Annotated in this window: 202 protein-coding genes, 4 tRNA genes, 1 other RNA gene, 6 pseudogenes and 1 riboswitch (2 of these 214 only partly in view); of the genes and pseudogenes, 105 read left to right on the plus strand and 108 right to left on the minus strand. The window is 65.6% G+C overall.

The window, feature by feature from the left end; genetic code table 11:
- The 6 genes from ACQCS0_RS03105 to ACQCS0_RS03130 form a co-directional block, all read left to right on the plus strand.
- A protein-coding gene (locus ACQCS0_RS03105; protein WP_354155361.1) for an Asp23/Gls24 family envelope stress response protein crosses the window boundary here: on the plus strand, positions 1 to 437 show its 3' portion. It extends 40 nt beyond the left edge of the window; 437 of the gene's 477 nt are visible here — the last part of the coding sequence; the start codon falls outside the window, past its left edge; the stop codon is at positions 435 to 437.
- A complete protein-coding gene (locus tag ACQCS0_RS03110) occupies positions 434 to 625 on the plus strand; it encodes a hypothetical protein (RefSeq protein ID WP_193340810.1) in 192 nt (63 codons plus the stop codon). The genes ACQCS0_RS03105 and ACQCS0_RS03110 overlap by 4 nt, the downstream gene beginning before the upstream one ends.
- Positions 622 to 1,002: a hypothetical protein gene (locus ACQCS0_RS03115; RefSeq protein WP_193340809.1), complete on the plus strand. Its 381-nt coding sequence runs from the start codon at positions 622 to 624 to the stop codon at positions 1,000 to 1,002. Before ACQCS0_RS03110 ends, ACQCS0_RS03115 begins: the two co-directional genes overlap by 4 nt.
- Before the next feature lie 74 nt (positions 1,003 to 1,076).
- Entirely contained in the window at positions 1,077 to 1,646 is a 570-nt protein-coding gene (locus ACQCS0_RS03120; protein ID WP_354155435.1) for a hypothetical protein, read from the plus strand.
- Positions 1,643 to 2,254 (plus strand): hypothetical protein, encoded by a 612-nt coding sequence (locus ACQCS0_RS03125; RefSeq protein ID WP_354155360.1) that lies wholly within the window; start codon positions 1,643 to 1,645, stop codon positions 2,252 to 2,254. Before ACQCS0_RS03120 ends, ACQCS0_RS03125 begins: the two co-directional genes overlap by 4 nt.
- Before the next feature lie 106 nt (positions 2,255 to 2,360).
- Complete coding sequence (locus ACQCS0_RS03130) at positions 2,361 to 2,540, plus strand: hypothetical protein (protein WP_354155359.1); 180 nt, start codon at positions 2,361 to 2,363, stop codon at positions 2,538 to 2,540.
- 108 nt (positions 2,541 to 2,648) lie between these two features.
- Here the strand turns inward: ACQCS0_RS03130 and ACQCS0_RS03135 are convergent, their stop codons facing one another.
- Complete coding sequence (locus ACQCS0_RS03135; RefSeq protein ID WP_426940025.1) at positions 2,649 to 4,460, minus strand: glycoside hydrolase family 13 protein; 1,812 nt, start codon at positions 4,458 to 4,460, stop codon at positions 2,649 to 2,651.
- Between the two features lie 126 nt (positions 4,461 to 4,586).
- On the opposite strand from ACQCS0_RS03135, the gene ACQCS0_RS03140 reads away from it, so the two are divergent.
- The 5 genes from ACQCS0_RS03140 to ACQCS0_RS03160 all read left to right on the plus strand — a co-directional run bounded on the left by ACQCS0_RS03140 (position 4,587) and on the right by ACQCS0_RS03160 (position 9,286).
- Positions 4,587 to 5,870, plus strand: a complete 1,284-nt coding sequence (locus ACQCS0_RS03140) for an ABC transporter substrate-binding protein (protein WP_426940026.1) — start codon at positions 4,587 to 4,589, stop codon at positions 5,868 to 5,870.
- Between the two features lie 86 nt (positions 5,871 to 5,956).
- Entirely contained in the window at positions 5,957 to 6,976 is a 1,020-nt protein-coding gene (locus tag ACQCS0_RS03145; RefSeq protein WP_354155356.1) for a sugar ABC transporter permease, read from the plus strand.
- Positions 6,973 to 7,848 carry a carbohydrate ABC transporter permease gene (locus tag ACQCS0_RS03150; protein ID WP_354155355.1) on the plus strand — a complete coding sequence of 292 codons (876 nt, stop codon included), beginning with the start codon at positions 6,973 to 6,975 and terminating at the stop codon, positions 7,846 to 7,848. Before ACQCS0_RS03145 ends, ACQCS0_RS03150 begins: the two co-directional genes overlap by 4 nt.
- Positions 7,848 to 8,114 carry a hypothetical protein gene (locus ACQCS0_RS03155; protein WP_426940027.1) on the plus strand — a complete coding sequence of 89 codons (267 nt, stop codon included), beginning with the start codon at positions 7,848 to 7,850 and terminating at the stop codon, positions 8,112 to 8,114. The genes ACQCS0_RS03150 and ACQCS0_RS03155 overlap by 1 nt, the downstream gene beginning before the upstream one ends.
- A 119-nt stretch (positions 8,115 to 8,233) precedes the next feature.
- Positions 8,234 to 9,286, plus strand: a complete 1,053-nt coding sequence (locus tag ACQCS0_RS03160; RefSeq protein ID WP_354155354.1) for a LacI family DNA-binding transcriptional regulator — start codon at positions 8,234 to 8,236, stop codon at positions 9,284 to 9,286.
- 37 nt (positions 9,287 to 9,323) lie between these two features.
- On the opposite strand, the gene ACQCS0_RS03165 is transcribed toward ACQCS0_RS03160, so the two are convergent.
- On the minus strand, positions 9,324 to 10,301 hold the full coding sequence (locus ACQCS0_RS03165) for a hypothetical protein (protein ID WP_426940028.1): 978 nt from the start codon (positions 10,299 to 10,301) through the stop codon (positions 9,324 to 9,326).
- Between the two features lie 34 nt (positions 10,302 to 10,335).
- The gene (locus tag ACQCS0_RS03170) at positions 10,336 to 11,142 is read right to left on the minus strand and encodes an exodeoxyribonuclease III (RefSeq protein ID WP_354155352.1); all 807 of its coding nucleotides are present in this window, start codon (positions 11,140 to 11,142) and stop codon (positions 10,336 to 10,338) included.
- A gap of 154 nt (positions 11,143 to 11,296) precedes the next feature.
- Here ACQCS0_RS03170 and ACQCS0_RS03175 point away from each other — a divergent pair, with 154 nt between their 5' ends.
- From ACQCS0_RS03175 to ACQCS0_RS03190, 4 genes are all read left to right on the plus strand, one after another.
- Positions 11,297 to 12,796, plus strand: a complete 1,500-nt coding sequence (locus tag ACQCS0_RS03175; protein WP_426940029.1) for a CoA-acylating methylmalonate-semialdehyde dehydrogenase — start codon at positions 11,297 to 11,299, stop codon at positions 12,794 to 12,796.
- Entirely contained in the window at positions 12,796 to 13,875 is a 1,080-nt protein-coding gene (locus tag ACQCS0_RS03180) for an enoyl-CoA hydratase/isomerase family protein (protein WP_426940030.1), read from the plus strand. Before ACQCS0_RS03175 ends, ACQCS0_RS03180 begins: the two co-directional genes overlap by 1 nt.
- The gene (gene mmsB, locus ACQCS0_RS03185; RefSeq protein WP_354155350.1) at positions 13,868 to 14,782 is read left to right on the plus strand and encodes a 3-hydroxyisobutyrate dehydrogenase; all 915 of its coding nucleotides are present in this window, start codon (positions 13,868 to 13,870) and stop codon (positions 14,780 to 14,782) included. The genes ACQCS0_RS03180 and mmsB overlap by 8 nt, the downstream gene beginning before the upstream one ends.
- Positions 14,783 to 14,846: 64 nt before the next feature.
- On the plus strand, positions 14,847 to 15,623 hold the full coding sequence (locus ACQCS0_RS03190; RefSeq protein WP_354159871.1) for an enoyl-CoA hydratase: 777 nt from the start codon (positions 14,847 to 14,849) through the stop codon (positions 15,621 to 15,623).
- A gap of 5 nt (positions 15,624 to 15,628) precedes the next feature.
- On the opposite strand, the gene ACQCS0_RS03195 is transcribed toward ACQCS0_RS03190, so the two are convergent.
- Both ACQCS0_RS03195 and ACQCS0_RS03200 read right to left on the minus strand, forming a co-directional pair.
- A complete protein-coding gene (locus tag ACQCS0_RS03195) occupies positions 15,629 to 16,138 on the minus strand; it encodes a MarR family transcriptional regulator (RefSeq protein ID WP_354155348.1) in 510 nt (169 codons plus the stop codon).
- Positions 16,139 to 16,140: 2 nt separating this feature from the next.
- Positions 16,141 to 17,868: an AMP-binding protein gene (locus ACQCS0_RS03200; RefSeq protein ID WP_354155347.1), complete on the minus strand. Its 1,728-nt coding sequence runs from the start codon at positions 17,866 to 17,868 to the stop codon at positions 16,141 to 16,143.
- A 164-nt stretch (positions 17,869 to 18,032) separates the two neighbouring features.
- On the opposite strand from ACQCS0_RS03200, the gene ACQCS0_RS03205 reads away from it, so the two are divergent.
- Complete coding sequence (locus ACQCS0_RS03205; protein ID WP_354155433.1) at positions 18,033 to 19,166, plus strand: acyl-CoA dehydrogenase family protein; 1,134 nt, start codon at positions 18,033 to 18,035, stop codon at positions 19,164 to 19,166.
- An 81-nt stretch (positions 19,167 to 19,247) separates the two neighbouring features.
- Here the strand turns inward: ACQCS0_RS03205 and ACQCS0_RS03210 are convergent, their stop codons facing one another.
- The 3 genes from ACQCS0_RS03210 to ACQCS0_RS03220 form a co-directional block, all read right to left on the minus strand.
- Entirely contained in the window at positions 19,248 to 19,451 is a 204-nt protein-coding gene (locus tag ACQCS0_RS03210) for a cold-shock protein (protein WP_013599688.1), read from the minus strand.
- 170 nt (positions 19,452 to 19,621) lie between these two features.
- The gene (locus tag ACQCS0_RS03215; RefSeq protein WP_354155346.1) at positions 19,622 to 20,248 is read right to left on the minus strand and encodes a response regulator transcription factor; all 627 of its coding nucleotides are present in this window, start codon (positions 20,246 to 20,248) and stop codon (positions 19,622 to 19,624) included.
- The gene (locus ACQCS0_RS03220; protein ID WP_354155345.1) at positions 20,245 to 21,516 is read right to left on the minus strand and encodes a histidine kinase; all 1,272 of its coding nucleotides are present in this window, start codon (positions 21,514 to 21,516) and stop codon (positions 20,245 to 20,247) included. The genes ACQCS0_RS03215 and ACQCS0_RS03220 overlap by 4 nt, the downstream gene beginning before the upstream one ends.
- Before the next feature lie 250 nt (positions 21,517 to 21,766).
- Here ACQCS0_RS03220 and ACQCS0_RS03225 point away from each other — a divergent pair, with 250 nt between their 5' ends.
- Together ACQCS0_RS03225 and ACQCS0_RS03230 are read left to right on the plus strand one after the other, a co-directional pair.
- The gene (locus ACQCS0_RS03225) at positions 21,767 to 22,348 is read left to right on the plus strand and encodes a heme-binding protein (RefSeq protein WP_354155344.1); all 582 of its coding nucleotides are present in this window, start codon (positions 21,767 to 21,769) and stop codon (positions 22,346 to 22,348) included.
- Between the two features lie 10 nt (positions 22,349 to 22,358).
- Positions 22,359 to 23,072, plus strand: a complete 714-nt coding sequence (locus ACQCS0_RS03230; protein WP_354155343.1) for an ankyrin repeat domain-containing protein — start codon at positions 22,359 to 22,361, stop codon at positions 23,070 to 23,072.
- Between the two features lie 80 nt (positions 23,073 to 23,152).
- Here ACQCS0_RS03230 and ACQCS0_RS03235 read toward each other — a convergent pair whose 3' ends face one another.
- The 3 genes from ACQCS0_RS03235 to ACQCS0_RS03245 form a co-directional block, all read right to left on the minus strand.
- The gene (locus tag ACQCS0_RS03235) at positions 23,153 to 24,349 is read right to left on the minus strand and encodes an acetyl-CoA acetyltransferase (protein ID WP_354155342.1); all 1,197 of its coding nucleotides are present in this window, start codon (positions 24,347 to 24,349) and stop codon (positions 23,153 to 23,155) included.
- Entirely contained in the window at positions 24,346 to 25,068 is a 723-nt protein-coding gene (locus tag ACQCS0_RS03240) for a CoA transferase subunit B (protein WP_354155341.1), read from the minus strand. The genes ACQCS0_RS03235 and ACQCS0_RS03240 overlap by 4 nt, the downstream gene beginning before the upstream one ends.
- Before the next feature lie 77 nt (positions 25,069 to 25,145).
- Positions 25,146 to 25,865 carry a CoA transferase subunit A gene (locus ACQCS0_RS03245; RefSeq protein WP_354155340.1) on the minus strand — a complete coding sequence of 240 codons (720 nt, stop codon included), beginning with the start codon at positions 25,863 to 25,865 and terminating at the stop codon, positions 25,146 to 25,148.
- Between the two features lie 199 nt (positions 25,866 to 26,064).
- Here ACQCS0_RS03245 and ACQCS0_RS03250 point away from each other — a divergent pair, with 199 nt between their 5' ends.
- The gene (locus ACQCS0_RS03250; RefSeq protein WP_354155339.1) at positions 26,065 to 26,835 is read left to right on the plus strand and encodes an IclR family transcriptional regulator; all 771 of its coding nucleotides are present in this window, start codon (positions 26,065 to 26,067) and stop codon (positions 26,833 to 26,835) included.
- A 41-nt stretch (positions 26,836 to 26,876) separates the two neighbouring features.
- Here ACQCS0_RS03250 and nadE read toward each other — a convergent pair whose 3' ends face one another.
- Together nadE and ACQCS0_RS03260 are read right to left on the minus strand one after the other, a co-directional pair.
- Positions 26,877 to 27,698, minus strand: coding sequence for an ammonia-dependent NAD(+) synthetase (nadE, locus tag ACQCS0_RS03255; RefSeq protein ID WP_185262419.1), 822 nt, complete (start codon positions 27,696 to 27,698; stop codon positions 26,877 to 26,879).
- Positions 27,699 to 27,819: 121 nt separating this feature from the next.
- Positions 27,820 to 28,842: a LacI family DNA-binding transcriptional regulator gene (locus ACQCS0_RS03260; protein WP_354155338.1), complete on the minus strand. Its 1,023-nt coding sequence runs from the start codon at positions 28,840 to 28,842 to the stop codon at positions 27,820 to 27,822.
- A gap of 216 nt (positions 28,843 to 29,058) precedes the next feature.
- On the opposite strand from ACQCS0_RS03260, the gene ACQCS0_RS03265 reads away from it, so the two are divergent.
- From ACQCS0_RS03265 to ACQCS0_RS03295, 7 genes are all read left to right on the plus strand, one after another.
- The gene (locus ACQCS0_RS03265; protein ID WP_354155337.1) at positions 29,059 to 29,919 is read left to right on the plus strand and encodes a sugar phosphate isomerase/epimerase family protein; all 861 of its coding nucleotides are present in this window, start codon (positions 29,059 to 29,061) and stop codon (positions 29,917 to 29,919) included.
- Entirely contained in the window at positions 29,916 to 30,929 is a 1,014-nt protein-coding gene (locus ACQCS0_RS03270) for a Gfo/Idh/MocA family oxidoreductase (RefSeq protein WP_354155336.1), read from the plus strand. Before ACQCS0_RS03265 ends, ACQCS0_RS03270 begins: the two co-directional genes overlap by 4 nt.
- Before the next feature lie 101 nt (positions 30,930 to 31,030).
- Positions 31,031 to 31,903 (plus strand): sugar phosphate isomerase/epimerase family protein, encoded by an 873-nt coding sequence (locus ACQCS0_RS03275; protein WP_426939156.1) that lies wholly within the window; start codon positions 31,031 to 31,033, stop codon positions 31,901 to 31,903.
- A gap of 32 nt (positions 31,904 to 31,935) precedes the next feature.
- The gene (locus ACQCS0_RS03280; RefSeq protein WP_354155334.1) at positions 31,936 to 33,102 is read left to right on the plus strand and encodes a Gfo/Idh/MocA family oxidoreductase; all 1,167 of its coding nucleotides are present in this window, start codon (positions 31,936 to 31,938) and stop codon (positions 33,100 to 33,102) included.
- A 106-nt stretch (positions 33,103 to 33,208) separates the two neighbouring features.
- Positions 33,209 to 34,270, plus strand: a complete 1,062-nt coding sequence (locus ACQCS0_RS03285) for a LacI family DNA-binding transcriptional regulator (RefSeq protein WP_354155333.1) — start codon at positions 33,209 to 33,211, stop codon at positions 34,268 to 34,270.
- 81 nt (positions 34,271 to 34,351) lie between these two features.
- A complete protein-coding gene (gene uxaC / locus ACQCS0_RS03290) occupies positions 34,352 to 35,758 on the plus strand; it encodes a glucuronate isomerase (protein WP_354155332.1) in 1,407 nt (468 codons plus the stop codon).
- Positions 35,755 to 37,182, plus strand: coding sequence for a mannitol dehydrogenase family protein (locus ACQCS0_RS03295; RefSeq protein WP_354155331.1), 1,428 nt, complete (start codon positions 35,755 to 35,757; stop codon positions 37,180 to 37,182). The genes uxaC and ACQCS0_RS03295 overlap by 4 nt, the downstream gene beginning before the upstream one ends.
- 571 nt (positions 37,183 to 37,753) lie before the next feature.
- On the opposite strand, the gene ACQCS0_RS03300 is transcribed toward ACQCS0_RS03295, so the two are convergent.
- On the minus strand, positions 37,754 to 39,517 hold the full coding sequence (locus ACQCS0_RS03300) for a molybdopterin-dependent oxidoreductase (RefSeq protein ID WP_354155330.1): 1,764 nt from the start codon (positions 39,515 to 39,517) through the stop codon (positions 37,754 to 37,756).
- A gap of 485 nt (positions 39,518 to 40,002) precedes the next feature.
- Here ACQCS0_RS03300 and ACQCS0_RS03305 point away from each other — a divergent pair.
- Both ACQCS0_RS03305 and ACQCS0_RS03310 read left to right on the plus strand, forming a co-directional pair.
- Positions 40,003 to 40,536, plus strand: a pseudogene (locus ACQCS0_RS03305) (cation:proton antiporter); the annotation flags it as partial.
- Between the two features lie 85 nt (positions 40,537 to 40,621).
- A complete protein-coding gene (locus tag ACQCS0_RS03310) occupies positions 40,622 to 41,173 on the plus strand; it encodes a cation:proton antiporter (RefSeq protein ID WP_426940212.1) in 552 nt (183 codons plus the stop codon).
- 19 nt (positions 41,174 to 41,192) lie between these two features.
- On the opposite strand, the gene ACQCS0_RS03315 is transcribed toward ACQCS0_RS03310, so the two are convergent.
- Positions 41,193 to 41,651, minus strand: a complete 459-nt coding sequence (locus ACQCS0_RS03315; protein ID WP_354155327.1) for a universal stress protein — start codon at positions 41,649 to 41,651, stop codon at positions 41,193 to 41,195.
- Between the two features lie 128 nt (positions 41,652 to 41,779).
- Here ACQCS0_RS03315 and ACQCS0_RS03320 point away from each other — a divergent pair, with 128 nt between their 5' ends.
- On the plus strand, positions 41,780 to 43,120 hold the full coding sequence (locus tag ACQCS0_RS03320) for an APC family permease (RefSeq protein WP_354155326.1): 1,341 nt from the start codon (positions 41,780 to 41,782) through the stop codon (positions 43,118 to 43,120).
- Between the two features lie 347 nt (positions 43,121 to 43,467).
- Here the strand turns inward: ACQCS0_RS03320 and ACQCS0_RS03325 are convergent, their stop codons facing one another.
- Together ACQCS0_RS03325 and ACQCS0_RS03330 are read right to left on the minus strand one after the other, a co-directional pair.
- Entirely contained in the window at positions 43,468 to 44,331 is an 864-nt protein-coding gene (locus tag ACQCS0_RS03325) for an alpha/beta hydrolase (RefSeq protein WP_354155325.1), read from the minus strand.
- A gap of 176 nt (positions 44,332 to 44,507) precedes the next feature.
- A pseudogene (locus ACQCS0_RS03330) lies at positions 44,508 to 44,836 on the minus strand (ATP-binding cassette domain-containing protein); the annotation flags it as partial.
- Positions 44,837 to 45,186: 350 nt separating this feature from the next.
- Here ACQCS0_RS03330 and ACQCS0_RS03335 point away from each other — a divergent pair.
- The 5 genes and pseudogenes from ACQCS0_RS03335 to ACQCS0_RS03355 all read left to right on the plus strand — a co-directional run bounded on the left by ACQCS0_RS03335 (position 45,187) and on the right by ACQCS0_RS03355 (position 49,465).
- Positions 45,187 to 46,605, plus strand: a complete 1,419-nt coding sequence (locus ACQCS0_RS03335) for a hypothetical protein (RefSeq protein ID WP_354155324.1) — start codon at positions 45,187 to 45,189, stop codon at positions 46,603 to 46,605.
- On the plus strand, positions 46,602 to 47,996 hold the full coding sequence (locus tag ACQCS0_RS03340; RefSeq protein WP_354155323.1) for a potassium transporter TrkG: 1,395 nt from the start codon (positions 46,602 to 46,604) through the stop codon (positions 47,994 to 47,996). The genes ACQCS0_RS03335 and ACQCS0_RS03340 overlap by 4 nt, the downstream gene beginning before the upstream one ends.
- Positions 47,997 to 48,275: 279 nt before the next feature.
- A pseudogene (locus ACQCS0_RS03345) lies at positions 48,276 to 48,416 on the plus strand (transposase domain-containing protein); the annotation flags it as partial.
- Between the two features lie 415 nt (positions 48,417 to 48,831).
- Positions 48,832 to 49,212 (plus strand): transposase, encoded by a 381-nt coding sequence (locus tag ACQCS0_RS03350; RefSeq protein ID WP_354155432.1) that lies wholly within the window; start codon positions 48,832 to 48,834, stop codon positions 49,210 to 49,212.
- Positions 49,213 to 49,273: 61 nt separating this feature from the next.
- Positions 49,274 to 49,465, plus strand: a complete 192-nt coding sequence (locus tag ACQCS0_RS03355) for a hypothetical protein (RefSeq protein ID WP_354224749.1) — start codon at positions 49,274 to 49,276, stop codon at positions 49,463 to 49,465.
- 46 nt (positions 49,466 to 49,511) lie between these two features.
- Here the strand turns inward: ACQCS0_RS03355 and ACQCS0_RS03360 are convergent, their stop codons facing one another.
- Positions 49,512 to 49,691, minus strand: coding sequence for a hypothetical protein (locus ACQCS0_RS03360; RefSeq protein WP_354155322.1), 180 nt, complete (start codon positions 49,689 to 49,691; stop codon positions 49,512 to 49,514).
- Positions 49,692 to 50,088: 397 nt separating this feature from the next.
- On the opposite strand from ACQCS0_RS03360, the pseudogene ACQCS0_RS03365 reads away from it, so the two are divergent.
- The 5 genes and pseudogenes from ACQCS0_RS03365 to ACQCS0_RS03385 all read left to right on the plus strand — a co-directional run.
- Positions 50,089 to 51,077 (plus strand): annotated as a pseudogene (locus tag ACQCS0_RS03365) (glycoside-pentoside-hexuronide (GPH):cation symporter); the annotation flags it as partial.
- 249 nt (positions 51,078 to 51,326) lie between these two features.
- Positions 51,327 to 52,556, plus strand: coding sequence for a D-mannonate dehydratase ManD (gene manD / locus ACQCS0_RS03370; RefSeq protein ID WP_354155431.1), 1,230 nt, complete (start codon positions 51,327 to 51,329; stop codon positions 52,554 to 52,556).
- 53 nt (positions 52,557 to 52,609) lie between these two features.
- Positions 52,610 to 54,898, plus strand: coding sequence for a gluconokinase, GntK/IdnK-type (locus tag ACQCS0_RS03375; RefSeq protein ID WP_354155430.1), 2,289 nt, complete (start codon positions 52,610 to 52,612; stop codon positions 54,896 to 54,898).
- A gap of 140 nt (positions 54,899 to 55,038) precedes the next feature.
- A complete protein-coding gene (gene pyrE / locus ACQCS0_RS03380; RefSeq protein WP_193340778.1) occupies positions 55,039 to 55,620 on the plus strand; it encodes an orotate phosphoribosyltransferase in 582 nt (193 codons plus the stop codon).
- Between the two features lie 130 nt (positions 55,621 to 55,750).
- Positions 55,751 to 56,791: an alpha/beta fold hydrolase gene (locus ACQCS0_RS03385; protein WP_354155321.1), complete on the plus strand. Its 1,041-nt coding sequence runs from the start codon at positions 55,751 to 55,753 to the stop codon at positions 56,789 to 56,791.
- Here ACQCS0_RS03385 and ACQCS0_RS03390 read toward each other — a convergent pair.
- A complete protein-coding gene (locus tag ACQCS0_RS03390) occupies positions 56,788 to 57,618 on the minus strand; it encodes an HAD-IIA family hydrolase (RefSeq protein WP_354155320.1) in 831 nt (276 codons plus the stop codon). The genes ACQCS0_RS03385 and ACQCS0_RS03390 overlap by 4 nt on opposite strands.
- Before the next feature lie 52 nt (positions 57,619 to 57,670).
- Between ACQCS0_RS03390 and ACQCS0_RS03395 the strand changes: the two genes are divergently transcribed.
- The 3 genes from ACQCS0_RS03395 to ACQCS0_RS03405 all read left to right on the plus strand — a co-directional run bounded on the left by ACQCS0_RS03395 (position 57,671) and on the right by ACQCS0_RS03405 (position 59,978).
- Entirely contained in the window at positions 57,671 to 58,363 is a 693-nt protein-coding gene (locus ACQCS0_RS03395) for a TrmH family RNA methyltransferase (protein ID WP_426939157.1), read from the plus strand.
- Between the two features lie 170 nt (positions 58,364 to 58,533).
- A complete protein-coding gene (gene fbaA, locus ACQCS0_RS03400; protein ID WP_426940031.1) occupies positions 58,534 to 59,553 on the plus strand; it encodes a class II fructose-bisphosphate aldolase in 1,020 nt (339 codons plus the stop codon).
- Between the two features lie 2 nt (positions 59,554 to 59,555).
- Complete coding sequence (locus ACQCS0_RS03405) at positions 59,556 to 59,978, plus strand: DUF3151 domain-containing protein (protein WP_185262435.1); 423 nt, start codon at positions 59,556 to 59,558, stop codon at positions 59,976 to 59,978.
- A 136-nt stretch (positions 59,979 to 60,114) separates the two neighbouring features.
- On the opposite strand, the gene ACQCS0_RS03410 is transcribed toward ACQCS0_RS03405, so the two are convergent.
- On the minus strand, positions 60,115 to 60,744 hold the full coding sequence (locus ACQCS0_RS03410; protein ID WP_354154780.1) for a uracil-DNA glycosylase: 630 nt from the start codon (positions 60,742 to 60,744) through the stop codon (positions 60,115 to 60,117).
- Between the two features lie 440 nt (positions 60,745 to 61,184).
- On the opposite strand from ACQCS0_RS03410, the gene ACQCS0_RS03415 reads away from it, so the two are divergent.
- From ACQCS0_RS03415 to ACQCS0_RS03430, 4 genes are all read left to right on the plus strand, one after another.
- Entirely contained in the window at positions 61,185 to 62,474 is a 1,290-nt protein-coding gene (locus ACQCS0_RS03415) for an adenylosuccinate synthase (RefSeq protein WP_058932815.1), read from the plus strand.
- 261 nt (positions 62,475 to 62,735) lie between these two features.
- A complete protein-coding gene (locus ACQCS0_RS03420) occupies positions 62,736 to 63,077 on the plus strand; it encodes a DUF1508 domain-containing protein (RefSeq protein ID WP_354154778.1) in 342 nt (113 codons plus the stop codon).
- Between the two features lie 232 nt (positions 63,078 to 63,309).
- Positions 63,310 to 63,861 (plus strand): sigma-70 family RNA polymerase sigma factor, encoded by a 552-nt coding sequence (locus ACQCS0_RS03425; RefSeq protein WP_354154777.1) that lies wholly within the window; start codon positions 63,310 to 63,312, stop codon positions 63,859 to 63,861.
- Positions 63,858 to 64,631 carry a hypothetical protein gene (locus ACQCS0_RS03430; RefSeq protein WP_354154776.1) on the plus strand — a complete coding sequence of 258 codons (774 nt, stop codon included), beginning with the start codon at positions 63,858 to 63,860 and terminating at the stop codon, positions 64,629 to 64,631. Before ACQCS0_RS03425 ends, ACQCS0_RS03430 begins: the two co-directional genes overlap by 4 nt.
- Positions 64,632 to 64,679: 48 nt before the next feature.
- On the opposite strand, the gene ACQCS0_RS03435 is transcribed toward ACQCS0_RS03430, so the two are convergent.
- The 5 genes from ACQCS0_RS03435 to ACQCS0_RS03455 all read right to left on the minus strand — a co-directional run bounded on the left by ACQCS0_RS03435 (position 64,680) and on the right by ACQCS0_RS03455 (position 70,086).
- Positions 64,680 to 65,174: a CoA-binding protein gene (locus ACQCS0_RS03435; RefSeq protein WP_354154775.1), complete on the minus strand. Its 495-nt coding sequence runs from the start codon at positions 65,172 to 65,174 to the stop codon at positions 64,680 to 64,682.
- A complete protein-coding gene (locus ACQCS0_RS03440) occupies positions 65,171 to 66,529 on the minus strand; it encodes an O-acetylhomoserine aminocarboxypropyltransferase/cysteine synthase family protein (RefSeq protein ID WP_354154774.1) in 1,359 nt (452 codons plus the stop codon). Before ACQCS0_RS03440 ends, ACQCS0_RS03435 begins: the two co-directional genes overlap by 4 nt.
- The gene (sfnG, locus tag ACQCS0_RS03445; protein ID WP_354154773.1) at positions 66,529 to 67,728 is read right to left on the minus strand and encodes a dimethylsulfone monooxygenase SfnG; all 1,200 of its coding nucleotides are present in this window, start codon (positions 67,726 to 67,728) and stop codon (positions 66,529 to 66,531) included. Before sfnG ends, ACQCS0_RS03440 begins: the two co-directional genes overlap by 1 nt.
- Positions 67,725 to 69,701, minus strand: coding sequence for an acetate--CoA ligase (acs, locus tag ACQCS0_RS03450; RefSeq protein ID WP_426939518.1), 1,977 nt, complete (start codon positions 69,699 to 69,701; stop codon positions 67,725 to 67,727). Before acs ends, sfnG begins: the two co-directional genes overlap by 4 nt.
- Before the next feature lie 178 nt (positions 69,702 to 69,879).
- Positions 69,880 to 70,086: a hypothetical protein gene (locus ACQCS0_RS03455; protein ID WP_354154771.1), complete on the minus strand. Its 207-nt coding sequence runs from the start codon at positions 70,084 to 70,086 to the stop codon at positions 69,880 to 69,882.
- Between the two features lie 139 nt (positions 70,087 to 70,225).
- Here ACQCS0_RS03455 and ACQCS0_RS03460 point away from each other — a divergent pair, with 139 nt between their 5' ends.
- Positions 70,226 to 70,651, plus strand: a complete 426-nt coding sequence (locus ACQCS0_RS03460; protein ID WP_354154770.1) for a CoA-binding protein — start codon at positions 70,226 to 70,228, stop codon at positions 70,649 to 70,651.
- Positions 70,652 to 70,712: 61 nt separating this feature from the next.
- Here the strand turns inward: ACQCS0_RS03460 and ACQCS0_RS03465 are convergent, their stop codons facing one another.
- Positions 70,713 to 71,741 (minus strand): 2-oxoglutarate and iron-dependent oxygenase domain-containing protein, encoded by a 1,029-nt coding sequence (locus ACQCS0_RS03465; protein WP_354154769.1) that lies wholly within the window; start codon positions 71,739 to 71,741, stop codon positions 70,713 to 70,715.
- Positions 71,742 to 71,786: 45 nt separating this feature from the next.
- On the opposite strand from ACQCS0_RS03465, the gene ACQCS0_RS03470 reads away from it, so the two are divergent.
- From ACQCS0_RS03470 to ACQCS0_RS03485, 4 genes are read left to right on the plus strand one after another with little or no spacing between them, the layout of a single operon-like run.
- Positions 71,787 to 72,212 (plus strand): MmcQ/YjbR family DNA-binding protein, encoded by a 426-nt coding sequence (locus ACQCS0_RS03470; RefSeq protein WP_354154768.1) that lies wholly within the window; start codon positions 71,787 to 71,789, stop codon positions 72,210 to 72,212.
- Positions 72,209 to 72,751 carry a DUF1990 domain-containing protein gene (locus ACQCS0_RS03475; protein ID WP_354154767.1) on the plus strand — a complete coding sequence of 181 codons (543 nt, stop codon included), beginning with the start codon at positions 72,209 to 72,211 and terminating at the stop codon, positions 72,749 to 72,751. Before ACQCS0_RS03470 ends, ACQCS0_RS03475 begins: the two co-directional genes overlap by 4 nt.
- Before the next feature lie 30 nt (positions 72,752 to 72,781).
- On the plus strand, positions 72,782 to 73,099 hold the full coding sequence (locus ACQCS0_RS03480) for a putative quinol monooxygenase (protein WP_354154766.1): 318 nt from the start codon (positions 72,782 to 72,784) through the stop codon (positions 73,097 to 73,099).
- On the plus strand, positions 73,099 to 73,392 hold the full coding sequence (locus ACQCS0_RS03485) for a DUF503 domain-containing protein (protein ID WP_354154765.1): 294 nt from the start codon (positions 73,099 to 73,101) through the stop codon (positions 73,390 to 73,392). Before ACQCS0_RS03480 ends, ACQCS0_RS03485 begins: the two co-directional genes overlap by 1 nt.
- Before the next feature lie 80 nt (positions 73,393 to 73,472).
- On the opposite strand, the gene purL is transcribed toward ACQCS0_RS03485, so the two are convergent.
- The 3 genes from purL to purS are packed head-to-tail and all read right to left on the minus strand — an operon-like array spanning position 73,473 to position 76,841.
- Positions 73,473 to 75,809, minus strand: coding sequence for a phosphoribosylformylglycinamidine synthase subunit PurL (gene purL / locus ACQCS0_RS03490; protein ID WP_354154764.1), 2,337 nt, complete (start codon positions 75,807 to 75,809; stop codon positions 73,473 to 73,475).
- A complete protein-coding gene (gene purQ / locus ACQCS0_RS03495; protein WP_282329893.1) occupies positions 75,806 to 76,588 on the minus strand; it encodes a phosphoribosylformylglycinamidine synthase subunit PurQ in 783 nt (260 codons plus the stop codon). The genes purL and purQ overlap by 4 nt, the downstream gene beginning before the upstream one ends.
- A 1-nt stretch (position 76,589) precedes the next feature.
- Entirely contained in the window at positions 76,590 to 76,841 is a 252-nt protein-coding gene (gene purS / locus ACQCS0_RS03500; RefSeq protein ID WP_056631212.1) for a phosphoribosylformylglycinamidine synthase subunit PurS, read from the minus strand.
- A 264-nt stretch (positions 76,842 to 77,105) separates the two neighbouring features.
- Here purS and ACQCS0_RS03505 point away from each other — a divergent pair, with 264 nt between their 5' ends.
- The 3 genes from ACQCS0_RS03505 (at position 77,106) to ACQCS0_RS03515 (ending at position 81,716) form a co-directional block, all read left to right on the plus strand.
- The gene (locus ACQCS0_RS03505; protein WP_354154763.1) at positions 77,106 to 77,291 is read left to right on the plus strand and encodes a hypothetical protein; all 186 of its coding nucleotides are present in this window, start codon (positions 77,106 to 77,108) and stop codon (positions 77,289 to 77,291) included.
- 329 nt (positions 77,292 to 77,620) lie between these two features.
- Entirely contained in the window at positions 77,621 to 80,596 is a 2,976-nt protein-coding gene (locus tag ACQCS0_RS03510; RefSeq protein WP_426940213.1) for an exo-alpha-sialidase, read from the plus strand.
- 88 nt (positions 80,597 to 80,684) lie between these two features.
- The gene (locus ACQCS0_RS03515) at positions 80,685 to 81,716 is read left to right on the plus strand and encodes a hypothetical protein (RefSeq protein WP_354154761.1); all 1,032 of its coding nucleotides are present in this window, start codon (positions 80,685 to 80,687) and stop codon (positions 81,714 to 81,716) included.
- 81 nt (positions 81,717 to 81,797) lie between these two features.
- Here the strand turns inward: ACQCS0_RS03515 and ACQCS0_RS03520 are convergent, their stop codons facing one another.
- Genes ACQCS0_RS03520 through ACQCS0_RS03535 form a run of 4 tightly spaced genes read right to left on the minus strand, consistent with a single transcriptional unit; the run spans position 81,798 to position 84,144 of the window.
- Entirely contained in the window at positions 81,798 to 82,151 is a 354-nt protein-coding gene (locus ACQCS0_RS03520) for a serine protease inhibitor (protein ID WP_354154760.1), read from the minus strand.
- Positions 82,148 to 83,080 carry a 3-methyladenine DNA glycosylase gene (locus ACQCS0_RS03525; protein WP_426940032.1) on the minus strand — a complete coding sequence of 311 codons (933 nt, stop codon included), beginning with the start codon at positions 83,078 to 83,080 and terminating at the stop codon, positions 82,148 to 82,150. Before ACQCS0_RS03525 ends, ACQCS0_RS03520 begins: the two co-directional genes overlap by 4 nt.
- The gene (locus ACQCS0_RS03530; RefSeq protein WP_354154758.1) at positions 83,058 to 83,621 is read right to left on the minus strand and encodes an SSI family serine proteinase inhibitor; all 564 of its coding nucleotides are present in this window, start codon (positions 83,619 to 83,621) and stop codon (positions 83,058 to 83,060) included. The genes ACQCS0_RS03525 and ACQCS0_RS03530 overlap by 23 nt, the downstream gene beginning before the upstream one ends.
- Before the next feature lie 40 nt (positions 83,622 to 83,661).
- Positions 83,662 to 84,144 (minus strand): MarR family transcriptional regulator, encoded by a 483-nt coding sequence (locus ACQCS0_RS03535; protein ID WP_354154757.1) that lies wholly within the window; start codon positions 84,142 to 84,144, stop codon positions 83,662 to 83,664.
- Positions 84,145 to 84,224: 80 nt separating this feature from the next.
- On the opposite strand from ACQCS0_RS03535, the gene ACQCS0_RS03540 reads away from it, so the two are divergent.
- On the plus strand, positions 84,225 to 84,467 hold the full coding sequence (locus ACQCS0_RS03540; protein ID WP_354154756.1) for a hypothetical protein: 243 nt from the start codon (positions 84,225 to 84,227) through the stop codon (positions 84,465 to 84,467).
- 131 nt (positions 84,468 to 84,598) lie between these two features.
- A complete protein-coding gene (locus ACQCS0_RS03545; protein WP_354154754.1) occupies positions 84,599 to 84,814 on the plus strand; it encodes a hypothetical protein in 216 nt (71 codons plus the stop codon).
- Between the two features lie 34 nt (positions 84,815 to 84,848).
- Here ACQCS0_RS03545 and ACQCS0_RS03550 read toward each other — a convergent pair whose 3' ends face one another.
- Entirely contained in the window at positions 84,849 to 86,207 is a 1,359-nt protein-coding gene (locus tag ACQCS0_RS03550; RefSeq protein ID WP_185262457.1) for an aspartate kinase, read from the minus strand.
- Between the two features lie 215 nt (positions 86,208 to 86,422).
- Here ACQCS0_RS03550 and ACQCS0_RS03555 point away from each other — a divergent pair, with 215 nt between their 5' ends.
- The 3 genes from ACQCS0_RS03555 to ACQCS0_RS03565 all read left to right on the plus strand — a co-directional run bounded on the left by ACQCS0_RS03555 (position 86,423) and on the right by ACQCS0_RS03565 (position 89,733).
- Positions 86,423 to 87,394, plus strand: a complete 972-nt coding sequence (locus tag ACQCS0_RS03555; protein WP_354154753.1) for an ABC transporter ATP-binding protein — start codon at positions 86,423 to 86,425, stop codon at positions 87,392 to 87,394.
- A complete protein-coding gene (locus ACQCS0_RS03560) occupies positions 87,391 to 88,542 on the plus strand; it encodes an ABC transporter permease subunit (RefSeq protein WP_354154752.1) in 1,152 nt (383 codons plus the stop codon). Before ACQCS0_RS03555 ends, ACQCS0_RS03560 begins: the two co-directional genes overlap by 4 nt.
- A gap of 270 nt (positions 88,543 to 88,812) precedes the next feature.
- Positions 88,813 to 89,733: a hypothetical protein gene (locus ACQCS0_RS03565; protein WP_354154751.1), complete on the plus strand. Its 921-nt coding sequence runs from the start codon at positions 88,813 to 88,815 to the stop codon at positions 89,731 to 89,733.
- A 30-nt stretch (positions 89,734 to 89,763) separates the two neighbouring features.
- Here the strand turns inward: ACQCS0_RS03565 and recR are convergent, their stop codons facing one another.
- The 3 genes from recR to ffs all read right to left on the minus strand — a co-directional run bounded on the left by recR (position 89,764) and on the right by ffs (position 93,693).
- A complete protein-coding gene (gene recR, locus ACQCS0_RS03570; RefSeq protein ID WP_160677446.1) occupies positions 89,764 to 90,363 on the minus strand; it encodes a recombination mediator RecR in 600 nt (199 codons plus the stop codon).
- 63 nt (positions 90,364 to 90,426) lie between these two features.
- On the minus strand, positions 90,427 to 93,546 hold the full coding sequence (locus ACQCS0_RS03575; RefSeq protein WP_426940033.1) for a DNA polymerase III subunit gamma and tau: 3,120 nt from the start codon (positions 93,544 to 93,546) through the stop codon (positions 90,427 to 90,429).
- A gap of 50 nt (positions 93,547 to 93,596) precedes the next feature.
- Positions 93,597 to 93,693, minus strand: an RNA gene (ffs, locus tag ACQCS0_RS03580) — signal recognition particle sRNA small type.
- A gap of 385 nt (positions 93,694 to 94,078) precedes the next feature.
- On the opposite strand from ffs, the gene ACQCS0_RS03585 reads away from it, so the two are divergent.
- Positions 94,079 to 94,166, plus strand: a tRNA-Ser gene (locus ACQCS0_RS03585).
- Positions 94,167 to 94,268: 102 nt separating this feature from the next.
- Here the strand turns inward: ACQCS0_RS03585 and ACQCS0_RS03590 are convergent.
- Positions 94,269 to 95,186 (minus strand): oxygenase MpaB family protein, encoded by a 918-nt coding sequence (locus tag ACQCS0_RS03590; protein ID WP_354154750.1) that lies wholly within the window; start codon positions 95,184 to 95,186, stop codon positions 94,269 to 94,271.
- 165 nt (positions 95,187 to 95,351) lie between these two features.
- Here ACQCS0_RS03590 and ACQCS0_RS03595 point away from each other — a divergent pair, with 165 nt between their 5' ends.
- The 3 genes from ACQCS0_RS03595 (at position 95,352) to ACQCS0_RS03605 (ending at position 98,406) form a co-directional block, all read left to right on the plus strand.
- Positions 95,352 to 96,743 (plus strand): M23 family metallopeptidase, encoded by a 1,392-nt coding sequence (locus tag ACQCS0_RS03595; RefSeq protein ID WP_354223681.1) that lies wholly within the window; start codon positions 95,352 to 95,354, stop codon positions 96,741 to 96,743.
- An 81-nt stretch (positions 96,744 to 96,824) separates the two neighbouring features.
- Positions 96,825 to 97,352: a glutathione peroxidase gene (locus ACQCS0_RS03600; RefSeq protein ID WP_354154748.1), complete on the plus strand. Its 528-nt coding sequence runs from the start codon at positions 96,825 to 96,827 to the stop codon at positions 97,350 to 97,352.
- A 121-nt stretch (positions 97,353 to 97,473) separates the two neighbouring features.
- Entirely contained in the window at positions 97,474 to 98,406 is a 933-nt protein-coding gene (locus ACQCS0_RS03605; protein WP_354154747.1) for a phosphodiesterase, read from the plus strand.
- Positions 98,407 to 98,482: 76 nt separating this feature from the next.
- Here the strand turns inward: ACQCS0_RS03605 and ACQCS0_RS03610 are convergent, their stop codons facing one another.
- Together ACQCS0_RS03610 and ACQCS0_RS03615 are read right to left on the minus strand one after the other, a co-directional pair.
- The gene (locus ACQCS0_RS03610) at positions 98,483 to 99,898 is read right to left on the minus strand and encodes a stealth family protein (protein WP_354223715.1); all 1,416 of its coding nucleotides are present in this window, start codon (positions 99,896 to 99,898) and stop codon (positions 98,483 to 98,485) included.
- Between the two features lie 282 nt (positions 99,899 to 100,180).
- Positions 100,181 to 101,110: a hypothetical protein gene (locus tag ACQCS0_RS03615; protein ID WP_354154745.1), complete on the minus strand. Its 930-nt coding sequence runs from the start codon at positions 101,108 to 101,110 to the stop codon at positions 100,181 to 100,183.
- A 139-nt stretch (positions 101,111 to 101,249) separates the two neighbouring features.
- On the opposite strand from ACQCS0_RS03615, the gene ACQCS0_RS03620 reads away from it, so the two are divergent.
- A complete protein-coding gene (locus ACQCS0_RS03620; RefSeq protein ID WP_181577293.1) occupies positions 101,250 to 101,549 on the plus strand; it encodes a type II toxin-antitoxin system VapB family antitoxin in 300 nt (99 codons plus the stop codon).
- A complete protein-coding gene (locus tag ACQCS0_RS03625; protein ID WP_354154744.1) occupies positions 101,542 to 102,207 on the plus strand; it encodes a LytR C-terminal domain-containing protein in 666 nt (221 codons plus the stop codon). Before ACQCS0_RS03620 ends, ACQCS0_RS03625 begins: the two co-directional genes overlap by 8 nt.
- A gap of 74 nt (positions 102,208 to 102,281) precedes the next feature.
- Here ACQCS0_RS03625 and ACQCS0_RS03630 read toward each other — a convergent pair whose 3' ends face one another.
- Positions 102,282 to 102,923 (minus strand): TetR/AcrR family transcriptional regulator, encoded by a 642-nt coding sequence (locus ACQCS0_RS03630; protein WP_354154743.1) that lies wholly within the window; start codon positions 102,921 to 102,923, stop codon positions 102,282 to 102,284.
- 64 nt (positions 102,924 to 102,987) lie between these two features.
- Complete coding sequence (locus tag ACQCS0_RS03635; protein ID WP_354154742.1) at positions 102,988 to 103,695, minus strand: DsbA family oxidoreductase; 708 nt, start codon at positions 103,693 to 103,695, stop codon at positions 102,988 to 102,990.
- A 184-nt stretch (positions 103,696 to 103,879) separates the two neighbouring features.
- Here ACQCS0_RS03635 and ACQCS0_RS03640 point away from each other — a divergent pair, with 184 nt between their 5' ends.
- Both ACQCS0_RS03640 and ACQCS0_RS03645 read left to right on the plus strand, forming a co-directional pair.
- Complete coding sequence (locus ACQCS0_RS03640) at positions 103,880 to 104,998, plus strand: glycosyltransferase family 4 protein (protein WP_354154740.1); 1,119 nt, start codon at positions 103,880 to 103,882, stop codon at positions 104,996 to 104,998.
- A 15-nt stretch (positions 104,999 to 105,013) separates the two neighbouring features.
- Entirely contained in the window at positions 105,014 to 107,161 is a 2,148-nt protein-coding gene (locus tag ACQCS0_RS03645) for a glycogen debranching N-terminal domain-containing protein (protein ID WP_354154738.1), read from the plus strand.
- Here the strand turns inward: ACQCS0_RS03645 and ACQCS0_RS03650 are convergent.
- The 5 genes from ACQCS0_RS03650 to ACQCS0_RS03670 form a co-directional block, all read right to left on the minus strand.
- A complete protein-coding gene (locus ACQCS0_RS03650; RefSeq protein ID WP_354154737.1) occupies positions 107,158 to 107,691 on the minus strand; it encodes a GNAT family N-acetyltransferase in 534 nt (177 codons plus the stop codon). The two genes, ACQCS0_RS03645 and ACQCS0_RS03650, sit on opposite strands and share 4 nt — an antisense overlap.
- 95 nt (positions 107,692 to 107,786) lie before the next feature.
- Positions 107,787 to 108,782 carry a sugar phosphate isomerase/epimerase family protein gene (locus ACQCS0_RS03655; RefSeq protein ID WP_354154736.1) on the minus strand — a complete coding sequence of 332 codons (996 nt, stop codon included), beginning with the start codon at positions 108,780 to 108,782 and terminating at the stop codon, positions 107,787 to 107,789.
- A gap of 1 nt (position 108,783) precedes the next feature.
- On the minus strand, positions 108,784 to 110,001 hold the full coding sequence (locus tag ACQCS0_RS03660) for a Gfo/Idh/MocA family oxidoreductase (protein ID WP_354154735.1): 1,218 nt from the start codon (positions 109,999 to 110,001) through the stop codon (positions 108,784 to 108,786).
- Between the two features lie 10 nt (positions 110,002 to 110,011).
- Positions 110,012 to 111,133, minus strand: coding sequence for a Gfo/Idh/MocA family oxidoreductase (locus ACQCS0_RS03665; RefSeq protein WP_354154734.1), 1,122 nt, complete (start codon positions 111,131 to 111,133; stop codon positions 110,012 to 110,014).
- Positions 111,130 to 111,888 carry a sugar phosphate isomerase/epimerase gene (locus ACQCS0_RS03670; RefSeq protein WP_354154733.1) on the minus strand — a complete coding sequence of 253 codons (759 nt, stop codon included), beginning with the start codon at positions 111,886 to 111,888 and terminating at the stop codon, positions 111,130 to 111,132. Before ACQCS0_RS03670 ends, ACQCS0_RS03665 begins: the two co-directional genes overlap by 4 nt.
- A 173-nt stretch (positions 111,889 to 112,061) precedes the next feature.
- Between ACQCS0_RS03670 and ACQCS0_RS03675 the strand changes: the two genes are divergently transcribed.
- Positions 112,062 to 113,273 (plus strand): ROK family transcriptional regulator, encoded by a 1,212-nt coding sequence (locus tag ACQCS0_RS03675; RefSeq protein ID WP_354154732.1) that lies wholly within the window; start codon positions 112,062 to 112,064, stop codon positions 113,271 to 113,273.
- 6 nt (positions 113,274 to 113,279) lie between these two features.
- On the opposite strand, the pseudogene ACQCS0_RS03680 reads toward ACQCS0_RS03675, so the two are convergent.
- Positions 113,280 to 114,005, minus strand: a pseudogene (locus ACQCS0_RS03680) (NAD(P)-dependent oxidoreductase).
- 186 nt (positions 114,006 to 114,191) lie between these two features.
- Between ACQCS0_RS03680 and ACQCS0_RS03685 the strand changes: the two are divergent.
- A complete protein-coding gene (locus tag ACQCS0_RS03685) occupies positions 114,192 to 115,388 on the plus strand; it encodes an MFS transporter (RefSeq protein WP_354154731.1) in 1,197 nt (398 codons plus the stop codon).
- A gap of 224 nt (positions 115,389 to 115,612) precedes the next feature.
- On the opposite strand, the gene aceB is transcribed toward ACQCS0_RS03685, so the two are convergent.
- Together aceB and aceA are read right to left on the minus strand one after the other, a co-directional pair.
- Entirely contained in the window at positions 115,613 to 117,265 is a 1,653-nt protein-coding gene (gene aceB, locus ACQCS0_RS03690) for a malate synthase A (RefSeq protein ID WP_354154730.1), read from the minus strand.
- Between the two features lie 100 nt (positions 117,266 to 117,365).
- Positions 117,366 to 118,682, minus strand: a complete 1,317-nt coding sequence (gene aceA / locus ACQCS0_RS03695; protein WP_185262477.1) for an isocitrate lyase — start codon at positions 118,680 to 118,682, stop codon at positions 117,366 to 117,368.
- A gap of 153 nt (positions 118,683 to 118,835) precedes the next feature.
- Here aceA and ACQCS0_RS03700 point away from each other — a divergent pair, with 153 nt between their 5' ends.
- The gene (locus tag ACQCS0_RS03700) at positions 118,836 to 120,350 is read left to right on the plus strand and encodes a helix-turn-helix domain-containing protein (RefSeq protein WP_354154729.1); all 1,515 of its coding nucleotides are present in this window, start codon (positions 118,836 to 118,838) and stop codon (positions 120,348 to 120,350) included.
- A 109-nt stretch (positions 120,351 to 120,459) separates the two neighbouring features.
- Here the strand turns inward: ACQCS0_RS03700 and ACQCS0_RS03705 are convergent, their stop codons facing one another.
- Genes ACQCS0_RS03705 through ACQCS0_RS03715 form a run of 3 tightly spaced genes read right to left on the minus strand, consistent with a single transcriptional unit; the run spans position 120,460 to position 123,603 of the window.
- Positions 120,460 to 121,470 carry a TAXI family TRAP transporter solute-binding subunit gene (locus ACQCS0_RS03705; RefSeq protein WP_426939520.1) on the minus strand — a complete coding sequence of 337 codons (1,011 nt, stop codon included), beginning with the start codon at positions 121,468 to 121,470 and terminating at the stop codon, positions 120,460 to 120,462.
- Between the two features lies 1 nt (position 121,471).
- The gene (locus ACQCS0_RS03710; RefSeq protein ID WP_426939175.1) at positions 121,472 to 122,938 is read right to left on the minus strand and encodes a sensor histidine kinase; all 1,467 of its coding nucleotides are present in this window, start codon (positions 122,936 to 122,938) and stop codon (positions 121,472 to 121,474) included.
- On the minus strand, positions 122,935 to 123,603 hold the full coding sequence (locus ACQCS0_RS03715) for a response regulator transcription factor (RefSeq protein WP_354154726.1): 669 nt from the start codon (positions 123,601 to 123,603) through the stop codon (positions 122,935 to 122,937). Before ACQCS0_RS03715 ends, ACQCS0_RS03710 begins: the two co-directional genes overlap by 4 nt.
- Before the next feature lie 253 nt (positions 123,604 to 123,856).
- Between ACQCS0_RS03715 and ACQCS0_RS03720 the strand changes: the two genes are divergently transcribed.
- Positions 123,857 to 125,251, plus strand: a complete 1,395-nt coding sequence (locus ACQCS0_RS03720) for an MFS transporter (RefSeq protein WP_354154725.1) — start codon at positions 123,857 to 123,859, stop codon at positions 125,249 to 125,251.
- A 180-nt stretch (positions 125,252 to 125,431) separates the two neighbouring features.
- Positions 125,432 to 127,180 (plus strand): pyruvate dehydrogenase, encoded by a 1,749-nt coding sequence (locus ACQCS0_RS03725; RefSeq protein ID WP_354154724.1) that lies wholly within the window; start codon positions 125,432 to 125,434, stop codon positions 127,178 to 127,180.
- A 178-nt stretch (positions 127,181 to 127,358) separates the two neighbouring features.
- Here the strand turns inward: ACQCS0_RS03725 and ACQCS0_RS03730 are convergent, their stop codons facing one another.
- The 6 genes from ACQCS0_RS03730 to ACQCS0_RS03755 form a co-directional block, all read right to left on the minus strand.
- On the minus strand, positions 127,359 to 128,108 hold the full coding sequence (locus tag ACQCS0_RS03730) for a dienelactone hydrolase family protein (protein ID WP_354154723.1): 750 nt from the start codon (positions 128,106 to 128,108) through the stop codon (positions 127,359 to 127,361).
- A 68-nt stretch (positions 128,109 to 128,176) separates the two neighbouring features.
- Positions 128,177 to 129,472 (minus strand): tRNA guanosine(34) transglycosylase Tgt, encoded by a 1,296-nt coding sequence (tgt, locus tag ACQCS0_RS03735; protein WP_354154790.1) that lies wholly within the window; start codon positions 129,470 to 129,472, stop codon positions 128,177 to 128,179.
- 99 nt (positions 129,473 to 129,571) lie between these two features.
- The gene (locus ACQCS0_RS03740; protein WP_354154722.1) at positions 129,572 to 130,297 is read right to left on the minus strand and encodes an SRPBCC domain-containing protein; all 726 of its coding nucleotides are present in this window, start codon (positions 130,295 to 130,297) and stop codon (positions 129,572 to 129,574) included.
- 61 nt (positions 130,298 to 130,358) lie between these two features.
- The gene (locus ACQCS0_RS03745) at positions 130,359 to 131,396 is read right to left on the minus strand and encodes a DUF6707 family protein (RefSeq protein ID WP_354154721.1); all 1,038 of its coding nucleotides are present in this window, start codon (positions 131,394 to 131,396) and stop codon (positions 130,359 to 130,361) included.
- Between the two features lie 86 nt (positions 131,397 to 131,482).
- A complete protein-coding gene (locus ACQCS0_RS03750; RefSeq protein ID WP_058930120.1) occupies positions 131,483 to 132,022 on the minus strand; it encodes an NUDIX hydrolase family protein in 540 nt (179 codons plus the stop codon).
- 100 nt (positions 132,023 to 132,122) lie between these two features.
- Complete coding sequence (locus ACQCS0_RS03755) at positions 132,123 to 132,881, minus strand: VOC family protein (RefSeq protein ID WP_426940034.1); 759 nt, start codon at positions 132,879 to 132,881, stop codon at positions 132,123 to 132,125.
- 77 nt (positions 132,882 to 132,958) lie between these two features.
- Here ACQCS0_RS03755 and ACQCS0_RS03760 point away from each other — a divergent pair, with 77 nt between their 5' ends.
- Entirely contained in the window at positions 132,959 to 133,561 is a 603-nt protein-coding gene (locus ACQCS0_RS03760) for a YdeI/OmpD-associated family protein (protein ID WP_354154719.1), read from the plus strand.
- 31 nt (positions 133,562 to 133,592) lie between these two features.
- Here ACQCS0_RS03760 and ACQCS0_RS03765 read toward each other — a convergent pair whose 3' ends face one another.
- The 3 genes from ACQCS0_RS03765 to ACQCS0_RS03775 are packed head-to-tail and all read right to left on the minus strand — an operon-like array spanning position 133,593 to position 137,408.
- The gene (locus ACQCS0_RS03765; protein ID WP_354154718.1) at positions 133,593 to 134,759 is read right to left on the minus strand and encodes an ABC transporter ATP-binding protein; all 1,167 of its coding nucleotides are present in this window, start codon (positions 134,757 to 134,759) and stop codon (positions 133,593 to 133,595) included.
- Positions 134,756 to 136,348, minus strand: coding sequence for an iron ABC transporter permease (locus tag ACQCS0_RS03770; RefSeq protein ID WP_354154717.1), 1,593 nt, complete (start codon positions 136,346 to 136,348; stop codon positions 134,756 to 134,758). Before ACQCS0_RS03770 ends, ACQCS0_RS03765 begins: the two co-directional genes overlap by 4 nt.
- Before the next feature lie 4 nt (positions 136,349 to 136,352).
- Positions 136,353 to 137,408, minus strand: a complete 1,056-nt coding sequence (locus ACQCS0_RS03775) for an iron ABC transporter substrate-binding protein (protein ID WP_354154716.1) — start codon at positions 137,406 to 137,408, stop codon at positions 136,353 to 136,355.
- A 264-nt stretch (positions 137,409 to 137,672) separates the two neighbouring features.
- Between ACQCS0_RS03775 and ACQCS0_RS03780 the strand changes: the two genes are divergently transcribed.
- Entirely contained in the window at positions 137,673 to 138,422 is a 750-nt protein-coding gene (locus tag ACQCS0_RS03780) for an ABC transporter permease (RefSeq protein ID WP_354154715.1), read from the plus strand.
- Here the strand turns inward: ACQCS0_RS03780 and ACQCS0_RS03785 are convergent.
- Positions 138,358 to 139,569 carry a glycoside hydrolase family 76 protein gene (locus ACQCS0_RS03785; protein WP_354154714.1) on the minus strand — a complete coding sequence of 404 codons (1,212 nt, stop codon included), beginning with the start codon at positions 139,567 to 139,569 and terminating at the stop codon, positions 138,358 to 138,360. The two genes, ACQCS0_RS03780 and ACQCS0_RS03785, sit on opposite strands and share 65 nt — an antisense overlap.
- Before the next feature lie 102 nt (positions 139,570 to 139,671).
- On the opposite strand from ACQCS0_RS03785, the gene ACQCS0_RS03790 reads away from it, so the two are divergent.
- Together ACQCS0_RS03790 and ACQCS0_RS03795 are read left to right on the plus strand one after the other, a co-directional pair.
- The gene (locus tag ACQCS0_RS03790) at positions 139,672 to 140,469 is read left to right on the plus strand and encodes an SDR family NAD(P)-dependent oxidoreductase (protein WP_354154713.1); all 798 of its coding nucleotides are present in this window, start codon (positions 139,672 to 139,674) and stop codon (positions 140,467 to 140,469) included.
- On the plus strand, positions 140,466 to 141,776 hold the full coding sequence (locus ACQCS0_RS03795) for an acyl-CoA dehydrogenase family protein (RefSeq protein WP_426939179.1): 1,311 nt from the start codon (positions 140,466 to 140,468) through the stop codon (positions 141,774 to 141,776). Before ACQCS0_RS03790 ends, ACQCS0_RS03795 begins: the two co-directional genes overlap by 4 nt.
- A 66-nt stretch (positions 141,777 to 141,842) precedes the next feature.
- On the opposite strand, the gene ACQCS0_RS03800 is transcribed toward ACQCS0_RS03795, so the two are convergent.
- The gene (locus ACQCS0_RS03800) at positions 141,843 to 142,685 is read right to left on the minus strand and encodes a DUF1684 domain-containing protein (RefSeq protein ID WP_354154712.1); all 843 of its coding nucleotides are present in this window, start codon (positions 142,683 to 142,685) and stop codon (positions 141,843 to 141,845) included.
- A gap of 144 nt (positions 142,686 to 142,829) precedes the next feature.
- Here ACQCS0_RS03800 and ACQCS0_RS03805 point away from each other — a divergent pair, with 144 nt between their 5' ends.
- Both ACQCS0_RS03805 and ppc read left to right on the plus strand, forming a co-directional pair.
- On the plus strand, positions 142,830 to 143,510 hold the full coding sequence (locus tag ACQCS0_RS03805) for an NAD(P)-binding domain-containing protein (protein ID WP_354154711.1): 681 nt from the start codon (positions 142,830 to 142,832) through the stop codon (positions 143,508 to 143,510).
- A 151-nt stretch (positions 143,511 to 143,661) separates the two neighbouring features.
- Positions 143,662 to 146,484, plus strand: a complete 2,823-nt coding sequence (ppc, locus tag ACQCS0_RS03810) for a phosphoenolpyruvate carboxylase (RefSeq protein ID WP_354154710.1) — start codon at positions 143,662 to 143,664, stop codon at positions 146,482 to 146,484.
- Positions 146,485 to 146,498: 14 nt separating this feature from the next.
- Here the strand turns inward: ppc and ACQCS0_RS03815 are convergent, their stop codons facing one another.
- From ACQCS0_RS03815 to ACQCS0_RS03825, 3 genes are read right to left on the minus strand one after another with little or no spacing between them, the layout of a single operon-like run.
- Complete coding sequence (locus ACQCS0_RS03815) at positions 146,499 to 147,242, minus strand: ABC transporter ATP-binding protein (protein ID WP_354154709.1); 744 nt, start codon at positions 147,240 to 147,242, stop codon at positions 146,499 to 146,501.
- Positions 147,235 to 148,419 (minus strand): iron ABC transporter permease, encoded by a 1,185-nt coding sequence (locus tag ACQCS0_RS03820; RefSeq protein WP_354154708.1) that lies wholly within the window; start codon positions 148,417 to 148,419, stop codon positions 147,235 to 147,237. The genes ACQCS0_RS03815 and ACQCS0_RS03820 overlap by 8 nt, the downstream gene beginning before the upstream one ends.
- Entirely contained in the window at positions 148,409 to 149,575 is a 1,167-nt protein-coding gene (locus ACQCS0_RS03825) for an ABC transporter substrate-binding protein (RefSeq protein WP_354154707.1), read from the minus strand. The genes ACQCS0_RS03820 and ACQCS0_RS03825 overlap by 11 nt, the downstream gene beginning before the upstream one ends.
- A gap of 152 nt (positions 149,576 to 149,727) precedes the next feature.
- Here ACQCS0_RS03825 and ACQCS0_RS03830 point away from each other — a divergent pair, with 152 nt between their 5' ends.
- The gene (locus ACQCS0_RS03830; protein WP_354154706.1) at positions 149,728 to 150,501 is read left to right on the plus strand and encodes a DUF6390 family protein; all 774 of its coding nucleotides are present in this window, start codon (positions 149,728 to 149,730) and stop codon (positions 150,499 to 150,501) included.
- Positions 150,502 to 150,550: 49 nt separating this feature from the next.
- On the opposite strand, the gene ACQCS0_RS03835 is transcribed toward ACQCS0_RS03830, so the two are convergent.
- From ACQCS0_RS03835 to ACQCS0_RS03885, 11 genes are read right to left on the minus strand one after another with little or no spacing between them, the layout of a single operon-like run.
- The gene (locus ACQCS0_RS03835) at positions 150,551 to 150,814 is read right to left on the minus strand and encodes a HypC/HybG/HupF family hydrogenase formation chaperone (RefSeq protein WP_354154705.1); all 264 of its coding nucleotides are present in this window, start codon (positions 150,812 to 150,814) and stop codon (positions 150,551 to 150,553) included.
- Positions 150,815 to 150,832: 18 nt separating this feature from the next.
- Positions 150,833 to 151,318, minus strand: coding sequence for a hydrogenase maturation protease (locus tag ACQCS0_RS03840; protein ID WP_354154704.1), 486 nt, complete (start codon positions 151,316 to 151,318; stop codon positions 150,833 to 150,835).
- A gap of 7 nt (positions 151,319 to 151,325) precedes the next feature.
- Positions 151,326 to 151,445, minus strand: a complete 120-nt coding sequence (locus ACQCS0_RS03845; protein WP_426939181.1) for a DUF6893 family small protein — start codon at positions 151,443 to 151,445, stop codon at positions 151,326 to 151,328.
- Positions 151,442 to 152,917 carry a hypothetical protein gene (locus ACQCS0_RS03850; RefSeq protein WP_354154703.1) on the minus strand — a complete coding sequence of 492 codons (1,476 nt, stop codon included), beginning with the start codon at positions 152,915 to 152,917 and terminating at the stop codon, positions 151,442 to 151,444. Before ACQCS0_RS03850 ends, ACQCS0_RS03845 begins: the two co-directional genes overlap by 4 nt.
- Positions 152,914 to 153,627 carry a DUF6084 family protein gene (locus ACQCS0_RS03855; protein ID WP_354154702.1) on the minus strand — a complete coding sequence of 238 codons (714 nt, stop codon included), beginning with the start codon at positions 153,625 to 153,627 and terminating at the stop codon, positions 152,914 to 152,916. Before ACQCS0_RS03855 ends, ACQCS0_RS03850 begins: the two co-directional genes overlap by 4 nt.
- A complete protein-coding gene (locus tag ACQCS0_RS03860; protein WP_354154701.1) occupies positions 153,624 to 154,295 on the minus strand; it encodes a DUF5947 family protein in 672 nt (223 codons plus the stop codon). The genes ACQCS0_RS03855 and ACQCS0_RS03860 overlap by 4 nt, the downstream gene beginning before the upstream one ends.
- A gap of 1 nt (position 154,296) precedes the next feature.
- On the minus strand, positions 154,297 to 155,229 hold the full coding sequence (locus ACQCS0_RS03865; RefSeq protein ID WP_354154700.1) for a NifU family protein: 933 nt from the start codon (positions 155,227 to 155,229) through the stop codon (positions 154,297 to 154,299).
- Positions 155,230 to 155,235: 6 nt separating this feature from the next.
- Positions 155,236 to 157,029 (minus strand): nickel-dependent hydrogenase large subunit, encoded by a 1,794-nt coding sequence (locus ACQCS0_RS03870; RefSeq protein ID WP_354154699.1) that lies wholly within the window; start codon positions 157,027 to 157,029, stop codon positions 155,236 to 155,238.
- A 29-nt stretch (positions 157,030 to 157,058) separates the two neighbouring features.
- A complete protein-coding gene (locus ACQCS0_RS03875; protein WP_354154698.1) occupies positions 157,059 to 158,117 on the minus strand; it encodes a hydrogenase expression protein HypE in 1,059 nt (352 codons plus the stop codon).
- 31 nt (positions 158,118 to 158,148) lie between these two features.
- Complete coding sequence (gene hypB / locus ACQCS0_RS03880; RefSeq protein WP_354154697.1) at positions 158,149 to 159,066, minus strand: hydrogenase nickel incorporation protein HypB; 918 nt, start codon at positions 159,064 to 159,066, stop codon at positions 158,149 to 158,151.
- 4 nt (positions 159,067 to 159,070) lie between these two features.
- Positions 159,071 to 159,400, minus strand: coding sequence for a hydrogenase maturation nickel metallochaperone HypA (locus ACQCS0_RS03885; RefSeq protein ID WP_354154696.1), 330 nt, complete (start codon positions 159,398 to 159,400; stop codon positions 159,071 to 159,073).
- A 140-nt stretch (positions 159,401 to 159,540) separates the two neighbouring features.
- On the opposite strand from ACQCS0_RS03885, the gene ACQCS0_RS03890 reads away from it, so the two are divergent.
- Entirely contained in the window at positions 159,541 to 160,779 is a 1,239-nt protein-coding gene (locus ACQCS0_RS03890; RefSeq protein ID WP_354154695.1) for a HoxN/HupN/NixA family nickel/cobalt transporter, read from the plus strand.
- 83 nt (positions 160,780 to 160,862) lie between these two features.
- Positions 160,863 to 161,168 carry a hypothetical protein gene (locus ACQCS0_RS03895; protein WP_354154694.1) on the plus strand — a complete coding sequence of 102 codons (306 nt, stop codon included), beginning with the start codon at positions 160,863 to 160,865 and terminating at the stop codon, positions 161,166 to 161,168.
- A gap of 1 nt (position 161,169) precedes the next feature.
- On the opposite strand, the gene ACQCS0_RS03900 is transcribed toward ACQCS0_RS03895, so the two are convergent.
- Together ACQCS0_RS03900 and ACQCS0_RS03905 are read right to left on the minus strand one after the other, a co-directional pair.
- Entirely contained in the window at positions 161,170 to 161,793 is a 624-nt protein-coding gene (locus ACQCS0_RS03900; RefSeq protein ID WP_354154693.1) for a VTT domain-containing protein, read from the minus strand.
- Between the two features lie 140 nt (positions 161,794 to 161,933).
- Positions 161,934 to 162,611, minus strand: coding sequence for a hypothetical protein (locus ACQCS0_RS03905; RefSeq protein ID WP_426940035.1), 678 nt, complete (start codon positions 162,609 to 162,611; stop codon positions 161,934 to 161,936).
- A gap of 371 nt (positions 162,612 to 162,982) precedes the next feature.
- Between ACQCS0_RS03905 and ACQCS0_RS03910 the strand changes: the two genes are divergently transcribed.
- Positions 162,983 to 163,516 carry an O-acetyl-ADP-ribose deacetylase gene (locus ACQCS0_RS03910; protein ID WP_354154691.1) on the plus strand — a complete coding sequence of 178 codons (534 nt, stop codon included), beginning with the start codon at positions 162,983 to 162,985 and terminating at the stop codon, positions 163,514 to 163,516.
- On the opposite strand, the gene ACQCS0_RS03915 is transcribed toward ACQCS0_RS03910, so the two are convergent.
- A complete protein-coding gene (locus ACQCS0_RS03915; RefSeq protein ID WP_354154788.1) occupies positions 163,501 to 164,511 on the minus strand; it encodes an RluA family pseudouridine synthase in 1,011 nt (336 codons plus the stop codon). The two genes, ACQCS0_RS03910 and ACQCS0_RS03915, sit on opposite strands and share 16 nt — an antisense overlap.
- Positions 164,512 to 164,588: 77 nt before the next feature.
- Complete coding sequence (locus ACQCS0_RS03920; RefSeq protein ID WP_354154690.1) at positions 164,589 to 166,091, minus strand: PLP-dependent aminotransferase family protein; 1,503 nt, start codon at positions 166,089 to 166,091, stop codon at positions 164,589 to 164,591.
- Positions 166,092 to 166,150: 59 nt separating this feature from the next.
- On the opposite strand from ACQCS0_RS03920, the gene ACQCS0_RS03925 reads away from it, so the two are divergent.
- The 6 genes from ACQCS0_RS03925 to ACQCS0_RS03950 all read left to right on the plus strand — a co-directional run bounded on the left by ACQCS0_RS03925 (position 166,151) and on the right by ACQCS0_RS03950 (position 172,915).
- Positions 166,151 to 166,798 carry a hypothetical protein gene (locus ACQCS0_RS03925; RefSeq protein ID WP_354154689.1) on the plus strand — a complete coding sequence of 216 codons (648 nt, stop codon included), beginning with the start codon at positions 166,151 to 166,153 and terminating at the stop codon, positions 166,796 to 166,798.
- Positions 166,799 to 166,937: 139 nt separating this feature from the next.
- Entirely contained in the window at positions 166,938 to 167,957 is a 1,020-nt protein-coding gene (locus tag ACQCS0_RS03930) for a LacI family DNA-binding transcriptional regulator (protein ID WP_354154688.1), read from the plus strand.
- Between the two features lie 137 nt (positions 167,958 to 168,094).
- Positions 168,095 to 169,384, plus strand: a complete 1,290-nt coding sequence (locus ACQCS0_RS03935; RefSeq protein ID WP_354154687.1) for an extracellular solute-binding protein — start codon at positions 168,095 to 168,097, stop codon at positions 169,382 to 169,384.
- A 93-nt stretch (positions 169,385 to 169,477) separates the two neighbouring features.
- A complete protein-coding gene (locus ACQCS0_RS03940; protein WP_354154686.1) occupies positions 169,478 to 170,446 on the plus strand; it encodes a sugar ABC transporter permease in 969 nt (322 codons plus the stop codon).
- 37 nt (positions 170,447 to 170,483) lie between these two features.
- Complete coding sequence (locus ACQCS0_RS03945) at positions 170,484 to 171,326, plus strand: carbohydrate ABC transporter permease (protein ID WP_282330050.1); 843 nt, start codon at positions 170,484 to 170,486, stop codon at positions 171,324 to 171,326.
- A 50-nt stretch (positions 171,327 to 171,376) separates the two neighbouring features.
- Entirely contained in the window at positions 171,377 to 172,915 is a 1,539-nt protein-coding gene (locus tag ACQCS0_RS03950) for a glycoside hydrolase family 32 protein (RefSeq protein ID WP_354154685.1), read from the plus strand.
- A gap of 71 nt (positions 172,916 to 172,986) precedes the next feature.
- Here the strand turns inward: ACQCS0_RS03950 and ACQCS0_RS03955 are convergent, their stop codons facing one another.
- The 7 genes from ACQCS0_RS03955 to ACQCS0_RS03985 all read right to left on the minus strand — a co-directional run bounded on the left by ACQCS0_RS03955 (position 172,987) and on the right by ACQCS0_RS03985 (position 184,384).
- Positions 172,987 to 173,895: an Fpg/Nei family DNA glycosylase gene (locus tag ACQCS0_RS03955; protein ID WP_354154684.1), complete on the minus strand. Its 909-nt coding sequence runs from the start codon at positions 173,893 to 173,895 to the stop codon at positions 172,987 to 172,989.
- Complete coding sequence (locus tag ACQCS0_RS03960; RefSeq protein WP_354154683.1) at positions 173,888 to 178,933, minus strand: ATP-dependent helicase; 5,046 nt, start codon at positions 178,931 to 178,933, stop codon at positions 173,888 to 173,890. The genes ACQCS0_RS03955 and ACQCS0_RS03960 overlap by 8 nt, the downstream gene beginning before the upstream one ends.
- Before the next feature lie 643 nt (positions 178,934 to 179,576).
- The gene (locus tag ACQCS0_RS03965) at positions 179,577 to 180,215 is read right to left on the minus strand and encodes a DUF4232 domain-containing protein (RefSeq protein ID WP_354154681.1); all 639 of its coding nucleotides are present in this window, start codon (positions 180,213 to 180,215) and stop codon (positions 179,577 to 179,579) included.
- A 104-nt stretch (positions 180,216 to 180,319) separates the two neighbouring features.
- Positions 180,320 to 181,054, minus strand: coding sequence for a YcnI family protein (locus tag ACQCS0_RS03970; protein ID WP_354154680.1), 735 nt, complete (start codon positions 181,052 to 181,054; stop codon positions 180,320 to 180,322).
- 88 nt (positions 181,055 to 181,142) lie between these two features.
- Positions 181,143 to 181,766 carry a hypothetical protein gene (locus tag ACQCS0_RS03975; protein WP_354154679.1) on the minus strand — a complete coding sequence of 208 codons (624 nt, stop codon included), beginning with the start codon at positions 181,764 to 181,766 and terminating at the stop codon, positions 181,143 to 181,145.
- Positions 181,767 to 181,842: 76 nt separating this feature from the next.
- Positions 181,843 to 183,114 carry a hypothetical protein gene (locus tag ACQCS0_RS03980; RefSeq protein ID WP_426940036.1) on the minus strand — a complete coding sequence of 424 codons (1,272 nt, stop codon included), beginning with the start codon at positions 183,112 to 183,114 and terminating at the stop codon, positions 181,843 to 181,845.
- 148 nt (positions 183,115 to 183,262) lie between these two features.
- Positions 183,263 to 184,384 (minus strand): nitronate monooxygenase, encoded by a 1,122-nt coding sequence (locus ACQCS0_RS03985; RefSeq protein WP_354154677.1) that lies wholly within the window; start codon positions 184,382 to 184,384, stop codon positions 183,263 to 183,265.
- 438 nt (positions 184,385 to 184,822) lie between these two features.
- Between ACQCS0_RS03985 and ACQCS0_RS03990 the strand changes: the two genes are divergently transcribed.
- Both ACQCS0_RS03990 and ACQCS0_RS03995 read left to right on the plus strand, forming a co-directional pair.
- A complete protein-coding gene (locus tag ACQCS0_RS03990) occupies positions 184,823 to 185,164 on the plus strand; it encodes a hypothetical protein (RefSeq protein ID WP_185262540.1) in 342 nt (113 codons plus the stop codon).
- Positions 185,165 to 185,270: 106 nt separating this feature from the next.
- Complete coding sequence (locus ACQCS0_RS03995; protein ID WP_354154676.1) at positions 185,271 to 186,050, plus strand: type 1 glutamine amidotransferase domain-containing protein; 780 nt, start codon at positions 185,271 to 185,273, stop codon at positions 186,048 to 186,050.
- Positions 186,051 to 186,256: 206 nt separating this feature from the next.
- On the opposite strand, the gene ACQCS0_RS04000 is transcribed toward ACQCS0_RS03995, so the two are convergent.
- Positions 186,257 to 186,346: transfer RNA gene (locus ACQCS0_RS04000), tRNA-Ser, on the minus strand.
- Between the two features lie 260 nt (positions 186,347 to 186,606).
- Here ACQCS0_RS04000 and ACQCS0_RS04005 point away from each other — a divergent pair.
- From ACQCS0_RS04005 to ACQCS0_RS04025, 5 genes are all read left to right on the plus strand, one after another.
- Entirely contained in the window at positions 186,607 to 188,082 is a 1,476-nt protein-coding gene (locus tag ACQCS0_RS04005; RefSeq protein WP_426940037.1) for a DUF222 domain-containing protein, read from the plus strand.
- 306 nt (positions 188,083 to 188,388) lie between these two features.
- Positions 188,389 to 189,441, plus strand: coding sequence for a zinc-binding alcohol dehydrogenase (locus ACQCS0_RS04010; protein WP_354154674.1), 1,053 nt, complete (start codon positions 188,389 to 188,391; stop codon positions 189,439 to 189,441).
- 10 nt (positions 189,442 to 189,451) lie between these two features.
- A complete protein-coding gene (locus ACQCS0_RS04015; protein ID WP_354154673.1) occupies positions 189,452 to 189,847 on the plus strand; it encodes a 6-carboxytetrahydropterin synthase in 396 nt (131 codons plus the stop codon).
- 4 nt (positions 189,848 to 189,851) lie between these two features.
- Positions 189,852 to 191,066, plus strand: coding sequence for a glycosyltransferase (locus ACQCS0_RS04020; RefSeq protein ID WP_354154672.1), 1,215 nt, complete (start codon positions 189,852 to 189,854; stop codon positions 191,064 to 191,066).
- A gap of 3 nt (positions 191,067 to 191,069) precedes the next feature.
- Positions 191,070 to 192,335, plus strand: coding sequence for a DNA glycosylase AlkZ-like family protein (locus tag ACQCS0_RS04025; RefSeq protein ID WP_354224082.1), 1,266 nt, complete (start codon positions 191,070 to 191,072; stop codon positions 192,333 to 192,335).
- 6 nt (positions 192,336 to 192,341) lie between these two features.
- On the opposite strand, the gene tadA is transcribed toward ACQCS0_RS04025, so the two are convergent.
- On the minus strand, positions 192,342 to 192,848 hold the full coding sequence (tadA, locus tag ACQCS0_RS04030) for a tRNA adenosine(34) deaminase TadA (protein WP_354154670.1): 507 nt from the start codon (positions 192,846 to 192,848) through the stop codon (positions 192,342 to 192,344).
- A gap of 130 nt (positions 192,849 to 192,978) precedes the next feature.
- On the opposite strand from tadA, the gene ACQCS0_RS04035 reads away from it, so the two are divergent.
- The 4 genes and pseudogenes from ACQCS0_RS04035 to ACQCS0_RS04050 all read left to right on the plus strand — a co-directional run bounded on the left by ACQCS0_RS04035 (position 192,979) and on the right by ACQCS0_RS04050 (position 195,426).
- The gene (locus ACQCS0_RS04035) at positions 192,979 to 193,671 is read left to right on the plus strand and encodes a phosphatase PAP2 family protein (protein ID WP_354154787.1); all 693 of its coding nucleotides are present in this window, start codon (positions 192,979 to 192,981) and stop codon (positions 193,669 to 193,671) included.
- A 42-nt stretch (positions 193,672 to 193,713) separates the two neighbouring features.
- Positions 193,714 to 194,349 carry a uracil phosphoribosyltransferase gene (upp, locus tag ACQCS0_RS04040; RefSeq protein WP_056342624.1) on the plus strand — a complete coding sequence of 212 codons (636 nt, stop codon included), beginning with the start codon at positions 193,714 to 193,716 and terminating at the stop codon, positions 194,347 to 194,349.
- Positions 194,350 to 194,408: 59 nt separating this feature from the next.
- A pseudogene (locus tag ACQCS0_RS04045) lies at positions 194,409 to 194,679 on the plus strand (VOC family protein); the annotation flags it as partial.
- Positions 194,680 to 194,709: 30 nt separating this feature from the next.
- Positions 194,710 to 195,426 carry an HAD-IA family hydrolase gene (locus ACQCS0_RS04050; RefSeq protein WP_354154669.1) on the plus strand — a complete coding sequence of 239 codons (717 nt, stop codon included), beginning with the start codon at positions 194,710 to 194,712 and terminating at the stop codon, positions 195,424 to 195,426.
- 84 nt (positions 195,427 to 195,510) lie between these two features.
- On the opposite strand, the gene ACQCS0_RS04055 is transcribed toward ACQCS0_RS04050, so the two are convergent.
- The 3 genes from ACQCS0_RS04055 to ACQCS0_RS04065 form a co-directional block, all read right to left on the minus strand.
- Positions 195,511 to 196,293 (minus strand): hypothetical protein, encoded by a 783-nt coding sequence (locus ACQCS0_RS04055; RefSeq protein ID WP_354154668.1) that lies wholly within the window; start codon positions 196,291 to 196,293, stop codon positions 195,511 to 195,513.
- 5 nt (positions 196,294 to 196,298) lie between these two features.
- Positions 196,299 to 196,451: riboswitch (cyclic di-AMP (ydaO/yuaA leader) on the minus strand.
- Positions 196,452 to 196,551: 100 nt separating this feature from the next.
- The gene (locus ACQCS0_RS04060) at positions 196,552 to 198,105 is read right to left on the minus strand and encodes a HAMP domain-containing sensor histidine kinase (protein ID WP_354154667.1); all 1,554 of its coding nucleotides are present in this window, start codon (positions 198,103 to 198,105) and stop codon (positions 196,552 to 196,554) included.
- Between the two features lie 3 nt (positions 198,106 to 198,108).
- Complete coding sequence (locus ACQCS0_RS04065; RefSeq protein WP_354154666.1) at positions 198,109 to 198,849, minus strand: response regulator transcription factor; 741 nt, start codon at positions 198,847 to 198,849, stop codon at positions 198,109 to 198,111.
- Positions 198,850 to 199,471: 622 nt separating this feature from the next.
- Between ACQCS0_RS04065 and ACQCS0_RS04070 the strand changes: the two genes are divergently transcribed.
- Together ACQCS0_RS04070 and ACQCS0_RS04075 are read left to right on the plus strand one after the other, a co-directional pair.
- Entirely contained in the window at positions 199,472 to 200,338 is an 867-nt protein-coding gene (locus ACQCS0_RS04070) for a winged helix-turn-helix domain-containing protein (protein ID WP_354154665.1), read from the plus strand.
- Positions 200,339 to 200,431: 93 nt separating this feature from the next.
- A complete protein-coding gene (locus ACQCS0_RS04075) occupies positions 200,432 to 200,959 on the plus strand; it encodes a histidine phosphatase family protein (protein WP_354224098.1) in 528 nt (175 codons plus the stop codon).
- Here ACQCS0_RS04075 and ACQCS0_RS04080 read toward each other — a convergent pair.
- A complete protein-coding gene (locus ACQCS0_RS04080) occupies positions 200,927 to 201,880 on the minus strand; it encodes a LysR family transcriptional regulator (RefSeq protein WP_354154662.1) in 954 nt (317 codons plus the stop codon). The two genes, ACQCS0_RS04075 and ACQCS0_RS04080, sit on opposite strands and share 33 nt — an antisense overlap.
- Positions 201,881 to 201,952: 72 nt before the next feature.
- Here ACQCS0_RS04080 and ACQCS0_RS04085 point away from each other — a divergent pair, with 72 nt between their 5' ends.
- Positions 201,953 to 202,981, plus strand: a complete 1,029-nt coding sequence (locus ACQCS0_RS04085) for an EamA family transporter (protein WP_354154660.1) — start codon at positions 201,953 to 201,955, stop codon at positions 202,979 to 202,981.
- Positions 202,982 to 203,539: 558 nt separating this feature from the next.
- On the opposite strand, the gene ACQCS0_RS04090 is transcribed toward ACQCS0_RS04085, so the two are convergent.
- From ACQCS0_RS04090 to ACQCS0_RS04110, 5 genes are all read right to left on the minus strand, one after another.
- Positions 203,540 to 204,241 carry a TetR/AcrR family transcriptional regulator gene (locus ACQCS0_RS04090; RefSeq protein ID WP_354154659.1) on the minus strand — a complete coding sequence of 234 codons (702 nt, stop codon included), beginning with the start codon at positions 204,239 to 204,241 and terminating at the stop codon, positions 203,540 to 203,542.
- Positions 204,238 to 206,274 (minus strand): YhgE/Pip domain-containing protein, encoded by a 2,037-nt coding sequence (locus ACQCS0_RS04095; protein WP_354154658.1) that lies wholly within the window; start codon positions 206,272 to 206,274, stop codon positions 204,238 to 204,240. Before ACQCS0_RS04095 ends, ACQCS0_RS04090 begins: the two co-directional genes overlap by 4 nt.
- Entirely contained in the window at positions 206,271 to 206,978 is a 708-nt protein-coding gene (locus tag ACQCS0_RS04100) for an ABC transporter ATP-binding protein (RefSeq protein WP_354154657.1), read from the minus strand. The genes ACQCS0_RS04095 and ACQCS0_RS04100 overlap by 4 nt, the downstream gene beginning before the upstream one ends.
- Before the next feature lie 127 nt (positions 206,979 to 207,105).
- Positions 207,106 to 208,620, minus strand: coding sequence for an NAD(P)/FAD-dependent oxidoreductase (locus ACQCS0_RS04105; protein ID WP_354154656.1), 1,515 nt, complete (start codon positions 208,618 to 208,620; stop codon positions 207,106 to 207,108).
- Positions 208,621 to 208,745: 125 nt separating this feature from the next.
- Positions 208,746 to 208,819, minus strand: a tRNA-Arg gene (locus ACQCS0_RS04110).
- 274 nt (positions 208,820 to 209,093) lie between these two features.
- Here ACQCS0_RS04110 and ACQCS0_RS04115 point away from each other — a divergent pair.
- The gene (locus ACQCS0_RS04115; protein WP_354154655.1) at positions 209,094 to 210,920 is read left to right on the plus strand and encodes a phosphoenolpyruvate carboxykinase (GTP); all 1,827 of its coding nucleotides are present in this window, start codon (positions 209,094 to 209,096) and stop codon (positions 210,918 to 210,920) included.
- 130 nt (positions 210,921 to 211,050) lie between these two features.
- On the opposite strand, the gene ACQCS0_RS04120 is transcribed toward ACQCS0_RS04115, so the two are convergent.
- From ACQCS0_RS04120 to ACQCS0_RS04135, 4 genes are all read right to left on the minus strand, one after another.
- The gene (locus ACQCS0_RS04120; RefSeq protein ID WP_354154654.1) at positions 211,051 to 212,211 is read right to left on the minus strand and encodes a globin domain-containing protein; all 1,161 of its coding nucleotides are present in this window, start codon (positions 212,209 to 212,211) and stop codon (positions 211,051 to 211,053) included.
- Positions 212,212 to 212,346: 135 nt separating this feature from the next.
- On the minus strand, positions 212,347 to 212,796 hold the full coding sequence (locus ACQCS0_RS04125; protein ID WP_354154653.1) for an Rrf2 family transcriptional regulator: 450 nt from the start codon (positions 212,794 to 212,796) through the stop codon (positions 212,347 to 212,349).
- Between the two features lie 17 nt (positions 212,797 to 212,813).
- Positions 212,814 to 213,293 carry a hypothetical protein gene (locus ACQCS0_RS04130; protein WP_354154786.1) on the minus strand — a complete coding sequence of 160 codons (480 nt, stop codon included), beginning with the start codon at positions 213,291 to 213,293 and terminating at the stop codon, positions 212,814 to 212,816.
- 22 nt (positions 213,294 to 213,315) lie between these two features.
- Positions 213,316 to 214,734 carry a phosphomannomutase/phosphoglucomutase gene (locus tag ACQCS0_RS04135; RefSeq protein WP_354154651.1) on the minus strand — a complete coding sequence of 473 codons (1,419 nt, stop codon included), beginning with the start codon at positions 214,732 to 214,734 and terminating at the stop codon, positions 213,316 to 213,318.
- A gap of 96 nt (positions 214,735 to 214,830) precedes the next feature.
- Here ACQCS0_RS04135 and ACQCS0_RS04140 point away from each other — a divergent pair, with 96 nt between their 5' ends.
- Entirely contained in the window at positions 214,831 to 217,011 is a 2,181-nt protein-coding gene (locus tag ACQCS0_RS04140) for a RecQ family ATP-dependent DNA helicase (protein WP_354154650.1), read from the plus strand.
- On the opposite strand, the gene ACQCS0_RS04145 is transcribed toward ACQCS0_RS04140, so the two are convergent.
- The 3 genes from ACQCS0_RS04145 to ACQCS0_RS04155 all read right to left on the minus strand — a co-directional run bounded on the left by ACQCS0_RS04145 (position 216,935) and on the right by ACQCS0_RS04155 (position 221,035).
- Positions 216,935 to 218,416, minus strand: coding sequence for an MFS transporter (locus ACQCS0_RS04145; RefSeq protein WP_354154649.1), 1,482 nt, complete (start codon positions 218,414 to 218,416; stop codon positions 216,935 to 216,937). The two genes, ACQCS0_RS04140 and ACQCS0_RS04145, sit on opposite strands and share 77 nt — an antisense overlap.
- A 95-nt stretch (positions 218,417 to 218,511) precedes the next feature.
- Positions 218,512 to 218,599: transfer RNA gene (locus ACQCS0_RS04150), tRNA-Ser, on the minus strand.
- 135 nt (positions 218,600 to 218,734) lie between these two features.
- On the minus strand, positions 218,735 to 221,035 hold the full coding sequence (locus ACQCS0_RS04155; RefSeq protein ID WP_354154648.1) for a prolyl oligopeptidase family serine peptidase: 2,301 nt from the start codon (positions 221,033 to 221,035) through the stop codon (positions 218,735 to 218,737).
- A gap of 75 nt (positions 221,036 to 221,110) precedes the next feature.
- Between ACQCS0_RS04155 and ACQCS0_RS04160 the strand changes: the two genes are divergently transcribed.
- On the plus strand, positions 221,111 to 223,090 hold the full coding sequence (locus ACQCS0_RS04160; protein ID WP_354154785.1) for an FAD/NAD(P)-binding protein: 1,980 nt from the start codon (positions 221,111 to 221,113) through the stop codon (positions 223,088 to 223,090).
- A gap of 31 nt (positions 223,091 to 223,121) precedes the next feature.
- On the opposite strand, the gene ACQCS0_RS04165 is transcribed toward ACQCS0_RS04160, so the two are convergent.
- Positions 223,122 to 223,879 carry the 3' portion of a VOC family protein gene (locus ACQCS0_RS04165; RefSeq protein WP_354154647.1) on the minus strand. The gene runs 10 nt beyond the window's last position, so the window shows 758 of its 768 coding nt (coding positions 11-768); its start codon lies beyond the right edge, outside the window; it ends in the stop codon at positions 223,122 to 223,124.

Genomic DNA, 223,879 nt, shown 5'->3' on the forward strand with positions numbered 1-223,879 from the left:
GCCAGCTGATTACCAGCCACCGCGCCGCCAGCCAGGCGCCCGTACCAGGGCATGGCCGCACCGTGATCGCGGAGACCGCCGTGGCAAAAGTTGCCGGCATCGCTGCCCGCGCCGTGCCGGGAGTCTACTCGCTGGGGTCCGCCCCGTCCCGTGCGCTGGGAGCCATCCGGGATGCCGTCGGCAGTTCGGACCATGCGGCCGGTGTCCGCGCCGAGGTCGGTGAGACGCAGGTGGCGGTAGACATCAGTTTGGTAGCCTCCTACGGTACGCCACTGCATTCCCTGGCCGATCAGGTCAGATCGGCCGTGTACCGCGCGGTCGAGGAACTCGTTGGCTTGCAGGTCATCGAAGTGAATGTCGAAATAACCGATGTCTACGTGGCACCGCCAGTGAAGGCCGGAGCGTCTGCCGGCGCCGAAAGGGAGGCGCTGCTGTGAACCTGACCGTTGTGGGCATCGCCATCGGCGCCTTCGTGGCGTTTATGTCCTTCCAGTTCGGGCTGTGGGGCTTCCTGGTCTCCCTCCTCTTTATGGCCATCGGCGCCCTCCTGGGCCGCGCAGCGGAAGGAAAACTGGACCTGCGCGGAGTCCTGGACGCCATCATCGGCCGGCGCTCCTCGTCATGACGTCAGCGTCGCCTTCCTTCCCGGTCCACGTCCTGAACGGACACAACCGCATCAGCACGCAGGCCCTGACCAGCCTTGCCAGGACAGCAGCCGCGGAAGCCCTCGGCGTGGATCCCCACGATGTCCGGGCGGACTGGGCGGACGACGACGGCCTGTTGGCTCTGTCGCTCGTGTCACCTATCAGGATCCCGCCGCTGGCCACCGTGCTCAGGGACGCAGGCCGGGTCGCCGCGTTCGGCGGATCAATTTGGGACCGGACGGTCGATGCCAAAGCCAGGATCCTCTCGACGGTCACGGCCCTCAGCGGCGCCCGACTGAGCAGGGTGGATATCCGAATCAGCGGCGTTAAGCCGATCGAGGGAGGCAGGGTCCAGTGAGCGGCGGAACAGTGGACGGGGACCTGGCGGATTCGAGGCCAACAAGCCGCGCCCGGGCCCAACGTCAACCTGACATGCGCCGCGTCGTCTACCGGGAAACCCATTCCACCCGGGCAGCGGTGTCAACCGTGGCGGCCGTCCTAGTGATGGGGCTGGCCGGCTACGGTCTTCTCGAAGCGGCCGTGCACGCCATAGGGCAGCCGGCCTGGCTGATCGAACCACAACTGGCGGCGGAGCGCATCGTTGCCCTGCCGGCTGGTACCCCGCCGTTGCTGCTCGGTGCCAGCGGCGCCGTGGTAGCGATGGTGGGACTATTTTTCCTGCTCAACGCCATCCTGCCGGGAAGACGCGCCCGGCACGTGCTGAACAGCGCTGCCAGTTCGTCCGCCGTGGTGGTGGATGACGAGGTCATCGCCTCCGCCTTGGCGCGCAGCGCACGGCTCGCCGCCAATGTCACCCCGGAACAGGTCATGGTGGTGGTGTCCCGGCGGCAGGTCATCGTGAATTTGCGCCCCACCTCAGGGGTTCCCGTGGCTGAGGCGGCAGTGCTGGCCGCGGTCCAGGACGAACTCAGCGGGATGTCACTGGTCCCATTGCCTGAGGTCCGCGTCAACATTTCCACCATAGGAGTGATCGGAGCATGACGGCCACACCCTCGCTCCTCAACCGGATCCTGCTGGGCATTCTCGGGCTCAAGCTGCTCGCCGTGGGCATCCTGCTCGTCCTGCTTGCCGCGGTTCCACCAGTGGGAACCTGGTGGCATGCCTGGTCCGGATCGGCCTGGCGGAGTGTCAACCAGGCCTTCGACAACACCCGCTTTCCGGGACGTCCGGAAAGCTGGCTCTGGATTGTGATGGCGCTTACCCTGGTGGTTCTGATCGGCCTGATGGTTGCCTGGATCGCGCAGCAGGGCAAGGGCCGCAGCAACCTGTTGGTGGCCGAGTACGACCCCGGGACCGTGGCCGGAGACGTGCGGATCAGCGGGGGAGTAGCTGAACAGGCGTTGAAGCACGCTTTGGCTGAACGGCCCGATCTGGCGGGTGCCACGGTGGCAACCTACGATGTCCAAGGCAGCCCTGCCTTGAAAATCCGGCTCCAGCCGCGCCAGGGCGTGGCGCCGCACCTCCTGGCGGACGAGGTCTATGCCTTGGTAGATGCTTTGGACCAAGTGGTTGGCAAGCGGACGCCGGTCCTGATCCACATCGGCGCCGGGGCCAGGACACGGTTCAGCCGGGCCGAACGCGTCCGTTAGAGTCAGACGGCGGGACACCTGATCGTGCCGATGCCGGCGGATATCGGCTGGCAAATGCCCACCACCACTGTCCGGATGGAATGACCGGGGAATCTACGAGAACACCATGAGCGAAGAAGTAACTGGCGGCGCAGTGGCAAACGAAGGCGTCGAAGGCGCTGCAGAAAACGTGAAGGAGGTCGCGGGCGATGCCGCAGAAAACGTCAAGGAACTGGCCAGCGATCTGACTGAGAACGTGAAGGGCTTCGGAGCCAAGATCGCAGGGCTGTTCAAGGGCGGCAAGTAAGCCTTCACCTTTTCAGCCTGGCTCCAAGGACGCCGCGCCCCTGGGGGTCGGCGTCCTTGGTTTTTAGGCTGTGCCCCGATCTCGTGGCCCCCGAGCGGCCAAGGAAAATCACTTCTTGGTCAGGTAGACCGTGCAGTTTGGCGGTATTTCAGCCCCGGTGCCACTAGTCACCGGATCACTCGTCAGAGCCACCGCGTACCCGGCAGGGACAGGTATAACGGCTTCCCCCATATTGCTCAGGACCAGGACGTCGCCGTTCTTGAAGGCCAGCACACCCCGGGGCGGGTGATGGATGTCGGCCCACTGGAAGGTCCCGGACCCGAGACTGTGGGTGGAACGGAACGACAGCGCCGAGCGGTATAGCTCGAGTGTGGAGCCGGCGATGCCGTCCTGCCGGTCGGCCGCGAGGTCCCTGAAGGACTCGGGCTGAGGCAGCCATGGCGCGGCCGGCCCTCGGACGCTGTCACCAGTAAACGCGTCCGCGAAACCGTAGCCGGGTGCCGCTGCCCGCCAGGGCAGCGGCACCCGGCAGCCGTCGCGGCCGATTTCAGCACCTTTGGTGCGGAAGAACGTAGGATCCTGGCGGGCTTCGTCCGGGAGTGTCGTGTGCTCCGGAAGGCCCAATTCCTCGCCCTGGTAGATGTAGGCAGATCCGGGCAACGCGAACGAGACCAGGGTGGCGGCACGGGCGCGTTCCAGACCCAAGGCAGCGTCTGGCTGCTCATCTTCTGCGGCGATGCCTTTGGGGAAGGTCGTGGGGTCCTTCAGACCGAACCGCGTGCTGTGCCGTACGGTGTCGTGATTGCTCAGCACCCATGTGGACGGCGCTTCCACGGACGCATCCGCTTTGAGGGAATCTGCGATGGCTTCAGCCATTCGCTCGGCGTCCCAGCCCGCCAGGAGAAAGTCGAAGTTAAAGGCCTGCTGCATTTCGTCCTTGCGGACGTACCGGGCCAGGCGTTCAGCAGGTTCAACCCAGGCTTCCGCAACCATCATGCGGTCGCCATGGTACTCAGCCAGCACTTTGTGCCAGTCGCGGTAGATCTCATGCACGCCGTCCTGGTCAAAGAACGGCGACGGCGGGTATTGCGGCGACACGGCACGGTGCGGTTCCTGCGCATCGGTATGTGCGCCTGGTGCGTCGCCCGGCGTCGTACGCAGCGTGTCCCGGGCTTCCGCGGTTCCTTCGACCATGGCCGCCACGCCCTCCCAGTCCGGAAGCCCGGCTTCCTTGACTAGGCCGTGGGCAACGTCCACACGGAAGCCGTCAACTCCCCGGTCGAGCCAGAAGCGCAGGACCGATCGCATTTCTTCCCGCACCTCGGCGTTGTCCCAGTTCAGATCCGGCTGTTTGGTATCGAACAAATGGAGGTACCACTCGCCCGGGGTGCCGTCCTGTTCGGTGACCCTGCTCCAGGCCGGGCCACCGAAGATCGACCTCCAGTTGTTCGGTGCCAGGTTTCCGTCGCCGGAACCGGCGACCGCATCCTTTCCGGGCCTGAACATGTACCTGTCCCGCACCCTGGATCCTGGTGCGCCCGTCAAAGCTTCGCGGAACCAGACGTGCTCATCTGACGTGTGGTTCGGGACGAGGTCAACAATGACCTTCAGCCCCAGGCTGTGAGCATTCTGTAATAATTCGTCGAAGTCCGGCAATGCCCCGAAAAGAGGGTCAACGACGCGGTAGTCAGCCACGTCGTAGCCCGCGTCCGCCTGCGGGGATTTGTAGAACGGTGAAAGCCACACAGCATCCACTCCCAGGCTCCGCAAATACGGCAGGCGGGCCGTAATTCCGGGGAGGTCACCCATGCCGTCGCCATTGGCGTCAGCGAAGGAACGCGGATAAATCTGATAGACGACGGCGCTGGCCCACCATGAGTTGAGTGCGGAACCGGGGGTGGGAACGAGTGGATGTTGCATTTGGTTCCGCTCCTGTAACTTTTTGATGTAAACGCTTGCATTGCCCACGACAACCTTACTAGTGTGATGGTCACCACATCAACCGCACAGTCGACGTACTTGTCACTCAGCGAGGAGCTTCAAGCTATGAAAACCCGTAAATACCTACTCCCGGCAGCAGCTGCCGGCATCTTGGCCCTGACGCTCTCCGCCTGTTCCGGCGGCGGCGCAGGCAGCGGCACGGCCTCAAGCGGCGGAGATGCCGCGGCCAATCTCGACGGACGGGGTCCCATTACCTACATCCAGGGCAAAGACAACAGCAACGTCGCCCGCCCGCTCGTCGATAAGTGGAACGCGGCGCACCCGGACCAGATAGTCACCTTCAAGGAGCAGTCGGACCAGGCGGACCAGCAGCACGACGATCTGGTCCAGAACCTCCAGGCAAAAAACGTCAACTACGACGTCTTTGACGTGGACGTTATCTGGACCGCTGAGTTTGCAGCGAAGGGTTGGCTGCAGCCGCTCCAGGACAAGATGAGCATTGATACGTCCAAGATGCTGCCTGCCACGGTCAAGACGGCAACGTACAACGACACACTCTTCGCGGCACCAAAGACTTCAGACGGCGGAATCCTCTATTACCGCAAGGACCTGGTACCCACCCCGCCTAAGACTTTTGACGAGATGATGAGCATGTGCTCCATCGCGAAGCAGAACAACATCGACTGCTACGCGGGACAGTTCTTCAAGTATGAAGGCCTCACGGTCAACGCGGCTGAGGCAATCAACTCGGCCGGCGGCACGATCGTTGGAGACGATGGCAAATCGACGGTGACCTCTGCGGCGGCCAAGGCCGGCCTCAGCAACCTCGTTAGTGCCTACAAGGATGGAAATATCCCCACGCAGGCCATCACCTACCAGGAAGAACAGAGCCGTCAGTCCTTCGAAGACGGCAAGCTTCTCTTCCTGCGGAACTGGCCTTATGTATACAACCTCGCTAAGACCGATGGCTCCTCCAAGGTGAAGGACACCTTCGGCATGGCACCCCTCCCGGGCAAGAGCGGCCCCGGAGCGTCTTCCCTTGGTGGCCATAACATGGCCGTCAGCGTCTACTCGCAGCACAAGGCCACGGCCAAGGACTTCCTGACCTTCATGACCAGTGAAGAAACTGAAAAGTTCTACGCCACGCAGGGCTCGCTGGCCCCGGTGCTCGGTTCCCTGTACGACGACCCGACACTGGTAGCCAAACTGCCTTATCTGCCGGTGCTGAAGACGTCGATCTCCAACGCAGTTCCGCGTCCGGTCACGCCGTTCTACCCGGCAGTCACCAAGGCCATCCAGGATAACGCCTACGCTGCCATCAAGGGTGAGAAGACCGTCGATCAGGCAATGACGGATATGGACACGGCCATCAACTCGGCCAGCCAGTAGCGAAACCTCCAGTGAATCTCGGGCGGCCGGCGCTTCACGCGAGCGGTCGCCCGAGGGTCACGCTATTAATTCCGGAAGGAGGGGATATGTCCACGCTAGCGCAGCCTAAACCAGCGCCGGAGACACCGAGCCCCAAACCGAGTAAAGATCGAAAAGAAGTAGGACAGGACAGGGCGGTCAAGTCCCAAGGCCGCTGGGCGTTCTGGCTGGTTTCTCCGGCCTTGGTGGTGCTCGCTATTGTTATCGTCTACCCGGTGGTCAACGCCATCATCATGGCCTTCCAGAAGGACCAGGGCCTTGACCCGGTGACCAAGGTCTTTGTCCAAGGCGGTTCCGCCGGCTTTGACAATTTTGTGCACTGGCTGGCCCAGCAATGTGGCTCGGCCGCTTGTGCACCTGGCACCCTCGGAGCCCAATTCTGGAGCGCCACCGGTACCACATTCTTCTTCGCTGCTGTCACCGTGGTGCTGGAGACCATCTTGGGATTCTGGATGGCAGTCATCATGGCACGCAGCTTCCGCGGACGCAGCGCCCTTCGTGCAGCGGTCCTGGTGCCGTGGGCCATTCCCACGGCAGTGACAGCGAAGCTGTGGTTCTTCATTTTCGCTTTCGATGGAATCGCCAACAAGCTGTTTGGTACGGCGATCCTCTGGACAGGCAGCGAGTGGCCGGCCCGGTGGGCGATTATCATCGCAGACGTCTGGAAGACCACGCCGTTTATGGCATTGCTGATTTTGGCGGGCCTGCAGATCATCCCGGCAGAGGTATACGAGGCCGCGAAGGTCGACGGGGCCTCGACATGGCAGCGTTTCACCCAGATCACCTTGCCCCTGGTGAAGCCGGCACTCATGGTTGCTGTCCTGTTCCGTGTCCTTGATGCATTGCGTATGTACGACCTCCCAGCTATCATGACCCAGGGCTCCAACGGCACAACAACGTTGTCCATCCTGGTAGTTGATCAGATCCGTCAGGGGTTCAACTCAGCAGCGGCCTTGTCCACCATCACCTTCTTGATCATCTTCCTTGTTGCGTTCATCTTCGTTCGGTTCCTCGGAGCTAATGCAGTTGCCTCAGCCGCGCCCAAGACCAAGGAGCAAGTGAAATGACCGCCGTGACCTTTGACGCCGCACCCAAGACGGCTGCCCGGCGGCGGGAACGCTGGGCAAACGGACGCACCTATATCAGCGCAGGCCTCATCTTCATCTGGTGCTTGATTCCGTTCTACTGGATGATCGTGACCGCGTTCCGGGACGTCGGGTTTACGTTCGATTCGACGCCTTTCTTCACCCATGTCACCTGGGACAACTTCAACACTGTGTTCTCAGAAAGCCTGGGTAACCACTTTGGCCGGAACCTCCTGAACTCGCTCTTTGTGGCCGGGGTGACCACCGTGGTTGCCCTGCTCTTTGGCGTGTTTGCCGCGTATGCCTTGTCCAGGCTTGAATTCCGCTTCAAGTTCCTGGTGCTGGGCTTTGTCCTCGGGGCTTCGATGTTCCCGGGCGTGGCCTTGGTGACGCCATTGTTCCAGTTGTTCACCAACATCGGCTGGTACGGCACCTACCAGGCACTGATCATTCCGAACATCTCGTTTGTGTTGCCTTTAACGATCTATACCCTCACATCGTTCTTCCGGGAAATGCCGTGGGAACTGGAGGAATCAGCTCGAATTGATGGGTGCACCCAGGGGCAGGCTTTCCGCAAGGTGATCATGCCGCTCGCCGCGCCGGCCGTATTCACCACCGCCATCCTGGCGTTTATCGCTTCCTGGAATGAGTTCCTCATCGCGAGCCAGTTGTCCAATGATTCCACCAAGACCGTCACAGTGGCGATTGCCTATTTCGCCGGCGCCCAGGCCCACCAGGAGCCGTACACCGCCGTCATGGCAGCCGGAACGGTTGTGACCATTCCGCTCGTGATCCTCGTGCTGATCTTCCAGCGGAAGATCGTGGCGGGTCTGACAGCGGGCGCGGTCAAGTGATGCAAACTCCAGATTCGGCCGGACCCCTCACGGGTCCGGCCAAGGAGCATTACACGCGGGTGAAGTCGGCGGAAGATTTCGACCTCGTGATCGGTTTTCTCGGTTTTTGGGCCTTGGTCCTGCTGGCTATCACCGTGGCGGCCGAGCTCTCGGCCCAGCCTGCACTGGGCTGGGCGCTGGGCCTGTTGGCCGTAATTCTGGCTCTGTGGGGGATGCTGAGGCTGCGCCGACGGCTCCCCGCCAGGACATCCAGGCGCATCACCTGAGGGGCCATCCGACATAAATCAGCAGGGAATCGGCTAGAGGCAACCAGACGGAATATGCTGAGTGCCTCCGTCCCGGAAGGCACCCTCGGCTTCCGCGCGGGATACTGAGGGGGCTTTGAGTGGCAAAAACAAGCGAGAGGTCTCAACGGGGTGGCCACAGCGGCGTCAGCATTGAGGACGTGGCAGCTGCCGCAGGCGTATCCACCGCCACCGTTTCCCGGGCCGTGCGCGGACTGCCCCGGGTTTCGCCCGCCACCCGGGAGAAGATCCTCGAAGTGGCGGGGGCCCTGGGCTATGTCGCTTCGTCGTCCGCGTCAGGGCTGGCCACCGGCCGCACCAAGACCATTGGCGTCTTGGCGCCGTTCGTGAGCCGCTGGTTCTTCTCCAAGGCCATTGAGGGCGCGGACCGCGAACTTCACTCCCGCCACTACAACCTTTCCCTCTTCAACCTGGGCGGCCACGGCAGTAACCGCGAACGCCTGTTCAGTAAAACCATGGTTTACAAGCAGATTGACGCCTTGCTTGTCCTTTGTATGGCGCTCAGCCACGAGGAACTGGACCATCTCCAGAAGATTGACATCCCGCTGATCGTAGTGGGCGGCCACGTGGAAGAGTGCGCGTACATCGGCATCGACGACTACGCCGCCGCTTCTACGGCCGTCAGGCACCTGATCGATCTCGGCCACAGGGACATTGCCCTGCTGCACGGCGACGACGAAACGGATCTGAACTTCGATGTTCCCCGCGTGCGGATCCTGGCCTTCAAGGACGTGATGGCTGCGGCAGGACTACCGGTCCGGCCCGAATGGGATGAGTGGGGAGACTTTACAGTCCGCAGCGGCCAGGAAGCGTTCCGGCGCCTCTGGGCCGGGCCCGGCCCTAAGCCCAGCGCCATCTTCTGCGCCTCCGACGAGATGGCCATGGGGGTCATCTTCGAAGCCGCACGTGCGGGCGTCCGTGTGCCGGAGGACTTGTCGGTGGTGGGGATCGATGACCACGACTTCGCCGACGCGGTGGGTCTGACCACCGTGGGACAGCGGCCGGACGAACAGGCCGAGCTGGCTACCAAGATGCTCCTCGATGAACTGGACGGCAGGGTCGGGGCGGTTCAGTCCGCCGTCGCGCCCCACCAGCTCATCGTCAGGCGTACGACGGCGCCGCCTCCTTCCTGAGGAGGCGCTGCGTCGCAGCTGATCCAGGAAGCCTCGGTCAGGACGCGCGGGCGAGTTGCCGGATGGGAATCCAGCGGGAAGCCAGCCTGCGGTAGGCCGCGGCGGCGCCCGTCATGTCGCCCTCAGCCAGGCATTCGATGCCCAGCCGGATGTCCATGGGCGACTCGTCCGGGTAGACCTTGTCCGCCACAGCACCGTAGTCGAGTTCCACCATGGAATCGACGTGGAACAGCTCCAGCCATTCGGTCAGCTGTGCGAGGTCGTCCAGCATGTCCAGGTCCGGGGCGGCCAGCGCCAGGTGGGCCACGGCGTACCGTGCGCGCTCCATGGCCTCGGTGATGGGAGCCCACACCCTGACGGTGAGGATGCGGCCGCCTGATTCCACTACGTCCTTATGGTCGCCTTCCGAAAACAGCGAGAACCAGCTGAAAGGGATGCCCCAGGTGGAGGCGCGCGTATGCACGCGGATGGCGCCGTCCCGTGCCTTTACGTGGTCAATGCGTTCCTGGTGTTTGTCCCGCTGCTCCTCCGGAATAAGCATTTCGGCCAGCGGGCCGTGGATGCCTTCCATGAGGGCATTGGCGGCGAGGCCTGCCCGCAGGACCAGCTGGCTGGGGCAGTACAGCAGGATGCGTCTGGCGTCCCCAGTGTCAGGCCCGGCGCCAGCGCCTGTCCCGGTCCCCAACCCGGACCCGGACCCGGCACCCGGGCCGGCGGCAGCACCGGCGTCGGACGTTCCTGACTGCGGGGCCCGCCCCGGGGGGACGCAGGGAACGCTGGTGACTCGGACCAGGTCCGTCCGCCCGGTGGGGAACGGGTCCCCGCCAGAGCGTGTGATCCTGCCCAGCGAGGCCAGCAGTTCGGCGTTTTCGACGGCGGCCCGGGAGGCCGTGCGGGCTCCGGCGGTCCGGATGGCGTCCCGTTGTCCTTCCGGGAAGGCGTCCAGCGGTTCGTAGACGCGCAGGGTGGAGGAGAACGGCAGGCCAGCCTGGCCCCGGTAGAGGTTTCCCGTCATCACAGTCTCCCTTCCGGGGCACCGGCTGCAGCCATTAGTCGGCCAGATCCACCAGGACGGGGGCGTGGTCCGAGGCGCCCTTGCCCTTGCGTTCCTCGCGGTCGATCGAGGCGCCGGTGACGCGGGCCGCCAAGGCGTGCGAGCCAAGGACAAAATCAATGCGCATGCCCTCCTTTTTGGGGAAGCGCAGCTGGGTGTAATCCCAGTAGGTGTACACGCCGGGACCGGGCGTGTACTGGCGGGCCACGTCGGTGAACCCGGCCTCTGCGAAAGCGTGGAAAGCTGCGCGCTCCGGCGGGCTGACGTGGGTATGGCCCTGGGACAGGAACAGGTCGATGTCCCAGACGTCCTCATCCAGGGGCGCGATGTTCCAGTCGCCCATGAGCGCAACCTGGGCGTTGGGATCAGCGGCGACCAGGCCCTGGGCGTGGTCCTTGAGGGATTCGAGCCATTTGAGTTTGTACGGCATGTGTTCGTCGTCCAGGGAGCGGCCGTTGGGCACGTAGAGGCTCCAGATCCTGACGCCGCCGCACGTGGCAGCCATCGCGCGGGCCTCCTGGACGGGGTCCTTGCCTTCCTTCCCGAACGGAGGCTGGTCCAGGAACGTGCGCTCCACGTCTTCCAGGCCAACCCGGGACGCGATGGCAACCCCATTCCACTGGCTCACACCGAAGTGGGCCACCTCGTAGCCCATGCGTTCGAACAGTTCCCACGGGAAGTTTTCGTCCTTGCATTTGGTCTCCTGGATGGCCAGGACGTCGCAGTCGCTGCGCTGCAGCCAGGCCTCCACGCGGTCGGCGCGGGCACGGAGGGAGTTCACATTCCAGGTAGCAATCTTCACAGTCCCTAACTTACCGAACTTGTTGCCCGGAGGCGTTGCCGCGGCGCGGGCGCGATCGGTTCCGGCCGGGCTGGGCGGTCTGGAATTTAGTAGGAAGTCCGAGTATATTCGCTTTCAGAGATGACCTGGATCACATGCGAAGGAGCATTGCATCATGGTGCGCGAACTATCCCATTACGTAGACGGCCAACGGGTGGCTGGGACCTCCGGCCGCTTCAGCGACGTTTTTGACCCCTGCGCGGGCCAAGTCCAAGCGCGCCTGCCCCTGGCCAGCGCGGAGGAAGTCCGGAACGTGGTGGCCGCCGCGGAGAAGGCGCAGGTCCAGTGGGGCGCCATGAACCCGCAGCGCCGTGGCCGGATCCTGCTTAAGTTTGTTGACCTCGTCAACGAGAACATGGACGAACTCGCCACGCTGCTATCCTCCGAGCACGGGAAGACCTTCGCCGATTCCAAGGGCGATATCCAGCGCGGAATTGAAGTGGTGGAGTTCGCGGCGGGTGCCCCGCACCTGCTCAAAGGCGAGTTCTCCGACGACGCCGGGGCAGGCATCGACGTCCACTCGCTGCGCCAGCCACTCGGCGTGGTCGCGGGAATCACCCCGTTCAACTTCCCGGCGATGATCCCGCTGTGGAAGTCCGGCCCGGCCCTCGCCGCTGGCAACGCCTTCATCCTCAAGCCCTCCGAACGGGACCCCTCGGTTCCGTTGCGCCTGGCCGAACTGTTCACCGAGGCCGGGCTGCCGGACGGGGTGTTCAACGTGGTCAACGGGGACAAGGAAGCCGTTGACGCGCTGCTGGAGGACCCCCGGGTGAAGGCCGTCGGCTTTGTGGGTTCAACGCCCATTGCCCAGTACATCTACGCCACCGCTGCCGCCCACGGGAAGCGCGCCCAGTGTTTCGGCGGGGCCAAGAACCACATGGTGATTATGCCGGACGCGGACCTGGACATGGCCGCCGACGCCCTGATCGGCGCGGGCTTCGGCTCCGCCGGCGAGCGCTGCATGGCCATTTCCGTGGCCGTTCCGGTAGGGGAGAAGACCGCGGACGCGCTCGTGGCCAAGCTGACCGAGCGCGTCAAACACCTCAGGGTGGGCCACAGCCTGGACAAGGACTCGGACTTCGGGCCCGTGGTGGCGGCGAGTGCCAAGGAACGGATTGAGGGCTACATCCAATCCGGCGTGGAGCAGGGCGCCACCCTGCTGGCCGACGGGCGCGGCCTCACGGTGGAAGGCTACGACGACGGTTTCTGGGTGGGACCCACGCTCTTTGACCACGTCACGAAGGAGATGAAGATCTACAAGGAGGAAATCTTCGGGCCCGTCCTCAGCGTGCTCCGCGCCGCCGATTACGACGAAGCCCTCCGGCTGTGCTCCGAGCACGAATTCGGCAACGGTGTGGCCATCTTCACCCGCGATGGCGACGCCGCCAGGGACTTCGCCAGCCGGGTGGAAGTGGGAATGGTTGGCATCAACGTGCCCATCCCGGTGCCCATCGCCTATTACACGTTTGGCGGCTGGAAAGCGTCCGGCTTCGGCGACCTAAACCAGCACGGCGCCGACGCGTTCCGTTTCTACACCAAGACCAAGACGGTCACCACACGCTGGCCGTCCGGGATCCGCCAGGGCGCCAGCTTCATCATGCCGGCAGGCAGCTGATGGCGGAGGTTCTGTTCGACGAGCGCGGCCACCTGGGCATCATCACACTCAACCGGCCCAAAGCCGTCAACGCCCTGAATGCCGGCATGGTGGACGCCATGCTGGCCCAGCTCACCGCCTGGGCGGACGACGACGGCGTGGCCACCATTCTGGTCCACGGCGCTGGCGAGCGTGGCCTCTGCGCCGGGGGCGACATTGTGGCGATCTACCGGGACATCCTTGGCGGCGGTAGCGAAACGGCTGACTTCTGGCAGGCCGAATACCGGCTGAACTCCCTGATTGCCGCGTACCCGAAGCCTTATGTGGCTTTTATGGACGGCCTGGTGCTGGGTGGCGGTGTGGGAATCTCCGCGCACGGTTCGGTGCGGGTGGTCACCGAACGGACCCGGACCGGGATGCCGGAGACCACCATCGGGTTTGTGCCCGACGTCGGCGGGACCTGGCTGCTGGCGAAATCACCCGGGGAGACGGGCACTCACGCGGCGCTGACCGGGGCCCACCTGACCGGGGCGGATGCGCTGTTCCTGGGCCTTGCGGACCACTTTGTCCCGTCGGGGAGCCTGCCGGAGCTGGCGGCCGCGCTCGAACACGAAACTGCGGAAGCCGCCGTCGTACGCTTTGCGCAGGACCCGCCGCCCTCCGGGTTGGAGGCGCAGCGCGGCTGGATCGATGCCGCCTACGCCAGCGAAGACGTGGAGGACATTGTCCGGCGGCTGCGGACCATGGATGGGTCGCCGGATGGCACGCCGGGCGTTGAGGGGAACGGGGCGACCGAGGCTGCCAGCACCATCGAGGCGAAGTCGCCGACGGCCGTGAAGGTGACCCTGGAGTCACTTCGCCGCGCCAAGGGACTGACGCTGGACGAGGCACTGGCGCAGGAATACCGGGTAGGTCTTCGGTTCCTGGTTGCGCCGGACTTCCGCGAAGGGATCCGCGCTCAGGTGGTGGACAAGGACCGCACGCCGCACTGGAAGCCGGCCGCGCTGCACGAGGTGCACGCGACGGACGTGGAACGGTTCTTCGCGCCGCTGGGGGACCGGGAGCTCAACCTGCACACAAAGGAGCCGGACAATGCCTGAACAGACCACCGTCGCTTTCCTGGGCCTGGGCCACATGGGCGGGCCCATGGCAGTGAACTTGGTCCGTGCCGGCTACACCGTGGCCGGCTTCGACGTGGTCCCCGCCGCCCTGTACGCCGCCCAAACCCACGGCGTCCCCACAGCGCCCAGTCCGCTGGACGCCATCGCCGGTGCCGACGTCGTGCTGACCATGTTCCCCAGCGGCCAGCACGTGCTGGACGCCTACCGCGGCGCGGAAGGACAGCCGGGCCTGCTCGCCGAAGCCAAGCCGGGCACTATGTTCCTGGACTGCTCCACCATCAACGTTGACGAGGCGCGGCAAGCCTCCGCGCTCGCCATTGCGGCCGGCCACCGTGCAGTGGACGCGCCGGTCTCCGGCGGTGTGGTGGGTGCCGAAGCCGGCACGCTGACCTTCATGGTGGGCGGCGAGGAGACGGACTTCGAGGCCGTGCGGCCGCTGCTCGAGGTGATGGGTCAACGGGTGGTCCACTGCGGCGGGCACGGCGGCGGCCAGGCTGCCAAGATCTGCAACAACCTCATCCTGGGGGTCTCCATGATCGCGGTCAGCGAGGCCTTTGTGCTGGGTGAAAAGCTGGGCCTAACGCACCAGGCGCTGTTCGACGTCGCCTCCAACGCCTCCGGTCAATGCTGGGCCCTGACCACCAACTGCCCTGTTCCGGGGCCGGTCCCCACCAGCCCCGCCAACCGTGACTACCAGCCCGGCTTCGCAGGGGCACTGATGGCCAAGGACCTGCGACTGGCGCTGAATGCGCTGGAAAGTACGGGGGTGGCCGCCCGGCTCGGACCGCTCGCCTCGGAAATCTACGATACGTTTGCCGCTGAAGGCGGAGCCGGCCGGGACTTCTCCGGAATTATCACGGATATCCGCGACAAATCGCAGCAGTAGCACCATCTGCGGCAGCGGCAACGCTCGCAGCACGCAACATCCACGAACAGCTGAAAGGTCAAGCATGACGGAATACACGAACATCCTGGTGGAACAGCGCGGCCGGGTAGGGCTGGTCACGCTCAACCGGCCGGAGGCGCTCAACGCCCTGGACAAGGCCACCATGGACCAGCTCGTGGCCGCCGTCACCGCCATGGACGCCGACCCCGGCGTGGGCGCGGTGGTGGTCACCGGCTCGGGCAAGGCGTTCGCCGCCGGGGCCGACATCAAGGAAATGGCCTCGCAGGGCTACATGGACATGTACGCCGCCGACTGGTTCCGGGGCTGGGAGGACTTCACACGGCTGCGGATCCCTGTCATCGCGGCGGTGTCCGGCTTCGCGCTGGGCGGCGGCTGCGAGCTGGCCATGATGTGCGATTTCATCATCGCCGGGGACAACGCCAAGTTCGGCCAGCCGGAGATCAACCTCGGCGTGCTGCCGGGCATGGGCGGTTCGCAGCGGCTCACCCGGGCCGTGGGCAAGGCCAAAGCCATGGACATGATCCTCACCGGGCGCTTCATCGGCGCCGAGGAAGCGGAACGCTCGGGCCTTGTCTCGCGCGTGGTACCTGCCTCGGATGTAGTGGAGGAGGCCCTGAAGGCCGCGGAGGTCATCGCGTCCAAATCCAAGCCCGTGGCGATGCTCGCGAAGGAAGCCGTCAACGCCGCCTTTGAAACGGGACTCGCCCAGGGTGTCCTGTTCGAACGCCGGATCTTCCACTCGCTCTTCGCCAGCGAGGACCAGAAAGAAGGCATGGCAGCCTTCACGGAGAAACGCCAGCCCGGGTTCAACCACCGCTGACGGGATTAGCCGTCCGTAAAGTCCCCGGCGTTCCGGCGGAAGGTGCCCAGGATGCCGATCAGCTGGTCCACATCGGCCGCGTCAAACCCTGACTGGCCAAACACCTCGGTGTTGAGCACCGCCGTCGCGCGTTTGGCCACGGTCCGCCCCTCCGTGGTGAGCTCGATCAGCGTGGTACGCCCGTCTGTAGGATGCGGCGAACGGGCCACCAGTCCCGAGCCTTCCAAACGGTCGACGGCGTTGGTCACCGAGGTGGGATGGACCTGGAGCAGGGCGCTCGCCTTGTTCATGGGCAGCGCGCCGCTGCGGGCGAAGCTGAGGAGTGCGAGCAGCTCGTAGCGGGCGAAGGTCAGCCCGAACGGCTTCAGGGCGCCCTCGATCCGGGCCAGCAGGATCTGTTGGGTGCGCATGATGGCGGTGATCGCGGCCATGGGAGCGGCGACGTCGGCCCATCCGTGCTCTTCCCAGTTCCGTTGGGCGTCGGCGATGGGGTCCCGGGGCAGTGGCGCGGCCATCCTCAGCCTTTCAGCCCAGGGAAATCCGCCTCGGAGTACTCCACGCCGAAGCCGTCAGGATGGGTGACCCCGCCGTGCCGGAGTTGCTCATTGTGCCGCAGCTCCACACGGCGGATTTTGCCCGAGATGGTCTTGGGCAACGCCGCGAATTCCAGCCGCCGGATCCGCTTGAACGGCGCCAGGTGTTCGCGGCAGTACCGCAGGATGTCCTCCGCCAGCTCCGGCCCCGGTTCCAGCCCGGACACCAGGACAACGTAGGCCTTCGGGACGGAGAGCTTGAGCGCATCCGGCGACGGAACCACTGCCGCTTCGGCCACGGCCGGGTGCTCCAGCAGCACGCTCTCCAGTTCGAACGGCGAGAGCCGGTAGTCGGAAGATTTGAAGACGTCGTCGTCACGGCCCACGTAGGTGATGACGCCCTGTATATCCCGGCTGGCCATGTCGCCCGTGTGATAGTAACCGCCGCGGAACGCCTCAGCGGTCCGTTCCGCGTCACCGTAGTAGCCCTTCATCAGCCCCACCGGCCGGGGGTCCAGGCGGAGGCACAGCTCGCCGTCGTCGGCTTCTTCCCCGGTGGTCGGGTCCACCAGCACCACGTCGAAGCCGGGAAGCGGCCGCCCCATGGCGCCTACGGTGACCGGCTGGCTCGGCGTGTTTGCCACCTGGACAGTGGTTTCGGTCTGGCCGAAGCCGTCCCGGATGGTCTGGCCCCACGCGCGCTGGACCTGTTCGATCACTTCAGCGTTCAGCGGTTCGCCCGCGGAGACCACCTTGGTGGGCGGGGACTTCAGCACTTTCAGGTCCGCTTGGATTAGCATCCGCCAGACCGTGGGCGGGGCACAGAAGCTGGTGACACGCTCGCGGTCCATCTGCTCCATCAGAGCGCGGGCGTCGAACCGTTCGTAGTTGTAGACAAAAACGCACGCCTCCGCGATCCACGGGGCGAAGAAATTGGACCACGCGTGTTTGCCCCAGCCCGGCGACGCCACATTCAGGTGCACGTCACCAGGTTCCAGGCCAATCCAATACATCGTGGAGAGGTGCCCCACCGGGTACGACGTGTGGGTGTGCTCCACCAGCTTGGCCTTCGACGTGGTTCCGGAGGTGAAATACAGCAGCAGCGTCTCGTCAGCCTGGGTGGGGGCATCGGCCGTGAAGGTGACTGCCGTCGTCGTCGAATCCCTGTACTGGAGGGCCCCGGGGGTGCCGGCTGAACCGACACCGGCGCCGATTTCGATCAGGCGGTAATCGCCGGGGACGCCGGCAAACTTACCGATGTTGGAACGCCCGACGGCGGCCCAGCCCGCCTCGCCGCGCTCCACGCGTTCGGCCAGGTCCTCTGGTCCCATCAGGGTGGTGGTGGGAATCAGGACAATGCCCAGCTTGATGCCGGCCAGCATCAGCTCCCAGAGCTCCACCTGGTTGCCCAGCATGATGATCATGCGGTCCCCGCGGCGCATGCCTTGGCTTCGCAGCCAGTTGGCCACCTGGTTCGAACGGGCGGCCAGGTCCGTGAAACTTCTGCGGGTGGCCGAGCCGTCCTGCTCCACGATGACCAGAGCCGGATTATTGGCCTTCTCAGGATCAGCGGCGATCTGATCGAACCAGTCCAGGGCAAAGTTGAATTCCGTGAACTGCGGCCACACGAACTCGCGCCTGGCCTGGTGGTAGTCGGACTGCAGGGCCAGCAGGCGGTCGCGTGCCTCGCGGAAGTCATCGGTGACTGACATGGGGGGACACCTTTCGTCCAGTGATGCGCATCACTAAGAATCCATCCCTGTGCAATATACTAGGACATCCAAGGGTTTGGAAGACCGAAGGGATATGAAGCGTGCAGCCACAAGGACGTGAGCGTGTTGTGATCGAAGCCCTGCCCTTTCCCGAGGCGGACCTGATGCACATCGTGGACCTCCTGCCCGCGGCCGAACGCGTGCGCTACCTGGAGATCCGGGTGTTCCTGCAGTCCACGGTGCGCCAGGCATCCATCGGCTACTGGAACCGCGAGGAATTCCCGTTCGGGTTGCTGGCGGAAATGGGCAAGCACGGGCTGGGCAGGCTGCAGACGGACGGCACATCCAAGCTCTTCAAGGGCCTGATGTACGTCGAAGTCGCCAGGGCGGACGTTTCGCTGTCGGCCCTGGTAGGGATCCACAACGAACTGATTGTGGGGATGATCGACGCCCTCGGCTCTGAGGAACAGAAGCAGCGCTGGCTGCCTGGCCTGGAGAACTTTACCCAACTCGGCGCCTTCGCCCTGACCGAACCCGATCACGGCTCTGATATCGCCGGCGGGCTGGAAACATCCGCGCGGCTCGAGGACGGCGAGTGGGTGATCAATGGCGCCAAACGCTGGATAGGCTCCGGGACCATCGCGGACTTTGCCCTGGTGTGGGCGCGCGACGCTGCGGACGGGCACATCAAGGGCTTCATTGTGGAGACGGACCGCGCTGGCTACCGGGCAACCAAGATTGCCAACAAGATCGGCCTGCGGATCATGCAGAACGCGGACATCGTGCTGGACAACGTCAGGATTCCGGCGTCCAACATGCTGCCGGGCGCCACCGACTTCTCCAAAGCCAACGAGCTCCTGCGGGATTCGCGTGCCTGGGTTGGCTGGCAGGGTGCCGGGATCCAACTGGCCGCGTTCGACGTCGCCCGTTCCTACTCACTGGAACGCAGGCAATTCGGCAAGGAACTGGCATGCTTCCAGCTGGTCCAGCAGCAACTGGCGGAGATCCTGGGCAACGCCTCAGCGTCACTGGCGTTGATGGCCCAGCTCGCCCGGATCCAGACGGATGGCAAGCTGGAAATGGCGCAGGCGGCTATGGCAAAGTCCACGTGCACCCGGCTGGCCCGAGCGTCGGTGGCGATGGGACGGTCGCTGCTGGGCGGCAACGGAATCAGCTCGGACTATGAAATGGGCAAGCTGTTTGGTGATGCCGAAATCCTCTATACCTATGAGGGCAGCTACGAAATCAACTCGCTGATTGTGGGCCGGGCCGTCACCGGAAAATCGGCTTTCGTCTAGAAATTCACGGGTCATGGGGAGCTTAACAAAAAACTGCCCTGGCCATGCTTTGCGGCACGGACAGGGCAGTTGATCAGAACCTTAGAGCGGGCGAATGTTCTCTGCCTGCGGGCCCTTGGGACCTTGGGTCACATCGAATTCGACTTTCTGGTTCTCATCCAGCGAGCGGTAGCCGCTGCTGGCGATTGCCGAGTAGTGCGCGAAAACATCGGCGGATCCGTCGTCCGGAGCGATGAAGCCAAAGCCCTTTTCAGCGTTGAACCATTTAACTGTGCCTGTTGCCATTGCTAACTTCCTTTGTAACCCTTTTCTGGTCCTGCTCGGACGGCAGGCAGACGCGGAGTCTGTAGTCCGCTGTCTCAAACCTAGGGGCTGCGCGGTGGGCGTGCAATAGCTGCAGTCATCAATTGTCACTGCTGTTACTGAAGTGGTACCCGGGAATTACGTGGTCCGGGCTAGCGCATACCCTCCCGGCGGATGGCCGTGGCGATGGCCGCGGCGCGGGTTTCCACCCCGAGCTTGGCGTAGATATGCGCCAGATGGGTCTTGACCGTAGCCTCGGAAATGAAGAGCCGCTGGCCCAGCTCCCGGTTGCTGAGCCCCTCGGTCAGGAGGCTTAGCAGCTCAGCTTCCCGGGGCGTCAGGACCTCGTCGGGATTGCGCAGCTGCTGGAAGAGCCGGGAGGCCACCGGGGCGCTCATCACGCTTTTCCCCTGCATGGCACCGCGGATGGCGGCAAAGATTTCGTCCGGGGCGGCGTCCTTGAGGAGGTAGCCCATGGCGCCTGCGTCCACGGCCCGGACAATGTCCGCGTCCGAATCGTACGTGGTGAACACCAGGATGGCCTGCCGGCTGTTGCGCTGGCGCAGCTGCTTGATGGCCTCGATCCCGTCCATTCCGGCGCCCATGGCCAGATCCATCACCACCACGGCAGGGGAGTGCTGTTCCACCAGCCCCAGGGCATCCTCGCCGGAGGCGGCCTCGGCCACCACGTCAAAGTCAGGCTGCGTGCCCAGCAGCGCCTTGAGCCCGCTCCGGACCACCAAGTGGTCGTCCACCAGGAGGACGGTGATGCCGGTCATGCGTCGTCCCGGGTGCTCTGCTGCCCTGGTGGCACTGACTGCACCCGAACCGGTACTTGTGCGGCCACAATGGTCCCATCGCCGAGGGTGCTTTCAACCGAGAATACGCCGCCCAGCTGCTCCACACGCTGGCGCATGGCCCGCAGTCCGTATCCCCCGGCGTCCGACGGCGGTGCTGCCGCCGACGGGTCAAAGCCTGTTCCGTCGTCGTAGATATCAAGGGTGACCGAATCAGGAAGGAACCCCAGCGTCAGGGTTGTGGTGGTCGCGTGCGCGTGCTGCTGGATGTTCGCGGCCGCGCTTTGGACCACCCGCAACAAGGCGTGCCGGACTTCCGGAGGAACGTCCCCCGGCTCGCCGGTGACCAGGAGCCGGGCGTGCGGGACGTACTGGGCGGCCGCTTGGTGCAGGGCCTCGGGAAGCGGCGACGCGTCAAGGCCCGGGGCGGCGAGCTCGTGGACCAGGCTGCGGGTCTCGGAAAGGTTCCGGCGCAGCAGCTCCGTAGCCTGGCTGAGCTCCTGGCGCGATGCCTGGCCCGGCCACGAACGGCCAGCGGCCTCCAGGAGCAGCAGGCTGCTGGCCAGGCCCTGCGTCACGGTGTCGTGGATCTCCTGCGATATCCGTTCGCGTTCGGCGATGGTGCCGGCCCGGCGCTCGCTGGCCGCCAGCTGCCCCTGTGCCAGCGAAACCTCGGCATGGAGGCGCCGCTGTTCCGCGGCATCGTGCTCGATCCGGTCATGGATCAGCGTCAGCATCACGCCGACGGCGAGCGGTCCCAGCAGCATCGCGAGGTCCGTCCCGTCGCTGAGCCGGAACAGCCCGACGGCGGTGGCGGCCGCCGTTGCGCCCGCCGCCACGTAGCCTACAGCGCCCGTAAAGGCGGTGCGGCACAGGAAGAAAATCGCAAAGGAACACCAGCCAAAGCTGGGTGCGGCAATGACCAGCGCAGCCCAGACGGCCACAAACGCGAGCATCCAGAGCGCCCACGGGCGTCTCTGCCGGGCAAGTGCAGCGATCACGGCGTACAGGGCGCACACCGCTCCTGCCAGGCCGAGGACCAGGAGGTTGTCCGGCAGGCTGTGCCGCATGACATAGCGGACGGCCGACGCGACGAGCAGGACCGCGAAGCCCAAGTGGACGGCGGCGTCGATCCGGCCGAACCGGCCGAACCGGCCGGCTGCCGAGGCAGGCTCGGCAGGGAGGGAGGATCCGGTGGTCGGTGGGGATTCGGCTGTCAGGGTTTTGCGGGGAGTGGCTGGGGAGGGCATGGGGTCCGGTTCAGGTCAGGAGTGTTCCTATCCCATGCTATTGCCCGTGCCGCTACTGGTCTCTCAGTCTTTTGGCTGATGCCGCTGGCCTTTCGGGGGAGCCCGGCACAGCCGAAGGCCCGATGTTTGTTCCGGCTGGCCTGGACAGGATGGATGGAGCCGATGCCCATGAGGGCATTTCCGCCAACGTGGGCCCCATTCCGCCAACGTGGGTCCATCAACCCGCGTCCATCAACCCAAGGAGATCACCGTGAAGAAGTCCAACAAGATTGCCGCCGCTGCCGCCGCCGGAGCTTTGCTGCTCACCGGAGGGCTGACCGTTGCAGCCAATGCCGGGACCAGCCAAGTGGCCGCCCCTGCCGCCGTACCCGCCGTCGACATCCCGCAGGCGCCGGAAACTGTCGTGGCGCAGAACCGCATCGCTGTGGGCGCCTCTTCCGACGCAGTCCGGGCAGCCCTCGCCAAATGCCAGGCGGACAAGCTGCCGTTCGTCACGGTGGCACTGGTGGACAGGTTCGGCACCGTCCAGGCGCTCCTGCGCGGCGACAACGCCGCCGAGCACACGATCGAAGCAGCCAAGCAGAAGGCCTACACCGCCGCCGCGTTCGGTGCGCCGACCAGTGAGCTGGCCAAGCGCGTCAACGGCAACGGGCCCAGCATTGCGGACCTCCCCGGCACCCTGTTCCTCGCCGGTGGCGTCCCGCTTAAGGTGAACGGTGTGTCCGTGGCAGGCATCGGAGTGGGCGGCGCCCCCGACGGGAATCTGGACGAGGCCTGCGCCACAGCCGGCGCCGAGGCTATCGCCGCGCTGGCAGCCAGCCCGGCCAAGTAGGCTCGGCTCCATGAGGCGGTTCAGGACTTGGCGCCGGGCACGCAGGGCCGCGGCGGTACTGACGCTCGCGGCTGGGGTTGCATTGTGCCTGGCCGCCTGCCAGGCGGGTCCCGGTGAGCCGCAGCGGCTGGAGGCGCCGCCGTCGTACGTCCTGGTCAACCCGGGCAGCCAGCAACCATCCGGACCGTCCACACCGGCAGCCACCACGGCGCCAGTGCTGTCCGGCGAGGCACAGGCACAGCTTGACCAGGAACTGGTCGCCGCGGCGAAGGCGAACAACGTGGCGCTGGTCGGCGAGCTCATTGGCCGCGGCGGCAATGTGAACGCCAAGGACGCAATCCAGGATTCCGCGTTCCTCTATGCCGGAGCCGAGGGATTCAACGACGTTCTCCGGCTGACGCTGGCGGCCGGAGCGGACGTTGCCAGCACCAACCGGTATGGCGGGACTGCGCTGATTCCCGCGAGCGAGCACGGCCACGTGGAGACGGTCCGCATCCTCCTGGCCGCCAGGGTGCCCGTGAACCATGCGAACAGCCTCGGCTGGACCGCCATGCAGGAGGCCATCCTGCTCAACAACGGCGGGCCCCGGCAGCAGGACGTGGTCCGGCTGCTCTTGGAGGCCGGCGGGGACCCGAACATCCGGGATCCCCAAGGCCGGACCGCCCGGGAGAACGCCGAACGCCTGGGCTTTGTGGAGATCGCCAACCTGATTCGGACAGGCTAGCCCCCTGTAAATCCAACGCGGGGTCACATTTGGCCCGATAATCTGGTCTGCAAGGGCGTAATGTGACCCCGCGTTGCTTCTTAGACGGCCTCGAGGATGCTGACGTAGTTGGCGATGCCTACGCCGCCCATGTTCTGGACTGCGGCACGGCGCGGGTTGGCCAGCTGCATCGCTCCTGCCGTGCCGGTGAGCTGCATGGCGGCGATGACGTGCTGGGAGACGCCGGTGGCGCCGACGGGGTGGCCTTTGGCCTTGAGCCCGCCCGAGACGTTGACCGGCAGCTTGCCGTCCTTGAAGACCCAGCCTTCCCCGATGGCGCGGGCGCCCTGGCCCGGCTCGGTCAGTCCCATGGCCTCGTACATCAGCAGCTCGGCAATGGTGAAGCAGTCGTGGACCTCGGCGAAGTCCAGGTCTTCAAGCCCGACGCCGGCCATCCCCAGCGCGCGCTGCCAGGACACCCGGGTGGCAGCGAAGGCGGTGGGGTCCCGCCGTTCGGCCGGAAAGAAGTCGTTCGCGTGGCCAAAACCGGCGAGCCTTACCGGCTGAGCCACTCCGCCGGTTGGTGAGACGGAGAGTACAACGGCGGCGGCGCCGTCGGATACGGGGGAGCAGTCGGTGCGGCGCAGGGGATCGGCCACCATGGGGTTCTTGTCCGAAATGGTGCGGCAGAACTCCTCACCGAGGTCCTTGCGGAGCTGGGCGTAGGGGTTGTCCACGCCGTTGCGGTGGTTCTTGGCCGCGATGGAGCCAAGCACGTCACCCAGCTTTCCGTCGCCGCGGCCATAGCGCTTGTCGTAGTGCTTGGCGACGTCCGCGAACAGGCCTGTAAAGCCGGTGGTAGACGTCTGGCCGGCCATGTCGTAGTCAGCGCCCAGCAGGGCGGCCCCCACAACGTCGGCACCGGCGTGGGTCATTTTCTCGGCGCCGATCACCAGGACGGTTTTGGCAGTACCGGCCAACAGGGCTTTAGTACCCTGCTGGAACGCCGCGGAGCCGGAGGCGCAGGCGTTCTCCACTCGGGTGGCCGCGACGTTGGCCAGGTCCGGCGAGACCTGCAGCGCCAGGGACGACGGGAAGGCCAGCGGCATCATGCCGGAGTTGAACTGGCCCAGGTAGATCTCGTCGATCAGGCCAGCCTCGATCCCGGCGTTGCTGATGGCCTCGGTGGCCACCTGGACGATCAGGGATTCGAGGGTCTCGTCGGTGAGCTTGCCGAACCGGCTGTGACCCCAGCCGGTAAGCAGGACATCCTTGCCAAACTGTTCCTTCAGGCTCATGCCGTGGCTCCTTCCAGTGATGTTTCGTTCAATGTTGCTTCGTGCAGTGCCGCGTCCAGGGCGACGGTGAACGCGGCGTCGGTCTTTTCACGGATTTCCTCCACGGTGACCCCCGGCGCAAGGCGGGTCAGCGTGAGCTGCAGCCCGCCGTCGTCGTCTGCTTCTTGTTCGATTTTCACGATGTCAAAAACCGCGAGGTCGCTGATGATCCGGTCCACGCACCGCAGGCCCGTGAGTGGCAGGGTGCATTCGGTGACGATCTTCGCCGTGCCGTCCTTGGCGTTGTGCTCGGTCAGGACCACCACGCGCGGCGTTCCGGCAACGAGGTCCATGGCGCCGCCCATGCCCTTGACCATTTTTCCGGGGATGGTCCAGTTGGCGAGGTCGCCGTTGCCGGAGACCTGCATGGCGCCCAGGATGGCCACCTTGACGTGGCCGCCGCGGATCATGCCGAACGATGTGGGGGAGTCGAAGATGCTGCCGCCGGGCAGGACCGTGACGGTCTGCTTTCCGGCGTTGATGAGGTCGGCATCTTCCTCACCCTCATAGGGAAACGGACCCATGCCGAGCAGTCCGTTTTCGCTCTGCAGGATCACGCGGACTCCGTCGGGCAGGTTGTTGGCCACCAGCGTTGGGATGCCGATGCCCAGGTTCACGTAGTCGCCGTCGTTCAGTTCCTCGGCTGCGATGGCAGCCATTTCATCCCTGGTCCAGGCCATGGGTTCTCCTTGGGGCTCAAAGTTTTGTGGGGCTTATGTGTTCGTTCGCGCTGCGGGTTGGTTCAGGCTGTAGCCGTTCAGGCGGGGACTGGTGCCGCTTCCCGGGTGCGGACGGTGCGCTGTTCGATGTCCTTCACCCGGCCGCTCGCCTGGACCAGGTGCTGGACGTACACGCCCGGGGTGACAATATGGTTCGGATCCAGTGCGCCTGCCTCCACGATGACTTCCGCCTCGGCGATGGTTACCAGGCCTGCGGTGGCCACCACGGGGTTGAAGTTCCGGGCCGTGAAGCGGTAGATCAGGTTCCCCTCCGTGTCCGCGGTGTGGGCGTGGACCAAGGCGACGTCGGCGCGGATGGCGCGCTCCTGGACGTACGTTTCGCCGTCGAACTCTGCCAGCGGTTTTCCTTCCGCGACCAGCGTGCCCACGCCGGTTTTGGTGTAAAAGGCGGGGATCCCGGCGCCGCCGGCGCGAAGGCGCTCGGCCAGCGTGCCCTGCGGCGTGAACTCCACCTCAAGCAGGCCCGCGAGGTACTGCTCGGCGAAGAGTCTGTTCTCGCCGACATACGATGCGATCACTTTGCGGACCTGGCCGGCTTCGATCAGCACACCCAAGCCCTTGCCGTCAACGCCCATGTTGTTGGACACCACGGTCAGATCACGCACGCCGGAATCGCGCACGGCCTCGATGAGGTCGGCCGGGATGCCGCTCAGGCCAAAGCCGCCGACGGCGAGCGTCATGCCGTCCCGGATCACTTCGGCCAGGGCAGCGGCGGCGTTGGATTTCAGTTTGGACATTCCGTCTCCTCGTCATCGAGCGTGCAGAGCCGTTCGGGGTATCCACCTTGTGGACATAGGGCCTGAAGAAGGAGCCTAGGGCGCTCGCGAAAGTTGGTCAACGGTGTGGTTCGCCCAGCAGGGAAGATATTTCATAGCGTGGACGCTAAGCTTAGAGGTGTCCACATTGTGGAGGATTTCTTGAAATGTGGTGAGTGGAATGACAAATCCAGTCCAAGGGGCTCAAGTGGTGGGCCGCGTCGCCTCACTGCTCCGGCTTGTGGGCCGGAAGCCCGAGGGCAGCTCGATTTCCGGGCTGGTCCGGGAGTCGGGGCTGACCCGTCCCACCGTCCACCGGCTGCTGGCCTCCCTTGCCGCGGAGGGCCTACTGGACCACGATACCCACAGCGGAAACTGGATCCTGGGCCCGGAGATTTTCCTGCTGGGATCAGTGGCGGCGGCCCGCTTCCCGTTTGAAGACCTGGCCCGGCCAAGCCTTCGCCGGCTGGCGGAGGAGACCGGCGAGAGCGCCTTCTATTCCATCCGCAGGGGCCAGGAGACGGTCTGCGTGCTGCGGGAAGAGGGAAGCTTTCCGGTACGCTCCTTTGTGCTGCATGAGGGAGTCCGTTTTCCGCTGGGCGTGGCCTCGGCTGGGACGGCGATCATGGCGTTCCTCCCGGACGAGGAACAGGACGCCATCCTGTCCGGCTGGGACGGGCACGCCGGCGGTTTCGCAGCAGGCCACAGCCTGGACGTGCTCCGCCGGAATCTGGAACTGACCCGGCTGCATGGCTTTGCCGTGAATCCCGGCCTGGTGCTTGAAGGCAGCTGGGGCATGGGGGCTGCCGTGTTCGACCAGCTGGGCAGGCCGGTCGGTGCCCTTTCACTCACCGGGATCGAACCCCGGTTCCGGCCGGAACGGCAGGATCTCCTGGGCAAGTTGCTGATGGAGGAAGCCCACCGGATGACCAACAAACTGGGCGGCAGATAGTCCCGGGCTGCCGCCGCTGGCCGGAAGTGCCTCGGCTCAGCCTATTTCCACCATGTGTCGAAGATGGTGACAGGCACGGTGCGCTTGTGGCGCGTGCGGAGGTACTTCTGCTCGATCAGCTCAGCGGCCGCTTCGGGGATCTCCCGGCCTTCGAGGTAATCATCGATCTGGTCATAAGTCAGGCCCAGTTCGTCCTCGTCGGTACGTCCGGGCTTGCCGTCCAGGAGGTCGGCGGTGGGTACTTTTTCCCAAACACGGGCAGGGGCGCCCAGTTCGGCCAGCAGTTCGCGGTTCTGGCGTTTGTTGAGGCCGAACAGGGGCAGGATGTCCGCGCCGCCGTCGCCGAATTTCGTGAAGAACCCGGTGACGGACTCTGCGCCGTGGTCGGTGCCGATCACCAGGTAGTTGTGCTCGCCGGCCAGGGCGTACTGCGCGATCATCCGCGTGCGTGCCTTGGTGTTTCCCTTGTGGAAATCGGAGATGCCGTTCCCCACCGTTTTCTCGAATTCGTCCTCGAAGCCATCCACGGCGGCGGAGATGTTGAAGGTCCATTCCGTCTTGGCCTGGATGAAGTCCAGGGCGGCCTGGGCGTCGTCTTCGTCGTGCTGGATGCCATAGGGAAGGCGGACCGCCACGAAGTTGGCCTCCACGCCTTCGGCCTCAAGCTCCTCCACGGCCAGCTGGGCCAGCCTGCCGGCGAGGGAGGAGTCCAGCCCGCCCGAGATGCCCAGGACAAAGCCCTTCGTGTGGGTTGCCCGGAGGTAATCCTTCAGGAAATCCACCCGCTTGCGCACCTCCCCGAAGGGGTCGATCCGGGGCTGCACGCCCATTTCTTCGATGATGGTGGCCTGGAGTTCGCGCATGTGATCCAGCCTAGTCAGCGCTGTCAACAACGCTCAACTGTGTCCACCCAGACCACCAACGTTTCAGTGCGAACGGACACTGGGGCACTCCAGTGCGAACGGACGCTGGGGCACCCGGGGGCTACCGCGTTCCGGGTGCCGCGCCGGTTGAACCGCGGACGGTCAGGTGCGTGGGCATCAGCGAACGGCTGCGGCTGCCACCGCCCGCCGGTGGGTTGAGTTGGGCCAGGAGCATGGACACGGCCACGCGGCCAGCCTGTTCGATCGGCGATGTCATGGTGGTCAGCGGGGGATTGGAGAAGTCCGCGCCAAAGATGTCGTCGCAGCCCACCACGCTGATGTCCGCCGGAACCCGGATGCCGCGTTCGCGCAGCCGCTGGAGCATGCCGATGGCGATGAGGTCGTTGAAGGCAATACAGGCGGTGACGCCGGAGTGCACCGCAGCGTCGGCCGCCGCGGCACCTGATTGTGTCTTGGGGGCGAACGGGCCAAGCCTGCGCACGTCCACGCCGCGTTCCTCGGCGGCGGCGGCCAGTGCCGCCCAGCGAAGAGCGCTGGACTGGGATGTGAAGGGAACGGCCATGTAGGCGACGCGCGTGTGGCCGAGGGAAATCAGATGGTCCAGGGCCTGGCTGGTGGCGGACGGCGTGTCGATCACGACGGCGGGAACGCCCGCTACGTCGCGGTTGACGGCCACCAGGGGAATCTTGGCCGCAGCCGCCAACAGCGACTCATCATTGAGCCTGGACGCGGCGACGATGATTCCGTCGGCGCTCTTGCGCAGCTGCTCCATGGTGGAGGCCTCCACCTCGTCGGACTCTTCAGTGTCCACGAGCAGCTGGGTGTAGCCGGCAGCCTTGAGCTGCAGCTGGGTGCCCCGCATGAGGTCAAAGTAAAAGGGATTGGTGATGTCAGGCACCAGGACGCCGACGGCGCCGGTACGGCCGGAGCTCAGGGCCTTCGCCTGGCTGTTCGGCGTGTAGTTCAGCTCGGCGGCTGCCGCTTCGCGGCGGGCGCGCGTACGGATGTTTACCCGGTCCGGGGTGGACAGTGCGCGGGACACGGTGGAGGCGGCCACGCCGCAGATCGCGGCGATGTCGTGGATGGTGGCAGGGCGGTAGATTCCGGCCGCTTGCGTCGCCATGGCGCGCTCCTCACTGAACGGGGTGACAGGGGCTTGTGATGGTTGCCAACGCCCTGCAGCTCCTAGATTGCCACAGCATGCAATCATTTGGCAATCGGTTGTCATTAACAGGGGACGTGTCTAGACTAAAGCCAGCACTTTTTTGTGAATTGAGTCACCCGCGCGCCGGAGCGGTACCTAGGCTGTCCCGTCGCGGGCACACCCAAGGAGATTCCCGTGACCGAAACATCAACCGAAAAGACAAGGACGGCCTGGCAGCTCTCCGGATTCGGCGATGAGGTGGATCCGGACCCCGCCATCCAGGCTGCCGTCATGCTGGCACTGGGCGCGAGCTACATCGAAGTACGCAGCGCCTGGGGCGTCAACGTCTCCGAACTGACGCCTGAGCAGGTCTCCGAGCTCAAGGAACTCATGGACGCCAAGGGCCTGAAGGTCTCCGCCGTGGCCAGCCCCGTCGGCAAGGTGGACATCAGCCTGCCCGTGGAGCACGAGGTGGAGCGCCTCCGCCAGATCATCTCCGTGGCCAAGGGATTGGATACCAAGTACATCCGGATCTTCTCCTTCTACCGGAGTGAAACCCAGACGCCGGAAGAAATCCGCGACGACGTCATCACCCGCATGCGGGCACTGACCGCTGAAGCCGAAAGCGCCGGCGTCGTACTTTTGCACGAGAACGAAAAGGACATCTACGGCGATACGCCGCAGCGCGTCCTGGACATCATGGAGTCCGTCGACTCGCCGGCCCTGCGCGTCGCCTGGGACAACGCCAACTTCGTCCAGGTGGGCGTCCGGCCCTTCACCGACGGCTACGCCATGCTCCGCCCCTACCTCGAATACCTCCAGGTCAAGGACGCCATCATGGCCACCGGTGAGGTTGTGCCTTCCGGACAGGGCGACGGCGAACTGGACGCCACCATTGCCGCACTGAAGGCGGACGGTTACGCAGGCTTTGCCTCCCTTGAGCCGCACCTGGCCAGCCATCACGAACTGGGCGGCTTCTCCGGGCCGGTTGCCTTCGGCACCGCAGCCCGCGCCTTTGCGGGCCTTGCTGCCAAGAACGGAATCGAACTTTCGTGACCGGCCTCAAAGCCGCGGTCGTCGGCTGCGGTGACGTGTCCGCAGTCCACTTCGAGGCCATCGCAAAGCTCGACGGCGCGCGGCTGGCAGGGGTCTGTGACTCAGATCCCGGCCGCCTCGCGGCTGCCGTGGCCGCCTACGGCGTCCCGGGATTCCCTGATCATCTCAGCCTGATCGAGGCCGTGGGACCGGATGTTGTGCACGTTACGACCCCGCACAACACGCACGCCGCGATCGCGGCCGACTGCCTTGAACATGGCGTCAATGTGATTGTGGAAAAGCCGCTTGCACACACGCTCGAGGAAGGCCGCCGGCTCGTGGCGGCTGCAAAGGCGTCCAGTGCCAAGATCGGCGTCTGTTTCCAGAACCGGTACAACGCCACTGCGCAGGCCATGCATGCCCTGCTTTCTTCCGGCGAACTGGGCGCCGTAGTGGGGGCTTCGGCCACGGTGCTGTGGCACCGCGACGCCGACTACTACCGCAGCCGGCCGTGGCGCGGCACGTGGGCAGGTGGCGGCGGCGGGCTCATGATGAACCAGGCCATCCACACCGTTGACCTGTTGCAATGGCTGGTGGGTGACGTCGTTTCGTTGTCCGGCAACGCGGCCGCCAGGTTCCTGGGCGAAACCATCGAGGTGGAGGACACCGCGGAGTTCGTTGCCGAGCACGCCAACGGTGCACGCAGCGCCTTCTATGCCACGCTCGCCAACGCGGTAAATGCGCCGGTTACTTTGGACATCGTCACCGAAAAAGCGACTCTCAGCCTTCGCGGGGACCTGACCGTCACCTACGCGGACGGCCGCGTGGACGTGGTCGCCGAGCGTGTGGTGGGGTCCGGCGGACGCGCCTACTGGGGCGTCTCACACGAGCTTCTCATCAGCGACTTCTATGCCCGGCTCGGTGACCAGGGCTCGTTCTGGATCAACCCCGAAGAGGCCGAGAAGTCTCTGAAAATCGTCAAGGAGATTTACCGCCAGAGCTACCCGGACACGGCGGCGACAGTTACCTGAATAGCATGCGGCAAGCGGTTGAGCGCCTTAGGACGGTGCAGGCCGGACAGGCCGGCGTCTCCGCCTAAGGCCGGACCGAGATTTACTCAACAGCGAAAACCATGGAAGAAAAAGTGGCCAAGATTGGCGTACAGGCAATGATGCTGAAGGACAGCTTTACCGAAATCGGGGCGTTCGAAACGCTCCGTCAGGTCAGCGGCATCGGCTACAACGCCGTCGAGATCTCCCAGATCCCGATGACGCCGGAAAACGTCGCTGAGCTGGACCGCTCCCGCGGCGAACTGGGCATGGACATAGCGGCCCTGTCCGTAGCCATGGAAACCCCCAAGGGCCGGCCCGGCGACTCCCTGGCGGAGCATTTCGACAAGATTGTGGACGATGCCAAGCGGCTGGATTCGAAACTGCTGCGGATCGGCATGCTGCCGTTCCCCGCGATGAAGTCGATCGGCGCCGTCGTTGACTTCGCCAAGCAGGCCAACGAATACGCCGAACGGCTGCAGGAGCAGGTCCTGGGGCTGTATTACCACAATCATCACGTCGAGTTCGCGAAGTTCGACGGCAAACACATGCTGGACATCATCGCCGAGAACTCCCCGGCCATGGGTATGGAAATCGATGTGCACTGGGTACAGCGCGGCGCCCTGGACCCGGTCCGTACCCTCGAAAAGTACGCCGGCCGCACGGCCATGGTCCATCTGAAGGACTACCGCATCGGCGAACTGTCTGAGACCGCCTTCGGCCTGTTGGAGACCGGGGACGCGGCCGGATTCATGGCGGAGTTTAAGAGTGTCGTCCAGTTCGCCGAAGTGGGCGAAGGCAACCTCGACTTCGCCTCCATCATTCCGGCCGCGCAGGCTGCCGGCGCGCGGTACCTGCTGGTGGAGCAGGATGAACTCTATGGCCGCACGGTCTGGGAAGCGCTGCAGACCTCCTACGACAACCTGGTGGCCATGGGCCAGTCCGAACTCTTCTAACAAGTCCAACCAACGAAAAAGGACAGATAACTGTGAGCAAGAAAGTACGCCTCGGCATTATTGGCCTGGGTCAGCAGGGCAGCGCCTACGCCAAGTTCATCACGGACGGCTTGGTCCCCAACATGGTGATCGGAGCCATTTGCGACACCGATCCGGCCAAGAAGGAACTGGCCACGGCCACCTACCCGGACGCACCTTTCTATAACGACTACATCGCCATGCTGGAAAGCGGCGACGTTGACGCCGTTGTGACCTGCGTGCCGCACTTCCTGCATCCCGAAATGGGCATCGAGACCCTGAAGCGCAACATCCACGCGCTGGTGGAGAAGCCGGCAGGCGTCTACACCAAGCAGGTCAAGGAACTGAACGAGTTCGCTGCCAGCAAGCCGGAACTGTCCTTCGGCATTATGTTCAATCAGCGCAACAATCCGCTGTACAAGAAGCTCAAAGAGATTGTGGAAAACGGCGAGATCGGCAAGATCCGTCGCAGCAACTGGATCATCACCAACTGGTGGCGTCCCCAGGGCTACTACAACTCGAGCGAATGGCGCGCGACGTGGGGCGGCGAGGGCGGCGGCGTCCTGGTCAACCAGGCCCCGCACCAGCTGGACCTCTGGCAGTGGATCTGCGGCGTGCCGAAGTCCGTGTACTCCAAAGTCTCATTCGGCTTCCGCCGCGACATCGCCGTCGAAGATGAAGTGACCGCGGTAGTTGACTATGGAGACGGCGTTACCGGCGTCTTTGTCACCGCCACCCACGATCTGACCGGCACCGACCGCTTCGAAATCCTGGGGGACCAGGGCAAGATCGTCGTCGAAGGCAGTAAGACGGCCACGGTCACACGTCTGCACAAGCCCGAGCGCGAACTCAGCGACGGCATGGACATGGACGATGTCCGCAAGCTCTTCATGGGCCAGCTGAACCCGGAGCAGTACTACACCACCGAGGTCATCGAGTTCGAGTCTGTCTGGGGCGGACAGCACGCAGGTGTCCTGGAGAACTTCGCCGCCAACATCCTGGACGGCACGCCGCTGCTGGCTCCGGGCTCGGACGGCATCAACGGCGTCCGCCTGGCCAACGCCATCCACCTCTCAGCCTGGACCGGCAGGGAAGTGGGACTGGACTTCGACGAGAACGAGTTCCTCGCCGAGCTCAACAAGCGCATCGCCGAAGAGGGCAAGTTCGCGCAGCGCACGTAACCTCCCGGGCAAGCAGCGAAGCTGAGTCGCAGCTGTGGCCGTTTTCGACCATCAAAACGGCCACAGCTGCGACCTGATTGAGTGGTTTCATCGTTAGGATGGGGCGGTGACTGAACCCCAAACGCCGGACGCCGCCCCACCCGCTGGCTCGGTCAAAAAGCACGGCCGCGACGGCAAATCCAGCGCGACCATCTATGACATCGCCAAGTTGGCTGGCGTCAATGCGTCCACCGTTTCCCGCGCGCTCAGCAAGCCGGGCAGGGTCAGCTCCAAAACACAGAAGCTCATCGAGGACGCGGCTGCCGAGCTGAACTACCAGGTCAATCCGTTCGCGCGCGCCCTTCCCACAGGAAAGACCAATACATTCGGCCTCATCGTCGCGGACATTACCAACCCCACCTTCTTTGACATCATCCGCGGCGCCGAGACCACGGCAACCAGCCGGGACTACACTCTGGTGCTCGCAGAGTCGGCGGAGTCCGCGGCAACTGAACTGACTGCCGCCCGGCGGCTGATGGCCACCGTAGACGGCCTTATTCTGGCGAGCCCGCGCATGGACGATGACAACATCCGCGCCTTGGCCCAAGACAAACCCGTGGTGGTCATCAACCGCGAAGTGGAGGGCGTGCCGTGCGTGGTGCCGGACGTCAACAAGGGGATCAGCGAGGCGGTCCGCAGCCTGGCCGCCAACGGCCACGCGAAGGTTGCCTATGTGGCGGGGCCCCCGGAATCCTGGATGTCCGAGCGCCGGTGGGAGGGTGTGCAGGCAGCGTGCGACTGGTCCCGGCTCGAGGCCGTGCGGCTCGAATCCACCAAACCAACGGTCGACGGCGGCCGGAAGACTGCGCGTGATGTCCGCGCCAGCGGCGCCACGGCGGTCCTGACGTATAACGACCTGCTGGCCATCGGGCTTATGCAGGAGCTCCAGGCTGCCGGCGTAGTGGTGCCTGACCACATCAGCATCATTGGCTTTGACGACATTTTCGGCGCGGATTTCACGACGCCGCCGCTCACCACCGTGCGTTCGCCGCTGGGGGAGTGCGGCGAGGCAGCCGCCAAGCGCCTGCTGGACTTTCTTCACGGAAGTGGGGAACAGGCCGGCACCTTGAGCGTCGAGACTGAGCTGGTGCTGCGAGGCTCCAGCGGTAGGATCCTGCCCACGAAGTGAGTCCCGGGAGGGCCGATCCCAGCCTTTGGCAAATTATGGCAACCGGTTGACAAACCTCTGCGCCAGGCAGATTATTGATCTATGTCACAGTCGATTGCTGCCAACCCAGACAGGCTCCTGCCCGCCGACCCCGGAACGCGCAGCATTGCGCGGGACCTCCTGGCGCGCGTACAGGACCTCCCCATCATCTCCCCGCATGGACACGTTGATGCCGCTGTCATCGAGCACAACACGCCGTTTCCTGACCCGGCAGCGCTGCTGGTCAGTCCGGACCACTATGTCACGCGCCTGATCCATGCCAACGGCGCCTCCCTGGACACGCTGCGGCCCGGCGGTCCCAACGCCCCCGAGTCACGCGAAATCTGGCGCACGTTCGTGACTGCCTGGCCGCTGTTCGAGGGCACGGCCTCCGGCTACTGGCTGCGCGATCAGTTCCACAGTGTTTTCAACCTGGGCGCAGAGCTGGGCGAGATGTCCGCTGATGCCAGCTATGACGCCATCGCCGCCAAACTCGGAGAGCCCGGGTTCCTTCCCCGCCAGCTTTTCAAGGACTTCAATATCGAGGTCCTGGCTACCACAGACGATCCCCTGGACAACCTCGCCAGCCACAAGGCCATCGCCGAGGACGCCACCTTCAACGGCCGCGTTCTGCCCACGTTCCGCCCGGACGCCTACCTCAACATTGCGCACCCCACCTGGAGCGCCAACGTTGACCGCCTGATTGAAACCGCCGGTGACGGCGCCAACGGCTACGCGGGCTACATCACCGCCCTGGAAAACCGCCGTCGCTACTTCGTGGGGCACGGCGCAGTCTCGGCAGACCATGGTGTGGCCACCCCGGCAACGCTCAAGCTGGACCGCGCCGAAGCCGAGCGCATCTTCGAGCTCGCCCGCGTTGGCAAGGCCACCGCCGGGGACCGCAACACCTTCGAGGCGCACATGATGTACCAGATGGGTCGCATGTCGGTCGAGGACGGCCTGGTCATGACCATCCACCCGGGTTCGTTCCGGAACCACCACACGCCCACGTTCGAGGCATTCGGCGCGGACACCGGCCACGACATCCCCTTCGCCACCAACTACACGGAAGCCATCCGCCCGCTGCTGCAGGACTTCGGCACGGCCGAGGACTTCCACCTTGTGCTGTTCACGCTGGACGAGACCGTTTTTTCCCGCGAGCTCGCACCCCTGGCTGGCTTCTACCCGTCCGTCTACCTCGGCGCGCCCTGGTGGTTCCTGGACGCCCCGGATGCCATGCTCCGGTTCCGGTCCGCCGTGACCGAAACGGCCGGGTTCTCCCGCTCCTCCGGTTTCATCGACGACACCAGGGCCTTCTGTTCCATCCCCGGCCGCCACGATGCCTCCCGCCGGATCGAGGCCTCCTTCCTGGCCCGCCTCGTGGCCGAGCACCGCGTCAGTGAAGACCGCGCCCACGAAATCATCGTGGACACCGTCGATTCCTCCCCGCGAAGGGTTTTCAAACTGTGAGTATCGAACAGACCGACGCAGCAGTCGAGGCTGCGGAATTGCTTCCGCAGTTGAACCGGACCACGCACGTCGCCGCCAAGCCGCCGGTTCGGATCGTCCACCTCGGACTCGGTGCCTTCCACCGTTCGCACCAGGCCTGGTACACAGGCCAGGCCAGCGACGCCGCGGACTGGGGCATTGCCGCTTTCACCGGCCGCAGCCCGGCCGCTGCCTTGGCTCTTGCCAAGCAGGACGGCCTCTTTACGCTCGTGAAGCGCGCTGACAGCGGCGACTCGTTCGCCGTCGTCGGCAGCATCGTTGAAGCGGTAGACGGTGCGGACGTGCAGCGGCTCGCAGAGCTCGTTTCGGCGCCTTCCACCGCAATGGTCACCTTGACGGTCACCGAAGCGGCGTACCGGATTGGTGCCGACGGACAGCTGGACACTACAGCGTCCGACGTCGCCGGCGACCTTGCGCTGCTGGCTTCGGGCAGCGGAGGCCCTTCGTCGCCGCTGGGCCGGCTTGTCTTCGCCCTCGCCGCGCGACGGGCTGCCGGAGCCGGGCCGCTCGCCGTCGTCTGCTGCGACAACCTCGCCAACAACGGCACGGTAGCCCGCAACGCCGTGGCGGGCCTGGCGCAGGCCTGGGACGCCGGGCTCGCGGCCTGGGTCGAGGAAAACGTCAGTTTTGTCAGCACGTCCGTGGACCGGATCACGCCGCGCACCACGGAAGCGGACATAGCCGCCGTCGAGGCCGCCTGCGGCTACCGAGACAACTCGCCCGTAGTGGCCGAGCCGTTCACCAACTGGGTGCTCAGCGGAGAGTTTCCCGCCGGCCGGCCGCGCTGGGAAGATGCCGGCGCGGTCTTCGTGGACCACATCGAGCCCTACGAGAACCGCAAGCTGTGGCTCCTGAACGGCGCCCACTCCCTGCTGGCCTACGCCGGCCAGCTCCGCGGACACACCACCGTGGCGCAGGCCCTCGCGGACCCGCAGTGCCTGTCCGCCATCGAAAGCTTCTGGGACGAGGCCGAAACGAACCTCGCCGGCGCCGCGACCGGTGGCGCGGACCTTCAGATCCAGGCGTACCGCGCCGCACTGCTGGCACGCTTCAGCAACGCACGCATTGCCCACCACCTGGCCCAGATTGCCATGGACGGCAGCACCAAGCTGCGCATGCGCTCAGTGCCCGTCCTCCTGGCCGAGAGGGCCCAGGGCAGGTCCGGTGCCGCTGCCGCACTGATGATCGCTGCCTGGATGGATTTCAGCGCCGCGGCCGAGGCATTTCACGATCCGCTGGCAGCTGAGGTGGCCGCGGCCAACCAGCTGGAAGGCGCGGACCGTGTGCGGGCTGTCCTTGCACTGGTGGATCCTGCCGTTGCCGCGGACGAGGCCGTGGTGGAGCTGGTTTCCGGCCTGCTCGGAACGTTCCCGTCGGATGCCTAAGAACCACGCCTGACCGGCATACCCGCCCCTGCGCCACCATCAGTGGTACACGTTCCCGCTCCCTGGCTGCACCAGCTGCGACGGCGGCCTCCGCCGCATCCATTCCCGCGCCAAAGCCTTCCGTAGGCGCTGAGGCCGCCGAAACGGTAACGTCCGAGAACACAAAATCGAGGCTCCAACGCTTCGGCGGGTAGCCAAGTTCGACGACAGCACCGTCACACCGAGCAACGCCTTTAAGAAGAGTTCTGACTACGAGGCGACACGGCAGCGGGCCACGGCTAACCGCCGGCAGCCAAGCGGACGGCGCCGACATCGAGCCCAGCGACGACCGTGAAAAACCCGAACGGCCTCCCCGGATCTTTGACGCCCGCTGCAACGTCCTCTCTGAACAGGACGATTCTCGTGACTCAGACCGTCGGAATCACAAGCCCGCCAACGGCGATGACCAGGAAGACTGCGGACAGGGCAGCCCAGCCAGGGAGGTTCAGTGCGGTGGAAATGATGTCGGTGGCCATCACGAAAGAGAGCACAGCGGGCGGAACCCGGCACGCTATGTCCCGCCACCACCTGGTCAGATGGATTGGCTATATCCGAAGAACTCGTGGTCGTTGTTGTACCCGCCAAGGCCCCCGCCGACGTCGGAGAAGTGTTCCACGAACTCGACCCCTTTCAGCCACTTCACCATTTTGAAACCGAGTTCGACTTCGTTGCGGAGCCGCAACGGGGCTCCATGTCCGAAGTCGAGGGCGTCGTCGTTCATGTCGTAGGCGAGCATCGTCAAGTGGTGGGACATCTGCTCGATAGGTTGCGCGTCGTAATATAGGCCGCCATCGGGGCCAAGGGCGTGGGAGTAAAAGATCACCCATTTCGCTTCCGGTGCCGGCTGCACCACATCCATCAGGGTCTGCATCGACACCCCGCCCCATTTCGCGACCCCGGACCAGCCCTGGATGCAGAAATGCTGGGTGATCTGCTCGTGATCCGGCAACGCTCGCAGCTGCGCAAGGGTCAGCTCGACGGGGTTCTTGACGAGCCCGTTGACGCGGAGGGTGTAGTCCAGGAAGTCGTCCGCTTGCAGGGCAAGGTAGGCGGCGCCTTCCGGGTATTTACCGTTGTGCCAGAAATACGGGGAGATGTCCTTCTCGGTGTATTGGCCCGGTTTCGCATCAATGTGCTCGAAGAGGCGTTGCGCGGGACCGATCAGCGCGTAGCCGACACGTTGCACGACGCGGGGATGCCGGTAAGTGAACGGTGTCGCCGCCACCCACGCCGCGATCAGAACCAGCAACGCGCCGGTGAAGATCGCGAACCCCCACCAGGACTGGTCGTTCCGGCCGGCGAACATGTGGTTCAGGTTCTGCAGAGCCCCGGTGGTCAGGACGAGGGTGACGTGCACAATGATGAACAGCACGAACCAACCAAGAACGACGAAATGCACCGACCGGGCTAACTGAACACTCAACACTGAACTGATCTTGCTGAACCGGGTGGAGAGGGCCGGAGACATTCCAAGACCTGTCACGAGTGCCAACGGCGCCGCGATGAACACTGTGGCGAAATACGCCAGGAGCTGCAGCCCGTTATAGTTCGTCCACCCGGACTCTAAAGGCCAGTCCAAGGAAAGATACTGGATGGCGACGGAGATCGCGTTCGGGATGACATTCCAGTGCAGCGGGACGAGACGCAACCACTGACCGGTAGTGAAGATAAGGATGTAGAACACGATCCCGTTGACAAGCCACAACGTGTCGACGCCGAGGTGCCACCAGCGGGCGAGCCCGATCGAGTGCCGGCGGCCGGGGAGGCCAACCCCGTTCGGGAGAGTAATGGAGTCCTCTTTGGCGGTGTAAAGCGCGGCAGTGGGGACGGGTTTCTGAATTCGGAACCAGTCCTGGCCCGGGGTGGAATTCCGCGTCCAATAGAGGCGGGGATGGTCAGCGAGGATCGTAATCCCAGACCTGATGATGAACAGCATGAAAAAAAGGTTCAGGAAGTGCTGCCATTGCAGCCATACCGGGAACCCGATCGGACTTCCTGCCGGTAGCTCGGAAAGGCCCGGGTACTCTCGAATAAATGCCCGCACGCCGGTCGTTTCCCTGAGCCCTTTTGCGATGGCGATCGCGATGATGAACAAGCCCAGCCCGATCGGGATCAACCAGAGCAGGTTGAACCACCTCGAGCGGCCGACCCGAACGCGCGGTGCGACCCCGAACTGCGGTGGCACACTGCCCGCCCAATCTTTCCCGACAGCGTGATAATGCTGGGAATCAAGTTCAGTGCGGAAACTGGGGAATCGTGCCCCGATACTCGCTGGATCTCGTGGTGTCTCGGTCATTTTGGACTCCGTCTGCTCAGTCACACACTATCGGACACCGCAGGCGCCCGAAACGATTCGATCCGACCGCATCAGCGACCGATCACGGCGTGCTGGACTCGCACAAGGTCTAGGCACTAGTGGCCGTCACCCTAGTGCGGCAACGGTGTCGCGGCGGAGGACGACGAATCCTCTCAGCAGCTCGTGCTGTCGTGGGTGCCCTTCATTACTTAGGGTGGATCGTCCCCTTATGGTGTCTCGGAAACGTACAGTTTTTTAAGACACGGACGTCATGCCCGGGAGGATCGAAGTGATCGATGGCGGACCAGGCCGTCCCGTATCTTGTAAAGATGTCTCACCGTGAAACGTCTCAGATGGGTGCTGGCTCGGGGTTTCTGAAGCACAATGGCCGGGCGGGCCTGTCCTGCATCCAACTATGGCGTCAAAGTAGTTCCGCTTCTGAATTCTGAGTCACGCAAGCAAATGGGGGAATACGGATGATACCGATGCTCACTCTCGCTTTTGCGGTGTTGCTTCTGTTGGGTGTCCTCATTTCCGAACGTGCCAGCCGGACGGTTCTTTCCACCGCGGTGCTGTTTCTTCTCGGCGGCTTTGTCCTGGGCCAGGGTGTAGTCGGAGTTGTCCCCATAACGCCCGGTAGCCCTGTCGTGGGGGTGCTGGCCCAGCTGGCTCTGTTCTCGGTCCTGTATACGGACGGCATGAAAGTGGGACTGTCCGATCTTCGCAGCGCGTGGCGTTTGCCCGGCCGGGCGCTGCTGCTGGGCCTGCCGCTGACACTTCTTATCACCGCTCTGCTAGCCCATTACCTTGTTGGGCTTCCCTGGCTTCAGTGCTTTTTGCTTGGTGCGGTGCTGGCACCGACTGACCCGGTTTTCGCGGCCGCCATTGTGGGCCGTAAGGAAGTTCCCGGGCGCCTGCGCCACCTACTCAACGTCGAGTCCGGGCTCAATGACGGGCTGGCCCTTCCCGTGGTTCTCGTGCTGTTGGCCCTCGGCGGCGGAACGGATGTCGGCGCTGGGGTTCTGACTGAAGAAATCGCTTTGGGCCTGATTGTCGGTGTCCTGGTCCCACTGATCGTCATGGCTCGAGCGACTTCCCTTTTTGATGGCAACGAAAGGCCTGCAACCGCTGGTCGCGGTATCCATTGGCATGCTCGTACTTGCCATCTGCCTGGTGACCGGGGCCAACCTCTTCCTCGCAGGGTTCTCGGCCGGTATTACGGTCGCTACCGCGGGCCCGGGCTTCCGGGAGGAATTCGAACAGTTCGGGGAACTGGTTTCCGAGCTGCTGAAGCTGGCGGCCATCCTGGTGTTTGGTGCGTTGATCACACCGACCTTCTTGTTCGGAGAGATTGCCTGGACGGGATGGGTCTTTGCAGTCCTGGCCATCGTCGTGGCCCGCCCGTTGGCTCTGCTGGTTTCGTTTCTCGGCACCCGGCTGCCCGCCAAGGAACAACTCGCGGCTATGTGGTTCGGGCCGAAAGGGTTCGCCTCCGTCGTCTACGGGCTTCTCGTGCTCGAATCAGGCGTGGAACGCTCCGACGAGCTTTTTCATCTCGTGGCGCTGGTCATTGTGCTGTCCATTCTGGCCCATTCCTCAACTGACGTCATCGTCGCCAGACAATTCGACAGCCGCCCTCCCCCGACGCCGCGGTAGTTTGTCGGCAGTTGACGCCTCAAGCGGCCTTAGGCCGGACGACCAGCACGGGGCATGGTGCGTGGTTGATGACCTGGGTCGTGACCGAGCCCAGGTGCAGAGCGGGGAATCCGCCGTGCCCGCGGGAGCCGACGACGACGAGATCGGCGTCTTGGGCAGCGTCGAGTATTGCTGAAGCCGGTGAATCACTGTGAACGAGCTGCCCGGTGGCGGTCACGCCCTCATCTGCAGCGGACTTCAGCGCCTCAGCCTGAAGTGTCCGTGCGATCTGCTCCGGGGACTCTTCAGCGGCGATTTCACCCGCCGCCGTTTCCAGCACGGCCGGATACCAGGCCATCGGTGCCCTGCTCCAGGCTGTGATCAGTCGGAGCTGCCCGCTGCGCTGTCTGGCCTCATCTATGGCCCAGCTCAGTGCTTCCTGAGAATGCTCGGAACCGTCAAATCCCACCACAATCGTGAATGCGCTGTCAGTGGTCATTTGTCTTCCTTTCACTGGGCCTCAATGAGCATCCTAGCCCTCGCCACCCCCGGCCGCTAAGAGTCAGTGCTACGGTCGGCGCAGGCACTACATCCGGTCGTCACTGGCATAGAGATTGGGCTCACGACATGAATTCGGGACCTCCGACACCGAAGGCGGCGTTCCATCCCCGGACGGCCGCGCACCGCGACAAGGGACTGGGTAAGCTCCGCTTGCGTGATGCGGTGGCGATGGCCGTCGGAGGCATGATCGGCGGGGGCATCTTCAGCGTCCTGGGTGTGACTGTCGCCCTGGCCGGACACCTCGCCGTCGGGAGCTTCATCATCGGAGGCGCCATTGCCATGGTGACCGCGCATTCCTTCGCGGCACTCTCGGCCCGGGCCGGACGTTCCGGCGGCCTCTTCCTCTACCTGCACAATGCCGGATACCCACGTAGCGGCTCCTACATCTCCTGGCTGCTCATGTTCGGGTATCTGATCGCTTTAGCGGTGTATGGCTACACCTTCGGACACTACGCCGCACATGCGTTTGGTCTGCCGGCGGAGTTCGCGAACGGTTTCGCGGTCCTGATCTTGATCGTGTTTCTGGGGATCAACCTGCGCGGGGTCGGCGCTTCGGCGCTCTCGGAGGACCTCGTGGTCCTGATCAAGGTCGCCGTTCTTGCCCTGATCTCCGCCCTCGGGTTCGCGCACTTCTCCCCGGAAAGGCTTACCCCGTTAGATGACATGGGCCTGGCCGGTGTCATAGTGGCATCAGCATCCATCTTCGTCGCCTACGAAGGGTTCGAGCTGCTCTCCTACGACTACGATGACCTCGCGAGGCCGCGCTGGACGCTGCCGCGGGCCCTCTACCTCTCAGTGGCGATCGTAACCCTGGTCTACGTCATCGTGACGATCGGCTCTCAAATGCTGGTCAGCGACAGCGTCATCGTTGCCCAAAAAGAAGTGGCATTCGCAGCGGCCGGGCAGGCGGCCCTGGGTGCGGCGGGATACTGGATCGCAAGCCTCGGCGCGCTCCTGGCCGCGAGTTCCGCCATCAACGCAACCTTGTTCTCGACGGCCCGCCAGATGCACGAGATCGCCCTGGCGAAGGAGCTGCCGTCCGTGTTCACAAAGACCCGGGCCGGGCTGCCCGTCACCCCGCTCGTGTTCCTGGCCGTGTTCGGCGCCGCCTTCGCCATGCTGCCGGACATTACTGCGCTCCTGACCTTTGGATCGGCAGTGTTCCTGACCGTTTTCGGAGCCACGAACCTGCTCGCGGCCCGGGTCCTGCCGGGCTTCTGGTCCCGGCTCGTCAGCAGCGCCGGGTTTCTGGCCTGTCTCGGCGCCCTGCTCGTCCTGGTGATCCAACTCATCCTCCACGACTTGGCCACCTTACTGCTCATAGGAGTATCCCTAACGTCCGTCTCAGCACTGCGGCTTGTCTTTGTCTGGCACCAGAGACGTGACACGGCAAGCGGTGCAGTCTGAACCAAATCCAACACCCGGCCGTGGCCCTGCGTGTCAGGGCAGAAGTGACACGTGGGGCATTGAGCACCCTTCACACAGGGCACCACCAATTACAGGCAGGACCGCGTACTCCATGACCCTCAGCGTGCGAGTGCCGGCACAGGGCCTTGCACCGCCGGCGCACTGGACCTGGTCGACCACCTGCAGGGCCGCTTTGACGACCCTGAAGCCGCATCCCTCTTGGGGTCCAACCGTGTCCGCTGACCGAATCACCGGTACGGGCATCTTTCCCCGTCTCGTCCAGGTCCTGCCGGCCATCTTCGCGATTCTGGCCGACACCATGTGCGCCCACTTCTGAGACAGTAGGACTAAGAGTCCAAAAAGGCACTGACGGCTGCTTGGGCTTCTGCGTGCGTTGGTCCCAGCCAGAACAGGTGACTGGGCGCGTCCAGTTCGACGAGCACGGCCCCGGGGATCGTACGCGCGTAGTCCGCTGCGTGGGCGAAAGCGACGCCCGCGTCATGGCGTGATCCGGTCACCAATGTCGGACAGGCCGTTCGGGTTTGAACTAACCGGCGGTATGAAGAACGATCCCGCCGGGCTTGCTGCAGATCGTTGACGAACCCGCTGCCGGAACGCATCGTCTGGAACAGCCCCCGTGCCCGCCGTTTGTCCTCCGCGGACCACGTATGCCACCACTCATTGACCGGCCGCGTCGACAATGCACCTACCAGCTGGCGCAGCCCGGCATCGGAACCGACCAAACGCGCCACCGCCGCCCAGATGAGGATCTCCAGGGACGGGGAGAAAACCAGCGGGCCAAACACCGATTCGATGCGGGTATCTGGATACGCCAGCGTCGAAGGGGCGCAGCTGTGCAGAACCAGTCGAGGCACCAATGCCGGCAGAGACCACGCCGCGTGAATGGCCTGCATGCCACCGAAGGAGACCCCAACCGCCCCGGCCGTCCCGTCAATACCCAGAGCCTGGCAGCACTCAGCCACGGCCGGGATAAACTCGGCCGCATTGAGGCGTCCCACGTCCGTGTTCCCGTAGCCAGGGCGTGAGAACGCCAGCACCCCGTGCCCTGCAGATGTGTAGAGGCTCCAACCGCAATCGCTGGACGCAGAGCAATGTCCGCCCGGGAAGAACAGCACAGCAGGCTTGTACCCGGGCGCGTACATGACTTCCACCGGACCCAGGCGTGTTTGGATCACACGAGTCTCGCTCACTGTCCAAGACTACGGCGAAGCTATCCCGTCACCCCGGTATCAGGTGACCATGAGCGAGACGAACTACTCCGACCTGGCTGTGTCAAGTCTTTTTGGCCCCGGCGGGACGGTCATGATTGGTCCCACTCGGATCGCACTCTGACGGTTGACCTTGGGCATCCACACGGCTAATGCTCGTCCGCGCCGCCGAGCAGGCCGGTGAGCAGATCGATGACCTTCCCGCCGGAAGGTACGTTCACAGACTGACATCCCCGGGAACGTAAGCAATGTCCCGGTGTGCTTTAACCGGGTCGGCCCAGGGGTCAAGGCCGAAGACACGGGCCGATCCGGAGGTGGGGGCGGATGAGCCCCAGCAGCACCATGGGGGTGGTGGATTTGCCTCCACCGTTGGGGCCGAGGAATCGGTGGACTTCACCGGCGGCTCCAGGCCGTCCAGTGCCCGGGTCCTGCCGAAATCCTTCACCAGCCGGGTCGTTTCAATCACCGGATGCGATGGTGCGTTCATGGTCTGCCCGTTCCTAAGGTCGTCATGTGAACGCCCGAAGCGGTCGCCAACGGCGTTCCGCAGTTTCCACCCGGGGGCCGACTTGGCTTCCCGGCTCTCCGGTCCACAGCATACAAGCGCCAAACCCCGCGAGGAAGGGCCGGACCGGGTTCCGACGTGTGCGCAGGGAACGGACATCCCCATGACGTGGGGGCAAGCACTCGGGGGCGTCAAGAAGTCTTTATGGCCAGCCTCCAAGCCCATGTATGACGGATATCCGGTGTTATAGTTCCGGGTGCGCTCCGTGCCGGGGCAACGGTGACATGCCCCGAAAAGGCAGACAATAGACAGCGGATGGAAAGGATTATCTGATGCCGTCAACTGACAGGACCTCCCCGCGTCACGGCCTCGCCGGGGCCCTTCGGTCCCGGACCGCCCTGTTGCTGGCGTTCTCGTTTGCGGTGATGGCCGACCCGGTCTCATCCGTGGCCTACGCTATCGAGGCGGCCCTCCGGGCGCTGGACGGCGACCTGGCGCTGCTGGTGCCCACGATGGTCCTCGTCGTCGGGATCATCGCCCTCGTGATCCTGAACTACCGGCAGCTGATCATCCGCTACCCGCAGGGAGGGGGTGCCGCCGCGGCCACCGGCGAAGCGTTCGGGGACCGGTGGTCCTTCATTCCCATCGGGGCACTGGTGGTTGACTTCGTCCTCACCATCGCCATCAGCGTCTCGGCCGGAGCGTCGGCGGCCATCGCTTACTTCCCTGCCCTGGCGCCATGGCGGCTGGTGCTTGCCCTGGGCCTGGTCGTCCTCGTCGGTGCCATCACGTGGTTCGGGCACCTGGGACGGCTGGTGTTCGCCGCAATGACGGTGGCGTTCATCCTCGTCGCCGCCATCGTCCTGCTCTACGGACTGGGAGCTACCCCGCAGCCGGTCGGGACTATCACCGCCGTTCCCGGGCACCCGCCGGTGCTCGCCGTGGTCCTGGCCTTTCCTGTCGCCATGGCCCTAGCCACAGGGGTTGAGGCCCCGTCCTCCGCGATCGCGCAGCTGGGGCAGCTGGACAACGCAGGGCGGAGCCGGTTCGGCCGGGTCACCCTCACCCTCACCCTCGCCATCGTCGGAACCATCACGCTCGGCCTGGCCGCAGAAGCAGCCCACCTGCAGGTGGGCATCCCTCCGGAAGACAGCACGCAGATCGCCGAGCTGGCACGGCTGGCCGCCCCGGAACCGGTTTTCGCGGCGTTCCAGCTCGTCACCGCTCTGCTGCTCCTCGCCGCGGCAAGCTCATCCTTCCAGGCAGGCCCGGGCCTGCTCAAGGCCCTCGCCCGGCGCACCAGCCCTCACGGTGAAACCATCGGCATACTCTCCCCGCGCCTGGGCCACACCAACATCCACCACACCCCCTACTGGGGTGTCGCCCTGTTCATCCTCCTCGCCGGAGCCATCACGGCCGCAGCTGGCGGGAACGACCAGGAACTCGTCCTGTTCTACGCCGTCTCAGTCTTCCTCAGCTTCCTAGCCGGCCTGATCTCCATGGCCGTGTTCTCCCACCAGGACCGCCGCCGCGGCTACCTCATCATGAACCTCGCAGGCGCTACCGTCGTCGCGTTCACCCTCATCGCCAACCTGTCCCGCGGCCTTCCCGTCGTCAGCCTCGCTGCCGCCCTGGCCATCGCTGCCATCCTCTACCGGGCCTGGTCCAAAGCCGGCCGCCCCCGCGGCATCCGCAACGTCGCAGCCGAAGCAGAAGCAGAACCCCAGCCTCTGGAAGGCGGTGCGGCATGACCGAGCGCCGGTTAGTTCACCGGAATTTGCTGAAGAATGCCAAAGAAGGCGGGAGCCGGATCCGGGACGGGCTACTGCACCCCGTCCGGTCAGTACCGCTGGCGTTCCTGGCCGTCATCATCTTCGGCGCCGGGCTGCTGATGCTCGCGGTCTCACGCACCGGCACCGACGGCGACATCGTGATCACCGCGTTCTTCACCGCCGTCTCGGCTGTCTGCGTCACCGGCCTGGTCACCGTGGACACCGCCACGTTCTGGACCCCGTTCGGCCAGGCAGTGATCCTCGGACTCATCCAGGTCGGAGGATTCGGCATCATGACCCTGGCGACCTTGTTGGCCCTGCTCGTGCGCAAGAGCATCGGCCTGCGCGGCCAGCTCGTGGCACAGTCCGAAACCCACACACTGAACTTCGGCGACGTCAGGTCAGTGCTGTTCCGCGTAGCGAGAATCATGGCAGCCTTCGAAACAGCCACCGCGCTGCTCCTGGCCGCCCGCTTCTGGGTCGCCTACGACGACAACCCCGCGACGGCCCTCTGGCACGGGACCTTCCACGCCGTCTCCGCGTTCAACAACGCCGGCTTCGGGCTCTACAGTGACAACCTCATCAGCTTCGCCGAAGACCCATGGATCATCATCCCGATCTGCGGTGCAGTGATCGCCGGAGGCCTCGGATTCCCCGTGATCATCCAGCTCTTCAACCGCGACACCAGAATCAAAAACTGGAGCATCCACCTCCGCCTGACCATCTACGGCACCCTCCTCCTGCTCACCGCAGGTATCTCGCTGTTCGCCGCGTTTGAGTGGAACCGCCCCGAAACCCTCGGCCCGCTGAGCCTGGGTGGGAAACTCGTCGCGTCTCTGGCCGGCGGCGTCTTCCCACGCACTGCAGGGTTCAATAGCATCGACTACGGCGCCGCGTCACCGGAAACCTTAATGGTCACCAACGTCCTGATGTTCATCGGCGGCGGCAGCGCCGGCACCGCCGGCGGCATCAAGATCACCACATTTCTGGTCCTGGCCTTCGCGATCTGGAACGAAATCCGCGGCCGCGGCCAAGTCACCATCGGGCACCGCTCCATCAGCTCCTCCTCACAGCGCCAGGCCCTGACCGTCGCTCTGCTCGGCGTCGCAGCAGTCATCACCGGCACCCTGCTTCTCCTCATGCTCACCGACTACAGCCTGGAAAAAGTTCTGTTCGAATCCATCTCAGCCTTCGCTACCGTAGGACTGAGCACCGGCATCACCTACAACCTTCCGCCTGGCGCTCGATGGGTGCTGATGGCCCTCATGTTCACCGGCCGCATCGGGACCATCACCGTCGCTTCCGCCCTCGCCCTCTCGTCCCGGCCCAGGCTTTACCAGCTGCCCGAGGAACGACCCATCATCGGCTGACGCTGCCGCCGCACCAACATTCGGTGTCCACATCAATTCAAATCCCTCCGTGGGCGTGCCAGGCTGTGAAGGATCCCTGGCCGGCGCCCACCCACATGAAGTCTGGCGCTGGGAGTACGCCAACTATTTTTTGCCCCGTTAGGACCAATGCCGTTCGGTTAGCGGCCTGGGTCTGGTGTCAAGGCTGTGTGAGATCGGCGTGTCACCGGGTTAAGAAGGCGTGGCTCCTGCTTGAGTAGTTCGGTCCTCCAAGACTGATCTACCCATACGGGAGCCACGATGTTCGATTCTGCCATTAATCATGCTCCGGGGGTCTTCGCGCCGGGGCCTTTGGGAGAGCTGACCCGTGTCGTTCCGTTCGATATGGTCGATGCCGCGCTTGAGGCCGCTGGCGGCAAGGAACGCAGGGTCCGGCGACTGCCCGCACGGTTGGGGACGAGGCTGCCGGCCCCGGTGCAGAGCCCGTCGGCCTCGGCGCTGAGCGAAGCGATGCACCGCGTGGGAACGGCCCCGGTGCGCGAGTTGTTCTCCCTGGTAAAAGGACCGGCGGTGACCGGTGCCCAGCACACGACCCGGTTTGCGGGCCGGTTGGTCGTGGCGATCGATGGCACCCAGCTGGCGGTGGCCGATACCGAGGCCAACCGGTCACGTTATACCAAACCCCGCAGTGGCCCCAAAGGCGAAGCCGGGTACCCGATGATCAGGTTGGTCGCGATCCTCACCGCCGGAACCCGTTCGGTCATCGAGGCCGCCTTCGGTACCGATGCCGTGGGAGAGCTGACCTACGCCCGCCAGGTGATCTCGGCCATGCAATCGGGCATGGTGCTGCTCGGGGATCAAAAACTTCGCCACCTACGCCTTCTGCCGCGAGGTGACCGAAACCGGTGCGGACTTCCTTTTCCGTGCCAAGACCGGGGCCAAATCCATGCAACTGCCGGTCCTGCGGCTGCTTCCCGATGGTTCGTATCTCTCCAACGCCGCAGGGCTACCGATCAGGGTCATCGACGCGGTCCTGACCAGCACGACCGAGGCCAAGACCCTGACCGCCGAATACCGGCTGGTCACCACGCTGCTGGATCCCCGCCAGGCTCCAGCATTGGGACTGATGAGCCTCTACCATGAGCGCTGGGAGATCGAAACAGCGTACTGCGAGCTGAAATCACGCATCTTGGGCGGCCGGGTTCTGCGCGGTCGGCACCCGGGCGCGGTCATCTAGGAAGTCTGGGCGCGCCGCCCGCGACCAGGTCGTCCAGGCCCGCGGGATCCTGGCCGAAGTCGTGATCGACCTGGGCGGACGCATCGGGGCCGCGGTGCTGGCCGAACTGATGCCGGCCCGCCGCATCCGCACCCGGCCTCGGGTGGTCAAACGCGCGATTTCCAAGTATGGGGCCAAGGAACGGGATATCGACAGCCGCACGTACCCCGCGACACTCAGCACGAGGATCTTGACACCCGACCCCGGCCCCTAACCGAACGGCATTGCCGTTAGGACGGCTATATCCGGCCCCGTCCGGGTCAGGGTTTCCTCCGCGGCCTGACCAGACGCAGGATCATCCCTGCTACGAACATGAGGACGCCGAGCATCACGGATAGCGGCGGGAGGGTGGCGACCAGGTAGAACATGAGCACCCCGAACGAGGAAAATCCGATCGCGCCTAGCAGGTCGGCAACGGAGATGATCGTGCAGAACACCACGGCCCGGGCTCCAAGGCCGCAACCGCTGCCCCTGCCCGGACTACGGGGCCGGCGTCGCGTGACGCGTCGAAGAACTTCGGTTCCCGGAAGGCGACGCCGCGCTGGATCAGTAAGTGAGTGGCTGCTTCGTCTTCGTTGGTCCATCGGTGAGTTCGACGATGCCGCTCCAGCGGCCAAGCTCGGCGTACAGCTCGGCCAAGGTTTTGTGAAGCTTCAACAGAGATTTGTGGCAACCGCTTGCCATTTTATTGCCACGTGACTAGGGTTACAGACAACAAGAAACACGCGGCGGTAAGGGTAAGGGAGCCCACAACTCATGAAAAAGCTAAACAAGCTCAGCATCATCGGCTATGGCGCCGGCGATGCAGCCAACAACCTCGCGTTCACCACCGCCACCATGTTCCTGCTTGTGTACTACACGGACGTTGCCGGTATCTCTGCCGCAGCCGCTGGAACCCTGTTGCTGGTAGTCAGGCTCTTCGACGCCTTCGCCGACGTCTTCGCCGGCCGGCTCGTAGACCGGACCTACAGCAAGCGCTTCGGTAAGTTCCGTCCCTTCATCATGTTCGGCTCCCGTCCGCTGCTCCTGCTGAGCATGGCAACCTTCTCCATTCCGCAGCTGGGCGAATCCGGCACACTGCTGTACGCCTATGTCACCTACGCAGCCCTCGGCCTGGCCTACAGCCTCGTGAACATTCCGTACGGCTCACTGGCCGGCGCCATGACGCAGGACCCGGGAGAGCGCGCAAAACTGGGCTCGGCCCGCATGATCGGCGCCCTGCTGGTGAGTTCTTCCCTGGGTATCTTCGTCGCCCCGCTGATCAAACCCGGCGCCGACCTTCAGTCGACGTTCGCCACCATCACCCTGGTCTTCGCGGTCTTCGGAGCGGCGTTGTACTTCTTTACTGCATTGACCGCCAAGGAACGCGTGCACCGCGCCGTCCCCAAGGTGACGTTCAAGCAGAGCGTGGACACGCTCAAAGGCAACAAGCCCCTCCTGATGCTGTGCCTGAGCTCCTTCTTCTTCCTCTCCCTGACCTCCGTGCAGCTGTATTACCTGCGCGACGCCCTGGGCCGCCTGGACCTTTACCCGGTGCTGTTCATCATCCAGCTCGCGCTCACCTTCTTCCTGTCCACCTTTATGCCCAAGCTGGTCCGTAACGTCGGCAAGAAGAGCGTCTGCATCTACTCCTCGCTGGTCACTGTTTTCGGCGGTGCGGTGTCCGCACTCAGGGAATCACCTACGCGCTGTTCTCCTTCACCCGCAAGTGCGGCCAGGCTGTGGGCGGCGCCCTGGCGGCATACGCCCTGGCGCTGGGCGGCTACAAGTCCGGAGCGGTCCAGTCCGTGGACGCCCTGTTCGGCATCCAGGTCGCCGCGGGCGCAATCCCGGCCGTGCTGACTATCCTTGCCGTATCAGTAATGTCCAAGTACACACTGACCGACGCCAAGTACGGAGATCCTATCCAGGAACGCCGGACCAAAACTGTGGGCGCCGCCGAAGCCGCTGATACCAGCACCACCGCTGACGCCAGGACCACTACTGAAACAGGTTTGCCGGTTGGCGCCGGCACAACTGCCGGCCACTATCTTCCAGCACCACCATCTGACCAGAAGTCCCCGAAAGGATCTGCCGTGAAAATCATTGCCGCTGAAGTCTTCGTGACAAGCCCGTCACGTAACTTCGTGACCCTGCGCATCACTACGGACGACGGGGTCACCGGGATCGGTGATGCCACCCTGAATGGCCGTGAACTGGCTGTTGCCGCATACCTTAAAGAGCACGTGGCCCAGCTGCTGATCGGCAAGGATCCGCACAAGATCGAGGACACCTGGCAGTTCCTGTACCGCAGCTCCTACTGGCGCCGCGGGCCGGTCACCATGGCAGCCATCGCCGCCGTGGACATGGCCCTGTGGGACATCAAGGGCAAGATGGCGAACATGCCGGTCTACCAGCTCCTGGGGGGTGCCTCACGCAGCGGCCTGCGCGCCTACGGCCACGCTTCCGGCGCGGACATCGAGTCGCTGTTCGATTCCGTCCGTGAGCACCTGGAACTGGGCTACAAGTCCATCCGCATCCAGACAGCTGTCCCCGGCATCAAGGCCGTCTACGGTGTGGCCGCCCAGGCCCAGGCATCGGGCGAACGCTACGACTACGAACCCGCCGGCCGCGGCGCGTTCCCGCAGGAAGAGGACTGGGACACCCGCGCCTACCTGCGCCACCTGCCCACCGTTTTCGAAGCCGTGCGCAACGAGTTCGGCCCCGAAATCCCGCTGCTGCACGACGGCCACCACCGAATGACGCCCATCCAGGCCGCCAAGCTCGGCAAGGCCCTGGAACCGTACGACCTCTTCTGGCTCGAAGACTGCACCCCGGCCGAAAACCAGGAGGGCCTGCGCCTGGTCCGCCAGCACACCACCACCCCGCTGGCCATCGGTGAAATCTTCAACACCGTGTGGGACTACCAGACCCTGATCAAGGAACAGCTGATCGACTACGTGCGCGCAGCCTCCACCCACTTCGGCGGCATTTCCCCGCTGAAGAAGGTCATGGATTTCGCCGCCCAGTATCAGATCAAGTCCGGCTTCCACGGGCCCACGGACATTTCCCCGGTGGGCTTCGCGGCCCAGCTGCACGTGGGCCTGGCCATCCACAACTATGGCATCCAGGAATACATGCAGCACTCGGATAAGACCAACGAGGTCTTCGAGCAGTCCATGACCTTCAAGGACGGGTACCTGCACCCGGGCGACAAGCCCGGCATCGGCGTCGAATTCAACGAGGAAGCCGCAGCGGCGTACCCGTACCAGCAGGCCTACCTGCCGTACAACCGCCTGGTGGACGGAACGGTGCACGACTGGTGACCGCCACGACATCCCCTTCCACCGCGGGAGCCACCGGTCCCCGCGTCATCGTTATGGGCGTCTCCGGCTGCGGCAAGACCACCATCGGTGACCTGGTGGCCCGCGAGCTGGGCGTTCAGTTCCTCGACGGCGATTCCCTCCACCCGGTGGAGAACGTCGCCAAGATGGCAGCGGGTACTCCGCTGACCGACGAGGACCGCCGGCCGTGGCTCGCCACGGTGGGCTCCGAATTGGCTGCTGCCAAAGGTGGCCTGGTCCTGGCCTGCTCGGCTCTTCGCCGCAGCTACCGCGACGCCATCCGCGCCCAGGCGCCGGACACTGTGTTCCTGCACCTGCACGGCAGCAAAGACGTCCTCAGGGCACGGACCGAAGGCCGCTCCGGGCACTTCATGCCGCCCGCGCTGCTGGAATCCCAGCTGGCCACCCTCGAAGCGCTGGAAGCCGATGAGGCCGGCATTGTGGTGGATATCGCTGGTCCAGTGGACCAGGTCGTGGCGGACGCGTTGGCGGGCATCGCAGCTGCGGTGACTGCCGCCGTCGGAAGCTTCCCCCACGGTCACGGAACTGCCGCAGCCGGTGTCGCTGGCACCCCGGGGCGCCAGTTCGACGTCGACCTCCAGGCCGCGCCGTTCAACCTCGACGACGCAGCGGTCACCTGGGTGAACACCACCCTGGAATCGATGTCGCTTGAGGAAAAGATCGGGCAGCTGTTCATCAACCACAACAACGATTACTCCCCGGAGTACCTCGATGGTGTGCTGGAGAACTTCCATGTGGGCGGCATGCGTTACCGGCCAGGCCCGTCCGCTGCCGTGCAGGAACACATCCGGCACGCGCAGTCGAAGTCCAAGGTGCCGCTGCTGGTGGCGTCCAACCCGGAAATGGGTGGTGCAGGCAGCTGCGACGACGGCACATTCGTGTCCACGCACCTGCAGGCAGGTTCGCACCCGGACAAGTCCATCGCACGCCGGATGGGGCAGGTTGCCGGCGTGGAAACCGCGGCCCTGGGCTGCAACTGGGCCTTCGCGCCGATCGTGGACATCCACTACAACTGGCGGAACACGGTGATCTCCACCCGGGCCTTCGGCAACACGCCGGAGATCGTGGTGGAACGGGCCAAGGAGTACTTCGACGGGATCAGTGAATCACCCACTGCCTGTGCCATGAAGCACTTCCCCGGCGACGGCATGGACGAGCGCGACCAGCACGTGGTCACGTCCTACAACACCCTCGGCTATGACGAGTGGAACAAGACGTACGGCCACGTGTACCGCGAGATGATCGGGCACGGCGTGCAGTCCATCATGATCGGGCACATCGGCGCGCCGGAGCTGTCCCGGCACTTCCGCCCGGGCCTGGCGGACAAGGACATCCTGCCCGCAACCCTGGCTCCGGAGCTACTCCAAGACCTGCTGCGTGGCGAGCTCGGCTTCAACGGGCTCATCCTCACGGACGCCTCGCAGATGATCGGCCTGACCCAGGCACTGAAGCGCAAGGACCTGGTTCCAGCGACCATTGCCGCCGGCTGCGACATGTTCCTGTTCTTCCGCAACGCCGACGAAGACTTCCGATACATGCTGGATGGCTACAAGTCCGGCGTTATCACCGAGCAGCGCCTGCATGACGCCCTGCGCCGCATCCTGGCTCTCAAGGCCTCCTTAGGGCTGCACCTCACGGCACGCAACGAACTGGTTCCTCCGGTGGAAGCCCTGGCGAAGATCGGCAGCGCGGCGCACCGTGCCGTCGCCGCGGAGATCGCGGACAAGACAGTCACCCTGGTCAAGGACACCGCGAAAAACCTGCCCATCCGGCCGGAGACGCACAAGCGGATCCGCCTGTACGGCATCTCCGGCGGCCCGGACTTCACTCTGGCGGACCCGCTGGCCTACCTGGACACGGTCAAGGTCGAGCTGGAAAAAGCCGGCTTCGAGGTGCACGTGTTCAAGACTGCCGATCAGCGCAAGGCGGCGGGGGAGACGGGCGTCAACTTTATGTCCATCATCTCCGAGGAGGCCACCGGCGAATACGCGGACAAGTATGACGCGGCGTTTGTCGTCGCGAACGTCAAGGGCTTCGCCCAGGAAGCGGCGATCCGGATCAAGTGGTCCACCCCGATGGCCGCGGAAATCCCGTGGTACGTCACCGAGGTGCCCACAGTGTTTGTGTCGCTGAACCAGCCCAACCACCTCATCGACGTGCCGATGGTCAAGACCGCCATCCATGCGCATGCGGGAACCGTGGAGGCTATCCGGGCCACCATCGAGAAGATCATGGGCAAGTCCGGGTTCCAGGGGACGTTCAACGAAAATGTCTTCTGCGATTCCTTCGACACACGGCTCTAGGGTTTATCGCTGCGGTCTTAGACTGACGACTCGCAGATGGAATGGCGCTACGCGGATACGCGTAGCGCCATTCCATTTCTGCGTCATGGGGCCATTTCCGCAGCGCGGATCTCCCGTAGGCAGCCAGTAAACTGGAAACCATGACTGCCACCCCTGATGCTGCTTCCAACACCGCTGCCCGTGCCCGCCTGCTGGAACTGATCAAGGAACTTGCCGTGGTCCGCGGCAAGGTGATCCTCTCCAGCGGTGCCGAGGCCGACTACTACATCGACCTGCGCCGCATCACGCTGCACCATGAGGCCTCCAAGCTCGTGGGCCAGGTCATGCTGGCATTGACGGACGACGCCGGAATCGACTTTGAGTGCGCAGGTGGCCTGACGATGGGTGCTGACCCCGTGGGCACCGCTGTTATGCACTCCGCCGTGGACGCCGGCCGCACCGTGGACGCGTTTGTGGTCCGCAAGGCCCAGAAGTCCTACGGCATGGGGCGCCAGGTTGAGGGTCCGTCGGTTGAGGGCCGCAAGGTCCTGGTGCTGGAGGACACGTCCACCACGGGCGGCTCCGCCCTAACCGCCGTCGAGGGTGTCCGGAAGGCCGGCGGCAACGTGGTTGCCGTGGCCGTCATCGTGGACCGGGACACTGGCTCCAAGGAAAGAATCGAAGCCGAGACCGGCGTGCCCTACCTGTTCGCCTTCGGCAAGGACGAGCTGGGCCTGTCCTAGTCCGGCCTCTCGCAGCCCTGCCACTCCTGGCGGGTTGGGCCCCTCCCAGCGGGTATGGCGGCCGCTCCCGGCCAGGGTTGCCCCCGGCCCGGGTTACAGCGGCGGCTTCCGCTGTGGCTACGGTAGATGTGTGTCGTACAGCGAGGAAACAGATCCGCAGGAACAGCTTGGCGCCCATCAAGCCCGGCTGCTTGCCAGTGCCGCCGTGCTCAAGCGGTTTTCGCGCCGCGGGTTCCTGGCTGGAACGGGTGCCTCGGCCCTGCTGGCAGCAGACATGCTGGTTACTCGCCGCATCCAGGCGGAACGGCGGGTCACCAGGATCCTGCAGGTCGCGGACGATTTCTCCGACGCCTATTACCCGAACGCCAGTTGGTTCCTCTTCCCCGGCTACAAGACCAGCTGGGAAGAGGCGCTCTGGATCCTGAACGTCATGCGTGGTGCCCTGAACAAGCGCGGCCAGCTCACCGCCGTCGGCTATTCCAACCAGGGATTGGACATTGATGAGGTGGTGATCGCCGTCATCGAGCATGTCCGGGCGAAAAAGCTCACCAAGCTTTTCTTCTACGGCCACAGCTTCGGCGGCATGGTGGCCACCCAGGTGGCCGCGCGGCTAAGGGAATTCCACGGCGTGGAGGTCGACTTCATCCTGTTGGATTCCAGCCCCTACAGCCGGAGCGACGTGCTGGATGAGAGCTGGTTCGACGGCGTGGTGTTCCTGTACGAGAGCGGCTTCCGGGTCCCGTCGGTGGTCCGCGGCAGCTACGAACTGGGGGAGCGCGTCATCCATAAGGACGAGCGGACCTGGCGGCAGATCCTGGACCAGACCATGGAGCAGTTGTCCCCGATCGCCCCGTCCAGTGTGCTCATCCAGTCCGAGTCGGCCTACATCTACCACTTCGATGGAAACCGGTTTGTGGACAAGCTCGGCGGCACGCGGATGGCGTATATCGGCAACCCGAAAGACCGCACGGTCCGCTACCATACGGCCATGGACGCGTGGTCGGCAGCGTTCCAACCCCAGATGGTCTCCACGGACCTGCAAACGGACGGTGCCCTGCCGGCGCACGCGAGCCCCGGCTGGAATCCGCTCATCTACCGGCCCATCGTGGAGCGGCTGATGGACGACTTTTTCCCGCTGCCCCGTGGCGGCTCGAAGGTGACGGTCTTCTAAATCTGGTTCTTCAGGTCGGCCACGGAGTTCAGCACCTGGTTGGGCCGGAACGGATAGGCGGCAATGTCTTCGCGCTGCGTAATCCCGGTGAGGACCAGCACCGTGTGCAGGCCTGCCTCCATGCCGGCAATGATGTCGGTGTCCATCCGGTCCCCGATCATCGCGGTGGTCTCGGAGTGCGCATCGATCTGGTTCATGGCGGACCGGAACATCATGGGATTCGGTTTGCCCACAATATACGGCTCCCGGCCGGTTGCCTTAGTGATGAGGGCCGCAATGGCCCCCGTCGCGGGCATGGGACCGTCCTTGGACGGGCCGGTGGCGTCCGGATTGGTGGCAATGAAGCGGGCTCCAGCCAGGATCAGCCGGATGGCCATGGTGATGGCCTCAAAGGAGTACGTCCGGGTTTCGCCGAGCACCACAAAGTCCGGGTCCTGGTCGGTGAGAATGAAGCCGGCCTCGTGCAGCGCCGTCGTCAGCCCTGCCTCGCCGATGGTGTAGGCGCGGTTCCCGGAGCCGGAACCCCGCACCTGGTCCTTCAGGAAGGTGGCGGTGGCCAGCGCGGACGTCCAGATGTTCTCCTCGGGGATCTCCAGCCCGGAGGCCCGGAGCCTGGCGGCCAGGTCGCGGGGCGTGAAGATCGAGTTGTTCGTCAGCACCAGGAACCGCTTGGACGTGTCCACCCAGCGCTGGATCAGTTCGGCGGCCCCTGGGACGGCCTGGTTTTCGTGGACGAGTACGCCGTCCATGTCTGTCAGCCAGCATTCGATCTCCTGGCCGTTGCGGTAAACCGCCGGTGAACCCTGTACCTGGTCTGCTTCTGCCACGTTTACCTCCGCCGGTGATGAATGCTCCAGTGGTCCAGTCTAGTGTTGAGGGGTGAAACAAACGCCCGGAAACCCAGTCGAACCTCATCCGATTCCAGCGGAGGAGCCAGCGCCCGAGGAGGCGCCGGAGCCAAAGGCGGAGGTCGGCGTCGGGCCCTGGGACGGCGAGCTGCCTGAAGGCGACCATTGGGACCATGAACTGCTGGCTGACGGCGACCGGCGCAACGTGGTGGACCAGTACCGCTACTGGAAGCATGACGCGATCGTGGCAGACCTCGATTCGAAGCGGCACAACTTCCATATCGCCATCGAAAACTGGCAGCACGATATGAATATCGGCACCGTGGTGCGGACCGCCAACGCGTTCCTCGCCAAGGAAGTCCACATCATCGGACGACGCCGGTGGAACAGGCGCGGGGCCATGGTCACCGACCGCTACCAGCACATCCGCCACCACCCCACCGTGGAGGACTTTGTTGCCTGGGCGCAGGGGGAAGGGCTCGCTATCATCGGCATCGACATCTTCCCGGACTCCGTGCCCCTGGAAACCTATGAGCTGCCCAAGGACTGCGTGTTGGTGTTCGGCCAGGAAGGGCCCGGGCTGACGCCGGAGGTCCACGAGGCGGCCCTAGCTACGCTGTCCATCGAGCAGTTCGGCTCCACCCGCTCCATCAACGCCGCCTCCGCCGCCGCGATCGCCATGCATGCCTGGATCCGCCGGCACGTTTTTAGCCAGTCCGTCTGACCCGCGCCACTCTGAGCCGAGCCGAGTTGGCTTTGTGAGCGTATGTGTTACCCGTCCGCGTGACCCGAAACACTGCCCCTGCACAGAAATGGCTAGGATGGTGGCTAGCCGTAAGAGGTCTACTCTCCAGGGTCACAACCCATAGACGAAAACTCAGCATAGGAGTCACCATGCCCATTGCAACCCCAGAGATCTACTCCGAGATGATCGATCGTGCCAAGGCCGGCGGCTTTGCGTTTCCGGCGGTCAATGTGACGTCGTCGCAGACCCTGAATGCGGCCATTCGCGGGTTCGCCGAGGCTGAGTCCGATGGCATCATCCAGGTTTCCACCGGTGGCGCAGCGTACTGGTCCGGCGCATCGGTGAAGGACATGGTTGCCGGTTCGCTCGGCTTCGCCGCCTTTGCCCGCGAAGTGGCCAAGAACTACAACGTCAACATCGCGCTCCACACCGACCACTGCCCCAAGGACAAGCTGGACAGCTTTGTCCTGCCGCTGCTGGCCGCTTCCGAGGCCGAGGTCAAGGCCGGCCGCAACCCGATCTTCAACTCGCACATGTGGGACGGCTCGCACGAGGCCCTCGAGGACAACCTGCGCATCGCCCGCGAACTGCTGGCGCGTGCCGCCGCCGCCAAGATCATCCTCGAGGTCGAAATCGGTACCGTCGGTGGCGAGGAAGACGGGGTGGAGAACGAGATCAACGAGAAGCTGTACACCACCACCGAAGACGCCCTGGCGACCATCGAAGCCCTGGGTGCGGGCGAGAACGGCCGTTACCTGACGGCGCTGACGTTCGGTAACGTCCACGGTGTGTACAAGCCCGGCGGCGTGAAGCTGCGCCCGGAGCTGCTCAAGCAGATCCAGGCCGAGGTGGGCGCCAAGATCGGTAAGGAGAACCCGTTTGACCTGGTGTTCCACGGCGGTTCGGGCTCTTCTGATCAGGAAATCGCTGACGCGGTCTCATATGGCGTGATCAAGATGAACGTCGACACCGATACCCAGTACGCGTTCACCCGTCCGGTGGCCGGGCACATGCTCGCCAACTACGACGGCGTGCTGAAGATCGACGGCGAAATGGGCAACAAGAAGACCTACGATCCCCGCGTCTGGGGCGCCTCAGCCGAGGCTGGCATGGCTGCCCGCATCGTCGAGGCCGCCCGCCAGCTCGGCTCCGTCGGCAAGACGTTCTAGCCATGTCGGACGAGTTCCGCAAGAACCTGATGGGTCCGGAGCCGACACTCCTGCCTGCCGAGACCGACGTCTATGAGCAGCTGGACGCCGGCGCCGAACCCCTGGACCTGGTGGAGAAGCACCCCACGTCGTCGCTGTTGTGGGCTGTCCTGGCTGAGGAGGCGTGGTCCGAGGGCCGCACCATCGATTCCTACGCCTACTCGCGCGTTGGCTACCACCGCGGGCTGGACTCACTGCGCCGCAACGGCTGGCGCGGGGTGGGCCCTATCCCGTGGGAGCACGAACCTAACCGCGGCTTCCTGCGTGCGCTCTACTCGCTGGGCCGCGCATCCGCGGCCATCGGCGAAGCCGAGGAACCGGAACGCATCGAGAAGTTCCTCAACGACTCGGACCCGGCAGCCAAGGCAGCCATCGAGGGCAAGTAGTTTGAAGAGCAACGCGGGGTCACTCCCGGCCCGTTCCGCACCGGCGGATGGGCCGGGAGTGACCCCGCGTTGCTTTAACGAACGACGGCGGGCGGTCACCTTTTCAGAAAGGTGACCGCCCGCCGTCGTCCGGTGGCTAGACCTTCGCGAGTCCCGTGCGGGCCATGGCATCGGTGTAGACGACGCGCATTTCCTCGAGGTACTGTTCCTGCCGCGCGGGCGTCCCGGCGAAGGCGCGGCCGCTGAGGGAGCGGACCTTGTAGGTCTTCAGCCCGCGGCGCCAGAGCAGCGGAACTTCGGTCTTCAGCAGCAGGTTGGCCAGGCGGTTGGCTTCGGTGCCGTGGGCCACGATCACCGAGGCGCGGGGGACCACGGCGAGGAACTTCAGCAGCGGCTTAAGGCCGGCGGAAATCTGGTCCGGCGTGAACTTGCCGTTGACCTCGCCGGGCGTGTGCCACGGGTGCACGTTCCAGGGCATCACGAACTCCGGGCGCAGGCCCAGCGTCCACTGGATGCCAAGCATGCGGGTGGCGGCGTCTTCGTCGCCGGCGGTGATGAAGCCGGACGGGTCAGCTTCGCCGATGTTGGAGTAGAGGCTGATGATGCGGCACTCGTCCACGTCGTGCATGGGGTCCACGTACGGGACTTCGGTGTGGGGCTTGACGCTCTGCAGGGAATCGCACAGCTCGTTGACGGCTGCAACGTTGGGCTCGTAGCGGCGGCTGAGGAGCTGTTCACGGAGGGATTCTGGGGCCAGGGCTGTCATATAGTGCAATGTCTCCTGCGGGGCTCGGCGATGCTGCCAATCCGGAAAATGGGCGCGTGATGGGCGCGCCCGTCCGGCGTGGTTTCAAATGTGGTGTGGACCGATTCCTGGTCGATCTCTATCAGTTTAGCAAGCCCCGCGAAATGCGGACCCCGTCCGGTGAGATTCCGTGATGAAAGGCATACGCCGGGCCACGCAGCCGGAGACGAAAACCCGCGGACGATTCGCAATGGCACGGCAGGCTCCGCAGGCCCATCGGGTGGAGGAAACCCCCGCGTCGGCTAAACTTGGGTGGTAAGAGCCCCGGACTCTTGCGTGGCTGGCCGCCGTAGCGGTCCGGCCAGGCTATGGCCTTCGGGGCATTCTCATGAACGGCGCAACGCAGGCCTGCCATCTCGGTGGACTGACCTGTGCGGCCCGAACGAATGGGGGAGGATCCCATGCCAGCAATCGTGATCGTAGGAGCCCAGTGGGGCGACGAAGGAAAAGGCAAGGCCACCGATCTTCTGGGCGGCCGCGTTGACTACGTCGTCAAGCCCAACGGCGGCAACAATGCCGGGCACACCGTCGTCGTAGGCGGTGAGAAGTATGAGCTCAAACTCCTTCCGGCCGGCATTCTGAGCCCCAACGCGATTCCGATCATCGGCAACGGCTGTGTGGTGAACCTTGAGGCCCTGTTCCAGGAGATCGAAGGCCTGCAGGCCCGCGGCGCGGACACGTCCAAGCTGCGCATCTCCGCCAACGCGCACCTCGTGGCGCCCTACCACCAGGTCCTGGACAAAGTCACCGAGCGTTTCCTCGGCAGCCGCGCCATCGGCACCACCGGCCGCGGCATCGGCCCCGCCTACATGGACAAGGTGGCCCGCCTGGGCATCCGCGTCCAGGACGTCTTTGACGAGTCCATCCTCCGCCAGAAGGTGGAAGGATCCCTGCGCCAGAAGAACGAACTCCTGGTCAAGGTCTACAATCGCCGCGACATCGTGGTGGACGAGATCGTGGACTACTTCCTGGCGTTCGCCGAGCGCCTGCGCCCGCTGGTCATCGACAGCACGCTTGTCCTCAACAACGCCCTGGACGAGGGCAAGGTTGTGCTGATGGAAGGCGGCCAGGCCACGTTCCTGGACGTGGACCACGGCACCTACCCGTTCGTGACCTCCTCCAACCCGACCGCCGGCGGCGCGTCCGTTGGCTCGGGTATCGGCCCCACCCGGATTTCCCGCTCCATCGGCATCATCAAGGCCTACACCACCCGTGTTGGCGCCGGGCCGTTCCCCACCGAACTGTTCGACGAGATGGGCATGTACCTGCAGAAAACCGGTGGCGAGTTCGGTGTAAACACCGGCCGTCCGCGCCGCTGCGGCTGGTACGACGCCGTCCTGGCCCGCCACGCTTCCCGCGTGAACGGCTTCACAGACTACTTCGTCACCAAGCTGGACGTCCTCACCGGCATCGAGCAGATCCCCGTCTGCGTTGCCTACGACGTCGATGGTGTGCGGCACGACGAAATGCCCATGACGCAGACCGAGTTCCACCACGCAGTGCCCATCTTTGAGTACTTCGAGGGCTGGACCGAGGACATCACCGGCGCCCGCACCCTGGAGGATCTCCCCGAGAACGCCCGCAACTACGTGCTGGCCCTCGAAAAGCTCTCCGGCACGCGTTTCTCCGCGATCGGCGTCGGCCCGGACCGCGACCAGACCATCGTGGTCCACGATCTGATCAACGACTGACAGCCTGTAAGGCACGACGACGGCGGGTCACCTGGAAAGGTGGCCCGCCTTTGTTCTGCCTGGGGTTGTACGCAATTTACACAGGCTTAACGCAATCGGTCTTGTGAGGCTGTACACGGGGCGCACAGACTCTTAAGTACACCCTGAACTGATCAGTTGATCATTCGACCAGACCCGCAGGTGCCGGACGCAGCGATGCTCCGGGACCGCCCGTGGCTAAGATGCCGCCCGGACGGGACCCACAGACCGGAAGGATTCATCATGGCCGGGAAGTTTGAAGTTTTCTTGGATTCGGATTCACATTTCAAGTTCCGCCTCACGGCACCGGATGGCACGGTGATGGCTGTGTCCGGAGCCTTTGAGGACAAGGCAGCCGTGGCTGCCGGGATCGCCGCCGTCCGCGAATGCGCCGGGACAGGGCTGGTCACCGACCTCTGCCCCGCCGCGAACGTTTCGCCGTCCGCCCCCGCGCCCGCCCCGGTGCTTGTCCCCGCCCAACGCAAGCCGGGCTGTGGGGACCAGCTCGCCCCCGCCACCAGGGCGCACACTTTTGTCATGGCCAAGGCGCCGCGCCGGGGTGTGGCCGCCCCGCGCTGGACGTAGGCAGCACGGCCGGCGGTACAGTCCTGGAAGTTTTTTCTCCGCCTGCGTAACCCCGGCGGTGTCTGGAGCGATTACCCCTTTGAAGCGCCGGTCTGGAACGTGTCCCCCATCATGTTCCAGCCCGGCTCTTTTGTTACCGGCGGGTAAAGTTAGCTGGCGAGGGCATTCCGCGCATGAGGTGCGGGCCCCAAGCTCAGGCAAGCCCAGTCCCTCCACCGAAGGCCCTGTGTCCGTGATTGATGCACTGACAGACGACGTTCTGCGTGCGCGCGCCCGCGATCCGGAGCTTTTCAGCATCGTGTATCGCACATATGCATCGCAGGTCCGGGGCTACCTCACCGCCCGCGGGGTAGAAGATTCGGAGGCGGTTATGCAGGAAGTCTTCCTCGCCGTCCTACCGCGTCTGCATACGGTCACCGGCGGTGTCGCCGGGCTGCGCACCTTTGTCTTCTCCGTGGCGCACGCCAGGATGGTGGACGATCACCGGAGGCAGCAGCGCACCCCCACCAAACTTCCGTTCGAACCGGAGCTTGACGGACGCCAGGAGTCATCCGCCGAGGCCCAAGTGCTGCAGCGGATATCCCCGCAGGAGGTCGCGGATCTCCTGAACGATCTGCCAGCTGAGCAGCGGGAAGTGTTGTCGTTACGCCTCGTCGCGGGCCTGACCGTGGACCAGGTGGCCGCTGTGATGGGAAAGAGTGCGGGTGCCGTCAAACAGCTACAGCGACGTGCACTGATCCGGCTGCGCGAGCAGTCCGCAGTGAAGGAGTACGTGGCCCCATGACGTCCAATGCCAGCTCCCTGATCCTGACCGTGGATGAAATGCTCCTTGATGCCGGCTGGACCGATACCGCCGGTTGGACCGATGACGCCAGGCTCCGTGAAACCCTGCTCGCGGTCGGTTCCCTTGCCTCCGGGCCGGTCCTCGAGGCCGGCCCTGAACTGGCGGCACTGCTCTCAGGCCAGTCCCATCAGCTCGCCCGGCACCGCCTGCTCCGTAAGCACCGGGCCACCGTGGTTGGCTTGGCTGTCATCGCGGGGATGGGGCTGGGCGTCACCGGAGTGGCCGCCACCGGGACGGTTCCAAACGCGCAAGCCAGCAGCTCCATTCAGCAGCTGTTGCAGGACTGGGCTCCTGACTGGACCATCGCGGGGACTCGGGCCGCCAGCGGGAGCGCCGCCAATCCGGCGGAGGTGCAGCCGCCGGCAGAGCCGGTATCCCATGACGACGCGGCGCCGGCACTCCCCGAACCTGCTGAACCCGAAACTGCCCTGCCAGCGGACGGCCCGGAAAACGCGGGCCAGGACGCGGGCACGGAGCCGTCCGGCCGCGGAGCCGACACAGCGGCCGGCACGTCAAGGGCGGACGACGGCGGCGCGCCGGGGAACGCCGCGGGCGTCACCCCGGGCGGCGCTGCTCCGCGGGTGGCAGCCACTCAGGCCGCTGCCACCCAGCAGGAAAGCAAAGGTCCAGCCAAGGCGGCCACGGACGCCGCTGCCAAGCTCGGCAATGCCGGACCCGGTTCAAACTGGCTGAGGAAGTTCAACCGGTAGTCAGGTTCCCCGTCAGGAAGAGCCATTCCGCCGGGAAGCACCTTTCCGTCAGGAAAGCAGTTGCCGTTTGGAGGAGATCACGCCGGTGTCGAAGCCGGCCAGGTGCAGCCCGCCATGGAACCGGGCGTGCTCGATCTTAACGCAGCGGTCCATTACCACGTTGAGCCCGGCGGCTTCCGCATCCGCGGCCACGTCCTCATGCCAGGAGCCGAGCTGCAGCCAGAGGGTTTTGGCGCCGGCCGCGATGGCTTCGTCCAGGACGCCCGGGAGGTCATCGTGCTTGCGGAACACATCCACGATGTCCGGGCTTTCGGGAAGATCGGCCAGTGAGGTGTAGGTCGGTTCACCAAGGATCTCCTTGACCACGGGGTTCACGAAGTACACCTTGTACCGCGTGGACGACTGCAGGTACGTCGCCACAAAATAGCTGGCCCGGGACGGCTTGTCCGAGGCGCCCACAATCGCAATTGAGGTTGCTGCGCGCAGCAGGTTCAGACGCTCCGGCGCCGAAGGTCCGGTCCAGGTGCGTTCGCTGGGGCTCATGCGTTCGCTCCAATTGTGCATGATTCTGCTTCGGTGGTTGAGCCCGTCGAAACCCCGGCCTCAACCACCGGTTCCGAGGCCGCGTCCAGTGCCTGATCCAGGTCCCACAGGATGTCCTCGATATCCTCCAAGCCCACGGAAATCCGGACCAGGTCCTCGGGCACGCCCGCGGACTCCAGCTGGACCGGGCTCAGCTGCTGATGCGTGGTGGACCCCGGGTGGATCACCAAGGTGCGGGAATCGCCCACGTTGGCCAGGTGCGAGGCCAGCTGCAGGGATTCGATGAACTTCTGCCCGGCCGTGCGGCCGCCCTTCACCCCGAAGGAGAAGACGGAGCCGGGGCCCAGCGGCAGGTACTTCTTCGCGCGCTCAAAATGCGGGTGCGAGGGTAGCCCGGAGAAGTTGACGTATGCCACGCGGGGGTCGGCCTCGAGCCATTCGGCGACGGCCTTGGCGTTCTTGAGGTGTTCGTCGAGTCTTTGCGGGAGGGTTTCCACGCCCTGCAGCAGCTGGAAGGCCGACAGCGGCGACAGCGCCGGACCGATATCGCGCAACTGTTCGCAGCGCAGCTTGGTGAGGAAGCCGTACTCGCCGAAGTTGCCCCACCAGGAGACATTTCCGTAGGACGCCACCGGCTCGGTCATGGTGGGGAACTTGCCGTTGCCCCAATCAAACCGGCCGCTTTCCACGATCACGCCGCCCAGGGTGGTGCCGTGCCCGCCGAGGAACTTGGTGGCGGAGTGGATGACGATGTCGGCGCCGTGTTCGATCGGGCGCACAAGGTAAGGCGTGCTCAAGGTGGCGTCCACCACGAGGGGGATGCCGGCGTCGTGCGCTACCTTCGCCAGTGCCGCCAGGTCCTGGACTTCCGACGACGGGTTGGCCACCACCTCGACGAAGATCGCCTTGGTGTTTTCCCGGACTGCCGCGGCATAGTCTGCGGGGTCGGTGCCGGGAACGAACGTGGTGTCCACGCCGAAGCGGCGGAGGGTCACATCGAGCTGGGTGACCGTCCCGCCGTAGAGCTGGGAGGCTGCCACGATGTGGTCGCCGGACTGGGTGAGCGCGGCAAAGGTGATGAACTCAGCTGCCATGCCGGAGGACGTTGCCACGGCGCCGATGCCGCCTTCCAGCGAGGCGATGCGCTCTTCGAAGGCTGCCACGGTGGGGTTGCCGATGCGGGAGTAAATGTTGCCGTACTTCTGCAGCGCGAAGAGGTTGGCGGCATCCTGGGTGTCCTTGAACACGAAGGACGTGGTCTGGTAGATGGGTACGGCGCGGGCGCCGTGCTCGGCGTCGGGGGTGCCGCCGGCGTGCAGGGCGCGGGTGCGGAAACCGAATTTGCGGTCAGCCATCAGACAGCCGCCGGCTCGGCGACTGGCGTGTTGGAGAGATCGAGTTCTGTGCCGTTCTGGCGGGCCAGGTCGGCTTCGAGTTCGCGGACGATCGGCAGGATGTCCTGTCCGAAGGCTGCGACTTCCTCCTGGAAGTGCAGGTAGCCGGTGAGGAAGAGGTTCACGCCGATCTTCTTGTATTCCACGATCCGTTCGGCGATCTGCTCCGGGGTGCCGATGAGTTGGGTCTTGAAGCCGTCGTTGTACTGGACCAGGTCCTCGAAACTGGAATCGGCCCACATGCCCTTGCCGTCCTTGGTGGACGCGCCGGCTTCCTGCACGGCGTCGCGGAACCCCTGGACGGCAGTCTTGTGTGCCTTCGCCACGATTTCGCGGAGTGTCTCGCGAGCCTCTTTCTCGGAATCGCGGGCGATCACAAAGCCGTTGAGGCCGAACCTCGGAGAAGCCAGTGCGCCGTCGGTGCCCTGGGTTCCGCGGCCGGTCTCGACCGAAGCGGCAACCACCCCGGCGATGTTCTCCTTGAAGCCTTCCAGGTCCTTGCCGTTGGAGAAGTACCAGTCAGCCACGCGGCCCGCGGTGGCCTGTGCCGCCGTCGAGTTTCCGCCGAAGAAGACCTCCGGGTGCGCGCGGCCCGGAACGTCCACGGGTGCCGGGTTCAGGGTGAAATCGGTGATGTTGTAGTACTTGCCGGTTTGGCTGTATTGCTGCTCGGTCCAGAGCCCGCGCAGCACCTTGATGAATTCCTCGGTGCGGACGTAGCGTTCGTCGTGTTCCAGCCAGTCGAGGCCGAAGTTGGTGAACTCATTCTTGAGCCAGCCGGAGACGATGTTGACGGCGGCGCGGCCGTTAGAGATGTGGTCCGCGGTGATGATGAATTTGGCCAGTACGCCGGGGTGCCACATGCCCGGGTGGACGGCGGCGATGACCTTGAGGCGCTCGGTGGCGGCGAGCAAGGCAAGAGAGAACGACGTGGCCTCGTGCTGTTTGTCGGCTCCGTAGGAGGCGGCGTACCGGGTCTGCGTCAGGGCGTACTCGAAGCCCGAGTTCTCGGCGATCTGCGCGAGCTTCTTGTTGTAGTCAAAGTCCCAGCCGGTGCGCTGTTCGATGGTGGAGACCACCAGGCCGCCGGAAACGTTCGGCACCCAGTACGCAAACTTGAGCGGCTCTGAAAGGCGGGCAACGTTGCTGATGTCTGTCATGAGTTTTCCTTTACTAGGGCCCGCTCGCGCAGGACGTCCTGGATTCCGGCGATCGCCGGTTCGTTTTGAAGTGAGGTGGTGTCGCCCAGGGCGGTCCCCTCAAATAATTGGGTGAGCAGCCGGCGCATGATCTTGCCGCTGCGGGTCTTCGGTACGTCAGGAACCACGACGACGTCGCGTGGCTTCGCGATCGGGCCGATCGCCTTCGCGACGTGGTTCCGGAGTTCCTCGGTGGTTGAGCTGGTCGAAACCGTCGAAACCCCCGTCTTCAAAACCACAAAAGCGACAATCGCGTGCCCGGTCTTGGGATCGGCGACCGGACAGACGCCGGCCTCCACCACGTCGGGGTGGGACACCAGTGCTGACTCGATCTCGATGGTGGACAGCAGGTGGCCGGAAACGTTCAGGGTGTCGTCCACGCGGCCCAGGATCCAGATGTCGCCGTCGGCGTCGTACTTCGCGCCGTCGCCGGCCAGGAACCAGCCCTGCTCCACATACTGGCTCCAGTAGGAGTCGTAGTAGCGGCGGGGGTTGCCCCAGACGGTGCGCGCAATAGCGGGCCCGGGGGTGTCCACCACAATGAAGCCCTGGACGCCTGGCGGCACTGTATTGCCGGCGTCGTCCACGATCCTGGTGCTGACGCCCGGCAGCGGGCGGGCCGCGCAGCCGGGCTTGAACTCGGTGTCCGTGGGGGCGGGGGAGAGGATGGTGGCGCCGGTTTCGGACTGCCACCAGGTGTCCACCACGGGGGCGGTGCCGGCGCCGACGTTCTGCCGCAGCCAGCGCCACGCTTCAGGGTTGACGGCCTCGCCCACGGTGCCGAGCATCCGGATGGTGGAGAGGTCGTAGCTGTCCGGCACGCCGTCCGGGAACCAGCCCATGAGGGAGCGGACCAGAGTGGGCGCGGTGTAGTACTGGGTGACCCCGTAGCGTTCGATGATCTCGAAGTGGCGGCCCGGGTGCGGGGTGTTCGGTGTGCCTTCGAAGATCACCTGGGTCACGCCGTTGGAGAGCGGACCATAGATCTCATAGGTGTGCGCCGTGACCCACGCGAGGTCGGCGGTGCACCAGTGCACGTCCTGGTCACGGAGCGCGGGATCCGGGTTGCTGAAGAGGTGTTCGAAGCTCCAGGACGCCTGGGTCAGGTACCCGCCCGAGGTGTGGACCAGGCCCTTGGGCTTGCCGGTGGTCCCGGAGGTGTACATGATGAACAGCGGCGTTTCGGCGTCGAATGCTTCGGCTTCGTGGACTTCCGCGGCGCTCCCGACGGCGTCATGCCACCACACGTCGCGGCCTTCAGCCATGGGAACGGCGGCCAGGTCCTCCGGCGCCGTGGTGCGGTTGATGACCAGCACGTGTTCGATCGCGTTGTCACCGGCGACGGCAGCGTCCGCGTTGTCCTTAACGGGCACGGCGACACCGCGGCGGAACTGGCCGTCCGTGGTCACCAGGAGCTTGGCGCCTGTGTCCTCGACGCGGAACTTCAGGGCTTCGGCGGAGAATCCACCAAAAACGAGCGAGTGGATGGCGCCGATCCGGGCCACGGCGAGGGTGATGATGACGGTTTCGGGAATGACCGGCAGGTAGATGACCACGCGGTCACCCTTGGTGATGCCCAGGGCCAGCAGGGCGTTGGCGGCCTTGGAGACTTCGCGCTGCAGCTCCGCGTACGTGATGGCTCTGCGGTCGCCGGTCTCGCCTTCGAAGTGGAGGGCCACTTTGCCGCCGCGGCCATTGGCGACGTGGCGGTCCACGCAGTTGTAGGCGACGTTGAGCTTGCCGCCCTCAAACCAGGTGATTTCCGGGCCTTTGCCGGCTGCGGCGTCGGCCGGGACGCGGCGGTGGGCCGTGTGCCAGGGCTTGCCGTCTTGGGGTCCCGCGGGCCGGGCCCAGTCCAGGCGGAGGGCCTGCTGCTCCCAGAAGGCCACATGGTCCGGTTGGGCTTCTTCGCGTGTTTCCTTGTGCTCCGCCATCTGCGGTGCGGTGGTGGTGCTGCTGTGGCGCGCCGGCTCTCCCGACGGTGCGCCGTGCACAGCGACGTCGTTCGGCTCGGTCGAGGACCATCCCGACGAGCTGCTGGAAGGGCCGGGCGCGTCACGCAGCCCTGCTTCGATCGCCGTGGCCTTCGAAGTGGATTGTGGGGAGTCCGTTTCAACGGTCGCTGCTGCGGCACTGGCGGGACTCGGGGTAGTCAAAGGTGGGGCAGTAGATACTTTTGGTGTCATAGATGTGCTCCATCGATCCTGGCAGTAGCACCCTCCGCTGTGTGCCGAGGATGGTCGCCTCAACGGGTACAGCGCTGGTCAGGGATGCTGCGGCTTCATCGATCCAGGTCTCTTGGCCGCTCGGGATGGTCACTTCCACTAGAACCGAACCGCACGCCATGCGCCAAATCGGGATCCATGGAACGTAATATTCGTTCCTGCCATGCGTTAGTGCCTGGAATCAGTCAATTATTCGACGAGGAGCCGCTCCCGAGACGATGTACGCTTGCATTATGGGCCACGTCAACGATCCTGCCGTTATTGAGCGCCTGATGCGGGACAAAGGGCGGTGGGCCATCGTGGGCCTCACCACCAATGAGTGGCGCGCAGCCTACGATACATCGCTGTTTATCCGCGACCGGCTCGGTATGGAGATCATCCCCGTCAACCTTCCCGCCGACCCCGTCCACGGCGAAACGGGGTACCGCACGCTGGGTGAGATTCCCAGTGAAAAGCAACCCCTCGACGTCGTCGACTGCTTTGTGAATTCACAGCGGGTCGGGACGGTGGTGGACCAGGCAATTACGGTGGGCGCCAAGGCCGTGTGGTTGCAGCTGGGCGTTATCGACGAAGCGGCGGTGGACCGGGCCAAGGCAGCCGGCCTGGACGTGGTGATGAACGTTTGCCCCGCGCAGCAGGCATGGAAGTACAACCTCTGACTGGTTCCCCGGGGCGCGCTGATTCCCGCGGACGCTCAACGCGCCTCGCGCGGCACGACGCTCAGCGCTGCATAAGCTCCGGGTAGTGGCGTTCGGTCACGTCGGGATGGGCGCGCATGCGGCCCTTAAGCATGTTCAGGCCAAAGGACGCGAGCAGCGGGTTGGCCGGGTCGTCGGAGATGCCGCGGGCCTGGGCTTTGAGCTCGGGCGGAAGCGGTACCGGATCGATGACGGCATCCAGCCGCGGCGACCAGAAGAATGGGACTGAGTAGCGGTCCACGCCGGGTGGCGGCGCCTGGACGCGGTGGATCGTGGCGGCAAGGAAACCTTCCGTGGCCACCTCCAGCATTTCGCCCAGATTCACCACGAGTGCCCCGGGAACAGGCTCAACCGGCGCCCATTCGCTCGTCCCGGGCGGCAGGACTTCGAGTCCGCCCACCTCGTCCTGGAGGAGCAGGGTGACAAAACCGTAGTCGGCGTGGGAGCCCACGCCCTGGTCGCCGGCCGCTTCCACCACACCGCCGACGTAATGCACCAGCTTTCCCATCCACGCCGGTTCGTTGCCGAAGGGCTCGTCGAAGTGGTCCTCGGGCAGTCCCAAGGAAACCGAGATGCCGCGGAGCAGCTCCATGCCCACGCTGGACATCAGCTCGGCCCAGGCCATGGCCGCCGGCTTGAGCTCCGGCAATGCCTCATCGGGCCACATGTTGTGCCCCTGGAGCAGCCAGTACGGCTGATCGGCCGGGTAGTTGTTGACGGGTTCGCGCTCGGGGGAGTAGTCGATCTGCTCGCGCGCGTCGGCCCGGCCCTGCGTGATTTCGGTGCCCATCCGGGTGTAGCCGCGGAAGTGCGGTGAAATCCTGTTGTCCAGCTTCATCCGCTCCTCGAGCGGCAGATCGAAGAACTGTTTAATGAGGGCCAGCAGCTCCTCGGCCTGGCCGGGGGCGGCGCCGTACCCGGTGATTTGGAAGAAGCCCACGTTGTGGGCGGCGTCCCGCAGCTGATCTATGAATTCCGGGCTGAAGGAGCCGTACGGCTGGCGTGCGGCGCTCATGTCCAGAACGGGGATGGTGGCCTGGTCGGGTGACATCTTCGCAGACTAGCACCGCCGGGAAGGGCTTTGTAGGCTCGATCCATGGACGCAGCTCAACTCAAGGCCATCTGCCTGTCATTTCCCGGTTCCTTCGAGGATTTTCCCTTCGGTCCGGAGACCTCCGTGTTTAAGGTCCGGGCCCTTGTAGCTGGTGGCGCCAGGCATGAAGCCAAGATGTTCGCGGCGTCTGCGCTTGACGGCCCCAGCCTTTCCGTAAGCCTGAAGTGCGAGCCCGCCCTGGCTGAGCAGTTGCGCGCAGCCCATCCGGACATTACGGGCGCGTGGCACATGAACAAGACCCACTGGAACGGTGTGCGGCTGGTCGGAAACCTGCCCGATGCCATGGTCCGGGACATGGTGGAGGACTCCTACGACCTGGTGGTGGCCTCCCTGAGCCGCAAGCAACAGGAGCGGCTGGGCTGGGCGCGGCCGTCCGGTTCTTGGGGTTCTTCGGGCGGGCCCCGTTGACCGGGAAGCGCCTGGCCGCCGGTGACCTCAACTACGCGGGCATCGGCTCCACTGAACACGGCCGGCCGCCGGAAGGCTACCCGCTCTTCGTATCGCGGGAGTATCTGGGCGTTGGGCCGGTGGTCTACCGCCGGGTGGCGCACGGAATCCTCACCTGGGAGCTGCAGCGGCGGTCCGGGCTGCGCGTCCGGACCGAGTCCGACGCCGTGGTCGCCGGTGCACGCGTGGTGAGCGGGTTCGGCGTCGGGCCCTTCCGCATCAATGCCCCGTGCGAGGTGGTCTGGGTCCGGCATCCCGTGCCGGGAGATGGCCCGCAGTCGGCGGGCTTCGGCTATGGGACGCTGCCCGGCCACCCGGAGCGCGGCGAGGAAGCCTTCGAAGTTGAGATCGTCGCCGACGGGCGGGTGTTCCTGAAGATCACGGCCTTCAGCCGGCACGCCAACTGGTTCTACCAGGCCGGCGGCCTGCTGGCCCGGGCCGCGCAACGGCACGTCACTTCGCGATACGTTGAAGGGGCACGTCAGCTCGCCGCGGGGTAGTCCATGTCCCGCAACGGAAGGATATACCGCATGATCTTCATCGTCGTTAAATTCAAGGTCAAGCCCGACTGGTCCGAGCGCTGGCTCGGCCTCGTTGACGACTTCACCCAAGCCACACGCGAGGAGACCGGCAACCTGTGGTTCGACTGGTCCCGCAGCGTGGACGACCCCAACGAGTTCGTGCTGGTGGAAGCCTTCAAGGACGACGCCGCCGGGGACCACGTCAACAGCATCCACTTCAAGCAGGCTATGGCGGACATGCCGCAGGCCCTGGCCGAGACGCCGCGCATCATCAGCCGCCAGCTCGACGGCGACGGCTGGGACCGGATGGGCGAACTGACCATCTGATGTGGATCGGCTGGATTGAATTCGACATCCTCCTCGGCGATGTCCAGAGCCTGAAGGAGAAACGTTCCGTCATCAGGCCGCTGCTGGCCGAGCTCAAGCGCCGCTTTGACGTGTCCGTCGCGGAGGTGGGGGATCATGACCAATACCGGCGCTCGCAGGTGGGGGCAGGCCTGGTGGCAGCAGACCGGGCGCACCTCGTGGAGGTACTCACCGCCGTCGAACGCCTTGTGGCCGCCCGGCCCGAATTTGAGCTGCTTAGCTCGAGGCAGCGGGAGCTCCGCAGCGACGATTAAACCAACGCGGGGTCACTTACGGCCCATCCCGAGGGGATTATTGGGCGGAAAGTGACCCCGCGTTGGTTTAAGGGTGGGGGCTAGCCGAAGTATTTCGGCAGGGTCGCCTCGTGGGCTTCGCGGAGGGCGTCCAGCGGCATGGTGTCCACGCCGTTGATCTCCAGGTTGCCGCTGGCTGCGTCCACCACGCCGATCCGGGTGTGGGCAAAGCCGCGGGCCGTGCACATGTCCTTGAACCGGACCTCTTCCGAGCGGGGCACACCGACAATTGCGCGGCCCTGGGACTCGGAGAACAGCGCCGTGAACAGGTCCACGCCGTCGCGGTCCAGCACGTCCTGCAGGGCGATCCGGGCACCAACGCCATAGCGCAGCGCGGACTCCACGAGGGCTGCCGCGAGGCCGCCCTCGGAGAGGTCGTGGGCGGAGTCCACCATGCCGTCGCGGGACGCGTTGATCAGGATTTCGCCCAGCTCGCGTTCGGCAGCGAGGTCAACCTTGGGCGGAAGTCCGCCCAGGTGGCCGCGCATGTTGGCCCACTCAGAACCGTCCAGCTCGGCGGCCGTCGTACCCAGCAGGTAGATGGCCTGGCCATCTTCCCTCCAGCCCGACGGCGTGCGGCGGGCGACGTCGTCGAGCTTGCCCAGCACTGCCACCACGGGGGAGGGGTGGATGGGGGTGGTGCCGGTCTGGTTGTACAGCGAGACGTTTCCGCCCGTGACCGGGATGCCCAGCACCATGCAGGCATCGGACAGGCCGCGGATGGCCTCCGCGAGCTGCCACATCACGTCCGGGTCCTCGGGGGAGCCGAAGTTCAGGCAGTCGCTGACGGCCATCGGAACAGCGCCGGATGTGGCCACGTTGCGGTAGGCCTCGGCCAGCGCCAGCTGTGCGCCGTGGTACGGGTCAAGGTATGTGTAGCGGCCGTTGGCATCGGTGGCCAGGGCAACGCCCAGGCCGGTTTCCTCATCCACGCGGACCACGCCGGCGTCGTCCGGGAACGCGAGGGCGGTGTTGCCACCGACGTACCGGTCGTACTGGTTGGTGATCCACGCCTTGCTGCACATGTTCGGCGAGGCCACGAGTTCGGTGACGGCGGCAGCCAGTTCCGCAGGGACGGAGGGGCGGCCGGTGTCCTGCACGGAGCCGGTGAAGGGATCAGCCTGTACGGAATCCTGCCATGAGGGGCGGGCGTAAGGGCGGTCGTAAACCGGGCCGTCATGGGCCACTGTGCGCGGGTCGACGTCCACGATGACTACGCCGTCCCAGGTGATGATCAGGCGGCCGGTGTCGGTGACTTCGCCGAGCCAGGAGTACTCCACGGCCCACTTGTCCATCACAGCTTCGAAGGCGGCGACGTTCTCCGGGGTGACCACGGCCATCATGCGTTCCTGCGACTCGGACATCAGGATCTCGCCCGGAGTCAGGGTGGGATCGCGCAGCAGAACGGAGGTCAGTTCAACTTCCATGCCGCCGTCGCCGTTGGAGGCCAGTTCGGACGTGGCGCAGGAGATGCCAGCGGCGCCGAGGTCCTGGATACCCTCAACCAGCGAGCCCTTGAAGAGCTCCAGGCAGCACTCGATCAGGACCTTTTCAGCGAACGGGTCGCCCACCTGGACGGCGGGGCGCTTGGACGGCTTCGTGTCATCGAAGGACTCCGAAGCGAGCACCGAGGCGCCGCCAATGCCGTCTCCTCCGGTGCGTGCACCGAACAGGACCACCTTGTTGCCTTTGCCGGACGCGTTGGCGAGGCGGATGTCCTCGTGGCGCATTACGCCTACAGCCAGCGCGTTTACAAGCGGGTTGCCCTGGTAAACCGAGTCGAACACCATTTCGCCGCCGATGTTCGGCAGGCCCAGCGAGTTGCCATAGCCGCCGATGCCGGCAACGGCACCGTGCATCACTCGGGCAGTGTCTGGGTGGTCAATGGCGCCGAAGCGGAGCGGATCCATCACTGCAACCGGGCGCGCGCCCATAGAGATGATGTCGCGGACGATGCCGCCAATGCCGGTGGCTGCACCCTGGTAGGGCTCCACGAACGACGGCGAGTTGTGGGACTCGATCTTGAACGTTACGGCCCAGCCGTCGCCCAGGTTGGTGACGCCGGCGTTTTCGCCGATGCCCACCAGCATGTCCTTCTTCATCTCCTCGGTCACCTTGTCGCCGAACTGACGCAGGTGGTTCTTCGAAGACTTGTAGGAGCAGTGCTCGCTCCACATGACGGAGTACATGGCCAGTTCGGCGCCGGTGGGGCGGCGGCCCAGGACCTTGACTACTTCATCGAACTCGTTCTGCTTCAGGCCCAGTTCGGCCCACGGCAGGTCGGTGTCCGGCGTCTTGGCAGCGTTCTCGACGGTGTCAATGTTGAATTTCTTGGATGAGGTCTCGACAGGCTCGACCACCGAATTGGTTTCGGTCATTTGTTGCCTCCCACAATCTTGTTCAGTACGGAGGTGAAGAACCCCAGGCCGTCGGTATCCGTGCCCCCAATGCCATCCAGCGACTGCGGGCCGAAACCAACTTCCACCGCGTGCTCGGGGTGGGGCATAAGTCCCACCACGTTGCCAGCCGCGTTGGAGATGCCGGCGATGTCGCGGCGCGAGCCGTTGGGGTTGAAGCCAACGTAGCGGAACACCACGCGGCCTTCCGCTTCGAGGGCGTCCAGGACTTTTTCGTCGGCGATGTACTGGCCGTCCTGGTTTTTCAGCGGAACCGTGATTTCCTGGCCGGCCTCGTAGTCAAGGGTCCAGGCAGTGTTGCTGTTTTCCACGCGCAGGACCTGGTCGCGGCACATGAACTTCAGGTGGTCGTTCTTGATCATGGAGCCGGGCAGCAGGTGCGACTCGGTCAGGATCTGGAAGCCGTTGCAGATGCCCAGCACGGGCAAAGGATTCGAGGACGCGGTGCCTGTTGCTGCCTTAATGATCTCGGACATCAGCGGGGCGAAGCGGGCGATGGCGCCGGCGCGGAGGTAGTCGCCGTAGGAGAAACCGCCGGGGATTACGACGGCGTCCACGTCACCCAAGGTGGTGTCGGCGTGCCAAAGCGGCACTGGAGTGCCGCCGGCGAGCCGGACTGCACGGGCGGCGTCGCGGTCGTCAAGGGTGCCTGGGAACGTGACAACGCCGATCCGGGCACCGGCGAGCCGGGGCTCGGCGGCGACGGCGATTGCCTCGCCGATCAAGGGAAGTTCAGTCATCTCAGGCCTCGACGACCTCGACGTTGACGACGTCCTCGATCACCGGGTTGGACAGCAGGGTCTCGGCGGCTTCGCGGGCCTGGGCCAGGATTGCGTCTGTCACCTCGCCGTCAACCGTCAGTTCAAAGCGCTTGCCCTGGCGGACAGAGCTAAAGCTGGTGAAGCCCAGACGGGGGAGTGCACCCACGATGGCCTTCCCCTGCGGGTCCAAAATCTCGGGCTTGGGCATGACGTCAACAACGATCCGGGGCATCCGGCAACTCCTGTGCGTGAGCATTGGGTAAGGGCGCAGCGGAGTCACGCCGTCTTACGCCGTTCCAGGATGTTTTTTCGAACAGTGTCTTTAGAACAGTGTGAACGGGCGCTCCGCGAGCTTGCTAGCCCATTCTACCGGGCGGAGCGCCGCACCCTGTATTCGGTGGGATCGGCCACCGTCATCACGGCGGGGCGGGCTTTCGGGAGGTGGAGCACGACGGCGACTATGGCCTAAGGGTGCTGGCGTCACTAGGATTGCGACATGGCTGAAAAATCGAAATCCGTGCTGTTGCCGATGATGGCTTTGGCCGTTTTTGCCGGCTTGGGCCGGATGGTGGCGCAGAAGATCAAGGCGGACCGGGCTGCCCGGGAAACGCGAGTGACCGGCCCTATGGACGAAAAGACCCGGCAGTGGATCAGCGATGTGGTGCGAACGCCCAGGCAGTAGACGCCCGCCCCAGGCCTCGAGACTTTACGCAAGCGCAAATGGGCGTCCCACCACGGGGCGCCCATTTTTGTGCCCTGAGACAGGCCCTGGCCCCAGCGACAGGGCCCCTGCGCCAGATCCTCGGCTGCAAAATGCCCTGCTCCGAGTCGCTGCCCCAAGGCTCTCCCAGGCTTGTTTCAGAATCTCCTAGCCATGTGAGGTTCTACACACTATGGTCGTAGGACGTCGTATGTGGCAGGTGGTATCCCCTTGGGTGCCGGGACCGCCCGCACGGCCGAATTCTCCCGATCCGCCGCCCCGCGGCGCCTTGAAAGGATATGGAATTGCGAATCTTCACTCAGCGGAGCCGGTACCGAAATATTGGCCGGACCGCAGGAACCGGGCTGGTAGCGCTGGCGCTGCTAGCCGGATCCGGGATCGCTGCGCAGGCGGAACCGATCCCCTCTAACAGCCCCACCGCACCTCCCGGTTCATTTGCGGAGGCCAACATCGGCGCCGACCGTACGGCGGCGAACTTCTATTACCGGATTCCCGCACTTACCTACGTTGATAACAATGTGGTGCTCGCCTCATGGGACGGCCGTCCCGGCAGCGCGGCGGACGCCCCCAATCCCAACTCGATCGTGCAGCGCCGCAGCACTGACGGGGGCCAGACGTGGGGCCCCGTGCAGGTTATCGCCGCAGGCCACGTAGGCGACGCCTCGGGTCCGCGGTACGGCTATAGCGATCCTTCCTACATCTACGACGCCGAGGCCGGCAAGGTCTTCGCGCTGTTTGTGTACTCCAAGGACCAGGGCTTCTTCGGCAGCCAGTTCGGCAACAACGACGCCGACCGCACCGTCATCTCCTCGGCCGTCATCGAATCCTCCGACGGCGGCGTCACCTGGACCCAGCCGAGGCTCATCACCGACGTCACCAAGCCGGGCACCAGCAAGACCAGCCCCGTGGCCGGCGATATCCGCTCCAACTTCGCGTCCTCCGGCGAAGGCATCCAGCTCAAGTACGGCCAATACAAGGGCCGCCTGATCCAGCAGTACGCCGGCGATGTGCGCCAGGCGGACGGCACCAACAAGATCCAGGCCTACAGCGTCTACTCGGACGATCACGGCGTCACCTGGCACAAGGGCGCCAACGTGGGCGAGCGCATGGACGAGAACAAAACCGTGGAACTCTCCGACGGCCGCGTCATGCTGAACTCCCGCGACAACGCCAACCAGGGCTACCGCAAGGTGGCCGTCTCCACCGACGGCGGCGCCACCTACGGCCCGGTCACCCAGGACACCGAGCTGCCGGACCCGGCCAACAACGGCTCCATCGCCCGGATGTTCCCCGCCGCGGCACAGGGCTCAGTGGACGCCAAGAAGCTCATTTTTACGAATTCCAATTCCAAGACCGGCCGCGAGAACGTCTCCGCTCGCATCTCCTGCGACGACGGTGCCACCTGGCCCGGCGTGCGAACCATCCGTGCCGGCTTCTCCGCCTACTCCACCGTGTCCCGCCTCGAGGACGGCACGTTCGGCGTCCTTTATGAGGGCAGCTACACGGACAACATGCAGTTCGCGAAGTTCGACGACGCTTGGCTGAATTACGCATGCGCCCCGCTGTCCGTGCCCGCGGTGACCACGACTCCCGGTGCCACTTCACAGGTTGCCGTCACCGTCACTAACCAGGAAGCCACCACCCTCTCCGGCGCGACTGCCACCGTCTATACCCCGGCCGGCTGGACCGCCACCACGGTGCCCGTGCCCGCCGTCGCACCCGGCGCCTCGGCTGTTGTCAATGTCGCACTGACCGTCCCGGCGAACGCCGGTGGTCCGCAGAACCTGAACGCGGCATTCACGACGGCGGATGGCCGGGTTTCGCAGTTCACCTTCACCGCCACCGTCCCGTCGGCTCCGCAGGTGGGACTCACCATCACCGGAACCGCCCCGGCCCGGGACGTCATCGCCGGCCCCTACCAGGCAGTCGACGTCCTGAGCTACACGTTCGCCGTCAAGAGCACTGCGAACGTCACGGCGAATTCCGTCCCGGTCTCCGGCAACTTCGAGTCCGGTTTCCTGCCTCCCGCGCCCGGCGCACCCAGTGCCCCCAACTGCCGGTTCAACAACCTGGCCCCCGGTGCAACATACAACTGCGCCACGGCCAAGCACGCGGTGACCGCAGAGGACATCGAGCGCGGCTACTTCGTTCCCCAGGCAAGCTTCGCCATCACGGTCAGCGCGACGCCGTCGCTCACCAAGTCGGTTCCGTTCGCCGGCGCCGCTGTGGCCCTTCGTGATGGCCTGGTTTCCGCCGGCATTAGCGGCGCCCGTGCGGACTCCGGCCGTGACCTTGCCACCGCACCGTATGCCGCCGGCGACGCAGTTCCGTACACGTTCAGCGTGAGCAACACGAGCCCGCTTGTGGAGAAAGTGGTTCCCACCGCCGGCAACTTCAGCCCGTTCGTCCCCGAAGGCCCGGGTAACTGCCGCTACGGTGTGCTCCCGGCTGGCCAGGGTTACAGCTGCGCCACGCCGCGCCACACCGTGACCGCGGAAGAGGCCGCGCAGGGCTACTTCGTTCCGAAGACCACCTGGGAGGTCAGTTCCGCAGGCCAGAGCAACAAGGTCTACACGATCGACGGCGGCGAAGTGGACCTGAAGGTCCGCGACGCCAAGCTGGAAGGCACCGTGTCCGCTGAGTGGGCCGACGTCGACGGCGACCGTTTCGCCAGCGAAGGCGATACTGTCTCGTACACGTACACGGTAGGAAACGCCGGCAATGTCTCCCTGACCGGGCTGAGTGCCCCGGACGCTTCCATCGGTCAGGATGCCGTGGCCGTGGGCGGGACCGTGACGGCAACTCGCGAGCACGTCCTCACCGCAGCCGACATCGCGGCAGGCCGCCTCGACGCCGTCTCGTTCGAAGCAATTGCCACCAATGGCGCCAAGCAGGTCACAGCCACGGTGACCGGAGGAGCACTGGTGCTGGCTCTCCAGCCGGCGCAGCCCGAGGCTGTCCCCGTCCTCGCCGTCCAGGATCTTGAGGGGCAGCCTGCTCCGTTCGATCTGGGCACGCAGGAGAAGTACCGCAACGGCCAGAAGGTGACACTGAAGGGTCTCGAGTACGGCCAGTGGTACTACGTGTACCTGAACAAGAAGAGCTACCGGATCGGCTGGATTTTCCCCACCACGGACAACACGGTTGAGTTCATTTTGCCCTCCGGCGTGCAGAACGGTCGCGACGACGTTGTGGTGCTGGACAAGGATGGCAAGCAGGTCTCCTTTGACCGCCTGCAGGTGACTCCCAAGCGGCCTGGTCTATGACAATTCAGCGGACGACTACCTGAAGTTCATTCAGGGAACGGGCCTGGACCTGGGCATCCCGGATCTTGGAACAACCGCGCCGCGGGATATGAACGTTGCCTCGTTCGCGCTGGGGGCGCTTACCGGGATGACCGAGGTCACCCGGACGCTCACCGCGCTGACCCCGGGCGTCTACCGGGCCAAGGTCAATGTGCCCGGCATCAAGGTGACGGTCACGCCGTCGATCCTCAACTTCAATGCTGCCGGCGAGAAACGCACTTTCAAGGTCAAGTTCGGGAACACCAGCGCTGCTTTGGGGCAGTTTGCCATGGGCAACCTCGTCTGGCAGGGTGCCGGCAAGAACGTGGCATCGCCGGTGGCTGTCCGCCCGCAGTCGGTGGTGGCGCCGGCGAACCTGGCCTTCGCCTCGGAAGGCGGCCAGGGGCAGGGTGACATTCCGGTGGTTGCCGGCACCAACGCGCCCGTGAAGATCACCTTGGATGGTCTGTCCAAGGCTGACTCCTCAGCCATCGAGCTGGTTCCCGGACCGCTGGCCCTGGAAACGAACGCGTCCAACTTCGCCAAGGAGGTCACCGTTCCGGCAGGATCGCCGTTGGCAAAGTTCTCCGTCTTTTCAGCCGACCAGGCCGCCGACTTCGACATGGTGGTCTTCAACCCGGCGGGACAGGCGCTGCTGGCCCAGACGGCCTCTGCCAGCGAATCGCTTTCGGTTCCGAACCCGGCGCCGGGCGTTTACACGATTTTTGTGAACCTCTACGCAAGCCCCAATGGGGAGCCCACCAAGGCGTCCGTGGACGCGGCAGTGCTGGGAGCCCATGTGGGAAATGCCACGGTGACCCCCAATCCGCTGCGGCTCAGGAATGGCCAAGCGGGCATTGTGAAGCTGCAGTGGAAGGATCTCGCTGAGGGCTCGTACATCGGCCGGGTGACGTTTGACGGTTCGAGCGTTCCCACCTTCGTCTCCGTGGTTGTCACTCCGGGCAGCGCTGTGGTGATCCCTGATGATGAAACGGCCGATAACCCTGCCGCGGACTCGAAAGATAAGAAGGACAAGATCAAAAAGGAAAAGAAGAAGCAGGAGATCCCGGAGTTTTCCGGAAACCGCAACATGGATCTCTAGCTCTTCAAAAGAGCACGGAAACGCCGCCGGACCGTTTGGGTCCGGCGGCGTTTCCGTCGGTGCGGAGATTGCCGACGAGGGTCAGGTTTCGCCGCGGGAACCCATTGTCCCGCCGAGCAGGGGCGCCATGGCGCGCCAGCGGGAGATTTCACAACCGTCAGTTCGCCGGAAAGTCACACTCACGGGACGGCCGTTGATGGAGCCTGTCACAACGGCCACCTGCGGCCCGCCGTATTGCTGCGTGCAGAGTTTCGGGGGGCCCGGTTTGGGAAAGAAGATGTCCTCGCCGAAGCGTTCCATGGCTGACAACGCTGCTGCGGGGTCAGGCAACGTGCACCCGTCAGCAGGGTGGCCATCGTGGGCTATCAGCCGGAATTCGTACTCGGGGGCGTTTGGGTCTTCCGTGACCTTGATGGTCAGCTCGAGGTCCTTCATACGGCCCCTGCCGTTCGAAGCGGTGCCAAGGCTTGCGCCAGGCGCGCGCGGAGCGCGGCAGCCTCGGCCGCGAAGGCCCGCTGATGCTCAACGTAGGCCGCTTTGCCTTCAGCTGTTTCGATCCGGATGGGCGGGTAACCCCACTCCGCGAGGTCGTAGGGGGAAGCCTGCATGTCCATGGCCCGGATCCGCCAGGACAGTTCGAAGCAATCCATGACCAGTTCGCTGGGAAGCGCAGGCAGCAATTTGTACGCCCACTTGTAGAGATCCATGTTGGCGTGCAGGCAGCCCGGTTGTTCCATGTGCCGCTGGTTTTCGCGGCTGGGCGCCAGTTCGTTCAGCGCGATGGCGTCGGGCGTGTAGAAGCGGAAGGCATCAAAGTGTGAGCACCGGATCCGGTTGTCCTCCACCACTTTGTCCGTGCCGGTAGAACCCAGCCTCAGCTGCGGGTATTCATGGCGCCGGTCGAACTTGTCCTGGCGGTAGACCATGGCCCATTCGTGCAGCCCGAAGCAGCCGAACTGCGCAGGGCGGGCAGCGGTGCCGTGGAGAATGATGTCCGCGAACGCCACAGCCTCGTACCGGTCGGCCAAGAATTTGTCGCGATCAAAAGTCACTGCAGCGGTTCCTGGCGGCAGCCCCAGGGAGGCGAGTTCGCCGTCGTCGAGCGTCCTATAGTGCTTCCAGCCCATGCGGGCGGACGCGGCTTCAGCGGTCAGTACGACGCCGGCTCCCGGGTGCAAGCGCAGCAGCTGGCCAGGCTTCTGCGTGTAGTAAGTGAAAAGAAAATCCTCCACCGGGTGCTTCCGGCCTGCCGAGCGGCGGGCAAGGTAGGGATCAGAGTAACGGCGGACGCGTTGGGCGTGCGCTTCTTCGCGGGCACGCCAGGCATCGGCCGTCAGCAGGCTACGTTGCTCCACCGCTGGCACCTAGGACGTCCTGGGCTGCGTTCCATGCACCGATTTCGCAGCCGTTGGTGCGCGCGAACCCGGCATCGACGGGAGTATTGTCCACAATCCCGGTGACTGTGGCGGTCTGCGGGCCGCCGTATTGTTCGGTGCAGGCCACGTCTTTGCTCCTGGGAGCAGGGCTGAGGAGCGCTGCGTTGTTCTTGAGGGCAGCGCACGCAGCCTCAGGCGTGGGGTGTTTGCTCTCGGCTGTGGGAAGGCCATCGCGGCAGACCAGTGTGTAGTTCTCCGCCGGCTCAGCGGGAGAGGGCTTGACCATGATGGCAAGCTCGGCGTTTCCGGCGCCGAGGCCCGCCTTCGGGGCTGGGGGTGCGGAAGGGGACGGTGCCGGGACGGTGGTCTCGGTATCCGGAGCGGGGGCGGCGGTGGTGCCCTGGCTGGCGGAGGCGCTGGCTGAAGGGGTGGCGGACGACGTCCCGGTCCCGTCAGGCGTGCCCGTACACGCGGCAAGCAAGGCAACGGCGAGGACCGCCAGCAATGGCCGTACTGATCTCAAACGCATGGGCCCTCCTAGGTTGTTGCCATTTTACGCCTTGGCGGGTTTACTCCCCGACGGGTTGCCAGTCGGTTCCGGCGGTCGCGGCGATGAGCCCCATCATGGACTTGTGCAGCTCGCCCACCTGCTCCCGGGTCAGCCCCAGGCGTTCCATCATGGCGCCCGGGACGGCAACGGCCTGCTGGCGCAAGGAGGCACCGGCCGGGGTCAGGCCTACGGCAAGGCTGCGTTCGTTTCCGTCCACCCGCTGGCGGGTGACAAAGCCGGCCTCCTCCAGCCGCCGAAGAAGCGGTGAGATAGTGGCCGGCGCCTGAGCCAAGGCTTCACTGATGCTGCGCAGGCTGCGGGGTGCTGATTCCCAAAGACACAGCATCACGAGATATTGCGGGTGCGTGAGGCCGAGCTTTTCGAGGACGGGCTTGTAGGCGCCCACTATGCTTCTGGATGCCACAGTGAGGGCAAAACAGAGCTGCTGTTCCAAACGGAGGTCATCGTCCTGCTGCCGCGCAGCGCCGGCCCGTACCGTCATCACATTCCTCCAATAGTTAGTGCACTAATTGTTAGCGTACTCTGGAGCGAGTAGATGGTTCTATCGAAGGGGTCACTTTCATGGGCACAGGCACGTCAGCGGAGAAGGGCAACGCTTCCCAGCGGTTCATGCGGGCAACCGGGAAGCTCCGGGCAATTTTCGGCCCGGCCAACCGCAGTTCCCTGGTGCATGACATGACCGAAGAGAACCGGGAACTCCTTGCGCAGCGCGAGCGGGAAACCCAGCAATGGGAAACGCTCACCCGCCCGGACGGCAGCACCTATGTTGTGCCCAGGAACCCGGAGGACCAGTCCCTCCGCTGAGCCTTCCTGGCCGTCCCGTCAGGCTGAACCTCACCGGGCTCATTTTGTGGAAGCGGGCGTAAAATAGGGGCACTGACTCCAACAGGAGGTAGCGGCTCTTTCACCCGCAACGCGGGAAGGGGGTGGAAACAATGGGACATGCGCTCACCGGTTTTATGCACGTGACAGACAGGCTCCGTTTTGTCTTCGGGCCGGCAACGCGTCTGGACACGGATTTGCCCGTGATCCACAAGCATGATGAGTATGAGCAGGCGTCTGACGAGGACCTTTCCCACTTTGTAGTGGCAACCGATTCCGAAGGTCATCACTACGCCGTGCGCCGCGAAGAACTGGACAAGCAGGGCTGAAATAAGGGCGTTGCTTGTAGAGGGCGGACTTGGCCTAACGTCCGGTGCCGCCGTAGACGGTTGCCTCGTCCTCGCTATCCAGGTCGAAGGCCTTGTGGATTGCCCGGACGGCGTCGTCTAGGAGATCGGCGTGTGTCACCACGGAGATCCGGATTTCCGAGGTGGAGATCATGTTGATGTTGATCCCGGCGTCGGACAGGGCCTTGAAGAACGTCGCAGAGACGCCCGGGTGTGACCGCATGCCGGCCCCGATCAGGGACAGTTTGCCGATCTGTTCGTTGTATTCGATGTTCTCGAAGCCGATGTCCGGCTGCGCGGCCTTGAGTGCTGCCAGGGCCTCCGCACCTTCGACGATGGGGAGCGTGAAGGAAATGTCCGTCCGGCCCGTGCCGTGCGTGGAAACGTTCTGCACGATCATGTCGATGTTCGAGTGGGCGTCGGCAATGACCTGGAAGATCGCCGCGGCCTTGCCGGGGATATCCGGGACACCCACCACGGTGACCTTGGCTTCGGAACGGTCGTGTGCAACGCCGGAGATGATTGGCTGCTCCAAGGCAACTCCCTCTTGAGTGGTGATCTTGTCTTCGGCGCTGGGGATGACCCAGGTGCCTTCGTTCTGGCTGAATGAGGACCGGACATGCAACGGCACGCCGAACCGGCGTGCGTATTCAACGCAGCGCAGGTGCAGGATCTTTGCGCCGGACGCCGCGAGTTCCAGCATCTCTTCGCTGGAGATGGTGTCGATTTTCTGGGCGGACGGCACCACCCGGGGGTCTGCGGTGTATATGCCGTCAACGTCTGTGTAGATCTCGCAGACATCGGCATCGAGTGCGGCAGCCAGGGCGACGGCGGTGGTGTCCGAGCCGCCGCGGCCCAAGGTGGTGATCTCGTTGGTGCTGCGGCTCATCCCCTGGAAGCCGGCCACGATCGCGATGTGCCCCTTGTCCAGGGCGGTGCGGATGCGGTGCGGATCGACGTCGATAATGCGCGCCTTGCCGTGGATGCCGTCCGTGATCATGCCGGCCTGGGACCCGGTGAAGGACTGCGCTGAGGCGCCGAACTTGTTGATGGCCATGGCCAGCAGGGCCATGGAGATGCGCTCACCGGCGGAGAGGAGCATGTCCATCTCGCGGGCAGGGGCGGAATCAGTCACCTGGGCGGCAAGGTCCAGTAGTTCGTCGGTCGTGTCGCCCATGGCCGAAACGACCACCACCACTTCGTTGCCGGCGCGCTGGGCGTCGACCACGCGCTTGGCGACGCGCTTGACTCCCTCGGCATCCGACACCGAGGAGCCGCCGAACTTCTGCACGATCAGCTGTTTGGTCACGGCAGGGTCTTCGGGCAGCTCCTGTGGCTGCGTTGCTGCGTGCACTTCGGAAGTGGGCGTACTCATGCGCGTACCTTCACTGGATCAATCGGAGTTCTGGAGGTCAGGCACGGCCTTGCGGCTGGACGGCGTGACGTGTCAGCCCAGTTTATCGCCGCCTGTGGCCGCACGCGGAATTGTGTCCAAATCTCAGCCTCCCGGCGGATACTGCGCCCGTCGGCTCGGGCGTAGGCTCAAATAGTCAGTATGTATGAACGGCTTGGGGGACAGGTGCTCGGAAAATGACAGAAAATTGGGACCAAATAGGCATGCCGGCCCGGCCGGAAATCCCTCGTCAGGACGGCATCAGCGCCACCGCGGTGAGCCGCCGCTTCGGCCAGGTGCACGCCGTCGAGCACATGGATTTTCATGCTCCGGCGGGTAAAGTCACCGCCCTGATCGGCCCTAACGGGGCCGGTAAGACCACGTTGTTGCTTATGCTGGCTTCGCTGTTGGCGCCGGATTCCGGCACTATCACGGTGGATGGGCTCGATCCGCAGCACCACAGCCCGGAAGTGCGCAAAAGGATTGGCTGGATGCCGGACACCCTGGGGGTGTGGGAGTCCCTGACCGCCCGTGAAATTCTCACGCAGATAGCCCGTTTCTACCAGCTGCCCAAGGCCGGCATCCCGCAGCGCGTCACCGCCATGCTGGAACGTGTCCGCCTGAACGATCTGGCGGACCAGCCGGCCCGCGTCCTGTCCCGGGGGCAGCAGCAGCGCCTCAGTCTGGCCCGGGCCCTGATCCACGATCCGTCCGTGTTGCTCCTCGATGAGCCGGCGTCCGGCCTGGACCCGGGATCGCGGGTGGAGCTGCGCGTGATGCTGCGGCAGCTCGCGTCGGAGGGCAAATCCATAGTTGTCTCCTCCCACGTACTCAGCGAGCTGGACGAGATTGCCGACGCCGCGGTGTTCGTCAACCAGGGGAAGACGGTCCGGCACCAGACCACGGATGAGGCTTCCGCCTCCGGCAGGCGCTACGCCATCTCGGCAACCGACGGTACCGCGCTCGCCGCCAAAATAACGGAGCTGGGCCTGGCGTTCCGGGTTGAGGACGGCCGCCGGCCGGCCGTCAGCCTGGTGTTGCTGAACGACGGCGACGCCGCCCGCCTCCTGCGCGACCTGGTGCTGGCCGGCGTCGGGGTCAGTTCCTTTGCGCCCGCCTCGGGTGCCTTGGAAGAGACATACATGAACCTTGAGGGGGAGCGGCGATGAGCGAGATGACAGATATAACCCAGCGCCCGGCGGCCGCCGGTTTTGGTGCCGGCTACCTTGCTGGGATCCGTGATGTGGTGGTCCTGGAACTCAAACAGCGGCTCCGCTCCCGCGGCTGGTACATCATGCTGGCGATCTGGTTCATCCTGACGGGCCTGGTGACCTGGCTGACGTGGGCCAGCTGGAATGCCCAGCGCGAAGCGCAGCGGGCCTACTCCAACTTCATGCCGCCCGACACCGGACCAGGGTCCATGATCTTCGAAGTGGTCCTGGCCTTTGTCCTCCTTTTCGCGTTGCTGGTGGCGCCCGCGCTCTCTGCCAATGCCGTCAACGGCGACCGCGCCGGCGGCACCCTGGCCATCCTTCAGGTGACCCTGCTACGGCCCGGCCAGATCCTGTGGGGCAAGTTCTTCGCCGCGTGGGCCGCCGCTCTGGCATTCCTGGTGGCCAGCACGCCGTTCCTGATCATCGGAGTCGCCCTCGGCGGCATGACGCCCGGCCATGTTCTCGTGGCCCTGCTGATGCTGGCCGTCGAAGTCGGCGTGGTGTGTGCCATCGGCGTCGGAATTTCCGCGCTGGCGGGGCGCCCGCTGTTCTCGATTGTGGTCACCTACCTTGCCGTGGCCGGGCTGGTTTTCGGTTCCCTGATTGCCTTTGGCCTGGGCACCGGGCTCTCGCAGGGCACCATCATGGCCAACCAGGCGCAGTACCGCAACTACGATCAGTTACGGCCGGTACCCGACGACACGGTGGCGGAGGAACCGGCGTACACCTGCTCCGGACCGCTGCGTGCCCAGCCGGCCGTGCGGACAGAGAGAGTGGCGTGGATGCTCGCCATGAACCCCTACGTGGTGGTGGCCGACGCCATCCCCTATACGGTCCGAGTTAACAGTGGCTTCGGCATGTCGTCACCGGTAGGGGCCATCGAATCCATCAGCCAGGGTGCGCGTTACGCCATGGCCGGCCCGGAGGGCACATACCCTTGCGCCAATGGCGAGGCCAAGCCACAGTATCTGGCGCAGTCCACTCCGTTGTGGCCGCTGGGGCTTGGCCTGCAGCTGCTGCTTGCCGGCCTGCTGATGTGGTTGGGTTGGCGCTCGCTGCGCACCCCGGCGCACAGGCTGGCGCGCGGTACCCGTATCGCCTGAGGCGGGCACTGGACAGATCCGTCCCCGGCGGATCACGATTGGAATAGCCGGCCGAATGGCCGGTGACCGAGGGGGCTGGGCCTGTCCACCGGGATGGAGGCTCCGTCGGAAGCCGAACACACTCCTGACCTGCGTCCCCCTCCCGATGCCGTGTTCGAGCCTATCGGCGGGAGCCTGCCCAGCGAGCCGGAAGTGGGTGACGGTGACTGTTCGCCGACAGAAGGACAGTCCGGCAGATGGCTCCTCACGCAGATTGCGCACGAAGGATTTTTGGCCATCCGCAGTCGCCGGTTCTGGGTGGATTCGGCGATTGTCCTGTTGGGTACCGGGCTCGCAAGTACGGTCATTGTTGCGGTCATGTCCGGGGCCGGCGCGCCCGGGCTCGCCGGGACGTGGCCCTGGGCCTACGTGCTGGCGTCAGCAATTGTGCCTGCGTCGGCCTCCATGCTGGCGGTCCACTGGGGGTTGCTGGGTGAGCGCTGGCGGGGCCAACAGGACTCTTCGGGCTTTGGCCCCGGGTTGCCACTGCTCGCAACAAGTGTGCGGGGTCTGATCTTTGCGGTGCTGGCGTTGATGTCGGAATGGGTGGAGGCAACGATCGCCGGCGGTTCCGGCTGGCTTGCCGTCGCTGCCGCTGCCGCCGTTGCCCTGGAATTCCTGGTGTTCGGTGCCATCGGCACGGGGGTGGCCGCGTTGCTAAGGCACCCGGTGCGGGCGGGGGTCCTCGGATGGATGCTCGCCATGATGCTGGTTGCGGGGAACATAGCGGCAGTGTGGGCGCTGATGCCTGCCGTCCGCTCGCAACAGCCTGTAACAGTTTCCATGAACGTTACGTACGGGCATTTCGGTGAACCTATCGCCTACGACTGCGCGACCGAAGTGGTGGGCACTGCCGAGGTCTTCCATACTGAACGGATTATGTGGCTGGCCGCCACGAACCCGGTTGTCATCTTCACTATGGTGGCGGCGGATGCCGGGTTCGACGACGGCATTCCGGAATGGATTCCGGCGGCGCTTCAGTCGGCCGGTGACGGAAGCCAGGTTCCGTGTGCGGGCGGCGTTCCTGTAGTCGAAGACTCGCTGCACACCCCGTTGGCCGGAATCGGGCTCGCACTGCAGGGAACCCTGGCCGTCCTCCTCCTTGCCGCCGGCCACTGGGCTGCTCGACGCAGGCTGGCCACGGCGGCTTAGGCCCTCTCGCTGCCGGCGGCTCAGGTCGGGTCAGATCAGGGCATTGCGGCGGCCCTCGAACGCCCGGCCGAGTGTCACCTCGTCCGCGTACTCAAGATCGCCGCCCACGGGCAGTCCGGAGGCCAGCCTGGTTACAACGATGCCGATGGTCTTCAGCATTCGGGCCAGGTAGGTTGCCGTTGCTTCGCCTTCGAGGTTGGGGTCGGTGGCAATGATGACTTCCTGGATGGCGCCGTCGTTCAGCCGGGTCAGGAGTTCCCGGATCCGCAGTTGCTCGGGCCCCACGCCGGCAATGGGGTTGATGGCCCCGCCCAGCACGTGGTAGCGGCCGCGGAAGGATCGTGTGCGCTCCACGGCGAGAACATCCTTGGACTCCTCCACCACACAAATGACTGACGGGTCCCGCCGGGGATCGCGGCAGATGTTGCACAATTCCTGCTCGGTGACGTTGCCGCATACCGTGCAGAACTTCACGCGTTCCTTCACCATGGTGATGGCTTCCACGAGTCGCTTCATGTCCTGGGGGTCCGCTTCGAGGATGTGGAAGGCAAGCCGCTGGGCGGACTTGGGACCGACACCGGGAAGCCGTCCGAGCTCGTCAATCAGCTCCTGGACTGCACCTTCGTACACGTTTTCCTCTTTTGGTTTGTCTTGGATGGTGATTGGAGCTGCGGGAGCACGTGCTGCAGGTGCCTAGAACCTCGAAACGATGGGGTCTCCGTCCGGGGACCGCTCCTCGATGAGCTTTCCGCCCAGAATACGCTCCACGGCGGCGCGTCCGAAGACGCCGGACTCTTCGATGGTTTCATCGTCCGCGCTCGGAATGTCCTGGACGTAGGTGGCGGCGGCAGCCTTGGCTGGAGCCTTGGCGCGCCCGGCTTCGGCCTCGGGGCTGTTGGACAGGCGCTGGTAAAGACTCTGCCGGGCGGCAGCAGCGGACTCGGAGGTTGCCGGTGCGGGCTGCAGGGGCGCGGCTGCCGAAGTAGTCGATGCCATGGCGTACTCGCGGACTTCGGCCGGTTCTGGAACCACCGCTTTCTCCAGAGGGACTGCCGGAGCCGCCGGGAGTTGGCCGGTCGACGCCGGGCTAGGAAGCGCCGCGGTTTCTGGTGCAGGGCTTTGTGGTGCGGCTGGTTGCTGCGCAGCAACGCCGGACGTTGCGGCGACAGCCACGGGCGGCAAGCCCCAACTGGCGTCGGCCTCGGACTGGCTAACCACAGGTGACTTCTGCGGCATCTGAGCGGTGGCCGGCTCGTAGCTGGGGGCGCGAGAGGCGCTGGCGGACTCTTCAGGGACGGGCGTGTTCAGGCTTTTGCCAACGTTGGGTTCGGTACCAACAACCCATACGCCCGGAGCCTGCTCGACGGCGCGGCCCCACGGATCCATTGCCGAATCGGGCTGCGACGGAGCGGCAGAGGTCCTGGCCGTTGGGGAGGTTCTTGTTGCTGCAGCCTTTGAGGTACTTCGAGCAGGCCGCTTGGCGGGTGTGGCCGCCGAAGCGCCAGTCTGTGAAGGCGACAGCCGTGGCGCAGCAGGAGCCGATGGATCCCAGTCGATGGGGGGTTCCTCGTCCAGGGACGGAGCATCTTCGTCGCGCGGCGGGCCCCAGCCGTCATCGGAGTAGGCGTACGAGCCGGCAGTGGCATCAGACTCAGCCGGCTCGGACTGACCCTGGGCGGCTGGTGCCTGGGCGGACTCTGTGGCTGCCGGGGCGCTGACGGCGCCGGTGTGCTGGACAGGAGACTCCGGAGCCGCTGGGACTGTGGACGGTGGATTAGCAGACGGCGCAGCGGTGCCAGGAAGTACGGCCGGTTCAGGAGCACGCGTCGCGGGGGACGGGGCAAGAGAGGGTGCAGGCGCGGTGGCATCGGCGGCGGGGGTGGAAACAGCGGCGGCAGGGGCCAGGCCCCACGCGACATCGGCTGAACTGGCCGGAGTTTCCGGGCTAGCGGGTGCTTTTGGGTTTGGCTCAGCGCTCGCTGCACTGTTGGCGGCGCCACCGGCGACTGCGGTGATCTGGCAGTCGATGCCTACCGTTTTGTGGATCGCCTGCCGCAGGTTCTCAGCGTGGTCAGCCCGGCCAAAGGCGCCGGCCAACCCCGTGGTGCTGAAGGAAAGCGTCAGGACTTGGCCGTCGAAGGCACCTACCTGGGAGTTGGGCTCAACCAGGGCCCACGTGCTGCGTTTGATCTTGGAGAGCGTCTGCAGAACTTCCGGCCAGGCACGGCGCAGGACTTCAACATCCCCTGTGCCTGCCGCAACGGTGGCGGCGGCAGGGGCAGGCGCGGCCGGGGCAGGAACCGCGACGGGGTCTGTGTTTGCCGGCGGGGTGGCTGGCGGAACTTCGCGGGTAGCGTCTTGCCTGGTCTCCCGGTTGGGCTTACCGGTTGCCTGCGGCGTGGAAACGGGCCGCCGGCCTGTGGACTCGTCAACCGGCCAGTCGTTGGTGCTGACCCTGGGCGGCGTCAGCGCCGGCCTGGCCGCTTCGGCCCCGACGGCCTGTGGGCGGGCAGACTCGGGACCGGCAGCGGCGGGTGGCGAAGGCTGCTGCGCGGCAGCCGGCGCCGCCGCACGTTCCGGTGTCGCGGCCGGAACCGAAGCAACCGCGGACGCCGGAGCGGGAGCACCGACGTCGTTCCCTGCGTAGTTCAGGCGCCGCTCCACACGGTCGATCCGGGCAGCGATGCCGCGTTCGGTCTGTTCCGAACTGGGGAGCAGGATGCGGGCGCAAAGCAGCTCGAGGTGCAGCCGGGGGGACGTGGCGCCGGTCATCTCGGTCAGCGCCGTGTTGGTGACATCAGCTGCGCGCGAAAGTTCGGAGGCCCCGAGGTTGTGCGCCTGGTTCTGGAGCCGGGCGATCTGGTCCGCCGGCATGCCGCGGAGGATAACCTGGGCGCTTTCGGGCATGGCCTGGACAATGATGAGGTCGCGGAAGCGTTCCAGTAGGTCCTCGACGAAGCGGCGGGGATCGTGGCCGGTCTGCACCACGCGGTCCACAGCCCGGAAAACGGTGGCGGCATCTGAGGCAGCCACAGCTTCCACCACGTCATCCAGCAGCGAAGCGTGCGTGTAGCCGAGCAGGGCAACGGCCAGCTCGTAGTCGAGGCCGGTGGGTCCAGCGCCGGCCATCAGCTGGTCCAGCACAGATAGGGAATCTCGGACGGAGCCGCCGCCGGCCCGGACCACCAGGGACAGAACGCCGGGTGCCACGGGAACGTTTTCCTGGTTGCAGAGCAGTTCCAGGTACGCCATCAGCGGCTCCGGCGGGACAAGTCGGAAAGGGTAGTGGTGCGTGCGGGAGCGGATGGTGCCGATGACCTTGTCCGGCTCCGTGGTGGCGAAGATGAACTTGATATGCTCCGGCGGCTCTTCAACGATTTTCAGTAGGGCGTTGAACCCGGCGGAGGTGACCATGTGGGCCTCATCGATGATGAAAATCTTGTAACGGTCGCGGACCGGAGCGTACGTTGCGCGTTCTCGGAGGTCGCGGGCGTCGTCCACGCCACCGTGGCTGGCGGCGTCGATCTCGATGACGTCCAGGGAGCCTGAGCCGCCGCGTGCCAGTTCAATGCAGCTGGGGCACGTCCCACAGGGAGTATCCGTAGGGCCTTGGGCGCAGTTGAGGCAGCGGGCCAGGATGCGGGCGGAGGTGGTCTTTCCGCAACCGCGGGGGCCGGAGAAGAGATAGGCGTGATTGACGCGGTTTTTCCGCAGCGCCGTCATCAGCGGCTCCGTGACGTGTTCCTGCCCGATAACGTCAGCGAAAGAGTCCGGGCGGTACCTGCGGTAAAGGGCGGTGGTAGTAACAGTCACGAGAAGACCCTACCAATCCGGGCAGACATCCTGCCGCCCTGTGGGGGAATAGTAAAGACCCCCCATGCACCCGCCAGAGCCCGTTTACCCTTGCTACCTTCCGGTCCTGGGGGAGTTCAACAGGATGACGCCACATGAGGGGCCGCAGACAAGTTTACCCGAAGATTCGGGAGGGTCTGGACGGCCCCGGTGGCGGCCGGACGCGGTCCCCTTGGCGGGTCAAAGCCCGCAGGCAATCCGGCTGGACATAGGCAGCAATTTCCATTGCTTATCCGGCGGATAGGGCCGATCATGGATATGTACACCGATTGGGGCAATCTCAAGGTTGTGAGCTGCGGGGCCTGGCTGGAGGGCTGGACCCGGCAGCTCAACGGCGTATCGGAGGAATGGGCGCATTGGGGGCGTCCATTTTTACGTTAAGCAGCCAAATGAAGTCCGGGTTGCGCGCCCGCGGCAATAACCCCTCAGGGCCAATTGGGCGATGCCGGAAAGTTCAGGTATTCTAGTATCTGCTTTTGATTCGAAAGCAGCTGGAGAATTCGCCTAGCGGCCTATGGCGCACGCCTGGAACGCGTGTTGGGTTAACGCCCTCGGGGGTTCAAATCCCCCATTCTCCGCCAGTAGAAAACCCGGTCCTGACCTCGTCAGGGCCGGGTTTTTGTTTTGGTCAGCCAGGCGCTGACCGGTGACTGGAGCCCAGCTTCCTTGCCCAGCTGTCCGGGTCAGCTGCCCGCATAGCCAAGGCGGCGGAGGCGCTCCCGGGCCGCCTGCTCGCTGGGTCCAGGCCCGCGTCCAAGGGCAAGATGTACGACGCCGAGAGTCGCCTTCGTTGCCAGCCTCACGGGGAGCGGGAACGGCCCCAGCCGGGGGGCCTGGAGCCCCAGCATCAGGCGGTACTTCGGTTCCAGGCTGTAGACGGCGCCGGCGAAGATGATCCGGTAGCCAGGACGCAGCAACGGGTGCAGCGGCGGGTTGCGGATGAACTCGATGGTCTCGGCAACCCTGCTGTCCGCGACCAGCTCACCGTTGTTATACCAGCGGTCGAGTTGCTCCCGCATTTCTGCCTCGCTCAGGGGTGGATCCCCTATGCCCATCAGTCGCCCGGCCTGGGCCCACTCGCGCACATAGGCGTCCGGGCCGCCGGGGATCGCGGCACCCCAGATTTTGTGGGCCGCGAGGAAGGCGTCCACGAACGCGATGTGGACCCAGCGGGCGAGTTCCGGATCGTTGGCCGAGTAGCTCCGCTCGCTGCCGTGCCCGTCACCGTAATTTCCCTGAACAGGCTCGTGCAGGCGACGGACCCTGGCGGAAGCCTCGTCTGCGGCGGTCTGCGGGCCATAGGTGACAGTGAAGATCCAGCGGATGGTCCGGGCCAGCCGGCTTAGCGGATCTGCGCGGAAGTCGGAGTGCTCGTGGATTCCCGCCAGCGCTCCCGGATGCAAGGCCTGCATCAGGAGCGCGCGGACCCCAGCCACAATGGTGGTCATGGAGCCGTGCACCGCCCAGACGGCCGAGCCGGGCAGGTGATAGCCGGCGTCGTCCCCGTCGGCTAGCCGCGGAACCCACGCGGGCGGGCCGTCCGTGCTGCCGGTGAATACCCGTTTGATTTCGCCCTGCCATTCCCTGAGGAAATTTCGCATGCCACCATTCTCTCCCAGAACCCGGCGGGCATGTTTTGATGTGGATCCACATACTATCCGCAGCCGTACCGGCGCGGGGGTTCACATGCACGGGGCTTTGTGGTCCCATGAAGTGGTAAAGTCCGTCTGGATCCGGGGTCTGGCGGGCCAACCCGGGAGTAGCGAGTGGGCAATCATTGGGGATCCGGCCGGGCGAAGGAGCCTGCGGGCGGCTGCGTCGTGGCTGTGCGCGTCCTGGCCGCCAGTGCCGTTGTTGCCGCGTCACTCTTCGCCGTTGGATTCCCTGGAACGCCCCCCATTGAACACAGCCTGGCTGCGCCTGTCGGTGCCGGCCACGCTGGCCTGCCTGGGCTGGCCGGTGCTTTCATGACGGACAGCCGGGCCTTGGTTCCGTTCAACCGCACACTGGTCAGGACCATCGCCAAGGGCGGAAGCGCTCGGCTCAATGTGGCCTCGGCCGGGCTCACGCGCCCGCCGGAGGGGTCCCTCATGGCGCCCCTGGAACTCCTCATCCCAAGCTCTCCTTTCGGGTTCAGGGTCAGCCCGATCACCGGTGCGGGCGGCGACTTCCACCTGGGCCAGGACTTCGCTGCAGGCTGCGGCACCAGGGTCTATTCGGCCGACGCCGGCGTGGTCAGGGCCGCCGGCTGGCACCCCTGGGGCGGCGGGAACCGCGTGGAAATAGACCACGGCAACGGGCTGATCACCACGTACAACCACCTGGAGGCCGTCGCAGTCCGGACGGGGGATTCCGTACAGGTGGGGCAGGTCATTGCCCGGGTAGGCACTACCGGATGGTCCACGGGCTGCCATCTGCATTTCGAAACCATCCTCCACGGCAAGCACACCAGCCCGCTGAACTGGACACTCCTCCCTATTCGTCAGGTGGACATGCTCGCGGACATAACCATGGTCAGCTATGACGTCAAGTCCGCAGCTGACGGCGCGCAACGCTGGGCCATCCCGGTCGCCGAGGACAACAGCCACACGGTCCTTGGCGGCGAAGAGGAACTGTCCGCGGCGCCGCCGCCAGTGCAACCACCGGCGGTCACGGCGAAACCGCAGGATGCGGCACTCACGGAAGGGCCGTCGTCGGACGCTACGTCGTCTGAATCCGCGCCGCCGGACCCCAAGGCGTCGGAAACTGCAACTGCAACTGCAACTGCAACTGCAACTGCGACACCGACAGCAACAGCAACAGCAACAGCAACCGAAACGGCGACGGAACCAGCCAGTTCGTCGGCGTCAGCCTCCACGACGTCCTCCTCGCCCGCGACGACGCCATCGCCGACGGGAACCTCAAGCGCCGCGCTGCCAAGAACGTCCCCGACCCCCACTGTCTCCAGGTCGTGGCCGTTCATGCCTACCTCGCGCACAGCGCCGGCACCGGCGCCAGCGGTGGAGCCACCGGCCACAACGAGTACAGAGTCCTCGGCGGAAACAGCGTCGTCCTCGCCTACAGCTACAGCTACAGCTACAGCTATAGCTACAGCTACAGCTACAACCACCGCCACGCCTGGTGACATCGAAACCGGGTCCGAGCCGGCGGGACCCTGACGGGAAACTCCCAGACTGTACCCGTACCCTTGATGGTTGGCAACGAATCACCTGCATGACCAACCTTTCAAGGACGGCGCTGTGACAGACCTGTACACCATTCCCCTCACCCTCAACGACGGCACCGAAACCGATTTCGACCGGTTCAAGGGCAACGTGGTGATGGTGGTGAACGTGGCGTCAAAGTGCGGGTTCACTCCTCAGTACGCGGGCCTCGAGACGCTCTACGAGAAGTTCCGCGACCGCGGCTTCGACGTGCTCGGAGTCCCGTGCAACCAATTCGCCGGCCAGGAGCCAGGCAACGACAGCGAGATCGCCGAGTTCTGCGAGCGGAATTTTGGTGTCACCTTCCCGCTGACGGCCAAGGCCAACGTGCGGGGCAAGGACCAGCATCCGCTCTATGCCGAGCTGACGAAGTTCAAAACCAGTGTGCTGCCCGGCCTGGTGAAATGGAACTTCGAGAAGTTCCTGGTCGACCGCAAGGGTGAAGTGGTGGCGCGCTTCGCGCCCACGGTCGAACCGGACTCCGCAGAGGTTATCGATGCCATAGAAATGGCACTGGCCGAACTTGACGGACCGGCGCCCACAACTGGACTTTCCAGGCCTTAATTCTTAAGTTTTTCCAACTTGGCCGCAATAATTTACCCACAGTTTGCCAATTGTCTGATTGGATAATAGTTACTGAAGGGTAGAAGGGAAACGCCGTTTCCCACCAACCACAGAGGCAGCAATGAAGCACATCGAGGCCGAACACCCCCGGCCACGCCACTTCCTTCTCCACCTGAGCGATCCCCACTTGTTGGGAGGTCCGGATCCCCTTCACGGCGCAGTCGACAGCGAAGCAAAGCTCATTCAGCTTTTCGAAGAGGTCAGGGCTTCCGGTGCCCGGCCCGAGGCCGTGATCTTCACGGGCGACCTCGCTGACCGGGGCGACCCTGAAGCTTACGCAAAGCTCCGGGCAATCGTCGATCCCGCCTGCGAAGACATGGGCGCCCAAGTCATCTGGGCGATGGGCAACCACGACAACCGCGCCAACTTCCGGACCGGGCTGCTGGACGAGCAGGCGAGCGATGCGCCGGTCGATCGAAGCTACTTCATCAACGGCCTGCGCATCATCACCATGGACACCTCGGTCCCCGGCTACCACCACGGCGAGCTAAGCCCGTCACAGCTGGGGTGGCTCACCCGCCAGCTGGATACCCCGGCCCCCGACGGCACCATCCTGGCGCTCCACCATCCGCCGGTCCCGTCGGTCCTGGACCTTGCCGTGCTCGTGGAACTGCGGGATCAGGCAAGCCTGGCCTCTGTGGTCCGCAACTCCGACGTCCGGACCATTCTGGCCGGGCATCTGCACTACTCGACCACCGCCACCTTTGCGGGGATTCCTGTCTCTGTCGCCTCGGCAACGTGCTACACCCAGGATCTCAACGTCGCCGTCGGCGGTACCCGCGGCCGGGACGGCGGGCAGGCCTTTAACCTGGTGCACGTCTACGAGCACACCATTGTCCATTCCGTGGTTCCGCTGGGCAGCGCGGCCACAGTAGGCGAGCATGTCACCGCGGAAATGACTGCCGAGCGACTGGCCGCCGCGGGCGTCAGCATCCCTGACCACGCGAAAACAGGAGGCGTCAGGAAGGTGGCCCTTCCCTACCACGCTATCTAGCCCTGATCGGCGGCAGGGCATGAGCCCCAACGCCGGTGGACTAACGCCAGCGTGCCTGCCGTTGGTCCACCCATCCTCAGTGTTCCCAGGGCGCCTTGATGGGGTAGTACTTCTCCAGGAAATCGGTCACGATCTCGGCGCGCTCGTCCGCCGGGACCTCGGGGAAGCTGCCGTCGTTGAGGCAGAAGAAGTCCATGTTCCGCTTCGCCAGCAGCTTGGGCAGGTAGTTCAGCCCGGCGCGGGCGGTGGTGTCCACGTAACGCACCTTGGCTGCGGTTTGGGTGACCGCGCGGCCTGTGAGCAGCGCGTAGTAGTGGTAGAAGGAATTGGTGACCGAGATGTTGTCGGCGGCGCGGAACCTGCTGCCCGCCGTCTTCTGGAATTCGTCCGGGAACTCACGCTCCATCCTGGCCACAACGCTGCGTCGCAGCGGGGCAGCGGTGTGCTCGAGGTGCCGTGTGGTGATCCGCCCGAAGCGGTTCCAGAGCAGCTTGCGGTTGACTCGGGCGGCGTTCTCGAAGCCACTGCGCTCGGCATCGTTATCGCCCAGCCCGATCCGGGTCTCGGCTTCGATGAACTTGGTGACGCCACCCGGTGTGAAGAATATGTCCGGGCCCACGGGCCGGCCGAAGAACATGTCGTCATTCGAGTAAAGGAAGTGCTCGGAGAGGCCCTCGATGTTGTGGAGCTGGCATTCAACGGCCTGTGAATTGTGCGTGGGCAGCACTGTGGGATCGGCGAAAAATTCCTCGCTGCGGACGATTGTCACTGACGGGTGGTCGGCGAGCCACTCCGGGGCGGGGGAGTCCGTGGCGATAAAGATGCGGCGGATCCAAGGCGCGAACATGTATACCGAGCGCAGGGCGTATTTTAGTTCGTTGATCTGCCGGAAGCGGGCTTCGTTGTCGTCGCCTTCGCCGAGAACCACACCCTTCTGCTGGGCGCGGCGGGCCGCGATGTAGTCGGGCGAGCTGCCGTCCACCCATGAGAAGACCAGATCGATGTCGAAGCTGATGTCGCTGGCGTGATCTGCGAACATGTTCTCGATGGTGGGCCAGGTGTGCCCGTACCGTTCAACCGTCCCGCGGACAGCGTCCTGGGACTGCATGGTGCGGCGGGTCAGGGAGTTTTCGATCGGGAGGATCAGCTGGTCGCCCTCAAAGCTCCAGAGCTCAATCTGGACGCCGGCGGAGGAACCGAACTCGAAACCGCCGTCGGGCTCAACCCGTGGACGGTAGAGGCGGAAGATACGGGCCTGGCGGTTGGGGGAAAGGTCCCCGTCGGCCACCAGCACGGAGGATTTCTTTTTCGCGTCCACGGTCATGGAGTAGACTGGTTCGTTGCGGCAGGCCTCCACCAAGGCTGCCCGCAGCTTCTTGCGGTCCTTCCAGTCCAGGGCGATGACCGGGCGGTCGTTGTTGCCCCGGACCAGCAGGTAGTCCAGGCCTTCGCCCGCGAGGACACCACGCAGGAACAACAGGTCCTCAACCATGGCCTGGTACGGCGTCCGGTTGTGGTTGATCAGGGCATACCTGCCCTTGTGTCGGACCACGTCAGGCCGGTGTTTGAGCCGCGCCTCAGCGGCCGGAGATGTCACCTCGGAGTGGGTGCGCGGTTCTACGGACGCCTGGCTGCCGTAGTAGATCTCGTCCTGGACAGGTGCTTCTGTAATGGTTGTCTCCGTCGCGGGTAAATGGTAGGCGTTCGTACCTGAATAATAGCGCGACCCCCATAACGGCAGGCCCCAAACGGGCGCCGCCGGCCGGGAACGGCCTTAGCTGGCCATTGCCTTCCGCCAGCTGAGCAGGAAAGCTGCGCCGGCGTCGTCGTGAATGACATCTTCCCCAAGCCCCAGATCGGTGGCCGTCAACACGTCATAGGGTTTGACCGGAACGCCGTCCGCCGGGCGGACATCAACGTGCTTCACGGAATGGTCATTATGGTGGAGCCAGTCCGCCATCGCGTAGTCCGTGCGGGAATCACCCACGGTCCGCCAGGCCTGCGGCGTGATGCCCTGCGCTGCCAGCAACTCCACCGCGCGGCTGGCGCCGAGGTCCTTGCCCAGCCGCACCGACTCAATATCGGTGGAAATGATGGTGGGATCGACGCGGTAGTCCACATCGTCGTCGGAATTCGGTGCGTGGTGCTCCAGGCGGACCACGCCCATGCCGTGGCGGGCCATCAGTTCCATGGCATCGGAGTCGAAAAGCTTCTGTTCGGCCAGGTAATCGGTGGAGGGCACCTCGATGTGCTGCTCAACGGACACCATGGCGCGTTTGGTCTCGTCAAAGAACATGTGCTTGGAGTAATCCTCAGCTACGAGCCTGCGGACGTCATCGCCATAAGCCTTGGGCACGGCAAGGTCGCGGTCAACATGGACGGGGCCGGGCCCGGCAGCGGTGTAGCTGAACCACACGGCGCCCTTCTCGCAAATTGCGTGGATGACCGTCCCGGCGGGCATTCCGGCAGCGATCATCGGCTCCATGATCTGCCCGCGGATGAACGCATCGGAGCGGCCGGTATTGAAAATGACCGGAATTCCGGCGGTAGCCAGGGCCACAAGATCGGCAATGATGTCCGGTTTCACATCGCGGGTCACGGGGCTGGCCACGGGTCCGTCGACGTCGAGCAGGAGGGCGAGGGGCGGGGTGGACGGCAGGCGGACGCCGGGCGTGGTGGCGGCAGGGAATTCGGGTGCAGTCATGGCTCCATTGTGTCAGCCGGAGGGCCCCGATCCTGCGCCGGCGGTGCAACGTCCGCGGCATGTGACAGTTTGGCTACAACCTTGGGATGCTGCGGGCCGGACACTTCTCTTGGGGCGCCAAGCTGCCTAGGGTGGCATGGTGATATTCAAAGCTGTGGGCGAGGGACGCCCGTATCCCGATCATGGTTTCAACACGCCCAAACAGTGGGCATCGCTGCCGCCCCGCCCTGTCCGTCTGGACGAACTGGTGACCACCAAGCGGACGCTGGACCTGGAAGCGCTCCTGGCTGAAGATTCCACCTTTTTCGGCGACCTCTTTCCCCACGTGGTGCAGTACCAGGGAATCCTGTACCTGGAGGACGGCCTGCACCGCGCCGTCCGGACAGCCCTGCACCAGCGGACCGCCATCCACGCCCGAGTGCTGGTCATAGATGGCTAGGAAACCAAAGGACGCCAGCGTCCTGCACGGCCACCATGTTGTCACCGGCTCCGAACTGCGGGCCACCTTTGAGGCTGCTGGCGACCACGACGATCCGGTGCGGTTGCGCCGCCGCGTGGTGCATGGCGTGGTTCTGGTTTTGCTGCTGGGCCTCATTGCCGGCGCCATTATCGTTGCGCTGGCCATAATGAACGGACAGCTCAAGCTTCCGACGACGGCGGGCAGCGATGAGTCCCGGGCCACCTGTCCCGGGGTCACCTTTGACTACACCCCCAACGAGAAAATCAACCTCAACGTCTACAACTCCACCAGCCGTCCCGGGTTGGCCCGCTCTGTGGCAGACGAATTGCTGGTCCGGAAATTTGTGGTGGGGGCCGTGGCCAACACGGAGGCCGGGTTCCGCGGCGTGGCTGCGGTGGTTTCCGGGGCTGCCGGGCAGTCTGCCGCCTTCAGCGTCCAGCGGAACCTGCCGGGCTCCGACTACTTCCAGGATGGCCGGACGGACGCCAGCGTTGACATCATTCTTTCCAGCGATTACCGGGAGCTCGCCGCCGTGGACCGCGTGGACCAGACGCCGGGGAAGCTTAGCTGCCCGCGTGAAAGCCGGCGGATCGCTGACGACGCCAAGTGGCCGGTTATTCCGACGGCGGGCCCCTGACCTGCCGTTGCTCTATCACGTCTGGTTGCTAAACCAGGCGGATGACGACCGGAGGTGATAGAGCAACGCAGGGGTTACGTCAAGGGGAGGCTAGCGCGCAGGGGTGCGCCGTCGTGGTCGAACCTTGCTCCGGCGCCCAGTTGGATGAACCGCACGGTGCGGGCGACCCGGGCCTCAAGGTCGGCGGGCTCGTTGCTGCCGCGTGCGGCGCTGGAGGAGAGCGTGCCGTGGATGAGTTGTGCCTGCTGGCCAATGTCCGCTTGCGGCAGGTACCCCTGCGCCATACCGTCCCGGAGGATGCCCTGCAGAAGGACGCTGAGTTCACCCACGTGGCCGGCCAGTTTGGCAAAGGACGACGGCGACAGCACCGCCGCCATCGCAGGTCCGGGCGGGAGGTGGCGGCGGCTTAGGTCCTCCACCTGGGTGCGCACGTACAGGGCCAGCCGTTCGACGGGGTTCTCGAGCGCGCTCAGTGACTCCCGGAGTTCGGCGAGGAAGCGCTCGGTCTCGTCCAGGGCGTAGGAGATCAGCAGTTCTTCGATGTCCGCGTAGTAGTTGTAGACCGCGGTTCGCCCCACCCCGGCATGCCGCGCGACGTCTGTCATGGTCAGTCCGGGCAGTCCGTGCGTGAACAGGAGTTCCCCGAACGCTGTCAGGACCCGGCGTTGAGTCTCGGCGCGTTGTGCGGCGTTGTTGGCCGCCGAAATCCTGGGCATGCAGACACTTTACCGCGATGTGTCAGTAAACTGATCGGGCCGGCCCTGGGTAGTCCCGGATCGTTCAGACCGCGCAGCCTTCCGGGCCGCAGGCCTCGCCGTCGTTGCCGTTCGCGGCGTTGACCAGAACCAGGGGGTTTGTCTCCTGCCAGGCCTGGTGTAGCGCCGCAGTGAACGTTTCGGCCGGCTGGGCGCCGGAAAGGCCGAACTTGCGGTCAATCACGAAGAATGGCACGCCCGTGATGCCCAGGGCGCGGGCTTCCTCGAAATCGAAACGGACGTCGTCGGCGTATTTGTCCGTGGTGAAGAGTTCGGCGACTGCATAGGTGCTGAGGCCCAGCTCCTGGCCTAAAGCCGTGAGGTATTCGGCGTTGCCGATGTCCTTGCCGTGCTCGAAGTGGTCGCTCAGCAGGCGTTCCTTCGCGACATCCTGCTGACCGTGCTCGGCCGCGAGGTGGATCAGGCGGTGTGCGGTGAAACTGTTGGCCACCACCACCTGGTCGAACCGGTAGTCCAGGCCTTCGCCCTTGGCCTGCTCGGTGACGTGCTCAAACATCTGCGAGACCTGCGCCGGAGCCATGCCCTTTCGCGTGCTCAGGTACTGCAGCTCCGTGCCGTCGTAATGGTCCGGGAGGGTTGGGTCCAGCTGGTAGCTGCGCCACTTCACCTCCGCAGCGTCGCGGTGCGGGAACGCGGCCAGAGCTGCCTCGAACCTTCGCTTGCCGATGTAGCACCACGGACACGCGACGTCAGACCAGATCTCAATCTTCATGCTTTCCACAACTGAGCAGGTCCGACACCCATTCCTTACGGGGATGTCGGATTTGTCACACAGGGGCTTGAAATGGACCCTCGCGCGGGGCGATAGTCGGAGCAGCGGGTTAAGCAGAAGCCGCACTGAATAAACTTCATCGCCAGGTCTGAGGGCGTGGCATGTAATTCTCCCGGAGGCGAGCATGCGGATAGGACTTGTTGCGGCACCATGGATTCCGATTCCCCCGGCCGGATACGGAGGCATCGAGAGGGTTGTTGACTCCCTGGCCCGAGGATTCCTCGCGGCAGGGCATGAAGTGTTGCTGGCCGCAGCGTCGGACAGTACCTGCCCGGCGCCCCTGGTGCCGGGGATGAGACCATCCGAACCAGCTGAAATGGGTTTTTCGCTGTCAGAGCTCAGCCATGTCATCAGGGCTTATGAAGGGCTGGGGGACGTGGACATCATCCATGACCACACCCTGGCCGGGCCGCTGGTGGCCCGGAGGAGGTCGCCCGCACCCGTGGTGACCACCATTCACGGTCCCCTCATCCCGGCGTCGGCCGATTTGTACCGCGCGATTGCTGCCGACACAGCCATCATTGGAATCTCACGTGACCAGGCTTCCCGTGTGCCGGATGTCCCCATCACCCGCGTGATCCATCATGGAATGGACGTCCTTGCCGTCCCGGTCGGCTCCGGCACAGGCGGCTACGTCTGCTTTGTCGGCAGGATGTGCCCGGACAAGGGCGTGCTTGAAGCCATCCGCATCGCGCGCCAGGCAGGAATCCCGCTGCGCCTTGCCGCGAAGATGCGTGAACCGCAAGAGCTGGAGTACTTCCACTCCGTCATTGAACCGCTCCTGGGCTCCAACGAGGTTTTCCTCGGCGAGCTCGGGGACACTGACAAGTACCGGCTCATGGGCGAAGCGATGGCGTTCCTGAATCCCATCCAATGGTCCGAACCGTTTGGACTGGTCATGATCGAAGCCCTCTCAACGGGCACCCCGGTAGTGGGAACTCCAATCGGATCCGCCCCTGAGATTGTGGACCACGGGAAGACCGGATACCTGGCGCCGACGGATCAGCTGCACACCCTCCTTCCCCTCGCCGCAGCGCTGGACAGATCGCACTGCAGGGACCGGGCAGCCAAGCTGTTCAGCACGGAGAGGATGGTTGGCAACCATTTGGACCTCTACGCAAAGCTCGTGGAAAAGAGCCAGGCGGCAGGGGTTCCGGATGATCCCCGCGTGGATCAGAATCAACTACGCGGAGCAGTTATCCGGGCGCCGGGCCCGGACCCCATTTCTATCCGGCGGCCCTGAGGAAGGAGCGCATCCATGACTGCTTGGAATGCCGACACGGAAGCCGATGTCGGCGGCGCCGGCGCTGTGACCCTGGTGGAGGGGTCTTCCTTCTGCATCAGCTCCCACAGCGGAGACATAAGCCCCGAGGGCGGAACCAACGGCGCGTTCTATCGCGATACCCGGATTGTGTCCCGGTGGGTCCTGCGCATCAACGGCGCTCTCCGCGAGCCACTGGTGGCACAGCGGCCGGACGCGTTCGAGGCCGCCTTCGTGGGCCGCGCTAAGTGGCCGGACGGCCGGTTCGACAGCCCGCTCGTAGTCCGTCAGCAACGCCACATCGGACCGGGTCTGCAGGACGACATCACTTTGCAAAACTATTCTGCGGAGGCCGTCGACTGCGAGATCGAACTACAGGTGGATGCAGACCAGGCCGACCTTTTCGATGTCAAAGGCGGCCGTCCGATCAATGAGGACAGCCTGACCCGGACCATCAAAGGCGCAGAACTCCTGGTCGAGACCGTCCGGAACGGGCAGCGCCGCGGCTCGGCGATCAGGGCCGCAGGCGCCGAAGTCAGCGTTGACGCGCTGAGGTTCCACGCGCATATCCCGGCAAGAGGCAAGTGGTCCACCAGCGTCATTGTGGTGCCCCTGATTGGCGGTGCGGCCCCGGATGAACCCTTCACCGAAGGGGGCCTGCCCCGTCACCGGACGGGCGTGCAGCGGCACCTGGCGTGGGAGGAAAACGTCCCGCGCATCTCTGTCGGGGACCGCAATATTGAGGAAACCCTGCAGCGCAGCCAGTCCGATCTGGGGTCCCTGCGGATTTTCGATGCCGAGCATCCTGACCGCGCTGCCGTGGCGGCCGGTGCGCCTTGGTTTATGGCGCTGTTTGGCCGCGATTCGCTCCTGTCCTCCTATATGTCACTGCTGGTGGACTCGACGCTGGCGGTGGGGACCCTGCAGACCCTGGCGGCCCTCCAAGGCACGAAAGTCGATAACGATTCCGAGGAACAGCCGGGCCGTATCCCGCACGAGGTGCGGCTGGGCGTGACGGCCGGCCTGTCTTTGGGCGGGACCGCATATTACGGCACCGCAGATGCCACACCCCTGTTTGTCAGTGTCCTCGGCGAGCTCAGCCGGTGGGGACTGTCGGACGAAGTTATCGATTCTCTTCTGCCGCACGCAGACCGGGCCCTGGAGTGGATTGAAAAGTACGGGGACCGTGACGGTGACGGTTTTGTGGAGTACCTTCGTCCGAACACGCATGGGCTGGTGAACCAGGGTTGGAAGGATTCCTGGGACGGGATCAACTTCGCGGACGGGCGGATAGCTCAGCCTCCCATCGCCCTTTGCGAAGTCCAGGGTTACGTTTACGCCGCCTATGTGGCCCGCTCACTGCTGGCACGTTCGGCTGGGGACGCCGAAATGGAGCAGCATTGGGCTGGCCGCGCCGCCTCCCTGAAAGAAGCCTTCAACGAGAAGTTCTGGCTGCCGGACAAGGGCTACTTCGCCATCGCCCTGGACAAGGACAAAACTCCTGTTGACGCGTGCACGTCCAACATGGGCCACTGCCTCTGGGTGGGGATCGTCGACGAGGAAAAAGCGCCGTCGGTGGTGGGGCGGCTGATGTCGCCGAAAATGTTCACCGGCTGGGGGATCCGGACGCTGGCCTCGGACATGGGGGCTTACAACCCAGTGAGCTACCACAACGGATCAGTGTGGCCGCATGACTCAGCCATCGTGGCAACCGGCCTCATGCGCTACGGCTATGTGGCTGAGGCCAAACAGCTGGCCCGGGGGATCTTCGACGCAGCTGCACATTTCGACGGACAGTTGCCGGAGCTGTTCTGCGGCTTCGACCGCAGTGAATATCACGGACCAGTGCCGTACCCGACGGCGTGTTCCCCACAGGCTTGGGCCGCTGCGGCGCCCATCCAGCTTGCCCGTATCCTGCTGCGCTTTGATCCGGACTTCACCCGGGGTGCGGTCCATCTGGCCCCGTTCCTTGCCGAGGACAAGGGCGACTTCAGGGCCGATAACGTACGGCTGGGCCACTCCAGAATCTCGATCATCGCGCGGGGAACCGAAGGGAGCATCGAAGGCCTTCCGCCGGGCCTGAAGCTGCTGAAGGAGCCGCGCCCTCCCTTGGACGAAAACCTGGGTGGACATGCAGGGAACTAGGGCACGGCGCGTTCCATCACGAAGTCGTGTTCCACGGTTGTGCCCAGCCTGAAGGATTTGCTCCCCACCTTGCGGAAGCCGGACTTCTCGTAGAAACGGATGGCCCTGGCATTCTGACTGTTTACGCCCAGCCAGATTCCGGCCGTGCCGGCAGCCGTGGCTGCCTGCAGGCTGGCGTGCATCAGCTCGGCCGCGGCGCCGAGCCCATGGTGGTCCGGATGGACGTAGCATTTGCTGAGCTCCATGGAGGGCAGGACTTTCAACGAAAATGCCACATCCGCGTCCTCCGCCGGCCGGTTGACGAGCAGGCTGTAGCCGCGGAGCGCGCCGTCGGCGTCGATGACCAGGATTGTGACATCAGAATCCGCCATGTACTCCCGGAAGTGCCGTTCGCTGAGCGTGTTGGCCACGTGAGCGGCAATGTCCTCCGCTGACGACGACGGCGGGCAGGCCAGCGGGAAGGTGACTGCCGCCAGTGCGGCGAGCGGGCCGGCGTCGTCCGGTATGGCCTTTCGGATTGTGTGGGTCATGCAGGGATTCTACGTGCGCTTCCTACGGGTTTTTGTCCAGATAACGTCCTCAAAAGGCACTTTTGCTCTTGTTATCTGGACAAAAACTCCTGACCTTACTGCTTGAACGCGGCGTCGAAGGAGGTGTTCGACGGCGGGAAGTCATACTTCTTCAGCGCTGCGAGGGCTTCGGGGGCGCCGTGGAGGCGGTCCATGCCGGCGTCTTCCCATTCGACCGAGATGGGGCCGTCATAGCCGATCGCGGCCAGGGCACGGAAGGACGATTCCCACGGGACGTCGCCGCGGCCGGCGGAGACGAAGTCCCAGCCGCGGCGGGGATCGCCCCACGGCAGGTGCGAACCCATCACGGTGTTCCGGCCGGTGGGGCGGAGCTTGGTGTCCTTGCAGTCGACGTGGTAGATCCGGTCCTTGAAGTCCCAGATGAACGAGACGGGGTCGATGCCCTGCCACATGAAGTGTGACGGGTCCCAGTTCAGGCCGAACGCTTCGCGGTGGCCGATCGCCTCGAGGGTGCGGACGGTGGTCCAGTAGTCGTAGGCGATTTCGGACGGGTGGACTTCGTGGGCGAAGCGGACCCCGCATTCGTCGAAAACGTCCAGAATGGGGTTCCAACGGTCCGCGAAGTCCTGGTAGCCGGCCTGGATCACGGCGGCGGGGACCGGCGGGAACATGGCGACGTACTGCCAGATGGAGGAGCCGGTGAAGCCGACGACGGTGTCCACGCCGAGTGCCTTGGCGAGCCGGGCCGTGTGCTTCATTTCCTCTGCGGCGCGTTGGCGGACGCCCTCGGGATCGCCGTCGCCCCAGACCTTCGCGCCCACGATCGCTTCGTGGCGGAAGTCGATGGGGTCATCGCACACGGCCTGGCCCTTGAGGTGGTTGGAGATGGCCCAGACCTTGAGGTTGTACTTGGCCAGGACGGCGAGCTTGGACTGGACATACCCTGGTTCGTCCCAGCGCCAGGCGTCCAGGTGGTCGCCGGCAACGGCGATTTCCAGGCCGTCGTAGCCCCAGCCGGAGGCGAGGTGCGCGACTTCCTCGAAGGGCAGGTCGGCCCACTGACCGGTGAACAGGGTGTACGGGCGGGGCATGTCAGGCTCCTTCAGAAGCAGCGGTCAGGGCTGTCGGCGTGCCGGCCGGGGCGCCGGCCAGTTGGATGATGGAACTTATTGCGGCGGCGGACTCTTCAATGGCGTTCAGGATCCGCTGGACGGTGAGGCCGTCCTCGAACGACGGCGAGGGCGGGGTTCCGGTGCTGATGGCGGTCAGGAAGTCGCGGATTTCGTGGGTGAACGTGTGCTCCCAGCCGATGATGTGGCCCTGCGGCCACCACGCTTCAAGGTACGGGTGCTCGGGCTCGCTGACCAGGATCCGGCGGAAGCCCTGCTCGCGGGCAGGCACGGTGGCGTCCAGGAATCCCAGTTCGTTGAGGTTCTCCAGATCGAAAAGGATGGCGCCTTCGTCGCCGTAGATTTCCAGCTTGAGGGAGTTCTTCTGGCCGGTGGCCACCCGGGAGACCTCCACGGAGGCGATTGCTCCGGAGGAGAGGGACAGCGTTGCCCAAGCGGCGTCATCGACCGTTACTTCCTCCAGTCCGGCAGCTCCGGGACGCTGCGTAGTGAACGTGTGCGTCCGGCCAGACACTTCGGTGACGTGGTCCCCGAGCAGGAACAGCACCTGGTCGATCGCGTGGGAGGCGATGTCCCCGAGCGCCCCCGAGCCCGCGGTCTCCCTTTTGAGCCGCCACGTCATGGGTGCTTCGGCGTCAGAGAGCCAGTCCTGCAGATACGCGGCACGGACGTGCCGGACGGTACCTATCCGGCCTTCTGCGATGAATTCCTTCGCCAGGGCCAACGCGGGCACCCGCCGGTAATTGAAGCCGATCATCGACTGCACACCCTGGGCCCGGGCTGCCTCGGCGGCCGCCGCCATGGACTCAGCCTCGGCAAGGGTGTTGGCGAGCGGCTTCTCCACCAGAACATGCTTGCCGGCCTCAAGCGCGGCGATCGCGATTTCGGCGTGCAGCCAGCCCGGGGCGCAAATGTCAACGATGTCGATGTCATCGCGTTCGATGACCGTCCGCCAGTCTGTGGACGTTTCAGTCCAGCCGTACTTCCCGGCGGCCGCGGCAACTTCGGCGGCATCCCGGCCCACCAGGACCTTCTGCTCAAACGCCGGGACATCGAAGTAGCTGGCGACGTTCCGCCACGCGTTCGAGTGGGCTTTACCCATGAACGCATAACCGATCATCGCCACACCCAGTTTTTTGAGTTCCGGGCGCGGATTTATCGCTGATTCGTGTGAGGTCATGGTGGGGTTCCTAGAGGGTAGCGACTTCCGGCGCCCAGTCCTCAGGGAGGGCTGGGGATGCCGGAGCAGAGCTTTCGACATCCACGAAAGTTCCGGATTCCATGGACTCGGTGATTGAGACCATGGAATCCAGGACGTGGTAGGCCAGCTCGCCGGTGGCGCGGTGCGGCACCCCGGCGCGGATGGAGCGTGCCATGTCCAGGACGCCCATGCCACGGCCGTTGGCGGGTCCAGTCGCCGGGACGGTAGTCCAGTCCTCGTCCCCTGCGCGCCAGAGCCGGATGTCGCCGTCGAAATTGTTGGGGTCCGGCAGCGACAGGGTGGCCTCGGTGCCGGTGATCTCCACGAAGCCCATCCGCACGCGGGGGGACTCGAAGGAGAAGACGCTATGGGATGATGCGCCGCTTTCGAACTGCGCCATGGCGGACACATGGGTGGGCACATCGACGGTGAATTCCTCGCCGGCCTTGGGCCCGGAGCCGATGACGCGGACCTTCCTGGACTTGGATCCGACGGCGGCCACCTTGCGGACGGAGCCGAACGTCTGGACCAGCGTGGTGAGGTAGTACGGGCCCATGTCGAAGAGCGGCCCGGCTCCGGTCTGGAACAGGAAGGCCGGGTTTGGGTGCCAGGATTCCGGACCGGGGGTCTGGAATGTGGTCATGGCCGTCAGCGGGGTGCCGATGTCGCCGCGCTCGATCAGCCGGCGGGCGGTCTGGAGGCCGGCGCCGAGGAAGGTGTCCGGGGCGCAGCCGAGGCGGATTTCGGCGGCATCGGCAGTTTTGAGCAGGCCGAGCCCGGACGGGCGATCCAGGGAGAAAGGCTTCTCGGTCCAGACATGCTTGCCGGCATTGACGGCGGCCGTGGCCACTTCCACATGCGCGGCCGGGATGGTCAGGTTCACGATGATTTCGACGTCGGGATGGTTCAGTGCCGCGTCCACGCCGCCCCACTCCGCGATGCCGTATTCCTTGGCACGGGCTTCGGCGGCTTCCTCAAAGAGGTCTGCGATCACGTGGACTTTGAGGTCGGGGAAGACGGTGAGGTTGTCCAGGTATGCCTTGGAGATGTTGCCTGCGCCGATGACGGCGACGCCCACCGGGCCGCGGCGGGTCGATGCTGCGTGGCTCATGCGCGTGCTCCAGCCGGGCCGGCTGCCTGAGCGGCATTGAGGTAGGCGAGGCTCTCGGCGATGCCTTCGAAGATGTCGCCTGCATAGTCGTCGAACTCCACCACGCCCACTTCCAGGGATTTTGCGGCGGCGATGACGGCCAGCACGGCGACCTTGCCCTGACCCGCCGGCTGCTGCGCCTTAGTGTCGGTGTTGAGTGGTCCATCCTTGATGTGGATGAATTTCACCCGGTCGCCCAGGCGCTCCAGCACCGCCACCGGGTCTTGGCCACCCACGGCAACCCAGTAGGTGTCCACTTCGAGGACCAGTTCTGGGTCCAGGAGGTCCGCGAAGTACTCCAACGCAGTACGGCCCTCGATGGTTGATTCAAGTTCCCACTGGTGGTTGTGATAACCCACGCGGATGCCGTATCCGACGCCCTTCCTGGCTGCGGCATTGAGGCCGGTGGCGGTGGCCTGGATGTCTTCGGCGGACTGCCAGCGTTCGGCCGGGATAAAGGGGTCGATGACGGTGGTGATGCCCAGCTCTTTCGCTGCCGCGAAGATTTCGTCCTGGTCCTGGCTGAGGAGCGGAGCGTGTCCGGATGGGGCGGTGAGGCCGTTTTCCTTCAGGGCGGCGCCGAGTTCCTTGGCCGTCGCCACGAAGTTGTAGGGCTCAACCTGGGTGAAGCCGATCTCCGCGACTTTGCGGATAGTGCCGGAAAGGTCCGCCTGGATCTGGTCCCGGAGCGTGTAGAGCTGGATCGAGTACTTCATTGGTTCTCCTGATTGCAGACGAATCCACGTTGACTGGGTGCTGCCGTACTGAGGCGATGCCACTTCCACTAAAGCTAGAATGACTTTTGCCGATGGTCAAGCAAAAGTTGCTCGGATGTCGATATTCTTTATTTCGCGTGACACGCAGAAGTTTCATGTGTTATTCATGATCCATGAGCCTCAGCCCCGAAACCGAGCACGCCGCCCCAGACCACGGCGGCAGCCTGGCGCGCGCCGGCGACCTCTTTCAGCTCCTGCGGGACGGCAAGGCCCGGACGCGGGCAGAGCTGGCCCTGACCACCGGATTGGCACGTTCCACAGTGGCCGCGCGCATCGACGCCCTGATCGCCTCCGGCCTGGTGGGCGCGGCGGGTGAGGCGAACTCCAGCGGCGGCAGGCCGCCGTCGCGCTTTGCCTTCAACCCGGCGGCACGCGCCGTCCTGGCCGTCGACGTCGGCGCCACCCACGTGATTGTTGCCGTCACCGATCTCAGCGGCCGGGTCCTGGCGGAGCGGCAGCTGGCACAGGATGTGGCTGCCGGCCCCGAGGCGGTGCTCGGCCGGGTGATTAAGGAGGGACGGGCGTTGCTTGAGCAGGCCGGGCGGGAACCCCGTGACCTCGCCGGCGTCGGGATCGGCCTGCCGGGGCCCGTGGAGCACGCCACCGGAAAGCCCGTCAAGCCGCCCATCATGCCGGGGTGGGACGGGTTCGACGTCGTCCCTTATGTCCAGCGTTCGCTGGCAGTTCCGGTGCTGGTGGACAATGACGTGAACATCATGGCGCTGGGGGAGCGGTCGGCGCACTGGCCGGACCACGGGAATTTCCTGTTCATCAAGGTTGCCACCGGCATCGGATCCGGGATCATCAGCAACGGTGAACTGCAGCGCGGCGCCAACGGAACGGCCGGCGATCTGGGCCACGTACGCGTGCCACGCGGCGATGAGGTGCTGTGCCGGTGCGGAAACCATGGCTGCCTGGAGGCGCTCGCGTCAGGACCGGCCCTGGCCGCTGAACTGGAGCGGCAGGGTGTGCCGGCGAGCAACGGCAGCGACGTGCTGCGGCTGGTGGGCGAAGGCAACTTGCAGGCTATCCAGGCGCTGCGCCAGGCGGGCCGGGATGTGGGCGACGTGCTGGCCACAGTAGTTAACCTGCTCAACCCGTCCGTCATTGTCATCGGCGGCAGCCTTGGCCAGGCCGGGGAACACCTGATGGCCGGCGTCCGCGAAGTGGTTTACCGGCGCTCGCTGCCGCTGGCAACCAGCCACCTGCGGATCGCTCTTTCTGTTGCCGGGGACCAGGCGGCGATTCTTGGTGCGAGCCAGATGGTCACGCAATACGTGTTGTCCCCTGCAGTCATTGAGGCGACGCTACAGGCGGCCGGCTAACCGCCTTTAGGTGGTAACCAGGCGGACCGGTGTTCCCTCCAGCCAGGCCATAACGTCCTCGAACGCGCCACCGTAGAACTGCCGGTAGCTCTCCGCTGTCACGTAGCCGAGGTGCGGGGACAGGACAGTGTTGGGGGCGCTGAGCAGCGGGTGGCCCGCAGGAAGCGGTTCCTGGTCAAAAACGTCGAGGGCCGCGCCCCGGATCCAGCCCTCGTTCAGAGCCCGCACCAGGGAATCCTGATTCACCAGCGGACCCCGCGAGGTGTTCACCAGGATGCCTTCCGGACCCCGGCCTCGGTAGCGGCCTCGTCGGTGAGATTCTGGCTCCAGGCGAGTACGTCCATGTCGAACGCCTGCCCGCACGCCGCGATCCGTCGCCCGATCTTACCCAGGCCCACGATGCCCAGGGTCTTGCCGGACAGCTCCATGCCCACGGACGTCTGCCACGTGCCGGCGCGTAGTGAGTTCTCCTCGGCCGGCATTGGCCATGCCGGTGGTGACCAGCAGCTTCAGCCCCGGGAGCCGTTCCAGCACGGTGCGGGGGAACGGGGTCCGCTCACGCATCGCAATGACGATCTGATAGTCGGCCAGCGCGGCTGCCAGGGCGTGTTCGGACTGGAAGGGCTCGCGGAAGACGGACGTTGCCACACCGGACCCTTCCAGAGAGGCCCAGTCGGCAAAGGCATGCGCAACGTCCTGGTAGTCGTCGAGGATGGCAAGCCGTTGCTGCATGTGAAGTTCCTTCGTCCGACGGGTGCGGCAGCCCGACGGTGTGGCTCAATATCCCGCACGTTGGGGCCGGCCGGTGTGAGCTTCATCGTATGCCAGAGCGCCATGACGCGGCCTGCGGCTTCCGGCACAGCACGGCGTGGTAGCAATGGAAGTGATGAAATCCTATTTAGCCACCGCTGAATCCTCATGAGCGGACAGTTCCTGGCCAAAGTTCCCAAGGGCTGGATCCTGCTCGCCTGCCTCGGACTGCTGGCGCTGAACCTGCGCGGGCCCTTCGTCGCCGTTGCCCCGGTGGTTGACCTGATGCAGGCCGACCTCGGATTTACCCCCGTGATGCTGGGCCTGCTGACCAGCATCCCGGTGCTGTGCTTCGCGCTCGCAGCATCGCTGGCGTCACTGACCACACGGAAACTCGGCGCGGAGTTCGCCGTCTCCCTCACCATCCTTGGCGTCCTGGCAGGCGTGATTGTGCGCTCGGCGGGCGGCCCGGGACCGGTGGTGGTGGGCACGGTGATGATCGGCCTGGCCATCACGGTGGGCAACATCGCGGTGCCGTTGATTATCCGCCGCGACTTCTCCCCGTTGCACCAAGGGACCGCCATGGGTGTGTACACCGCGGCGTTGAATATCGGGTCATTCCTGACATCGATGGTCACGGCGCCCCTGGCTGAGCTGGCCGGTTGGCGGGTGGCCCTGGCCGCCGTGGGCATCCTGGCCGTGATTGCCATCGTCTTCTGGACCCTCGCCGTGGGCGCCCGCACCGCGTTTGTGCCCTCCCGCACCGTGGTGGCCGGCGGGCAGGAGCACCCGGCCGTCAAGGGGTCCGGCTGGATTACCGCCGGGCTCACCGCAGGCTTCGCCGGGCAGGCGTTTTCCTACTACGCAGTGACGGCGTGGCTGCCGAGCTACCTCAACGACGAGCTCGGCATGTCCGCCTCGGCGGCCGGGGCAGGGTCATCGTTGTTCCAGATCTTCGCCATTGTTGGCGGCCTGGGAGTGCCGTTCGCGGCCAAGTATTTCAGTACGACGACGACGGCAGTCACCGTGGGGTTGTTGTGGACGGCCGTGCCGGCCGGGCTGCTGCTGGCGCCTGAGCTGTGGTGGCTGTGGTCCACCTTCGGCGGCATCGCGCAGGGCGGCGGGATCACGCTGATTTTCATCGCCATCATCAAGCTGGCCCGGGACCAGCTGTCCGCGGGCCGGATGTCCGCCACGGTCCAGGGGCTCGGTTACTGCTTCGGTGCGGTAGCCCCACCGCTGGTGGGGTTTGTGCACGACACCTCCGGCTCGTGGACCCCGGCGCTGCAGGTGATCCTGGGGTCGGTGCTGATGTTCTTAGTCTGCACAACCCTGGCCGTGCGGCAGGTGCCGAAAGGACGCTGACGCGTCCCGCCGTCGTACGTCCCCCTGCTGATTTACCAACGCTCTCTCACTTAACGCAGCTTAACGGCCGACGCTCTCTCACCATCTTGAGGATAGCGAGAGAGCGTCGGCCGGTTCACACGGGGTGTTCCGTCGCCGGGCCGGCGCCCCGGATCTCGGGGATGCCTGTTGCGAAGGGCGTGCCTGCCCGGCAGACGGAAATCTATTCAGTAGCCTGCCGCAGCCTAGGCCGCGGAGAGCTCCTCTTTGGTTGCCTTTTCGCGGGCCTCGGTGAGGTAGCGGGCGTAGGCGGGGAGGGTCAGGAAGGACGGGAAGTCCTGGCCGAGGGTGACTTCCTCGAAGATGTCACGGGAGTCTTCGAAGCGGTCGCCATCGAAGCGTTCCAGGCGGGCGAATTCTTCGTCGAGCAGTTCCTCGATCCACTGGTGGGTGATGATTTCGCCGCGGTCTGTGATGGCGGACGCGAACATCCACTGCCAGATCTGGGAACGGGAGATTTCCGCGGTGGCGGCGTCTTCCATGAGGTTGTGGATGGCGACGGCGCCGTTCCCGCGGAGCCAGGACTCGACGTAGCGAATGCCTACCTCGATGTTGTTCCGGATGCCCTGCTCGGTGATAGTACCCTCGGTAGCGGCCACGTTGATGAGGGCGCGGTCGTCGGGGATGACGTCCTCACGGGTGCGGTACAGCTGGTTGGGACGTTCGCCGAGGGTGGCGTCGAACACTTCGCGGCAGACCGGCACGAGGTCCGGGTGGGCCACCCAGGAGCCGTCGAAGCCGTCGTTGGCCTCGCGGGTCTTGTCGGCGCGGACCTTCTCGAACGCGTTGGTGTTGGCGGCCTCGTCCTTGCGGTTGGGGACGGCTGCGGCCATGCCGCCGATGGCCATGGCGCCGCGCTTGTGGCAGGCACGGACCAGCTGTTCGGTATAGGCGCGCATAAACGGCTGCGTCATGGTCACCTGGGCGCGGTCCGGCAGGACGAACCGGGGTCCGCGGGTACGGAAATTCTTGATCAGGGAGAAGATGTAGTCCCACCGTCCGGCGTTCAGGCCCGAGGCGTGATCACGCAGTTCGTAGAGGATCTCCTCCATTTCGAACGCCGCGGTGATGGTCTCGATCAGCACGGTGGCTCGGATGGTGCCCTGCGGGATGCCCAACAGGTCCTGGGCGAGGATAAAGATGTCATTCCACAGCCGTGCCTCGAGGTGGTTCTCGATCTTGGGCAAGTAGAAGTACGGGCCCTTTCCCTGGGCCAGGAGGCGGCGGGCGTTGTGGAAGAAGAACAGGCCGAAGTCCACGATGCCGCCGGCCACGGGAGCGCCGTCGATGATCATGTGCTTCTCGGGCAGGTGCCAGCCGCGGGGGCGCACCACCATGGTGGGCAGCTCGCCGGCCGGGCGGAGGTTGTATTCCTTGCCCTCAGGACTCGTGAAGTCGATCCGGCGTTGCAGCGCGTCGGTGAGGTTAAGCTGGCCCTTGATGACGTTCCGCCACGTGGGGGTGGAGGAGTCCTCCATGTCAGCGAGCCACACCTTTGCGCCGGAGTTCAGCGCGTTGATGGTCATTTTCTTGTCCACCGGCCCGGTGATCTCCACCCGGCGGTCCTCCAGGCCAGGGGCCGGGGGAGCGACGCGCCACGACGGGTCGTTTCGGATGTCCTCGGTTTCGCGGAGGAACCTGGGGTCCTGGCCGGCGGCGATCTCGGCCCGGCGGGTCCGGCGTGCCTGCAGCAGTTCCTGCCGGCGCGCGGCCGTGGCGCGGTGCAGCTTGGCGACAAACTCCAGTGCATCCGGAGTGAGAACCTCGTCCTGCCGGCAAATGGGCTGCGCGGTCAAAGTGATCCCGTTGATGGTGAAGCTGTCAGTGAAGCTGTTCATGTCAGTCTCCTTGAATACCCCGTTGCTCTATCACTTTTGGTCGCCAAAACGGTCGGATGAGAACCAAAAGTGATAGAGCAATGGGTGGGAAGGCGGGAAGTTAGTGGAACTGGCCTTCTTCGGTGGATCCCACCAGTGCCAGGGTTGAAGCGTTCGGGTTGAGCGCAGTTGCAATGTCGTCGAAGTAGCCGGTGCCGACTTCGCGCTGGTGCTTTGTCGCGGTGTAGCCGCGGGACTCGGAGGCGAATTCCTTCTCCTGCAGCTCGACGTAGGCGCTCATGCCTTCACGGGCATAACCGTGGGCGAGATCGAACATCGAGTAGTTCAGGGCGTGGAAGCCGGCCAGGGTGATGAACTGGAACGTGAAGCCCATGGCGCCGAGTTCGCGCTGGAACTTGGCGATGGTGGCGTCGTCCAGGTGCTTGCGCCAGTTGAACGACGGCGAACAGTTGTAGGAGAGCATCTGGTCCGGGAAGTCAGCCTTGACGGCCTCGGCGAACTTGCGGGCAAGCTCCAGGTCCGGGGTGCCCGTCTCCATCCAGATGAGGTCGGAGTACGGGGCGTAGGCCTTGGCGCGGGCGATGCAGGGTTCGATGCCGTTGCGGACCTTGTAGAAGCCCTCCGGGGTGCGTTCGCCGGTGACGAATTCCTTGTCGCGGGGATCGACGTCGGAAGTGATCAGGGTGGCTGCCTCGGCGTCGGTGCGGGCGATGACCACCGAAGGGGTGCCGGCGACGTCGGCGGCCAGGCGGGCGGCGTTCAGGGTGCGGACGTGCTGCTGGGTGGGGATGAGCACCTTGCCGCCGAGGTGGCCGCACTTCTTCTCCGAGGCGAGCTGGTCTTCCCAGTGCACACCGGACGCGCCGGCCTGGATCATGGATTTCATGAGCTCGTAGGCGTTCAGCGGGCCACCGAAGCCGGCCTCGGCGTCGGCGACGATCGGCACCATCCAGTCCTCAACGGTCTGGATGCCTTCGGAGAATTCGATCTGGTCGGCCCGGAGGAGGGCGTTGTTGATGCGGCGCACCACGGTCGGAACCGAGTTGGCCGGGTAGAGGGACTGGTCCGGGTAGGTGTGGCCGGAGTTGTTGGCGTCCGCGGCGACCTGCCAGCCGGAGAGGTAGATGGCGCGCAGGCCGGCCTTGACCTGCTGCACGGCCTGGTTGCCGGTCAGGGCGCCCAAAGCGTTGGTGTACCCGCCGGTCTTGTGCTCTTCGGTGAGCTGCTTCCAGAGCTTCTCGGAACCACGGCGGGCCAGCGTGTGCTCTTCGGAGACCCGGCCGCGGAGCTTGACGACGTCCGTTGCCTTGTAGTCACGGGTCACACCTTCCCAGCGGGGGTTGGCGGCCCACTCGAGCTCCAGGGCGGCGGCCTGCTCTTCGGGCGTCTGCTGGGTGGGCTCAAATGCTGCAGTCATCGTTGTCTCCTTGATTGAGCTCCGGGTGGTAATCCGCCGGCCGGAGCTGCTTCGTTGCAGTTCCGGCCGGCTACCCCGGTGCGGTGTTTCTTTCCGTGATTACTACTTTTCAGCACTTCACAACACTTCTCTAGGGGAAAACACTGGAAAGAAATGCACTTCTTCGCGTATCCTCAAGAAATGACGCCTGGAAGCTGGAACCGCGAAGTCGCCCTACCGCCGTCGTCCGCCGCCTCCCCGGAACTGGACGTCATCAGCCTGGGCCGCCGCGTGCGGCATCTGCGCAAGCAAGCCGGGTACACGCTCGATGACCTGGGCGCCGCCGTCGGGACCGCCCCCAGCCAGTTGAGCCTGATCGAAAACGGCAAGCGGGAGCCCAAGCTTTCCCTGCTGCAGGGACTGGCCGCGGCGCTCGGCGTGAGCATCGACCAGCTACTTGGCGCCGAACCGCCAAGCCGCCGCGCGGCCCTGGAAATTGAGCTGGAACGCTACCAGCGCGGGCCCCTGTACGAGTCCCTCAACCTGCCCAAAATCCGCATCAGCTCACGGCTCCCGGTCGATGTGCTGGAGGCGCAGGTGGGGCTGCTGCACGAGCTCGAACGCAAGCTCAACGAGCAGGTGGCGACGCCGGAGGAAGCCCGACGCGCGAATGGTGAGCTGCGTGCCATGATGCGCGAGCGCGGCAACTATTTCCCGGAGTATGAGGCCGAGGCGCAAAAGGTGCTCGGGCTGGTGGGTTACACGGCCGGGCCGCTGAGCCAGCACGTCATCGCCGACATCGCCGAGAAGCTCGGATTCACCCTCCATCACGTGAGCGACCTGCCGCATTCCACCCGTTCCGTGACGGATTTGAAGAACCACAGAATTTACCTGACGCAGAGCCAGCGGCAGGACCACGACCCCCGCTCCGTGCTGCTGCAGGCGTTGGGGCACTATGTCCTGGGGCACGAGACGCCGAAAAACTACGGCGACTTCCTCGCCCAGCGGGTGGCCACCAACTACTTCGCGGCCGCGCTCCTGCTGCCGGAGCAGGCCACCGTGGACTTTCTGCAGAAGGCCAAGGCTGCCAAGGAAATCGCCGTGGAGGACATCCGGGATGCCTTTGCCGTGTCCTACGAGACCGCCGCGCACCGCTTCACCAACCTGGCCACGAAGCACCTGGGCATCACCACCCACTTCCAGAAGACCCACAAGAGCGGCATCATCTACAAGGCCTATGAGAACGACGGCGTGACCTTCCCGATGGACCACACCGGCGCCATCGAGGGCCAGCCGTCGTGCAAGGCCTGGACCTCGCGGGCGGTGTTCGATGTGCCGGACAAGTTCAGTGCGTACAGCCAGTACACCGACACTCCGTCCGGCACGTACTGGTGCACGGCCCGGACCGAGCGCTCGGCCAACGGCGAGTTTTCGCTGTCGATCGGGGTGCCGTACCAGCATGTGAAGTGGTTCCGCGGCCGGGAAACCACGGCCCGCGAAAAGTCCACGTGCCCGGACCCGAACTGCTGCAAGCGGCCCCCGGCAGCCTTGGCGTCCGAATGGGCCGGAAACGCATGGCCGGCGGCCCGGGCGAACACACACCTGCTGGCCGCCATGCCGCCCGGAGCGTTCCCCGGCGTGGACGAGACCGAGGTGTACAGCTTCCTGCAGGCGCACTCGGGGAACTGAGCCAACCCTCTATCAGCCCCTGCAGTCTTTCCCAGGACCCTCTCTGACTTTCTTGGGGAGAATGAGAGAGGGTCGGGGAATTTGCTGCAGCAAGTGATAGAGCGTTTTTTTACCCGTGGAGCTCCCGGTACGCGGCAGCGGCGCCGGGGTGAAGGGGTAAACCGGCGGTGTTGATCAGGGATTCCGGGCTGAGGAACTGAACGCCCAGGCTGGAGCGCGGGATGAGTTCCTCGGCGTGGCCCACCAGCAGTTCGACGGTCCGCTTGACGGTTTGGTCGTCAAGATCGCTCCGGCACAGCAGCAGGTTCGCGACGCCAACGGTCCACACGGCCGGAACGCCGGCGTAGGCGCCCGCCGGGATCAGCACCCGGTCGTAGAAAACGCCGTATTTGGCCCGCAGCGCCGGCAGCAGCGGGGACAGATCGAGGAAACCCAGCCCGACGTCGTCGTTCGCGGCAGCAATGGCCGCGGTGGGCACTCCCCCTGACCAGAACAACGCGTCCACTGTTCCGTCCCGCAGGGCCGCAAGGCCCCCGTTGAGGCCGAGGCTCAGCACGGTGACGCCGCCCGCCGTCCCGGCCGTGGAGCTGAGCCTGGCAGCCTCGATCAGCCGCGGGGTGGTCAGCGACGTCCCCGAGCCGGGCTCACCGACAGCCACAGTCCGGCCGGCAAGCCCGCCGATGTCCCGGATCCCGCTGTTCCGCCGGATGACGCAGTGGACGTAGTTCTCGTACACCTTCCCAACGGCGGAAAGTCCGACGGCGGGCGTCTCACCCGCGGGGGTGCGCTGGGCCGCCGAGTCCGCAAGGGCGACGGCGAACGTGGCTTTGCCGGTCAGCAGATACTCGAGGTTGTCCAGGCTGCCACCGGTAGTCAGTGCCGACGCCTGGCCGGCCACCCCGTGACGCTGGAGGGACGCCGCCAGCAGCTCGGCGAACTCCAGATAGAAGCCGCCAGGCTCGCCGCCAGCCACGGTGACGGTGCCCGGGCGGCCCGTGGGCGTGCACGCACCCAGGGTTGGCAGGAGCAGCCCGGACAAACCGGCAGCGAGGCCGGCCTTGAGGACGGTCCGCCGCGGGGGAAGTCGGGGAAGGGTGGGCAGGTCCAGCGCTCCGGTCAGGTCAGGCACGCGGCGCCACCTGCTCCGGTCCGGCAAAGGGTCCCGGCAAAGGTCCCGGCACGTCCCCTGCACGCGGAAACTCGAGGCGCGCAATCAGGCCGTGCGGCGTTGCCTCGGCAAGCACCAGCCGGCCGCCGTTGGCTGCTGCCAGCTTGTCCACGATAGTCATGCCCAGCCCGGTGCCGCGAGTGGTCCGGTGCACCGGGGACCGCCAGAAGCGGCTCGTGGCCGCTGTCCGTTCGTCGGACGAAAGCCCGGGGCCGTCGTCGGACACTTCGATGGACACCATGCCTTGGCGGGCGCGGGCAGCGACCGAGATGTGGGCGCCGGGAGCATACTTGATGGCATTGTTCAGAAGTTCGCCGACCATCTGGGCCAGTTCTGCCGAATTGCAGGCGATGTGCACGGCGGGGGCAGGCGGATATTGGAGCAGGATCGATGCCCCGCTGCGCTGGGCGGCAGGGCCGGCCCGTTCGGCTTCTTCCTGCAGAACCGGATAAGGATCGAGGGGCGCCTGCGCCGCGCGGGACGTGGTTCCCAGCGGGCCCCTGGCGGAGTCTTCAGAGGCCCTGTGCTCGGCGGCCGCCAGCTTCAGTACCCCGTCCAGGATCTCCTCCACGCGTTCGAGTTCGGCCAGCACCCCTGCGGCGGCGTCGTGTTCGCGGGCGGTCTTAAGTTCCAGTTGCAGCAGATCGATCCTGAGCCGCAGGGCACCGACCGGGTTTCGCAGTTCGTGCGACGTGTCCGCTATCAGTTGCCGTTGGGAGTCGAGGCTGTGGCTGACGGTCTGCGCCATGGTGGTGAATGAACGGCTCAGTTCCCGTAGCTCCGGCGGCCCGTCCTCGGGGAGCCCGCCGGTCCGTCCTGTCGCCTCAAGTTCGGTGACAGCCGCGTTCAGCCGGTTTACCGGGCGCAGCACCCACCGGGTTACGCTGGCAGCGCCCAGGAGGAGCGCCGCGGCCAGGGCTGCCGCCGCAAATGCCACGATGAGCCAGCGTTCCCGCAGTTTCTGCCGGGCCCCGTCCAGGTTGACCTCGAGAACGGCTTCGCCCAGGACCTGGCTCGCGCTGCCAAAGGAGCGGGAGATCACCTCGGAGGACGGCCCGAACGGCTGCAGCGGGGTGAGCGTGGTGTCGTTGAGGTTCAGGTTGGCCCTGGCCACCGCGTCCCGGACGTCCGGCCGGTATTCGCTCAGGCCGCCGGAGCGCAGGGTGCCCTGCTGGAGGCGGATCAGGACTCCCTCACCGTAGAGTTCGGAATATCTGTCCATCTCCGCCTGCAATTGTGCGGTTTCGCCGGCGGACGCTGCGTCGAATGCCACTTGTGCGAGGCGGTTGAGCGACGCGGCACGGTTGATCTGGAGTTCCTGGGTCAGTTCGCGGCCGGCCGAGGTCAGGATGGCGTTGGAGGCGATGATGACGATAAGTACCGCCAGAACACTCAGGATGCCCAGGACACGCAGTTTCACGCCGGGTCCGCCTCGACCCGGTAACCAACGCCGCGGACGTTGATGATGAACCCCGGCAGCTGAAGCTTCGCCCGCAGACCCGTCAAGTGCACGTCAAGGGACCGGGAGGAGGCTACGAACGCGTCGCCCCACAGCGCATCCAGGATCTGTTCTCGGGTGACCACCGAGCCGGCGTGGCTGGCCAACAGCGCCAGCAGGTCGAACTCGGTGGCGGTCAACGGGAGGACCTCGGAACGGAGGGCAGCCACGCGCCGCTCGAGGTCGATCTCAAGATCACCCAGCACCACGCTCTGCGGCCGCGAGGCCCCATGGCGGCCGGCACGCCGGGTGACGGCCTCGATGCGCGCTAGAAGTTCCACAAGCTTCACAGGCTTGACGAGGTAGTCGTCTGCTCCGGACCGCAGGCCGAGCACCACGCTGCGTTCGTCGTCGCGAGCGGTGAGAATCAGGATCGGCACCGGCGTGACCTGGCGCAGCTTCCGCAGCACTTCCAAGCCATCCATATCGGGAAGGCCCAGGTCCAGCAGGATCACTTCGAACTTCCGGTGGACCAGCAGGGCGTCGGCTCCGCGGGCAACGCGGGTGGGGTGGTGCCCCGCCGTCGCAACGGCTGCGGTGAGGGCGGACGCCATGGCGTCGTCGTCCTCGACGATGAGCAACTCCATGTCCTGTTCCCTTGTTCGTTGAGCGGGCACCTGCAACCTGCCCGCTTTGGAGGTTACCCCTTCCCCCGGTGAAACCTAAGGAAGTGTTAGGAAATGCCCTCCCACGTTGGATGTGCCTTGGCTCACGCATAACTTGGATCAGGTCCTCGGTGTTCAAAGGGGACCGCCAATTTCGAGGAGGAACCATGGGCAACGAAGCCGTGGAAAGCATGAAAGTAAGCCAGAAGGCGCAGCAGCCCAGGAAGGTTCAGAGATGAGCACCCAGCAAACCGAAGTCCAAAGCGAGTCAGCCCAGACCCGCCGGGCCGTGAGCAACATCCTCAAGGGTTCATCCGGCAACCTCGTGGAGTGGTACGACCTCTACGTCTACACAGTCTTCGCCGCCTACTTCCAGTCGCACTTCTTTAACTCTACGGACCAGCTCCAGGCTGGCCTCGAGGCGATGGCCGTCTTCTCAACGTCGTTCCTGATGCGACCGGTTGGCGCCTGGTTCTTCGGTCGCTACGCCGATCGCAAGGGCCGCAAGGCCGCGCTGACGCTGAGCGTGACGATCATGTCCGCCGGCTCGTTCGCCATCGCGCTCCTGCCCACCACACAGCAGGTGGGCGTCTGGGCCTTGGTGCTGCTGATTTTCATTCGCCTGGTTCAGGGGTTCTCCGTGGGCGGCGAATATGGCACCAGCGCAACCTACATGTCCGAGGCCGCCACGTCCAAGCGCCGAGGGTTCTTCTCGAGCTTCCAGTACGTCACACTGATCGGCGGCCAGATGATGGCTCTTCTGGTTCTGGTCGTTTTGCAGAACGTTATGCCAAAAGGCGACCTGACCGAATGGGGCTGGCGCATCCCGTTCGCCATTGGCGGTGTGGCTGCCCTGGTGGTCCTGTGGCTGCGGCGCTCGATGGAGGAAACCGTCTCGGCGGAGCAGGTCGAGGCCGCCAAGGTTCCGGCCGTGGCGGGCGTTGCGCAACCGGGCACCATGAAGCTCCTGTTCACCCAGTACTGGAAGCCGCTGCTGATCTGCATCGGCGTCACCCTTGGCGGCACCGTGGCGTTCTATACGTACACCAACTTCATCCTGAAGTTCATGAACGATACGTCCGGCATCGCCAAGACCGACACCTCGGTCATCAACTTCTGGGCGTTGTTCATCTTCATGATCCTCCAGCCCGTGTACGGCATCATCTCGGACAAGGTGGGCCGCAAGCCGCTGCTCCTGTGGTTCGGCATCACCGGCGTCCTCTTCACCTGGCCGCTGCTCTCCACCCTGTCCAACACCAAGGACCCGTTCACGGCGTTCCTGCTCATGATGGGTGGCCTGCTTATTGTTGGCGGCTACACCTCCATCAACGCCCTCGTGAAGGCCGAGCTGTTCCCCGCCTCCATCCGCGCCCTCGGTGTCGGTTTGGGCTACGCGATCGCCAACTCGCTCTTCGGCGGCACGGTCCCGCTGCTTGGTGCCGCGTTCCAGAAGGCCGGGCGGGTGGATCTGTTCTTCACTTATGTCACGGTTGCCATTGCCATCTCGCTGGTGGTCTACATCTTCGCCCTGAAAAACAAGAAGGCCACTCACCTGGACCGCGAACAGGGCGATGCCTGGAACCGGCCTGCAAAGGACGACGACAAAAACCAGGACCTCATCGACGCCTGACGCTGTCGGCAGCTTCAGTGAGCGGACGACGGCGGGTGGCCGCCCGCCGTCGTCCGCTCTCCGCCGTCACCACTTCCGCACCGGGTTTATCAGGATGCGCGTTCAGGCGGCGGGACTATATTGGCCCTGTCAGCCCATCAACCAGTCAGCTCATCAACCTGATCGCGGGAGTGTGCACTCATGACCAAGGAACTCGCCACCCAGCTCATCGAACAGCTCCAGGCTGCAGGGGTGCAGCGGATTTACGGGATTGTGGGCGACAGCCTCAACCCGATCGTCGATGCGGTCCGACAAACCGGAGGTGCCAAGGAGGGCGGGATCGACTGGATCCACGTCCGGCATGAAGAGGCCGCCGCATTCGCCGCCGCAGCGGAAGCCCAGCTGACCGGCAGGCTGGCCGTATGTGCGGGATCCTGCGGCCCGGGCAATCTCCACCTGATCAACGGCCTTTACGATGCGAACCGCTCGGGGGCGCCCGTGCTGGCCATCGCGTCCCACATCCCTAGCAAGCAGATCGGCAGCAGCTTCTTCCAGGAAACCCACCCGGACCGGCTCTTCAACGAGTGTTCGGTCTACTCGGAACTTGTCAGCACGGCCGAGCAGGCACCGCGAGTGATGCACAGCGCCATCCAGCACGCCCTCGGGCTCGGGGGAGTCGCCGTCGTCACGCTTCCTGGTGACATCGCGGGGCTGCAAGCGACAGCCGACGCACCGCTGCCTGCCACGTTCCGGCGCGCCACACTCACCCCGGATCCGGACAGCGTCCAGGAGTTGGCCAAGGCGATCAACGACGCCGGGAAGGTGGCCATCTTCGCAGGCGCCGGCGTGGAGGGCGCCCACGACGAATTGATCTCCCTCGCGGAACTGATCAACGCCCCGATCGGGCACACACTCCGCGGAAAGGATTTTGTTCAGTACAACAACCCCTACGACATCGGCATGACCGGCCTGCTGGGCTACGGCGCCGCTGCCGAGGGGATCGAGGACGCTGACTTGCTGATCCTGTTGGGCACCGACTTTCCCTATGATCAGTTCCTGCCGGAAACCCGTACCGCCCAAGTGGACCGTGCAGCGCACAGGCTGGGACGGCGGACCGACGTCGACATCGCAGTCCACGGCGACGTGCGGCCCACCCTCGCCGCACTGATGCCGCTGCTCAAGCCGAAAACGAGCCGCCGCTTCCTCGACAGGATGCTCAAGAAGCATGACCGGCTGATGAACAAGGCCGTGGGGGCCTACACCCGCAAAGTGGAGAAGAAACAGCCGATCCACCCGGAGTACGCGGCCTCCCTGCTGGACCAGGTGGCCGCGAAGGATGCCATCTTCACGGCGGACACCGGCATGTGCAATGTCTGGACGGCCCGGTACATCAACCCCCTCGGCACCAGGCGGCTGATCGGATCGTATCTGCATGGTTCCATGGCCAATGCCCTGCCCCACGCCATCGGCGCCCAGTTGGCATTCCCGCGCCGGCAGGTGGTGTCAGTATCGGGCGACGGTGGCCTGTCGATGCTGCTGGGCGAACTCATCACCGTGGCTGCCCACAAACTGCCGGTCAACGTTGTGGTCTTCAACAATTCCACTCTGGGCATGGTCAAGCTGGAAATGCTGGTGGATGGGCTTCCCGACTTTGGTGTGGACGTGCCCGACGCCGACTACGCCGCCGTCGCCCGGGCCTTGGGTTTCCATGCCACACGGGTTACGGACCCGGCGCGGATCGAGGGGGCTTATCGAGCAGCCTTCGCCCATCCCGGTCCGTCGCTGGTGGAGCTGATCACGGATCCGCAGGCACTCTCGATTCCGCCGAAGATTTCCGGATCCCAGGTGCTTGGTTTCGCGACTGCCATGTCCAAGGTGGTGCTGAACCGCGGTGCCGGCGAGGCGGTCAGTATGGCCCGGAGCAACCTGCGGAACATTCCACGGCGGTAACAGTTCGCGCCGTAACCCGGACGCTCTCTCACATCCTGCGACTAAAACCCGGACCCTCTCTCACTCTCTTAGGGAAAGTGAGAGAGGATTCCGGGTTTCCTGCTTTTATCTGCGAGAGCGTCCGGGGTAGGTGGGTAGGCGGAGCGGCCGCCAGCGCGGCCTGGGGACCACGCCCGGGTCAGCCCTTGAGCGTCCCGTCAAGGAGGGCGCGGAGCTCGGCGTAGTGGCGCTCCGTGGCCTCCGGATGGAACATCGAGGTGTCCGCCATCGAATAGCCGTGCGGCGCCCCGGCATAGATCTCGTTGGAAGTCTTAAGCCCGGCATCGTCGAGTGCCTCACCCAGCCGTGCCACGGCGTTCCGGTCCATGCTCTGGTCATGGTCGGCGTGGCCGAAGACAAATTGCGCCCGGGCCCTGGCGAGCCCCAGGTGGGGGCTGTCCGGGGCATCGGTTGCCAGCCCGCCGCCGTGGAAGCCGCCACAGGCTGCCACTGCTTCGGGGTGGGCGATGGCCGTGCGGACTGCGAGACGGGCGCCCATGCAGTACCCGAACGTGCCGAGTGGACCCGGCGCGACGCCGTCGAGCGTTCCCAGCGCTTCCACCCACGCGTTAATGTCCGGCAGCGCTTTGTCCGTGGTGAGGCGTCCGACGCGCGGGAACGCGGCCTTGCCGGCAGCCGCCCGGCCCTCCGGCGTGGTCATGTCCATTTCGGGGGCGAGTTCCGCGGCCGAGCCTTCGCGGTAGAAGACGTTCGGTGCCAGGACCACGTAGCCCCAGTCAGCGATGCGCTGCGCCATCTCCTCGATGCGAGGACGCAGGCCAAAGGCGTCCATGTACAGGATGACGCCCGGGAACGGGCCTTCACCGGTGGATGGGCGGGCCACCAGGGCCTCGGCAGTGCCGTCTGCGGCTGGGATCTCGATGAGCATCTGGTCAGGATATCGTCAGGACGACGGCGGGACGCACCCCGTGCGGAAAGCGCCCCGCGGGCCAGCGCTTAGGAGTAGTACTTCGCCAGGGTCTCGGCCTTGAACTCGAAGAAGGTCCCGGCCTCGATGGCCAGCCGCGCATCGTCCACCATTTTCACCACAAAGCGTTCGTTGTGGATGGAGATCAGCGTGGCCGAGAGCATCTCCTTGGCCTTGAACAGGTGGTGGATGTACGCTCGCGAGTAGTTGGCGCAGGCGTAGCAGTCACACCCCTCCTGAAGCGGCCCGAAGTCGCGCTTGTACTTGGCGCCGGAGAGGTTGAAGCGGCCGGCAGGCGTGTAGAACGCGGAGTTGCGGGCCACCCGGGTGGGGGAGACACAGTCGAAGGTGTCCGCGCCGTTTTCGATGGCGGTGAAGATGTCGTCCGGCTCGGAGATGCCCAGCAGGTGCCGCGGCTTGTCCTCCGGCAGCTCCTCGTTGCACCAGCGCACAATCGTGCCCAGGTTTTCCTTCTCCAGCGCACCGCCGATGCCGTAGCCGTCGAAGTCCATGGCGCCAAGGTCCCGGCAGGCCTTCCGGCGCAGGTCCTCATACTGCGCACCCTGAATCACGCCGAAAAGGGCCTGGTACGGCTTGCCCACCCGCTCGGTGCTCAGCCGGAAATGCTCCCCCAGGCAGCGCAGAGCCCAGAGCCGGGTGCGCTCCAGCGATTCCTCCTGGTAGCCGCGGGAGTTCTGCAACGTGGTCAGTTCATCGAACGCGAACATGATGTCCGCGCCGATCTGGTGCTGGACCTGCATCGAAATTTCGGGGGAGAACCGGTGGCGGTCGCCGTTGAGATGAGATTTGAACCAGACGCCGTCGTCGTCGATGTGGGCAAGGCGTTCCTTGCCCGGAGCGACGGCGTCGTCCGGTCCGGAGGTGTCCACCGATTTCATGTCTATGACCTTCTTGAACCCGGACCCGAGGCTCATCACCTGGAACCCGCCGGAGTCGGTGAACGTCGGGCCGGACCAGTTCATGAACGTTCCCAGCCCGCCTGCCTCGTCCAGGATGTCCGCGCCCGGCTGCAGGTACAGGTGGTAAGCGTTGGCCAGAAGTGCCTGTGCCCCCAGGTCCGCCATGGATTCCGGCAGTACGGACTTCACCGTGGCTTTGGTCCCGACGGCGATGAACGCCGGCGTGCGTATCTCGCCGTGGGGCGTGGTGATGGTCCCCGTGCGGCCCAGGAATTCGCCGCCGTTGGCAGATACCTGGGCGGCCGATGCCGCACCGCTGTCAGCAAGGCGGGTGCCAACGGTGAAGGAGAACTGCGACTGGTCAGCTGCAGCGGCGGAGCTGGCCGCCGCTGCGACGGGATCCACTGAGACGGCCGAAACGGAGACGGCCGCAGCTGAGACGGATGTAGCGAAGGCGGGGTTGGCTGGCACGGTTCCAGTGTGCCAGCAAACCCCGCCGATCCCTCAGCGGGCCGCTTCCGATGTGGGGTAGTTCTCAGCCCGCCAGCTGTCCCAGAGCGAATGTATGGACTCGAGGTTGTGGGCCCCCAGATCGTACGTCGAGGCGATCACCATGGCGCCGCCGTGGGGCCGCAGCCCTTCAATAACGGGCTGGTCCGCCACGATCAGCAGGCCGTCCCCGTGTTCCGCGTAGCTGTGGACGGTGAGCCCCACCTGGTGGTTGCTGCGGAACCAGACCTTGCCGGAGATTTGCTCCCCGGTGGCCAGCGTCAGCTCGTAGGCCTCACCCGGCGCGGGCACATCTGATAATCCCAGCTTTTCGATTTCGGAACCCGGCTCACCGGGAAATTCGAAGAACAACGTGTGCCGTTTGCCGTGCGGGTGGTGTTCCAGCGCGAAGCGGAGTTGCTGGAGGAATGTCAGCCAGCCCTGGGTGATGTCCTCGTCCCAGGCGGCCCATTCCGAGTTATGGTCCAGGGCTGACCGGGTGACGCTGACGAGAGTCCCGGCGGACACGGGTTTCAGGTCGAAGACGTCGCCGCCGTTGGTGGTCAGGCTGGTGTGGTCCGGGGCTTCAGCGACCTTGTTGCTGAAGTAGATTCCGTCAATCTCATCAGCCAGTTCATCGGCCTCCCAGCCGTGCCACTGGGCAACCTTGGCCGGTTCACGCAGCATGGTCCAGACCTGCGGCGCGTCAGCATTTATCACCACGCTCAGATTGTTCGTCATAGCCCGAATCTACAACGCGGGCGCAGCCCCGGGTAGGGGGTAATTCCCCCGCCCGGACAGCTCAGGCCCGGACGGCCTCGAGTTCGTTGCTGATCCGGCGCTGGAGTTCGCCCGCACCGATCGTCTCAGACCCGCCGTGTGCCCGCAGGAACAGCAGGGATTCGAGGCGCAGCAGCCGCCACTCCCGCTCGGCCTCATGGTTGGAGTTGTCGATCGAGCGGAAGATCTCTTTGTCGTACAGGTTGGGTTCGTTCAGCGAACGCTGGCGCACTTTGGCGTTCATCCGTGCCTTGAACGGGTCCGTTTCCTGGTTTTCGGGCATGCGGAGCAGCTTTTCATAGACTTCGGCCCGCTCCTCCTGCCGGTCCTGGCGGCAGATGAAGCTGGACAACGCCAGCGACGCCTCCACGGACGCCCACCGGCCCGGGTTGCCGTCGAACGGCAGGACGTTGAGCAGGTCCGCCACCGTGAGCGCCCCGTCCGGATCCTTGAGCGTGATGAACAGTTCGTGGGCAAGGTCGCTGAGGTCCTTGAGGCAGCTGCCGGACTTGAAGTTGATGCCCTTGGCCAGCTTGTCCGCCAGCAGCAGCACACCAACGGCGTCCGGGTGGGCTTCCGCGGCAGCCTCCACTACCGCTTCAGGGGTGCCCTGCGGCGCCGGAATCAGCGCCAGTTCTTCCGCGGAGGGGCCGCTCGCCGCAGGCGGGATGGCCGGCAGGGGAGGTACGACGACGGCGGGAGCCGCCGGGGCTGCCTTCCCTTCGTCGGGGTGTTGTGGCTGCTCGGCAGGGGGCTGCGCCGCGACCGGAAGCTGCGTGACGGCGTCGGGCGTTGCGTCCTGAAGAGTGGTGTCCGGAACCGAGGTGACCAGGACAGTTGTGTCCAGGATCTTCACGGTGGAGCCGGCCGCGATGCGGAGGGTTCCGCCGCCGGTGAGGTTCGCCAGGACTACCGCAGGGGTCCCGAAATCATCCTGTTCAAACTCCACGTGCTGGATTTCGGCGGTGCGTTCGCCGTCGGGGAGCAGGAGCTGATCGCCGGTGGTCAGAGATCCAGCCTGCTGTTCGCTGTAGTGCCGGGCGGCTGGGTTTTCGGTCATGGGAGTCCTTAAGTTCTCTTGCGGTCCGCCCTACAGTCTACAAAGCGGGGCACCGAAAGTCGGGGACGCCGGAGATCCCGCGGGCGTCAGTGACCCACTCCGGCAAAGGCCAGCGCCTGGCGGACCAGGGCGCCGCGGCCGCCGCTGAATTCGAGCTGGACGTCGGCGCTGAGCACTTCCGCCGGAGTCATCCAGGTCAGTTCCAGGGCATCCTGGCGGGGCTCGCATTCGCCGGTCACCGGGATGACGTACGCCAGGGACACCGCGTGCTGGCGGTCGTCGGTGAAGCCGGTCTGGGACGGGGCCGGGAAGTATTCGGCCACCGTGAAGGGGACGGGGCTGATGGGGAGCTGCGGAAAGGCGAGCGGCCCCAGGTCCTTTTCCATATGGCGCAGGAGTGCGGCGCGGATGGTCTCGCGGTAGATCACGCGGCCCGATACCAGCGACCGGATCATGTTTCCGTCTTCATCAGCCTGGAGCAGCGTGCCAACCTCGTTCACAAAACCCAGCGGATCCAGCCTGACCGGCACGGCCTCCACATAGATCATGGGGAGCCTCCCGCGGGCCTCAAAAAGGTCTTCTTCGGAGAGCCAGCCGGGATTCGGGTCAGGAGTGCGAACGTTCATGGTTAAGTTCTACCCCATCGGACGGCCGTGGACCGCTGAGGGGTGAGCTCTCAGCGTAAAGCGTCGCCCAAAGCGCAGGAATCTCACCCCTCGGCCCGGTTCACTGTGAGGCGAGGCGCTGCGAGATCCAGAGGGTGGGCGGGACGTGCGGGGCGGCAGCGGCTGCCGCAGTCCCGGTGGTGCCTGCGGAATCGGGGTTGGCCACGTGCAGGGTCCGGCCGAACGCCTCCTCGGTTTCGCTGACGTCCAGCCCGGCGGCCGCGAGCCGGTCCCGCAAGGCGCCCAGATCGCCGTCGTACTCAAATCCCAGGCCGGACCGCGGCGGGCCGGATGCCGGGCGCACCATCAGCACCCCGCCGTTCTTGGCGGTGAAGTCGGCGGTTTCGTCTGCGTCCGGGACGGAGCGGAACCTGGCGCCGATGTCCTGAAGCGTCACCGCGGCCGCGCCGGGATCCGCCGTAAACCAGACGCCGACGACGGTGAGTGCCGGATCCGCGTCCGCCGCGTTGGGCTCCCGCGCACCTTTGTCGGCCAGGAAGCTGAAGCCGTCCCGGCTGGTGATGCGGCAGGACTCGCCGTGGTCAGCGGCAATGAGTTCGGCGACTGTGTTTCCGGATTCCTCCGCGGCCAGGGCGGTGCGCCGGGCGAATTCGGCGAGATCGCCCACCTCGACGCCCAGGGCCGTGGTGCCGTCGTCCGTGGCACCGGCGTCGGCCAGATGCAGGGCCAGCCGGCCGGAACCGGCGTCGAACTCCCGCCACGGGCCGTCATCAACGGTCTTGGCCAGGCCTAGGGCAGTCAGGATTGGCTCCCAACTGTCCGGCCGGGAGGTGAAATGGACGGGTCGGACACGCAGCATGGGTTCCTCCTCGAAACCGGGACAGGTGGACTACCGCCATCATGCCACTTCCTGCGGAAGGCAGGCAGAATAGGGCCATGGCCATTGAACTCGAGGAACTGCTGGTAGCGGACGCGGCGGAGTGGCGGCAGTGGCTGGAGGCCAACCACAACGAGAGCCCTGGCGTGTGGCTGGTGCTGCACAAGAGGGGCGGCAACACCACCGAACTGGACTACGAAGCCGCGCTGCAGGAGGCGCTGTGCTTTGGCTGGATCGACGGTCAGGGCAAAAGGCGCGACGACGGCAGCTCCTTCCAACGGATGACCCGCCGCGGCCCGAAGAGCGTCTGGTCGGCGCGGAATGTGGACTACATCGGGAAGCTCGAGGCTGCCGGCCGGATGACTGCGGCAGGCCGCGCGGCCGTCGACGCCGCCAAGGCGGACGGGCGCTGGGAGGCAGCCTACGTGGGGCAGGCGACGGCGGAAGTCCCGCCGGATCTGGCCGCCGCGATCGCTGCCGTTCCCGAGGCCCAGGCCATGTTCGACGTCCTCACGTCCGTGAACCGGTATGCCCTGATTTACCGGACGAATTCGGTTAAGCAGGCGTCCACGCGGGAACGGAAAATCGCAGGTTTTGTGGAGATGCTGGCCCGGGGCGAGGCGCCGTATCCGCAGAAGAAGAAGCCCGCCGGGGGTCAGTAGCGCCGGATTTCGACAGGCTCAATCACCGGGGTTAGTCGTCGGCGGGATCCAGCGGGAAAGCCACGGCTTCGCCCACCACGCGCAGGCAGAGTTCCATTCCCGGCCGGGCTATGGAGGCGTTCCAGTGCCGGATGGTGATGACCTCGCCGCCGCCGGGATAGCGGTGGTCCGTGCCGCCCGCCAGCTCAGGCGACACCGAGAGTTTGAGCCGCACGGTGGTTTCCGGGCCGAAGTAGTCGGTGTCCACCACCACGCCGCGGATGGGCCCATCCTCGGCAATTCGGATCTGCTCCGGACGCAGCATCAGTTGCACCCGGCCCTGGGCCGGCGGCCGGCGCACGGGGATGCCGCCGAGCGAGCACGTGGCCAGCGAACCTTCCATCCAGGCATCCAGGATGACGGCGTCGCCGAGAAACTCCGCAGTGGCGCGGTCGGCGGGGCGGGTGTAGACGACAAAAGGATTGCCGATCTGGGCCAGCTTGCCGCCGCGCATCACGGCCACCTGGTCCGCGAAGGACAGGGCCTCGGCCTGGTCGTGAGTGACGAGGATGGTGGTGACGCCGGCTTCGTTAAGAACCTTCGCAACGGCCCGCCGCGTTGCCACGCGCAGGCCGGCGTCGAGAGCCGAAAAAGGCTCATCCAGCAGCATCAGCTCGGGTTCGCGGGCCAGCGCACGGGCCAGGGCCACCCGCTGCTGTTGACCGCCCGAGAGCTGGTGTGGCCGGCGCTTGGCCATAGAGGGGTCCAGGGAGACCATGTCCAGCAGTTCGTTGATCCGGCCTGCAACCGCGCGGCGGCCACCCGTGATTTTGGCAGTGTCGAGGCCGAATGCGATGTTCTGGCCCACCGTCAGGTGCGGGAACAGCGCCCCGTCCTGGGCCACGTACCCCACCTGGCGTTTGTGCGCGGGCAGCCAGACGCCGTCGCCCGCCACCTTGGAGCCGTTGAGCGAGATGCTTCCGGTGGCGGGATGTTCAAAGCCTGCGATCAGCCGCAGGAGGGTGGTCTTCCCCGAGCCGGAGGGTCCCACGATGGCCGTGGTCCCGCCCTTGGCCACAGACAGGTTGACGCCTTTGAGGACGGCCTGGGAACCGAAGTTCCGGGTGACATCGGTGATCTGCAGGTGGCTGTTGGTGGTGGGTGCCACCGACGCCGCGATCCGCGGTTCCGGAAGCCTGGAGGGGGATTGTTCGGTCACTGTCCGGCCACTTTCTTGGACTGCTGGAAGAGAAGGTAGGTCATGGGCGCCGAGAGCAGGATCATCAGCAGGGCGTACGGGGCCGCGCCGGCGTAATCGATCTCGCTGCTCTTGCTCCAGAACTCGGTGGCGAGGGTCCGCGTGCCGTTGGGGGAGAGCAGCAGTGTTGCGGTCAGTTCATTGACGATTGCCAGGAACACCAGGGCCGCTCCACCGGCGGCGGCCGGTGCTGTCAGCCGGAGTGTCACCCTGATGAATGCGAGGAGTGGCGGTTTGCCCAGCGACTGTGCGGCCTCATCGAGTTCCTTGGGTGCCTGCGCCAGTCCGGAGCGGATGTTCACGAGTGCCCGCGGCAGGAACAGCAGCACATAGGCGGCGATCAGTACCCCTGCGGTCTGGTAAACCCCCGGGAAAACCCGGATGCTCACGGTCACGAATGCCAGGCCCACCACAATCCCGGGCATGGAGCTGGTGATGTAATTGGAGAGTTCCAGGGATTTGCTGAACCAGCTGGGGTGCCGCACGGCAAGGAAGGCCATGGGGAACGCGACGGCGGTGGTCACCACGGCACCGGCCAGGCCGTAGCCCAGCGTGGCCAGGAGTGCCGGCAGGAACTCGTCCGCAGTCCAGATTCCGGGACCGCCGGCGATGATCCAGCGCATGACAAACCACAGCGGGAGCCCGAAGGCCAGTGCGGTGAGGGCCAGCAGGGACAGCTGGGCAGGTGCGTGGTAGGAGTGCAGCGGAAGCCGCATTGCCTTGGCCTGGGCACCGGAGCCGACCCGGGCATAGCGTGCGGTGCCGCGTCCGCGGACCTCCACCACGAGCAGGATCAGGCAGAAGAACACCAGGACGCTGGCCAGCATGTTGCCGGCCGTGCCGTTGAAAGTGGACCGGTACTGCACCATGATTGCGGTGGTGAACGTGTCGAAGCGGATCATCGCGAAGGCGCCGTACTCGGCCAGCAGATGCAGCGAAACGAGCAGCGCGCCGCCGGACATGGCGATGCGCAGCTGTGGCAGCACCACCCGGAAGAATACACGCCAGGCGCCCAGGCCCAAGGAGGCCGCGGACTGTTCAATAGCGGGGTCCAGCCGGCTGAGCGTGGCTGCCGCCGGGATGTAGACCAGTGGGAAATAGGACAGTGTGGCGATCAGCACACCTGACCAAAGCCCCTCCAGCGAAGGCGCGGCAGAAACCCAGGCGTAGCTGTTCACAAAGGCCGGAATGGCCAAAGGTGCGGCCAGCAGGACCGCCCAGACCTTGTGGCCCCGCAGCTTTGTACGCTCCACGAGCCATGCGCCGCCTACACCCAGCACGAGGCAGAGCGGAACGGTGACCAGTATGAGCAGCACGGTGTTCAGGAGCAGTTCGCCTACACGCTCGCGGAAGATGAGCGCGACGGCGGTATCCCAACCGGTGGCGCCGGTCATGAAGATGACGTAGCCCAGCGGGAGCAAGGAAAACAGGGCGATCAGCACCGCCAGGATCGCTACCGCAGAAACGCCGAATGGCGGGCGGGGGCGCTTGCCCCGGCCCGCCGTCGTCGTGCTCCCCGAAGTTCGGGGTGCCGAGAGGTCAGTGGTCACTGAATTACAGCAGTCCTGCCTTGGTCATCAGATCCGTGACCTTCGCGGAGTTCAGCTTGGCCGGATCCACCTTGGGGGCCTGCAGGTCCTTGATCGGAACCAGCTTCTCGTTGGCGGCGACCTCGGAGGCGATGGCGTACTCGAAGGAGGTTCCGGTCTTAAGGACTTCCTGGCCCTTCTTGCCGGTGATGAATTTGACGAATTCCTGGGCCGCGGCCGCGTTCTTGGAGGACTTCAGTACGCCGCCTCCGGAGACGGACAGGAAGGCCCCCGGGTCCTGGTTCTTGAAGTAGTACTGAGCGATGTTATTGGAGTTTTCGCCGGTCTTGGCCTGATCGCCGAAGTAGTAGTAGTGGTAGATCAGGGCGGCGTCGATTTCACCGGCGTTGACGGCCTTCATGGCGGTGCTGTTGCCCTTGTAGGCCTTGGAGTTTTCCTTCATGGCCTTGAGCCACTCTTCGGTTGCGGCCTCGCCCTTGAGCTCGAGCAGCGCGGAGACGATCGCCTGGAAGTCAGCGCCGGACGGGGAAGCGCCCCACTTGCCCTTCCACTCCGGCTTGGCCAGATCCAGCATGGACTTGGGCAGCTGGTCTTCGCTCAGCTTGGTCTTGTCATACGCCAGAACAGTGGAACGGGCGGCAATGCCGGTCCACTTGTTGGTGCTCGGACGGAATTCGGCCGGCACTTGGTCAATCGTGGACTTGTCCACGTCGGCGAACAGCCCGGCGTTCTCCACCTGGGTCATGGCCGGGGAGTTCTCCGTGAGGAAGACGTCAGCCGGGGAGGCAGCGCCTTCCTGGATGATCTGGTTGGCCATCTCGGGGTCTTCGCCATTGCGCAGGGTGACCTTGACGCCGGTCTCCTTGGTGAAGGCCTGGACCCATTCCTCGGTCAGGCTTTCGTGCTGGGCGTTGTAGACCGTGATTTCGCCGGAAACCTTGGCGTCAGCGGCGGCGTTGCCGGTGGCCGCGGGCGTAGCGGCGGAGCCACAGGCTGACAGGCCGAGTGCGGCGGCGGCGGCGAGAGCGATTCCGGCCAGCGCGTTGGTGCGGATCTTCATGGGGGCTACTTTCTGCGAAAAAGTCAGTCGGACCGGGGTCCTGGTGAGCCGGGTAAGTTAGGGGAGGCTCACTCGAGAAACTGTAGGTTAGCCATACCTAAGCCGCCAAGCCCGATCGATGATATGTGATGAGGATCACATCAATTACGAAACCGTTGCGTGACTTAATTAGCCCAAGCAGGTGTGATGCGGCAGACCGGTCCCGATGTTCCCAACTTCGGCAACGGAGCCTGCGAATCGCGGTCCGGTGGCTATGCTGGCCTCATGTCCGAGCTCGCAGATTTCGTGCCGACACTGGCGGGCGTGGGTCTCCTGATGACGCTGACATTAGCCGCCCTGCTGGCATTCCATGTGCCGTCCCGGTTTCCTCCCGCACTGGCCATCCTTCGGGGAGCGGCGCAGCTTGCTGCAGTGAGTTTCATTCTTAGCGGCGTGATCACCAGCCCTCTCTGGGTCGGTGTTGCGTTGCTGCTGATGTTCGCCGTCGCCGTGGTGAGCGCCACGCGGCGGGTTGGCTGGAGCTGGCCGCGCCTCGCCGTTGTGGGAGGTTCGATGGCTGCGGGCATCACCGCCACGCTGCTCATCATTTTCGCCACCGGCGCCATCGGTTTCACTCCCCGCTATGCCCTGGCCATCGGCGGGATAGTGATCGGCAACGCCATGACCGTCGCGGTTCTGGCCGGCCGGCGCTTCGCCGAGTCCGTCCATGACCATTGGGAAGAGGTGGAGGGCTGGCTGGCCCTGGGTGCTTCGCCTCGGCAGGCAACCCTGGATCTCGCCCGCCGTTCGGTCCACGCTGCGCTGATTCCGGCCACGGACCAGACAAAAACCACGGGTCTGGTCACCCTCCCCGGAGCGTTCGTGGGAGCCATCTTCGGCGGGATTTCACCCTTGGAGGCGGGGCGTTTCCAGATCGTGGTGCTCGCGGCAATCATGGCTGCCGGCTCCGTCACTGCCGTCCTGGTTGTCGCCCAGCTTGCCCCGGTCCGGGTGCGGCCGGCTCTGCCGCGGTGAGCGGCGGCCAGGCCAGGCTGGCTGCGGCCTCCAGTGCCAGCCAGGCCTGGAGCTGGGTGGACAGTTCGACGGCGGCGTCTGGCGGATAGGTAGCGTCCGCCGCGCGGTGTGGCTGGGGAGAGAAAACGAGGGCCCCGTTGTCCCTTTGCGTTCTGCCTGCCCAGAATGCCTCGGCCGTGTCGGTCACTAGGCTGCGGGCGGTGGCCCGGATCCTTTCCGGAAGCCGTTCGTCCCGGGCGGCCAGCGCCAGATAGCGCACCAGGATGCCAGTGAACAGTCCGCCGTCACCGCCGCCCTCGCCACGTACGACGAGCCGCCCCGGTATGGTGAGCTCCTGCGCGACCGCGTCCACCAGCACCGCGGCCCGGGCGAGGTTGGCATCGCCGCCGAGCTCCAGCAGCGCTCCCAGCACGGGGCCTTGGTTGTAGGTGTAGATGGTGTTCTCCACCATCACTTCGCCGGCCGCATTGAGCCGCGCCCCGTCAATGTAGAGGCCCTGGGCCTTGTCAAACAGCACGGCATTGAGCCAGTCCACCAGCCGCTGTGCCTTGGCCTGCTGGCCTGTCCGGGCGTAGTAGAGCGCCACAGGGGCCGTGGCAGGGGTGTTCTTGAAATCGCGCTTTTTGCTCCAGAAGGTCCCCCCGCCCAGGTCGTCCGTGGAGGCGGAATCGAACTGAAGGGTCAGGGTTTTGTGGACCCTGGCGTTGCGGCGGCGTCCGGGTTTACGCGTCTCCTCGGCCAGGCCCTGCAGTCGGCGCGTCGCCAGAGCCAGCCAGGCCATGTCGTCGAAATAGTTGTTGACGAAAGTGAAGGCGTTGCGCAGGCGGATCCCGGTGACGAGCCTGGACGCGAGCTTGCCGGCGCTGGGGTGGTGCGGGCCGTTGAACCTGGCTGCAGGGGTGGCTCCGTTGCCCAGTTCGCGGCGCCCGGCGTCCACCAGGCAGTCCACGTAGTGGGCCTGCCACCAGTAGTGCCACGGGTGGAGGAGGTTCTTGAGGTGTTTCGACGGCCACTGCACGGCAGCGAGGTGGGTTCCCGGCAGGAACAGCAGGCGCCGGCCGAAAAGTCCCGTGACGGAGCGTGCCGCGACGTTGGCGCGCTCCTGCCAGTCGGCGGGCTGCCAGTTGGTGGGTTCGGCATCCGTCATCCGTTTAGCCTAGCGGGTGCGGCCCGCCCGAATTTCAGTTAAGATTCACTAACTTTTGTTTCGCGCCGGTCGCCGGTGTCGGAGCCGCATCAAGGAGGATGTATGGACGTCTTGGGTACTGTCGCGCTGATTACGGGTGGGGCGTCCGGCTTGGGGGCTGCCACAGCGAAACGCCTGTTCGACGCCGGCGCCTCGGTGGTGCTGATCGACCTGCCGTCCTCTGCCGGTGCGGCCTACGCCGCCGAGCTTAACGCCGCCGGCAGCGGTTCGGGGCCACGAGCGGCCTTTGTCCCCGCAGACGTCACCAACGAAGCTGAGGTGCAGGCCGCCGTCGACACCGCTGTGGCGCTCGGGCCGCTCCGCATTGTTGTGAACTGCGCCGGCGTCGCCACGCCGGGCAAGGTCCTGGGCCGGGACGGCGTCCTCCCGCTGGACACGTTCAACCGCGTCATCCAGGTCAACCTGATCGGGACTTTTAATGTGCTGCGTCTGGCGGCCGCGGCCATGGTTTCAACGGAACCTGTGAATACTGAGCTGGGCGGCCCTGAGCGCGGCGTCATCATCAACACCGCCTCCGTGGCTGCCTTCGACGGGCAGATCGGCCAGCCGGCCTACGCCGCGTCCAAGGGCGCCGTCGCCGCCATGACACTGCCGCTGGCCCGGGAACTGGCCCGATCCCTGGTGCGCGTGGTGACCATCGCCCCGGGCATCTTCGAAACGCCCATGATGGCGACGCTGTCTGACGAAGCCCAGGCTTCCCTGGGCCGGCAGGTTCCGCACCCGTCACGTCTGGGCAGGCCCGCGGAATACGCCAGCCTGGTGGCTCACATTGTGGAAAATGCGATGATCAACGGCGAAACCGTCCGGCTCGACGGCGCCATCCGGATGGGACCGAAATGAGCCGGCCCCGCACCGCCGAACCGCCCGCCTCCGAGCCGGCCATTTCGGGACCCGCAGCTTCGGGACCCCCAGCTTCGGAACCAGCTACCTCCGGGCCAGCGATCGACGACCTGCCCACTGCCGATTTTTTCGATTACGAGTCCTTCCTCAGCGCTAAGGAGCGGGCCAAGCTGGCCGAGCTGCGCGAGTTCCTGGCCACGGAGATCGCCCCGTACGCGTCGGACTGGTGGAACAAGGCGGAGTTCCCGGCGCACATCCTGCCCAAGCTCGCCGCTCTGGAGCTGAGCACGCCGGCTCAGCGCGGCTACAGCAATCTCTTCGCGGGACTGGTCATCGCCGAGATGACGCGCGTTGATACGTCGATCGCCACATTTTTCCTTGTTCACCACGATCTGTTTGTGGAGTCGCTCTACGGGTTTGGTTCGGCCGGCCAGAAGGCAAGGCTGCTTGCGGACGCGTCAAGCCTGCGCATCACCGGCGCGTTCGCGCTGACGGAGCCCGGCCATGGTTCCGATGTGGCCGGCGGCATGGAAACCCGTGCCCGGCGCATCTCCAGCGCAACGGGAAAGCCCGACGACGGCGGCGACTCGTGGGTGCTTAACGGCGCCAAGCGCTGGATCGGGAACGGGACGTTCTGCGACTACCTGCTGGTGTGGGCCAGGGACGAGGCCGTGGCCGCCGACGGGCAAGGTGCCGTCCGCGGGTTCATCGTTGATGCTTCATTGCCGGGTGTGAGCCGGAGCCGGATCGAGAACAAGATTGCGCTCCGGACCGTGCAGAACGCGGACATTGTGTTTGAGGATGTCCGGGTCGCCGAGTCCGACCGGTTCGCCGGCATCAGCAGTTTCGAGGACACCAACCAGCTCCTGCGTGGCTCGCGGATCATGGTGGCGTGGCAGGCCGTGGGGCAGCAGCTGGCGGCGTTCGACGTCGCCCGGCAGTACGCGGTCGAACGCCACCAGTTCGGCCGGCCGCTGGCGAAATTCCAGCTCATCCAGCAGCAACTGGTGACCATGCTGGGCAACGCGGTGGCGAGTATGGCCATGATGGCGCGTGTTGCCCAATTGCAGGACGACGGCGCGGCGGACATGCCGCAGGTGGCGCTCGCCAAGTCCTATACGAGTGCCCGGATGCGCGAGACCGTGGCGCTGGGGCGGTCCATCCTTGGCGGCAACGGGATCGTGACCGACTACAGGATGGCCAAAATCTTCGCCGATGCCGAGGCCATCTACACCTACGAGGGCTCGTTCGAAATCAACATGCTCATTGTGGGCCGGGCGGTCACCGGCGTCTCAGCGATCGTCTGACCCACCATTTAGCGCGAAAGGACACATGAGGCCCCGTTCCGCTGGGGCTTAAGTGTCCTTTCGCGCTCAATCAGCGAGGAGAAGCAGCTTTTCGCCGGCTTCGATCCTCGCATCCAGGCTGTTGCCTTTCACGGGCATGGGGCAGGTGCCGTACGGGGTGAAGGCGCTGGGGTAGTTGATGGCGCGGTTGAAGTCCAGAACCACAGTGGCCTTCCCTGACGCGTCAACCCGGGGCCGGGGGGTCGAGACTTTGCGCCATTCATCCGTTGATTCGCCGTTGGTTTCGTCATGGAACGTGATGGTCAGCGCCCCCAGTTGTTCCTCCTCGGCGTGCAGCCGGTACTCATGCTCAATCCCCGGTAGCCGGAAAACCACCTCACCCACCGAATAATGCACCCCGTCCACCAGCGGATTGGCGGTTCCGATCGGGATCGCCACAGGCTCGGGATACGCCTCGTAGGCTGCCTCGATCACCAGAGCCGGGTTGTAATCGAAGGTGGGAACGCCGTCGAACTCCGTCAGCACCGGCGACCCGGAATCGTGGGTCCGGATGGCGTACCGGTCCGCGCGCATGGCGAGTTCCACTACTACCTGCTGCCCGTCCGCACCGCCGAACTGCACCCACATCAAGGATTCCTCGTTGGTGAGGGAGGCCGTAATGGTCCCGTCCACGGGCTCGCTGGTTTCCGCCAGCGTCAGGCCGTGGTGCGCAGCAGCGGTGAGCGTCGCCGTCGTGCCGTCCGTTGACCAGAGGCCGGGGACCAGGTCGACGGCGGCGGGCCGGGATTCCAGCCACTGGAAGGAGGTGAGGGTCAGCCAGCCGTGGCGGGTGGCGAGGGCTTTGTTCCGGTTGGCGCGGAAACGCTGCCAGCGTTCCAGCTGCGCGGCGGCGTTGGCGGTGGTATTCATGATTCCTCCAAAAGGCGTCTGCATACAGTTCATTCCACCACGGCCGCGCTGCTGACGTGGCTCTTGTTCTGCCGGTAGCGGAGAGTAACGTCGAAAGCGGCGGAGTATCGTTCCAGAACTCCCACGGCGGAACTTGGAGGAACTATGAAAATCGCGGTCCTGGGTACGGGTTTTGCAGGCCGGACCCTGGCGGGCGCGCTGTCCGCGCTGGGACACGACGTGGTGGTGGGAACCCGCGACCCGGGCAAGACTCTTGCCCGCAGTGCGCCGGACGCCATGGGCACGCCACCCTTCAGCGAGTGGCACGTAGCCAACCAGCACATAGCACTGGAAACGTTCGCGGAGGCAGCAGCCGGGGCGGAACTGTTAGTCAATGCAACGAACGGCGCGGGTGCGCTCAGTGCCCTCGGTGCGGCGGGGTCGGCCAACGTGTCGGGGAAAGTGGTGGTGGACGTTTCCAACCCGCTCGACTTCTCCCAGGGCATGCCGCCGGTCCTGAACCCGGTCAACACGGACAGTAACGCCGAACGGATCCAGCACGCGTTCCCGGAGGCACGGGTGGTCAAAACCCTCAACACCATGAACGCCGGGCTGATGGTTGACCCCGGGCGGCTGGGCGGCGGGGACCACTCGGTGTTTGTCTCCGGCGACGACGCAGACGCCAAGAACACCGTGACGGCCCTGCTCCGGGAGCTGGGCCACCGCGATATTATTGACCTCGGAGACATCACCACCGCTCGTGGGACGGAGATGATGCTCCCGGTGTGGTTGCGCCTGTGGTCGGCGCTGGGGACTCCGGATTTCAATTTCAAGATCGTCCGCTGAGGTCCATTCCGGCAGGGCGGAGACCGGTGCAATATCTGAGACGGATTCCGCCTTCGCCATCCCGTGCAGGTAGCATCGATAGCTAGTAACGTGGCTCACAGTATCCAGCGCAGTGTACGAGCCAAGTCCGAACCCTCGAAAGACAGTTTCCATGGCTAACACTGCAATGAATTCCGCAACCGACCTCGCCTCTGAACTGAGGGCCGATGTCCGGCGCGTCTCCACTCTCCTTGGCGAATCCCTGGTCCGCCAGCACGGGCCCGAACTCCTGGATCTGGTGGAGCAGGTGCGCCTCCTCACCAAGGAATCCAAGGAAGCCGCCCGTGGCGGTGCCGATGCTACCGGCCCCTGGAGTGCGCACGACGTCGTCGAGCAGGTCCGCGAACTGCTCGGCTCCCTGCCGATCGAGCAAGCCACGGACCTGGTGCGTGCGTTCGCGTTCTACTTCCACCTTGCCAACGCGGCCGAGCAGGTCCACCGGGTCCGCGGCCTGCGGACGCGGCAGGAGAAGGACGGGTGGCTGGCCAAGGCCGTCACCGAAATCGCCGCGAAGGCGGGGCCCGAAGTCCTTCAGGAAGTGGTCAACGGGCTGGACGTCCGCCCCATCTTCACCGCCCACCCCACCGAGGCTTCGCGCCGTTCCGTGCTGGACAAGATCCGCAGGCTCTCCGATGTCCTGGCCGAGCCCACGAGGGAAGGCACCACCGCGCGCCGCCGGCAGGACCGCCAGCTTTCGGAAGTCATCGACCAGATGTGGCAGACCGACGAACTGCGCCAGGTCCGCCCCACCCCGGTGGACGAGGCCCGCAACGCGATCTACTACCTCGGCGGCATCCTGACCGACGCCATGCCCGAGATGCTCTCGGACTTCGCGGAACTGCTCGGTGAGCACGGCGTCAGCCTTTCGTCCCAGGACGCACCCATCCGGTTTGGGTCCTGGATCGGCGGCGACAGGGACGGCAACCCCAACGTCACGGCGGCGGTCACCAGGGACATCCTGCAGATCCAGAACCAGCACGCCGTCCGCATCAGCATCGCGATGATGGACGAGCTGATCTCCATCCTGTCCAACTCCACCGCCTTGTCCGGCGCGGACCAGTCCCTGCTGGACTCCATCGACGCGGACCTGAAAAAGCTGCCGGGCCTGGACCGGCGCGTCCTGGAGCTCAACGCCCAGGAGCCTTACCGCCTCAAACTCACGTGCATCAAGGCCAAGCTCATCAATACGGGCAAACGGGTTGCCGCGGACTCCACCCACGAGCACGGCCGTGACTACATGTCCACAGAGGAACTCCTCAACGACCTCGAACTGCTGGAGCTGTCCCTCCGCAATCACTCGGCGTCGCTCGTTGCCGATGGCGCGCTGGCCCGGGTCCGCCGCGCCGTCGCCTCCTTCGGCCTGCACCTGGCCACCCTGGACATCCGAGAGCACGCCGACCACCATCATGACGCCGTTGGCCAGCTGATGGACCGGCTGGGCGGCCCCGGCATCCGCTATGCGGAACTGAGCCGCGTTGAACGCTTTGAGGTTCTCGGTTCGGAGCTGGCGTCACGCCGGCCGTTGTCCGGCCACCCGATTAAGCTCGACGGCGTTGCTGACGGCACGTACGACGTCTTCCGCGAGGTCCGCCGCGCTCTGCGCACATATGGCCCGGACGTCATCGAGACCTACATTATTTCCATGACCCGCGGCGCGGACGACGTCCTGGCCGCGGCTGTCCTGGCCCGCGAGGCAGGCCTGATCAACCTGTTCGGCGAATCTCCCTACGCCAGGATCGGGTTCGCGCCCCTGCTGGAGACCGTGGAGGAACTGCGAGCCTCGGCGGAGATCGTGGACCAGCTGCTGTCCGTTCCGTCGTACCGAGACCTGGTCCGGCTGCGCGGCGACGTCCAGGAAATCATGCTGGGTTACTCGGATTCGAATAAGGAATCCGGCGTGATGACCAGCCAGTGGGAGATCCACAAGACCCAGCGGAACCTGCGCGACGTGGCGGCCAAGCATGGCGTCCGTGTCCGGTTGTTCCACGGTCGCGGCGGGTCCGTGGGCCGCGGCGGGGGACCCACCTATGACGCAATCATGGCCCAGCCCAACGGCGTGCTCGAAGGCGAGATCAAGTTCACCGAACAGGGCGAGGTCATCTCGGACAAGTACTCGCTGCCGGAGCTGGCCCGGGAAAACCTGGAGCTGTCCCTCGCGGCGGTACTCCAGGGCTCGGCCCTGCACCGGGACCCGCGCACCTCGGATGACCAGCGCGAACGGTACGGGCACGTTATGGAGATTATCTCCGACGGCGCCTTCGACCGGTACCGGAAGCTGATTGACCACCCGGACCTGCCCGCGTACTTCCTGGCCTCCACCCCGGTGGAGCAACTCGGCTCGCTGAATATCGGCTCCCGTCCGTCCAAGCGCCCGGATTCCGGGGCAGGGCTTGGCGGACTGCGCGCCATTCCGTGGGTGTTCGGCTGGACGCAGTCCCGGCAGATCGTGCCGGGCTGGTTCGGTGTCGGCTCGGGCCTGAAGGCTGCCCGCGAGGCCGGAAACTCCGCCCAGCTGGTGGAGATGATGCAAAACTGGCACTTCTTCCGGTCCGTTGTCTCCAACGTTGAGATGACGCTGGCCAAAACGGACCTGGACATCGCCGGGTACTACGTGGCCACCCTGGTTCCCAAGGAATTGCACCACATTTTCGCGGCCATCCGTGAAGAGTTCGAACTCACGGTTACCGAGATCCAGAACCTGACCGGTGAGAATGTACTCCTGGACGCGCAGCCGACGCTCAAGCGTTCGCTTGAGATCCGTGACCAGTACCTGGACCCCATCAGCTACCTGCAGGTGGAACTGCTCCGCCGTGTGCGGGCTGCCCAGGGCGCCGAAGACGAGAGCATCAGCGGTGCCGAGATCGACGAACGTCTCCAACGGGCCATGCTGATCACCGTTAACGGGGTAGCGGCCGGCCTGCGCAACACCGGCTAACCGCAAACGCTCTCTCACTGGCCGCCGTAGTGCACCGCTACGGTCCGGCGGGTGTTGCGGCCGTCGACGTAGGCCATGGTGCTGACGCCCACGCCGTACAGGGCCGTGAGTTCCTTCTCGCTCAGGAGCTCCAGGGCATCACCGGTACGGGGACCGCCGGCCGTGAGCAGGACGGCCCGGTCCGCGAGGTACAGGGCGTGGTCCGGGTGGTGCGTGCTGAGGAGTACTGCCATGCCGTCGGTCATCAGTTCGCGCAGGAGCCGCAGGACGCGGACCTGGTTTTTCAAGTCCAGGCCGGTGGCGGGCTCGTCCAGCACCAGGACGGGGCAGCCGGCGGCGATGGCGCGGGCGATCAGGACCAGCTGCTGCTCGCCGCCGCTCAGGGTGGGGAAGAACCTGCTGCGGAGGCCGGCTATACCCACCCTGTCCATGGCCTCCAGGGAAACACTCCGGTCCGCCGCGCCGGGCGAGCGGAAGAGCCCGATCTGCCGGGCACGTCCCATCAGCACCATATCCAGGGCCCGGTAGGCGAAGGTACTGCCATGGGCCTGCGGGACATAGCCTGCCCTGGCCGCCCGCGTGACGCTGCCCTCGACTGGGTTCAGCAGGCCGGCGGCGCAGCGCACCAGCGTGGTCTTTCCGCTGCCGTTGGGACCGAGGACGGCGGTGGCGGTTCCCGGCAGGACCTGGAAGCTGACGTCCCGGAAGACCCAGTCCGTCCGGCCGTATCCGAAGCCCACGCCGTTGAGCTCAAGCACTTTCCCAGATCCTGTCCCGGTTCCGGCGCAGCAGGACAAAAAACACGGGCGCGCCGATCAGCGCCGTCAGCACACCGAGCGGGATCTCACCCGCGGTGGCGGTGCGTGCCACGCTGTCCACGAGCATGATGTATGCGCCGCCCAGGAGGAAGGACACCGGCAGCAGGACCCGATGGTCCGGGCCCACCCACATCCTGGCCAGGTGCGGGACCACCAGGCCCACCCAGCTGACTGCGCCGCTGACGGCCACCGCCCCCGCCACAATCAGTGCCACCGAAACCAGTACCACCCAGCGCAGCGGCCGGGGCCGGATCCCCAGCGCGGTGGCGTCGTCGTCGCCCAGCGAGAGCACGTTGATGCGCCACCGCAGGGCCAGGAGCACCAGCGCGCCCCCGACGACGGGAATGAGCGCCACCGCCACCTTGCCGAACGTGGCCGTGGCGACGCTACCCAGGAGCCAGAACACAATGGCCGGCAGGGTGGTGTTGGGATCCGCGATGTAGGTGACCAGGGCTACCAGCGCGGAGAAGAACGATCCCGTGACCACGCCGCCCAGCACAATCATGAGTAGGGGAGTCCCGCCGCGCCCCGACGTGATGAGGAACAGCATGGCCAGCGCGATCAGTCCGAATGCGAAGGAACTGGTGATCAGCGCGAACGTCCCCAGCCCCAGAAGTATCGCCAGCGCGCCGCCGAAGGATGCGCCCGCGGACACCCCGATGATATCCGGGCTGACCAGCGGATTGTGGAAGATGGCCTGCAGCGCGGCGCCGCCGATCGCCAGGCCGCCGCCCACCAGCAGCGCCAGCAGCACGCGGGGGAGCCTGACAAGGAGCACCACATTCTGCTCCGTGGCGGTGGCCTCGGAGGGGATCGGGACGGCCTGCCCCACTAGTATCTGCACCACGTGCCAGAGCGGAACGTTGTAGCGGCCCACAGCCAGGGCCACCAAAGTGACGGCAACCAGGAAGATGGTGCTGATGGCGATGGGTTTCAGGGCCGATGGGACTGGCCGCCCGTCACGCGCAGCGTCCCCATCCCCCTCACCGCCACCGGCCCGCTCATTGTTCCGGCCGGCGTCGTAGGCGTCCCCTGCGGCGCCGGTGTCCAGCTCCGGGCCACCGGGCGCACGGGCGCGGCTGGCGTCAAGCCGTTCGTCGCTGGCGTCATGCAGCATTGAACTGCCGGTAGTGGTCAGAACCAGCGTTGGCTGCGGTCCACAGGACCTTGTCCAGCTCCGCCGCCGTGGGCTTGTGGCTGTACAGGAAATCGAAGTACTCGGTGACCTTGTTCCGGAGGAGGGAGCGCTGTTGGGGGAACGCGATGTCGCTGAGCCAGTGCCACATCAGAGGTGACTCCTGCCCCGGCGGATCCCACCGGTACCCGCCCAGCGGCACCTTGTACACACGCCGGTTCTTGACCGCGGACACGGTCTGCCACACGGGGTCTGAGTAAAGATCCCGGGGCATGGCGGCGTCGAAATTTCCCAGCAGGATGATCTCAGGATCCCACCGCAGGACCTGCTCCACGTCCAGTCCCACCATCCCCGAGCCCTGCAGCGGATCGTCCCCGGTGGCGGGATTCGTGCCGCCCACCAGCTTGATGTAGAAATCGTTGTAGCTATTGGCCGCGGCCACCTTCAGGCCGCCGGTGAACCGGTTGAAGTACAGGATGCTGGGCCGCGCGGAGTTCCGGCCCGCCGCGATCTTCTTGATGGCAGCGAGTTCCATGTCGCTGCGGGTCTTGATATCCACGGCTCGTTCGGGCTTCCCCAGCATCGTGGCGAACATGGCCATCCACGCGTCCACGTCCTCCTGCTTGCCGGTGTTGGTCAGCCCGATGACGTTCAGACCGGCTTTTTCCAGCGGGTCGATCAGCTGGGCGTCGGACCACTGGATCACCACGTCCGGGTCCAGGGCCCGCACACTCTCCACATTGGCCGTGAAGTCCTGGGTGGCGATCTCGTGCGGCAGGTCCAGTGCCTTGGGAAAGATCGTGCCCATGATGCCGTCGCGCATGGCCACCCAGGAGGCGTTGTGCATGGCGGCGAGGTGGTCCGCCGTACGGTCCACCGCTACCAGCAGCGACGCCGCCGGCATGGGGATGGTCACCACCCGCGTCACCGGCCGGGAAAACGTAAGGGTTTTGCCGCGCTGATCGGTGACGCTGATCGCGCCACTGCCACCGCCACTGCCGCTGTTCCCCATGTTCGTTGCAGGGCCCGACGACGGCGGGGAACCGGGGGTGCCCGCGCATCCGGCCAGCAGGGCTGCAGAGCCTCCCGCCACCAGAAGTTGAAGGGCGGCGCGGCGGTTCAGGTCAGTGGTTGCCATGGTGCGTTACCCCTGCTTTCGGTCCGACAGCCGCCGCACAAGGTCGGAGGCTGTTAACGGTCATATTATGGTGCCCCGGTTGCTAACGCGCCCTTGTCCGGGACCGGCTGCGGTGCTACGTTCGAAAGACCCTCGGAGAAGGTGGCCACGCGATGGTTATCGACGGCGCCCAGATGTTTGTGCGGTATGCCTACCCGCCCAATTCGCGAGGCAGCTGCGGGCCTCCGGACAGTGACGCCCTGCTCCACTACGGCCAGTCCGGGGTCACCGACCAAGGCTTGCGGGAGCTCGCGAAGGGTTTTGCCGGCGCCTTTCCCTACTTGGAACTGATTGCCGGTGCCCACGGCATCCCGGACCCGCTCGACGCCCGCGTTGTGGAGGCTTACTGGGTGGGAAACAATCTGCTGGACACCGTGGGCATCAGCACCATGGGCAACTCGATGGAAGACCGGTTCCGCGCACGCACCGGTTGGCAGTTTCCGCACCTCGTGGAAGGCGTCCTGGCTGGCGGCGTCCCGCACCACAGCTTCCACGTCTTGGAGATCTATCCCTGGCTGGGCCTGCTGCGTGATGACCGCCGGTATGCCACTGCGCTGAACGTCCTGGACCGCTGCCGGATCCGGTGGGGCGAGGTCCTGGCCATCACGGGCGACGAAGCCGTGGTGAAGTCGCGTCCCCTGACCTGGGACGGAATGACCCTGGCCGTCGGCGAGCCTGTTGTGGAGACCGCCAAGTATGCCGTGAACGGAACCGGCTTCATTGCCGGACTCGTGGCGGGCGATGTGGTCTCGCTCCACTGGGACTGGGTCTGTGACCGGCTGACACCCCGCCAGCTGCAGCAGCTGAAGCTCTTCACCGGCAGGCACCTCAAGATCGCCAACACCGGAGTGGAGCATCGCGGCGCAGCCATCGCCCTCGAACGATAAATCGCACTGGAATGCTGAAGAGGCGAACGCTGGACGCCGTCCCATCCGCCTATCCGCCTTGGCTGACGTCGCCGGGTTGCCGTGGCTGGCCCATGAGTTCCAGGCCGCTCATGGCCCGTTCGGCGCCTGCATCATCCACCCGTTCAAGCGCAAAGCCCATGTGGATCAGGACCCAGCTGCCTGGGGGCAGCGGTCCGTCATCCAGGAGCCCGATGTTGATCTTGCGCTGCACTCCGGCCACGTCCACCAGGGCGAGCTGGTTGCCGTAGCCATCGATGGGGCCGATGACCTGGCCGGGGATTCCGAGGCACATGGTTGGTCCGCCTTAGGTCTATTTGGAGGTGTGCTGGCTGAGGAGCTTAACGACGGCGGCCATCGCCGCCGGGATGGCCGCAGACACGGGCGGGGTCAGTCCGATGCCATCGGTGACGTCGGCCGGAACGCAGCCCACCACATAGGTCACGGGGGCCTTGCCGCCCAGCGATCGGAGCCTGCCCAGGACGGCGGCAGGGTCCATGCCATGCGGGTCCAGCGTGGCGCCGGCGTCGAGATCTTCGCTGCGGATCCGGAGCACACGGAGGCTGCCGGGGGCTTTGTTGTGTTCGGTCCCGCGCTCCGGCGGCACGGCATCCACAAGCACCAGCATGTCCACTCCGGCCAGGAGATCGTAGGCCAGGTGCATGCCGCGGATGCCGTAGTCGGCTACCTCGACGCCGGGCGGCAGGTCCCCTTCCGAGGCCAACCGGCGGGCGACTTCCGGGCCGAAGCCGTCGTCGCGCAGGAACATGTTGCCCACGCCTGCCACCAGCACAGTCATACCGGGCTCACATCCGCCGTGCCTTCAGGTAGCGCTGGACGTCGGGGACCGAGCGGATCCCCACGTAGACGGCGCCGAGTGCCAACGCCGCCAGAAACGCTACGGTGGCCATTCCTATGATTCTCATGGCGGGCTTTCCTTTCCATCCTGCCCCAGGGGTTCGAGCTCTTCCGGTGAGTAGTAGAAGGACCGGCCGTAGCCCTCGTGGAGGTCTGCGGCGGGGTCCTGCTCGAGGACCAGGCCCACGTGGGTGCTGCCGTCAACATCGAAGTGCACGTTGGTAACGCGGCCCGTTTGCCCGGCGAAGAACAGGTCCTGTGCGTCGGCCCGCCGGCTCGGATTCACCCGGACCCGGCTGCCCCTGGCCACCGGAACCCCGTTGATCAGGACCGCATCCAAATGCGGCTGGACCAGGGCTTCGGCCTCGGGTGTCCACCATGCGGCGTCCGCACCGCTGCGTCCGGGTATGGGTTCCCGGCTGTCCAGGGCGACGTCCAAGGCAGCGACATCCAGGGCACCACTGTCCAGAGCGCCATCCATTGCAGCCCCGTCCAGGGCATGCGGACTGCGCAGGATGCCGTGCAGCTGCTGCAGTTCCGCCGGGGACATGGCCTCGCACCGGTCGATGATGGCCGCCGCCCGCGGATCCGTGGCCCGGGCTTCGGCTTTCTCCTCCTCGGTGAGGGTCAGCACCCGCAGGGTGAGGATCTCGTCGATTTCGGTGGCGTCGTACAGCGCCACCGAGCTTTCGGGCGCGACGGCGGGGTGGTCGTAGAGGATGATCGGGGATACCAGCAGCACATCCGACTGCCTTTCCGGACCGGCCAGGACGGGCCAGCACCGGTGCTGTTCGCAGGCGGCCGCGGCGGCCTGCGCGCTCGGCGGTGGCTCAAGCAGGGAGACAAAATCACCGTCCTGGAGGCTCAGGAGCAGGTGCGTGCCAATGAAGGATTCCGCGATGGCATGCTGTCTTGTCCAGCCATCCGCCGCGCCTGACGCAGGGGCCGCTGCCGCCGTCATCGCCGCCACGTTGGCAACCCCGACGCGCATCCTGACCAGCGGTCCGCCGGCTGGCGAAGCTGCCAGCCTCACCTCGCCCTGAAGCGGACGACGACGGCGGACCAGCCGCCCGGTCAGCCGCCCCGAGGCGTCACGGAGTTCCTCGGTGTCCTCCCCGCCGGGGACCTCAACGGGCAGGACTGTCTTCTGCCCGCTGAACCCGGCCACGGCGAACGGTCCCAGCGTGACCTCCCGCTCCACTGCCTCGTCCCAGCTCAGCCAGCGGGCGGCACCGACCGTAAGCTCATCCACCGCCGTGAACCCGCCGTCGTCGTCCAATTTCTCGGCGGTCCGGCTCTGCAGCTGCAGGAAGCGCACGTGGATTTCGATGGCGGCCTGCGGACCGGGGGTGAGCAGGCAGTCCGCGAACATGTCCGGCTCTTCGCCGGTGCCGGCTGCGGCGGCGCCAGGCGGGCCGAGGATGCCGAACTGCCAGCGGGCCTGGTTCTTCTGCGAGGACGCACGGTACGGGTAGAGCAGGTAGCCCTCGTAGAGGACGGCATCGGCCACGGCGCGGGCCAGGCTCAGGCTCATGTTCATGGCCGACCGTCTCCTGACAGTCCCGCGGCGGCTGACGCCGCCGGAGCTACCGCTGCGGGTGACAATACTGCCGCGGACACCGCCGTGGCGTCCGCCAGCAGGCTCTCCAGGGTGGCGTCCCATGAGGTGAGGCCGCGGGCCGCCTTGTAGTGCGCCAGTGCGGTGAGCACGTCCCGGTCCAGGCGGAGCCAGCCGGTGTTGGGGAAGTACTGGTCCATGAGCCGGCGCCAGGCGTCCACGGGTAGCCGGTAGGAGGCTTCGAGGTCCCAGGGCACCTGTTCCACGCCGAAGCCAGCCTCGCCCCGGGTGAAGACCGTGCCGGAGAACAGCAGTTCCAGCGGGACCAGCCCGTCCCGCAGGGACTGCAGGTACTTGGCCGCGGAGACGTCGAAGTCAAAGGTGCAGGGTAGCGGCAGCCGCACCTCAGTTTCCCCGGTGAAGCCCTGGACCATGGTGCTGCACTGCAGCCAGAGGAAGGACTTCAGTGTGGTGGGCCACCGGCCGCGCTCGCCGAAGAGGTCCAGCAGGCCGGCCTCTTCCGCCGGCGTGTAGCCGCGGCGCTGGGGCAGGATCCGGACCTGGCAGCGCAGGGCGATGGCGTGCACAGCGGCTCCGGTGGACTCGGTCACCCGCAGCGTCGCGGTGAGCTGGGGTGCGGCCGCGTACGGCTCCGGCAGGATGTCCAGGACCTCGAATGCCAGCGCAATCACTGTGGGCCTCCGGAGGCTGATTCCCGGGTGGCTTCATGGACCGGCTTGCTGCGGCGGCTGACTTTTTCGAAGAAAGCGGTGAGCTGGTCGCGGGCCTCCTGGCCGCCGTCGAACCCCCGCCACAGGCGCCGCAGGTGTCCCACCAGCTCGTAGCAGGCGTCCACGGGGACCAGGTGGCAATCGGCCTGGGGATGGTCCCCGCCGGGGCCCCGGATCAGGAGCGCCTCGGTGTCCGGGGCCGCTATGGACAGGGCAGGATTCCGCGCCATCACGGCATCCCACGCGTCCAGGGGCAGCTCGGATTCGGTGGCGCCGGCAGGGCCCGGATAGAACGCAACCGTCCGCTCCATTCTGGAACTGCGGAAGAAGAATGCCAGTCCCACGGGTATCTCCAGCTCGTCCCACTGGCCCAGGCCCAGCTCGAAATCGGGGAAGGACAGGTACCGGTCCGGCACCGACCGGTACCGCAGGTGGGCGGTGCTGTCCGTGAAGAGCAGGTAGCACGGCCGGCACGTGCACATCATGGCGTGGCTGTCCAGGTCCACCACGTGCTGGTGTTCGGCAGCGATGGGCTCCCCGCACATTTCGCAGCGCTCGCCGGCGGGCGCTGCCGGTCTCGCGGCGGCGATCCGGCGGAGCAGTGCAACGGGCAGGCCGGGCGCCTCCATGTCAGCCGCGCTTTCCGGCCGCGACCGGCACAGCCACGGACATCACGCCGCTGCGCACGAGCAGGGGGAGCGGGTCCAGGTGCAGGCTGCGGTCTTCAAGGCAGGAGCCTGCCTGGCGGACGTCGAAGTGTGCTCGGCAGGTGGGGCAGCGGAGCAGGCCGCCGCCGGTAGGGGCGGCCAGGGCGCGCTGCAGGGCGGCGCCGGCCATGGACCCGTCGCAGCGCGGGCAGCGGTCCCGGTAGGCGTAGACGTCCTGCCCGGTCCGGCAGGCCAGGAGCGCATAGCCGCCCACCTGGAACCCGGCCACGTTGCCGGGTTCCAGATCGGCGACGCCGGGGACAGGCTCCCAGGACCCTTCCGGCAGGTCGGTACTGTTCAGCCGGACGAGCAGGGATTCCAAAGGGATGAAGGCCGGGGTGGCGGCGTGCTTTTCCGCCTCCACCACTTCGATGGCTGTGACCTCCGGGGCTGCCGTTTCAATCGCCTCTTCGACGGCGAACTTCAACGTAACGGACGACGACGGGCAGCCCTGGCAGGTGCCCAGCAGCTTCAACCGCACGACGCCCTCCGGGCTGATATCCAACAGTTCCACGTCCCCGCCATGGGAGCCCAGGTACGGCCGGACGCTGTCCAGGGCGCCGGCCACCCTCGTCTCCATCGACTCGGGATGCAGGCCGTGGATGATCAGCAGGCCGGACACCAGTTCGTCGGAGGCGAGCGCTGCCAGCGTCCCGCCGTCGAGTTTTCCCTGCTCATCCAGGATTTCCAGCATGCGTTCCAGTCCCGAGCCGTACATGTCGGTGACCTGCCGGACCAGGTCTTCGGCGCGGCCGCGGGCCACCGCCCCGCCGGCGCCGAGGGCGTCGAGGAGCGTGCCGATCCGTTCTCCGGGATGCAGTTCGCTGGTCTGCACCGGCCGGTCCGCGCCGGGCATGGCAGGTTACTCGCCGGTCAGGGTCTGCGTGGGCGAGTGCAACATGTCCAGGGTCTGGCCGTTGCCCAGGTACATGTGGACCCCGCACGGCAGGCACGGGTCGAAGCTGCGGACGGTCCGCATGATGTCGATCCCCTTGAAGTGCTCGCGGTCGTTCTCCTCGAAGATCGGCTGGCCCTGCACCGCGTCCTCGTAGGGTCCGGAAATCCCGGCCGAGTCCGTGGGGCTGGCGTTCCAGGGAGTGGGCGGATACGGATGATAGTTGGCGATCTTGCCGTCCCGGATCACCATGTGGTGCGACAGGACACCGCGGACCGCTTCGGTGAAGCCACAGCTGATGGCCTCGTCCGGAACAGTAAAGCTCTCCCAGGTCTTGGTCCGGCCGGCCCGGATTTCCTCCAGCGCCTTCTCGGCGAAGTGCAGCGCCGCCGCGGCCGCGTAGGCCTGGAAGTAGGTGCGGGCCCTGTTGCGTTCCAGCGTGTTGCTCCACTGCGGGATGTTCCATTCGAAGGAAACGGGACCCTTCAGGGCAGTCTTGGGGAGGTTGATCTGCACGCTGCTGCCGGTTGCCTTGATATAGCCGATGTCCACCAGCCCGGCCAGCGCCGTGGCCCAGAGCCGCGCCAGAGGTCCGCCGCCGGTGTCCAGTGCCAGGTTGTCCTGGCCGTCGAACCAGCGCGGGGACATGACCCAGCTGTACTTCTCTTTGAGGTCCCTCTTCTGTGGCCTGGGGTTGGTGTGCTGGTTCCAGGGGTGGCGGCGGTCCACCGGGTTGCCCAGGGGATCGTGGGTCACGAACATCTCCTGGTCTTCCCAGTCGTCGTAGTAGGAGGAGCCCAGCATGATCCGGATGCCCAGGTTGATCCGCACCAGGTCGGTGGTGACGAGCTTGCCGTCCACCACCACGCCCGGGGTGACGAACATCTTCCGGCCCCATTCGGTCATGTCCTTGTACTCGAAGTTGCAGTAGTCAGGGTCCTGGAGGGAGCCCCAGCAGCCCAGCAGTGTCCGGCGCAGGCCCACCTGCTCGTAGCCCGGCAGTGCCTCGTAGAAGAAATCAAAAAGATCGTCATGCATTGGCACGACCTTCTTCATGAATTCCACGTACCGCATAAGCCGGGTGATGTAGTCCGTCATGAGCTGGATGGTGGCCACGGTCCCCACTCCGCCGGGGTAGAGCGTGGACGGGTGCACGTGGCGGCCTTCCATCAGGCAGAACATCTCGCGCGTGGACCGGCTGACCTGCAAAGCCTCGCGGTAGAACTCCCCGGTGAACGGATTCAGCGAGCGCATGATGTCCGCGATGGTCCGGTAGCCGTGGTCCCCCTCGTGCGGGGCCCGCGTATTTTCTGCCTTTGCCAAGACGCCGGGGTTTGTCTCGGAGACCATCTTTTCGCAGTAGTCCACGCCGACCAGGTTTTCCTGGAAGATGTTGTGATCGAACATGTATTCGGCGGCCTCGCCCAGGTTGACGATCCACTCACCAAGGTTCGGCGGCTTCACACCGTAGGCCATGTTCTGCGCGTAGCAGGAACAGGTGGCGTGGTTGTCGCCGCAGATCCCGCAAATGCGGCTGGTGATGAAGTGGGCATCCCGAGGGTCCTTGCCCTTCATGAAGATGGAATAGCCGCGGAAGATCGAGGACGTGCTCTTGCACTCCACCACCTGGTTGTTCGCGAAATCGATCTTGGTGTAGATGCCCAGGCTGCCCACAATCCTGGTGATGGGATCCCAGGCCATCTCCACAAGGTTGCTGTTGTCCGTCCCGCTCCCGGACGGCATAGGAATCGTTGAGGTCATGTTCTTCACCTGTCTGGAAGGGGGTGGATTTACCAGGTGCGCTGTGCGCCGGTCAGCAGTTCGGTGCCGGGCCGGCGCCACTTGGGCTCCTGGTCCAGCGTGTGGGTGGTGATGCCGCGCAGCGCCCTGATGGCGGCGCCGTAAGGACGGATGGCGCTAGTGGAGAGCTTGCCGCCGGGTGGCTCGTCCATAAACGGCATGAACTTGTCCGGGAAGCCCGGCATGGTGCAGCCGATGCAGATGCCGCCCACGTTGGGGCAGCCGCCGATCCCGTTCATCCACCCGCGCTTGGGCACGTTGCACTTGACCACCGGACCCCAGCAGCCAAGTTTGACGATGCACTTGGGGGAGCCATACTCGGTGGCGAAGTCGCCCTGCTCGTAGTAGCCCGCCCGGTCACAGCCTTCGTGCACTGTCTTTCCGAACAGCCAGGTGGGCCGCAGCGCATCATCCAGCGGGATCATAGGGGCCTGGCCGGTAGCCTGGTACAGCAGGTAGGTCATGGTTTCGGAGAGGTTGTCCGGCTGGATGGGGCACCCGGGGACGCAGACGATCGGGATGCCGGCCTTGGACTTCCAGTCATAGCCGAGGTAGTCCGGGACGCCCATGGCGCCGGTGGGGTTTCCCGCCATCGCGTGGATGCCGCCGTACGTGGCACACGTGCCGGCCGCGATGATGGCCGTGGCTTTGGGCGCCAGCCGGTCCAGCCACTCGCTGGTGGTGATCGGCTGGCCGGTGGCCAGGTCGTTGCCGAACCCGCACCAGTAGCCGCCTGGATCGTGGAGTTTCTCGTTCGGGATAGAGCCCTCAACCACCAGGACGAACGGCTCCAACTCGCCGCGGTCTGCCTTGCGGAACCACTCCAGGAAGTCGTCCGCCCCTTCCTGGGGGCCGCATTCGAAATCGATCAGGGGCCAGTGCATGGCAATGCGGGGCAGGCCGGGCAAAGCGCCGAGCGCGATCTCCTCCACGCTGGGCTGGGTAGCCGCTGTCAGGGCGACGGAATCGCCGTCGCAGCTCAGCCCTGCGTTGATCCAGAGCACGTGAATCAGGGTTTCTTCGGCCCTGAGGGAAGTTTCGGTAGGCATCGTTGCCTCTTTCCGCGGCCCGTGAGGGGGCTCAGTGTGCGTCTGTCAGGGACTCTTCCAGAGACCCTGTCAAAGACCCTCCGCGGGTCTCTGTCCGGGAGGGGCGGCCGTCCAGCCAGTCATACCAGGCGGCGACGCCGTCGCCGGTAGTGGCCGAGAGGACCAGGAATTGTGCGTGAGCATTCAGGCGACGGATGCGGCGAACGCAGGCGTCGACGTCGAACTCGACGTAGGGGAGCAGGTCCGACTTGTTGATGATCACCAGGTCGGCCGCGAGGAACATGTGCGGGTACTTCTGCGGTTTGTCATCACCTTCCGTCACTGAGACGACTACTACTTTCGCTGCTTCGCCCAAGTCGAACAGGGCGGGGCAGACGAGGTTTCCCACGTTCTCGATAAACACGGTGGAACCCATCGGGGGAGCCAGCGCGTCGAGTCCGCGGCGGAGCATGTCGGCGTCCAGGTGGCAGCCCGCTCCGGTGTTGATCTGCACCACGGGCCGCCCGGTGGCCCGGATTCGGTCGGCATCGAGGGAGGTTTCCTGGTCCCCTTCAATGACGCCGGCCTCCAGCCTGCCGCCCAGCTCCGTGAGCGTCCGCACCAGGAGTGTGGTTTTGCCGGAGCCGGGGGAGCTCATCATGTTCAGCGCGCGGACCTTCCTCCCGGCGAGCCAGCCGCGGTTCCGTTCCGCGAGGAGATCGTTCTTGGCCAGCAGGTTCTGTTCCAGCGGGATGAGTTCCGGGGCGTGTATGTGGCCGTCGGTGTGGGGGTGGTCGTGCTCGTGGTCATGGCTGTGAGGGTGGCTATGGGTGTGCCCGTCGTGCGTGTGCGAATGCCCAGGTTCGTGGGAATGCTCATGTGCCTGCGCCCCCGGCACTTCCTGGCCCGGCACTTCCAGGGAGTACACCCTGGGGGCGGCTTCATCGCCGCAGCCGCACGTTGCGCACATGTCGCTACGCCACCTCCACCGAAACAAGGTTGAGTTCCCGCCCGCTGACCACTGCGACGTCGGCGCTCCCGCAGGGGCATAAAAGGAAGATGTCCGTCATTGCGAAGTCTGTACCGCACTCGCGGCAATGCCCTCGGGCCTGCGGCTCGTCGATCCGGAGCCGCGCCCCGGCCAGGGTGGTACCCGCTGAAGCCACATCAAAACAGAAACGGAGGGCGTCCGGAAGCACTCCCGCTAACGGCCCGATCCGAAGGTTGACACCCATGACTGCCTGGCCGCCGGTCCTGTCCAACACCGCGTCAATAAGGCTCTGTGCGATCGAGAGTTCGTGCATGGATACTGCCCCCTCTCTGCCCAAGATAGGCTCGTCGAGGCCATAAATCAACCTCAATATTTGACAGCTGCGCATGCATCGACTAAAGGCGTATAGTCATCCCAGTATTCTGCCATGACGCGGAAACCGGAGGCTCGGTAATGCAGCAACCGGAAGCTGGAGGCAACACGCCGCCGCAGGCCAGGACGGGCCGGTCCAGCAACATGCCCGGACGGTCCAGGAACGCACTGACCGGCTGGGAACGGGCATCGATCGGTGGAATGGCGGCCGTTGTGTTGCTCCTGCATGCTGTGGGCTGGGGCGTTCTTTTGGCTGTTGTTGCAGCGGAGATCCCTCCGGCGGGTTCCTCGGGCGTTTTTGGGGTCGGCCTCGGAGTTGCCGCCTATACGCTGGGGCTTCGCCACGCATTCGACGCGGACCACATCGCCGCCATCGACAACACCACCCGGAAACTTGCAGGCGACGGACACCTGGGCGACGGGCGCTCCGGCGGCGCCGGCATCGGGAAAGCCCGAACCGGGAAAGCCCGTACGGGACAGCCGGGCAACCACCGGCCCATGACTGTGGGCTTCTGGTTCTCTCTGGGCCACTCGAGCGTCGTTTTTGGCCTGTGCGCGTTGCTGGCGGCCGGAATCCGGAGCATGTCGGACCAGGGCGGGATGGTTTCCGGCGAAACCGAGGCGGGCCTGCAGATCTTCGGGACGGCAGTCTCCGGCGTCTTTCTTTACCTCATCGGCGTCCTGAACCTGATAATCCTCCTGGAGGTGCTTCGGTCGGCGCGGCGGCTGCGGTCCAGCCAGGACAACGGCGCCGGACTGGAAAACCAGCCTGCCCCCGGTGGCCTGATGACGCGGCTTTTCGGCCGGTTGACCGGGCTGATCACCAAGCCCCGGCAGATGTATGGCGTGGGACTGCTGTTCGGTTTGGGCTTTGATACCGCGACGGAGGTGAGCCTCCTGATCCTGGCTGCCGGGGCCGCCGCCTCGGCGCTGCCGTGGTACGCGATCCTCACGCTGCCGGTCCTCTTCGCGGCGGGCATGAGCCTGCTGGACTCGCTGGACGGCTGCCTCATGACTTTCGCGTACCGCTGGGCACTTTCCCGGCCGGTCCGCAGGATCTACTACAACGTGGTGGTGACCGGGCTGTCCGTGGCCGTTGCGCTGGGCGTCGGCTCCGTGCAGCTGATTTCCCTCCTGGTGGACAGCGCCGGAATCCGGTCCGGGCCGCTGGCTGTGATCGGCGGACTCGACCTGGCCGCAGTCGGCTACACAACCGTGGCGCTGTTCATTTTCACTTGGCTCCTTGCCTTGGGCGTGTGGCGCTTCGGCCATATCGAGGAGCGCTGGTCATTGCCCCTCCCGGAGAGCGGCCCCGAGTAGCAGGACCGGCGGCAGGGCCGGCGGCGGACTGGCCGGTGGCGGGACTGGCCGGGCCAGCGGACAGCCGGGATAGGGTTGAAGGCATGCCTTCGTTCCAGACGCGCTTAAAAATCACCGGACTGAAACCTGGCAACCCGCCGGAAGCCGTGATGGCCGCCGCCGTTGAGGCATTGGAGATCCGCCACCATGTGGAATCCAACCAGATCGAACTGGCCGCCGGCATCCCACAGCTGAATCTCCGCTTCCTCGTGGAGGCGACCGAATACAGCGGTGAGAACCAGCAGGCACGCGAATCGGCAGCGATGATGCGCGACGCCGTCGAACGCGTTGCGCTCACCGGCTCACTGACGGTGCTCCGCCGCAACCGCGGCCGCTGGGCGCCTGTTTAGCTCACTCGCCGGGGGCGGGCTCGTCCACGGGCGAGCGGGTGCCACGCCGGCGGGTGACGATGATGCCGACGACGACGCCGATCACCAGGCCCAGCACCACACCGATCAGCGAACTCGCCCAGAACGGCAGCTTGGTTGCCGATCCCGTGAAGTAGCCCAGGCCCACTAGCCAGCTGGCCCAGAGGACCGCGCCGAGGCCGGCGCACAGGCTGAAACCCCGGGCGGAGACATCGGCGATGCCCGAAGCGGCCGACGTCGCCAGCCGCCCGCCGGGGATGAAACGGGCGCCGATGATGGTCCCGTAGGTGGAGGAGCGGCCAGCCTTGGCGATGGCCTTATGGATGCCGGTATGGACTTTGCGGCCCCAGCGCCAGCGGTCCAGGACATGGCTGAGCCGGCGTTTGAAGAGCTGGAACACCACCATGTCACCAATCCAGGACGCTACCGCGCACAGTGCCCCCACCAGGAAGACGTTGGCCCGGCCGTCGGCGGAGAGGGCCCCGCCGGTGATCACCAACATTTCTGACGGGATGGGCGGGAAGATGGCATCGCCGAGGACCGTGGGGATGATCCAGAAGTAGATCGCCGCCCCCCAGCTGTCGGCATCGCCAAAGTCCATGGCCATAAAGTACCGCACTTTTGCGCGGCCGCACGGCCTGAGCTGGCCGCCGGCACGGACTTCCCCTCACTGGGTTCAGCGAGCGTCCCAGTACTACGCGTCCCAGTACTACGCGTCCCAGTACTACGCGCGCCAGTACACGGACCTCAGTACCCGGCGCCGATTTTCCGGCGGCGTGGCCGTGGGACTCCTCCGCGAACTTCCCTGGGAACATGGCTGAGGTGCCGTCCCGCGAGGAAATACCAGTACGGCCACGCGACCCACGCGACGGCGCCCACGGCAATTCCGGCCCCGCCGAGGCCCCAGCGGATCCAGGCAGGCGCCGGTTCCAAGGCCGTCAGCGCGGCCAATGGCAGCGCCACCACTAAGGCGCCGCCGATAAACTCTCCCAGCTTCGCGAGATCCCGTGGACAGCCGCCCGACTGGAGCAGTGACCGGTGGGCCAGCAGGAACCAGCCGGCCTGGACCACCATTGCCCCCACCGAGATGCCGGTGGATACATTGAAATCGAGCTTCTTCGCGACGAGGAGGAACGAGCTTGCCGATCCTGCGGCGCTGCCCGCGATCACCAGCCATTTGGCTGCCTCGGAGCCGGGTGTACGGCGCAGGCGCCGGTGGACCTGGACGATCACCGGGATGATCGTCAGCTGGAAGACGCCGCCGGTGGCATCGTTGATGGTGCCGAAGATGTAGGGTCCGTTCCTTGGCACCTCGATGGCGAACATGGCGCCCAATGTTGCCACGCCCACTACGCCTATGCCCGCGGACGCGTAGGCGAACTTGGCCGCCGTTCGATCGCCCGGGATTTCGATGAGGGTATCCATGATGCTTCCTCGCTCAGTCTGGATTCTCGCTCAGTGTGGATTCCGGCTCGCGCTGTTCCCGGCTGGCCACCGTCAGGGTATTGCTGCCGCGGCGCAACCGGCAGCCCCCCAGCAGGCTTAATTCCCAACCCATGCGAGAGCCAGCGTCATGCCTATCCCCTTCAATCGACCGGACAACACGCGATACCCCAGATAACTATCGTGGCACTGGGGCGCATCATGTCAAGGCAGTTAGTAAAGGGGGTTTTGCTGGGTTGCCTGCAGGCAATCTCCATCATTTCTTGCTCCTGCCCGGATGACTGGAGATCAGGCGTGCTGCTGCGGTTATGCGGGGCCTTTGAGCCGCACCTCCTAAGTGGGAAACTGGCGGCATGCGGATCACCATCCTCCAAGGCGATATCACCACCCGCACCGTTGACGCGATTGTGAACGCTGCAAATTCCACGCTGCTGGGCGGCGGCGGAGTGGATGGGGCCATCCACCGGGCCGCCGGACCCGAACTGCTGGCCGCCTGCCGGGCATTGCGCAACACGGATCTGCCGCACGGACTGGCTGTGGGTGCCGCCGTCGCCACCCCGGGTTTCCGGCTCCCGGCCCGGTGGGTCATCCACACCGTGGGGCCGAACCGTCGCGCCGGGCAGACCAACCGGGCGCTGCTGGTGTCCTGTTTCAGCGAAAGCCTGCGGCTGGCGGATTCGCTGGGCGCGGCTTGCCTCGCACTTCCCGCTGTGGGCGGGGGAGTCTACGGCTGGCACCGGCGCCAGGTGGCGGAGGCAGCGCACGACGCCGTTACGGGGTTTGGTGCCTCACATCCGGCCAGCGCGCTCGAGTTGGTGGAGTTTGTCCTGTTCGGCCCCGAGATGGAGCTTGCCTTCAGGACCGTGTTTGATCAACGCGGTGCTTGAGCAGCCTCGCTGAGGTGGAGCCCGCTGCGGTACTCCACGGGCTTTTTGCTGATGGGGTCCACAAAGCGGATGCCGCGGGCCAGGAGCTGCAGCGGTTTGGAGTAGTCGTCCGGAGCTTTGTCCAGGAGGTCCGGGTAAAACGCGTCGTTCACGATGCCCAGTCCCAACGAGGCCATGTGCACCCTCAATTGGTGCGTCTTTCCGGAGTGCGGCTCCAGCCGGTACCGCGCCAGGCACGGCGTAGTACCCGCGTCCGCGTGGATGCCAGGGGCTCGGGCACCAGCGTCGCAGGTGCCGGCGGCACCCACGGAAGCGCCGCCGTCGAACGTTTCCAGCCGTTCGATCCGGGTTTCCGCGTTCGGCTCGCCCTCGATGACTTCGGCCAGCAGGTAGCTGCGGGACTTGGTCATCCGGTTCCGGACCACCACGGGGAATTCGACGGCGGGGTGTCCGGCGGCGGGCTCCGCGGCGGACACACACTCGTATTCCTTCTGCACCTGCCGCTTCTCGAAGAGTACCTGGTAATTTCCGCGGGTTTCCGGGTTGGTGGACAGCAGCAGCACGCCGGCGGTCATCCTGTCCAGGCGGTGCATGGGGATCAGGTCCGGCAGGTTGAGCTGGTTCCGGAGCCGGACCAGGGCCGATTCCTGGATGTAGGTGCCGCCCGGGGTGGTGGGCAGGAAATGCGGTTTGTCCACCACGAGCAGGTGATCATCCTGGTGCAGGATGCTGATGTCCACCGGGATGCGGGTCTCCGGCGGCAATGAGCGGTAGTACCAGATGAAGGTGTGGTCCTCGAGCCGGGTGGCCCGGTCCAGGGCGACGCCGCCCTCGCCCACGATCTCGCCGGCGTCGAACCTGTCCTCGATGCCCTGCGGATCGATGTGGCCCCAGCGGTGCATCATGTAGTCCATCGCGGTTGTCCACGGCCCCTCGTCCGGGAGGCGCAGGCGGGTGGCGTTCACGCCGTCGCGCACGGGGAGGGGGGATTGCATCACCGGTCCATTCTACTTATTCCTGCCAGGCGCGTGGAGGACCCCGACGTCGGCGGCCGGCCCGGCGGGATGCGGTCTCAGGCGATCGCGACGGCGGGCAGTGCTGAAGGATGGCGCCGCAGCGTCGGGGCCGAGTCCAGCCTGTCCTGGGCGGCACGAAGTGCCAGTACCGCGGTTTCCAACTGATCCGACGGCAACGTGAACGGTACGCGGAGATAGTGCTCCAAAGCGCCACCAACGCCGAATCGGGGACCGGCGGCGAGGCGGAGGCCGAAGTCCGGAGCGATGACGGCAAGTGCAGTGCTGACCGGGGCCGGGAGGCGGCACCAGATGGACAGGCCGCCGTCGGGCCGTTCCGCCTGCCACGAGGGCAGATGCTCGGCGACCAATGACAAGAGGGCCTCACGGTTCTCGCGGAGCATGCCCAGGCGTGCCGGGAGCGGTTCGGTCAGGGAATTCACCAGATGGGCCGCAGCCAACTGTTCGACGACGGGTCCGCCCAGATCCAATGTGGTTCGTGCGGCGGCGAAGCGCTGGATCAGCGGCTCGACGGCGCGGATCCAGCCCGTCCGCAGGCCGGCCCAGTGCGACTTGCTGAGCGACCCGATCGAAACCACAGCCGGGCTGAAGGCAGCCATGGGAGTGGCCGCCTCTGCGTCGAGGTTCAGCTCCCGCAGGGTCTCATCCACCACCAGGACGGTGCCGGACGCCGCGGCGGCGCGGACAAGCCGGCGCCGCTGCGGATCCCGCATCAGCCGCCCCGTGGGGTTGTGGAAGTCGGGGACGACATAGGCCAGTGCCGGCCGCTGTTGCAGGGCAGAGTCCATTGCGTCCAGGTCCCAGCCTGAGGGTGGCCCCGCAGATGGTTGTCCTCGCGGCGCGGCCGGAGGCATCGCTACCGGCACCGGTCTGCAGCCTGCGGCCCGGATGGCATCGAGGGCATGGGGATAGCTGGGGTTCTCTACAAGTACCCTGTCTGCCCGGCCCGTGAGGGTGCGGAGGACAATGTTCAGGGCATGCTGCGCGCCGGAGGTGACCAGGATCTGCGCAGCGGCCGTCGGAACCCCGGCCGCGGAGTACCGCGCCGCAACCGCCTCCCGCAGGGCCTGGACACCAAGTGCGTCGTACCCGAATCCCGGAAGCAGGGCAGGAAGTTCTGTGAGCGCGGCGGCGAACGCCCGGTGGACGACTTCGCCGCTGGCAGGCAGCGAGGCATACGCCAGGTCAAGGAGTCCGTCTGGAACGGCCAGTCCAGGCCCGCCGCCGAGTCCTGGTCTTGTTGTCCGGACGGCCGCGTTGACCTCGGGCCCGGGGATGCCGGTCCTGCCCCGGCTGCCCTGGCCGCCCCGCAGAAGTCCTTGCTCCCGCAGCGAAGCATAGGCGGCCGTGACGGTGGTACGGCTGATGCCGAGGGCGGTAGCGAGGGAACGTTCACTTGGGAGGGCGACGTCGAGCGGAATCCGGCCGTCCAGGACCAGCAGGCGGACGACGTCGGACAACTCGCGGTACGCCGGGGCGGCGCCGGGATTCCACCGGCCGAGCAAGCGGGCGAGGGAACTGGGGGCAAGAGAGCCGGACATAGGGCCAGTATCTCAAACTGGCTATGGATTGCAAGGCCAGTTGCCGTCAGGATGGAGACATGATGACGCGCAGAATTCTCCAGCTCCTGATCGGCCTCGCCATGTACGGCATTTCCCTGGCGATGTTCATCCGGGCCGGGCTCGGGCTGGACCCGTGGGACGTGTTTCATCAGGGACTGGCCGGAAAGACGGGCCTGAGTATCGGCACTGTGGTGATCGTTGTCAGTTTCCTGGTCCTGCTGCTCTGGATCCCGCTCCGGCAGCGGCCGGGGTTCGGGACACTGAGCAATGCCGTGCTTGTGGGGGTCTTCGCGGATGTTGGCCTCGCGCTGATCCCGCAGATCACCCAACTAGGCGGACAGATCGGGATGCTCGGCGGCGCCGTGCTGCTCAACGGCGTCGCTTCGGCCTGCTACATCGGCGCCCGCTTCGGCCCCGGCGCCCGGGACGGGCTGATGACCGGCCTGGCCCGGCGCACCGGCTGGTCGGTGCGTACGTCCCGGACCGGGATCGAAGTCGTGGTCCTCGGCGCCGGCTGGCTGCTGGGTGGCTCGGTCGGCGTCGGGACCGTCCTCTACGCGCTGGCCATCGGCCCGCTGGTGCAACTGCTGCTGCCGCGGTTCATGGTGCCGGAAGGGCTGGTGCCCCAGGCCGCCGCTGCCGAACAGGAAGCGTCGCAACCGGTGGCCTCGGAACCGGGCGCATAGAACGAGGACACCTCGCCGGGTGTCGTTGACCCGGCCCGGCCTGGAAGCCGTTCGACTATAGGTCTTGACACTGCCAAAACGTTTTGTATAGAGTGTGAGCAACACAACAGCCAAAACGTTTTGTAAAGGAATGTCGAAGATGACAAGAGTCGGGATACGGGATGTGGCGAAGGCCGCCGGGGTTTCGGTCACTACCGTCTCCCACGCGCTCAACGACGTCGACGGCTCCCGGGTCAAAGCGGAAACACAGGACCACATCAGGGCGATCGCCAAAGACCTTGGCTATGCCCCCAACCGGCTCGCCAGCGGACTGCGCAACCAGCGCTCGCAGATTATCGGCCTGGTCAGTGACGAGATTGCCACCACCCCGTTCGCGGGTGACATGATCCGGGGGGCGCAGGACGCCGCCTACGAACGCGGCTACCTGCTCATGGTGGTCAACTCGGGCCTGGACCGGCGCCTGGAAGAGCACGAAATCCGGAGCCTGCAGCAACATCAGGTCGACGGGATTGTCTACGCCAAGATGTTCCACCAGCCGACGGAGGTTCCAGCTGGCCTGAAGGGCATCCCGACGGTCCTCTTGGACGGCACGTCGGGAAACCCGGAAGTTTCCTCGGTGGTGCCGGATGAGGTGGGGGCTGCGGAGGCCGCCGTCGAGGTACTGATCCAGGCCGGCCACCGCCGGATCGGGATGCTCAACAACGTCGACGACATTCCGGCAACGCATGGCCGCTACCAGGGCTACCGCAGCACATTGGAGCGCCACGGCCTGGCGTTCAATCCCCAATACCTGGCCACGGACCGCCCGGACGCCCGTGCCGGCCGGGAGCAGGCTTTGAAGATGCTTTCGACGGCGGAAGGTCCGACGGCCTTGTTTTGCTTCAGTGATCAGGTGGCCATGGGTGCTTACCAGGCCGCTGCGCAATTGGGTCTCCGGATTCCCGAGGACCTGTCCATCATCAGTGTGGACAACCTGGAGATCGTTGCGGGGGCCCTGTGGCCAGGGTTGACCACCATGGCGTTGCCGCACTACGACATGGGGCGTTGGGCAGTTACCCGGCTCCTTGACGACATCGCCACTCCTGGCCGTCCGCCGGAGCAGGAAGTACTAGCGTGCCCGCTCGTGTCCCGGGGGTCCGTCGGTCCGCCGCCGGGCTGACCCGGCGCCGAGTTCCGCCGCGAAATACCCAAATTTCAACCAAACCCAGCAGGGCTAAAAAAGGGGCGCGGCCGTTGCACCGGCCGCGCCCCCAGGATCCCTGCGCCCTCACCAATCATCAGAAAGGTTCACACGACATGAACAAGAAAGTCAGCCGGGTCCTGGTAGCCAGCGTAACGGCCGCCGCCCTCATCGGCACACTGGGTGCCTGCGGAAAAGGCAGCGCCTCCGCGTCCTCCGGGGATGCCAACGAAATCACCATGTGGACGCACAACGCCGGCAACGTCGAGGAACTCGGCGCCATCCAGAACATCGTGGATGCGTTCAACAAGGAGTCCGACGTCAAGGTCAAGGTCCAGGCCTTCCCGCAGGAGTCGTACAACGACTCCGTAGTGGCGGCCGCGTCCGCCGGCAACCTGCCGTGCATCGTGGACATCGACGGGCCGAATGTTCCCAACTGGGCCTGGGCCCAGTACCTGGCACCGCTCAAGCTGACCACCGACCTCAGCACGCACCTGCCCAGCACCGTCGCAAAGTGGGAAGGCGAGACCTACGCGGTGGGCTACTACGACGTCGCCCTGGCCATGATGGCCCGCGCCTCCGACCTGAAAGAAGCCGGAGTCCGGGTGGCAACCATCGAGCAGCCCTGGACCAAGGCAGAATTCGAGGACACCATGACCAAGCTGAAGGCCCTTGGAAAGTGGGACTACCCGCTGGACATGGGCACCGCCGGAACCGGTGAATGGCTGCCTTACGCCTATTCGCCGTTCCTGCAGTCCTTCGGCGGGGACCTCATCGACCGCAAGGACTACCAGTCTGCGGACGGCAAGCTCAATGGGGACGCAGCCGTCGCCTGGGCGGGCTGGTTCAAGGGATTGGCCGATCAGGGCTTTATGGCAACCAAGAGCGGCAAGGACAGCACCCAGGACTTCCTGAACAACAAGAGCGCCGTTCTCTACACCGGTTCCTGGGCTGCGGACAAGGCCCGCACCGCCCTCGGTGATGACCTCGTCGTAATGCCGACCGTTGACCTTGGCAAGGGCCCGAAGATCGGCGGCGCTTCCTGGCAGTGGGGCGTCACCACCGGCTGCGCCAACTCCCAGGCAGCGATGGACTACCTCTCCTTCTCCCTGAAGCCGGAAAACGTGGCCGCAGTGGCCACAGCGACTGGGACCATTCCCGCCAGCACCGAGGCCGCCGCGCTGATTCCCGCCTTCGCTGAGGGTGGCGTGAACCGCGACTTCCTGACCTACTCACGCGATTACGCCCTTATGCGGCCCGAGACCCCCGCGTACCCGATCATCGCCAACGAATTCGGCAAGGCAGTCCAGGACATCCTGGCCGGCGCCGACGCCAAATCCGCCCTGGACAAGGCCACAAAGTCCATTGACACCAACATCAAATCCAACGGCGGCTACAAGAACTAGCCAGCGCCTACGGTGCTGCGGGGGCGGGACGCTCCCGCCTCCGCAGCACCAGCCGCTGGGTTCACCCCCGCCGTTCCGTGTCTGGAGAATCTCATGGCCATTAGTCCACTTCCCACCCGTTCGCGGGCCAACCGCGCCGCTGACCGTGCCGCGTCCACGACGACGCCCGCTCCCACCCGTCGCCGGTCCCGCAACCTTCGCGAGCAGCTGCGCGGGTGGGGCATGATCGCCCCGGCCGCGATTCTGCTGCTCTTGTTTATCTTCCTGCCGGCGATCATCGGCTTCGGCCTGGCTTTCACGAACGCCCGGCTCATTTCGCCCCGTCCCGTCGAGTTCGTCGGAGTGGACAACTTTGCCCGGCTCTTCGCCGATCCCTCCTTCTGGCGGGCACTGCTGAACGTCGGGTACTTCGCCGTCGTCGTCGTCCCCGTCCAGTCCGCACTGGCCCTGGTCCTGGCGCTCCTGATCAACAAGAAGTTCCGCGGCGTGAACTTCTTCCGCACCGTCTACTTCCTGCCCGTTGTGACCTCCATGGTGGTGGTGTCCCTCCTGTGGCTCTTTATGTACAGCAAGGACGGGCTATTCAACGAAATCCTTAACAGGGTGACGTTCGGCCTCTTCGGCGGCATCGACTGGTTGAACGAAACCACAACGGCCATGCCGGCCATCATCATCCTGTCCATCTGGCAGGCTGCCGGATTCCATATGATCATCTGGCTCTCAGGGCTGCAAAGCATTTCCGGGGAGCTCTATGAAGCCTCGCAGCTGGACGGCACCAGCCGCTGGCAGCAGTTCAAATACGTGACGTGGCCGGGGCTGCGGCACACCCGCAGCCTGATCCTGGTGACGATCACCATCCAGGCCCTGGCACTGTTCGACCAGGTCAACGTCATGACCCAGGGCGGTCCGCTGGATTCCACCACAACCATTGTCTACGAGGCGGTCCAGGCCGGATTCAGGCAGCAGGACACCGCCTACGCGTCGGCGATTTCACTCGTCTTCTTCGCCGTCGTCCTGCTCATCTCAGTCGTACAGCGCCACCTGACCCGAGAAAAGGACTGATGTGAAAAACACACTCCGCCTCACCAATGCCGGAACCATGCTTGCGCGGATCCTTCTGGCCATCGCTGCAGTTTTTCCCATCGTCTTTATGCTGGTGTCATCGCTGAAGCCTGACACCCAGATCTTCGGCGACATGTCCTCTGTGGCCGCCTTCCTGCCGATCGGCAACATTTCGGTCGACAACTACACTGCGGTCTTTGACCGGGTTCCCGCGGCCAGGTTCCTGATCAACTCGATCGGCATCTCCGCCATCACAGTTGCCCTGGGCGTGGTCATCAACAGCATGTGTGCCTTCGGCCTCTCCCGCATGCAGGTCCGCGGCAAGCGGATCGTGTTCGGTGCCATCCTCGCCACCCTGATCGTGCCGTTCCAGACCCTCGCCCTGCCGCTGCTGTGGTGGGTCAACCAACTGCCCTGGCTCGAAATGAACGGCTTCAGCCTGGAACTCTCAAAGGGCTGGCTGGACACCTACCAGGTGCAGATCATCCCGTTCATTGCGAACGCATTCTCGATCTACCTGTACCACCAGTACTTCGAATCCATCCCGAAGGAATTGGACGAGGCAGCGCGGATCGACGGGGCGGGCTGGTTTAAAATCTACCGTCAGGTGGTTATGCCGCTCGCCGGTCCGGCGACAGCGACGGTCGCCATCCTGACCTTCCTGCCTGCCTGGAACTCATACCTCTGGCCGCTCATGGTGGTCCAGTCGGAGGAGCTCCGTCCCGTGATGGTCGGCATGCAGTACTTCTTCCAGCTCAACGTCTCCTGGGGCCAGGTCATGGCCTACGGCTCCCTGATCACCATTCCCGTGGTGGTGATGTTCATCGCCTTCCAGCGCTCGTTTATCAACAGCATCGCCTCCAGCGGCGTCAAGGGCTGACTCGGTCTTCCTCCTGCACCCCCCACAGAAAGCCACGAAAGTACCGAACAATGACCACACTTTCTGCTCCAGACAAACTCAACCAGGCCGTGGCCGCCGAATCTGCCGAAGTCTTACGTCCCGCCCTGCACTACACAGCGGACACCACCTGGCTCAATGACCCCAACGGCCTGATCTACCACGACGGGCTCTACCACCTGTACTACCAGAACAACCCGTCCGGCAACGCCTGGGGCAACATGTCCTGGGGTCATGCGACATCCACGGATCTGTGCACCTGGATCCAGCAGCCCGTAGCCATTGCATGCGACGATCAGGCCGACATTTTCTCCGGCAGCATCGTCTTCGACCGGCTCAACACCAGCGGTTTCGGTACCGGACAGGTGGCCCCGCTGGTGGCTGTGTACACCAGCGCCTTTAAGCCTGGATCGGGACTCGAAGGCCGTCAGGCCCAGTCGCTGGCGTACAGCCTGGACGGCGGCTACAGCTGGGAGAAGTACCGGCACAACCCGGTACTTGACCGCGAATCGACGGATTTCCGGGACCCCAAGGTATTCCGCTACGACGGCGACGCCGGAACCTACTGGGTCATGGTCGCCGTTGAGGCCCTTGACTACCAGGCGGTGCTGTACCGGTCGGACAACCTCAAAGACTGGGAGCTGCTGAGCACCTTCGGCCCGGCGAATGCCACCGGCGGAATCTGGGAATGCCCGGACCTGTTCGCCCTGCCGGTCGACGGTGACGAGGCCAGGACCAAATGGGTCCTGACAGTCAGCCTGAACCCGGGCGGCCCAAACGGGGGATCGGCGGGCCAGTACTTCGTGGGCGACTTCGACGGCGTCACCTTCACCTCGGAATCCACCGTCTCGGAAGGTCAGCACGAGAAGTCCCGACTGGCTGACTTCGACTGGCTGGACTGGGGCCGCGACTACTACGCAGCCGTGACGTTTGGCGACGTCCCTGACGGAAGAACACTCATGATGGCGTGGATGAGTAACTGGCAGTACGGCCACGGGATCCCGGCCTTCCCGTGGCGGAGCGCCATGGCGTTGCCGCGGGAGGTGTCCCTGCGCAGCGTCGGAGGTTCCTTGCGGCTGGTTCAGCAGCCTGCAGCGGAAGTGCTGGCCCTTCCTGCCTACGGACCGGTGTATAGCACCGGACCGGTTTCCATTTCTGAAGAATCGCGACTCCTTGACGGTGCGGCCGGTACGGTACAGCGGATCGATGCCCTCTTCACACCGGGAACAGCAGCTGAATTCGGCCTGATCGTCCGGGGCAAGGACGGACAGGGCACCAGGATCGGGATCCGTCCGCGCGATGGCAGGCTCACGGTGGATCGCCGGTCATCAGGGCAGACCGATTTCCACGAGACGTTTGCCTCGGTCGACGTCGCGCCGCTGGCGGCCAACAGCAGCAGCTACGAGCTGACGGTCTTCGTCGATGAGTGCTCCGTGGAGATTTTCGCCCAAGACGGCCAGGTGACCATGACGGAACTCATTTTTCCGGCAGAGGGAAGCACCGAAGTTTCCGTTTATGCGACGGGCGGCGCAGCCACAGCGACGTCGCTGACCGTCCGCCAGTTTGCCTGACCGCGGTGCCCTTGCGCACGACTAACCTCGCCGCCAGCGACGGCCTGCTTCGGCGGACGGTGCTGCGTCAGTCAGTGCGCGGAACCCGGCAGCGGCTGGCATTGGGGGCAGAAGTAGATGTCCCGTTCCTCGGTGCCCGTTCCTTTGGCGAGGACCCCGTGGCGCACCGGGGTCCGGCATTTAAGGCAGGCCTGGTGTTCGCGCCGGTAGACCCAGTAACCGGGCAATCCGGAGGTCCGGCCGACAGGTGTCCCGCGCGGGTTGAGTACGGTCACCCTGCGCCCTGGCCCCAGGTTGGCTTCCAGTAGGACCTTCGCGTCGGTGATCATGGCCGTGAGGTCCGGCACTGCGGACACCGGTGCGGCGGGGTGAACTCCGGAGAGAAAGCACGCTTCGCAGCGGTAGATATTGCCGATCCCAGCGAGGTTCCGCTGGTCCAGCAGCGCGACTCCGATCGGGACGTCGGGGTTGGCGCGGAGCCGGGCTTCGGCTTCTGCAAGGTCCCAGTCAGGCCCCAGCAGGTCGGGCCCGAGATGTCCCACCACAGTGTCCTCGTCCGAGGTGCGGACCACTTCGACGACTCCCAGCGAGAAACCCACGGCGTCCGCCGTGGCGGTCCGCAGTACGCACCGGGCCGTGAACCCCGGTTTCCGCCACCGGCCGCCCGGCGGATAGACCTGCCAGGCGCCCTCCATCTTCAGATGTGAGTGGATGGTCAGCCCCTCGTTTGCCCCGCCTGACCGGATTGGGCCGCCAGCGGCCAGGCTGCTGTCACCGGCCCGGCTGTCCGCGGCGCCGGCCGGGCGCCGGAGCCGCATCAGCAGGTGCTTGCCGCGCGGCACGACTTCGGTCACGGTCCAGCCGGCCAGGTTGAGCGTCGCGAAGCGCGGCACCCGGAAGTCCGAAGAGATGAGTTCCTGCCCCGCAAGGGCGGCATGCAACTGGGCGGTTGCCCGCCAGACGGAATCTCCCTCAGGCACGGATCCTCAATCCTTTCGGGGTGGAGTAGGCGCCCGCGTGGGCCAGAGCCGCGGCGACCGGTGTGTCCAGGATGCCGTGTCCGTTGACTTTTTCCATGATCAGCTTGTCCACCGCACGACGGGTCACGACGCCAACCAGGGCTTCTCCCGCGGCGGCAAGGATGTCGGAGTCGTCCGTGAATGCCAGCAGCGTCTTGCCGCCGCGTTCGACGTAGAGGACCAGAGCGCCGTCGACCAGCACCACGAGGGCACCGGCTTTCCGGCCCGGGCGGTGGCCGGTTCCTGCCTCGACGTCGAGGGCCGGCCACGGCAGGGCCGCACCGTAGGGGTTGGCGGGGTCAGTCGCCGCGAGGGCCAGCGCCACGGGATCGGGCCTGGACAGTTGGCTGTCCTCGGAGTAGGAGCGCAGCCGGTCGACGGTGGCGGGCACCGCGAACTGGGCAGCGCCGAGATGTTCGATGAAGTACCCCCGGCGGCAGCGGCCCGCTTCCTCCAACCGGGCCAGGACTTTATACATCAGGCCGAAGCCACCCAGGATGTTCTCCGCCATGACCGATCCGCGGGTCAGCACACCGTAGCGGTCCAGCAGTAATTCCGCGGTGGCCCGGGCATGGATGGTCGGGTCAAGCTCGGGGGCGGGTAACGCGGACCAGCGTCCGGCGGCCAGCGGGGGCGTGGGCAAACCTCCCCCGAGGGAGCCGTGGCGTCCGCCATCGAGTCCGGGCGACCCGAGCAGCCCGGTGCCGTGCGCCCTGCCCAAGCGGCTCAGCCTCGGCGCCCTGGCACGAGGTGCCCGCGCGGCCTGCCGGTGGGCGGTGTGCCCGCCGGCGATCATTGCCCGGACGGGGCCGAACGTGTCGCCGGTGATCCGGCCGGCCCATACGAGGTCCCACAGTGCGGACACGACGTCCTGATCGCCGAGCACGGCGTCCATTCCGCCGGCAATCTCCTTCAACTGCCGGTAGAAGTAGCCGCCGCCGTTGGTCTTCAGGTGCTCCAGCAGCCGCTGCTGGGCGTCCCCGGGCTCGTGGTCGATCAGAGGATTCAGTGTCAGCTCGGCAGAATCTGCCAGATGCAGGCTGATCCAGCCATCGTTCCCCGGCAGCGCCCCGGCGCCGGACCAGAGGACCTCCCCGGCGGCCATCAGTTCGTCCAGCATGGCCGGCTGATAGTCCGCCACGCGGCTGGCCAGGATCAGTGGTTCCCATGCTGACGCGGGGATGGGCACGCCGGAAAGCTGGTCGACGGCGGTGATAATTCCGTCGAGTCCGCGCAGGACCGACTGGCCCCGCTGGCTGCCCGGTGCGCGGACGTTTTGCCAGGCGGGGAGGAACCGGCCATAGGCGGCGGCGTCGACGGGCTCGACCTCGGCCCGCAGGGCTGCGAGTGAGCGGCGGCGAAGCTTGCGCAGCACCTCGGCGTCGCACCATTCGCTGGCTCCGGCGAGCGGCTGAGCGACGGCGGCGGGTGAGGGAATGACCGCCCCGGCGGCTCCGGCCCGGTCATCAGCGGTTGCAGCGGCCTCGTCCGTGACGGCCAGGTCCTCCGGCAGCGCGGAGTGCGGGCGGAACTCACCCTCGACCACGCGGCCGTCAGCTGCGAGCCGCTTCAGCGCAGTGCCCACGACGGCGACGCCGAGTCCGAGCCGGGCCGCCGCTTCGGCCGCGGTGAACGGCCCGTGGGTGCGGGCGTACCGGGAAACAAGATCACCCAGGGGGTCAGCGACAGGTTCGATAAACGCCAACGGCACGCCCATGGGCAGCGGAACACCGAGGGCATCACGCAGCCGGGCCGCATCCTCGACTGCGGCGTGGTGTTCGATGCCGCCGATGTTGACCTTGATGGCGCGGTTGGCCCGCAGCAACGCGGTCAGGTGCGCAGCAGCGTCGACGGGAGCTACCGCCGGCGCCGGAGCGCTCTCTGCGGTCACGGTCTCCAGCCTGGCGGCTACCTCGTCCGGGGCCAGCGGCCCGAGGAGGCGCAGCAGATCGGCGACGCCTTCCATGCCGCGTACCTTCCGGTCCGGCGCAAGCCGCTGCAGTTCCCGTTCCGTGGCGTCGATGACCTTGGCGTCGAGGAGCTCGCGCAACTCGACCCGGCCGAGGAGCTCGTTGAGCAGGGTCGAATCCAGCGCCAGCGCGGCGGCACGGCGCTCGGCAAGCGGCGAATCGCCCTCATACAGGAACTGGGCGACGTAGCCGAACAGCAAGGACTTCGCGAACGGTGAGGGCTGCTGGGTGGTGGTCTCCACGATCCGCAGTTCACGCCGTTCCACCGCGGCGGCGAGGTCCTTCAGCGCCGGCAGATCGTAGACGTCCTGCAGACACTCGCGCACGGTCTCGAGCACGATCGGGAAGGTCGGGTATTTCCGGGCGACGTCCAGCAGTTGGGCCGAGCGCTGGCGCTGCTGCCACAGAGGCTGCCGCTTCCCGGGGTTCTGCCGCGGCAGCAGCAGTGCCCGTGCGGCGCACTCACGGAACCGCGAGGCGAAGAGGGCGCTGCCGCCCACTTCCGCCGTCACGATCTGTTCCAGTTCCTCGGGATCGAAGAGGAACAGTTCCGCGCCGGGCGGCTCGTCCTCCATCATGGGCACCCGCAGGACGATGCCGTCGTCGGCAGCCATTGCGGAGCCGTCCAGCCCGTAGCGTTGCTGCAGCCGCTGGCCTACCGCGAGGGCCCAGGGAGCATGGACGGGCATACCGAAGGGGCTGTGCAGCACCACCCGCCAGTCACCGAGCTCATCGTGGAAGCGCTCGACGACGAGGGTTGTGTCGCTCGGGACCACCTCGGTGGCGAGTTTCTGCTCGGCCAGGTACTGGAGGAGGTTGTTGGCGGCGAAATCGTCCAGCCCGCTGGCCTTACAGCGTTCCGTGGCCGGCCCGACGTCGGACGCGGAGAGTTCACGGACGAACGCACCGAGGGCGCGGCCCAGATCGACGGGACGGCCCAGGGAGTCGCCCTTCCAGAAGGGAAGCTTGCCGGGCTGGCCGAAGGCGGGGGTGACCAGGACACGGTCGTGGGTGATGTCCTCGATCTTCCAGCTCGTCGCCCCGAGGGCGAAGACGTCCCCGACCCGTGATTCATAGACCATTTCCTCGTCGAGTTCGCCGACCCGTCGTCCGCCCTTGGCTGCGGCAGCGGCCGGGCTCGCGGCGCGTCCGTCGCCGCCCGCGGAGCCGGATCCTTCCACGTCGGTGCCAATGATGTAGACGCCGAACAGCCCGCGATCCGGAATCGTCCCGCCGGAAGTGACTGCGAGGCGCTGCGCGCCCGGGCGGCCTTCGATAGTGCCGGCGTTGCGGTCCCAGATGATCCGCGGACGCAGTTCGGCGAATTCGTCGGAAGGGTAGCGCCCGGCCAGCAGGTCCAGGGTGGCCTCGAACGCCGAGCGGGGGAGCGAAGCGAAGGGGGCGGAGCGCCGGACGGTCGCGAACCATTCCTCCACCTCGATCGCGCCGAGCGCGGTCGCGGCCACGGTCTGCTGGGCGAGGATGTCCAGGGGGTTGGCGGGGACGCTGAGCCGTTCGATCTTGCCGCCGAGCATCCGCTCGACCGTGATCGCGGTGTGCACGAGGTCCGCCCGGTGCTTGGGGAACAGGACGCCTTGGGAGATCTCGCCGACCTGGTGCCCGGCGCGGCCTACGCGCTGCAGGCCGCTGGCCACCGACGGCGGCGATTCGACCTGAACGACCAGGTCCACGGCGCCCATGTCGATGCCGAGCTCCAACGACGACGTGGCCACGACGCAGCGCAGCCGGCCGGACTTAAGGTCGTCCTCGATCAGGGCACGCTGGTCCTTGGATACCGATCCGTGGTGGGCGCGGGCCAGCACCGGATCGGCGCCGGCGGTACTGCCGGCCTGCGCCATCATGTGCGCCGGGGTGGCCGTCGACGTCAGCGCCAGCGCGGACCCGCCGGCCGTTCCCGCCCCGCCAGCCAGGCTGTCATCCTGCGGCGAATCCCATCCGCCACCGGCGGCCATGAGTTGGCGTTCAGCATAGATCTCGTTGAGCCGGGCCGTGAGCCGCTCGGAGAGCCGGCGCGAGTTGGCGAACACGATGGTGGACTGGTTGGCCAGCACCAGGTCCACGATCTTTTCCTCCACATGCGGCCAGATGGATGCCTGCGGCTGCAGGCCCGAGGCCGGGCCGGAATCGAATGCCCCCGCGGCGCCCTGGAGATCGGACATGTCCTCCACCGGCACGGAGACAGTCAGATCCCAGTTCTTCCGCGATACCGGCGCAACAATTTCCACCGGCGCCGAGCCGGCCAGGAACTGCGCCACGAGTTCCCGCGGCTCCACGGTCGCGGACAGGCCGATCCGCTGTGCCGGCTTGGGCAGCAGTGCATCCAGGCGTTCCAGCGAGACGGCGAGGTGGGCGCCGCGTTTGGTTCCGGCGACGGCGTGCACCTCATCAACGATGATGGTGTCCACCTCGGTGAGTGTCTCCCGGGCCTTGGACGTCAGCATCAGGAACAGGGACTCGGGTGTGGTGATGAGAATGTCCGGCGGGTGGCTGAGCAGCGCGCGCCGGTCAGCCGTCGTCGTATCCCCGGAGCGGACCCCGACGGTGATCAGGGGAGTAGGGAGGCCGAGTCGTTTGGCAGTCTGGGTTATCCCGATCAGGGGTGAGCGGAGGTTGCGTTCCACGTCAACGCCCAATGCCTTTAGGGGAGAGATATACAGGACGCGGGTCTTGCGTTTGGGCGCACGGGCGCGCACGCCCTTGACGGGCGCCCCGACTGTCCCCCCGGCTTCGCCCTTCACCGGTGGGGCATCCATGCCGGGCAATTCCGGGGCCGCAGCGAGCAGCCGGTCCAGTGCCCAGAGAAAGGCCGCGAGCGTTTTGCCTGAACCCGTGGGTGCCACCACCAGGGCGTGCGCACCGGACGAGATGGCGTTCCACGCGCCGGTCTGCGCCGGGGTTGGCTCCGAAAATGCCCCAAGGAACCAGTCCCGCGTGGACTGGCTGAACTGGTCCATTTGAGCGCCGGGGAGGACGTCCGGACCAGTTCCAAGCGGCTTGATCTCCTGCATGCCTCCATCATGCCCTAACCCACTGACCTGATTACCTGCGGGGGCAGACCGCCGGCAACCGTCCGGATCAGGCAGGTCCAAGCCTCTGCAGATCCTTGGTGGCTGGGCCTTCGAGGAGCTTGCGCCGTTCACCGTAGAGACCGCCACCGGTCGGCTGCAGTCGCGGATAACCGTTGCCTCTCCGGTGGCCGTTTGGGCAGCGTTCGAGCGCGTTGGCGGGGTTCGGTCAGTGGCCATCCTGCCCCAGTCGCTGGCCAGCTGGCCGGCCACGCTGGCGTTTACAGCCATGGCAGCCAGAGCGCCGGAGGGCGCGGTGACGCGGTGATGAATCGTATTTGCGCCAAAGGAGGGCATCAGATTGGTGACCTGGTAGTCCTGGGCTGATCACATGTGCGTGGGCACGGCGCCGGGAAAGTGCGCCAGGAGCCAGTCCAGCAGACCCGACGCGTGGGACTTTTGGGAGTCGGTCCGCGCCACATGGTGCCCGTCTCCCTCCCAGCAGGAGCCGACGCCCCTCGGCCTCGTAGTCTTGCAGTGAGGTCAACGCAGGCCCCGACCTGCTTCTGCGGAAAACACCGGGCCAGGCTGGACGGGACGTCATAGACACTAGGTGTACTTACCGAGGCCGGCCGGGCCCAGAGCATCAGGCGGGCTGGAAGGCTCCGACGCTCAGGAGGGCGATGTTCGCATTTGTGCACGCGCTGGTGGGCTGCGGCAGGAACAACGACGCCGTATCTTCCGGCGGGTAGATGCGGTAACCGGCCGCGTCCGTCAGCGTGCAGTCGCTGTAATTCGCGGCCTGGGTGTAGCGGAGGACGGCGGTTCCGGTCTGGTCCGGCGCGAGCAGGACGTCCGCTACGGGGGTGGTTTCGTCGCGGGTCGCCGCCGCGCCAATCGGTGCGCCGTCGGCGTTGGCGGTCAGCGAAACCCCCGGGTATCCCTTGAGCAGGCAGGGCGCCGTGCCCGTGTTCGTGAGGTTCAGTTTCATGTAGACGCTGCCCGCCGCGCCCCCGCCGGACGCATCGGTAGCAGCCGACAGGGTGGCCGCCTTGCAGAGCGCGGGACCGGCCGGGGTGGTGGTGGACGACGACGGCGACTGGGACGCGTCCGGAGACGCCGGCGTGGCGGACGGGCTGGCGGAGTTGGTCCCCTGCGTTGTCGTCCCCGGCGTCGCGGTCCCCTGCGTCTGCGGCTGGCTCGGTCCGCAGGCGGTGAGCATCAGCGCCGCCGCCGCGACCGCCGTCGTAATAACAAACCCTTGTGAAATGCGCTGAGACGTCATGGCACCACCTTTGTTGCTGCTGTGACGGGAGTCAACGCTGCCACGGGCCTGCGGGAGGATTTGATGCCCGGATCGTGATCATCCGGGCATCAAATCCGGCGATGTTACGCGGCCGTTTCCTGTCGGCGCTTTGAGCTGCTGCGGGCGAAGGCCACCCCGCCAAGGGCGAGTCCGCCGAGACCGGCAGCAAGCCCCGCCCAGCTGCGGGCGTCCGCACCGCTGTCGGTCACTGCAGATGCCTGCTCGGTGGTGTGCCCCGCTGAAGCAGCGGCCCCGTGGCCTTCCGCGCTGGCCGCCTCGGTGATGGTGATGGACGGTGCCGGCGCCTTCAGGGAATGCGGGTCCTGGCCGTCCTTGGCGATCTCCGACCAGTCAGTCTGCCCGGTTTCGCACGACTGCAGCGTGGGGAAGTAGAGCGTGGAGCCGGCCGCGTCGGGCAGCCTGACCGACAGCACCAGGGCATCGCGCAGCTCGTGCTCCAGCGGAGCCTTGGCCGTGTACACAATCTGGCTGGTCCGCTTGGTGATGGACGTGCCGTCGGCCAGTTTCTTCGGCTCGGCAAGCTGTTCGGTCACCTTTTCCACGGTCCAGTTGGGGTTAACCGTGGGCTGGGCGTCGTTGAGTTCAGCCGGCAGGGTGATGGCCACCTTGGTGGTGCCGGACTCGTCGCAGCCGTGCGGGATGCCGAACGTGAGCAGGGCATAGGAATTGGCATCGGTTTTGTTCGGGGTGACGCCGACGTGGGCCGACGCGCCAGCTGCTCCGGTCAGGATCAGGACGGCTGCGCCGCCCGTGGCTGCTGCGGCGGTGAGGGTACGGCGAAGGAATGAGGTGGTCATGGGGTTGCCTTTCGGACGCACGCCGGTTGGGGGCGTGCGGGAGTACGGGGTGGGGCCCGCGGCCTGCGAAATTGCGGTGCGGGCGGAGTCAGGAAAGTACGACGGCGGAAGGCGGGCCGCGTCGGCTGTGTTGCCTGAGGTTCCGCCAGGGGCGGAGGGGGAGAACCGCTGATGGGCCGGGAACCGCCCGCGGCGTGCCGGCGTCGGGCGTTACTGCTTCGGGGAGCCGGACAAGCGGCCTCAGCCACGCGGCCAGTGCCCACAGCGCGGCCTCGCCCTTGGCAAGCAGGAGGGCGCACGCGCCGGTGGCGAGTGCGTGGGTCAGGAGCATCAGGATGCCCGCTGATCCGGAATCGTGGACGTGTCCGGCGGCCGTGATGACGGGTGCAGCGGCGCCCGCGAGGTGGGCGTTGTGGAGCCCGGAGGCAGCACCGCTCCCAGCCGTGCCCCATGAACTGAAGGCCGTGAAGGCTTCGTGCAGGATGAACTGTCCTGCCCCGAGAACGCTGAGCATGGCTGGAAAATTGAGCCGCAGCCTCGTGGCGGTGGTGGCCGCCAGCACTGTCATGGCGAGCACGGCCAGCAGGATGCCTGGGGCGGGAAGGCCGCCACCGCCGGCCACGTGGGCGCCGGCAGCAAGAGTCAGGACTCCCGTGGAGAGGGACGCGGTGCGAAGGAAACGGAAGGGTGGCCGGGCGTGGTTGGTGCGCACGGATCCTCCTTATTTCGTTGGCCGATGACGGTGTTCAGTCACCTTGTTACGATGCCTCTTCAGCAACGTTCAGATTCTACCGGCCTTTGGGCGGGCCGCCGGTGTGTGACCGGCCGTGCAGCGCGATCACGTTGGACGGTGATTCTGTGGCGTCGGATGGCTCGTCTGCCAACTTCAAGAAACCCATAGCAAGCTCGAGGCACTGGATGGCCACCGGGGGAACGCGGTAATCGGTCGCCGCCTCCACCAATCCCAGTTCGGCGAGCAGGGACAGCTTCTGCTGCGCCTGCAGGGCCGCGAAGGACGCATAGATCTCCTCTAGTGCTGTGTCCTTGAGCTCGGTGTTGTCCTCAAGGTCCATGTCCTGGCGCAAGGCGCCCTCAAGGTCCGGCGACGCCATCCGTTCGAGTTCGGCCACGAGCATGGGTTCATCGGTGGTGCCATAGGTGAGGACGGCCAGCAGTGTCCCGGCAACAGCTTCCTGGTCCCACTCGTCGTCCTCGTCGGTGAGCACTCCGACCAGAAGGACCACCGAAAGCTTCCGGCGGATGTCCAGCCGTTCTTCGATCCTGGTGCTGTTCCAGGCGGTCACTTCGGGGCCTGGAGTGGCTTTCGTGGATCCGAGACTGATCAGGCCTGCCCCCACCAGCGCTGACCAGATCTCGCGGAGTACCGGTACGTCGTGCATGGTTCCGACTTCCAGCAGCGTTTCGGGTTGGCTCCCGGCAGTTTCCAGATCGAAAAGTGGCGCGGCTCCACTCGCGCCGCGCTTTCCACGGGCCTGGACTCCTGCGGCTGCGGCGGCCGGCTCGATGTCCTTCAGACGTAGGGCACCAGTGCTGGTGATTTCCTTGCCGGTTCCGATCCAGTCCAGGAGGGCCGACGCACGCTGGATCAGCGGCATGGCATTGAAGGCAGCCTCCTGGTGGTCGTCGCTGAGGTCAGGTACCTGGATAGCCGGCAGTTGCGGGACTGCCGCGGCGATACCGTTTCCCAACACTGAATGGAGTTCCTCATAGGCGGCGTCCGTGCCGCTCCAACGGCCGGTGCCTTTCAGGAAATGGATGTACGAGTGAAGGGCAAAGTAGATGTCGTCGAAGGCCTCATCCATGTCGTCGGGGTCCAACGACGCCGCAATTGCTCCGGCCGCCTGATCCAGGCTTTCACTGTCGATGGCGGTGGCCGAGCTCGAACCGTTGATGGCGTGCTGGGAGGTGAGGAAGAGTTTGACCAGCTCGAGGCACTCGAAGGCACCGGCAGGATCAGGGTCTTCGGTCGCGTGCCATTGAATGAAGTCAAGAGCCATCGAATCAAGCACCCGGTGGTTCAGGACCAGCTGCAGGGGCATCTTGGGGGCCGAGGGTACGGCCTTGAGGTGCCGCCGGTCCTTGTTTCTACTCTTGGATTTGCCGGTCTTTTTCGTCAAGGATTGCCTCCGGTGTCAACGGGCGCTCGCCCCAGGTTCGCTGCCTGGGATAACCGCGGATGTATCGAGCTTACAAAATTGCGGTGCCGGCGAGCAGTTCGGCGAGGACGTCCGCGGCCGAGTCATGCCGGATCAGCGCTGCGGACTGCCCCGCCCAAAGCGACATGAGGTCCGTGTTCCCTTGGGCGGCTGCCTCCGGCCGGAAGCGGCCGGTGAGCCAGTTTTGGGCGGGGAACGGCGCTATTCTTCGCTCCGGGATTCCAGCCTCCGAGAGCCCAGCCGTTACCATGTTGGCCGCTGAGAGTTCGGCGATGAGGCGGTTGGGGATGCCGCGGGCAAGCCGTCCGCTGAGGGCACTTGTCAGCACCGTTTCCCGCGCGGCGGGGCTGTGGAGGACGGCCCGGTACGCAGGCACGGCCGCGGATTCGCGAGTGGCTAGGAACGCCGAGCCCACCTGGACCGCGTCGGCGCCAAGGGCCATGGCGGCTGCATAACCGCGGCGGTCCGCGATTCCCCCGGCAGCGATGACCGGGATGGTGACGGCATCAGCCACCTGCGGAACCAGTGCAAAAGTTCCGATCAGGGACTCCTCGGCGGGCTTCAGGAACGAAACGCGGTGGCCGCCGGATTCCATGCCACTTGCGACCACGGCATCCACTCCACCGGCTTCCAGGGCAACAGCTTCCGCCACGGTGGTAGCGGTCCCCACCACGACTATGCCTCTCCGGTGCGCCGCCGCGATCAGTTCCGGCGCGGGCACACCGAACACAAAGCTGACGACGGCGGGACCGGCCGCCAGCGTTGCCTCCACCTGCTCTTCATAGTCGGGCAGGTAGCGGTCCGGCATGTGCGGAAGCGGAAGTGCCAGTTCGCCGAAGTACGGCTTCAGGGTTTCCAGGTACCGGTCGAAGGCCGCCTGGGGGAGCAAGGTGGTTTCGTCGCCGGTAGGAATCCAGAGGTTGAGGGCGAACGGCTTCGCCGTTGCCTTCCTCAGCTCAGCCACTGTGTTCCGGATGGCGTCGGCGCCATAACCGTACAGACCGTAGGAACCCAGCCCGCCGCCGTCGCTCACGGCTGCTGTCAGCTCCACGGAAGAGACCCCGCCGAAAGGGCCCAGCACCACCGGAACGTCCGTACCGAACAGATCGGTGATGCGGTTTGGCCGGGCAGAGGTGCGGTGCTCCGGCGTCATACGGCGGCTCCTGAAAGGTCGATGGTTTGGCTTCAGGACCCAGTCTCGCAGGGCTGGGCGCTGCTGCCCACCCTATGGCCGGGGAGTCAGTCTGTTTCCGGGCCCGAGCAGTAGTGGCAGTCGTCGGGGCACGTATCGGTCACGTCTGGCTCCATTGGAGTTCGAGGCAGTCGCTGACCCGGTCGCTGACCTGGAAGAGTCTGCGGCCGCCGAATAGCGCGATTCGTCGTCGAAGTCACGGTTCTTCCTTAATGATCGGGTGCCGGTCAGGCGTGCCGGTCCAATTCATCCAACCCGAAGGGCTCTGGTCAGCTCAATGGAGGATGTGACCAGGATTGCGGCATCCGTTTGTGCAGGCATCCAGTAGGGCCATGTACCGCGACACGGGGCAGGGCTAGACTGCTGGCGTAAGTCGCCAACCACCTCAGGGAGCACACGATGAACTACTCAGGAACTGGCAACGAGAAAGCCACCCCGGCCAGCGAACTCAACAGGACCCATGTGGGTCAGACAGTCAGTTTTGAGCCGGACGAATTCACACTGGTGTTCGGAAAAATCGCGGCCATCGCGCGCAAGGAAGGCAGCGTGACCATCGCTTTGCAGGGCGTTGAAGGAAGCGGCGGCCTGCAGTCCAGTTACAGCCTTCCCGGCAGTCGGCACGTGTATTTGCAGCCGGACATGCTCACCAACACCGAGTCCACCATCAAAGACCTCTTCGGCAAGGTCCAGGAGAACCTGCGCGGCGGGCACAAGGGCGATGACAGGACGGACAAGCTCTAGCGGGGGAACTATCCGTCGGGTACAGCAAATGTCGTTGCCTTCTAAGCCGGGGACGGTCCAAATTGGGCTGAGGCGTAGGGTGGACGTTAGACGGAAGGAGCACTTCATGAAGAAAATCCTCATGGTACTGACCAGCGTTTCCGAGATCGGCGATACCGGAGAGAAGACCGGGTATAACGTGGCCGAGGCTGCACATCCTTGGAAAGTCTTCAAGGATTCCGGTCATTTCGTCGACTTCGCGTCCATCCAGGGCGGCCAGCCCCCGCGCGACGAGGTGGACTCAAAAGATCCCATCCAGGTTGCCTTCACAGAGGACGAGACTACGCGCGCCGGTCTCTACAACACTGCCCGCGTCGACGTCGTTGATCCTGACCAGTACGACGCCATCTTCCTTGTGGGAGGCCATGGCACCATGTGGGACTTCCCGGACAGCGAAGGCTTGCGGAACCTTGTAGCCGGTGTCTACAACGCCGGCGGCGTGGTGGGCGCGGTCTGTCACGGGCCGGCGGGACTGGTGAACGTTGAGTTGGCCAACGGCTTTCGGCTGGTCGAAGGCAGGAAGGTCGCTGCTTTCACCAACGATGAGGAAGTTGCCGCAGGAAAGAACAAGGTCATCCCGTTCTTTTTGGCCGACCGGCTTGAGGAACAGGGTGCCACCCACGTCTCGGCTGGTGTCTTTGAGGAAATGGTAGTGGTTGACGACCGGCTGGTAACGGGTCAGAACCCGGCCTCAGCCGCTGGCGTGGCCAAGGAGATGGAGAAGCTCCTGGCAGAGGTCATCCACCAGGAAAAAGCCGAGGAACAGCACGAGGCGGAGGCGCTGCGCGCCGAAAAAGACGCCGAGAAGAGCGCCAAGAAGGCTGCTGCGGCAGGCGCCGAGCACTAATGCCCGCAGCGCGCTAAACTGGCGGCCGCCAGTCGGCCTATGTGCGCCGGCGACACCTCAGCAAAGCAAGCATCAGACGACGGTCCACGCCTATCGGGTCCGGACAAGACAGAAGTTTGTTACCGCTACGTTACTGTTGGCGTCTGGCGCGCAAAGCAAAAGGCCCTGCTTCCCTTTGTTTACAAGGGAAGCAGGGCCTTTCTCATTGGCGGTGACGGTGGGATTTGAACCCACGTTGGCTTTGACACCAAACAACATTTCGAGTGTTGCACCTTCGGCCGCTCGGACACGTCACCAACCTGAATAGGTTACCGGAGCATACCGCCCATCCACAAAACGGCATGTGTTCAGCCCCTCATGGCGAAGGGACACTTAGCGCAGCTCCATTGCGAAGGGGCAATTGAGTCCCACGCTTCAGCTCGAACGGACAGTCGACGGCCTCCAATGTAGCGCCCTCGACGTGCTGCACGATCAGGGGCCGAGGAAGGCCGCGGAGTTATGCACATAGCCATTGGGCTTCGGCGTTATTGTCGGACCCTCACGGGATGATTTGTGTATGGATAGCAGAGGAGCTGTGGCGGCGGCGGAGGCCCTTTCGGCGTCCTTCGCTGAGCTAGCAGTGGCGCTCCGCGGCGGGACCGTTTCCTCCGGGTCCTGGGATGCTGATCCGTTGCGCCGGGTAGCGGATGGTTTGCTGGACGGGCTGGCCGAGATCTCACGGTTGGACGCGAAAAGTGCTGCCCTGAAGGTCTGGCTGGCTGCCGGTTACAGCGCCGCTGCCGAGGCCCTGGCGGGCCCTGCTGAGTCGCCGCAGGACCATAGCGGGCAGGAGATGGCTGTCGTCGCTGAGGTCGCGTGCGTGCTGGCGGTCAGTGAACGCGCCGCCAGTGCGCTGCTCGCGGAGGCGCGCGCGCTGACCACGGCCCTGCCGCTGACGTTCTCGGCGTTGCAGGCCGGGGTCATTTCGTGGCAGCACGCCCGGATCATGGTCGATGAAACCACTAACCTCGACAGGGCGGCCGCGGCGGCCCTCGAAGCGCATTTCCTGGACCCGGACGTCGCGAATCCGGCCCGTGGCTTCGCCGGTGAGCTCATCCCCGGCCGGTTCCGGCACAAGGCCCGCACCTGGCGGGAACGCCATCATCCGGTCAGCATCGAACAACGCCACCTACGCGGTATCCAGGACCGGCGGGTGGAGTACGCCCCGGACCGTGACGGGATGGCCTGGCTCTCCGCGTACCTGCCCGCCGATCAGGCCGCGGGGATCTGGGACCGGACCACCGCCGCCGCCCGGGCCCTCCAGGGGCCTCATGAGGGCCGGACCCTCAGCCAGCTCCGCGCAGACTCCGTCGCGACCTGGCTCCTGACCAACGCCAGCGCCAGCGCCGGGGCCGGAACCGGTGATGAGGGTAGGGAAAACAGGGGCAGCGCGACCGGTGAAACGAGCCACCAAGAGACCGGGGGCATCGCCGTGAGCGGCGGTGTTCCCTCGCCGCGGGCACAGGTGTTGATAACCGTGCCGGTGTTTGCGCTGTTGGGCCTCACGGATGAACCGGCCATGCTCGACGGATACGGCCCGATCCCGCCGCCCATGGCCCGGCAACTCGTGGCGGAAGGTGCGGAGTCCTTTCACCGGGTCCTGATCGATCCGCGGGACGGTGCTCCGCTGGAGATCGGGCGGACCAGCTACCGGCTCACGAAAGCGCAACGCCAATGGCTACGGCTGCGCGACGGCAAATGCCCGTTTCCCGGCTGCAGCAACCACTCCCTCGACAACGAAGCCGACCACATCCTCCCCTGGGCCCACGGCGGCACCACCGGCATCAGCAATCTCGGTCAGCCCTGCCACAAACACCACCGACTCCGCCACACCACAGGTTGGAAACCCACCACCGCTACCAAGAACGAGCCACCCGGCTGGATCTCACCCAACGGCCGGCGATACGCCAGCGAACACCCCGACTGGGAACCACCACACTGGCCACCACAACAGTCGGGCCAATGGTCCGCGCTGGCGCCCCGTGCAGATTGAGGAGTGCCCGAAGACGAAATTCCGGGCGAACCCGTGGGGGCGATCCCTTTCCCAAACTGGGACTTCTCCCTCACTGCCCGCAGCAACGTCTGACCACCAACCCCAAAGAGAATGCAGCGTTATGGCCGTGGCAGGACTGTAACGCGGGCAGGGTTAGGGCTGGCAAGGCTGAGGCGGGCAGTACAGGGCCGCCTCCCATTAACAGTGCGAACGGACAGTTACGGCCCCGATTTCAAGGGCTTCAAGTGTCATCTCGACCGGAGTGGGTGTCGCGGAGAGCGCCCGCGGACTAGATTCATAAGCAAGATGGCGAACTCAGACAAAGAGGCACAGGCAACCGCGTACTGGACTACGGGGCCGGAACACGGCGAGCTTCGGAACGAGGCTCTGCACGCCCCCGGACCCGGCGAAGCTTTGGTCCGCACGCTGTATTCAGGCATCAGCAAGGGCACGGAAATTGTGGTCCACACCGGCTCCGTTCCACCACGCGTGGCCGAGGAGATGCGCGCGCCGCACCAAGAGGGCACCTTCCCGTCGCCCGTGAAGTTCGGGTATCTTTCGGTGGGCATTGTGGAGGAGGGGCCCGGAAACTGGGCGGGCCAGAAGGTCTTCTGCCTCAATCCACATCAGGACCGCTACGTCATTTCCACAGACGCCCTCACCAGGATTCCCGACGGCGTCCCGGCCCGCCGCGCCGTCCTCACAGGCACCGTGGAAACCGCCGTCAATGCCCTCTGGGAAGCCGGACCGAGGCTGGGGGACCGGATCGCCGTCGTCGGCGCCGGTCTGGTGGGCGGTATGGTGGCCACACTCCTGCGCACGTTCCCGCTGGCACGCCTCCAACTGGTGGACCTTGACCCGGAACGTAGGCACCTGGCGGACAAGCTGGGCGTGGGGTTCGCCCACCCCGATGATGCCAAATCGGACTGCGACATCGTATTCCACTGCTCTGCCTCCCAGGAAGGCCTCGAACGCAGCCTGCAGCTGGCCGGCTATGAGGGGGAGATCATCGAGATGTCCTGGTACGCCAACCGCAAAGTCACGCTGCCGCTGGGAGAGGACTTTCATGCACGCAGGCTCTCCATCCGGGCCAGCCAGGTGGGAGTGGTTGCCCATGCGCGGCGCCACCGCCGGACCACGGCCGAGCGCCTGGAACTGGCTGTTGAGCTCCTCAAAGACCCGGTCTTCGATGCCTTCCTTACCGGCGCCTCTCCGTTCACGGACCTGCCGGCAGTAGTGCAGGATCTCGCCGATGGCAAGCTGGAAGCCCTGTGCCATGTGATCGAATACCCCAACGCTGACAGCCTTGGAGCGTACAACCCCGGGCACGACAGCCCGGCAAAACCGGCCCAAAGATAGGAAGTAGCCAGTGTTCAGCCTGACCGTCCGACGCCACTTTATGATCGCCCACAGCCTCCCGCGGGAGGTATTCGGCCCGGCCCAGGCCCTCCACGGGGCGACGTTCGTGGCGGAGGTGACGTTCCGCCGTCGTGCGCTGAATCCGGACTCGATCGTCCTGGACATCGGGGCTGCGGGCGGCATCATCGAGGACGTGCTGTCCGGCCTCAACTACAAAAACCTGGACGAGCATCCGGACTTCGTGGGCAGGCTTAGCACCACCGAGGCGCTCGCGGAATACATCGCCCAGGCTGTCGCAGCCAAGCTCAGGGATGACGACGACGGCCGCGAGCTCGCGGGGATCGACGTCACCCTGCGCGAAAATCCGGATGCTTGGGCCGCCTACACCCTTGATCTGTCCGCCTGATCCCATGCTGGTCAGGTTCCTGGTCCCCGCCAATATCCGCCACAACTCCGGCGGCAATATCTACAACGCGCGGCTCACCCACGGACTGAGAACGCTGGGCGTTCCTGTGGAGACCCTGACGGTGGAGGGTTGCTGGCCGGAGGCCAGCGCCACGGAACGACGGCGGCTGGGCGGCCTGCTGGGCGCCTGGGACCCAAAGGTGGACGCGCGGCAGGCAAACGTCACTCCGGAAACGGTCACGCTCGTAGACGGACTGGTTGCGTGCGGCGCCCCCGACGAACTGGAGTATGCCGCGGCTGCCGGACAACACACCTGGGTCCTGCAGCACATGCCCTCGCCCAGCCACCCCGACGGCGAAGGGCGCGCGCTCCGGGCGGCTACCGGAGTGATCTGCACGAGTTCGTCCGCCGCCGCCTCGGCGTCGGAAAAGCACCGGCTCCCCGCCAGCCGGGTTGCCCTGCCCGGGACGGACCCCGCACCGGTGGCGCCGGGTTCGGCGCCGCCACACATCGTTGCGGTGGCAGCGCTGCTGCCCAACAAGGACCAGTTGCTGATTGTGGCGGCGCTGGCCAGGCTCCAGGACCTCGCCTGGACAGCGTCCCTGATCGGAACCGACGACGCCGATCCCGCCTATGCGGCACAGGTCCGGGCGGCCATTGCCTCCTCTGGAATGGAGGACAGGGTGCGCGTGACAGGCCAGCTCGCCGGGACCGCACTGGCGGACGAATGGAACCGGACAGACCTGAGCATTCTTGTGTCCCGGGCCGAAGCCTTTGGGCTTGTGGTGACGGAAGCGCTGGCCCACGGCATCCCTGTCATTGTGCGGGAGGGAACCGGCGCCGTGGACGCGTTGGGACTGGCCGCGAGACTTGGCGGCAGGCTCGCGGGAAGACCGGACGGCGAGCGTGGTGGTGAACGTGATGGCGGGATATATGCGGTGCCAGGTGCCGCCGTCGGACTCGCCGGATCCGAAGGCGACGCACCTCGTGGCAATGGACCTGAAGACCACCACGCGGACGTGCTCGGTTCAGTGATCCGGCAGTGGTTGGTGGACGAATGTCTCCGCGCTGCCTGGCGTGCGGCTGCCCTCGCTGCACGGGAACGGCTGCCCGGCTGGGACTCCACGGCCCGGAACGTCCTTGAAATCCTCGGTGGATCTGCTGAAGCAGTGACTGCCGAAGGGAAGCCTATCGCCACGGGGACGGCCGGTGGACAATAAGCCATGACCACGCTCCCAAGCTCCGCCACCGTCTTGATCCCACCGGCGATCCCTCCGGCAGTAAGCCACGATGCCCCGGATCCGCAGGTGCTCACTCCAGAGCTCCTCAGGGCTTGGGCCTGGCACAAGCAGGGCCTCGATGGCACACTGCTGGGCGCGGACGCCGCCGACGTGTATAGCAGGGCCGGCTGGGCCCGTTCCGTCGGCGGAGCCAACCCCTACCTCACGCTCTTTGCCCGCGCCGGCACCAGCCGCGCGCAGGCGGATGCCGACGTCCTGGCGCTGAAAATCCATGAGCTGCCCACCGCCCGCGGCTGCACCTATGTGCTGGGTCGGGATGACTTTGCGTGGGGCCTCCAGATCGGCCGGGACGCCGCCGTGGCGCCGTTCCGTGTGCTGGCAAGAATGGGCGTTGAGCGTGGCGAGATCACGCTCCTGGAGGAGGAAATCCTCCACGCCCTGGCCGAGTCCGGCAGCCCGCTGGACCCCAAACAGCTCAAGGACCTGCTGGGCGCCTCGGTCCGGAACCTCGGCGAGGAGGGCAAAAAGAAAGGCGCCGCCACCACGTTGCCCACGGCCTTGGGCCTCCTCCAAGCGGACGGCCGGATCCGGCGCGTACCCGCCAACGGCCGGCTGGATCAGCAGCGCTACACCTACACACTGTGGGGTCTGGCGCGCACCGCCATGGACGACGACGCCGCCCGCAGCCTCCTGCTGCAGCGCTATCTCGGCTGGACTGGCGGTGCCACGGTCAAGCAGTCGCAATGGTTCACCGGGTTCACCCTGGCCCATACCAAGGCTGCGTTGGCCGCCACCGGGGCGGTGGAAATTCCCACCGCCAAGGGCGAGGTGCTATGGGTGCTGCCCGACGACGTCGGACGGCTTGCGTCGTTCGAGGCGCCGGCCGAGGAACAGATTCAGCTGCTGGCCGGCACTGACTCGTTGGTCCTGCTCCGCAGGAACTCGGGGGATCTGTTTGCCGAGCAGGACAAGGGAAAGCAGGTCCTGGGGTCCACGTTGGCGTTGCAGGCTGATCTGCCGGACCACCCCATCTTCGACCGCGGCCGGATCATCGGACTGTGGCAATACGATCCGGGGGAATCCCGGATCGCCCATTGGCTGTTTGGCGGGGCCACGCCCGCAGTATCCCGGCGCATCGGCGAGGTAGAGGCCTGGATCCGGGAGGAACTGGGCGACTTCCGCTCCTTCAGCCTAGACTCACCAGCCTCGCGCCAAGACAGGATCGACGCCCTTGATGCCGCCGGCTAAGCCGCGTTACTGCTGGCTGCGGTGCGCAGCGAAAAAGTCCCTGAGGACCGTTCCGCACTCCTCTTCCCGGACGCCGCCGTACACCTCAACCCAATGGTTGAGCCGGCGCTCGCGGAGGACATCGAACACGGAGCCCGCCGCTCCGGCCTTCTCGTCCCAGGCTCCGAAAACCACGCGGGGAATCCGGGCCAGCACCACCGCGCCGGCGCACATGGGGCACGGTTCCAGGGTCACCACCAGTGTGCAGTCCGCAAGCCGCCAGCCATCCCCGGTGCCGCCGTCGAGCTTGGACAAGGCACGCAACCTTTCCGCGGCCTGACGGATGGCTACCACCTCGGCGTGGGCGGTGGGGTCTCCCAGTTCCTCCCGCTGGTTCCGTCCGGTACCCAGCACGGCGCCGTCGGGCCCTATCACCACTGCGCCGATGGGCACGTCATCGGTGGCCAGGGCGCGCCGGGCTTCGTCCAGGGCAAGACCCATCCATTCGAGGTGGTTTTTTCCTGCAGCGGCCATGGCTCAATGATAGTTTCGAAGGATATCCATCCTTGACACCCACTGACGCCAGGAGGAATGCGTGGACGGCGATACATTCAGGGGCCGTGTAGGCCAATGGTTCAAGCCGTATGCCGCCTTGTGGCTCACCATGCTGGTGGGTGGTGTGCTGGTGGTCATCCTGGCACTGCTGGGTGCTGAGGTTTACGACAACGTAGTGGACGACGCGGGACTGACGTCGTTGGACCTGCCCGCGCTGGAGCTGTCCCAGAGCCTGCGGAGCCCGGCACTGGATGCCGGGGTAACCGCTTTTACCAACATCGGCGGGGGCATTGGCATGCCCATCCTGGCCAGCATCCTGACCGGCTGGCTGACGTTCCTCAGCCGGACCTGGCGTCCGATCATCCTGGTGGGCGGTGCCGCGGCTGTCTCCACAGTGGCTACCACTGTGGGCAAGCGCTTGGTTGGCCGTACCCGCCCGGACCACTCCGAAGCGGTCCCGCCCTTCGAGACTTCGCCGTCCTTTCCCAGCGGCCACACCCTGAACACGACGGTGGTGATCGGCGTCGTGGTGTACGTCATGTGCCTGCAGTTCGAAATGCTGTCGGCGCGCATCACTGCCATCACCGCCGGGGTGATCTTCATCATCGCCATGGGCCTGAGCAGGGTGTTCCTGGGCCACCACTGGCTCACGGATGTGATGGCCGGCTGGTTCCTGGGCCTTGCCTGGGTTGGCATCGTGATCCTGGCGCACCGGCTCTTCCACGTGCTGCGGAAACGCGAGCACGCGGGCCCGGCGCCGACGTTCGAACACCCAGTCCTGCGGGATGATCCGTCGAGCTGATTCCCGGCCTGAGGCTGCCCGCGTGGGTGATAGTTTTGACGCATGCGCACTCTCGTTGTGGACCACCCGCTGGTCGCCCATAAACTCACCGTCCTGCGGGACAAGAACACTCCGTCGCCGGTCTTCCGGCAGCTGACGGAAGAGTTGGTGACCCTTCTGGCCTACGAAGCCACCCGCGAGGTCCGCACCCAGCCGGTCACCATTGAGACGCCGGTCAGCACCACCGTGGGCACCGCTTTCACCAAGCCCACGCCGCTGGTGGTTCCCATCCTGCGCGCCGGGCTCGGCATGCTCGAGGGCATGACCAAACTGGTCCCCACCGCTGAGGTGGGCTTCCTGGGCATGGCCCGCGACGAGGAAACTTTGGACATCATCACCTACGCGGAGCGGCTCCCGGAAGACCTGACGGACCGGCAGATCTTTGTGCTGGATCCCATGCTTGCCACCGGCGGAACCCTGCGCGAAGCCATCAAGTTCCTGTTCAAGCGCGGCGCCTCAGACGTCACGTGTATCTGCCTCCTGGCCGCGCCGGAAGGCCTGGCCAAGCTCGAAGAGGAGCTCGCCGAGGCGAACGTCACCATCGTCCTGGCGTCCATCGACGAACGGCTCGACGAGAAGTCCTACATTGTTCCGGGGCTCGGCGACGCCGGCGACCGCCTGTACGGCATTGCCGGCTAGTTATGCGCTGCTCCAGAATTTAGGTCTTCCGCTTTCCCGCCGCCGCAGTTAACGTGTGGCCGAGGGAAGGCCTCCGCTTCGTCCAGCTGACCCCGCCGGGTTCCGCCTGCTCCATCTGTCTCGGCGAGGGCCTCAATGACGCCCCTCCAGGCACGGCGCCAAGCCTGCAGATGGTGGTCAGTGACATCCAGGCCGCCCACGACCACCTCAAGGGCAAGGGGGTGGAGGTCAGCGACATTGACGTGCAGGGCTGGGGGGCACTTCGTCTACTTTGCGGATCCCGACGGCAACAAGTGGGCGGTGCAGTACATCCCGGGCCGTGACGCCTAAGCCCGTGGCGTGTGAGGCAAAATAGGCAGCATGAACATCCCCACACCTGCCGCCACACGAACACCTGCCGCCACACGAACACCTGCCGCCACACGAACACTGACCTGTCGTGCCGTCCTTTTCGATATGGACGGCACTTTGGTGGACTCCACGGCAGTGGTAGAAGAGGTATGGGGAGAATTCGCCGCCAAGTATGGTCTGGACATCGCCGAAATCCTGCGCACTTCGCACGGCATCCAGGCCGCGGATACGGTGCGCCGGTTCGCGCCGGCCGGAGCCGACGTTGTGGCGCTCACTGCCGAACTCGGCGCCGTGGAAAGGGTGCGGACTTCCGGTATCGTCGCGTTGCCTGGGGCTGCCGAGCTGCTTCGAAGCCTCCCGGCCGAGGCCGTGGCACTGGTGACCTCAGCGGACAGGACCCTTGCAGACATCCGCATGGACGCCGCGGGACTCGCCATGCCAGCCACGGCCGTGACGGCGGAACTGGTCACACGGGGCAAGCCGCACCCGGAAGGGTACCTGAAGGCAGCCGGGCTGCTGGGCGTGCAGCCGGCGGACGCCCTTGTGTTCGAGGATGCACCCGCCGGAATTGCGGCAGGTGTTGCCGCGGGGATCCGGACTGTGGCCGTGGGCCCCAACACAGGCGCATTGCCGGCAGGAGTGCTCCACATCCCGGACTACGGTGCAGTGACAGTCTCCGTTGAACCGGACGCCGCGGGCCGGCAGATCATTTCTTTCCGGCTTTGACGCCGGCCTTTAACGCCGGCAGATCAGCTTCGTGATCCGCTGGCGCAGCTCAGCGACGCCGGCCGCCGCCGCCGCTCAGCCGGCCTAGTACCAGTTGTGCGACAGGTGGAAGTTCAGGGCGCCGCACGGTGACTGGTAGCGCTCCTGGATGTAGTTCAGGCCCCAGTTGATCTGCGTGCGGTAGTTGGTGAGGTAGTCCCCGCCAGCGCTCGCCATCTTCTCAGCGGGCAACGACTGGACGATGCCGTACGCGCCGCTGCTGGCGTTGGTGGCCGTGGTGGTCCAGTCGGATTCCTTGGTCCACAGCGTCTGCAGGCACTGCATCTGGTCAGCGGACCAGCCGTAGGTCTCCAGTTGACCGGCGGCGTAGGCCTGGGCTCCTGCGGGGTCGTTGACTGCCACAACAGGTGCCGGGACAGGCTCGGGAGCCGGCGCCGGGACGGCCTCGGGAGCCGGCGCCGGGACGGCCTCGGGAGCCGGCGCCGGGACGGCCTCCGGGGCAGGTGCGGGGGCAGGTGCCGGTTCGGCAGCCTGGGGCGCGACGTTGATCTCGGCCGGTGCAGCTCCCGGGGCGGCCGGGGTCTGGATCTGGGCTGCTTCGAAGCTCAGCTTCGACTGGGCGCTGGCTTCTTCGGCGGACTGGTCCGCGCTGGCTGCAAGCGACGCGGATTCGGAAGCGTGTGCTGCGGCGCTGACGCCCACCAGGAGGGCGCACGCCGTCGCAAACACGGCGACGCGCTGGCCCACGGAGGGAATCCGGGCCGCCTTGGACAGTGGGGACATAGCTGCACCGACGCGGGTCTGCTTGCGGCGGCGGTTGGACTGTGGGTCGCCCTGCGGGCGTGTTTCTACCTTGAATTCAGACATGGTGGATCGCCTCTCACACCTGCGGAGTTAGCTGTCGGGTTCGGATGAGGGCATCCGGCCACACGGCACAATCACGTGTTGGCTTAACCCCAAAGGGCACTTGGTGCCCGGGACGGTGGGTCCCCCGCCTCTGCCTCTGAAACGGGAATCCGGGAAGCGGCAGAGCTTGGCGTCATCCGGATATGCGGCCCGAACGGGATCCGCACCTGTTCGACGGTACAGGAGCTGGAAGCTTAAGTCACATTTCGGTAACAGGAATCACGACGACGGTGTGTCGCCTTGCTGTGCTCGCGCTTCAGCTGGTTGCGCCACCGCACCGGCTGGGAGGAGTAAGGCGAACTCTGTCCGCCCGGCCCGCGATGTCACGGCCACGCTACCGCCGTGCGCCGCCATGATGGACTGGACAATGGACAGGCCCAGGCCGCTGGTGCCCTCCGATGCCCCGGAGCCCGAGGCCGGTGCCGTGCCCTTGCGGGCCGCGTCTGCGCGGGCAAACCGGGAGAAAATGTGGTCCACGAACTCCGCAGGGATGCCGCCGCCGTCGTCCGTTACCGTCACCGCTGCGCTGCCATCGGCAGATCTCGTAACGGCGGTGACCACGGTGGTCCCGGGCGGCGTGTGCTTGCGCGCATTCGAGAGCAGGTTGACCAGCACCTGACGCAGTTGGGAAGCATCACCGGTGACGGCGAGCGGTTCGTCAGGCAGTTCAAGGCGCCAGCGGTGGTCCGGGGCTATGACTTTCTCGTCACTGACGGTTTCGATGACAAGCTGTGTGAGGTCCACCTCACTGAGTTTCAGGGGCTGCCCCTCATCGAGCCGGGCCAGCAGGAGCAGGTCCTCCACCAGGGTGGTCATGCGTTCGGACTGGCTCTGGACCCGCGCCAGGGATTTCCGGCCGTCCGGCGTGAAGTCCTCGGTCATCCGCATCAGCTCCGTGTAGCCGCGGATGGCGGTCAGCGGGGTGCGCAGTTCGTGGGACGCGTCCGCAACGAACTGCCGCACCTTGGTCTCGCTCCGCTGCCGCGCCTCGAGTGCGTTGGCGACGTTATCCAGCATCAGATTGAGGGCGTGTCCTACGCTGCCCACTTCGGTTCCGGGGTTGGAGTTCGACGGCGGGACGCGCACCGCGAGTGCCACCTCGCCCGCATCCAGCGGGAGCCGGGCCACCCGGGTTGCAACCTCGGAAAGCTGCTCCAACGGCTTCATGGTGCGCCGGATGAGCACGGTTCCTGCCAGCCCGATCAGCGACAGGCCGCCAAGGGAAACGAACACAAAAGTCCAGACCAGCGACGTCAGCGTGCTCTCCTTGGCAGCGAGCGGAAGTCCCGTGACCAGGATATCGCCGTAGCCGGTGTCCACGGCCACAATCCGGTAATCCCCGTTGGACAGCGAACGGTCCACAGGAAAGCCGGTCCGGGTCAGCGCCAGCAGGGTTTGCTTATCTTCCGGGTCGAGCGCCAGGCGTGCGGTGTCCGAGTTCAGGAAGCCGCCGCTGGGGATCTGGCCGTCCAGAATCCGCGCATTCAGCGTTCCCACGCTCTGCCCGCGGGCGTCGAGCGGGTCTGTCCGGCCGTTGAATCCGCCCAAACCCGGACGGCCAGGACCGTTCGAGAGTTTGGCGGCCTGGCTCAGTTGTTCATCCAGCTGGCCGGTCAGAAAGTTGTCCATGGAAGTGTAACTGAACAGGCCCACAGCGCCGCAGATGGCCACCAGCAGTGCCATGGCCAACAGGATCAGTCGCGTGCGCAGATGCCACGTGTCAGGTTTCAGCCAGCTCCGGGCCGGTGTTGGGGTTGCTCGCGGTGAGGACATGGCCTAGTCCGCCGGCTTGATGACGTATCCGGCGCCGCGAACAGTGTGGATCATGGGCGGATGTACGGCATCCACTTTCTTTCGCAGATATGAGATGTAGAGTTCCACGATGTTGGCCTGGCCGCCGAAGTCGTAATTCCAGACGCGGTCAAGGATCTGGGCCTTGCTGATGACGCGTTTAGGATTCTCCATGAGGTACCGGAGCAGTTCGAACTGGGTGGCCGTGAGCTGGAGGTCATCGCCCGCACGGGTCACGTCGCGGGTGTCGATGTTGAGGACAAGATCGCCCACCACAAGTTCGGCTGTGTCCATCGCCGCAACGCCGGACCGTTGGACCAGGCGGTGCAGCCGCAGCAGGACCTCCTCCATGCTGAACGGCTTGGTCACGTAGTCGTCCCCGCCGGCCGCGAGACCCAGGATCCTGTCCTGGACGGCGTCCTTGGCGGTCAGGAAAAGCGCAGGCACCTCCGGGGCGAAGGTGCGGATCCTGCCCAGCAGCTCAACGCCGTCGAAGCCTGGCAGCATCACGTCCAGTACCAGGACGTCCGGGCGGAACTCCTTGGCGAGCTTCACGGCCTCGGGGCCATCGGCGGCAACGGCAACAGACCAGCCGGCCATGCGCAGCCCCATGCTCATCAGTTCGGAGAGGCTGGGTTCATCGTCAACCACCAGGGCACGGATGGGGGAGCCGTCCGGGTGGGTCAGTCGCGGAAGGTTGTTGGTCATGGAGTGCGAAGTGGCCATGGGACAACTCTCCGATCATTGAGTTAGCCCGCGCCATGGGGTTCCTGTGCGCACGCTGTGAATCCCAGCCTAGCGAGCTGAGTGCTCAGAGATGGGTGCAGATAATGCACGGGCTGGAGCCGTTTCCGCCGGACAGGCGGCAAAAGGCAGTAAGCAATTTCAGGAAGCCATACTGCGGTGAATTTGAAGGACTTAAAACTGCGAATGGACGAATATTGTTCGCAAAAATGGGCTATTTGCACACCTTCGACGGACAACAACCGCTATTTTGTCGTCATATCAGAATGGTGATCCATGACACAAATCCGCATTCTGTCTCACTATGCGGAACAACGCACCCATTGTTACTTGCAAGTTCTCATTGTTACGTTGCACACTTTGAATTGTGAACAAGAACTCAACAGCACCTGCAGCCGCAGAATATTGGTCCAGCACATCCGCTGCTGCCGACATGCGCTGTTGTCGAATGCACGCCTGACCTTCAGACCCCACGGAGTTCCTAGGCATTCGCCCCCAAGCCCAGCGCCCCAAGCCCAGCGTAGGGCGCCCTCCCCAGATCTCATTGCGGGGAAATTCAGCATTCGAGCCGCGATGACGGCCATTCACATTGAGGTAAGCATTCATGTCAGTTGCATCCGGATACGTCCATATCTCCGTCCGTAACGCAGGCAAGGCGGGCCAGGCCTCCGGCCTCCGCCAGGGCTTCGGCGCCCGGCCGGCATTCGTCCCGGCAGCCCCCGGCGCCAGCTTTCCTGCCCCCGGCTACGCACCGCAAGGCTACAATCCAAATTCCTACGGCCAGCTCCGCGCTGTCCAGCCTGCCGAAGCCGCGCCGCTGACCGCGCCCACCCCGCTTATCGCTGGTCCAAACGCCGTGCGGCCGGTCGCCAACGACACCGTTGCCCGTGGATTTGTCCTCTACATGGGCATCGACGAGGAAACCGCAGCGGCTGCCGGCACCTCCATTGCCAAGCTTGCCCAGGAAATCCGCACTTACGCACAGTCACTCGTGACCGGCGCCGAAAGCTACGCCGCCGTTGCCGTGGCCCCGGCCGGCACCACCGGTTCCGCGCTCGACGTCGTCCGGTCCACCTTTGGTGACCCCACCGTGAATGCACAGAAGCGCACCGAGACTGCCCGGCTTCAGCAGCCCCAGGACCCGCGTCCGTCCGGCGTCCTGATCGACCTTGCCCGCCGCGAAGTCCACCTTGACGGCGAGTCCCTGAACCTGACCTTCAAGGAATTCGAACTCCTGAACTACCTGGTGGAAAACGGTACCCGCACGGTTGGCCGCGATGAGCTGCTTGAGGGCCTGTGGCGCAACGCCGAGGAAGTCCCCAACGAGCGCACCATCGACGTCCACATCCGCCGGCTCCGCTCCAAGCTGGGCCGCCTCGCCAACACCGTCCGCACCGTCCGCGGCCAGGGCTACCGCTTCTACGAGCATCCCGAAGTGATTGTCTGGGCCGCTCCGGAATACTCGATCTAGTCCTTACTTCAGTACCGCGAAAAGGCGCCACGACCCCTCTGCGCCTGTTGCTCGACGGCGGCGCCGTGGGTCCTGCGGGTCTAGGCTTGGGGGATGAGCGACCACCACATCAAACGCCTGGTGATCATGCGGCATTCCAAGGCTGACTGGCCCGGAGGCGTGGCGGATCATGAGCGGCCGCTGGAGGAACGGGGCCACCGCGAGGCGCCGCTGGCCGGCAAGTGGCTGGTCAAGCACGGTATCCTCCCGGATTTCATCCTGTGTTCCAGCGCGCTCCGCACCCGCCAGACCTGCACCTGGGTGTGCTCCGAGCTGGGGGACAAGGCCCCGACGCCGAAACTTGAGGACGGCCTCTACGCGGCCTCTGCGCTGCGGATGCTCGCCGTGGTCAACCATGTGCCTGACACTGTGACCACGCTGATGCTCATCTCGCACATGCCTGGCGTCCAGGACCTCGCCATGCACCTGGCCGCACGCGACTCAAACCACGACGCCTACATGGATGCCGCCACACGCTACCCCACCAGCGCGCTCACGGTGCTGGAAACGGAAAAGCCCTGGGCCGAGCTGGACGGGCAGGACGCACGGCTAACCAAGTTTAAAGTCCCGCGAGGCCACTGACCGCAGGGGCCCGGCAGCTCCGGGAGTCGCGGCGACCTCGCGCAGCAGTCCGGCGACGTGCTGGATGCCCGGGCTGGCCGCCATGGTCCGGCGGTACACGATGCCCACCTGCCTGACCTGCATGGGGTTGACCAGGGGCAGGGCGACGACGTCCGCTGGCAGCGCGGGCCGGCCGAGGCGGGGGACCAGCGCAACCACGGCCCCCTGCTCCACCAGGGCGATGTGGGTTGCAAAGTCAGGATCGTAGACCCGGATGTTCGGCACCCGGCCTCGATCAGCGAAGATCCGCAGCAGGGCCTCGTTGCAGATGGCACCGTGCGGTGTGCTGATCCACCGTTCGTCGACGAGGTCGGCCGGTTGCACCTCGCTGCGTCCGGCCAGCGCATGGTCGCGGTGCACCAGGACGTCCGCAACGTCCTCGCCAAGCCAGTCGAGCGCCATGTGCTCCGGTATCACCAGCGGGACAGAGTTCCAGTTGTGGACCACACCCAGATCCGCCTCCCCGTTGGCCACCCGCGCTACCGCTTCCCGCGGGTCCTCCGCCAGCACGCTGATGTCCAGGTCTGCTCCGGATGAAGCCAGCCGTCCCAGCAACGGCCCCACCAGGCCCCGGCAGGCGGTGGAAAAGGACACAACCTTCAGGTGGCCTGTGGGTTTGGTCGGATCCGCCAAGAGGGTGGATTCCAGCTCCTCGAGCTCCGACAGGATGCGCCGGCCGTAGGCTGCCAGGGTGAGCCCGCGCTCGGTCAGCAGCACGCCGCGGCCGCGGCGCTCCAGGACGGGGAACCCGGTCTGCTTCTCCAGCTTTTTGATCTGCTGGGAGACGGCCGAAGGACTGAAGCCCATTACCTCCGAGGCCGCTATGACCGAACCGTGTTGTTCAATCGCAGCCAATGCCCGGAGCGAGCCGATCTCAATCATGAAGCAAACGTACATGATGTGAGGCAAAATTCAACGCTGGTGCTTCATCTGCCCTTCTGCGAGAGTGGGACCGTGAACCTCCGCCACTCCCTCCTCGCCGCCCTCGTCGCCGTCCTTTGGGGCCTGAACTTCGTGGCCATCGACGTCGGCCTTCATGCGAACGGCGGTGAGGTTCCGCCGCTGCTGTTTGTGGCCCTGCGGTTCCTCCTCGTGGTCTTCCCCTGGATTTTCTTCATCAGGAAGCCGGACGTCAGCTGGAAGGCGATCATCGGCGTCGGCGCCTTTATGAGCGCGGGCCAGTTCGGCCTCCTCTACCTGGCCATGGCGCTGGGCATGCCGGCAGGGCTGGCCTCCCTGGTCCTCCAGGCGCAGGTGCTGCTCACGGTGCTTCTGGCTGCCGGGTTACTGCGCGAGCGGCCCAGCCGGAGCCAACTGGCCGGCGTCGTTCTCGGCGTTGCGGGCCTGACCGTGGTAGCCGTCGGCCGCAGTGCCGTGGCCCCGCCGCTGCCGCTCATCATCGTCCTGGGAGCCGCGCTGTCCTGGGCTGCCGGGAACGTCATTGCTCGGCAGGCCAAGGCCGCCTCCGGGCTGGGGCTGGTGGTCTGGTCCGGAGCAGTAGTGCCCCTTCCCCTCGCCGGACTGTCGCTGCTGGTGGACGGCCCGGAGGCGGTGTTCAGCACCCTGGCAGACCTCCAGCCGGCCACGGTCCTGAGTGCGCTGTACACGGCCATTTTCGCATCGCTGGTGGGGTACGGAATCTGGAACCGGCTCCTGGCCAGCTACCCGTCGTCGGCCGTGGTGCCTTTCACCCTGCTGGTTCCCGTGGTGGGCATGAGCGCTGCCTGGCTGGCACTGGGGGAGGTCCCGACGCCGGCTGAACTGGCTGGCGGGCTGCTCCTCTTGGGAGGAGTGGCGACGGCGGTACTCGCTGGCCGAGGCCGGCGCGGCCTGCGGCTAAGTCAGCGGCGGGGTGCCGGTTTGGCGCCCGTTGTGGTGCCCGGTTTGGGTGCCGGCTTGCGGACCGGGGAAGCGGACGACGACGGCCGCTTGGCTGCCGAGGCAGGCATCCGGGCGGGTGCGCGGAGCCCTGACGCGCGCTGAGCTGTGGCCGCACCCCGTGGTGCCGCGCCACGGGTGGCCGCGGTCCGTGTGGCGGTGCCCCCTGCTGCCGGGCGCCGCCCAGCGGGCCCTCCTGCGCCGGACGCGCGCCGCCGCTTGGCCGGTGAGGGCTTCCGTTTCACAGTTCCCGGACGCCTTCCCGCGGGCCAGACGGTGCCAAGGAAGAGGATCACGAGGGTGGCAACTGCTGAGGCCGCACCCCAGTAGAAATAGTTGTCCGGATCCCCGGTGGGGAGCGGTGTGCCGAAGAACGATGATTGCTCGGCGAAGGCCAATTCCCAGGTGCTGACGAAGGCCAGGGAGAAGGCAATGGTGAAGCTGGAACCCGCAGCGGTGGCCATCAGCACAAAGCGGCGCCCGCGGGCCAGGACCTCCGCTATGGCCGCCACGTAGGCCAGCGCAACCAGGCCCAGGAACGTGACCATCACGGCTTCTTGCAGGGTGATGGCGGTGAGCACCAGCATGCCCAGGGCGGCGACAGCCGCGATCACGGCGAACTTCCCGCTGTTACCCATGTGGCGCATGTGTTCAATCATCCTGCTACTTCACGACATAGCCATGCATGATTGCCATGATTGCTGCAACGCTTTGGTCACGGGTGCGTTCGGGGTTGTAGGTCTGCCGGTCCAGCCCCACCACAAAGCAGGCGCCAAAGATCGCCGTTTCCAGGCTGCCCCGCGAGATCGTTTCGTCCACCGGATAGACGGCAGCCACGCTCTCTATGGCCGCGCCGATCACTGCCAGGAGTTCAGCCCGGAGCGCCGCGAACGTGTCCCGCCATTCGCTGGGAGTCCGCCAGTTTTCGCTCATCCACAAACGGGCGAAGGATGGGTAATCGGCCATAAAATCCATGGCCTGCCCGATCATTGCCTCCATGGACACCAGCGGATCGGAGCCGGGCTGCCCGGCCTCGCTGATCAGGCGTGCCTTCAGGATGTCCACGCCGTGCCGCAGCAGCTGCGCGATCAGGTCCGACTTGCTGCCGAAGTTGTAGTAGACGGTGCCCTTGGAGACACCCGCCGCCGCGGCGATCTCATCCACGGTGACGCCAGCTGCGCCACGCTGGCCGATCAGCTCCATGGATGCGTCGAAGAGCTTCTGCCGGGTGGCGTTGGTCCGGGCCGGGCGGAGTTTCTTCTCGGCCGGCCCATGCAGGGCCGGCTCGGGCCCGGCGAGAACATGGTCAACAGGATCGTGGACACCAGGATCAGACACCCCAGCTCCGGGCACGGGCTGGCTCATACCGCGATCTCCGGTTTGAGCGTTTTGAGCGTCCAGTACTTGTGCTTCCGGACCGCAAAGGTGGACATCGCAGCGCCCAACAACGTGTAGCCGAGCAGCCCCAGGACAGTGGGCACGATCCCGGACAGCTCCGCGCCGTAGATGAGGTGCCGCATGCCCGTGACCACGTAGCCCATTGGCAGGATTTCGTGAACCACGTGAAGCGGCTGCGGGGTGGTCTGCCAAGGGAACGTGCCGCCCGAGGAGACCAGCTGGAGCACCAGCAGGATCAGCACCACCAGCTTGCCGGGCGACCCCAGCAGCGCCACGATGCCTTGGATGATGGCGCTGAAGGCCATGGCCGCGGCCAGCATAAACAGCCACATCAGCACCGGATGAGCGGGGTTGAGGCCCAGCGCCAGATCCACCACGAGGGTCAGCAGGCTCGCCTGCACCACCGAAACGGCCAGGAACGGAAGCCATCCGCCGACGGCGATCTTCCAGGCCGGGGCGTTCGACGCCAGGGCCCGCTGGGTGATGGGCCGCATCGCCTGGACCAGCATGAAGATGCCGATCCACAAGGCGAGCGTCAGGAAGAACGGTGCCAGCCCGGCACCGTAGGAGTCCGCCTTTGCCTGCGAGACGTTGCTGACCGCAACCGGATCAGCAATCACCGCTGAGAGGCTGCTCTTCTGCGAATCGTCCGGGTTGGGCACCTGCCCGGCTCCCTTGGCAATTTCGTCGGCCAACGTCCGTGAGCCGTCAGCTGCGGTGGCGGCCCCCGCCTCAAGCTGCCCCGCGCCGGCGTCGAGCGTTTGGGCTCCCTGGACGAGGTGCCCGGTGCCGTCCAGCGCAGACTGCTCGCCGGTGGCCAGCGTGGCCGCCCCGGTATGGAGCTGGTCTGCGCCACCGGAGGCCTGAACAACGGCGTCCCTCAGGGCCGGGGTGGCCGCTGCCAGCTGTGCTGCGCCGACGCTCACGGCCTCGGAACCGTCCGCGATCTGCTGGATCTGAGCGGCGTCGGCCTGGATCCGGGTTTTCGCTGCGGCCACGGGGCTGGAGGCTGCCACCGTATCGAAGTCGGCCAGGATTTTGTCTGCCTGCAGCTGGGTGATCGCTTCGGATGCAACCAGGCGGGCATTCGATTCGATCACCCGCGTCCGGAGACCCTGGTCCGCGGCATCGAGCTCGGTGACGACGTCCTGGACCTTGGTGTTCAGCTGCGCATTCCCCGCGGCCACCTGGGCCGCGCCGTTGGCGAGGGTCCGGGTGTCGGTGGGCAGCGTGGCCGTCTTGTCCTTCAGGACGGCGAGCCCGCTGCTGAGCTGCCCGGCGCCGTCGGTCAGCTGGTTGGCCCCGTCACGCAATTTCAGCTGCCCGTTGTAGAGCTCGCCGGCTCCTGCGCTGAGCTCGCTGGTGCCCTTATGCAGGGTGACAGTACCCTCGCGGAGGGTTGCCACGCCGTCCGCCAGCTGCCCGGCGCCGTCTGCGGCTTTGAGCATCTGGGCGTGGATGGTACCGAAACCGGTGAGCAGCTGGTTTGCCGTCTCTTCGCCCACTTCCTTGGCCACAGTTGTGTGCACCGCAGTGGTCAGCTTGTCCACGATGGTGCTCAGCAGATAGTTGTTGGCATCGTTGGTGGTGACGTTCAGCATCGCCTGGCTGGCTGAATCGAAGCTGCCGGGGGAGACCAGGTTCGCCGAGAACTCGGCCGGGATCTTCAGCGCAAACGCGTACTTGCCGCTGCTGACCCCTGCATCGGCCTCAGCTGCCGTGGGGACCGCCTGCCAGTTGAAGACGTTGCCCTCCACGAGGCCGTCAGCCACCTTCTTGCCCGCCTGGAGGCCGGTGCCGTCGCTGGACGTGGCGCCGGTGTCTTCAACCACCAGGGCGGCCTCGATCTGGTTCAGGTTCCCGTAGGGATTCCAGTTGGCGTACAGGTACACGGCCCCGTACAGGAGCGGCACCATGATCAGGGCCAGGATGGTCAGCTTCGGCAGCAACCCGCCGGTCATCCGCTTGAGTTCGGAACGGGCCAGCCGCAGCACGGTCACTTGGCATCCTCGGTTTCAAGTAGGAGGGATTCGGTTTCTTCGTCTGTGAGAGCCGGCGTGTCGGGTGCTTCGTCGGCGTCGGGGACGGCGTTGTCGATCACCGCGGCCGGCCCCGTCCACCCTGCCGGGAGGGCAGTAAGGGTGACGACGACGGCGAGCGGCCGGCCGGCGTCGTACGCCAGCTCCTCAAGCCGAGGGAGCCAGTCCGCGGAGTGCGCACCGTGCCTGTCGGGGGAGTCCACCACCAGGAGATCGGTGTGCGGGTTGGCGAGCGCCAGGGCTGTCAGCAGTTCAATGCGCCGGTCCGGGGCCAGCTGCTCCGTCCACAAGTCCGCGATGTCCTCGAAACTGTTGACCTTGAGCCAAGGCTTGCTGAGCAGCGCGCCCCGGTAGCGGCGGGGGATCAGCGCGAGGTCCTCGGTGACAAGGTCCCGGACGCTGAGGTGCTGCTCGGGCTCATTCACATCGGGGGAATCCACCAGGGCGCTCGCGAGCCTGAGGGATTTGGTGCGTTCGTTGGCGTCCCACGAGATCCGCCCGCCAGTGGGTTTCATGCGCCCGCTGATGGTCAGGGCAAGGGCTGTCCGCTGGTCCTGGCGTTCGGCGGTGACGAGGAGGAGCTCACCCCGGCCGACCCGCAGAGAGGTGGGCGGGAGCAAATCGTCGCGCCGGCCTTTCACGTGGAGCTGCTGTACGGAGAGCAAGAATGGCCTTTCGACGGGGTATGTCCGCCCCAAGTCTAACTGAACTGACCAGTCAGTTCAAATAGCGTAGGCCTTGGTAGTCTCGCGGGTGAAGCAGGCCAGCGCGAACGGGCACTTGCAGCGCCGACTACAAGCCGTACTTCTCCAGGAGCCGCAGCCACACCTCACTGACGGTGGGAAAGGACGGCACCGCATGCCACAGCCGATCCAGCGGGACCTCGCCCACCACTGCGATGGTGGCGGCGTGCAGCAGTTCACCCACGTCCGGGCCGGCGAAAGTTGCGCCGAGCAGGACTCGGCGGTCCTCGTCCACCACCAGTTGCGCCCAGCCTTCGTAGTGTTCGGAGTGCAGGGACGAACCCGACACCTCGATGGGCAGTTCCACGGACGCCACGTTATAGCCGTCCCGCCTGGCCTGTTCCACTGTGCGCCCCACGGCCGCCAGTTCGGGGTCGGTGAACACCACGCTGGGAACGGCATGCTGGTTGGCGGTCTGGGCGTACCGGCTCCAGGGCTTTGGGGTGCCGCGGAGCTCGCCCTTGGCGCGGGCTGCGATGGCGTCGCCGGTAGCGCGGGCCTCGTACTTACCCTGGTGGGTGAAAAAGTTGCTGCCGGCGGCGTCGCCAACAGCGTAGAGCCAGGGATCCACTCCATCCGAGCCCTCCTCGCCCTGAACGTTCGGGGTGCCCGGCGCATCCGGGATGCCCTGGACTAGGCCAGTGGAGTCGATGGTGAGTTTCAGCGGCTGCCCGTCCCGGGCCTCGAAACCCAGGCTTTCCAGGCCGAGGCCTTCGAGGGCGGGATGCCGGCCTGTTGAAACGAGGACCTTGTCTGCAATGACGGTTGTGCGGCCGTCCGCCGTCGGGTCCTGAAGTGTCAGGGTGAACGTGCCGTCGTCGTTTTCCCGGACACTTTCGGTGGACGTGTTGAGGCGGACCGCAACGCCGTCCGCGCGCAGCCCCGCGACCACAAGCCTGCTGGCCTCCGCGGGAAACGTGCCCAGCAGTCCGCTCCTGGCCACCAGTGTCACGTCCGAGCCCAGGCGCGCGAATGCCTGCGCCAGTTCAGTGCCCGCCACGCCGCCGCCGATCACAGCGAGTCGCTCCGGTACCTCCTTGGCCGAGGTGGCTTCGCGGGTGCCCCAGACCTGCAGGTCCGCCAGTCCGTCGATGGGAGGTGTGGTTGGCCTGGAGCCGGTGGCGAGGACGACGGCGTGACGCGCCTTGAGCTCGTAAGTGTTGCCGTCCAGCCCGGCTACTTCAACGGTGCGTGGTGCGGTGATCCAGCCGTGGCCGCGGATCAGCTCAATCCCAGCATCTTCCAGCCACTTCACCTGGCTGTCGTCCTGCCAGTTAGCGGTGAAGTAGTCCCTGCGCTTAAGGACTGCCGCTGCATCCAGTGTCAGGGTGATGGCTTCCACCGCGCCCGGTACGGACTGTGCTCCGTGCAGGGCTGTGCCCGGTCGAAGCAGGGCTTTGGATGGCATGCAGGCCCAATATGAGCATTCGCCACCCACCAGTTCAGCTTCAATGAGCACGGCAGTCAGGCCACCCTGGACCACCCGGTCGGCGACGTTTTCCCCCACGGCACCGGCGCCAATCACAATGACATCGAATTCACGTTGCAGCGTTGCAGGCGTCATTCGTCCAGCCTACGCCCGCCTCCTTCGAGGCGGGGAGTGCCGCCGTCGTCATTGCGGTGACGCGGAACTGCGTGACTTAAATGACTAAAGGCCCGTATCGGCGAACCGATACGGGCCTTGCTCTGTGCGCCCAGAGGGATTCGAACCCCCGGCCTTCTGTTCCGTAGACAGACGCTCTATCCAGCTGAGCTATGGGCGCATCTTGTGTTTCGCGGAGTTTCTTGCTCCCCGAACCTCGAATTACTTTACGCGAGGGAGGCCCGGAGTTCCAAATCGGGAAGCCTGTAATCTAGCCGACTAGACCGGTCTAGGTGACCTTCGTCACTTAATTTCGGCAAATTGTCCGCTTTTTCCTTGAATTCGCGCGGTTTTCGGTTCAAACGCTCACCAACGTGCACGGTTGGTCCAGTTTGGGGCCCCTGGTGGCCAATAGCATTTAGTCCACACCGATGAACCCGAGGAAGGGAACCGCAATGGGCGATCTCGCAAGACTGCCGCTGCTTGAGAAAGCACCCACCACGCATGCTGGCCTGCTGGCATGGGTCGAAGAGGTTGCTGAACTTACTCAGCCGGACCGCATCCACTGGGTTGACGGTACCGAAGAGGAAAATACGCGTCTCACTGACGAACTCGTCGCAGCAGGGACGCTGACGCGCCTGAACCAGGAGCTCTTCCCTAACTCTTTCGCTGCATTCTCTGATCCCGCGGACGTAGCCCGTGTGGAAGAGCAGACCTTCATCTGCTCCGAGAAGGAGCACGACGCCGGCTTCACAAATAACTGGATGGCTCCGGTCGAGATGAAGCAGAAGCTGCGCGGATTGTTTGGCGGCTCCATGCGCGGCCGCACCATGTACGTGATCCCGTTCGTCATGGGCCACCTGGATGCCGAAGATCCCAAGTTCGGCGTCGAGATCACCGACAGCGCCTACGTGGTTGCCTCGATGCGCATCATGGCCCGCATCGGCACCGACGTCCTGAACCGGATCACCGAGACCGACGCCTTCTTCGTGCCGGCCCTGCACTCCCTGGGTGCGCCGCTCGAAGCCGGCCAGGCCGACGTGCCCTGGCCGTGCAACCCGGACAAGTGGATCGTGCACTTCCCCGAGGAGCGCTCCATCTGGTCCTTTGGTTCCGGCTACGGCGGCAATGCGCTGCTGGGCAAGAAGTGCTACGCCCTCCGCATCGCCTCCGTGATGGCCCGCGACGAAGGCTGGCTGGCCGAGCACATGCTCATCCTGAAGCTGACGTCCCCGGAGCAGAAGACATATTACGTCTCGGCTGCCTTCCCGTCCGCCTGCGGCAAGACCAACCTCGCACTGCTCGATCCCACCATCGAGGGCTGGAAGGTGGAAACCCTGGGCGACGACATCACCTGGATGCGGTTCGGCAAGGAAGGCGAACTCCGCGCCGTCAACCCCGAGGCCGGCCTCTTCGGCGTTGCCCCGGGCACTGGCTGGGGCACCAACCCTAATGCGATGCGCGCCATCGCCAAGGGCAACAGCATCTTCACCAACGTCGCACTTACCGACGACGGCGGCGTGTGGTGGGAGGGTATGACTGAGGAAGTGCCCGCTCACCTGATCGATTGGCAGGGCAATTCCTGGACCTCGGACTCCGATAAGCCGGCAGCCCACCCGAACTCTCGCTTCTGCACGCCGATCGACCAGATCGACATGCTGGCCGAGGAGTACAACAAGCCGGACGGAGTGGAGCTTTCCGCGATCCTGTTCGGCGGCCGCCGCAAGACCACCATCCCCCTGGTGACCGAGGCCCGCAGCTGGTCAAACGGCATCTTCATGGGTTCCACGTTGTCCTCCGAGACCACTGCCGCGGCAGCCGGGGCAGTGGGCGTGGTTCGCCGCGATCCCATGGCCATGCTGCCTTTCATGGGCTACGACGCCGGAGATTACCTGAACCACTGGGTCAACCTGTCCGCCAAAGGCAACCCGGAACGCCTGCCCAAGATCTTCCTGGTCAACTGGTTCCGCCGCACGGCCGAGGGCGGCTTCGCCTGGCCTGGCTTCGGCGATAACGCCCGCGTCCTTAAGTGGGCCATCGAGCGCCTCGAAGGCAAGGCAGACGCCGTCGAGACGCCGATCGGCTTTGTCCCCACGGGCGAATCCATCGATCTTAAGGGCCTGGATATGACGGCCGCACAGGTCGAAGAGGCTGTCCGCGTCGACCCGGCAGAGTGGGCCACCGAGCTCGCATCCATCGAAGAGTGGTACGCCAACTTCGGCGATTCCCTCCCCGAGGCACTGCAGTCCGAGCTCGCCAGCCTGAAGTCCCGTCTGGGCTGAGGTTCCCGCTAATCACGACGGCGGCCCCGCACCTTTGCAATAAAGGTGCGGGGCCGCCGTCGTTCCCCACCGGCCCCCTGGCCTCGCAAGCTCGGCCAGGGAACCCTGCCGGCGTGGGCCCATCAGTGTATTAGCTGGCGAGCCAGATGTCCGGTCCGAAGACCTCGTAATGGATTTTCGTGGCCGGGATGCCGGCGTTGATGGCCTCGTTGCGGATGTGCTTCATGAACGGCATCGGCCCGCAGAGGTACAGCGACGCGTTGGCGGGAAGGTCCACTTCACGCAGGGACATAAAGCCTTTGTTGGCCCCGTCGCGTGGCTCTTCAAGCCACAGCTGCAGGTCAGCACTGTCCAGGCGTTCGACGTCATCCGTCATCTGACCGCGCAACGCCCAGCTGTCCAGCGTGCTTTCCGCGTGCAGCACCAGCACCTGCCGGTCCGAGCCCGACTCGGCAAGGGACCTGAGGATCGACGCCGTGGGCGTGCAGCCGATGCCGGCCGATGCCAGGACCACCGGGCCGTCGCCACCCTTCAGGGTGATCTCGCCGTAGGGATTCGAAATCTCCAGGACGTCGCCAACCTTGACGGCGTTGTGCAGCACAGGGGAGACCTCGCCGCCGTCGTCGAGCTTGGTGGTGAAGCTGCGGCTCGTGCCTGCATCGCCCGAAAGTGAGTACTGCCGGACCTGGCGCAGGCCGTCGGGGAGTTGGACCTTGACGCTGACGTACTGGCCGGCCAGGGCGGGTGTGACCGGGGTGTCGTCTGCGGGTTCCAGGGTGAAGGTCATGGAGCCGATACCGGCATGGTTCTTTGAGGCAACCTTCCATGGCGTCCACATCTTGCCGTTGGCCTGTGCTGCGTAGAGGCCCTTTTCGAGCTTGATCAGAGCGTCGGCCATCAGCCAGTAGACTTCGGTCCAAGCTTCGGCGATCTCCGGGGTGATGACCTCGGCCAGATCCTCCGCGATGGCCGCGAAGAGGTGCTTATAGACCACCTGGTACTGGGGCTCAGTGATGCCGAGTGATGCGTGCCGGTGGGCGATACGGGACAGCACGGTTTCGGGGAAGGTGCCTGGGTTGTTGACCAGGTGCGTGGCGAAAGCGGCGATGCTTCCGGCCAGCGCCTGCTGCTGGTCGCCCGAGCGCTGATTGGAGCGGCTGAACAGGCCATCCAACAGTTCCGGGTGGGCGGCGAACAGTCGTGCATAGAACTTGGGAGTGATGGCGCCGATCCGGGAACCAACGAGCGGCAGTGTGGCCTCAATGACGGGGCGGGATTTGTCCGAGAGCATGTGTACTCCTGCGATAGGGACCGGGTTTTCGCCCGGTCAATGTGAATACTAACATTTGAAATGCGTATATTCGTACCTCAAGTTCTACACCTCGTAGAAGTTGGAATCAAATCGGCGGTGAGCGGGGGCGCGGGGCTACAGGCCGGGGCGCAGGCCGATCATCTGGAAGACGGGTGCCATCTGCCGCGAGCCGGGAAGTTCGGCCACAACCACTGCATCAAGTTCCCGGTAAAAAGCTTCACGGGCGCGGGCCAGCGCGGCGCGAAGCCTGCATTCGCGGATCAGCGGGCAGTCGCCGCCCGGCGTGACGCAATCGGCCGCGTCCGTCCGGGTGTCAAGGTCCCGCAGGACCTGGCCCACCGTTGCCCGGCGGCCAGCGGAGCTGAGCCGTGATCCGCCCGACCTGCCGCGCTCAACGTCGATCAGGCCCAGTGTCCGCAGCTTGGCCATCGCCTTGCTCACGTGGTTGTACGGAGTGCCCACGGCATCGGCGATGTTCTGTGTAGTCAGGAGGGTGCCCCCGGGCGCGGCGGCCAGGACCATCAGCGCCCGGAGGCTGACATCTGCGAAGGCGTTGATTTTCATGGCAACCGGGGCGCGGTCTAGTCCACCCAGACGGTGGGTTCGCTGGTGTCAGCGGCGAGCTGGCCAAACTCCCACTCGTGGGTCCCGGTGTTGGCAGCATAGGGGAGGACCGCGGCGAAGACGGATCCATCGCGGTGTTCGGCAGCCACATGGATGGCATCTGTATCCTCCTCGATCAAGAGGATGTCGCAGACAATAGCGGCCGCGCGGAAATCAGCCCGGTTCTGCCGGAGCAGCTCGGTGAGGTCGCTGATCATCGTGTCCGCGTCGAAGTCAGCGTCGGAGCCGTCCTGGGCATCAGCCGGGGTAACGGCCACGAGGCGGACTTCGCCGTCGTTCTCCACCACCAGTGCGAATGGCAGGAAGCCGCCATTTCGCTCAAGCTGTTCCTGGGCTGCGCCGACGCCAGTGCCCAGCAGGTTTTCCAGGTCCGTGGCCGAGGCCTCCGGAACGGAATCCCGCCACGAAGCCACCGCCACCGGGCCGTCGGTTTCCATGGCTTCGCGGGCCACTTCCGGCTTAGCGCCTGACATTGGAGAGCACGCGGTCGCGAACGCGTTCCATCGTGGACCGGTCCGTTGCTTCCACGTTCAGGCGGAGGAATGGTTCCGTGTTGGACGGACGCAGGTTGAACCAGAAGCTGCCGTCATTTGCGGTGAAGGTGCTGCCGTCCATGGTGTCTACGGTGATGTCCTCGGCGGCGAAGTCGGTGCGGACGCGCTCAACGGCGCCGGCCTTGTCCTCGATTTCGGAGTTGATCTCACCGGAGGAGACATACGGCTCGTACTCGCGGCCGAGCTCGGACAGCGGTCCGTCCTGCTCACCGAGGGCAGCGAGCACGTGCATTGCTGCGAGCATCCCGGTATCTGCGTTCCAGAAGTCGCGGAAGTAGAAGTGGGCAGAGTGCTCGCCGCCGAACACGGCACCTTCCTCGGCCATGACTGCCTTGATGAAGGAGTGGCCCACCCGCGTGCGGACGGCGCGGCCGCCGTCGTGCGCTACCAGTTCCGGCACCGCACGGGAGGTGAGCAGATTGTGGATGACCGTGGGCGTCGCCTCGCCCTGGGCCTGGGCGCGGGCGATTTCGCGGCGTGCCACCATACCGGTGATGGCCGACGGCGAGACGGGCTCGCCCTTTTCGTCGATGACGAAGCAGCGGTCAGCGTCGCCGTCGAATGCCAGGCCGAGATCGGCGCCGTGCTCAATGACGGCCGCCTGCAGGTCGCGGAGGTTTTCCGGCTCGAGGGGGTTGGCCGGGTGGTTCGGGAAGGAGCCGTCCAGTTCGAAGTACAGGGGGATGATCTCGAACGGCAGCTTGGGCAGGAGGGCGTTGCCCAGCACCGCCGGCGTGGTGAGGCCGGCCATGCCGTTGCCTGCGTCGACAACTACCTTGAGCGGCCGGGATCCGGAGAGGTCCACCAGCTGGCGTAGGTACTCGGAGTAGTCCTTCAGGACGTCGTGGACGCCGATCAGGCCGCGCGCGGGGGCCGCCGGGATGGAGCCTTCGTTGAGGTACTGCTCGGCGAGTGCCTGGATCTCTTTGAGGCCTGATTCGGAGGAGATGGGCTGCGCGCCGGCCTTCGACATCTTGATGCCGTTGTATTCGGCAGGGTTGTGGCTGGCGGTGAACGTGGCGCCGGCGGCGTTGAGGGAACCGCAGGCGAAGTAGAGCTCATCGGTGGAGATCAGGTCAAGGAGCTTGACGTCGGCTCCGCGGGTGGCCGCACCGTCGGCGAAAGCCTTGGCGAACTCGGGCGAGGAGGGACGCATATCGCCGCCCACCAGGATCGTCTGTCCTGCCAGTTCCAGGACATCAACGAACGCGGCGCCCACGGCTTCGACGATTTCAGCGGTGATGGATTCGCCCACGATGCCCCGGACGTCGTAGGCCTTGAAGGATGCCGAGAGGTCAAAAGTCTTTGTCTGTTCGCTAGTCACGGGTCTTATCTTACGTGGACCCGCGGACCTTCCCGGTTGTCCACATACGGAGGTCCCGGCTTTATGGGTGTCGGTGCGGGCTGGGATACTGAATCAATGGTTGATACCCAGAACGCCGCCCTTCTTTCCGCTTCCCCTGACTCGCCGTCCGCCACAAAAAGCCAGGCTTTGGAGGTTCTCCGCGAACTTGTGGGGCATCCGGAGGCGGATTTTCACGACGGACAGTTTGAGGCTATTGAAGCGCTGGTCGACGGCGGCCGGCGGGCTTTGGTGGTCCAGCGTACCGGTTGGGGAAAATCGGCGGTGTACTTTGTGGCGTCCCTGCTGCTCCGGCGCCGCGGGGCCGGCCCCACCCTGATAGTTTCGCCGTTGCTCGCCCTGATGCGGGACCAGGTCGCTGCCGCCGCCCGCGCCGGAGTGCGTGCTGTGGCCATCAACTCGGCGAACCAGCTGGAATGGGACACCGTCCGGGAACAGCTCGCCGCCGATGAAGTCGACGTGTTGCTGGTGTCCCCGGAACGGCTCACCAACCCGTCCTTCCGTGAGAACCAGCTGCCGGAGCTCATCCGGCGGACGGGCTTGCTGGTGATTGACGAGGCACACTGTATTTCGGACTGGGGCCACGATTTCCGGCCGGACTACCGCAGGATAGCTGACCTAATCACCCAGCTGCCGGAGTCCGTTCCTGTCCTGGCTACCACTGCCACAGCGAACTCGCGCGTGGTCCACGACATCGAGGAACAGCTTGGTGCGGGCGTCCTCACTATCCGCGGAACCCTGGGCCGTGATTCCCTGCGGCTGGGCGTCCTCACACTCCCGAATTCGCGCGAACGGCTGGGCTGGCTCCTGACGCACCTGGCCGACCTGCCCGGCAGCGGCATCATCTACACGCTGACCGTTTCCGCCGCGGAGGACACCGCCCGGCTTCTCGCCGAAGCCGGGCACACCGTACAGGCCTACACCGGCAGGACCGATCCCGCTGACCGGGAGCGAGCAGAGCAGATGCTCAAGGACAACCAGGTTAAGGCGCTGGTGGCCACCTCGGCGCTCGGCATGGGCTTCGACAAACCGGACCTTGGCTTCGTCGTCCACCTCGGGGCACCGTCCTCCCCGGTGGCGTACTACCAGCAGGTGGGCCGTGCGGGCCGTGGCGCGGCGAACGCAGACGTGCTGTTGCTGCCAGGTTCTGAAGACCGGGATATCTGGCAGTACTTCGCCACCGCCTCCATGCCCTCGGAGGAAAAAGCCACAGCGGTGCTGACGGCGTTGGCTGACGCCGGAACTGCCGTGTCAACGGTGGCTTTGGAGGCCCGGGTTGACCTCCGCCGCACCCCGCTGGAGCTGCTGCTGAAGGTCCTGGCCGTGGATGGCGCCGTGGAACGTGTCGGCGGCGGGTGGCGTTCCACCGGCCAGCCCTGGATCTACGACGCCGAGCGTTACCGCCGAATCGCCGAGGCCCGGGTGGACGAGCAGGACTCCATGGTGATCTACCAGGACACCGCCGGATGCCGGATGGAATACATCACCTCGGTCCTCGATGACGAGACCGCGCACCCCTGCGGGAAGTGCGATAACTGCGCAGGCCGCTGGTTCCGGGCTGACATAGCCGCGGATGCCACGGCGGCGGCGGGCCAGACCCTCACCCGCGCCGGAGGCGTCCTGGAGGCACGGCTGCAGTGGCCCAGCGGCATGGACCGCCTGGGCGTTCCGGTCAAGGGCAAGATCAAGCCGGACGAAGGGCTGGCGGACGGCCGCGTGCTGGCAAGGCTGACTGATCTCGGCTGGGGCGGCGCGCTGCGGGAACTTTTCGCGGCCGGGGCCGCGGACCGGCCGGTGGATCCCGCCATGCTGCAGGCCTGTGTCCAGGTCCTGCGGGAATGGGCTACCGGTGACGGCCGGAACCCGGGCTGGAGCGGTGCAGGACGGCCGGCGGCGATCGTGAGCATGCCCTCCCGCAGCAAGCCCGAACTGGTCCGGTCCCTTGCCCAGGGAATTTCTGAAATCGGCCGGATCCCTTACCTCGGCGAGCTGGCCCTGGGCCATGGCGGACCCACGGGAAGCCGCGGCGGTAACAGCGCGTACCGGCTGGCGGGCGTTTGGGACCGTGTGGTGGTGGGCCCGGAGTTGGAAGCCGCCATGGCAACACTTCGTGGCCAAGGCGTGATGCTGATCGACGATCTCGTGGACAGCCGGTGGACCGTTACCGTTGCTGGACGTGCCCTGCGCCAGGCGGGGGCTGGGGCTGTTCTTCCGCTGGTGCTTGCCCAGGCCGGCTGACCTCGGCGCCAGCCTGCCGGTGCAGGGACAGGCTGTCCGCCGTACTCAAGAGCATCAGGACGGCCATGGTGAGGAAGGCTCCGCGGAAGGGTCCGGCGTGATCGGCGGGGAAGGCCCCCACGCCGTCGAAAATCCGGATCAGCAGGGCGCCAACAGCGATGCCGGCCCCTGCGGCGAGCTGCACCAGGGTCGCCGACACGGAATTGGCCGACGTCAGCTGTGCGGGCGCGATGTCCGCGTACTGCACTGACGCGTAGGCGGAGAAGCCGATGGAGCGGAAAGCCCCGCTGCAGACCAGCAAGGCGAAAATCAGGGCCTGCGGTGTGTCCGGAGTGAGTAGGGCGCACAGTGCGAAGGTCACCGCCGAGGCCAGGGAGCCGAAGACCAGGATGGCCCGGAAACCGAAACGTCGGATCAGCGGCGTGGTGGCCGGCTTGATGCCGATGTTGCCGATGAACACGGCCGCCACCATGATTCCCGCGTGCAGGGGCGACCAGCCGAAGCCGGTCTGGAACATAAGCGGCAGGAGGAACGGCACCGAACTGATGGTCAGGCGGTAGACAAACCCGCCGGTAGCCATGGCCCGGAATGTGCGCGTTGAAAAAACACTGAGGTCGAACAGCGGATTTTTGGCCCGCTTCATCCACAGTACGGCCGCAATGAGGGCACACCCGCCTGCAGCGGCGCTCAATGCAGCCCATGGACCGTTGGGGTGTGCGGTGGCCAGTTCCAAGCCAACCACCAGTGCGCCCACGCCGGTTGTGGTGAGGAGCAGGCCCAGCCAGTCGAGCCGGCGGGTGCTGTCTCCTGCGCCGGTTGGAACCAGCTTCAGTGCGGCGATGAAGGCTGCCGCACCCAGTGGCAAATTGATGAGGAAGATCCAGTGCCACGACAGGTAGGTTGTCAAGGCGCCGCCCACCAGCGGCGCCAGTACGGGCGCCAGCAGCGCCGGCCACACCAGGAAGGCTGTGGCCCGGAGGAGCTCCGACTTGGGTGTGCCGCGCAGTACCAGGAGGGTGCCGACAGGAACCATCATGGCCCCACCGGCGCCCTGCAGGATCCGGCTCAGCGTCAGCACGGTCAGGTCGGGGCTTATGGCGCAGGCCAATGAAGCGACCGTGAACAGGGCAATTGCGAAGCAGAATACTTTGCGGGCCCCCACGCGTTCTGCAAGCCAGCCGCTGAGCGGGATTCCCATTGCTACGGTCATGAGGTAGGCCGTCATGGTGATGTTTACGTCGGCGGCTGGAACGCCAAAGTCGTTGGCGATGTTGGGGATGGCAGTGGTCAGGATGGTGCCGTCCAGGAACTCCATAAAGAACGTGGCAGCCACCAGTAGCGCCAGCCGGGGATTCCACGCCGGGCTTGTGCTGGTTTCCGTCCCTGGGGCCTTGCTTGCTGCCATCCCACTATCCTGCCACCGCCGCCCCGGGTGGAGCCCCACACCCGGCTCCCGCCCCGGGAACGCAAAAGGCCCCGGTCCAGGACCGGGGCCAAACGCGGAGACGGGGGGATTTGAACCCCCGGTGGAGTTGTGCCCCACACTTCATTAGCAGTGAAGCCCATTCGGCCGCTCTGGCACGTCTCCAATGGCTATTACTAGCCCACCAAGGATACGCAGAACGGGGCACGCAGTGCAAAACGGCCGCCGAACGCCTGGCTCAGCCCTGGCGCCCTGCCCCACGGTATGCCTTGCGCCGGGCCCAGGAACAGTGCCCTACGCTCATCCGCCAGCCAGCGTCCGCCACAGGAAGTGCTGGCTGCGGGCCTGCAGGGCGGCGGCCTGCCGGTTGTCCGACGCCCCGGCGTGGCCGCCTTCGAGCGCCTCGTGGAACCAGACATTCGGGATGCCCATCGCCTGCATCCGGGCAGCCATCTTGCGGCCCTGGACCGGCCCCACCCTGTCATCCGACGTGGCCGTCCAGATGAATGTTTCGGGGTACTCCACGCCGTCCTTGAGCAGGTGGTACGGCGAGAAGGTCTTGATGTATTCCCATTCCGCCGCCACATCCGGGTCGCCATATTCGGCGATCCAGGAGTGCCCGGCGGAGAGCCGCGTGTAGCGCCTCATGTCCAGCAGCGGAACGCCGCAGGAGATAGCTCCGAAAAGCTCCGGGTAAGTCGTGAGCATGTTGCCCACCAGCAGCCCGCCGTTGGACCCGCCCACGCAGCCAAGCCGCTCGCGGGAGGTGACGCCGCGGTGGACGAGGTGCTGTGCCACGGCGGCAAAGTCCTCGAAGGCGCGGTGCCGGTTTTCCTTCAGCGCGGCCCGGTGCCAGGACGGCCCGTATTCGCCGCCGCCGCGGATGTTGGCCACCACGTAGACACCGCCGCGGGAGTGCGCTGCCTCGCCGGACCCGCCGGAAGTGGCGGTACGGCGCTCCAGCCACGCCCTGCCGACGGTTCCGCTGTACGCAGGGGTCCGGGAAACCTCAAAGCCGCCGTAGCCGGAGAGCTGCGTCGGGTTCTGCCCATCCAGGACCAAGTCCCGAGATGCCACCTGGAAGTACGGGACCCGGGTGCCGTCCGCGGACACGGCGAAGTGCTGCTGCACCTCGTACTGGTCGTCGTCAAAGAACGACGGCGACACCTTCACTTCCGCATGATGGCTCACCACGCTAGTGGTCGCCACAGCAGCGGTCACCCCGACCGTGCCCGCTTCATCGCTGCTGCCGGATCCAGCGCGCTCCAGTGTTCCGCGCATCAGTGTGCTGGGAGTGGTGAAGCCGGTGGCGACCAACCAGAAATCGTCGCCGGCACCGCCGTCGGCCGGTCCTTCGTCTTCGTCGTCCACAGCGTAGGCGTTGACGTCGTGCAGCGGCGGACAGGCGTCCAGCAGCGAGGAAGCCCAGGCGCCCCCGTTGGCCGTGCCCCGTTTGGTCGCGCCGCCATCGGCCGCACTCCCGTCCGTTGCTGCACCGGGCGCGGAAGGATCCAGCACCCGGATTTCGGACGAGACATCCCGCAGCAGGTTCAATAGCAGGAAGTTCCGGGTCCAGCTCCACGACTGCAGCGACGTGTGTGCATCCGGGGCAAAGAGCACCAAAAGTTCCCGTGCCCCGGCAAGGTAGTCTGCGAACTTCGCGGCCAACAAGGACCCGGCGGGGTACGTTGTGCCGGCCAGTGACCAGTCCTGCTGCGGCCGGAACAGGAGCCACTCGCGATGCGCGCTGAGGTTCACATCTGTCGGCGCGTCGATCTCGAGCCAGGCGTCGTCCCAGCGGATAAAGGTGCTGCGGTTGTAGAAATCGATGTAGTCCACAGCGAACGTGCGCTCGAAGCCGGGAGTGGAATCATGCGCCACCACGGCCATCATGTGGTCCTCCGGCACCTGAAAAAGCCGGGCAGCCGCGGCGAGGGTTTCGCCGCGCCGCAGGGTGACGGCCGTCCGGGCGTAGGAGGAGGCGGTCCGCGGCAGGTTCCCGGCCGTAGAGGCGACCAGCAGTGTGTCCGCGTCCAGCCACGAGACGTTTCCCTTGGCCGTCGGCAGGTCAAAACCGCCGCTGGCCGGGTCAACGAACGTTCGGGTCCCGACGTCGAACTCGCGGTAACGGTTGGCGTCGCCGCCGTCGGGGGAGAGAGCCAGCAGGGCCAGGCGGTATGGTTCGCCGGCGGCAGGGCGCAGGAACGTGGCACCGTGGAAGACCCACTCCTCACCCTCAGCGGCGGCGAGGGCGTCCACATCCAGCAGGACATCCCAGTCGGGGGAGTCCGTCAGGTAGCTTTCCCAGGTGGTGCGGCGCCACAGCCCCTTCGGGTTCGCCTGGTCCTTCCAGAAGTTGTAGTACCACTCGCCGCGTTTGCCTACCATGGCGATCCGGTCCGTGGAGTCCAGCACCTCCAGGATGCTTCCTTCCAGTCCTGCGTAATCGGCGTCCTCCAGGAGGTCCTCGGTGCGTGCGTTCTGTTCGCGGACCCAGGCAAGCGGTGCCTCGCCGTAGATTTCCTCCAGCCAGACGTTCTCATCTGTGGGTTCGGGGGCGGGCGATGAACCGGGCGCTTGATCAGCTGCAGTGGTGGTCATGCGCCCCATCCAAACAAGAATTTCGCGCCGCAGGCAAGTCAAGTGCCTGTAGCGCATGCCGATACTCTGGATGCCGTGGGTAAATCGAAGAGCATCCGGGCAGCCATCATCGGCGCCGGACCCCGGGGAACCAGTGTCTTGGAGCGCTTGCTCGCACACGCGGCGGCACACGCCGCTGCCCATCCCGGCTCCGCAGCCCTTCATATCGACGTCATCGACCCCTATCCGGCAGGTCCGGGGCATGTCTGGCAGCCGGGCCAGTCCCGGCTGTACCTCATGAACACCCCGTCCTTCTATCCGACGGTTATTCCGGAGGACCCCCGGCTGGCTCCGCCCGTCGCGGGCACCACGTTCGACCACTGGCGAGCCCGCCAGCAGCGTGAGCCGATGCCTGCCCTGACGTTGGACGAGCGGTCCGAACTGGCTGCGTTGGGATCGCGGGACTTCCCCAGCCGGGCACTCTACGGCCGCTACCTGCGCTGCACGCTGGACGAGTTGACGGCAAAACTGCCCGACGGCGTCACCGTCAGTTTCCACGAAACCACCGCGGTGTCGGTGCGCCCTTCAGACCACGGAACAGCGGGGACGCCGGGGGAGGCAATCCCAAATGCCGGAGCGTTCGACGTCGGACTCGGCAGCGGAGGTTCGCTCACGGTCGATTCCGTGGTGCTGGCCTTGGGGCACCTTGCGTCCCGGCTGAACCCCGAGCAGCGCGAACTCCAGGCATCGGCCGCGCAGCTGGGCCTGAGCTACTTTCCGCCTGCGGTCCCGGCGGACGTCGACTGGGCCGCGGTTCCGCCCGGCGAACCGGTTCTGGTCCGGGGTATGGGGCTGAACTTTTTCGACGTGATGGGCCAGCTCACGGAGGGCCGCGGCGGAAAGTTCATCGACGCCGGAACCCGGCTTGACTATCAGCCTTCCGGCCACGAGCCCCGGATCATTGCCGGCTCCCGCCGCGGCGTCCCGTACCGGGCCAAGGCGGCGCTGGCCGGTTACTACCCGGCGTCGGTCACCCTGCGGTACCTGACCGAGGCCGCGCTGGAGCGGTTCGCGGCCACCGGGATCCGTCCGGGTTTCGACCACGATCTCTGGCCCCTTCTGCACCGCGACACACTCTGGGCCTACTACTCCACCCTGGTGCGCTCGCAGCCGGCGGCCGTCCCCGACGCATCCGCGTTCCTGGCCGCGCTGGATGAGGCGCTGCGCCCGCATGCCCACAGCGCCGTCAACTGGGAGGCCGCGGTGGAGAGCGTCCTGGCCGTGCACGTCGGGCCGCGGCACCGGCTGGATCTGCGGGGACTCGCATCTCCCCTGGCGGGCAGGTCCTTCGGATCGCGCGCTGAACTGGACGCCGCCGTCGTCGAGTACCTGCTCGACGACGCCCGCCGCTCCGCCCTCGGCGAGGAGGATCCGGTGAAGATGGCCATCGGCGCCCTGCATCACGGGCGCTCGGTGCTGAAAACGGCAGTGGCCGACGGCGGTATCACCGATGAGTCCTGGGTGGCCGGCCTGCGTGGCTGGTTCGAGTCGTTTGTGGAGGGCCTGGCCAGTGGGCCGCCTGCGCTGCGCGCTGAACAGCTGGCCGCCCTGGCGCGCGCCGGCGTGGTCAGCTTTGTGGGGCCAGACCCCCGGTTCAGCGTGGACCGACGGACTGGCCGCTTTGCCGCCGTCTCACCATGGGTGAGCGGTCCGCCGGTGGCGGCGAAGACCATGGTGGAGGCCCTCGCGCCGGCCAACCGCGTGTCCGCGAACGATTCACCGCTGCTGGAACAGCTCCTCGCGGACGGGATGGTGCGGCCCCGGCTGATGATGACGGCGGAAGGCGCGCCGGTGCAGGCCACCGGGCTCGACGTTGCGCCGCACCCGTACCGGCCGCTTGCGGCCAACGGCTCGGTCACGGATGGCTTGTTTGTGCTGGGCCTGCAGCTATCTGCCACCCAGTGGGGCACGGCCATTGCCGCGGAAGCGCTCCAGCCTGGCGGCCCCACGTACGCCAGCGGGCAGCGGACCCTCCGCGACGCCGACGAAATCGCGCAGGCGATCCTCGGACGCTGAAGCCTGCCGCTATTGCTTCAAGGGAATTCATTTATGCGATGATCTTGAACGTCGCTCCGGTGGGGTCGGCCAGCGAGGCGAGGCGGCCGAACGGAGAATCCTCCGGCCCGTCAATGACGGTCGCTCCGAGCGAAACGGCCTTCTCAATCGAAGCGTCCGCATCCTCCACGTTGAAGTAGACCTGCCAATTGGACGGAACGTCAGCGGGCAGGTAGCCGGAGGCGTCCATAATGCCGGCCTTCGCGGAGTCCCCGGCGCCCAGGGTGGTGTACCGGAACTCCGGTGCATCGCTCATAACATCCGTGTCCCAGCCGAACACGACCTGGTAGAACTTCACGGCCGTGTCGTAGTCCTTGGTATGGAGCTCGTGCCAAGCGGCAGCGCCGGGCTCGGCTACGAGCTCATACCCTTTCATTTCGCGCGGCTGCCACACGCCGATGGCCGCGCCGGCGGCGTCACCGAAGATGGCCATGTGGCCCTGTTCCGGAATATACATGGGCGCCATGTAGACCTGGCCGCCGTTGGCCGCGACGGCGGACGCGGTGGCCTCGGCGTCGTCCGAGCGGAGATAGGTGGACCAGACGTCCGGCATGCCTGATTGGTCCGCGTCCTTCTGCATCAGCCCGGCCACGGTCTTGCCGTTCTTCCGAGCGGTGGTGTAACCGCCGTACTTCTCCGCGTCTCCGGTCTCGTATTCCCAGCCGAACAGTTCGCCGTAGAATCGGCGGGCGGTGGCGATGTCCGATGTCATAAGGTCGATCCAGCAAGGAGCGCCGGGGGTGATCTCGG

Source organism: Pseudarthrobacter sp. S6, from assembly GCF_050156575.1.
Lineage (GTDB): Bacteria > Actinomycetota > Actinomycetes > Actinomycetales > Micrococcaceae > Arthrobacter.

Excerpts from the sequence above, each read along its gene's own strand:
- ACQCS0_RS03230 (WP_354155343.1), top strand. The coding sequence starts at position 22,359 with ATGAGGCGGTTCAGGACTTGGCGCCGGGCACGCAGGGCCGCGGCGGTA.
- ACQCS0_RS03895 (WP_354154694.1), top strand. The coding sequence starts at position 160,863 with ATGCCTTCGTTCCAGACGCGCTTAAAAATCACCGGACTGAAACCTGGC.
- ACQCS0_RS03900 (WP_354154693.1), bottom strand. The coding sequence starts at position 161,793 with ATGGCCATGGACTTTGGCGATGCCGACAGCTGGGGGGCGGCGATCTAC.
- ACQCS0_RS03320 (WP_354155326.1), top strand. The coding sequence starts at position 41,780 with ATGAATTCGGGACCTCCGACACCGAAGGCGGCGTTCCATCCCCGGACG.
- ACQCS0_RS04060 (WP_354154667.1), bottom strand. The coding sequence starts at position 198,105 with ATGTCCTCACCGCGAGCAACCCCAACACCGGCCCGGAGCTGGCTGAAA.
- ACQCS0_RS03420 (WP_354154778.1), top strand. The coding sequence starts at position 62,736 with ATGGCCGGGAAGTTTGAAGTTTTCTTGGATTCGGATTCACATTTCAAG.
- ACQCS0_RS03250 (WP_354155339.1), top strand. The coding sequence starts at position 26,065 with ATGACAAATCCAGTCCAAGGGGCTCAAGTGGTGGGCCGCGTCGCCTCA.
- ACQCS0_RS03560 (WP_354154752.1), top strand. The coding sequence starts at position 87,391 with ATGAGCGAGATGACAGATATAACCCAGCGCCCGGCGGCCGCCGGTTTT.
- ACQCS0_RS03440 (WP_354154774.1), bottom strand. The coding sequence starts at position 66,529 with ATGGCTGACCGCAAATTCGGTTTCCGCACCCGCGCCCTGCACGCCGGC.
- ACQCS0_RS03215 (WP_354155346.1), bottom strand. The coding sequence starts at position 20,248 with ATGACCGGCATCACCGTCCTCCTGGTGGACGACCACTTGGTGGTCCGG.
- ACQCS0_RS03760 (WP_354154719.1), top strand. The coding sequence starts at position 132,959 with ATGGCCATTGAACTCGAGGAACTGCTGGTAGCGGACGCGGCGGAGTGG.
- ACQCS0_RS03155 (WP_426940027.1), top strand. The coding sequence starts at position 7,848 with ATGCAAACTCCAGATTCGGCCGGACCCCTCACGGGTCCGGCCAAGGAG.
- ACQCS0_RS03145 (WP_354155356.1), top strand. The coding sequence starts at position 5,957 with ATGTCCACGCTAGCGCAGCCTAAACCAGCGCCGGAGACACCGAGCCCC.
- ACQCS0_RS03335 (WP_354155324.1), top strand. The coding sequence starts at position 45,187 with ATGCCGTCAACTGACAGGACCTCCCCGCGTCACGGCCTCGCCGGGGCC.
- ACQCS0_RS03375 (WP_354155430.1), top strand. The coding sequence starts at position 52,610 with ATGGGCGTCTCCGGCTGCGGCAAGACCACCATCGGTGACCTGGTGGCC.
- ppc (WP_354154710.1), top strand. The coding sequence starts at position 143,662 with ATGGCTAACACTGCAATGAATTCCGCAACCGACCTCGCCTCTGAACTG.
- purL (WP_354154764.1), bottom strand. The coding sequence starts at position 75,809 with ATGACCGAAACCAATTCGGTGGTCGAGCCTGTCGAGACCTCATCCAAG.
- ACQCS0_RS03905 (WP_426940035.1), bottom strand. The coding sequence starts at position 162,611 with ATGGATACCCTCATCGAAATCCCGGGCGATCGAACGGCGGCCAAGTTC.
- ACQCS0_RS03180 (WP_426940030.1), top strand. The coding sequence starts at position 12,796 with ATGGCGGAGGTTCTGTTCGACGAGCGCGGCCACCTGGGCATCATCACA.
- ACQCS0_RS04115 (WP_354154655.1), top strand. The coding sequence starts at position 209,094 with ATGGGCGATCTCGCAAGACTGCCGCTGCTTGAGAAAGCACCCACCACG.
- ACQCS0_RS04010 (WP_354154674.1), top strand. The coding sequence starts at position 188,389 with ATGGCGAACTCAGACAAAGAGGCACAGGCAACCGCGTACTGGACTACG.
- ACQCS0_RS03945 (WP_282330050.1), top strand. The coding sequence starts at position 170,484 with ATGCTTGCGCGGATCCTTCTGGCCATCGCTGCAGTTTTTCCCATCGTC.
- ACQCS0_RS03535 (WP_354154757.1), bottom strand. The coding sequence starts at position 84,144 with ATGACGGTACGGGCCGGCGCTGCGCGGCAGCAGGACGATGACCTCCGT.
- ACQCS0_RS03635 (WP_354154742.1), bottom strand. The coding sequence starts at position 103,695 with ATGAAGATTGAGATCTGGTCTGACGTCGCGTGTCCGTGGTGCTACATC.
- ACQCS0_RS03465 (WP_354154769.1), bottom strand. The coding sequence starts at position 71,741 with ATGTCACCCGACCAGGCCACCATCCCCGTTCTGGACATGAGCGCCGCA.
- purS (WP_056631212.1), bottom strand. The coding sequence starts at position 76,841 with ATGCCCCGGATCGTTGTTGACGTCATGCCCAAGCCCGAGATTTTGGAC.
- ACQCS0_RS03665 (WP_354154734.1), bottom strand. The coding sequence starts at position 111,133 with ATGAGCCACGCAGCATCGACCCGCCGCGGCCCGGTGGGCGTCGCCGTC.
- ACQCS0_RS03860 (WP_354154701.1), bottom strand. The coding sequence starts at position 154,295 with ATGGAGGCGCCCGGCCTGCCCGTTGCACTGCTCCGCCGGATCGCCGCC.
- ACQCS0_RS03540 (WP_354154756.1), top strand. The coding sequence starts at position 84,225 with ATGGGCACAGGCACGTCAGCGGAGAAGGGCAACGCTTCCCAGCGGTTC.
- ACQCS0_RS03985 (WP_354154677.1), bottom strand. The coding sequence starts at position 184,384 with ATGACGCCGGAGCACCGCACCTCTGCCCGGCCAAACCGCATCACCGAT.
- ACQCS0_RS03115 (WP_193340809.1), top strand. The coding sequence starts at position 622 with ATGACGTCAGCGTCGCCTTCCTTCCCGGTCCACGTCCTGAACGGACAC.
- ACQCS0_RS03530 (WP_354154758.1), bottom strand. The coding sequence starts at position 83,621 with ATGCGTTTGAGATCAGTACGGCCATTGCTGGCGGTCCTCGCCGTTGCC.
- ACQCS0_RS04155 (WP_354154648.1), bottom strand. The coding sequence starts at position 221,035 with ATGACCACCACTGCAGCTGATCAAGCGCCCGGTTCATCGCCCGCCCCC.
- ACQCS0_RS03800 (WP_354154712.1), bottom strand. The coding sequence starts at position 142,685 with ATGAATACCACCGCCAACGCCGCCGCGCAGCTGGAACGCTGGCAGCGT.
- ACQCS0_RS03950 (WP_354154685.1), top strand. The coding sequence starts at position 171,377 with ATGACCACACTTTCTGCTCCAGACAAACTCAACCAGGCCGTGGCCGCC.
- ACQCS0_RS03940 (WP_354154686.1), top strand. The coding sequence starts at position 169,478 with ATGGCCATTAGTCCACTTCCCACCCGTTCGCGGGCCAACCGCGCCGCT.
- ACQCS0_RS03165 (WP_426940028.1), bottom strand. The coding sequence starts at position 10,301 with ATGACGGGAAACCTCTACCGGGGCCAGGCTGGCCTGCCGTTCTCCTCC.
- ACQCS0_RS03935 (WP_354154687.1), top strand. The coding sequence starts at position 168,095 with ATGAACAAGAAAGTCAGCCGGGTCCTGGTAGCCAGCGTAACGGCCGCC.
- ACQCS0_RS03175 (WP_426940029.1), top strand. The coding sequence starts at position 11,297 with ATGGTGCGCGAACTATCCCATTACGTAGACGGCCAACGGGTGGCTGGG.
- ACQCS0_RS03220 (WP_354155345.1), bottom strand. The coding sequence starts at position 21,516 with ATGCCCTCCCCAGCCACTCCCCGCAAAACCCTGACAGCCGAATCCCCA.
- ACQCS0_RS03825 (WP_354154707.1), bottom strand. The coding sequence starts at position 149,575 with ATGGCAACCACTGACCTGAACCGCCGCGCCGCCCTTCAACTTCTGGTG.
- ACQCS0_RS03480 (WP_354154766.1), top strand. The coding sequence starts at position 72,782 with ATGATCTTCATCGTCGTTAAATTCAAGGTCAAGCCCGACTGGTCCGAG.
- ACQCS0_RS03715 (WP_354154726.1), bottom strand. The coding sequence starts at position 123,603 with ATGGAGTTGCTCATCGTCGAGGACGACGACGCCATGGCGTCCGCCCTC.
- ACQCS0_RS04125 (WP_354154653.1), bottom strand. The coding sequence starts at position 212,796 with ATGAAAATCAACGCCTTCGCAGATGTCAGCCTCCGGGCGCTGATGGTC.
- ACQCS0_RS03515 (WP_354154761.1), top strand. The coding sequence starts at position 80,685 with ATGAACGTTGCCTCGTTCGCGCTGGGGGCGCTTACCGGGATGACCGAG.
- ACQCS0_RS04025 (WP_354224082.1), top strand. The coding sequence starts at position 191,070 with ATGACCACGCTCCCAAGCTCCGCCACCGTCTTGATCCCACCGGCGATC.
- ACQCS0_RS03820 (WP_354154708.1), bottom strand. The coding sequence starts at position 148,419 with ATGCTGCATGACGCCAGCGACGAACGGCTTGACGCCAGCCGCGCCCGT.
- ACQCS0_RS03885 (WP_354154696.1), bottom strand. The coding sequence starts at position 159,400 with ATGCACGAACTCTCGATCGCACAGAGCCTTATTGACGCGGTGTTGGAC.
- ACQCS0_RS03605 (WP_354154747.1), top strand. The coding sequence starts at position 97,474 with ATGAAGCACATCGAGGCCGAACACCCCCGGCCACGCCACTTCCTTCTC.
- ACQCS0_RS03700 (WP_354154729.1), top strand. The coding sequence starts at position 118,836 with ATGCACTTCTTCGCGTATCCTCAAGAAATGACGCCTGGAAGCTGGAAC.
- ACQCS0_RS03470 (WP_354154768.1), top strand. The coding sequence starts at position 71,787 with ATGGACGCAGCTCAACTCAAGGCCATCTGCCTGTCATTTCCCGGTTCC.
- ACQCS0_RS03980 (WP_426940036.1), bottom strand. The coding sequence starts at position 183,114 with ATGCCCCTGCAGCTGGTCCTGAACCACCGGGTGCTTGATTCGATGGCT.
- ACQCS0_RS03460 (WP_354154770.1), top strand. The coding sequence starts at position 70,226 with ATGGGCCACGTCAACGATCCTGCCGTTATTGAGCGCCTGATGCGGGAC.
- ACQCS0_RS03300 (WP_354155330.1), bottom strand. The coding sequence starts at position 39,517 with ATGACCGAGACACCACGAGATCCAGCGAGTATCGGGGCACGATTCCCC.
- ACQCS0_RS03830 (WP_354154706.1), top strand. The coding sequence starts at position 149,728 with ATGGTTATCGACGGCGCCCAGATGTTTGTGCGGTATGCCTACCCGCCC.
- ACQCS0_RS03910 (WP_354154691.1), top strand. The coding sequence starts at position 162,983 with ATGCGGATCACCATCCTCCAAGGCGATATCACCACCCGCACCGTTGAC.
- ACQCS0_RS03150 (WP_354155355.1), top strand. The coding sequence starts at position 6,973 with ATGACCGCCGTGACCTTTGACGCCGCACCCAAGACGGCTGCCCGGCGG.
- ACQCS0_RS03555 (WP_354154753.1), top strand. The coding sequence starts at position 86,423 with ATGACAGAAAATTGGGACCAAATAGGCATGCCGGCCCGGCCGGAAATC.
- ACQCS0_RS03845 (WP_426939181.1), bottom strand. The coding sequence starts at position 151,445 with ATGAGAATCATAGGAATGGCCACCGTAGCGTTTCTGGCGGCGTTGGCA.
- ACQCS0_RS03720 (WP_354154725.1), top strand. The coding sequence starts at position 123,857 with ATGAGCACCCAGCAAACCGAAGTCCAAAGCGAGTCAGCCCAGACCCGC.
- ACQCS0_RS03545 (WP_354154754.1), top strand. The coding sequence starts at position 84,599 with ATGGGACATGCGCTCACCGGTTTTATGCACGTGACAGACAGGCTCCGT.
- ACQCS0_RS03430 (WP_354154776.1), top strand. The coding sequence starts at position 63,858 with ATGACGTCCAATGCCAGCTCCCTGATCCTGACCGTGGATGAAATGCTC.
- ACQCS0_RS03875 (WP_354154698.1), bottom strand. The coding sequence starts at position 158,117 with ATGCCTACCGAAACTTCCCTCAGGGCCGAAGAAACCCTGATTCACGTG.
- ACQCS0_RS03965 (WP_354154681.1), bottom strand. The coding sequence starts at position 180,215 with ATGACGTCTCAGCGCATTTCACAAGGGTTTGTTATTACGACGGCGGTC.
- ACQCS0_RS04020 (WP_354154672.1), top strand. The coding sequence starts at position 189,852 with ATGCTGGTCAGGTTCCTGGTCCCCGCCAATATCCGCCACAACTCCGGC.
- ACQCS0_RS03840 (WP_354154704.1), bottom strand. The coding sequence starts at position 151,318 with ATGACTGTGCTGGTGGCAGGCGTGGGCAACATGTTCCTGCGCGACGAC.
- ACQCS0_RS03415 (WP_058932815.1), top strand. The coding sequence starts at position 61,185 with ATGCCAGCAATCGTGATCGTAGGAGCCCAGTGGGGCGACGAAGGAAAA.
- ACQCS0_RS03755 (WP_426940034.1), bottom strand. The coding sequence starts at position 132,881 with ATGCTGCGTGTCCGACCCGTCCATTTCACCTCCCGGCCGGACAGTTGG.
- upp (WP_056342624.1), top strand. The coding sequence starts at position 193,714 with ATGCGCACTCTCGTTGTGGACCACCCGCTGGTCGCCCATAAACTCACC.
- ACQCS0_RS03795 (WP_426939179.1), top strand. The coding sequence starts at position 140,466 with ATGAGCCGGCCCCGCACCGCCGAACCGCCCGCCTCCGAGCCGGCCATT.
- ACQCS0_RS03590 (WP_354154750.1), bottom strand. The coding sequence starts at position 95,186 with ATGCGAAATTTCCTCAGGGAATGGCAGGGCGAAATCAAACGGGTATTC.
- ACQCS0_RS03865 (WP_354154700.1), bottom strand. The coding sequence starts at position 155,229 with ATGCCCGGCGCGGACCGGCCGGTGCAGACCAGCGAACTGCATCCCGGA.
- ACQCS0_RS03915 (WP_354154788.1), bottom strand. The coding sequence starts at position 164,511 with ATGCAATCCCCCCTCCCCGTGCGCGACGGCGTGAACGCCACCCGCCTG.
- aceB (WP_354154730.1), bottom strand. The coding sequence starts at position 117,265 with ATGAACAGCTTCACTGACAGCTTCACCATCAACGGGATCACTTTGACC.
- ACQCS0_RS03205 (WP_354155433.1), top strand. The coding sequence starts at position 18,033 with ATGCACATCGTGGACCTCCTGCCCGCGGCCGAACGCGTGCGCTACCTG.
- ACQCS0_RS03890 (WP_354154695.1), top strand. The coding sequence starts at position 159,541 with ATGCAGCAACCGGAAGCTGGAGGCAACACGCCGCCGCAGGCCAGGACG.
- ACQCS0_RS03995 (WP_354154676.1), top strand. The coding sequence starts at position 185,271 with ATGAAGAAAATCCTCATGGTACTGACCAGCGTTTCCGAGATCGGCGAT.
- ACQCS0_RS03650 (WP_354154737.1), bottom strand. The coding sequence starts at position 107,691 with ATGACCCACACAATCCGAAAGGCCATACCGGACGACGCCGGCCCGCTC.
- ACQCS0_RS03120 (WP_354155435.1), top strand. The coding sequence starts at position 1,077 with ATGCGCCGCGTCGTCTACCGGGAAACCCATTCCACCCGGGCAGCGGTG.
- ACQCS0_RS03125 (WP_354155360.1), top strand. The coding sequence starts at position 1,643 with ATGACGGCCACACCCTCGCTCCTCAACCGGATCCTGCTGGGCATTCTC.
- ACQCS0_RS04145 (WP_354154649.1), bottom strand. The coding sequence starts at position 218,416 with ATGGCAGCAAGCAAGGCCCCAGGGACGGAAACCAGCACAAGCCCGGCG.
- ACQCS0_RS03750 (WP_058930120.1), bottom strand. The coding sequence starts at position 132,022 with ATGAACGTTCGCACTCCTGACCCGAATCCCGGCTGGCTCTCCGAAGAA.
- ACQCS0_RS03245 (WP_354155340.1), bottom strand. The coding sequence starts at position 25,865 with ATGTCCAAACTGAAATCCAACGCCGCCGCTGCCCTGGCCGAAGTGATC.
- ACQCS0_RS03925 (WP_354154689.1), top strand. The coding sequence starts at position 166,151 with ATGATGACGCGCAGAATTCTCCAGCTCCTGATCGGCCTCGCCATGTAC.
- ACQCS0_RS03235 (WP_354155342.1), bottom strand. The coding sequence starts at position 24,349 with ATGAGCCTGAAGGAACAGTTTGGCAAGGATGTCCTGCTTACCGGCTGG.
- ACQCS0_RS04090 (WP_354154659.1), bottom strand. The coding sequence starts at position 204,241 with ATGAGCCAGCCCGTGCCCGGAGCTGGGGTGTCTGATCCTGGTGTCCAC.
- ACQCS0_RS03850 (WP_354154703.1), bottom strand. The coding sequence starts at position 152,917 with ATGAACATGAGCCTGAGCCTGGCCCGCGCCGTGGCCGATGCCGTCCTC.
- ACQCS0_RS03640 (WP_354154740.1), top strand. The coding sequence starts at position 103,880 with ATGCGGATAGGACTTGTTGCGGCACCATGGATTCCGATTCCCCCGGCC.
- ACQCS0_RS03920 (WP_354154690.1), bottom strand. The coding sequence starts at position 166,091 with ATGTCCGGCTCTCTTGCCCCCAGTTCCCTCGCCCGCTTGCTCGGCCGG.
- ACQCS0_RS03645 (WP_354154738.1), top strand. The coding sequence starts at position 105,014 with ATGACTGCTTGGAATGCCGACACGGAAGCCGATGTCGGCGGCGCCGGC.
- ACQCS0_RS04105 (WP_354154656.1), bottom strand. The coding sequence starts at position 208,620 with ATGACGCCTGCAACGCTGCAACGTGAATTCGATGTCATTGTGATTGGC.
- nadE (WP_185262419.1), bottom strand. The coding sequence starts at position 27,698 with ATGCGCGAACTCCAGGCCACCATCATCGAAGAAATGGGCGTGCAGCCC.
- ACQCS0_RS03135 (WP_426940025.1), bottom strand. The coding sequence starts at position 4,460 with ATGCAACATCCACTCGTTCCCACCCCCGGTTCCGCACTCAACTCATGG.
- hypB (WP_354154697.1), bottom strand. The coding sequence starts at position 159,066 with ATGTGCGCAACGTGCGGCTGCGGCGATGAAGCCGCCCCCAGGGTGTAC.
- ACQCS0_RS03310 (WP_426940212.1), top strand. The coding sequence starts at position 40,622 with ATGGCAACGAAAGGCCTGCAACCGCTGGTCGCGGTATCCATTGGCATG.
- ACQCS0_RS03930 (WP_354154688.1), top strand. The coding sequence starts at position 166,938 with ATGACAAGAGTCGGGATACGGGATGTGGCGAAGGCCGCCGGGGTTTCG.
- pyrE (WP_193340778.1), top strand. The coding sequence starts at position 55,039 with ATGACTGCCACCCCTGATGCTGCTTCCAACACCGCTGCCCGTGCCCGC.
- ACQCS0_RS03970 (WP_354154680.1), bottom strand. The coding sequence starts at position 181,054 with ATGACCACCTCATTCCTTCGCCGTACCCTCACCGCCGCAGCAGCCACG.
- ACQCS0_RS03210 (WP_013599688.1), bottom strand. The coding sequence starts at position 19,451 with ATGGCAACAGGCACAGTTAAATGGTTCAACGCTGAAAAGGGCTTTGGC.
- ACQCS0_RS03610 (WP_354223715.1), bottom strand. The coding sequence starts at position 99,898 with ATGGTTGAGGACCTGTTGTTCCTGCGTGGTGTCCTCGCGGGCGAAGGC.
- ACQCS0_RS03730 (WP_354154723.1), bottom strand. The coding sequence starts at position 128,108 with ATGCTCATCGAGATCCCAGCCGCAGACGGCACTGCCGAGGCCCTGGTG.
- ACQCS0_RS03785 (WP_354154714.1), bottom strand. The coding sequence starts at position 139,569 with ATGACGGATGCCGAACCCACCAACTGGCAGCCCGCCGACTGGCAGGAG.
- ACQCS0_RS03340 (WP_354155323.1), top strand. The coding sequence starts at position 46,602 with ATGACCGAGCGCCGGTTAGTTCACCGGAATTTGCTGAAGAATGCCAAA.
- ACQCS0_RS03835 (WP_354154705.1), bottom strand. The coding sequence starts at position 150,814 with ATGTGCCTCGGAATCCCCGGCCAGGTCATCGGCCCCATCGATGGCTAC.
- ACQCS0_RS03740 (WP_354154722.1), bottom strand. The coding sequence starts at position 130,297 with ATGACGAACAATCTGAGCGTGGTGATAAATGCTGACGCGCCGCAGGTC.
- ACQCS0_RS03140 (WP_426940026.1), top strand. The coding sequence starts at position 4,587 with ATGAAAACCCGTAAATACCTACTCCCGGCAGCAGCTGCCGGCATCTTG.
- ACQCS0_RS03685 (WP_354154731.1), top strand. The coding sequence starts at position 114,192 with ATGAGCGGACAGTTCCTGGCCAAAGTTCCCAAGGGCTGGATCCTGCTC.
- ACQCS0_RS03960 (WP_354154683.1), bottom strand. The coding sequence starts at position 178,933 with ATGCAGGAGATCAAGCCGCTTGGAACTGGTCCGGACGTCCTCCCCGGC.
- ACQCS0_RS04120 (WP_354154654.1), bottom strand. The coding sequence starts at position 212,211 with ATGCTCTCGGACAAATCCCGCCCCGTCATTGAGGCCACACTGCCGCTC.
- ACQCS0_RS03675 (WP_354154732.1), top strand. The coding sequence starts at position 112,062 with ATGAGCCTCAGCCCCGAAACCGAGCACGCCGCCCCAGACCACGGCGGC.
- ACQCS0_RS04065 (WP_354154666.1), bottom strand. The coding sequence starts at position 198,849 with ATGGCCACTTCGCACTCCATGACCAACAACCTTCCGCGACTGACCCAC.
- ACQCS0_RS03195 (WP_354155348.1), bottom strand. The coding sequence starts at position 16,138 with ATGGCCGCGCCACTGCCCCGGGACCCCATCGCCGACGCCCAACGGAAC.
- ACQCS0_RS03870 (WP_354154699.1), bottom strand. The coding sequence starts at position 157,029 with ATGACCTCAACGATTCCTATGCCGTCCGGGAGCGGGACGGACAACAGC.
- ACQCS0_RS03315 (WP_354155327.1), bottom strand. The coding sequence starts at position 41,651 with ATGACCACTGACAGCGCATTCACGATTGTGGTGGGATTTGACGGTTCC.
- ACQCS0_RS03780 (WP_354154715.1), top strand. The coding sequence starts at position 137,673 with ATGTCCGAGCTCGCAGATTTCGTGCCGACACTGGCGGGCGTGGGTCTC.
- ACQCS0_RS04050 (WP_354154669.1), top strand. The coding sequence starts at position 194,710 with ATGAACATCCCCACACCTGCCGCCACACGAACACCTGCCGCCACACGA.
- tadA (WP_354154670.1), bottom strand. The coding sequence starts at position 192,848 with ATGGCCGCTGCAGGAAAAAACCACCTCGAATGGATGGGTCTTGCCCTG.
- ACQCS0_RS04055 (WP_354154668.1), bottom strand. The coding sequence starts at position 196,293 with ATGTCTGAATTCAAGGTAGAAACACGCCCGCAGGGCGACCCACAGTCC.
- ACQCS0_RS03660 (WP_354154735.1), bottom strand. The coding sequence starts at position 110,001 with ATGACCTCACACGAATCAGCGATAAATCCGCGCCCGGAACTCAAAAAA.
- ACQCS0_RS04075 (WP_354224098.1), top strand. The coding sequence starts at position 200,432 with ATGAGCGACCACCACATCAAACGCCTGGTGATCATGCGGCATTCCAAG.
- ACQCS0_RS03240 (WP_354155341.1), bottom strand. The coding sequence starts at position 25,068 with ATGGCCTGGACCAGGGATGAAATGGCTGCCATCGCAGCCGAGGAACTG.
- ACQCS0_RS04035 (WP_354154787.1), top strand. The coding sequence starts at position 192,979 with ATGCTGGTGGGTGGTGTGCTGGTGGTCATCCTGGCACTGCTGGGTGCT.
- ACQCS0_RS04130 (WP_354154786.1), bottom strand. The coding sequence starts at position 213,293 with ATGGAAACCGACGGCCCGGTGGCGGTGGCTTCGTGGCGGGATTCCGTT.
- ACQCS0_RS03130 (WP_354155359.1), top strand. The coding sequence starts at position 2,361 with ATGAGCGAAGAAGTAACTGGCGGCGCAGTGGCAAACGAAGGCGTCGAA.
- ACQCS0_RS03435 (WP_354154775.1), bottom strand. The coding sequence starts at position 65,174 with ATGAGCCCCAGCGAACGCACCTGGACCGGACCTTCGGCGCCGGAGCGT.
- ACQCS0_RS03670 (WP_354154733.1), bottom strand. The coding sequence starts at position 111,888 with ATGAAGTACTCGATCCAGCTCTACACGCTCCGGGACCAGATCCAGGCG.
- ACQCS0_RS04005 (WP_426940037.1), top strand. The coding sequence starts at position 186,607 with ATGGATAGCAGAGGAGCTGTGGCGGCGGCGGAGGCCCTTTCGGCGTCC.
- ACQCS0_RS03745 (WP_354154721.1), bottom strand. The coding sequence starts at position 131,396 with ATGACCGAAAACCCAGCCGCCCGGCACTACAGCGAACAGCAGGCTGGA.
- ACQCS0_RS03410 (WP_354154780.1), bottom strand. The coding sequence starts at position 60,744 with ATGACAGCCCTGGCCCCAGAATCCCTCCGTGAACAGCTCCTCAGCCGC.
- uxaC (WP_354155332.1), top strand. The coding sequence starts at position 34,352 with ATGTCACAGTCGATTGCTGCCAACCCAGACAGGCTCCTGCCCGCCGAC.
- ACQCS0_RS03275 (WP_426939156.1), top strand. The coding sequence starts at position 31,031 with ATGGAAGAAAAAGTGGCCAAGATTGGCGTACAGGCAATGATGCTGAAG.
- mmsB (WP_354155350.1), top strand. The coding sequence starts at position 13,868 with ATGCCTGAACAGACCACCGTCGCTTTCCTGGGCCTGGGCCACATGGGC.
- acs (WP_426939518.1), bottom strand. The coding sequence starts at position 69,701 with ATGGCGGAGCACAAGGAAACACGCGAAGAAGCCCAACCGGACCATGTG.
- ACQCS0_RS03805 (WP_354154711.1), top strand. The coding sequence starts at position 142,830 with ATGAAAATCGCGGTCCTGGGTACGGGTTTTGCAGGCCGGACCCTGGCG.
- ACQCS0_RS03625 (WP_354154744.1), top strand. The coding sequence starts at position 101,542 with ATGGCTAGGAAACCAAAGGACGCCAGCGTCCTGCACGGCCACCATGTT.
- aceA (WP_185262477.1), bottom strand. The coding sequence starts at position 118,682 with ATGACTGCAGCATTTGAGCCCACCCAGCAGACGCCCGAAGAGCAGGCC.
- sfnG (WP_354154773.1), bottom strand. The coding sequence starts at position 67,728 with ATGACAGACATCAGCAACGTTGCCCGCCTTTCAGAGCCGCTCAAGTTT.
- fbaA (WP_426940031.1), top strand. The coding sequence starts at position 58,534 with ATGCCCATTGCAACCCCAGAGATCTACTCCGAGATGATCGATCGTGCC.
- purQ (WP_282329893.1), bottom strand. The coding sequence starts at position 76,588 with ATGACTGAACTTCCCTTGATCGGCGAGGCAATCGCCGTCGCCGCCGAG.
- ACQCS0_RS03775 (WP_354154716.1), bottom strand. The coding sequence starts at position 137,408 with ATGAAGATCCGCACCAACGCGCTGGCCGGAATCGCTCTCGCCGCCGCC.
- ACQCS0_RS03405 (WP_185262435.1), top strand. The coding sequence starts at position 59,556 with ATGTCGGACGAGTTCCGCAAGAACCTGATGGGTCCGGAGCCGACACTC.
- ACQCS0_RS03990 (WP_185262540.1), top strand. The coding sequence starts at position 184,823 with ATGAACTACTCAGGAACTGGCAACGAGAAAGCCACCCCGGCCAGCGAA.
- ACQCS0_RS03790 (WP_354154713.1), top strand. The coding sequence starts at position 139,672 with ATGGACGTCTTGGGTACTGTCGCGCTGATTACGGGTGGGGCGTCCGGC.
- ACQCS0_RS04140 (WP_354154650.1), top strand. The coding sequence starts at position 214,831 with ATGGTTGATACCCAGAACGCCGCCCTTCTTTCCGCTTCCCCTGACTCG.
- ACQCS0_RS03615 (WP_354154745.1), bottom strand. The coding sequence starts at position 101,110 with ATGACTGCACCCGAATTCCCTGCCGCCACCACGCCCGGCGTCCGCCTG.
- ACQCS0_RS03520 (WP_354154760.1), bottom strand. The coding sequence starts at position 82,151 with ATGAAGGACCTCGAGCTGACCATCAAGGTCACGGAAGACCCAAACGCC.
- ACQCS0_RS03190 (WP_354159871.1), top strand. The coding sequence starts at position 14,847 with ATGACGGAATACACGAACATCCTGGTGGAACAGCGCGGCCGGGTAGGG.
- ACQCS0_RS03550 (WP_185262457.1), bottom strand. The coding sequence starts at position 86,207 with ATGAGTACGCCCACTTCCGAAGTGCACGCAGCAACGCAGCCACAGGAG.
- ACQCS0_RS03630 (WP_354154743.1), bottom strand. The coding sequence starts at position 102,923 with ATGCCCAGGATTTCGGCGGCCAACAACGCCGCACAACGCGCCGAGACT.
- ACQCS0_RS04070 (WP_354154665.1), top strand. The coding sequence starts at position 199,472 with ATGTCAGTTGCATCCGGATACGTCCATATCTCCGTCCGTAACGCAGGC.
- ACQCS0_RS04080 (WP_354154662.1), bottom strand. The coding sequence starts at position 201,880 with ATGATTGAGATCGGCTCGCTCCGGGCATTGGCTGCGATTGAACAACAC.
- ACQCS0_RS03200 (WP_354155347.1), bottom strand. The coding sequence starts at position 17,868 with ATGTCAGTCACCGATGACTTCCGCGAGGCACGCGACCGCCTGCTGGCC.
- ACQCS0_RS03505 (WP_354154763.1), top strand. The coding sequence starts at position 77,106 with ATGGCTGAAAAATCGAAATCCGTGCTGTTGCCGATGATGGCTTTGGCC.
- ACQCS0_RS03725 (WP_354154724.1), top strand. The coding sequence starts at position 125,432 with ATGACCAAGGAACTCGCCACCCAGCTCATCGAACAGCTCCAGGCTGCA.
- ACQCS0_RS03655 (WP_354154736.1), bottom strand. The coding sequence starts at position 108,782 with ATGCCCCGCCCGTACACCCTGTTCACCGGTCAGTGGGCCGACCTGCCC.
- ACQCS0_RS03485 (WP_354154765.1), top strand. The coding sequence starts at position 73,099 with ATGTGGATCGGCTGGATTGAATTCGACATCCTCCTCGGCGATGTCCAG.
- ACQCS0_RS03260 (WP_354155338.1), bottom strand. The coding sequence starts at position 28,842 with ATGGCGACGCAAGCGGCCGGAATCTACCGCCCTGCCACCATCCACGAC.